Source organism: Frankia alni ACN14a, from assembly GCF_000058485.1.
GTDB classification, from domain to species: domain Bacteria; phylum Actinomycetota; class Actinomycetes; order Frankiales; family Frankiaceae; genus Frankia; species Frankia alni.
The window spans coordinates 6,086,069-6,316,754 of record NC_008278.1; the positions used below are offsets into that span (position 1 = coordinate 6,086,069).

The following is a 230,686-nucleotide window of genomic DNA, read 5'->3' on the forward strand; positions in this document are numbered from 1 at the left end:
CAGGGGAAGCCCCCACGGACCGTGCAGGCCGTGGAAGGCGTAGGCGGCCCACGCCACCAGCGCACCCTGGGCCATGTTGAGCACCCCGGCCCCGCGGGCGATCACCACCACGCCCGCGGCGACCAGCGCGTACAGCGCGCCCGTCCCGAGGCTGAGCAGCGCGAAGCCCATGACGTCGTTCACGGTCCACCCTGCTCCGGGCGCCGCGTGCCGGCACGCCCTGCTTCATCCCCCCAGCGGTCCCCCGTGGCGGCCACCGGCCCGCCCCGGTCGCGACGAGCGGCTCGGCGCCCATCGCGCCACGGACCTGGCGCGTCGGAACCGCTGATCACGGCGACCGACGCAGACGGTACGGCGGGCGCGACCGGCGTGACAAGCAAACCCTCCACAACAGCCGCGGCAGCCCACGCCATGATCACCGATCGGCGGTGGCGACCATTGCGGCCCACAGGGCCCACCGGACTCCCGGCAGCAGGCCGGGCCGGGTGATCGTGGCCTTACCGGCGGACACCGGACGCTCACGCCAGGTCGCTCGGACGAGCCGCAATCCGCCCGGACGTGGCACGGACCTGGCGCCGCGCGGCGTCAGGCATGGTGGCCGCGCCCATCTCCCGGTACATCTAGAACAGGCAGACAGAACAGGCCGACACGTCGCCGTCGCCCGGCGCCCGCCCGAACCCGGTGATCGGCCGACGGCGGCGCATCCTCACGACCAGTACACGGCCTCACGACCAGTACGCGGCCACGGCCGACCAGAACAGCCACGGGAGTGGGACGGATGACAGAGCTCGTGCCCGGTGCGAACGCGCCGCTGCCCCGCGGCCCCGTCTCGGTTCGCCTGATCGGGCCGTTCGACCTGTGCGCGTTGGTGACCGCGGCGCATGGCAAGGTCGACGGGGATGACGACTTCGTGTTCTACAACCAGCCGGCGACGGCCGGCGTCATCCTCAGCGGCGACGAGGTGATGGTCGACCCGGAGCGGCTGCGGCCCGGTGCCGAGCGCGTCGTGATCGTCGCCAGCTCCGAGGACGGCACGACGCCCTTCGGGCGGCTGCCCGGGCCCGTCGTCACGTTGCACGACCGGCGCGGCAACCTCAACGCCCACTTCACCCCGCCGCCGCTGACCAGCGAGACCGTGGTCACCCTCATCGAAATCTACCGTCGGGGCGCGCAGTGGAAGGTCCGCGCCGTCGGGCAGGGGTACGCCGACGGCCTGGCCGGCCTCGCCCGCGACTTCGGCGTGGACGTCGACGACGGCAGCCCGGCCACGCCCGAGACCGCGGCTCCCCCGCCCGACCCCACCCCGGCCGTCCCCCGCCAGGACACTCCCGCCAGCCCTGCCCCGACCCACGCCGCCCACGCCGGCGCCGGCGCCGCCCCCGTCCCGGCCGGCGGCCCGCCGGCACGGTGGGGCGAGCAGGCCGCGGCCGGCCGCGGGCAGGTGCGCGACGAGCGGCCGGGGCCGGCCGGGGCCGGGGAGGACGGCGTCTCGTCGATGCTGGCCCAGGTCGTCACGCTGACGAACATCGAACGCGAGCGGGAGGGCCTCGCGCCGCTCGCCGTCGACGCGCGGCTGGCCGCCGCCGCCGAGTCCCACAGCCGGGACATGGCGGCACGGGGCTTCTTCGCCCACACCAGCCCGGACGGCCGTACGGTGTCCGACCGGGTGACGGACCTGGGCTACCGCTACGCCCGGGTCGCCGAGAACATCGCCGCCGGCCAGACCACGGCCGAGGAGGTCGTCGCCGGCTGGATGCAGAGCCCCGGCCACCGGGCCAACATCCTCATCCCGCAGCTACGCCAGATCGGCGTCGGGCACGCCACCGGCGGCGAGTACGGCACCTACTGGACGCAGGTCTTCGGCGTCCTGCTCTGAACCGGCGGCCGGACGCCCACCCCGGGGGGGGATGCGCCTACCGGCGGCGCTCCTCGGCGAGCCGGTCCAGCTGACCGTGGGTGAGCGTGGCCCCATGCTCGTCCCCGACCTTCAGGAACAGGTCGAGGGAGCGGCGGTAGAGGGTGTCGGCCTCCTCGAACCGTTGTAGCTCCTGTAGGAGCAGGCCGAACTCGTGGTAGGTGCGCGCGGCGAGGACGTCGTCGCCGGTCTTCACGAAGAGGGCGGTGGCGTGGCGGTAGTGGCCTTCGGCCTCCTCGAACCGCTGTTGCTCCTTCGTGAGCAGGCCGAGGTTGTGGTGGATGAGTGCGGCGCCATGCTCATCGCCGGATTTCAGGAAGAGCGTGACGGACTGGCGGTAGTGGGCTTCGGACTCCTCGAACCGTTGTTGCCGATCCGCGCCCAGGCCGAGATAGAAGTAGATGAGCGCGGCGCTGTGGTCGTCCCCGAGCTTCAGAAAAAGGTCGAGAGCGTGCCGCTGGTGGGTCTCGGCTTCCTGGAACCGCTGCCGCCCCTGCGCAATCGCACCGAGCTGACGGTGGGTCAGGGCAGCGTTGTACTCGTCACCGGACTTCAGGAAGAGGTCGAGAGCGTGGCCGTAGTGGGTCTCGGCGTCCTCGAACCGCTGCTGCTCCTGGGCAATCCTGCCCAGGCCGTAGTAGCCGAGCGTGGCACCTCGCTCGTCACCGACCTTCAGGCTGAGGTCGAGGAAGCGGCGGTAGTTGAGGTCGGCTTCCTCGAACCGTCGCTGGTCCACCGCGATCGCACCGAGCTGGTGGTAGGCGAGCGCGGCGCCATGCTCGTTACCGGCCGCCAGCGTGAGGTCGAGCGAGCGGCGGTAGTGGGCGTCGGCCTGCTCGAACTGTCCCTGTGCCTGCGCGACCGTGCCGAGCTGGTAATAGGTGTGCGCGACGCCGTCCCGGTCGCCGAACGTGCGGAGCAGGTCGAGGGCGTGCTGGTAGTGGGTGCCGGCCTCCTCGAACCGTCGCTGCTGCTGGGCCGCGATGCCGAGATTGTGGTAAATACCTGCGGCACCGTGCTCGTCCCCGATCTTCAGCTTGAGGTCGAGGGAACGGCGGAGATAGGTCTCGGCTTCCTGGAACCGTCGCCGGTCCACCGCGAGCGTGCCGAGCTGGTGATAGGTGCTCGCGGCGCCGGGCTCGTCCCCGAAATTCAGGAAGAGGTCGAGGGAGCTGCGGTAATGGGCGTCGGCCTGCTCGAACTGGCGCTGCATCTGCGCCAGCTTGCCGAGCTGGTGGTAGGTGGCCGCGGCATTGTTCTCGTCCCCGGCCTCCAGCCTGAGGTCGAGGGCGGTCCGATAGTGGATTTCGGCCTCGTCGAACTGGCGCTGTTCCTCCGCGACGATGCCGGCGAGATGGTGCAGGTGGGCGATCTCCTCCCGCCCGGAGGCGGTGCCGGGGTCCGGGTAGGCGCCGATGGTGCGGGTGATCAGGTGCAGTCGAGGGTGGTGCTGCTGCGTCTGCCCGAGGTACGAATCCAGCGGTACGAGAACGGGAAGGACGGGTTGTGCCGTGGTGAGGGCATGAGTGAGGGCCCCCTGCAGGTTGGCGTAGGACGCGGCGGTAACGGCCCGCCCCAGTGTCCGTTCCTCCGCCGCCTGGGAGATGAGGAGCTGCTGGGCCCACTCACCGATGCCACAGTAGAACTGGTAATGGGCGTCGGCCGCGTCCGCCCGGTGGGGAAGGTCGCGGATACGGGTGCGCAGAAAGTAGGGCAGAACGGGTTGGACCTGCACCATGTCACTGAGATGCGGGTGCGGGGTGGCGAGGCCGACGCCGACGGCATGCTCCACCGCGCCCGCCAGGTCGAGCGGGCCGAGCGCCGCGATCGCCGGAAAGCCGGCGAGGATCTCCTGGTAGTGGGCCAGGGACGCGCCGGTGGGCACGACGGCGGTGAACGGGGCGAGCAGGAGCAGGGACTGCTGAAGTGCCGGGTCGAGTTTGCCGTAGCTGTACTCGATCGCGGTGCGGACCAGCCCGACCGGGTCGGCGTCGCGCTCGCCGGTGTCGAGATCGTCCAAGACCCCCGTCGGAGTGGCTCCAGCCAGCACGGGCAGGACGGCGGTGAGCGGGAGCGGGTAGCCGCCGAGCAGGTCGATGAGCCGGTCCAGCGCCGCCCGTTGGTCAGGATCCTCCCGGTGCCGGGTGGCGCCGTGGCGGATCAGGATCCGTCCGGCCAGGTCCCGGGCCGCCTGGGGATCCAGCCCGGGCAGCAGGTAGACGTTGTCCGTGAAGGTCCCGGGGGCGAGCCAGCCCTCCGCCTCGCGGGAGCCGATCAGGGCCAGCGTCCGGCCGCCCCGCAGCCGACCCAGCAGCAGCCGCAGCCGCTGCTGCTCGGGTTCGGGGAGGGCGTGCGGGATCGACGCCGGACTCGCCGTGATCGACTCGGCGTTGTCCACGAGGAGCAGGTGCCGTCGGGACCGTAGCAGCCCCGCGATCTTCTCCAGCTGGGCGTCCTCGGACAGCGCGTCGAGTCTCGCCTGCTCGACCGGGTCGAGGAGACGTCTCCCGATCTCTCGCACGATCTGCCCGGCAGTCCACGCCTGATCCTCGTAGCTGAATCGGAACACCTCGTCCACCAGGCCGGTGCGCTGCCACCACCAGCCCAGATGGGCCAGCAGCGCCGACTTCCCGGCCCCGGCCATTCCCCGCACGAGCAGCACGTTCCGAACGTCGTCGAGCAGGAGGCGGCGTTCGACGGTCTGCACGTCCAGGTCTCGGCCGACGAAGCCGTACTCGGTAGCCGGTTCGTCGGCCACCGCCGCCTGCCTGGCGTAGAACCGTTCGGATTCCGGCCCGGTCATCTCCCGTAGCCGCAGATCCACCGGGCGCTGCCGGTAGAGCACCGGCAGCATCCAGTCCTCCAACGTGAGTTCCTCGTTGAAGTACGCCTGCCGGGCCGGCTCCTCGAACAGCCGTCGCCGGGCGACGTGCACCGCGGCCACCGGATCCGCCTGCGCGGCCAGCCTGCCGTACAGGGCCGGGATCGCCCGCGCCGCCGCCGACACCGTCACCGAATAGGCCATCCCCACCGTCGTGGGCACTCCGGCCTCGACCAGTCGGTGGGCCAGGCTCGCCTCGTCCCCGTGCTGCATCGCCGACTGGCACGCCGAGACCACCGCCACCGGCACCCGGTGCTCCGCCAGCAGGCCGGCAACCGCGCCCGCGGGAACAGGCTCGGCATCCCCGTCCCGCGCGGTCTCGAAGAACAGGAATCCCTGCTCGCCGTCGAACGCCTCGAACCGCCGCCGCAGGAACAACCCCTCCGCCGCCCACTGCCCTGCCGCCAGTTCGGCCTGCGTGGTGAACAGGCCGTGCAGGTCGAAATGAACCACGTGGTACCAACCTGATCCGTGCTCGGCACGCGCCTCGTCGAGATGGTCGCGCAGCGCGTCCCACGTCCCCGGGCGGACCAGATCCACCTGCACCGGTACCGGAGCCTGCCGCAGCGCGTCCAGCAACGGCCGTGACAACGTCCGAAAACCCACGTCGGACGGGCCGTCCGGTCTCGCCGTGACCACCAGAATGTTCAACGTCGTCCGACCCGACACCCCCTCGAACCGGGCCGCCAACGGCTCCACCCGCCGCGTCACCGGCAGCCGCACCGCCAGCGGTGAAGGCAGGTCGGGATCCCGCAGGGCCTCCCAGTGCAGGCGCTGGAATGCCGCCGACCCACTCACCTCCACCCGGCAGCCGTCGAATCCCTGCTCCCGCATCCGCCGATAGTCATACGCCCCCGCGCCGCCGAAAACCTGGGTGAACAGCACCCGCCCGTACTCGGCGATCCGCGCCTCCGCTGCCCGCTCCAGATCCTTGTCGAGGAACGGATAGCGCAGGTGCTCCTCGAAATACCACGCCAACGACGCTTCGTCCCGCTCGTCGGCGGGATCACGTACATCGATGTCATAGTCGACACCGTCGTCGAACGCCAGTCGAACCGCGAACGACCCGTCGGGGCGACGTTCCCGCTCCCGGACGACAACCGTGCCCACCGTCCACTCCCTCCGGGACCAGCTTCCCGGGGCCGGGGCACGCACGATGACGACTCCGACCGGCCGACACGCCGAATTTTACCCGCCGCGTACAACAAAGGGTGCCATCACCGAAAAGAATGGCGTGACGCGACCGGCGGATTCCGGCGTCCGACCGGAGACTCCGGGTGTCGGCTCCCGCTTTCGGCTCCCGCTGTCGGGTTCTGCTGTTCTCGCGACGGCCGGGTGAGCCCCGGATTCTCGGCTCGGAAGCGGAGCACGCGGGCCGAGGCCTGCGAGTCAGGGGCAGGGATCAGGGGGCGACGGGACGGCCGCGCAGGACGATGAGGTCGGGGGCGGCGAGGACGCCGACGTCGGCGCGCGGGTCGGCGGGGTAGACGACCAGGTCGGCGGGGGCGCCCTCGGTGAGCGCCGGATGCCCCAGCCACGCCCGCGCCGACCAGGTGGCCGCGGACAGCGCGGCCTGTGCCGGCAGGCCGGCGCGGCGTAGCTCGGCGACCTCGGCGGCGACCAGGCCGTGCGGCAGGCTGCCCCCGGCGTCGGTGCCGACGTACAGGGGGATCCCGGCGTCGTGGGCGGCCCGCACCGTGTCATACCGGCGAGCGTGCAGGGCCCGCATGTGCCGGGCGTAGGCGGGGAACTTCTCCTCGGCGCCGCGGGCGATGCCCTCGAAGGTGGCGATGTTGACCAGGGTCGGGACGATCGCGACCCCCCGCTCGGCGAACAGCGGGATCGTGTCCTCGGTGAGCCCGGTGGCGTGCTCGATGCAGTCGATGCCCGCCTCGACGAGGTCGGCGAGCGAGTCCTCCGCGAAGCAGTGAGCGGTCACCCGGGCGCCGGCCGCGTGCGCCGCGTCGATCGCCGCCTTCGCGGCGTCCGCGGGCCAGCAGGGCGCGAGGTCCCCGACGCCGCGGTCGATCCAGTCCCCGACGAGCTTGACCCAGCCGTCGCCGCGACCGGCCTGGGTGACGACCTCGGCCACCAGGTCGTCCGGCTCGACCTCGGCGGCGTAGTTGCGGAGGTAGCGGCGGGGACGGGCGATGTGCCGGCCGGCGCGCACCAGGCGGGGCAGGTCGTCGCGGTCGTCGACCCAGCGGGTGTCCGCCGGGGAGCCGGCGTCGCGCAGCAGCAGCGCGCCGGCCGCCCGGTCGGTGGTGATCTGTTCCTCCGCGGTCGGCCGGTCCACGGCGCCGCCGGCGTCGAGGCCGACGTGGCAGTGCGCGTCGACCAGGCCGGGCAGCGCCCACCCGGACACCGTGCGCACGTCCCGGGCGGCGGTGCCGGTCGGCGCGGTGAAGCTGATGCGACCGTCGACGACCCACAGCTCGTCGCGGACCTCCTGCGGCCCGACCAGCACCGCGCCCCGGATCCGCAGCGCCGGCGGAATCACCACCACCTGCCCGCTCCCGACCTGCCCGCTCCCGACCGGCCTGCTCCCGAGTGAGCCGCCCCCGCTCCGCAACCTTCCGTCCCGGGGATGGCCAGCCTGGTTTCGACCAGTGTTGTCACATTCGCCTCCGCTGCTCCGTCGAGCCAAGTCTGCCCTCTTCCCGACGAAGCAGCGCGCCCCGGCCCGCGCTGTGGCCGGTGCGCGGGGATCCGGCCGGGGCCGGGGCGGCGATGCCGGCGTCAGACGTCGAGCTGGGCCTCGACGGCACGCAGGCGGTGGCGGGCCAGCGCGAGGTTCGCCCGCCCCTTGTCCAGCACCAGGTAGAGGAACAGGCCGCGGCCGGAGTGACTCTGCAGCAGGCGGATCAGATGGTACTGGCGGCCGAGCGTGATGAGGATGTCCTCGATGGTGTCCTGCAGGCCGAGGCTCTCCATCGTCCGCAGCTTCGCCCGGATGACTTCGGTGTTACCGGCGGCGGCCACCTCCAGGTCGAGGGTGTGCGCGTTTCCGGCCGTGCCGAGGGTCATGCCGCTGGTGAAATCGACGAGGGCCGCCCCGAGCGCGCCCCCGATCTCCAACGACTCCTTCAGGGCTATATCGACACTGTTCATATCGCCTCCCGCGTTGTCGAGGTGGATGGCGGCGCCGACGCCACCGTCCGTGTGCACCGACGTGGGCTCACGCGAACCGCGCGTCGACAATCGTCCCCGCATCACAGTCCCTCGCAGACTTCAAACCGCCCGATCTACGACTGCTCATCCAACTTTAAACGGCCGCGACCGGAACGCACGAGGCTGAACCAAAAAGGTACGTCCGCGGACAGAGAGACCACATTGACCTGGCCTCCACCGATGCGCGATCACCGTGCCACCGAACCGTCGGGCACTGAATTAACATGCAGAAATGAATACGAAGATTGGTCTTCGACGGTGGAGATATCCATCGGACGGCGTGGGGGCCGCCCGAGAGCCGTCGACGGCCCCCCCGTCGCCGCGGGATCCGCCTGGGCGGCAGCGCATCTCCCCCTGCTCGGGCGCCATGATCCGGTGTTGCGCGGGGTAGGAGCGGCGGCATGGCCGATCACCGAGCGACAGTGCACCGGGGCAGCCTTCGGCACGACGACTCGCGGCACGACGACTCGCGCCGCGGCGGCGGGCAGCGCGGGTGGCGAGGTGCGCTGCCGGTCGTGGTGCTGGGCCTCCTGCTGCTCGTCTCGGTGCTCGGGGCGGGATGCGGCTCGCAGCCGACGGGCGCGCGGCAGACCGCGGCGGCGCAGCGCGCACCCGCAGCCGGCGCCACCAGCCCGGTCGGCCCCGGCAGGGAGCAGCGGGGATCGACGCCCGAGGCCGGTGCGGTCGGACACGGGGACGAGCCGGGGCGGCCCGCGGCCGGGGGCGTCAGCGCGCCGCAGCTGCCGATGGGCGGGCGCACGCTGCTGCCGCGCTACCGGATCGTGGCGCACTACGGCTCGGTGGGCGGTGGTGCGCTCGGCGTGCTCGGCGAGGGAACGCCGGAGCAGGCGGCGCAGCGCGTGCTCGCGGCCGCGGCGCCCTTCGCCGCGGGCGGCCGGCCGGTGCAGCCGGCGATGGAGCTCATCACGACCGTCGCGTCGGCCTCACCCGGCCCGGACGGGCTGTACAGCTCCGCGCTGCCGGCGGCCGCGGTCGAGCCGTACCTCGCCGCCGCCCGGGCGCACCGGATGCTGCTCATCCTCGACCTGCAGCCCGGGCGCGGGCGTTTTCTGGACCAGGCGCGGCGGTACGAGCAATTCCTGCGGGAGCCGGACGTCGGGCTTGCCCTCGACCCGGAATGGAAGATGGGGCCGGACCAGATCCCCGGTCGCCAGATCGGCAGCAGTGACGCGGCCGGACTGAACGAGGTCTCGGCCTGGCTCGCCGATCTCACCCGTGCGCGCAATCTGCCACAGAAACTGTTCGTGATACATCAGTTCACCGAATCGATGCTGCCCGACCGGGCGGCCATCGCCGCCCGCCCCGAACTCGCCACCGTCTTCCACATCGACGGGTTCGGCGTCCGTCAGGACAAACTCGACAAGTACGCGCTGCTGGCAGCCAGAGCGCCGTTCTTCACCGGATTCAAGCTCTTCCTCGACGAGGACACGAACATGTTCAGTCCGGCGGAGACGCTCACCCTCACGCCCCCGCCGGACCTCATCACCTACCAGTGAACGGCGCTCAGCCTCGCCACCACGGCCCGGTGATGGCCACCGTGAGGCCGTCGCCCTGGACGTTGGCGTACAGCCAGCGGCCGTCCTGGGAGAAGGTGGCGCCGGCCCACTCGCTGTCGCTGCCGGCGTTGCGGGCGAGCGGGTAGGGGGTGCCGTCCGCCGAGGGGGCGACAAGGTAGTTCTCGCCGTCGCCGTCCTCGCAGAGCACGATCCCGCCGAGCGGCGAGACGGTGATGTTGTCGGGCCCGTCGAACCGGCCGCCCGGCTCCAGGCGCAGGACGAGTTCCAGGGTGGAGTGCTTCGGGTCGAACCGCCAGACCTGCCCGGAGTGGTCGGTTGCGGCGCCGTCGGCCTTCTTCGCGTAGCTGGAGACGATGTACGCGGTGTCCCCGGACCAGAAGATGCCCTCGGCCTTCGGCACCCGGGTGATCTTCGCGGCGTCGAACTGCGACCGGACCGACACCGTGGTCGCGTCGGGGTCGGGCACGTCCACCCAGGTGACGGCCAGCTTGGTGCGCAGCTCCCGCACCGCGGACAGGTCGCGCACGTCGGGCACCGACAGCGCCTGCAGCGTTCCGCCGGCCCGCAGGCTGCCGGGGCCGCCGAGCGGGCGGCGCGGCAGGAATCGGTAGAGCAGGCCATAGGGCTTGGAGGCGTCTTCGGTGAGGTAGACGATGCCGGATCGCGGGTCGATCGCCACCGCCTCGTGCGGGAAGCGGCCGAGCGCCGTCAGCGGCACCGGGGCGGCGTCGCGCAGCCGGCCGAAGGGATCGACCTCGAACACGTAACCGTGCTTCTTGGTCAGCACCGCCTCGGTGGCCGGGGTCGCCTCGGTCTCCTCGCAGGACAGCCAGGTCCGCCACGGCGTGCCGCCGCCGGCGCAGTTGCGGTAGGTGCCGGCGAGGCTCGGCACGTGGCCGAGCAGCCGGTCGCCCGCGACCGTGAGGGTCGTCGTCCCGCCGGGGCAGGCCGGGTCGTAGACGAGGCCGTCGCGGTGCGGCACCGCCGGGATGTCGGTTCCCGGCGACAGCTCGTGGTTGCGCACCAGCACGCTGCGCCCGAATCCGCCGGGGAAGGCGAACATGCCGTCATGCGACCCGGGCACCGCGCCGCCGCCGTCGAGCGTGTCCTTGCCGGCGCGTGAGAACACCGAGTAACGGAAGCCGGCAGGCAGGTCGACGACCTTCTTCGGATCCGCGACGAGCTCCCCGTACCCGCGGAAGGCCTTCGGCGTCGCGGCGTTCGCGGTGCCCGCGAAGACGGCGTCCACCGCCCCGGCCAAGGCGAAGCCGAGGCCGGCGGTCCCCGCGCCGGCCATCAGCTGTCGACGGTTCACAACCATGTTTGTCCTCCTCCGGCGCCGGTCCCATCGACGCCGCAGGGAACGCTGTCAGCCGAACATGGCCGGAGATCGACACGGACGGAAACATCAGTGCACGTACAACCGACCGAGACCCTCGCCCACCGTCACCGAGATGGCCAGCCGCCCCGGCCCGCCGACCAGCCCCGATGGCGGGCGGGGCCATCGGGGTAGACGGGCTCCGCTCGACCGAACCGACCCGCCACCCGAGCACGGCCCCTCCAGCTCGGCCGCCCACGCCGCCACCACCAGACACGCGACGCCGACACCAGCGCCGAGGCCACCGGCCTCACCCTGCTTGCCTTCCCGGTCGCCATGGGCATCGCGGGGCCGATCGGTGGGCGCCTGGCCGACCGGGCCGGCTCCCGGCCAGTCGCAGTTGCGGGCGCCGCGCTGACCACCGTCGGGCTGGTGCTCCTGGCACCCCTCGGCACCGCATGGTCACCGGCCGAGGTGGCCGTCCGGCTCGCACTCGCCGGTACCGGCATGGGTCTGTACGGCGGCCGGCGCAGACGCTGGTGATGACCGCCGCGCCACCGGACCGGATCGCCACCGCGGGATCGATCGTCCAGCTCGCCCGCAGCCTCGGCTTCGCCATGGGCCCGGCGGTGGCCACTGCCGCCTGGGCGCTGGGTGGCAGAGCTGAGGCCGGCACCCGGATCGGGCTCGGCATCGCCGCGCTGGCCGCCTTCGCAGCCGTGCTGCTGCTTGCCCGCCCACGCCCGGCTGCGCCGCTGGTGCCGTCCGAGCCGCCCGTTCCCGCCGGCCCACCGATCGGCTGACCCGAGGCCCTGCTTCGGCCAGCCCTGCCACGTGCAATCCGACGAGGCCGCATTCGCCCCGCCGGCCCCGCAGAGAACAGGAGGCCCGACATGTGCGGCATCACCGGGTGGGTGTCGTTCGGCCAGGACGACTACGAACAGAAGACGGTCATCGAGGCGATGACGGCCACGCTGCGGCGGCGTGGGCCCGATGCGGGCGGCACCTGGGTCGGCGCCCACGCCGCGATCGGTCACCGCCGCCTCGCCGTCATCGATCTTGTGGGCGGCGTCCAGCCCATGGTCAGCGACCAGGACGGAGCCGAGACCGTCCTGACCTACAGCGGCGAGATCTACAACCATCACGAGCTGCGGGGCGAGCTCGTCCGGCGCGGCCACACCCTGCGCACCCGCAGCGACACCGAGGTGGTTCTGCACGCCTACCTGGAGTGGGGCGACCTTCTCGTTGATCGCCTGGAGGGGATGTACGCGTTCGCGGTGTGGGACGAGCGGGCGGGGCGCCTGCTGCTCGTCCGCGACCGACTGGGGGTGAAGCCCCTGTTCTATGCCGAGATCCCCGGCGGCGTCGTCTTCGGATCCGAACCGAAGGCGCTGTTCTGTCATCCGCTGGTGCGCCCCCGGGTCAACGCCGACGGACTGCGGGAGGCCTACAGCCTGTTGTTCAACACCGGACCGACGGTGTGGACGGGGGTTCGGGAGCTGGCGCCCGGTGCCCTGGCCACGTTCGGCCCGCACGGCCTGACCGAACGGACCTACTGGGCACTGGATGCCGCTGCGATGGCTGCCGTCTCACCCCAGGCGGCCGTCGAGCAGGTACGCGTCCATCTGGAGCGCGCCACCGCCGCCCAGCTTGAGGCGGATGTCCCACTCTGCAGCCTGCTGTCCGGCGGGTTGGACTCCACCGTTCTCACCGCGCTGCTCGCCGACGAGCTGCGCCGCCGCGAAGGGCCGCACGCCCGCATCCGTTCCTTCGCCGTCGACTACAGCGACCAGGCCGTCCAGTTCACCGGCGACGTCCTGCGGACCGGCCACGACGCCCCGTACGCCGTGGAAGCGAGCCGGTACATCGGCACCGACCACAGCACCGTCGTGCTCGACCCCCACACACTGCTCGACCCCGAGCACCGGCTGGCCGTCGTCGCCGCCCGTGACTCACCGATCGGGGTCGGCGACATGGACACCTCGCTCTACGTGCTGTTCGGGAAGATCGCCCAATCCTCGACGGTGGCCCTGTCGGGCGAAGCCGCAGACGAGGTCTTCGGTGGCTACCCGTGGTTCCACTCGCCCGCGGCGCTGTCGGCACCGACCTTTCCCTGGCTGCTGGTGACCGGCGACGAAGCGGCGATGCCGCTGCATCCAGATCTGGCGGCCACCCTGCGAATCGAGGAGTTCCGGGCGGACACCTACCGCGACGCTCTCGCCGCTGTGCCACACCTCGACGGCGAGGACCCGACCGAACACCGTCAGCGCGAGATGGCCCACCTGTCACTGACTCGCTGGCTTCGTCAGCTCCTGCACCGCAAGGACCGGCTCAGCATGGCCCAGGGCATCGAGGTGCGCGTGCCGTACTGCGACCACCGACTCGTCGAGTATGCCTTCGGCGTCCCCTGGGCGGTCAGAAGTTTCGACGGCAGGGAGAAAAGCCTCCTGCGTGCGGCCGGCGCCGGCCGCTGCCCCGAGTCGGTCCTGATCCGGGAGAAGAACCACTACCCGACCACCCACCACCCCGACTACAACCGTGGGCTGCAGGCGATGGCCCTGGATGCCCTGGACGCCCACGGCGGCCGGGTGCGTGACCTGGCCGACGTGAGTCGCCTCCGACCGCTGATCGACGGGCCGCCCGAGCGGCTGGAGTGGGGTCAGCGGCTGAGCCTCGAACGCGTTGTCGACCTCGCCCTATGGCTCGACCACCACCACCCGGAACTCACCCTCTGACACCCGGCGGACTCACCGCCGTCGAACCACTCCGTGACCATCCGGACCGCATCCCAGGAGGTCCCCATGTCACCGACCGATCCGATCCCCCTGTACGGGCCCCAGTACAAGCGCGATCCCTACCCCCTCTATCGGCGACTGCGCGCCACCGGACCCGTTCATCGGGTCCGCTTTCCCAGCGGCGTGATCGGCTGGCTGGTCACCGGCTACCGGGCAGCCCACGAAGCGCTGAACGACCACCGGCTCGGCAAGAATCACGCACTGGGTACCTCCGATGCGCTGAGCGCCCTGATCGACGAGGAGGGACTCCGTCACCTCGACCTGTTCAGCCTGCGCGACATCCTCGGGGACCTTCCCTACGACGACAAGCGGTCGTCGGTCAGCAGGCGTTATGGACCGACCTCCGAGCAGCTGCGGGCCGAGGTGCGATCCGATGAGGACACCCGCCGCCTGTACCAGGGCATAACCCGATTTCTGGTCGAGGACACCGCCGAGTTTGTGGGCAGCCGGTCGGCACTGCAGCGTGAGTGCCGCCAGCGGGCCTATGGCGTCATCGGCCGCAGTCGAGCCTGGGGGCGGCTGGTCGCCGAGCACCATCCGCGGGCGGTGCGTCTGTCGATCCATCCCCAGCGCCGCGGCACGTCCAAGTTCGGCATCCGCCTGTTGGAAAGCTCCGACGCCTGGATGACACCGTGGCACGCCACAGTTCTGCGCCGGGCGGACGGCGCCTCGGAACTGATGCGACGCGCGGACGCGCAGCGGCTCGGCCGGTTGGTGACGCGCGACGGCCGGCCGAGCCATTTCCAGGCCCACGCTGCGGTCTGACCACGCCGTCGGGACACCCTGCGGCTTCAGCACGGATTCCGTTTCTCCTCGCTCTCCCGCCCGGCCTCCTCCCGCCCGGCCGCCCGCCCGGCCTCGGTCGGGACCGAGCCGGCGGCCGGCGCTGGGCGGCGGCCATGGCAGCTCCACAGGCAGGGGCGCTGTGGGCAGACGCAGCGTGGTCGCCCGATCAGGCGTGGGCGACCGGTGAACGGGTCCGCGAGCAGGAATCCGTCGATGTCGAAGACGTCGCGGAGGACCTCGGCGCCGAGTACGACGGCCGGCGGCCCGGCGGCGACGACCCGGCCGGCACGTAGCGCCACAAGCGTGTCCGCGTAGGCGGCGGCCAGGTCGAGAGAATGCAGGGCAGCCAGAACGGTCAGATTCAGGCTGCGTACCAGCTCCAGAACATCAAGCTGGTGGAACGGATCCAGGTGATTCGTCGGCTCGTCCAACACGAGCAGCCGCGGCTGCTGGGCGAGCGCCCGAGCGAGCAGAACCCGTTGCCGCTCCCCGCCGGACAGCGTCGAAAGCCGGCGATCGGCGAACGGGCCGCAGCCGGTTCGGTCGAGCGCCTGGTCCACCACGGTCCAGTCGGATTCCTGCAACCGGTCGAACATCCCCAGGTACGGCGTACGCCCCAGGCCGACGGACTCCCGCGCGGTGAAGTCGAACCCGCCGTGCTGATCCTGGGCGAGAACCCCGACGGCCCGGGCGACCTGTCGAGCCGGCGCCCGCCACAGGTCGTCCGGGCCGAGCAGGATCGACCCCGCACGAGGCCGCAGCGCCCGGTACACGGTCTTGAGCATCGTCGACTTACCGCTCCCGTTGGGACCGACGAGAGCGACGAACGCACCGGCCTCGACAGTGAGGTCGATGCCGTTGACCGCGGGCACAGAGGTCCATCCGGCGGTCACTCCAGCGATGGACAACCTCACAGCACACCCGCCGATCCGATCGCACCACGGCGTAGCGTGATCACGAACAGGGGCACCCCGATCGCCGCGGTCAGGATGCCGACCGGCAGCTCCGTCGGCGCGAGGACGAGGCGGGCCGCCGTATCCGCCCAGACCAGGACGATGGCACCGAGCAGCGCGGCGACGGGAAGTACCCGCCGATGGTCCGCGCCCACGAGCAGCCGGGTCAGGTTCGGGATCACCATGCCGACGAAGCCGATGGCTCCCGACATCGCGACCGCCGTGCCGGTCAGCAGGGCGACGAGTACGAGCAGGAACCCTCGAGATCGGCTCGCGTCCACGCCGAGCGCGGCGGCTGCCTCATCCCCGAGTACGAGGACGTTGAGCCGGCCACCGAGGGGCAGCAGCAGGGTGGCGAGCGCACCGACGACCAGCACGACGGTCACGGTCAGGTCCCAGCGCGCCCCGGAGAAACTGCCCAGCAGCCAGAACAGGACTTGCGCCTGGGCGTCCGCGTTGCGGGTACGTAGCAGCAGAAAGGAGGTGACGCCGTCCAGCAGCTGCGCGGCGGCCACACCGACCAGTACCAGGCGGGCCGGTGCCAACACCCCGCCGGTGCGGGCCACCAGGAACACCGCGGCCCCCGCCAGCAGCGCCCCGCCGAACGCCGCGAGTGGCAGCGTCATCGTTCCGAGAGTCACTGCGCTCAGCACGGTCAGGGCGAACACCGCCGCGGCACTCGCTCCCGAGGACAGCCCGAGGATGAACGGGTCTGCCACCGGATTGCGCACCAGCGCCTGCGTGACTGTTCCGGCCAGCGCAAGACCCGCACCGACGGCTGCTGCCGTGAGCACCCGGGGGGCCCGCAGCTGCCAGACGATGATGTCCGTCGGCCCCGTGATGTGACCCGAGCCGAAAACGTGCGCCCGCAGTATCCCCACGACCTCGCCGACCGGCACCGCGACCGGGCCGAGTCCGACGGACATGACGACCGACACCGCCAGGGTGCCAGCCAGAACGGTGATCACGACGGCGGTCGGGACGGCTGCCGCCAAACCGCCGTTCCGTGACCCGTGCGGCGTCGTCGCGGTGGTTCGGGTGGCGCCGGGCGCGGCGGTGACGGTCACCGGGCCGACCGATGCAGGGCCGCGCCGACCATGGTGACGGCCTGCCCGTTCAGGGGGCTCGGGGACAGGAAGACCGTGTTGGAAACGGTGACGATCCGCCGCTCGCGGACCGCGGTGATCCGGGCTAGCTGGGGGCTGGCCAGGATGGCGCTGACCAGGTCGGCGGCCTTCGCGGACCCGGCGAAGGTGATGGCGACGATGGCTTCCGGGTCGCGGGCGACGACCTCTTCGAGGTTCACGTTGGCGCTGTCACCGGGGAGATCGGCGAAGATGTTCGCCCCACCGGCCTGGGAGACGATGCCGTTGGCCAGGCCACCGCCGCCAATCGTGCCGATCGACTGCCCCGCCGCCGGCGCCGCGGACAGCACGAGTGTGCGAACGGGGGGCCTTCCTTCGAACAGAGCACGGGCCGGGGCGATCTCCGCCCCCAGCTGGGTGATCAGCGCCTCGCCTCGCTGCTCCACACCGAAAGCACGGGCCGTGTCCCGGATGAACTGCCACGTCGGGGCCAGGTCTCGCACCCGCGTCCCGGTTGGTGCGGCGCAGGCGACGACGACCGGGATACCGGCAACGGACAGGTCCCGGGCGGTCGGTGTGCCGGGAAACCCGCCCAGTTCCAGGGTGGAGGTGCCCAGAACGAGGTCGGGTCGTTCGGCGATCACCTGCTCCCGGTTGGGCAACCGGTCGGACAGCAGCGGAATCCTGTTCAGCCGGGTCCGGTCACCGGTCGGGTACGCGGCGAAGAAGTCGTTGCCCGCCGTGGCGACCACCCGGTCGAGAAGGCCGAGTCGCAGCAGCAATCCGGCGGCGCCGCCGTCCAGGGTGACCACCCGGCGCGGCGTGCTCGGCGGTCTCACGGGAGTGGGGCAGTCCGCCGAACCACTGGCCGCGGATCCGTGGCCGCCGCCTGCGTTCCTGTCCCCCGACAGGCCACCGCCCGGGCTGGCCGCCGCAGGGGCACCGGCGGAAGCGTCGTGTGCCACGGCAGACGAGTCGGCGCAGCCCGCCGCGGAGCAGGCTACGAGCGCGATCGACGCCGCAAGCACCCGGGATCCTCGGCGCCCGAGCCGCGATCGGTGAGAGCGGACGGGTCCCTGCCTCCCGCCGTGTCCGGACCGAATCACGCGGTCGGCGCCGAGCTGACGGGTAGCTGCCCGCGGGCGGCTCGAATCCGGGGCCCCTTGGCTCGGTGCGGGCGGGGAAGAACTCGCGGAAGGCGAAAGATCCTCACCAGGCGAGAAGATGTATTTGCAGTGCGTCACAACAGTCTCCCTTGGCTGGGCAGACGTGAGCACGGCCATGGGTCGACCCCACCGGGGCCGCCCACGGCTCGCAGACGGGGTTCGGCTACCTGCGGGCACGAGGAGATACCCAACCGGTGAGTACGGCCTTCCAGAGGCCGAACGCGTGCCGCTCAGGCGCCAGCGGCGTGAAGCGGCGAGCAACGCCCATCCATCTCGACGGAGCGCGCAGGACGCCGGGGCACAGCCCGGCCGATCCGTCAGCGTCCCCGCGGTCGCCCGTCCGCTCGAGGCAGTGTCGGCAGTAGGCCGTGGGACAGGCCTCGGCAGCCGGTCAGGTTGTGCCGGGAACCGGCGGCCCTCGGCGGATGACGACATGGCGGAGCAGCACAAGGCGGCGAACCGGTCGGTTGGTTGCCGGCTTCCACGCTGCGCGGCCCGGCCTGGGCCGGCGTGTTCCATTCGGGCGTCGGCGCAGCCGCCTGACCACTCGCCGGGCCACCCGGACGACGCCGCTGGTCACCCGCCACAGGGCATGTTCCCCGATGGCGAGCCACCAGGTGAGCAGGAGGGCCGCGCCGAGGTGGGCTGCGGCCATCGCCGGTCCTCCGGGCAGCAGGTTCACGCCGGAATGCCCGACCGTCCCGCCGGGTCCGACCTCGCCGGCGAGCCCCCCGCTCCGGCTCGCGCCGTGGGTGGGCATGGCCAGGGTGAACGCGACATGCAGCCCCACCTGAACGGAGAGCATGAGCCCGGCGAGGCGTCGCCGGCACATCGGCCGGTCGGCGACGCCCCAGCAGATCCGCGCGGCCAGCGCCGCGCCTACCCCCAGAACCGGCAGCGAAGGCGGCCGAGCACAGGTTGTGAGGTGAGCGGCCGTCGCCAGTCCGACGGCCACGCCGGCCACGGTCGCGGTGCGCACCGCACGCCCGACTCGTGTCGCGGCCCAGATCACAGTCCCAGCATCCTAGCTCTTCGCGGACAGAGTCCTTACTTTCCGCAACGCTCCACGCTTATGCGTGACCGAACATGTGCTGCCTGCGGTTATTCTACGAGATGTAGAGGTGAGGTTCCATCTTCTGATGCGGTTCGCAGCCACCACAGTCCGTACGGGTGGTCGTACGTGACGCCTGCCCGGTGCCTTCCTGGGGCGAACATCCGCAATCATCGAAACGTCGTTCGGCATCGGGCACCGTAGAGCACACCGATCGCCACGGCCGGAGAAAATCTGAGCCCCTGATGTGACGGCTGCGAGACGGGCAACCCAATCCACGAGCAGCGAGGGCCGTGGTCCGTGGGTTTCGGAGGGCCGCCCCACGGACGGCTCCCGGCACGGCGGGTCGTACCCGCCGTGCCGGGCCCGGTCAGCCGACGCCGACGGTGTCGTAGTCGGCGATGCGCAGGGACATCGTCTCGGCGAGGCGGGCCATGGCGCCGTCGATGAGCTTGAGGTCGCGGATGGCGAGCTGGCCGTCGTGGACGGTGCCGGCCTGCTCCTCGCTGCGACGTTCGGCCCGGTCGAGCAGCGCCGACGAGCGGGTGTAGGTCGCGTCGCGCGGGCCGTTGAGCGCGGCGGCGATGACGTCCAGCGACTCGTGCAGGGTCGCGGTCGCCCCCTTGATCTCCCGTCGGCTGCCGAGGTCGAGCGGGCCGGCCCTGTCGACGTCGTGGACGAGGTTGCGGCTGTAGCTGCGCGACGCGGTGGCCAGGCGCATGACCTCCCCGATGCCCTCGTCGATGCCGCCGACCGCATTGCGGCGCAGGGGCTGGGCGGTCGCGACCAGGCCCTGGTAGGCGGCGTCGACGGCGCGGGCGTCGGCCCGCAGGGCGGTGTCGCCGCCGACCGGGTCGCCGAGCAGGCGGGCGCTGGCGTGCTCGACGAGGTCCGCCACCGCCTGCACGTACGCCCGCAGGGCAACCCGCAGCACTCGGCGCGTACGCAGCGGGAACACCACCATCACGACCACGATGGCGACCCCGGCGCCCAGGGCGGTCTCCTCCAGCCGCAGGCGCAGCAGCGAGTTGGAGAACTCGTCGAGCTGGACGTAGAGCTGGGAGACCATCACGGTGATCCCGACGACCATGAAGGCGTAGTTGATCCGCATCAGGTAGAAGCCGAGGAACAGCGACACGAAGATGACCGTGAGCGACAGCGCGGTGTCGTGGCCGACCGCGTGCGCGAGCACCGAGCCGATCAGGATGCCGACCAGCGTGCCGATCACCCGGGACAGCGCCTTGCGCACCTGCTCGCCGGAGTTGTTCGCCCCCATGAAGGTGATGAACGCGGCGATCACCGCCCAGTAGAACCGCCGGCCCGACAACAGGTCGCCGAGCGCGATCGCCGCCGCGACCGCGACGCCCATCTGGATGGCCGCCCGAACGTGCGGTGCGAGCCGGATGCTGCCACCGGGACGCTCGCCCCGTTCCAGCGAGGCCACGGCGCTGGGCACCGCGGACCCCGGCAGCCAGCCGCCGAACAGCATCACCGACGGCTGGAACGCGGCCGCGCCGTCCTCGGCCTTCGCCGAGCCCAGGGCGAGCCACTGGACCATCGCCTCGGTCAGCGCGAGCACCGATCCGGCGAAGCGGTGCACGACGACGACCGCGGTGCGGTCCCGGCTGCCGGCGAGGGGATCGGGGTCGTGGTCGACCGCCCGCAGCAGCTCGATCAGCGCACGGGCGTGAGCGTTGGCCGCCTCGGCGTCGCGGTCGAGGATCCCGTTCAGGGCGCCGCGGACCTCGGCGAGCTGGTCGGCGGGCAGGCCGAGGCGGGCCATGGCCTGGGCGAACCGGGCGACGTTGGTCAGGGCCAGCTCGACGTCGAACAGGCGCTGGTGCAGCAGCTGGCCCGACGAGCCGTCCGCCACCGCGGCGGGATCGCCGAGCTGGGCGTCGATCATCAGGGCGGCCTCGTTGAGCCGGACGAGCTGACGCTGCAGGCGCTGCTCCTGGCGTTCGCCGTGCTCCGGGTCCTCGAACAGCTCCAGGGCCAGCTTCGCCACCTTGCGGGCGCGGGCGGCGTAGGAACGCTGGGTCCGCTGCAGGGCCTTCGCGGGATGCGGGTAGAACAGCACGAAGCGGACGATGATCGCCACCGCCAGCCCCACCCCGAGCTCGGCGCACAGCCAGCCGAGGTCACCCAGCGACACGCCTGCCCCGAGGAAGAACCCCAGGAAGACGCCCATGAACAGCAGCATGCCGCCGATGAAGCCGCGCAGGCCGAAACGCCGGCAGTAGGTGCCGACCGCCAGGCTGAGGGCGAGGACGATCAGCGAGATCGTCCGGTGATCGGCGAGGCTGATGCCGAGCACGAGCATCGGGACCAGGGGGACCGGCAGCAGGAGCATCGTCACGAGCTGGCCCCGCGCGGTCGCGTCCATCACCCCGAAGACCGAGATCAGCCCGATCAGCGCGCCCATCATCATGGCGATGACCTGGTACTGGTGGTTGGCCGCCGCCACCGCGGCCGCCTTCGCCGCCGGCAGGTGCGCGCCGTGGGTGTCGATCTGCAGCGCGTGGGTGGCCCGGACGAACAGCCACTCGACGAGCAGGATCGCGCCGATCGTGATGACGCAGTGCAGCGCCATCCGGAACCGGTTCAGGCCGGGGTCCGAGCCGAGGAAACGGTCGACCCAGCGGGTACGGAGCTGCTCGGCCGGTCGGGCCGGCGGGCTGGCGGTGGCGACGTCGAGCCGGACCTCACCGATGCTCAATACATCCCTCCAACGGGGGTCGCGATCCTGCCCTGGTCGAGGACCGGATCGGCTGGATGAGGGCGACGGGGGAACGCCCTCGCGCCTGACGCGGCGGTGCCCGGCGAACGGCAACGGTCATCCGGACCGGCGCCCGTGCGGGCGATGGACGCGGCCAGGCCGACGGCCCCGGCGGCGATCCGCACGATCGGAACCCTGATGTGCGGCCACCCGATGTGCGGCTATTGATAAGTTAGCAATATTTCAGCTTCCGGAGTGCATTCTCCGGATGTGGGAGATGTGACAGCGGGTGAGGGAATAGGGTGATCTCCCCCCGCGCCGTTCGGGCCGGTCCTGACGGGGCTCACCGCCCGCCCACCACCCACCACGGAACGTGCGACGATCCGCACCCCGCTCGTGGCGCCCGCCGCGCCCGGGCGAGATCAGCCCACCCCCTGTCGGTCGCCGAGAGCGACGATGATCTCGCCGGTCGCCCGCGGCGACGGCCACCGCCGGCACCCACGGGACGATAACCGGGCGCCACCATTCCCGAACCTGATTATCCGTAGACGGACTTCCCTGGGAGCCCTGATGCGCCGATTCCCCGGATCGCCGTCAGTACCGACTGAAACCACCACCAGTACGCGTGTCACCGGTACTGGTTTCACCGGTGCGGGCATCCCCGGTGCCGGTCAACGGGGAAAAGCCGGCCGGCGGCGATGTCCAACCAGCGGCCGTCCGGTTTCTCGAAGATTCTGCGATTCTGCGATTCTGCCGTTAGCTCGACTCGTCGGTTCCGGCCAGGCCCGTGAGGTCCGCGGCGGCGACGGGTAGCCCGGCGGAGACGGGGTCGGCGGAGGGGGCGGGGGCGGGACCGGCGCGGTCGCCGAGCAGGCGGGTGCCGTCGGGGAGGTTGCCGGTGGCGGAAGCGTGGCGCAGGTACTCCCACAGGGCGCGCTGGAGCTCGAGGGCGGCGCGGGTCGGCTCGACGTCGCGGCGCCGGGCCAACCCGATCGTGCGCTGCAGCCCGGGTGCCACGAAGGGGGTCACCCGCATGCCGAGCCGGCGGGCGACCATGCTCGGGATCACGGCACTGCCGAGCCCCGCCGCGACGAAGCCGAGTACCGCGTCCATCTCCCCGCCCTCGATCGCGAAGGTCGGCTCGAAGCCGACCTCCCGGCAGGCCGTCACGGTGGCCTCGCGCAGGTCGTAGCCGCGCCGGAACATGACCAGCGGGTGGTTGCGCAGGTCGGCGACGGTCAGCGAGCGACCCGTGACAACCGGCGGCTCGTCCAGGGAGGAGACCAGGACCAGGCTCTCCCGGATGAGCGGGGAGGTGGCCAGCGCCGGGTCGGAACTCTGCAGCGGCAGGATGATCAGGGCGAGGTCGAGGTCGCCGCCCGCGAGGTCGCGGACCAGGTCACGGGAGCCGCCCTCCTCGACCAGCAGGCGGATGCCCGGGTAGCGCTGGTGGAACAGGCGCAGCACGTCGGGCAGGAAGCCGGTGCACAGACTCGGTGTCGCGCCGAGGCGGACCGTGCCGTGGCGCAGGTCGAGCAGCTCGTTGACGCGCTGGCGAGCCGTCTCCGTGTCCGCGAGGATGCGCCGCGCCAACGGCAGCAGCGTCTCCCCCGCCGCGGTCAGGCTGATGTTGCCCCGAGCGCGGTTGAACAGTGGTGTGCCCAACTCCTGTTCGAGCGCGCGAACCTGTTGGGACAGTGAGGGTTGCGCCACATGCATCCGCTGCGCGGCCCGGGTGAAATGGCGGGTCTCCGCGACGGCGACGAAATAGGCGAGCTGGTGGAACTGCACGCCCGCCAGCGTAGACCTCGATAGCAGCCGACTATGGAGTCCAGGTTTATCATGTCTTGGACCACTCGAGGCCCCGGTTCTAGGGTGCGGGCGTGGCTGTAACAACCCCGACGCGACCGGCGCCCGCTGGACGCCCCCCGCGCCCCGCGCGATCCTCCTTCGCCCCGTTGAACTTCTGGCGTTCGACGATCGGCAAGAAGACCGTGATGGCGGTCACCGGTCTGCTGATGCTGCTGTTCCTGATCGTCCATATGCTCGGGAACCTGAAGATCTTCTTCGGCCGAACCGACTTCGACCACTACGCCCACTGGCTGCGCACGATCGGGAACCCGGTCCTGCACGAAAGCTGGTATCTGTGGATCCAGCGGTTCGTCCTGGTAGTGGCCGTCGTGCTACACGCCGTCTCGGCCTACCAGCTCAGCCGACGGGACCTGAAGGCCCGGCCGACGAAATACTCCCACCACCAGCGGGCCAGGGCCGGCTACGCCACGCACATCATGCGTTACGGCGGCATCACCCTGGCGCTGTTCATCGTTTACCACATCCTCGACTTCACCACGCTCACCCTGAACCGCCACGGAGTCGACGGCGCCGCCTACGACAACGTCGTGTCGAGCTTCAGCGTGTGGTGGGTCACGGCCATCTACATCGCCGCCATGATCTGCCTGGGCCTCCACATCCAGCACGGCTTCTGGAGTGCCGCCCAGACCCTCGGGTACAACCGGCCGAGCCGCGACCGCGCCTTCAAGGGTGTGGCGACGGGTCTCGCCGTGCTTCTCACGGTGGGATTCCTGATCGTTCCGGTGTCGGTCCTCGCCGGCCTCGTCGACTGACGCACGAAAGAGGCTGACATGTCCTTCTACAAGCTCGGCGACGACATCGCCGACACCACCGCGCCGGACGTGCCGATCGAGCAGCGCTGGGACAGGCGCCGCTTCGACGCCAAGCTGGTCAACCCGGCGAACCGGCGGCGACACAGCGTGATCGTCGTCGGGACGGGCCTGGCCGGCGGGGCCGCCGGAGCGACCCTCGCCGAGCAGGGCTACCACGTCATCCAGTTCTGCTACCAGGACTCGCCGCGCCGGGCGCACTCCATCGCCGCGCAGGGTGGCATCAACGCCGCGAAGAACTACCGCAACGACGGCGACTCGGTCTACCGGCTGTTCTACGACACGGTCAAGGGCGGCGACTTCCGGTCCCGGGAGTCCAACGTCTACCGGCTCGCGCAGACGTCGACCCAGATCATCGACCAGTGCGTGGCGCAGGGTGTGCCGTTCGCCCGCGAGTACGGCGGCCTGCTCGACACCCGGTCGTTCGGCGGCGTGCAGGTCGCGCGGACCTTCTACGCCCGCGGCCAGACGGGCCAGCAGCTGCTGATCGGCGCCTACCAGGCGTTGTCGCGCCAGATCGACGCCGGCAACGTCGAGATGCACGCGCGCACCGAGATGCTCGACCTGATCGTCATCGACGGCCGCGCCCGCGGCATCGTCGCCCGTGACCTGATCACCGGCCAGATCTCGACCTACATCGCCGACGCGGTCGTGCTGGCCACCGGCGGGTACGGCAACGTGTTCTACCTGTCGACGAACGCGAAGAACTCCAACGCGAGCGCGATCTGGCGGGCCCACCGGCGTGGGGCCTACTTCGCCAACCCGTGCTACACGCAGATCCACCCGACCTGCATCCCGCGTTCCGGCGACCACCAGTCCAAGCTCACCCTGATGAGCGAGTCGCTGCGCAACGACGGCCGGATCTGGGTGCCGAAGAACCCCGGCGACACCCGTTCGCCGGACCAGATCCCCGAGGCCGACCGCGACTACTACCTCGAGCGGATCTACCCGGGCTTCGGCAACCTGGTCCCCCGCGACATCGCCTCCCGCGCGGCGAAGAACCAGTGCGACCTGGGCCGCGGGGTCGGCCCCGGCGGCCTGGGCGTCTACCTCGACTTCGCCGACGCGATCAAGCGGATGGGCGAGGCCGCCGTCCGCGAGAAGTACGGCAACCTGTTCGAGATGTACGACCGGATCACCGGCGAGGACCCGTACAAGGTCCCGATGCGGATCTACCCGGCCATCCACTACACGATGGGTGGCCTGTGGGTGGACTACGACCTGCAGAGCACCATCCCGGGCTGCTTCGTCATCGGCGAGGCGAACTTCTCCGACCACGGCGCCAACCGGCTCGGCGCGAGCGCGCTGATGCAGGGCCTGGCCGACGGCTACTTCGTCCTGCCGCCGATGCTGGGCAACTACATCGCCTCGAACACGTTCGCCAAGGTCGACGCCAGCCACCCCGAGGTGGCCGCGACGGTCGCCGAGGCGACGGGCCGGCTGGACCGGCTGCTGTCGATCGACGGCGAGCGCACCGTCGACTCGTTCCACCGCGAGCTCGGCGAGATCCTCTGGGACGAGTGCGGGATGGCGCGCAGCGAGGACGGCCTGCGCAAGGCGCTGGGTCGGCTGCCCGAGCTGCGCGAGGAGTTCTGGCGCTCGGTGAAGGTGCCCGGCAGTGGCGCCACCATCAACCAGAGCCTGGAGCGGGCCAACCGGGTGTCGGACTTCCTCGAGCTCGGCGAGCTGCTGTGCGTCGACGCGCTGCACCGCGAGGAGTCCTGCGGCGGTCACTTCCGGGTCGAGAGCCAGACCCCGGACGGGGAGGCCCGCCGCGACGACGACCGGTTCGCCTACGCCGCCGCCTGGGAGTTCGGCGGCACCGGCGGCACCCCGATCCTGCACCGGGAGCCACTCGAGTTCGACTACGTCCACCTCGCCCAGCGCAACTACGCGTGAGAGACGGGGTCGGACAGCCATGAACCACGCGACACGAACGATCGACGCGCACACCATGACCCGCGCGCTCCCGACGAACCACGACAGCGCAGACAGCGCAAGGAGCCGACCGTGAAGCTCACCCTGCGGATCTGGCGCCAGGCCGGCCCGGCCGAACCCGGCCGCATGGTGGCCTACGAGGTGCCCGACGCGAACCCGGACATGTCCTTCCTCGAACTGCTCGACGTGCTCAACGAGCGGCTCACCCTGGAGGGCGAGGACCCGGTCACCTTCGACCACGACTGTCGCGAGGGCATCTGCGGCTCCTGCGGCGTGGTCATCAACGGCCAGGCGCACGGTCCGCGCGCCCTGACCACCACGTGCCAGCTGCATGTGCGCTCGTTCTCCGACGGCGACGTGATCGACGTCGAGCCCTGGCGCTCGGTTGCGTTCGGCGTGCTCAAGGACCTGATGGTGGACCGGTCGGGCCTCGACCGGATCATCCAGGCCGGCGGGTACATCAGCGCGCCGACGGGGAGCGCCCCCGAGGCGCACTCCACGCCGGTACCGAAGCCGATCGCGGACACCGCGTTCGACAACGCCACCTGCATCGGCTGCGGAGCCTGCGTCGCCGCCTGCCCGAACGGTTCGGCGATGCTGTTCACCTCGGCGAAGGTGACGCACCTCAACAGCCTGCCGCAGGGGGCGCCGGAGCGGGCGAGCCGCGTGCTCAACCTGGTCGAGGCGATGGACGCCGAGGGCTTCGGCGGCTGCACGAACACCGGCGAGTGCACCAACGCCTGCCCGAAGGGCATCCCGCTGGACAGCATCGCGACCCTCAACCGCGAGTACCTGCGCGCCTCCCTCGGCCGCAAGTAGCCCGCAAGGAGAAGGCCGGTCCGCGCCCCGTCGACAGCACCCCGTCGGCGGGGCGCCGCCATGCCACCGCCGCGATGCCACGCACCCTGCCCGCGCACCACCGATGAGCGCCCGAAAAATGCGGCATAGGTCGCGAACGGGACGGAACGGCAGCGGCGCCCCGACGGTCGGCGGACCATGGTGACGGTGGACAGGCAGGCGCGGGACGTTCCTGATCGGGTGGCGGTGATCGGCGGCGGGATGGTCGGGCTGTGCGTGGCCTGGTTCCTGCAGGAACGCGGGGTGCGGGTGACGGTCTTCGACCGGGACCGGCTCACCACCGGGCCGAGCTGGGCCGGCGCCGGCTCGTCGTGGGGCAACGCGGGTTGGCTCACCCCCGGCCTCGCCACGCCGCTGCCGGAGCCGGCGGTGCTGCGCTACGGGCTGAAGGTGCTGCTGCGGTCGGACTCACCGGTGTACGTGCCGCCGGTTGCCGACGCCGGGCTCGCCCGCTTCGTCGCCGGGTTCGTCCGGCACAGCACGACGGGTCGCTGGCGGCGCGCCATGCGGGCACTCGCACCGCTGACCCGGGCGGCCCTCGGCGCGTTCGACGAGCTCGCCGCGGGCGGCGTGACCGCGCCGACCCGGGCCGCCGCGCCCTTCCTCGCCGGCTACCGGGACCGTGCCGACCTCGACGCGCTGCTCGTCGAGCTCGCCGAGGTGCGCGCCGCCGGCCAGCCGGTCGACGCCGAGGTGCTCGATCCCCTCGCCGCCCGCGATCTCGAGCCGCTGCTGTCCGAGCAGGTCCGATACGTCGCCTCCGTGCACGGGCAGCGGTTCTGCGACCCGGGGCGCTTCGTCGCGGCCCTCGCCGACAGCGTGCGGGCCCGCGATGGCGTGGTCCACGAGTCGACGGCCGTCGCGGGCCTGCGGGAGGCCGGCGACCGGGTCGAGGTGCTCGGCCCGCTCCCGGCGGCGGGCGCGTTCAACGCCGCGGTCCTCGCCACCGGCGCCTGGCTACCCAGGCTGGCCCGGCCCTTCGGGGTCCGCCTGCCCGTGCAGGCCGGTCGCGGCTACAGCTTCCACGTCACGACCGAGCAGCCACCGAGCGGGCCGATCTACTTCCCGGCCTCCCGGGTGGCCTGCACACCCATCGGCGACGGCCTGCGGGTCGCCGGGATGATGGAGTTCCGCCATCCGGACGCGCCGCCGGATCCGCGGCGCACCCGCGCGGTGGTCGAGGCTACGCGCGGCCTGCTGCGCGGGGTCGACCTCGAGGCCCGCACGCACGAGTGGGTCGGACCGCGTCCCTGCACGCCGGACGGGCTGCCGCTGATCGGCCCGACCGCATCGCCGCGGGTGTTCGTCGCGGGCGGTCACGGCATGTGGGGCATCACCCTGGGCCCGGTCACCGGCCGACTTCTCGCCGACGCCGTGGTCGCCGGCACCCCCGCGGCCGATCTGGCCCCCTTCGACCCGCTGCGCTGACCCGCGGATCCCCGCCACGCTGACTGAGTGCGGCCGGGGTGGGCAGATTTCGCCCTCACCCGGCCGCACCGCCTCCGTTACCGGGCTCGATCAGGCCCCGGTACGGGGGGTGGCGCCGGCGACCCGACGACGCCGGGCCGCGACCCGCAGCAGCGCACCGCCGCCGAGCAGGGCCACCGCGATCGAGGCCATGGCTCCGGTCTCGACACCGGTGAAGGGCAGCGCGCCGCCCGCGGGTGCCGCCGCACCGACACCCACGCCCGCGCCGACCACGCCTACCCCGACGCCGGCGCCGACGAAGCACGGGCCGCCGTCACGCCTGTCGCGGTCCTTGTCGTCCTTGTCGTCGAACCAGTCGTCCTTGTCGTCGCGGCCGTCCTTGCCGCCCCAGCCGTCCTTGCCGTCCCGACCGTCCTTGTTGTCCCAGCCGTCCCGGCCGTCCCGGCCGTCCTTGTTGTCCCAGCCGTCCCGGCCGTCCCGGCCGTCCTTGTTGTCCCGACCGTCCCGGCCGTCCTTGTTGTCCCGGCCGTTCTTGCCGTCCCAGCCGTCCCAGCCGTTCTTGCCGTCCCAGCCGTTCTGGCCGCCCCAGCCGTTCTGGCCGCCCAGCTCGTCGGCCCGCGCCACCTTGTCGTTGCTGATGTTCCTGTTGCCGAACCCGTCCCTACCGAACCCGTCCCTACCGAAGCCGTTGTTGCCGAAGCCGTCCTTGCCGTCGCGGCCGTCCTTGCCGAAGCCGTCCTTGCCGTCGCGGCCGTCCCTGCCGAACCCGTCCTTGTCGCCGAAGCAGTCGTCGCGGTCGTGCCGACGCCTGCCGTGGTGGTCGAACACCCAGTCGCCGATCCAGTTGGTGATCCAGCCCGGGTTGAACGGCAGGCCCTCGATGCCGTCTTCACCGAACCCGACCACCAGCACGGACGCGCTGACGACGCGCGTCGCCAGCGCCTGCTTCGCGGGCGTCAGCGGAGCCGCCAGCCCGATGTTGATCGGGGGCAGGATCGGCTTGTCCTTACCCGGCTCGTACCCGGGTGGGAGGCCCGGACCCCCAGGACCCCCAGGACCGCCGGGACCCCCCGGACCGCCCGGTGTCTCTGGGCCCCCAGGGACACCCGGCCCGGCGGCCAGTCCTGGGGCAGCCTGGATGTCCTGATCGTCGAGCGACCCCGGACCCTCGGACACCCCCGGCGGCACCGGGCCACCCGGCGGGGGCGTCACCAGGGGCGGGGGCGTCACCAGGGACGGTCGATCGGCGATGCCCTCGCCGACCGCGGTGATGGTGTGCTGGCCGGTCCTCGGAAGGTTGACCGGCACGCTGAACGAACCCGCGCTGCCCACGGCCTGGGCCTCGTACAGGTATTCCCCGTCGAGCTCGATCTCGATCTGGGTGCCGGGGAGAAATCCGCAGCCACCGAAGGTCACGGTCTCGCCCAAAGTAACAACGGAATCGCTAAGGGTACCCGCCCCGGTCGGACCGGCGCACACGGAACCCTCAGGACCCTCGGAACCCTCAGAACCCACAGAACCCACAGGACCCACGGAACCCTCAGGACCCTCAGGACCCTCAGGACCCACGGAACCCACAGGACCCTCGGAACCCTCAGGACCCACGGAACCCACAGGACCATCAGGACCCACGGAACCCACAGGACCATCAGGACCCACGGAACCCACGGAACCCTCAGGACCCACGGAACCCACAGGACCCTCGGAACCCTCGGAACCCACAGCACCCACAGGCGGATAGACGGTGCCAGGCGGAGTGCCGGGCGGAGTGCCGGGCGGAGTGCCGGGCGGAGTGCCGGGCGGAGTGCCGGGCGGAGTGCCGGGCGGAGTGCCGGGCGGAGTGCCGGGCGGAGTGCCGGGCGGAGTGCCGGGCGGAGTGCCGGGCGGAGTGCCGGAGTCGTCGCCGAAGATGGGCTTGTCAAAGGCCGCGGCTGGAGAAGCCGGCAGGGCGGCGAGCGCCACACTGCCGCCTGCCACCAGTGCGACTCCGAGGGGTCGGAACTTCATACAGGCACTCTCCCTGCGGATCATCAGGCCAAACAGTTGGACGATTGACTACACGGAGAGTATCGATGATTACTCTCCGTGTCCACAACCCTCCGTAGTCAGTTCTTGACTCTGCGTGACCAGGGAGAAGTGATCGGCACCCCCTCGACGTCGAGGCGCTCGGGCACCGGCAGCGGCTGGGGACGGACCGCGAGCGCGGGGCCCGCCTGCGGCTCGAGCACCTTGAGTTCCAGGGTCCTGGTCTGGCCGCGGTCGACGGTCAGGTAGGTGGAGACGACGGGCAGGCCGTCCTCGGAACCGCTGGTCAGCCCGACCGGCTGGCCGTCGAGATGGGCACCGGCGAACAGGCTGTCCCGACCCGTGTACACCGACAGCCACAGGTTGTTCTGGGCCTGCGGGTTGGTCCCGCGTCCGCGGACATCCTGACGATCGCGGACGTACTCCGGCAGGCCGTCGGGGGCCACGTTGGTCAGTTGGACGGCGATCGTCACCGCACCGGCCCCGTTCGGTAGCCGCTGCACCCGATAGATGGTCCGGCGGCGAAGCCAGTAGTCGAGCTTGCTCGCCGTGGCGTTCTGCGTGACGACGGCGAGATAGGGCCCGGATCCCGTCGGCAACGCGCCACCCAGCGCGGTCGTCGAAAGAACGTCCTGCTCATCGGCGTGGTTACTTGACAGACTGAGTCGCCCCTCCCCCGCCGCCCTGGACAAGGCCGTGAGCAGCTTCGTCGTGTCCCCGCTGCCCGATTCCACCGCCGCATAGACGGCCTGGCCCACCTGCGCGAAGAAACGGTCCCGGGCAGGCACCGTCGGGATGCGGGCGTACACCCTGGACTCGACGAGGTCGACCAGGTTCGCCGCGGTGACGACCTGGCCGTCGGGCAGTACCGCGGGGCGGCTCGCCGCCAGCAGATAGGACAGCGTGGTCGGGTCGACGCTGATGGTGCCGTCCACGTCGATGCCGGTCCCGGACTGGTAGAGGTGGGAGTAGAGCTTGCCGACCGTGGGGTAGTCGGGCGTCAGGTTGGCGTTGGCCCACACCCGGTCCGGCCAGAACGACGCATAGCGCGCCGCGAACGGGCCCGGCAACATGGTGGCCGGGGTCTGCTGGGTGGGACCGCCGGGCAGCGACCCGTTGCCGGAGATGCCGTCGAGGGACAGGCGCCCCTGATCCGCGGTCAGCAGGCCGAAGCCGCCGATGATCCCGCCGGTCGCCCGGGACTCGGCGGGGTTCTGGACGATCAGCAGGTAGCGCCGCCGCTCGGTGGCGCCGAGCATGTCCGGCCCGATGCGGGCCGCCAGCGCCACGCTGTCCAACGCCCCGGACAGGGTCCGCCCGCGGTCGATCACCTCGGCGCGGGCGTCCTCGACGCCGCTGACCCGACCCGGCCAGCCGCAGGTCTCGGTTCTCTCGGCCGCCACCTGCAGCGCCGACAGCGCCGCTGCGGCCCGCTGCGCCGGCGCGCGGGCCGCCGCCAACGCCGAGACGTTGATCGTCATCTGGTGACGCAGCCGGTCCGGACTGAGGTCACCGCCGAGATCCGCGACGGCCGGCAGCCCGGCGCCGGCCATCGTGTCGACGGCCCGCACGAGCGCCGCCGCCGAGCGCAGCGGGCAGCCCGCCCACGGCAGGCGTCCGAAGGCCGACCACACCGGGTCGCCGGTGAGTGACCGGGCGGACCGGGCCCGTTCGGCGATCCCCGCCACCTGTGCCCGCAGCTCGCCGTCCGCCGGGATGTCCCCGGCCAGCACCTGCCGCTGCAACGTCGTGATGCGCGTGCGCGCCTCGTCGAGCTCGGAGCGGGCCATCAGACCGCGGACAGCCACCCAGCCGGTGAGGCCCACGATCACCGCGAACGCGACGGCGAGGCCTCCGACCAGCCAGCGGGCCCGTCCGCCGCGTCGGCTGGACGTCCCTGCGCCACCCACGGACCGCCCGCCGCCCGCGATCCCTTCCCCGACCACGCCCGGTTCCCCGGCCGGATCCGCCGCACCGCTCGCACCCGCCGCACCGCTCGCACCAGCCACGCTGGTCGCCTCGGACGCACCGATCCGGCCGGCGCCACCGATCTCATCGGCGGCAGGGCTGGCGGTTCCGGACGCGGGAGTCGCCGCACCCCGATCGGTCGGCCCGCCGGCCAGGGACGCCGAGCGCGCCCCGGCCCGGCTCGGCACGCCGTCCGGGGCGGAATCCACGCCGAGCTGGCGTGGAATGGCCTGCCCTGCGCCCGCGCGCCCGCCCGTGCCGCCGTTCTCCGTTCCCTCAGCCCCCGAAGTTCCCTCAGCCCCCGAATCCCCGGCCGTCACCGGTCAGACGGCGGTCGGGAGGAGTCGCGTCCGCCCGTCGCCACGGCGGAGCCGCCACCATCCGCGCCGTCACCATCCGCGCTGCCCGCGCCACGCGAGCTGCCGGCGCTCCGCGAGCCACCGATTCCGGGTGCCCCGCCGGTTCCGAGTGCCCCGCCGGTTCCGGGTGCCCCGCCGGTTCCGGGTGCCCCGCCGGTTCCGGGTGCCCCGCCGGGACCGGGAGAGCCTTCGGGCCGGCCGCCGGGTGCGCGGCGATCCGCGGGCGGCTTCGTCGCCGACCTGCCGACATCTCCCGGCCGAGTCTCACTCCGACGGGCACGGGCGCGCCCCGGGACGGCGTAGCCGCCGCGTAGCCCGGCACCGGCCAGGTCGGCGGGGTCGCCGGATTCCGCCGAGGCGGACGGGTCCGCGTCGATCGGTTCTCGCGCGGCCGGGACGGAGACTGCCCCAGGCCCGCCGTCCCCGGCCGAGCCTCGGATGCCGCCGGTACGACCGGCCGTGGCAGCAGACGACGACCTTCCCGACGACCTCCCCGCCGCCACGCCCGACGATGACGCGCCCGACGATGACGCGCCCGACGATGACGCGCCCGATGATGCTGTTCCCGACGACGACCCGGTCGGCATGGGGGCCCCGAGCGGCCGGGCGGGCCCGACGCCGGCGTCCGGTGCGGGGACTCTGGCCGCCCGCACCGCCGATGAGCGGGCGTGCCGGCCCCGCGGTGCGTAGTTGCCGTACTGGCCGAAGTAGTAGGCGTCCGGCCCCTTCGTCGGGACCATGTTCAGCACCGTGCCGACCATCCGGGCATCCACCGCGCGCAGCGCCTCGGCGGCGCGGCGAAGCTGCTCGCGGCGGGTCCGGCCGACCCGCGCCACCAGCAGCACCCCCTCGGCCCGGGTCGCCAGCACCGCCGCGTCGGTCACGGGCAGCAGGGGTGGGGCGTCGATCAGCACGATGTCGAATCGGGCCTGCAGCAGCTGGACGAGGTCGGCCATGCCCTTGGAGCCCAGCAGCTCGCTGGGGTTCGGGGGGACCGGTCCGGAGGCGAGCACCTCCACCCGGCCCTCCCCCACGCGCCCCTCGCCCCACGGCTGCAGCACGTCGTCGAGGTCGGCGGCGCCGATGAGGACGGAGGTCAGGCCCGCCGCGGACTCGACGCCGAGATAGTCGCCGAACGACGGCCGGCGCAGGTCGCCCTCGATCAGGCAGACCCGGGCACCGCCCTGCGCCAGACTGATGGCGAGGTTGCAGATCGTGGTGGTCTTGCCCTCGCCCGGCACGGAGCTGCTGACGAGGATCGACCGTGGGCCGGCGTCCACGTCGACGAACTGCAGGTTGGTGCGGAGCTGGCGGAAGGCCTCCGCTCGGGCGGAGTGCGGCCGGGCGTTGGTGATGAGCGGCCGGCGGACCGCGTCGGCGTCGAAGGCGATCACGGCCAGGTTGGGCAGGTCCGTCGACTCCCGCGCGTCCTCCTCCCCGGAGACGCTGGTGTCCAGGCGGAAGCGGGTGAACGCCACCGTCACCCCGGCCATCAGCCCCAGCAGCAGACCGAGGGCCAGGTTGCGGGTCGGTTGCGGGGAGACCGGCGAGACCGGCAGCTTGGCGCGTTCCCAGACGCTCACCCGGACCGACGGCGGTTCGTCGTCCGCGGGCGCCTCGATCTGGGCGACGGCGACGGAGAACGACTCGCCGACCGCGTCGGCGATCGACTGGGCCCGCCTGGGCACCCGGTCGCGGACGATGGCACGCAGCAGCACGGTGTCCGGAACGGCCTGCGCGGAGATCTGCCCCCGCAGCGCCTCCGGGGTGGTCTTCAGGTGGAGCCGGTCGATGACGGAGGCCGCCACCCGCTCGCTGGCCACGAGGTTCGCGTACGACTTCACCCGCTGTTGGGAGAGCAGCCCGCCCTGGTAGGCCGAGGCGGCGCCCTCGGCGTTGTCGGGCGAGGAGACGACCATGGTCACGGACGCGGCATACTCCTTCGTCGCCCGCCAGGTCGAGGCTGCGGCCAGCAGGCCGCCGAGCACCACGCAGGCCACCATGACCATCCAGCTGCGGCGAAGGACGCGGACATAGTCACGCAGCTCCACTCGTCGACCACCCTCCGGAGTCTATGTACCGACCACTCACCGTCATCGAGGACCACCTCAACATACTCGATGAGTAGCGATTATTTTACTCTCAGTCACGCTTACTCTATGGCCTCATGTGGAGACGTAGAGTAGACGGCACGGCCGACCAGCGGCGGACAGCGCACCTCGCGCGGCGCGTCCTGAGGCTCAACCTCCGCCAACGAGTGGGACTGCAGATCGCCCTGGACAGCGCGGCGATGGTCATCGGCCTCACGTCGGCCCAGCTCGGACGGTTCGACTTCGCCCACGACGCCCTGGCCGACCTCGGCTTCTGGGTGATCTGCGCCCTGGCGGTCTGCCTGCTCCACTTCTTGGGCACGGCCCTGCACCTCTATCTGGGGCGCTACCGCTTCGGCGGCTTCGAGGAGGTGCTCGGGCTGCTCGTGGCGGTGCTGTTGACGAACGTCGGCGTGCTCGTCGTCATCGCCGCGTTCGGCTCGCCGCGCCCGATGCCGCTGAGCGTGCCGCCGCTCGGCGGCGCGGTGACCCTGGTCGTGATGTTCGGCGTGCGTTACCTGTGGCGACTGGTGGAGGAGCAGCTGCGCCGGCCGAACCGGGACAGCGCCGAGCCGGTGCTGATCTTCGGCGCCGGCGACGGAGCCGAAGGGGTCCTCACGGCGATGATGCGCACCCAGGACAGCCCCTATTACCCCGTCGCCCTGCTGGACGACGACCCGAACCTGCACAACCTGCGTCTGCTCGGGGTCCGGGTGCTCGGTGGACGGGAGTCGATCGGCCCGGTCGCGGCGGCCACCGGAGCGAGAACCCTGCTGGTGGCCATCCCGAGCGCGGACGCCGGACTGCTCCGGGACATCAGCAGAATCGCCGAGAGCGTCGGCCTCACCGTGAAGGTCCTTCCCAAGGTCGGCGACCTGATCGACGGACGGGTCGGCGTCGGCGACATCCGCGACCTGGACCTCGCCGACCTGCTCGGCCGCCGCCAGGTCCGCACCGACATGGCCGCCGCCGCCAGCTACCTGGTGGGGCGCCGGGTGCTGGTGACCGGTGCGGGCGGGTCGATCGGCTCCGAGCTGTGCCGGCAGATCGCCGGCTACCGCCCGGCCGAACTGATCATGCTGGACCGGGACGAGTCCGCGCTGCGGGCGGTGCAGCTGTCGCTCACCGGCCGCGCGATGCTCGACGACGACGCGATCGTGCTCGGCGACATCCGCGACCTCGACCTCGTCACCACGCTGTTCATGGAGCGCCGCCCGCAGGTCGTCTTCCACGCCGCGGCCCTCAAACACCTCCCGCTACTCGAACGCTTCCCCGGGGAGTCGGTGAAGACCAACGTCTGGGGCACGCTGGCGATCCTGCGCACGGCCGTGGCCTGCGGCGTCGAACGGTTGGTGAACATCTCGACGGACAAGGCCGCCAACCCGGTCAGCGCGCTGGGCTACTCGAAGCGGATCACCGAACGGCTCACCGCCCACCTGGCCCGGGAGGCCAGCGGGACGCTGGTCAGCGTGCGGTTCGGCAACGTGCTGGGCAGCAACGGCTCCGTGCTCACCGTCTTCGCCGGCCAGCTCGCCGCCGGTGGCCCGATCACGGTCACCCATCCCGACGTCACCCGATACTTCATGACCATCCCCGAGGCCGTGCAGCTCGTGCTGCAGGCCGGCGCGCTCGGCGCTCCCGGGGAGGCCCTCGTCCTCGACATGGGGGAGCCGGTGCGGATCGCGGACGTCGCCGCGCGGCTCGCGGCGCGCGAGAAGCGGCCGATCGAGATCGTCTACACCGGTCTGGGCCGCGGGGAGAAGCTGCACGAGGAGCTGTTCGGCGACGGCGAGACCGACCAGCGCCCGCACCATCCCCTGATCTCGCACGTCGACGTGCCCTCGCTGGACCCGACCCGGGCGCTCGCCCTCGACCCCTGGGCCCCGCCGGAGCGGGTGCTGGCCGAGCTCGCCGCCCTGGCCCGCGAGGCCGTCCTCGTCCCCGCCACCGCGACTGTCGAGGCCCCGACCGCCGCGACCGCTCCGACCGCCCCGACCGCCCCGGCGGCTCCTGTCCTTCCGGCAGACCCGGTCCTCCCGCCAGCCCCGGTCCTCCCGGCGGCCTCCGTCCTCCCGGCGGGCGGCCTGATTCCCCGCCAGCCGACCGCGGACCGTTCCGACGCGGCCCGGCCCGCCACGCCGTGACCCGGGCGGGCGGCGGCGGGACTCGGCGGGTGGTGGGTCAGAGCCGCTCGGCTGCCGGTGCGCCGGGCACCGCGCCGGTACCGGGGCCGGCGCCCGGTGTGGTGCCGGTGCGGTCGGCGTACCAGGCGACCGTCGCCTCCAACGAGGCGGCGAGATCCAGGCCGGTCGCGTCGGGGAACAGCCTCCGCATCGTCGTCGCGTCCGCCTGGGAGTCGCGGACGTCGCCGGTTCGGGGAGCGCTGTGGTGCACGCTGAGGCGGCGCCCGACGATGCGCTCCAGCTCGCCGATCACGGTGAGCAGATCCGTGCGGGTACCGAAGGCGATGTTGACCGGCCGCGGGTGGCTCACCCGGCGCACCGCCGCGTCGCACAGCATGCCGGCGACCCCCGCCACGTAGGTGAAGTCCCGGGTCTGGCGGCCGTCGCCGTGCAGCGTCAGCGGCCGTCCCGCGAGCGCGGCCTCGATGAAGGTGGGGACGACGGCGGCGTAGGCATGCCCCACCGACTGGTACGGGCCGAACACGTTGAACAGCCGGACGGCGAGCACGGGCAGGCCGAATCCGGCCTGGTAGGCCAGCGCGTATCCCTCCGCGGCGAGCTTCGAGGCCGCGTACGGGCTGCGCGGCAGGGTGGGCGCGTCCTCCGCGCGGGGCAGCGGCCCCGCCCCGCCGTAGACGGACGACGACGACGCGACGACGACGTGCGTCTCGGCCCGTTGGGCGACGTCGAGCACCGTCAGGGTGCCCGTCGCGTTGACCGTGTGGGTGGCCATGGGGTCCAGCAGTGAGCGCTCCACCGACGGCCGGGCGGCCAGGTGCACGATGCTGCCCGCCCCCGTGCATGCCTCCTCGACCAGGGAGCGGTCGGTGACGCTGCCGATCACCAGCTTCACGGGCAGGCCCGCGAGGTTCGACACCGCTCCCGTACTGAGATCATCGATCACCACCACCTCGGCCCCGGCGGCGAGCAGCGCTCTGGTCAGGTGGGCACCGATGAAGCCGGCACCGCCCGTCACGACTACCTTCACCGATTCATCACCCTTCGAGTTCAGAAGGATGCCGATAGTAGTAGAGCCGACCCGATCCACGGACCACCCCGCCCGGAGGGGCGGCAACACCGGCCGCATGGCTACGTTGAGTGTCAAGTTGAACTCATAGAGACACGGGTCTACGGTCACCGCGTGCCCGACCACTCGCGCTCGCTGGTCATCGTGGGCGCCGGCGGCCACGGTCGGGAGTTGCTCGACGTGGTCGAGGCGGTCAACGCGGCCGACGGCCGGACCCGCTACGCCTTCCTCGGTTTCCTCGACGACGGTTCGGCCGACCCCGACCTCGTCGCCCGCCGCGGCGCGCCCCTGCTCGGTGGGCTGGACATGCTCGGCCGCCTCGACGCCGACTACCTGATCGGCTTCGGCGACGCCGCCGCCCGCCTGCGCGTCGACCGGTACGCCAGCGTCCACGGCCGGCGTCCGGCGACTCTCGTGCACCCCCGCGCCAGCCTCGGCGGCGACGTCCGGCTCGGGCCCGGCACCGTGGTCTGCGCGCTGGCCAGCATCACCACGAACGTTCGCACCGGTCGGCACGTGGTGGTCAACGTCGGCGCCAGCGTGGCCCACGACTGCCGCCTCGGCGACTACGTGACGGTCGCGCCGGGAGCGCGGATCTCCGGCGGGGTCGCGGTCGGCGCCCAGGCGTGGATCGGCGCGCAGGCGAACATCGTCGCCCGCCGCAACGTCGGCGACCGTGCCGTCATCGGTGCCGGCTCGGTCGTCACCGACGACATCCGCGTCGCCCAGGTCGTCGCGGGCGTGCCCGCCCGGCCGATCAACGCCGTCCCCGACCGACCGCGCCCCCTCGACCGACCGTGGCCCCCCGACCGACCACAGCCCCTCGACCGACCACAGCCCCTAGACCAGCCATGGCCCCCCGACCGGCCACGGCCCCTCGATCGACCGCGCCCCCTCGACCCACCACAGCCCCTCGACCGACCACAGCCCCTCGACCAGCTGAGGCCGCCCGGCGACCACACCGGCCGCCCGCCCGGCCAACGCGACGCCCCGGCACCGGGCTGAGCGCGCCTGCCTCGCGGACTGACGGCGCCCCGGCATCCGGAGCACGCCGGGCTCCCCGTGGGCTGCGAACGCCTCGGCCCCGGGCGGTCCGGGCCGGCCGGCAGCACCGATTCGCCTGTTTCGGCCCGGCGGATGGCACCTGTGGTCCTAGGATCGCCTTGTGGAGCGTTGGTTCAACCTCGCGGGCTGCGACAACGTACGCGATCTAGGCGGGCTGCCCACCGTCGACGGAGCGGCCACCCGGCACGGCGTGTTTCTGCGATCCGATTCGGTACAGACGCTGACCGAGGCCGACGTCATCCTGCTGCGGGAGACCTTCGGCCTGCGGACGATCATCGACCTGCGAGCCAGGGAGGAGGCGGCCCGAGAAGGCCGGGGTCTCCTCGCCGAGCAGCCCATCGACTATCACAACCTGTCGTTCCTGCCCGGTGAGTGGGTGATGCCCGACGACCCGCGATACCCCGCGATCGTCCGGGACCTCGACTCGGTTGACCGCATCGAGCACTACCTGGACTACCTGCGCCTTGCCGGCCCCGCCGTGGCACAGGCACTGCGGGTGCTGGCCCAGCCCACCGCGGGCCCCGCGCTGTTCCACTGCGCGGCCGGCAAGGACCGCACCGGCGTCCTCGCGGCCCTGCTGCTGAGCATCGCCGGGGTCGACCGGGACGCCATCGTCGCCGACTACGCCCAGACCAACGAGCGGATCCACCTGGTCAACGCACGCCTGGCGAAGCGTCCCTCCTACAACCGGCCGACCGCCCCGCTCACTCCCGACCAGCTCTCCTGCCGTCCGGAGGTCATGCGGGGCTTTCTCGCCGGTGTCGACGCCGGTTGGGGTGGCCCCGCCGCCTGGGCCATCAAGGAGGGACTCACCGAGTCGGACCTGATCGCGCTACGCCGGACCCTGGTCGCGTAGTCAGGGCCGGGAACGGCTCGTCCGGAGCGCCATGACCGACCGGACCCCGCCTACGGCGCCGCCGCCGGACGATGAGCACATGGTCCACCGCGTGCCCCCGAAGGCGGTCCTGGCCGCCCTGCTGGCGGTCGTGCTGGTGGCGAGCTGCGGCGTCCTGCGGCGGACCCACCGCGTGCCGGACGACCTGGTCCCGGTGTTCCGCTCGGCCGCCACCGCGTACGGCATCCTCACCGCCGCCCAGCTCGCCGCGCAGGCACGCGTGGAAAGCAAGTTCGACGCGCAGGCGGTGTCGCACGCCGGTGCCCGCGGCATCATGCAGTTCCTGCCGACCACCTGGGCGGCATTCGGGCTCGACGGCAACAAGGACGGCGTGGCGGATCCGCTGGACCCCCGCGACGCCATCCCGTCGGCCGCGTACTACGAATCGTGGCTCGCCGAACAGGTGGCGCACCTGCCCGGGGATCGCGTCTCGCTGATCCTCGCCGCCTACAACGCCGGGCCGGACGCCGTGCGCCTCGCGGGCGGCATCCCCGACTTCGGCGAGACCCGGGCGTACGTGACGAAGGTCCGGGACTGGGCGGACACCTTCTCCGACCAGCTCTGACCCAACCTGCTCCGACCCCCAACCTGCTCCGACCCCCAACCTGCTCCGACCTCCGGCCAGCCCGGACGGACCACCCGATTCCTCAGCCCACCCGCAGCCGCTCCCCCGACACCACGACCTCGTCGCCGGGGACCAGCTGGCGTCCGCGGCGGCTCTCCACCTCGCCGTTGACCCGCACCATCCCTCCCGCCAACAGCCCCTTCACATCCGACCCGACCCCGACGACGTCGGCGAGCTTGAGGAACTGGCCCAGCCGGATCGCGTCACCCTGGATGCTCACCTCGCGCATGCCCTCAAGCATCGCCGGTCCCCGAAACCGGGCGCGCGGGGCATCCCCCGATGCGCCCGCCCCGGTGCAGCCGCCCCGTCGCGCCCGCCCGGTCCGCCGGCCTTGCGCCGGACACGCCGCACAGCGGGCTGCTCGCGGCCGACGCCCCGCACAGGCACCATCGGGCGTGACCGGCGCGACCGCGAACACACCCGCTCACCCGCGGCACCGGCCCCTCCGGACCATCGTTCGGGAACGACAATCCACATCCCGGGCGGAGGGCTGAGGCATGCTGGCGGACGTGGCAGGTATCCCCTCGGACCCGTCGGACGGCACGGGCAGACGCGGCAGCGGATCCCCGCGACCAGCGAAAACGCCCGGTAGCGGTCCGCCGGCACCGCGCGCCGCGCGCCCGCCTGTCGCGCCGGACCGCCGGACCGTCCCGCTCCCCGGCTCGCCCGCCGCGCCGGCCGACCCGCTCGGTCCACCAGACGGCCCGCAGGACTCCCCGGACAGCCTGCTTGACTCGGACGAGCCGCGCGCTCCGTCGGAGAGTCCCTTCGCCTCGTCCGGAGACGGGGACGGGGACCCCACGCCGGCCGAGGCCGATCGGGCTGCGGCGCGACGGCGCATCGCCGCGCGCGGGCGGGCAAGGCGCGGCGTGCGCACCCCAGCCCTCGGCACCGCGGCCCCCGGCGAGCTGCCCGCCCTCGACGACTACCCGGACCAGCGCATCCCCCCGCTGGACAACCTGCGAACGGGTGCCCCGACCGGCGACGGCCCGGGATCGGCAACCGTCGGCGGCACCAGCGAGGACGTGGTCCGCCGGGTCGAACGCTCCAGCGGGATGCTCGCCTCCCGCGCCGCGGCGCGGATGAGCGAGGTCCTGCCCTGGTTTCCGGCCATGTCGGCGAGCCATCGGGCCGGGATCCAGCTCGTGGTCCAGGCCGGCATCTCCTCGTTCGTCGAGTGGTGTCGGCGACCGGAGCACGCCCGGGAGCTGTCGGAGGACGTCTTCCGGGTCGCCCCGCGCGAGCTCGTGCGGGCGGTGACCTTCCGTCGCCTGGTCGATCTGGTCCGGGTCGCGGTGGAGGCGATCGAGGCCGAGGTGCCGAACCTGGCCGGCCCCGAGGACGAGCTGCGGCTGCTCGCCGACGTCCTGCGCTACTCCCGCGACATCGCCTTCGCCGGTGCGGTCGTCTACGCCCGCGCGGCCGAGGAGCGCGGCGCCTGGGACGCCCGGCTGGAAGCGCTGGTCGTCGATCACGTGGTGCGTGGCGAGGTGGACCGGGCGCTGCCGTCGCGGGCGGCGGCGGTGGGCTGGCGCAACCCGCCGGCCGTGACCGTCATCGTCGGCGGCGCCGAGGGCAACGCGCCGGAGGCGGTGGTCGACGAGGTGCACCGGCTGGCTCGGGCGGCCCAGCTGGAGGTGCTTGCCGGGGTCCATCACAACCGGCTGGTGATGGTGGTCGGCGGCCGGTTCGCCACCTCCGACTTCGCCACCTCCGACGACATCGGTCGAACCGACGGGCTGGCGGCCGCCACCGCGGCCGGGGACACCGCGACCGCCGGCGGCCCCTCCGGCGCCGGCGCGCCGGGCGGCCAGGCTCCCGACCGGCAGCCCGGCGCCACGGTGCACACCGCACTCGACGCGGCCCGGGCACTGCTGCCCGCCTGCGGTCCGGGGCCGGTCGTCGTCGGCCCGGTCGTCGCCGACCTGACCGGCGCACCGCGCGCCGCCCGGGTGGGCGCTCGCCGCGACCGACGTCGTCGCCGCCTGGCCGGCCGCGCCCCGGCCGGTCCAGGCCCGGGCGCTGCTGCCGGAGCTGGCGCTGGCCGGGGACGCCGATGCCCGGCGGGTGCTCGTCGAGGAGGTCTACCTGCCGCTGCGCGACGCGGGCACGCCGTTGTTGGAAACCGCCGGGGCGTATCTCGACTTCGGTTCGTCCCTGGAGGCCACGGCCCGAGCCCTCTACCTCCATACCAACACTGTCCGTTACCGGCTCCGAAAGGCCGCGGAGGTCTGCGGACTCGACCCCGCGGATCACCGGGAGCGTTTCATCCTGCATGTTGCGCTCGTCCTGGGACGCCTCGACGGTGCGTTATCTACAGGGAAAACATGATCGGGCGCATCGCTCCGGAGTCGTCGCACCCCAGTGCGAGAACGGTCACATCGGGCCACTCTGCTGGCCTGTCACGCGAATCCGGCCCGATGCCCGCAGCACGAACGAATTCACGGTGACGGCAGATCGGTTTGTAGGCCATCTACAACGCCCGGTCGGGACATCGGTGAGTGGCCGCCAGCGACAAGTAGTCCTCCCGAAGGGTTAGGTAGTACACGTGCTCGCGATCCTCGCACCCGGCCAGGGTGCACAGACCCCCGGACAGCTCCGCGCCTGGCGCGGTCTCCCCGGGGCGGAGGAAAGGCTGCGCTGGTGGTCGGCCGCGGCTGGCATCGATCTGCTGGAGGTCGGGTGCGAGGCGCCTGCCGAGACGATCCGGGACACGGCGATCGCCCAGCCGCTCATCGTCGCCAGCGGTCTCGTCGCCGCCGAGCAGCTCGGCCTGCCGGTCGCCGCCCCGGTCGGCACCACCTCGCTCGTCCTGGCAGGCCACAGCGTCGGGGAGATCACCGCCGCGGCCCTCACCGGCATCCTCTCTGCGGAGGAGGCCCTGGTCCTCGTGGCCCTGCGCGGCCGCGCGATGGCCGAGGCGGCCGCGCGGACCGAGACCGGGATGACGGCGCTGCTCGGCGGGGAGCCTGAGGCCGTGACCGCCCGGCTGGCCGAGCTCGGCCTGACCGCGGCGAACCGCAATGGCGCCGGCCAGATCGTCGCCGCCGGCACGACGGAGGACCTCGCCCGGCTCGCGGCGGAACCGCCCGCGGGCGTCCGGCTGCGCCCGCTGTCCGTCGCCGGCGCCTTCCACACTCACCACATGTCCTCGGCGCGCGACGCGCTCGGCGCCGTCGCCGGCGGCATCCGGCCGGCCGCGGCCCGGGTGGCGACCCTGTCCAACGCCGACGGTACGGTCGTCACGGACCCGGCCGATCTCCTCTCCCGACTCGTCGCCCAGGTTGCCGCGCCGGTCCGGTGGGACCTGTGCCTGGCGACGCTGCGGGGGCTCGGCGTCACCGCGGTCATCGAACTGCCGCCGGCCGGCACCCTGGCCGGCATCGCGCGTCGCGAACTGCCCGGCGTGAAGATCCTCGCCGTGAAGAGCCCCGACGACCTGCCCGCCGCGCGGGAGCTGATCGCCGAGCACGTCGGCACCGACCACCTCAGCCAGGCGCCGGCGAGCCCAGCGCCGCGGACGCCGCCGGACCTGGCGACGGACGACGCGGCCCTCGTCGGGGTGCGGGCGTGAGCGCCGTGAGCGGAGCCCGGATGCTCGGGCTCGGCGTCTACCGCCCGACGCGGCTCGTCACCAACGACGAGATCGCCCAGCGGGTGGACACCTCGGACGCGTGGATCCAGAGCCGCACGGGCATCGCCACCCGGCGGGTCGCCGACGAGGAGGAGACGACCGTCGCCATGGGCGCGGCCGCCGCGGAGAAGGCGCTCGCGGCCGCCGGCCTGACGGCCGACACCATCGACCTCGTCATCGGCGCGACCTGTACCTCGCCTTCGCAGATTCCCGGCGCCGGGCCGCAGATCGCCCACCGCATCGGGGCCGGCAACGCCGGCGCCTTCGACATCAACGGTGCCTGCGCCGGGTTCAGCTACGCGGTGTCGACGGCCGCCGACATGGTGCGCGCCGGCAGTGTGCGCCACGTCCTCGTGGTTGCCACCGAGCGACTGTCGGACTACACCGACTGGGATGACCGCAGCACCTGCATCCTGCTCGCCGACGGTGCCGGGGCGACCGTGATCGGCACGGCCGAGACCGACGAGATCGGCCCGGCGGTCTGGGGCCATGACGGCTCCCGACCGGAGGTGATTCGCGTCCCCGGCTACGGGGACAACATGTTCCGCATGGAGGGCCAGGCGGTCTTCCGCTGGGCGATCTCCCTGGTGCCGACCGTGCGGCAGATCTGCGAACGGGCCGGCGTGGCGCCCGACGAGCTCGCGGGTATCGTTCCGCATCAGGCCAACCTGCGGATCGTCGAGGCACTCGCGACGGGCATCGGCGCCACGAACGCCGCCGTCGCCCGCGACGTCGTCGACTCGGGCAACACCTCCGCCGCGAGCATTCCGCTGGGGCTCGCCCGCCTGCTCGACACCGGCGAGATCCGCCGGGGCGACCCGGTGCTGCTGTTCGGTTTCGGCGCCGGCCTGACCTACTGCGGGCAGGTCGTGCGATGCCCGTGACCCTGTTCGACCTCGCGGCGCGGACACCCGCGCGCCGCGCCGTGCCCCCGGCGGCCCGATGACCAGGCCCGCCGCACCCCTGTCCCAGGTACCAGCATCCTGGCGCCTGCCCGCGACGATCGCCTGATCGCGCGCAGCCAGCGCCGCCACCAGCCCAGCTCTCACAGGAGGAACCACCGTGTCCCAGGACATTCTCGCCGGCCTCGCCGTCATCCTCGAAGAGGTCGCCGGTGTCGACCCCGCCGACGTCACCCCCGAGAAGACCTTCATCGACGACCTGGACGTGGACTCGCTGTCCATGGTCGAGGTGGTCGTCGCCGCGGAGGAGAAGTTCTCCGTGAAGATCCCGGACGACGACGTGAAGTCCCTCAAGACCGTCGGCGACGCGGTCTCGTACATCCAGCGGGCTGGTGTGGCGGCGTGACCACAACCCCAAGGCAGGTCGTCGTCACCGGCCTCGGGGCAACCACTCCCCTCGGTGGCGATGTCGCCTCGACGTGGGAGGGTCTGCTCGCGGGCCGCTCCGGCGCCCGGCGGCTCACCGAGGAATGGATCGAGAACCTTCCGGTCCAGATCGGCGCGCCGCTCGCGGCGGAGCTCCCGCTGGGTCGGGTCGAGGCACGCACCCTCGACCGCAGCCAGCAGATGGCACTGGTCGCCGCCCGCGAGGCGTGGGCTGACGCGGGCTCGCCCGACGTCGACCACGAGCGCCTCGCGGCCTGCGTGGCCTCGGGGATCGGCGGCGTGATCACGCTGCTCACCCAGCACGACGTGCTGCGGGAGAAGGGTGCCCGGCGGGTCTCGCCGCACGTGGTGCCCATGCTCATGCCCAACGGACCGGCGAGCACCGTCGGCCTGGAGTTCAAGGCAAAGGCGGGCGTGCACGCCCCGGTCAGCGCCTGCGCGTCCGGCTCGGAGGCCATCGCCCTCGGGCTGGACATCATCCGGGCCGGCCGGGCGGACGTCGTCATCGCCGGCGGGACCGAGGCCGCGATCGCGGCCCTGCCGATAGCCGGCTTCGCGCAGATGCAGGCCCTGTCCCGCCGCAACGACACGCCGGAGACGGCGTCCCGCCCGTTCGACAAGGCGCGGGACGGCTTCGTGCTTGGCGAGGGCGCGGCGATCCTGGTCCTCGAGGCCGCAGAGCACGCGGCCGCCCGCGGCGCGCGGGTCCACGGCACGCTGGCGGGCGCCGGGATCAGCTCGGACGCCTACCACATCGCCGCGCCGGATCCCACCGGTGCCGGCGCCGCGCGGGCCGTTCGTGCCGCGTTGCGCTCGGCGTCGCTGGAGCCCACCGACATCGTCCACATCAACGCGCACGCCACGTCGACCCCGGCCGGTGACGTGGCCGAGGCGGTGGCCCTGCGCTCCGCCCTGGGCGACCACATCGACGCGGTCGCGGTGACGGCGACCAAGTCGATGACCGGTCACCTGCTCGGGGCGGCCGGCGCGGTGGAGGCGGTGGCCAGCATCCTGGCCCTGCGCGAGCGGATCGTCCCGGCGACCCGCAACCTCGACGCCCTCGACGACGAGATCGCGCTCGACGTGGTGAGCATCGACAACCGCAAGATCGGCACGGGTGCGGCCCTGTCGAACTCGTTCGGCTTCGGCGGCCACGACGTCTGCCTGGCCTTCACGGTCTGACGGCCCCGCCGCGGGGACGGCCCATGCCGCCCCGCATCGGCCGGAATTCCGGCCGGCCCGGCCGGCACCGTCGGCACGCCGGCGGAACCGCACGCCGCGCCCAGCCGGGCGCGGATCCGGATCCGCCGGCCGCAGCGACAGGGCACCGAGCGGGTGCCCGCACGGCTCAGCACCACCCCCGTTCCACCGCTGAGCACCGCACCAGATCCGCCCATCGCAGTCACCTACATGTCGCCGTGACGCCGGCCGCCCCACCGCTGCCACGGCACCGCCCGCCGGTGCGGCGGGCGCCCATGGTCGCCGGACCGAGTGTGTCGCGGGTACCGGCGCGTACCCCAGGTGGTCGCGCGTCGGCCGATGAACCGGTCCGGCGCCGTTCAGGCAAGGAGACGCACGGTGAGTCTGTCCACGATCGACCGAGTTGACCCACGCACACCCGAGGCCCGGCTTGCCCGGTTCTTCGACGCCGACACGGTGTCCCTGTTCGCAGCCGGCGACACATCCGGGGTCGTCGCCGGCCAGGGCCTCGTCGACGGGAACGAAGTCGTCGCATTCGCCACCGACCCGACCGTACAGGGTGGGGCGATGGGGCGCGACGGCTGCGCCCGGATCGTCCACGCCATCGAGTCCGCCGTCCGACTGGGCTGCCCGGTCGTCGGCATCTGGCACTCCGGTGGCGCCCGGCTCCAGGAGGGTGTCGCCTCGCTCGACGGCGTCGGACGGATCTTCGCCGCGACCGTCCGGGCCTCCGGCCGCGTCCCGCAGCTCTCGCTGGTGCTCGGCGCGGCGGCGGGCGGCGCCGCCTACGGCCCCGCGCTGACCGACATCGTCATCATGGGGCCCGAGGCGAAGGTCTTCGTCACCGGCCCGGACGTGGTGCGGTCGGTGACGGGCGAGGAGTGCACCGCCACCAGCCTCGGCGGCCCCGAGGTGCACTCCAAGCGCAGCGGGGTCGTGCACGTGACCTGCGACTCCGAGGACGAGGCGATCGAGCGGACCCGCGCGCTCGCGGTCCTGCTCGCCGACCAGCGTGACATCGGCCAGGTCGCCGGGCGCGAGCTCGCCGAGCTGCTGCCCGAGAACCCGCGCCGGGCCTACGACGTGCGGCCGCTGGTGAACGCCGTGCTGGACGGCGAAGGCATCGAGCTGCACCCGAAGTGGGCCCCGAACATCGTGACCTCGCTCGGCCGGCTCGGTGGCCGCACTGTCGGGGTGGTCGCGAACAACCCGCTGCGCCGCGGTGGCTGCCTCGACGCCACCTCCGCCGAGAAGGCGGCGCGCTTCGTGCGCATGTGCGACTCGTTCGGCGTGCCGCTGGTCGTCCTGGTCGACGTGCCCGGCTACCTGCCGGGCGTCGGACAGGAGTGGGAGGGTGTCGTCCGCCGGGGGGCGAAGCTGCTCTACGCCTTTGCCGAGTGCACCGTGCCGCGGGTCACCGTCGTGACGCGCAAGGCCTACGGCGGCGCGTACATCGCGATGAACGCCAGCTCGCTCGGGGCGACGGCCGTGTTCGCGTGGCCGACGGCGCAGGTCGCCGTCATGGGCGCCGAGGCCGCCGTCGGCATCCTGCACCGGCGCAAGCTGGCCGAGGTGCCGGCCCAGCGCCGGCCGGACGTGCTGGCGGAGCTCACCGAGGAGCACATCCGCACCGTCGGCGGCATCGACCGGGCCGTCGAGCTGGGCGTGATCGACGCCGTCGTCACCCCGGCCGCGACCCGAGGCGCCGTCGCCTCCGCGCTGGCCAGCGCGCTCGCCGACGCCCGCGCCGACAAGAACGTCCACGGCAACATCCCCCTGTAGCGGCCACCGGGGCCACCGCGCCCCGTCTCCCAGTGCCCTCGGACCCCCCTGACCCGGGGCCCGAGCCGCAGATCGTTCCGACGCCGACCGCCTCCCCCGGCCGCCGCGCCGCCCGATCGTGACGCTCATCCGTCCGCCAACTGCATCCAGGTGCGCACGACGTTGCTCATCTGCCGCGGGTTCATCCACAGGGCGGCACGGGCGAAGATCGGATCCGCCCGCAACGCGACCTCACGTCGCTGCGGTGCGGCGGCGGGCGCGATCGCCCGCATGTGCTCGAAACTGAGGGTGCCCGCGCGGAAGGCCGCGCCGGAGGCCGGCAGCGCCTCGACGGCATGCGCGACCGCCAGTGCCGTGGCCGTCGTGGGGTGCACCAGCCGGCATTCCCGCCGCAGCCAGGCCGCGGCCGACCGCGCACCGTCGAGCCGCCAGAGCTCGCGCCGGTCGAACTCGGCCAGCAGCCGGATCCACAGCGCGTCGGTGGCGTCGACCAGCCGGCGGACGTCGACGACCAGCAGGGCGACCTCCACATCGGGCAGCTCGCGCGCGTCGACGGCGACGACCCCGCCCAGCAACGCCTCGACATCGATCACGATCACCAACCCCTCCCACACCGATGCACCGCACCGGACTCCGGCGGAACTCCGCCCACCCCACGGCACATCAATCGAACGTCTGTTCGCATAGTAGATCGGGACGCGCCGAAAGCCAACCGCCGGTTCAGCTCCGTCACCGACCGGGTCATCACCATCGGGCGAGACGTTTACCTGTTGCGAAATAACGATCTGCCGCCGGGCGTTGGTCAGCCTGGAGGTGTGTGCATGTCCCTGCAGGTCGACAGTCCCGGCCGGCCCCCGGCGACGGAGCCGGACCGGCCGGACCCCGACACCACCGCCACGGACGGATCCGCCGTGGTGGCCTCATCGAAGGGCGGCACCTTCGCCGCCCTGCGGATCCCGAACTTCCGCCGCTTCCTCACCGGCCAGGTCGTCTCGCTGTGCGGGACCTGGATGCAGACCATCGCCCTGGGCTGGCTGGTGCTCTCGCTGGGCGCCTCGGGGACCGCCCTCGGCCTGGTGACGGCCGCGCAGTTCCTGCCGGTGCTGCTCTTCGGGCCCTACGCCGGCCTGATCGCCGACCGGACCAACCGGCGGCACCTGTTGATGTTCACCCAGGTCGGTTCCGGGCTCGCCGCGCTGGCCCTGGGCGTCCTGGATCTCACGGGCACCGCCCGGCTGTGGATGGTCGCGGTGGCCGCGGCGCTCATCGGCCTGTGCAACGCGGTCGACAATCCGGCCCGACAGACCTTCGTGCAGGAGATGGTCGGCTCCGACCACCTGCCGAACGCGATCACCCTGAACTCGGTGACAGTGAACGCGGCCCGCATCGTCGGACCGGCCATCGCGGGCGTGGTCATCCTGGCCGTCGGCACGGCCGGGTGCTTCCTGTTCAATGCGGCGTCGTTCGGTGCGGTGCTGGTCGCCCTGCACCGGATGGACACCTCGGCGCTGCACGAACGGCCGCCGGTGCAGCGGGCACCGGGGCAGCTACGGGCCGGTTTCGCCTACGTCCGACGCACCCCGGCACTGCGGATTCCGCTGATCATGATGCTGGTCATCGGCGCGCTGTCGTACGAGTTCCAGGTCGTGCTGCCGCTGGTGGCGCGGGAGACGTTCGGCGGCAACGCGGCGACCTACAGCCTGATGACCTCCGCCATGGGGGCCGGCGCGGTCGTCGGCGGGCTGCTGGTCGCCCGTCGCCGCCGCATCGGCGTCCGGCCGTTGGGAATGATCGCCGCAGCCTTCGGTCTCGCCTTCCTTCTCGCCGCCGCCGCGCCCTCCATCGAGCTGGAGCTGGCCGCGCTCGTGCTGGTGGGCGGGACGAGCGTCGCGTTCATCTCGACGGGGAACGCGACCGTGCAGCTCTCCGCCGACCCGGCCATGCGAGGGCGGGTGATCGCGCTGTGGTCGGTGGCGTTCCTCGGCACGACCCCGTTCGGCGGCCCGATCGCGGGCTGGGTCGCGCAGACTTTCGGCCCGCGTGCCGGCCTGCTGCTCGCCGCCGGCGCAGCCCTCGCCGCGGCCGCGTTCGCCTTCGCCTCGCTGCGCCCCGCCGCCTCGCCACGCGCCGCCGCCATCCAGGCCCAGCCCCAGCCCGGGACGGGCGAAGGCGATCGCCTGCCCCTCGACGGCCGCTCGACCTAGACACTCGGCCCAGACGCTCGGCCCAGACGACGCTCGACCCAGACGCTCGACCTAGACGCCGGGGCCCTCCTGGCCCTGACCGGCGGCCGACGGCCGGCCGGCGGGTGGGACCGGCGGGGCCACCGCCGGCGCCGCGGACGACGGCCCCGGCGCCTCGACGGAGCTGCTCGCCGCCACGCGGCCGAGCTCGGGCAGCTTGTGCAGCTCCCGGGTCTGGCCGCGGTGCGCCCGCACGGCATCCGAGTGGTAGCGCTCGGCAACGTTGAGGAAGTCCGGCTCGTGGTAACGACGGCCGTCGACGGTGGGCCCCGTGCGGCCCTCCATGATGGCTTCCACATCCTCGCCGGTGATCGTCTTGTGGGTCTCCAGCGCGTGGGTCAGGGCGAGGATCTCCCGCCGGTTCGCGCCCAGCACCGCCTCGGTCCGCTCGTAGAGCTCGCGCAGTTTGACCTCGACCTGCTCACCGAAGGGCCGGTCGGCGTCGATGGAGGCGTTGCCCATCTGCTGTTCGAGCATGGACAGCCGGGAGGCCAGGGTCTCGCCCATCGCCGCCGAGGAGATGAAGTTCGCGACGAGCAGCGTGGCACTGCGCAGGTCACCGCCGACCCCGACGGTGTTGTCCCCCTCGAAGAACATCCGCTCCCCGGCGAGGGACGCCAGCGAGACCATCACCTGGATCTCGATCTCGGACTTCCACATGAACATCCGGTCCTCGACGGCGACGTGGGCCACGAAGCCGCCGACCCCGCCGCGCCGCTCGATGGTGGCCAGGTCGATCACGCGACCGCGCTGCATCCGGTAGGCGACGACGGCGTGGCACGCCTCGTGCAGGGCGATGCTGTGCCGTTCCCGGTCGATGTGCTCGTGGTCGTCGGCGAGGCCGTACTCCTTGATCACCCGGGCTCGGAGAATGTCCTGCCAGGTGATGACCTCGCGACCGTCCTTGACCGCCTGCACCAGCGCCTCGTTGACGGTGTCCTTGATCGTCGCGCCGGTGGACTCCGGGCTCATGATGGCCAGCCGCTCGATCTGCTCCGGGGTGAGCTCGTGGCGCACCTTCGCGAGGTAGCCCTCGAAGGTGCGGATGCGGCCCTCCTTGCTCGGGTAGCCGACCTTGTACTGGCGGTCGATGCGGCCGGGACGCAGCAGCGCCTCGTCCAGCGACTGCGGCATGTTCGTCGCCATCATCACCAGGATGCGGTACTTCGGCGGCGGCTTCGGACGCATGCCGAGCGTGCGGCGCACCACCCGGTTGAGGAACCCGCGCGGCTTCTTCAGCCCCGACATCTCGGTGAGCAGCGCCTGCAGGGTGCCGTCGAACCCGCCGCCACCGCCGCCCATCACGAACTGCTCGCGGGCGGCCTCCCGGGTGATCTCCGAGCGGGCGGCGGAGCTGAGGTAGGACAGCCCGTTACACAGGTCGCCGACGCCTCCGTCGCGCGCGCCGAACGCGTCCGGGCGACGGCCGGCCGCCCCCGGCCCACCCAGGCCTCCCGGCGCGGCCGAGGCGGGGGAGCCCTGGCGGGCGAACCATGACCGGGCGCCGTTACCCATCCCACCGAAGCCGCCGTTCAGGGCGCCGCGGCTGCCCAGCGTGTCGGCCTCGTCGAAGAAGACGATCACACCGCCATAGCGCAGCGAGAGCTTGCGCAGCTTGCGGAACAGCGACTTGACCTTGAGGATGCCCACACCGATGAACATCGCCGAGAAGGCACCCGGGTCGACGAACACGAAGGGCTTGCCGGTCTCGCCGGCCACCGCCTCCGCGATGAGCGTCTTGCCGGTGCCGGGCGGCCCCCACAGCAGGATGCCCCCGGGCACGTGGCCGCCGCGGCTCTCGATCTCCTCGGGCCGTTCCAGGTAGAAGACGTTCTCCTGGACCCGGCTGACGACGTGGTCCTGGCCCCACACGTCGGCGAAGCGGGTGGTGATGTCCTCCGGGAAGTAGGTGTCGACGCCGCCCTTGGACAGGAACCAGAACATGACGACGAACTGGCCGACGACCAGGACCATCAGCAGGACGATCTGCAGGACGAACGGGATGGCCTTCCACAGGTCGCCAGGCACCTGGACGAGGGCGTCGAAGACCGAGGTGTGGGACAGCCGGGCGTAGACGAACAGGGCGAGGGCGAGCGCCACGATCCACTTCGCCGCGCGGCTGAGCCGGTAGCGGTTCCAGTCGTTGAGCCGCAGCATCCGGCGTTCCGCCCGGCCGAAGACCCGGTCGGTCCAGAACACGTGGTACGCCGACCACCGCTCGGCGATGAGCATGTGGAGCTGGTGCAGCACCTCGAGGCCGAACAGGACGAGCACCCAGGCGCTCTTGCGGGCCTGGATCCGCAACGCGTCGGCCCAGGTCATCAGCGGATCGCCGGAGACGTCCGCGGCCACCACGAACAGGAACACGGCGCCGAGCAGGATCAGGAACTTCACCCGGTCCCACAGCGGGAGCGGTCGGCGGCGTGGCTTCCCGTCGCCCTCGGCCGTCGTCTCCGGCTGTGCCGCCGCGGTCGACGCCGCCGACCCGCCGGGCGGCGTGGGGCCGCCCGGTCCGTCTGCGCGGATCCCGTCTGCGTGGTCCATCACGCCCATCTCTACTGCCCTCGGTCCGTCGGCTCGATCGTGAAGGACTTGGCCACATCGCCGATCTGGTCTGCGTGTTGCGCGTAGCACAGCGACGAACACGCGAGGATGAGCTGATAGAGAACCGTCTGCCCGTTGTCGAGCAGACTCGTCTGGTCGATGGTGACCAGGCCGGCGTCGGTCTGCACCTGGTAGACGAGATGCACCCCGTGCACGCCGTCCTTCTTGTGCACGACCTCATCCGCCAGCAGCAGGAAGTCGGGCGTCAGCCGGGCGCCGTAGGGGTCCTGGCGCACGGCCTTCTCCTGGGCGGCCACCGCGTCGTCCACCGACAGGACGAAGTTGCGCAGGTCGTTGGTCGACACCGCGTTCGCCTCCTCCGGCAGCAGGTGGCGAACCTGCGCGAACCCCTTGGGCAGGGTGGCGTCCGGGACGAGCAGGCGCGAGGCGTCGAATCGCCGGGCCGCGTCGATGCCCACGACCCATTCCCGTGACATCAGCCCCTGCAGCATCTCGGGACTGACGTTGCGGGCATCGATACCGAACAGGGCGGGGCCGGGCATCTCCTGGTGATTCCACCCGTTCGGAACCTTCAGGAACGCGCCGTCCTTCTTGTTCGTCACATATTCGTAACTCGGCGAGCCGCAGCCGCCGACCAAAAGCACCGCCGTCGCTACCGTGAGCAGTAGCAGGGTGCCTGGAAGGGACTTTCGGCGCGGACAGGTCGTCCGACGTCGAGCCGCCACGGCAAACCTCCCGCCTCGCAAGGTCGAACGCATGGTGCGGCGCCGGGCCATGGGTCCATAACGCTTTCTCCGAAAAGTGTGGCCCAGAAGCCGCCCGACGTGCACAACCTTCACCAAAAAGGGTGAGGCTCCATACCCTCCGCTGTCGGGCGTCGACCGGCGACGCCACCGTCCCGTGCAGGCGCGCCACCTGCCCATGAAGGGCCCCCGAGGGCCGGTCCGACGCCGCGGGGCCGGTCCTTCGGGCGGCCAGAATCACCGTCCCGTGCCGGCCCGGTCGTCGGCCCGCAGGTCGCCCCGGGCACGACGTGCATCACCGCGCGTCGGGCCGGTCGGGTCCCTGTTGGATTACCCGGAAGGCCCTGGCCGAATCCGCGGGAGGCGGTCCGCGCCGCCTGCTCACCCACACCGGGTCTCACCCATCGGACGAGCGTGCCGGTCGATCTCCCGGCCGGAGCCGACGCAACCCCCCGCGGTTCCCAACCGACCACATGGGGACACGACGGCCACGGGGGACCCGCCGGCCGCATGAGGACACGGCGGCCGTGGGGCACACTGTCGGTATGGCGCACTATCGGCGTGGCCGGAAGGTTCCCGCGCTTCGTCCCACGCGACGCCACCTGGTCGGGGGACTGACGGTGGTCGTGGTGTTCGCGCTGGTGGGGCTGACGGCGTGGAAACCGATCGCGGCCGTGCCCGCGCTGGCGACGATCGTCGTCCTCGGCGTGATCGACTGGGCCGTCGTGACGGCCGCGCCCGGCGCGGACGACCTGCCCTCCGGGCCGGCGGCCTTCACCGGCGACGAGCCCGAGTGGCCCGACGACCTCGACACCCCGACGCAGGTGCTACCCCGCCTGACCTTCGGCTACGCCCGGGCCACGAGCGGTGGCGAGCAGTACGAGGAGCCCGACCAGGACGCGGTGCGCACCATGGCGATCGACATGCGCGGCTACCTCGACGAGGCGGGCCCCGGCCGGATGGGCTGAGCGGTCTCGGCCCCGGCTGCGGTCTCGGCCCCCGCTGCGGTCTCGGCTGCGGTCTCGGCCCCGGCCTCGGCTGCGGCCGCGCGCCGGTCGAGCAGGCCGAGCACGGCGGCCGTCGCCGCCCGGACCGCCGCCGCCGCGTCGGTGCCGCCGACGGCGGCGTCCCGGCCCGCCGCGAGGCCCACCAGGAACGCGGTCAGCGGCGCCGCCGGGCGCGCGACCCCGTGGGCGACGTCCCGGGTGAGGTCGAGCAGCGCGGCCACGTCGACGCCCGCCAGCTCCAGGCCGAGCTCGGCGCCGACCTGCGCGAACCATCGGTCCAGGACGTCGCCGCCGGCACCGCGCGGCGAGCCCTCCCCGGGCGGCTGGCCGTGTCCGGGTCGCGGGCTGTGGGCGGAGGTCATCGTCACATCGTGCCCGGTCGGACCCGGCCGGCCCAGCGCCGGGCACGGGCCACGTCGGCGGGCGCGTCACAGTCCAGGCACGCGAGTGCGTCCGCGCGCACGGACATCACCACCTGGTCGGCGAACAGACCGCGCACCGGCCGCCCGACCGGGTCCGCGGGCAACGCGGCACGCAGCCTCGCGGTGCGCCAGACCGCGGCGAGGTACTGGCGCCGCCCGCCCGGGTCGACCAGCACGGCGGCGTGCGCCGCCGGCTCCTCGGCGCCGCGGCGCAGCAGTTCGATCTCCCGACCGGTGAGGAACGGCAGGTCGGCCGCGAGGACGGCGACGAACGGGGTGGCGATCGCGACCAGCCCCGCGGCGATCGCCGCGACCGGGCCGCCGCCCGGCGGGTCCTCCCGGCACCACCACACCCCGCCCTCGGGAGGCGCCGCGAGGTCGCGGCGGGGGCCGACGACGACGATGCGCTCGGTGCCGGTGCCGCCGGCGACCGCGGCGAGCACCCGATCGAGCAGCGTGGTGCCGCCGACGACGACGCCCGGTTTGTCCCGGCCACCGAGGCGGCGAGCGGCGCCGCCGGCGAGCACGAGCGCGCTGCAGCCGGCCTGCGGGACGGTCATCCGCCGATCGCCGACATGGGCCGGTCCGGCTGCCGGAATCCGTGCTCGCCGATCCCGTGGCCGGTCTTCTTCCCCCGCACCGCGGCCCGCCACAGCGCGGCGAGCCGCTCGTCGTCCGCACCGGCGCGCAGGGCCGCGCGCAGATCGCTCTCCTCCCGCGCGAACAGGCAGTTGCGCACCTGACCGTCGGCGGTCAGCCGAACCCGGTCGCAGGCCGCGCAGAAGGGCGCGGACACGGAGCCGATCACCCCGACCCGGCCGGGGCCGCCGTCGACCTCGAACAGCTCGGCGGGCGCGCTGCCGCGCCCCGGCAGGGGCCGCAGCGTGAACTCGGCGCGCAGGGCGGCGAGGATCTCCGCCGCGGTGACCATCGTCGAGCGCTGCCAGCCGTGCTGGGCGTCGAGCGGCATCTGCTCGATGAACCGCAGCTCGTAGCCCCCGGCCAGCGACCAGCGCAGCAGGCGGGCGGCCTCGTCGTCGTTGACGCCCCGGACGAGGACGCTGTTGACCTTGACCGGGGCGAGGCCGGCCGCCGCGGCGGCGCGCAGCCCCGCGAGCACGTCGCCGTGCCGGTCGCGGCGGGTGATCCGGGCGAAGCGGGTCGGGTCCAGGGTGTCCAGGGAGACGTTCACCCGGTCCAGGCCGGCCGCGCGCAACGGCTCGGCCAGCCGGACGAGCGAGAGCCCGTTCGTGGTGAGCGAGAGCTCCGGCCGCGGGCGCAGGGTGGCGAGCCGGGCCACCAGCGCCGCGAGACCCGGCCGCAGGGTCGGCTCACCGCCGGTCAGGCGGACCTCCGTCACGCCGAGCAGCCGCACCGCGATGCCGACCAGCCGAACGACCTCGTCGTCGGTCAGCAGGCGCGCCGACGCCAGCCAGGGCAGGCCCTCGGCAGGCATGCAGTAGACGCACCGCAGGTTGCACCGGTCGGTCAGCGACACCCGCAGGTCCGTCGCAATGCGACCATGGGTGTCGACAAGACTCACCGGCCTAGCGTATAGAGCCCAAGCGCCCGAACCCACCGGACCCTTCGGATGAGGCGAACTGCCGAGCGGACCGACCGGTGATGCCGACGGGGCAGACCCGGTCGGGCCGGCCGCACCGCGCCCGGCACCGTCCACGGACGCCGCCGGGCGGCGGGCCGGGGACGTCGCGTCGCGTCCGCCGACGACCACCGCAGGGGCTGGCGGGCGGGCGGGCGGCGCCCGTGGTCAGCGGGCCTGCGAGACTTAGCACTCGGCGGTCGATGGACCGGCCCACCCGGGCGCGCGTGCGGCGGGGGGCGCCGTCCGCGCACGCGACCGCGGGGCCGGCGACGCCGGCGCCACAGGCGGGCACTTTCGGCGCGGGGAGGGGCTGGGCAATGCAGGTCTTCGGAGTTGACGTCGGAGGGAGCGGGATCAAGGGCGCTCCGGTCAACGTCGAGGACGGCACGCTGGCCGCGCCCCGGTTTCGGATCCCGACCCCGCAGCCCGCCGAGCCCGCCGCCGTCGCGGCGACCATCGCCGAGGTCGTCGGCCACTTCGACTGGTCCGGTCCGGTGGGTGTCGCCCTGCCGTCGGTGGTCAAGAACGGCGTGGCGCTGACGGCGGCGAACATCGCGCCGTCCTGGATCGGCACCGACATCGTCGGCGTGCTCGCCGGCGCCCTCGGCCGCGCCGACGCCGACGCCACCTCGGTGCCGGCGCAGCCGGGCGGATCCGCCACTGCGGCGGACATCACCACGGTGAACGACGCGGACGCGGCCGGGATCGCGGAGATGGCCTTCGGGGCGGGCCGCGACACCGCCGGGCTGGTCGTCATGACGACGTTCGGCACCGGCATCGGAACCGCCCTGTTCCTGCACGGGCAGCTCGTTCCGAACACCGAGCTCGGGCACCTGGAGATCCACGGACACGACGCGGAGACGAAGGCCTCCGACGCGGCCCGCGAGCGGGAGGACCTGTCGTGGGAGAAGTGGGCCAAGCGGGTGACCCGGTACCTCAACACGCTCGAGGCACTGCTCTGGCCCGATCTGATCATCATCGGCGGCGGGGTCAGCAAGAAGGCCGACAGGTTTCTCGACCAGCTCGAGCTGCGCACCCGGGTGGTGCCGGCGCAGCTCCAGAACGAGGCGGGCATCGTCGGTGCCGCGCTGTCCGGCCTGGCCGATCAGAGCCGCCCGCGACCCTCGGCCCGCCCGGCGCGGCGGCGGGGACCGGCGACCCGGCCGCCCGGCGGCCGGCGACCGTAGGATCATCCGGCCGGCTCCCGGCCCGGACGGACAGGCCCGACTCGGTCAGACTGTGCGTGTCGTCCGCCGCCAGCCCGCCAGCCGGCCGCATCGATGGCAGGCTGTCACCTACCGGGACGCACAGGCCTAAGGCGGGTTCGGGTGCGTCATGCCGATCTGCCCGCGGGCTCGTCGGCCGACCGGCGCGATGTGCGCCGCGGCGTGCCGACCCGGGCAGGGTACGGCTTCGAGTGAACAGGAGGCGCCATGCGTGAGCTGAGGGCGGTCGCACTCAGCGAGGACGGCGGCTACCTCGTGCTCGCGGACGCAGGCGGCAGGACCGACGGCGAGCAGTTCCGCGTGCCGGTGGACGACCGGCTCCGTGCTGCCCTGCGCGGAATGCGCCGCAGCGAGGTGCGCACCGAAAGCGCGCTGACCCCGCGGGAGATCCAGGCCCGGCTGCGCGCCGGGGAGACCGCTGCGGAGGTCGCCAGAGCGGCCGGCATACCCGTGGAGCGCGTGGAGCGTTACGAGGGTCCGGTGCTGGCCGAGCGTGCGCGCGTCGTGCAGGAGGCCCGGGCTGCGCTGCTGCCCAAGGACCCCGGTGGGGTGCCCGGACGGCCGCTCGGCGAGGTCGTCGACGCCCGGCTGATCGTCGCCCAGGACAATCCCGCCGCCGCCCAGTGGGACGCCTGGCGCCGCGTCGACGGGATCTGGCTCGTCCAGCTCACCTCGGACAGCCGCTGCGCCCGCTGGACGTGGGATCCGGTCGTGCGCCGGGTGCGCCCCCACGACGACGCCGCCCGGGCGCTGGTCGCCCCGGAAAGCACCGAGCAGGCCCCCCCGCCGCCGCCCGCGCCGCCCGTGCTGCGGGCCGCCGGTCCGGCGCTGACACTCGTCTCCGACCAGGGTCTGCCCGCCACGCCGGCGCAGCCGGCGGTCGCCGCCGCCCCGCTCCCGGCGGTGCCGCAGGAGCCCGTGGTCCGGCCCCATGTCCAGCCCACCGCCTTTCCCGCCGTCCCGGCGGCCGCCTACCCCGCCGAGGATCGTCCGTCAGGTGGCGGCGGGACGACCCCGCAGCGCCCCGCGGCCGTGCCGCCGGCCGCCGCCACCATGCGGCACCCGTCGCCACGCGGCGACGGTCGCTGGCAGCCGGCGCCCCGGGAGCACTGGGACGAGCCTGCCCGGGCCGAGACCTTCCGCGCTGTGCCGGAGCCGGGCCCGGCCGCCGGCCACGACGACCCGCCCGCCGACTACACCGCTGACTACACCGCCATCACCCGGCCCGAGCCGGACCCGGCCGGCGCGGCGGCCGGCCGGTCGGCCGACGGGCCGGCTCTGGGCGCCAGCACGCGGCCAGCCGAGTCCTGGGCCGCCCCGGTGGGGGGCGAGGCGGCCGGCGAGGCTCCTGATCCTTCCCTGCCCGCGGAGGAGGCTGGTGCGCGCCGCCCCGAGCCGCAGACACCGCGGCGCACGGCGGCGACCCGGGTCGGCTCCCTCTCCCGAGGGACCGGCCGCCGGGTCGCACCCGAGCCGGGCGGTACCAGGGCCGGCAGCGCGCCGCCGGCAGCCGCCCCCGGTCGCGCCGCGCCGGCCGCCCGGTCCCGACCGGCCGCCTCGGCCCCGGGTGCGGCCGGATCCGCGCGAACGGGAGGAACCTCCCGAGCCGCCGTCGCCCAGGCCGGCACACCGGCCGTGACTTCCGCCACATCGCCAGCCGGATCCGCCGCGGTGTCCGGCCCGAGCGCCGCCGCCGAGTCCCCCACCGGTCCGGCTGGGCCGGTCGTCACCCCTGCGGGCCGGCGTCCGCGCCAGGCCGACGATGCCGTCGCCGCAGCGCCATCCGCGGGCGGCGGCGCCTCCACCACCCCCACCGAGGAGTCCGCCCGGACACCCGCGGTGAGCCCACCGTCGGGCCCGAGCGTCGCGGAAGGGGCCCCCGGCGCGGCCGTGAGGCAACGTCGAGGCGCATCGGCGCCGGCAGCCTCGGACGAGCCGACTTCCACCGATCCGGAGGAATCGACGACAGAGGGTGTCGACGAGTCGACCACAGAGAAGTCGGGTGCACCCGCTGCGTCACGAGGCCGCCAGAATAACGGCACCCGTGGGGGGGAACGTCCCGCAGGCGGTCGACGCGGACGCAAGTCAGTGCCAGCATGGGACGACATCGTCTTCGGCGCCCGACGGCCCTGATCAGGCCGCAGCTCGCCGGGGGCGAGCAACCGTCCGCGGATCCGAAGCTCCGCGGACACCACGCCGCTCTGGATGCAATGACGCCACGAGAGCCGGCTGTGAGTAAACCGTCACATGGTCAGCAGGAACGTCTGACCGCCTAACACAGTTGGAGTAGATGTGACAGGGACTACCACGAAGCCGACGCTGACCAACCTCGATCGTTGCGACCGGTGCGGTGCCCAGGCATACGTGCGGGTGGTGCTGCCTGGCGGCGGGGATCTCCTTTTCTGCCGGCATCACGCGAAGTCGCACGACTCCAAGCTGCGTGAGATGGCCGTCGAATACCACGACGAGACCGACAAGCTCAGCGTGTCCTGAGCCCGACGCTCAGGTATCAAAGGGGCATGCCACGACCACGTGGCGTGCCCCTTTCGCTGCTCCTCGGCGTCACGGGGAGTGGACACGGTGACCTCGGGCCACGCGTTTTCCCTTCCGTTCCCCCGATCGGGGGATCTACCCCGACACCGCGTGGGCGCCGTTGACCTCCCTGCTCTCCACCAGGCCATACGGTGGGGCCGTGTCCGCCATGGGGAAGGAGGCGTCCACCCCCGTGGCTCCCAGCCCGGTGCGGGGCCGCTGGTCGGTGCTGCTGCGCCGGGCCGTCCTCGAGGCCAATCCGGAACTGGTCGCCCACGCCCGGGAGCGCCGCACGGTGGCCCAGGCGAAGGTGCGGCGCAGCGCGATGTTCCGTCGTCTTGACCGCCAGCAGCGCCGGGTCCCCCGGGGGCCGTTGCGGCTGGCGCGCACGACGCTCGCCAACGCCTGGCGCCACCGGGTGCTGGGCCTGGCGGCGGAGGCAGGATTCTGGCAGTTGCTGTCCCTGCCCCCGTTGCTGCTGTCCCTGCTCGGCGCGCTCGGCTACGTCGCCGACGCCATCGGCGGGGACGCGCTCAGCAGCATCCGGGACAGCATCCTGCGCGGAGCCGGTGACCTGCTGACCGAGTCGGTGGTCGACGACGCGGTCCGGCCCACCGTGGACGAGATCCTCTCCCGCGGCCGGCCGGATGTGATCTCCATCGGCTTCGTGCTGTCGCTGTGGACCGGTTCGACGGCGATGGCGACCTTCGTCAACACCATCACCATCGCCTACGGCCAACGTGACCGGCGTTCTGCGGTGCGTAGCCGACTGGTGGCGCTGGGGCTTTTCCTCGCGCAGGTCACCAGCGGCGTGATCATCCTGCCGGCGCTGATCCTCGGACCCGGGCTGATCTCCCGCATTCTCGACGCCGACCAGCACCCGTCGGTCGACCATCTGCTGACCCTGCTGTTCTGGCCGGTCGTCGGGCTGGTCGCGCTCACGATGCTGACCTCGCTTTACCACCTCTCCCTGCCAGTGCGCAGGCCCTGGTGGCGGGCGCTTCCGGGGGCGACCCTGGCGCTGGTGTGCTGGCTGGTCGGCAGCGACGTGCTGCGGCTGTACCTGGAGATCGTGTTCAGCCACGAGCTGGTCTACGGCTCGCTGGGTGCACCCGTGGCCGCGCTGCTGTTCTTCTACATCACCGCGCTGGCGGTACTGCTGGGCGCCGAACTCAACGCGGCGCTGGACGAGCAGTCCTCGCAGCGGCGGAAGAGGCGGGACGGCGGCCCCGCCACCGACGACACCCCGCCTCCCCCCGCCAGCCCACCCGCTGCCGACGCTCAGCCCGCCGATGGTCAGCACGCTGACGCTCAGTCGGGCGGCGGTCAGTCCACCGGCGGCTCGCCCCCCGGCGACGGTCCGTACTCGGTCGACGGGCAGGCCGATCCGCCCGGCCCCGGCGGCGTCTCGTTCGACCGTTGCGCCGTCGACGACATCCCCACCGCGCCGACGACCGCGCTGTGGCCAGGGGCTGCTCAGTAGGTGCAGGAGACGCCCGCCGGGGCGGCGGCCGCAGTCGGCTGTGCGCCGGCCGGGGCGCCGTCGCCCGCGGCCACGGCCGCCGGGCGGGACCAGGACACCGCGACGGCCCTAGTGGTGGCCGGACCGGCAGGCAACGCGCCCGCCGGGCTCGCCGTGGCGGCGCGACCACCGAAGGGCTTCAGAAAGGCACCGAGCTGGTCGGGATCGGGCACCAGCACGCTCTGCCCGGCACGTTGACCGGCCGCGGCCGGCACCGTGGCGAACGCAACCCCCCCGGAGCCGACGGACTGCATGCGGACCGCCAGCAGGCGCAGATCGGCCAGTGAGGTGCCGTCGTCGAGGGTGATCGCGGAAGTCGCGGCGTCGACCACATTGATCAGCTTCGCTGGATTGAGCAGCGTGTCGGTCGAGGCGATCCGTTGGAAGACGACCCCCAGGAACTGCTGCTGGCGGCGGATCCGGTCGATGTCGCTCTCCGGCAGACCGTAGCGCTGGCGGACGAAGGCGAGGGCCTGCGCGCCGGTGAGCCGGTTCTCCCCCACCTGGCCGGAGAACCCCGAGTAGTGGTCGTGCAGGTTGTCGAAGCCGCGCGCCTTCAGCTCGGCCGGCAGCTCCCTGATGCAGACGGTGACTCCGCCGAGCGCGTCGGTCATCCCCTGGAAGCCGACGAAGTCGATCTGGACGTAGTGGTCGACGCGGATCCCGGTGAGACCCTCGATGGTCGCGACCAGCAGGGACGGGCCCCCGTAGGAGAAGGCCGAGTTCAGCTTGGAGCGCTGAGCCGCATGCTGGGTGCCCCGCGCATCGGTGTAGGCCGGGATCCGCACCCACAGGTCACGCGGGAAGGAGATCAGGGTCGTCGACCCGTTGCCGTCGAGGTGGGCGAGGATCGTGGTGTCCGACCGCTGCCCCTCGGCCACCCCGAACTCGCCGTTGGTCCCCGCCCGGGTGTCGGATCCGACCAGCAGGATGTTCTGCGTCCCGCCGGCGGCCGACGCCGGCCGGTCCACGCCGGCGGAGAAGGTCAGGGGGGTGTGTCGGACCCTGCCGTCGTAGTGTCGCAACACGGCCCAGCCGCTGGTGGCCAGCACGAGCACGACCGCCGCCAGCACCGCCGCGACCGCCGTGACGCCGCGGCGGATCGAGCTGCGGCGCGGCCCGGGTTCGCCGGTCTCGGGCAGGTCCGGCCGGGTGGGGCCGGGCGGCGCGGCAACCCGACGGCCGGCGTGCGGCGCTGCGCGGCCGGCCCGAGGATCACGCTCGGTGTAGGGATCACGTCCCGCTCCGGGATCGCCGTACGGATCGCCGTAGGGATCGCGGGAGCCGCCGCCCGCGCCGGGCTGGGCCCGCGGACGAGCCGGACGATCCACCGCGGGTGGAGGCGACCCGGCGTCGCGGCGCGGCCACTGCCCCGCGGGCCAGTTCTCCTCGGACGCGGGCCGGGGGGCATCGCGTCGAGGGACATCGCGTCGAGGGACATCGCGTCGCCGGCCGTCATCCTCTCCCCCGCGGCGTTCCTCGGGCGGCCCGTGCCGTTCCGGCCGATCCGGAGGCCAGGTCATGGCCGCCTCCCCCTCCCTCATGCACCGGGAGCAGATCTCCCGCGCCGGTGACACCGTCGGTGTTCCGGGCATCCGTTCCAGGCGGGCCGCCCCGCCAGTGTCGCGCGCCTCACGCCCGCCGACGCGACCGCCGTCCGCATCCGACAGCCCGGCGATGCGCCCGGCGGGGGCAGGACGCCGAGCGGGCCGACCTCGCCGAGCCCGCCGTTCACACCGAGCCGGCGGCCGCCGAACCACCGGGCCGCCGGCGCCGGCCGGCCCGCGATCGACGCGGTGCCGTCGATCGCGGCGGCAGGCCGCGAGCCGACGAACGGAACACTCCGGGACAGCCTCTCACCGATCCCGTGCTGTGGTGCACCCTCGCCGTCCTCGGCCGCTGTCGGATGGGCGACCGGCCATGCCGGCTACCGCGAGTCCGACGACCGCGGTCCGACGCGCCCGATCCGACGAGCCCAGTCCGACGAGCCCGGTCCGACGACGGCGGGACGAGTCCGACGAACGCTCGGCGTGCGGTGCCGACTCGCAAATCCATGGGCGAGGCCGTCGAACCGCAATTGCGGGCCTGTGTCGACGATCGGGCCGACAATGCTGACCTCGCCCGGATGTGAGGTCACTGACAGCACCCTCGTGGCGTCACCCTCGTCGACTCGGATGTCGGGGCTCGGCGGGGGCCGCCCGAGCCTGCCCCGGCAGGCGGATGAACGCGTGGATATCGGACCAGGATTGGCGGGGACCGACGACGTCCGCACCCGGACCGATCCTCCCTCGGACACACCGCCCCGGGCCCTTACCCGGGGTCCGGCACCCCCGTCAACGGACAGCGACAGAAAGTTACGTAACGGCACATTGGGCGGATCTCGCACAACCGGTTGCTTGCTCGCGTTAACCCGTTCGAAGTGGGAAGGCCAGCCCTTGGGTAACCCACCGATGCCGCCGGGCACGGCCGGCATGCTCCCTCGACCACGCCGATCGGATGACGGCATGCGTGAGTACCCGATCGCCGAGCGGCGGATCGGCTCGGGCGCCATCCGGATCTCACTTCATCCGGACGATCGGCGTACCGAAAATCCGGCTCCGATCGCGGCGAGATGTCCACCGCGGTCCCGATGGACGATGGACCGGTTCAGCACTACCCACCGGCGCTCGACCCGGCCTACCGTTAACGGTATGAGTGCCCAGTCCCACCAAAGCACACCTCCAACGGCCGGCACGGGGGTACCCGAGGGAGCCCCGGCGGAGCGTGACCAGAACGTCATCACAGCCGACGAAGCGGACGTTGTCCGCCCCCGCACCGATGTACCCGGGGTGGCGACGGATTCCACCGGCGCGGAGTCGGATTCGGCGCCGGCGGCCGCCGGGGCCGGCGAGTCGACGGTCGAACCGACGGCGTCTTCCGGCCGCGAACCCGGCCAGGCCAACCACGATGAGGAACCGCACGCGGCGTTCCGGCGGTTTATGGCAACCGGCTGGGCGCCCATTGACGACGCTGCGCCATCCCGCGATGACTGTGCACCCTACACCGCGAAACGCCGCGCCTTGTTGGGCTCACGGTTCCCGACCGATGCCCTCGTGGTGCCCAGCGGCGGCCTGCGGGTACGGGCAAACGACACGGATTTTCCGTTCCGTCCGGGAAGTGACTTCTTCTGGTTGACAGGCTGTCATGAACCCGATGCGGTGCTGGTTCTGCTACCCAACGCGGCCGGTGAGCACGATGCCACGCTGTATCTCGCCGGCCGCTCGGACCGGTCCAGCTCGGCGTTCTACACCGACCGCCGATACGGGGAACTCTGGGTCGGTCCCCGGCCGGGGGTTCGCGAGACAGCCGCGGCCCTGGAGATCGAGTGCCGGCCGCTGACCGATCTGCCGGGCGCGCTGGCCCGGCTGGCCCCGGGAAACACCAGGACGCTGCGGGGAATCGATCCGCTGGTCGACCGCTCGGTGCTGCGGTGGTCGGACGACAGATCGGGCGACGACCGCGATGTGGTCCTCGCGCAGGCCCTTTCCGAGCTCCGGCTGGTCAAGGACGACTTCGAGATCGCCCGGTTGGACGAGGCGGTCGCGGCGACGGCGCGAGGCTTCACCGAGTGCGTGGGGGAAATCGGCCGCGCGATGGAGCTGCCCAACGGGGAACGCTGGTTGGAGGGCACCTTCTGGCGGCGTGCCCGGGTCGACGGCAACGACGTCGGCTACGGCTCCATCGTCGCCTGCGGACACCATGCGACCACCCTGCACTGGGTGCGCGACGACGGACCGGTGCGCGCCGGTGATCTGGCCCTGCTGGACATGGGCGTGGAGGGCAGATCGCTCTACACCGCCGACGTCACCCGCACGCTGCCGATCACCGGCCGATTCACGGACCTGCAGCGCCAGGTATACGACGTGGTTCTGCGCGCGCAACAGGCCGGCATCGACGCGGTCCGCCCGGGAGCCTCGTTCCTGGCTCCACACCGAGCGGCGATGCAGGTCATCGCCACCGCGCTGGCGGACTGGGGGCTGCTGCCGGACGGAGCCCAGGCATCGCTGTCGGAGGACCCGCACGCGCCGGGCGCCGGGATCCACCGCCGATACACGTTGCACGCCACGTCGCACATGCTCGGGCTGGACGTGCACGACTGCGCCCAGGCGCGGGACGAGACCTACCGGGATGCGGCGCTGGAGCCGGGGATGGTGCTGACGGTCGAACCGGGTCTGTACTTCCAGCCCGACGACCTCACCGTTCCGCCCGAGCTGCGCGGCATCGGGGTCCGGATAGAAGATGACATCCTGGTCACCGGGCAGGGATGGCGCAACATGTCCGCCGGGCTTCCGCGAACCTCGGAAGACGTCGAAAACTGGATGGGCCGCCATCTGCCCAACTGACGGAACGAACAGAGCCGACGACAGCGCGCGTCGGCTCTGAGGTCAAACGTTCCTGCCACACCGGCCAGGCCGGTGTGGCAGGAACCTGCCCTGGCAAAACCTGATCAGCAGGTCTTCGGGCAGCGGGGCCTGCGGCCCGCGGCCGAATACCGCGGGCACGACGGGTACTACTGGGTCCACCGCTTCGAGTCTCGACCCGGAAAAGTCGTCAAGACCAGGATCAGTGGGCCTTGTCGTACGCCTCGACGATGTTGGAGGCGATACGGCCACGGTCACTCACCGTGTATCCGTTGCTGCGCGCCCACTCGCGAATGTCGGCGGTGCGGTCGGTTCCGCCGGTACGCCGCGAAGCGGTACGCACGCCACGGCGGCTGCCCGCCGCACGGCCGCCGGAACGGCGGGCCGCGGTCACGAACGGGGCCAGCGACTCACGCAACTTCGTCGCGTTCTTCTCCGACAGGTCGATCTCATACTGCGCACCGTCGAGGCCGAAGCGGACAGTCTCGTCGGCCTCTTCTCCACTGAGATCGTCAATCAACGAGACGATGGTCTTCTGGGCCATGCCACACTCCTTCAGGTCAGCGGACCGCAGAACTCACGCGTCTAGTATTACCACGAGAACACCGGGAACTGTCACGCCTGGTTCGGCGGACTCGCAGACTTGGGGCCGCCGAACACGAAGACACCGGTCTAGGCACGCTGGTGAGGCTGTCGGAGTGCGGAACCCAAAGACTGTGGCCAAGCTCGGCATGATAGAGGCGATCATGTTCTGCGAATCACACCTTCCGAGCCGAAACGCCGGCCGCAAGCGGACAGTTGGGCCGCCGTCGGCCGGGCGGCGACCATGTCCGCCGACCTTGGGACACCGATCGTGTTCGTCTACCGACTCCGGGGCCGATTGCCGGGCAATCGGCCGGCATCAGCCGGCGGGTGCTTTGGGGTGCTGGCGCCGCGAGCGGAACCGACCGGTACGAATGCCAAAGGGGATCGTGGCGGCGGATGAGTACGCCTGATTCCGGCGCCGACCCTATGGCTCGGCGCACGGACGAGTACCCACGGACGTGGGTGGTGGACGGTGCCAACGTCATTGGGTCCCGGCCCGACGGCTGGTGGCGCGACCGTCCGGGCGCTGCCCGGCGCCTGCTCGCCGATATTTCGGCCTGGATCGCCGGGTCCGACGGGCACGTCGGATCGCAGCGGTCAGCGGAATGGCCGACGGGGATCGTGGTCGTTCTGGAAGGGGCGGCCCGGGCCGGGGTTCCCGCCGCGGGGGTGGTCGTCGGGCCGACTCCGGCGAAGCCCCTGGCTCCCGACGCCCACTCCGCCGGGAACGGCGGCCGGCGCACGGGGAAGGGCGAGCACTCCGCCGAGAACGGCGATCGCGTGAGGAAGGTCCGCCGCTCCCTCCCGGACGGCGACGGCAATTCCGGGAACAGCACCGATCCATCGGACGCGACGATCAACGACGGTGCCGGCGACGACGGTGCCGGCGACGACGGTGCCGGCGCCACACCCACGCTCACAGTCGTCCACGCCCCCGGAAGCGGCGATGACGCGATCGTCGATGCCACCCGCGAGGCCGGCCCCGGCGTCGTCGTGATCACCTCGGACCGCGGTCTGGCCGCCCGCGTCCGAGCCCTCGGCGCCGAGGTGCGCGGCGCCGGGTGGCTGCGGGACCGGCTTCGGCGCTGAAGGCGCCCGCCGCCACCCGGCCGCGCCCGGCCCCGCCCGGCGGGCGGCCCCGCCCGGCGGGCTCACTGCCCGACAGCTCCCGGCCGGGGCCCGCGCGGCATACCCCTTCCGGGGCTCTCAACGCGCGTTCGGGGCCAGGGGGGTGCTGTGGGAGAAAAAAGACCCGGCCCTCGCGTCAACACGATTCTGGCGCCTTCTGAGGGCCTCGCGTCGCCCGGGCGCATCAGGCCGCGCCGCGGCAACCACGCAACACCTGGGGTACCTGCCGGCCGATACGCCTGCGCGGCTCACCCAGGCGGTGGTCCGCCGGCGCGATGCCGGCCGCGTCGAACCCCGGCTCCCTCCTTCACGCCCGGCACCCTCCGATCCGCCAGACGGTCCCTGAGACCCGTGGCGCGGCCGGCCAGCTCAGCAGAGCCGGGCGAAGCAGAGGGGCGAAGCGGAGCCAGCCGGGCCGGCGGGCGGGCGCAGGCTCAGACGGCCACGGACACCGGTCGCCGCGGCGGCGGGCCGGCGGCCAGACGGGCGGCGTAACGCCCGGCCGTGACGCTCACGTCGAGGGGAATGCCGAAGCAGTCGGACAACCGGGATGCGGTGAGCACCTCGGCCGCCCGACCCGCCGCCCGCACCTGGCCGCCGCGCACCAGCAGGGCGTGGGTGACGCCCACCGGGATCTCCTCGACGTGATGGCTCACGAGGACGCTGACGGGCGCCGACGGGTCGGCGGCGAAACGGGTCAGCCGGCGCAGCAGTGCCTCCCGGGCCCCGAGATCAAGCCCGGAGGCGGGCTCGTCGAGCAGGAGCAGCTCCGGGTCACTCATGAGCGACCGGGCGATCAGCACGCGCTTGCGCTCGCCCTCGGAGAGCGTTCCGAAGCGCCGGTCCCGCAGCTCCCGGCAGCCGAACTGGGCCAGCAGGCCGGCAGCACGGGCGAGGTCGACGTCGTCGTACGGCTCGTCGCCGCGCCCGAGCACCGACCAGCCGGCGGTGACCACGGCATCGAGCACCCGCTCGTCCGGGGGCGGCGTCTCGACCAGCGCCGGGCTGACGACGCCGACCCGGTAGCGCAGCTCGAGAAGGTTCACCGTGCCCAGCCGATGACCGAACAGGTCGACCGCGCCCGAGGTCGGGAACAGCCGGCCCGAGGCCACCTGCAGGAGGGTCGTCTTTCCCGCGCCGTTGGGGCCGAGGACGACCCATCGTTGACCGGGAAGCACCTCCCAGGAAACATTTCGCAGAAGGTACGACCCATCCCGCACGACATTGACGTTGTCGAGCCGCAGCACCGCGTCCGGCATGCCGCTCACGTTACGCGAGCGGTGCCCGCCCGGCGGAGTCGGGACGGCCCGACCCCACCACACTCGCCCCGTGCCGCCCGCGCGGGCGAGCCGATCACGGCGCGCCCGGATCGGCGGGGACCGACTCCACCAGATCGACCTCCGCCCAGACCACCTTGCCGTCGGGGATCGGACGGAAGCCGTGCCGCACGGCGAGCCGGGAAACCAGGTCGAGCCCGCGCCCGGCCTCGTCGTCCGGCGCTGCGTGCCGGCGCCGGGGCAGCCGGCCGCCACCGTCGGCGACCTCGACGACGGCCCGGTCGCCGAGCCGCCGCAGCCGCACGGACAGCGGCGGGCGGCCGTGGCGCACGGCGTTGCTCGTCAGCTCGGACAGGACCAGGACGACGGTGTCGATGATCTCGACCGGCAGGTTGGCGTTCTCCAGCGCGAGCCGGCACTGTGCCCGCGCCGCCCGCAGCCCGGACGGCCCGTCGACGGTGACGTCGAGCAGCGTGGGCCCGGCGGTCGGTTCGTCGGGCAGGCGGGCGAGCAGCAACGCCACGGCGTCGTCGGCGGGTGCCGGCTGGTTGTCGCGGCCGAGGCCCGCGCAGGCGGCGCTCGCCAGCGCGTCGAGGTTGTCGTCGGACGCGTCGCTGGTGCGGGCCAGGACGGCCGCGAGGTCCGAGACGCCGGCGTCGACGTCCCGGCCACCCCCGCGGACCAGGCCCTCGGTGAACAGGGCGATGAGGTAGCCCCGGCCCAGACGGACGGTGTACTCGGTGGCGTCGGTGTGCCCCGACGGATCCCGGAGGACGTCGCCGAGCGGGGAGCCGACCGCCATGTAGAGCCGCGAGACGAGGCCGTCCGGGGCGACCACGAGGGGCGGCGGATGGCCGGCGCTGGCCAGGGTCAGCACGCCCGTGTCGAGCTCGGCGATCGCGTAGATGCAGGTCGCGATCTCGTGTCCGGGCATGTCCGCGACGACGCCGTCGAGCAGCGCCAGCACCTCGCCGGGTGGCAGATCGAGCCGGGCGCAGGCCCGCGCGGCGGCGCGTAGCTGCCCCATCACGGCGCTCGTGCGCAACCCCCGGCCCCGGACGCCGCCGATCACCAGGGCAGCCCGGCCCGCCCCGAGGTCGATCACGTCGAACCACTCGCCGCCGGCGTCCCCCTCGGCCCCGGCGGGCAGGTAGCGCGAGGCCACCTGCAACCCCCGGGGCACCACCGGCGCCGCGCCGCGCAGGGTCTCGTGCAGCTCGTCGGCGCCGCTGCGCGCGCTGTGCTCGCGGTCGATGCGCTCCAGGGCGACCCCGGCGCGGGCGGCGAGCTCGGTCAGGAAGGCCAGGTCGGCCTCGGTGAACGGGGCCCGGTCACCGACGGCGGTCAGGCTGAGCACGGCCGCGACCCGGCCGGCCAGCACCACGGGTAGCACGGCCGTCGTGTGGGCACCGGCCTGCCGGATCCAGCGCGCGATGTCGGACGGCGGCTCCCAGCCGTCCGCGGCGTGGCTGACGATCTCCCCGACCCCCCGGGCCGCGACCTGGCTGACCGGGTTCGACGACGAGGCGAGCGCGGCGATCCAGGCGCCGGTCGAGGGCACGGCGCCGGTCGCGGCGGAACCGGCGAGGATCAGCGGCCGGAGCTGGGGAGTCGGCGGCGCCCCACCCGTCCGCCCGGCGCCGTCCGGCCCGGCCCCGGCGACCGGTTCAGTTCCAGCGACCGGTTCAGTTCCAGCGACCGGCGCAGATCCGGCGATCTGCCCGGACCCGCCGACCTGCCCGGATCCGCCGTCCCGCTCGGTTCCGGTGACCAGCGCGCCGTCGCCCGCCGCCGGGACCGCGGTGGGCGCGAGAGCCGGACGGGCCGCGACCAGGTGGACCGCGCACAGGTCCGCGATCTCCGCCACGATGAGCTCCGCGACGGCCCGCAGGGACGACTCCGGGTCCTCGGCCGCGGTCACGATCTCCGTGGCCCGGGTCAGCAGGCGCAGCCGCTGGTCGCTGCGCTGCCGGGCCGCACGCTCCTCCGCCGCCGCGGTGAGCGCCGCCTGAGCCCCCGCCGCCTCGGTCACGAGCCGCTCGTGCGCCCTGGCCCGTTCCAGCGCCCGTGCGCCGGCTGCGGCGATGCCAGCGAGGTAGGCCCGGTCGGCGGCGGTGAAGGTCCGCGGGGCCGGAAAGGCGAAGGTCACCACCCCGAAGGCCGAACCGTCGACGGCGACCAGCGGCAGCATGGCCCACGCCTGCTCACCCGCCGCCGCGGTGGCGTCGGCGAGACCGGACACCGGCCAGCGAGCGAGCAGCTCCTCCCGGTCGGCCAGGAACAGCGGTCGCGCTCCCCGCACCACCTCGGCCACCGGATGCACCGCTCCCAGCGCCACGTCCGGCCAGCGGCCGGGCCGCTGTGCCGGGTCCCCGCCGGGACGGGTGAATCGCAGCTCCTCGCGGCCGTCGTCGACCAGCGCGACCCCGCGCCCGGCCGCCCGCGCCGCCTGACCGCCGACGTCCAGGATCGCCGCGAGGACCTCGTCGACCGTGCTGGCCCGGGCCAGCGCGACGGAGTACAGCCCGCCGGACTCGGCCCGCTGCGCGGCCGCCTCGGCCTGTTCGACGGCCGCCTCGGCCCGCTGATCGGCATCGGCCCGCGCCGCCTCGGCGGCCCGCTCCCCGGTGAGGTCGCGGACGACGCCGAGCCACTCGGTCGGCCGGCCGTCCCGCGCCGGCCCGTTGCCGGCGGCGGCCTGGCCGCCGGCGGCATCCTCCGGGGGCCCGGACACGGGCAGCACTCGGGCGGTGACGACGCGCTCGGCGACCCCCACGCCGCTCGGCGCGGAGATCCGGAACTCGGCCTCGAAGGTCTCGCCGCGTTCGACCGCCCCCCGCCACAGCCGCGCGACCCGGTCCCGGTCGTCCGGATGCACCCCGGCCAGCCAGCCGCCGCCGGCCAGGGCCCCCGGTTGCTGGCCGGTGGCGGAACGCCAGCCGGGCAGGTCGACGTCGAGCGCGCCGTCCGCCGTCGCGTGGAACACGTCCAGGCCGGCGGCGTCGGCGAGCCCGCGGTAGCGCGCCTGTGCCCGCAGCCGCTCCCGATCGGCGATCTGCAGGCCGGTGACGTCCAACGCGACGAAGGACACCCCCACCGGACCAAGCTGCGGATCGCTCACCGGGAACCAGCTCGCCAGCCAGGTCAGCGGCGTCCCGGCCGGTCCCGCGACCCCCACCTCCAGATCCACCACGGGCTCGCCGGTACGCAGCACCCGGGCCAGCAGGGCGTCGAGTTCGGCATCGCTGTCACCGAGCACCTCGGACACGGTGCGGCCCAGATGGTCCCGGGCGGACCGGCGGTCCAACCGGGTGAGCGCGTCGTTGACACGTACGAACCGGCCGGCCCGGTCGAGCAGGGCGAGTCCGACGGGTGCCCGGACGAACAGGGCGTCCACCATCGCGTACGCCGCCACCGCGGGATCCACCCCGCCACCAGCACCAGCACCGCCACCACCACTGCCACCACCGCCACCCCCGGTCGGCGCCGGTGCCGGTGGCCCGCCGCGGGCAACGCTCAGCGGCCCGCGCTCCGGGGGGGCGTCCTCGGGGACTCGCCGCGGGCCGGTCCCGTCGATGACGTCGCGCGGCGTCGCATCACCGGCCGGCGGCCGATCGACCCGCGGGACCAGTGGCCATCCCGCGGGCAGCACGGGCAGGTCCCGGCCGGCGCCGCGCTCGGGGTCCTGGCCGGGCACGCGGGTCGGCCCCGTCGAGGCCGGCCCGGTGGTGATCGGCCTCGTCGAGATCGGCCCGGTGCTGGTCGGCCCGGTGGTGATCGGCCCCGTCGAGATCGGCCCGGTGCTGGTCGGCCCGGTGGTGATCGGCCCCGTCGAGATCGGCCCGGTGCTGGTCGGCCCGGTGCTGATCGGCCTCGCGCCGTCCGGACCGCTGCCGGCGGGACCTGTCGCCCCCGATTCGGGCGGCCGCTGCGCACCCCGCTCCGGGCCGTACATCGGCACCAGCTGCGCCTGCCCGGGTGTCCCCGCCCCGGGGGTGCTCATGGCCTCGATGGGCCCCCCGGAATCGGACTGCGGCACCCCGAAGGCGCCGGATGCGGGCCAGACGGGCGGCTGCCCGGAGTACGGCGACGTCATGGGAGACGATTGTGGACGGTGTGACCATGTTGTGCCGAACCGCCCCGGACGGGGGATCGGTCGACTACAGGCAGCGCCGGGGTCCAGAAACGCCGCGGTCCGGCGTCCGCCCGGGGGACGGACGGGCCGGCCACGACCTCCGCCGACAGCACGGTGACCCGCCCGGTCGACACGATGACCGGGTCAAGAGTGAGATGAACCACCTCGGGGACGTCGTCGGCGAGCCGGCCGACGCGCAGCACGAGATCCTCCAGCGCCGCGATGTCGACGGGAGTCGAACCGAGGTAGCCCAGCAGCAGCGGCGCCGCCCGCACCGAACGGACCAGCCGGGCGGCGTCGACGTCGGTCAGCGGCAGGATGTGGTGGGCCCGGTCGCCGAGCAGCTCCGTCGCCGGGCCCGACAGGCCGAAGGAGACCAGCGGGCCGTACTGCGGATGCTCCTCGGACCCGACGACCACCGACACCCCGACCGGCGCCATCCGCTGCACGACGATCGGCACCTCCGGCCCGAGCTGGGAGCGCAGCGACGTCCAGGCCGCGCTCACCGCCGCCGCGTCGGGCAGGTCGAGGCGCTGCCCGCGCAGGTCCGGCCGGTGCCGGTACGGGCGTGAACGGGCCTTGACGGCCACCGGGTACCCGAGCCGCTGCGCCGCCTCGACGGCGCGCCGCGGCGAGGTCACGAGCTCCGCCGGCTCCACCGTGATGCCGTAGCAGTCCAGCAGCGCGGCGGAGCGTTCCTCGGGCAGCCGACCGGTCAGGCCGGCGATGAGCGCGCGGGCCTCGTCGGTCCGCACGGCCGTCGCCGGCTCGGTGCCGGTCGGGCGGGACCGCCACTGCGCGTAGCCGACGACGCGACGCAGTGCCGTCACCGCGGCCTCCGGGGACGCGTAGGCCGGGATGCCGGCGAGCTCGCTCGGCATGTCGACGCCCTGCACGGAGGCCAGGATCGGCACGGTGATGCGCTCGGCCGCCTCGACGGCGCCGGCGGCGACCGGGCCCGACGACGAGGGCGGCAGCCGGGCCAGCGTCACGACGAGTGCGTCGGCCCGGTGCGCCGCGGCGAGCAGCGCGGCCGTGATCGCCGCCGAACCGCTGCCCGCGGGCAGCAGGACCTCCTCGGCGATCAGGCCGGCGGCGTCGGCGGCGTGCGCGGTGAGCCGGACCAGTGCCCGGGAGTCACCGATCACCGCGACCCGGTTTCCCGCGGGCAGCGGCTGCGAGGTGAGCAGCAGCGCGACGTCGAACGCCTGCGAGATGCGGTCCACGCCGATCACGCCGGCCTGCCGCAGCAGGGCGTCGTCGAGCGCGGAGCGGCCGGAGTAGACGGTCACGATCGGCTTGCGCCGGCCGAGACGGCGCGCCAGCCGGGCGAACTTGCGCGGGTTGCCGAACGTCTCCAGGTGCATGATCACCGCGTCGGTCTCCGGGTCCTCCTCCCAGTACTGGAGCAGGTCGTTGCCGCTGACGTCGGCCCGGTCCCCCGCCGAGACGAACACGGACAGCCCGACCCCCCGCGCGGCGGCCGCCGCCAGGATCGCCCCGCCGAACGGGCCGGACTGCGAGTAGCAGCCGACCCGCCCGGCCGGCGGCATCTTCGGCACCATCGACGCGTTCAGGCCGCCCGCCGGGTTCTGGATGCCCATGCTGGCCGGGCCCACGACGCGCATGCCGTCGGCTCGCGCCTCGGCGGCCAGGGCGGCGTCGGCGGCGTCGTCGCGCTGGTCGGTGAGCACGACCAGGCCCCACACGCCGGCCCGCCCGCAGGCGGCCACGACCCCGGGCACCTCGGCCGGCGGCACGCACACGACGGCCAGGTCGATCGGGCGGGGCACCTGTTCGATGCCGCTGTAGGCGCGGATCGAGGCGACCGCGGTGCCGGCCGCCGCGGCGGCCGGGTTCACCGGGTAGACCGGCCCGTCGAAGCCGCCGGTGAGCAGGTGGCGCAGCACCGAGTTGCCCACCGAGCCCGCGGCCCGCCCGGCGCCGATGACGGCGATCGACCGGGGATGCAGCAGCCGGCCGATGGAGGCCGCCTCCGCGCGGTGCTCGCGGGCGCGCATCACCGTCACCGACTTCTCGGTGGGGGTGATCTCGAACGACAGCCGGACGGCGCCGGAGTCCCAGGCCCGGGCGACGGTGTAACCGGCGTCGAGGAAGACACGGATCATCTGGCGGTTCTCGCCGAGCACGTCGGCGTCGAAGCGGCGGATCCCGCGGTCCCAGGCCGCGGCGGCGAGGTGCTCCAGCAGCACCGAGCCGAGACCCCGACCCTGCTGGGCGTCCTCCACGAGGAAGGCCACCTCCGCCTCGGTCGGCCGGGCCGCGGCCCCCTCCCAGTGCGCCACCGCGACGAGATCGTCCCCGATCATCGCGACGATGGCGCCGCGCAGCCGCTGGTCCACCACGGTCATCCGGTGGATGTCGGCGTCGCTCAGCGCCCGGCGGGCGGTGAAGAAGCGGAAGTAGATCGACTGGGGGGACAGCCGGGTCCAGAACGCCCGCAGCAACGGACCGTCGGTCGGCAGGATCGGCCGGATGTGGGCCGTGCCGCCGTCGGTGAGGATGACGTCGGCCTCCCACTCCGCCGGGTACGCCAGGGGCGTCCCGTCCCCGGCCGGGGAGGGCAGCGGCGCGGCGCTCACCGGTCCACGGTCGGGTCGAGACCGTGCAGGGGCAGCACCTCGCGCCGGGTGGCGGCGACCGCACGGTCCAGCGGGTCGTCGGGGTCGCCCTCGCCGGCGTCCCAGGGCCGGTACCGCACGCTCACCCCGTCGCCGAGGGTCCGGGGCATCCCCGCGGTGGCCCCGACGGAGTCGTGGCCGGTGGCGGCCCGCACCCGCTGCGGGGCCTCGACGCGCCACTGCGCCGGCAGCGCGGTACCCGGTTCGAGGGAGTGGTGGGCGGCGACGGCCAGCAACTGCGTCCACGCCCGCGGCACCACCGCGTCCAGCGCGTACCCGCCGCCGCCGCAGGCCAGCCAGCGGCCGTCGCACAGCTCGTGGGACAGCGCGTGCAACGCCTCGTAGGAGGCCCGCTGCCCGTCGACCGACAGCTCCAGATCGGCCAGCGGATCGAGGGTGTGGGTGTCGCAGCCGTGCTGGGTCACCAGCACCTGCGGCCGGAACGACCGCAGCAGCACCGGCACGACGCCGGAGAAGGCCCGCAGCCAGCCGGCGTCGCCGGTGAACGCGGGCAGCGCGACGTTCACGGCGCTGCCCGCGGCGCCGGGCGCGCCGACCTCGTCGGGGAAGCCGGTGCCGGGGAACAGCGTCCGCCCGGTCTGGTGCAGCGAGATCGTGAGCACCCGCGGGTCGTCGTAGAACGCCGTCTGCACCCCGTCGCCGTGGTGCACGTCCACGTCGACATAGGCGATCCGGCTCACCCCGGCGGCGAGCAGCCAGGCGATCGCGATCGCGGGATCGTTGTAGATGCAGAAGCCGCTGGCCATCCCCGGCATCGCGTGGTGCAGACCGCCGGCGATCGACACGGCGTGGCGCGCCGGTCCTCCCCACACCGCCCGGGCGGCCTCGAGCGTCCCGCCGGTGATCAGGGCGGCGGCCTCGTGCATCCGCTGGAAGACGGGATTGTCGGCGGTGCCGAGGCCGAACAGGGCCGCCATCCGGGCCCGGGTGGGGTCGGGCGCGGCGCGGACCGCGTTGAGGTACAGCGGATCGTGGACGAGTTCGATCAGCTCGTCGGGGGCCAGGGTCGGGGTGGCGATCCGCAGCCCCGGGGCGTCGAGCACGCCCAGACTCTCGGCGAGGTCCATCGTCAGGCCCAGCCGGACGGGGTGCAGCGGATGCTGCGGCCCGAAGTCGTAGCCGGCCATGGCCGGATCCCACGCCAGGATGGTGGGTTCGACCGCCGACGGCAGGGTGCCGCCGGACCGCTGTGTTCCGCCCGGCACCGTCACCCCTCGACGGTAGCCCGAACGGGTCCTGTGCCGGTAGCGGTGGTGACGGTCCCGACCGGCCACCGGCGGATCGAGGTTCGCCGTAGATCCGCGCGAAATGCCCTAGGGTCAGTGCCCGTGGCAGCAGACGGACCCGTGGCAGCAGACGGAACGGCACCGCAGCGTCCGGTGCCGGCGGGCGCGGAGCACTCCGCGGCCGCCTCCTCGACCGGGGTGCGTCCCGGCACGCCGCTGTGGGAACCCTCCGCGCGGCGGGTCGAGCAGGCGGCGGTGACGAACTACCGCGGCTGGCTCGCCGCCGAGCGCGGCATTACCCTCGGCGACGAGGCGGCCCTGTGGGAATGGTCGGTCACCGAGCTCGGCCCCTTCTGGGAGTCGATCTGGGACTTCTGCGCGGTCGAGGGCGAGCGCGGCGACGGCCCGGCCCTCACCGGGACCGGGATGCCGGGCGCCGTCTGGTTCCTCGGCGCCCGGGTCAACTACGCCGAGAACGCGCTCACCCGGCGGGGTGGCGCGCCGGCGGTGATCGCCGTGCGGGAGGACGGCGCGACCGCGGTGGTCTCCTGGGATGAGCTGCGTCGCCAGGTCGCCCGCGCCGCGGCCGGCCTGCGCGCCCTGGGCGTCACCGAGGGCGACCGGGTCTGCGGGGTGCTGCCGAACACCGTCTACGCGACGGTGGCGATGCTCGCGGCCGCCAGCATCGGCGCGGTGTGGTCGTCCTGCTCGCCCGAGCTCGGCGCCACCGCCCTCACCGCCCGCTTCGCCCAGATCGCCCCGAAGGTACTCGTCGGCGTCGACGGCTACACCTACCGCGGCCAGAGTCACGACACCGTCGCCGCACTCGCCGCGCTCGCCGCCGACCTGCCCGGACTCGCCGCGACGGTCATCGTGCCCTACCTGGCGCCGGACGCGTTCGCCCGGGCCCGCGACGCGGGGCTGCCGGGCCTGCTCACCTGGGACGAGCTGATGGCGGCGGAGAACGCCGAGCTGGAGTTCACCCGGGTCGCCTTCGACGCGCCGCTGTGGATCCTCTACTCCTCCGGCACGACGGGACCGCCCAAGGCGATCGTGCACGGGCACGGCGGCATCCTGCTGGAGCACCTCAAGGCGCTGGCGCTGCACCTCGACCTCGGCCCCGACGACCGGTACTGCTGGTTCACCACGACCGGCTGGATGATGTGGAACTACCTCGTCTCCGGCCTGCTGGTCGGCGCGACGGTCGTGCTCTACGACGGCGCCGCCGGCCACCCGGCGCTCGGCACCCTGTTCGGCCTGGCCGAGGCGCTCGAGGTGACCTGCCTCGGCACGTCCGCGGCCTACCTGCAGTCCTGCCGCGACGCGGGCCTCGTGCCCCGCGACCATGCCGATCTGTCCCTGTTGCGCACCATCGGGTCCACCGGGTCGCCGCTGTCCGCCGCCGCCTACGCCTGGGTGTACGAGGCGGTCAGCCCGCAGGTGATGCTGACGTCGGTCAGCGGCGGCACCGACGTCTGCACCGCGCTGGCGGCCGGCCTGCCGACCATGCCGGTGCGCGCCGGGGAGATCGGCTCGCGGGCGTTGGGCTGCGCCGTGGCGGCCTTCGACGCCGACGGCAAGGAGGTCGTCGACGAGGTCGGCGAGCTCGTCGTGACCGCGCCGATGCCCTCGATGCCGCTGTTCCTGTGGGGTGATCCGGACGGCAGCCGGCTGCATGACAGCTACTACGCGACCTACCCCGGGGTCTGGCGGCACGGCGATCGGGTGCGGATCACGCCCGACGGCGCGGTCGTCGTCGAGGGACGGTCGGACGCCACCCTCAACCGCGGCGGGATCAGGATCGGCACCGGGGAGCTCTACAGCGTCGTCGAGGAGCTCGCCGAGGTCACCGACAGCCTCGCCGTGGACACCTCGGACGCCCCCGGCGGCGGGTTGCTGCTGTTCGTCGCCCTCGCCGAGCCGGGCCTCACCGCGGAGCTCGCGCAGCGGATCCGGCAGACGCTGCGCACCGAGCTCAGCCCGCGGCACGTGCCGGACCGGATCCTCGAGATCGCCGCGGTGCCGCGGACGCACACCGGCAAGAAGCTGGAAGTCCCGGTCAAACGGCTGCTCACCGGCGCGGCGCTGGCGGACGTGGTGAGCCTCGACGCGGTCGCCAACCCGCAGGCCCTGCTGGCCATCGCGGCCGCCGCCGAACAGGCCCGAGCTGCCACCGGCGAACGGGCCCGAGCGGCCGCCGGCGACTAGGCCTCGACCAGGCCTCGACCAGGCACGCGGCCACCACCGACAGCAAAGCCGGATCTTCGCTGGTCCCAGCGAAGATCCGGCTTCCATGGAACACCCGGCCACGCCGTCACCGGCGTGCCGTGCCCCCCGCGGGGGCTGCCACCCGTGGCCCTGTGCGCGCCCGCCGTGCCGGCGGTCTTCGGCCGCGAGCGGTCAGTCGAGAAACTCCCGCAGCCGGCCGGCGACGGCGGGCTTGCGCAGCTCACGCAGCGTGTCCCGCTCGATCTGGCGGATCCGCTCACGGGTGAGCCCGAGCCGGTTACCCACCTCGGCGAGGGTGTGCTGCTTGCCGTCGGCGAGGCCGAAGCGCAGCCGCATCACCTCCCGCTCCCGCGGGTTGAGGCCACCGAGGACGTTCTCGATCTCGTCCTGCATCGCGCCGTACGAGGCCGCGTCGGCGGGGGAGGTCGCGTCCGAGTCCTCGATGAAGTCGCCGAGCACGGAGTCGCCGTCGTCGCCGACGGAGGTCTCCAGGCTCACCGTGTCCTGCGCGTAACGGCGCAGCTCGACGACCTGCTCGATCGGCATGTCCAGCTCGAGGGCGAGCTCCTCGTCGGTCGGCTCGCGGCCGAGCGTCGAGACGAGCTGGCGCTGCAGCCGCGTGATCTTGTTGATCTGCTCGACCACGTGGACCGGGATCCGGATGGTCCGGGCCTGGTCGGCCAGCGCTCGGCCGATGGCCTGGCGAATCCACCAGGTCGCGTAGGTCGAGAACTTGTAGCCCTTGGCGTAGTCGAACTTCTCCACCGCGCGGATGAGCCCGAGGTTGCCCTCCTGGACCAGGTCCAGCAGGGTCATCCCGCGGCCGCTGTACTTCTTCGCGACGGAGACGACCAGGCGCAGGTTCGCCGAGACGAGCTGCTGCTTGGCGGCATGGCCGTCCTTCACCAGCAGGCCCAGGTCACGGCGGAGGTCCGCGGGCAGGTCGGGGTCGGACTCCAGCTTGTGCTCGGCGAAGAGACCGGCCTCGACCCGCTTGGAGAGCTCGACCTCCTGCGCGGCGTTGAGCAGCGGCACCTTCCCGATCTCGCGCAGGTACATGCGCACGAGGTCGGCGGTGCCGGCGTGCTCGGCGGTGGAGCGGGTGGCGGCGGTGACGTCGTCGGTCGTCTCCTCCTCTTCGAGGAGTTCGACGCCGGCGGCGCTCAGCTTGGCGATGAGCGCGGGCAGCAGCTCGAGGCCGATGTCCGCGGACTCGAGCGCGTCACGCAGCTCGGACCGGCTGATCTCGCCGGCCTCGCGACCGCGCGCGATGACCTCGGCGACGGCACTCACATCGAGTTCGTCGCCGTCATCGGGAACGGCGGCCAGCGAACGGCTGGGGGTACGGGCAGAGGCAGCGGACCGGCGAGTGCGCCGCGGGCTACGCGGGCGGTTCTCGTCGGTGCGCTCGGCAAGTTCCAGGGCAGGCAGCGTCATCAGTGGCAAATCCGATGGTCGGTGCGGGTGGGACGTCTGTTTCCGTGCACGTGGGAGGTAACGAACGAAGTCGCGGAACCATTCCCCGTGCAGGCGCACCCGGACATCAGCGATCGCCGGGCCTACCGGCAGTGTAGACCCATGCCCTCGAGACGCTGAACTCGCTGTCGCGAAGACTACCTGGCAGATCCCGTGGTGTGGCGCGTTCCGCGAACTATCTTGACCTTCTCGCGTGGCCAGACCCCCGTCGAGAGCCCAGATCCTGAACGTTGAGTACTCGACCACTCACCAGGTGTGAGGATTTTCGAGGGGCTGCCGTCCGCACCACATTTTCCGTCCAGTACCGCCATCGGGCGGCGTCGGTCATCCGACAATCCCGACAGTGCCGCCGCGTCTCCCCGATGCCCCCCCGATGCCTCCCGAGACCCCCTCGAGAACCGGCTCGGCAGCGTGGCCCGGACTCGGATCCGGCCGGATCGGCATATCCGTACCACCCACTCGGGCGGCACCCGGCGCCCGGCCTGTCTCACCCCGAGACCGCCACAGCGCCAGGAACCCCACAGCCCCGAGGCACCACAGCCCCGAGAGCACCACAGCCCCGAGAGCACCATGCCGGTGAGACCGGGACGCCCAGTGAGACCGCGACACCCGGTGAGACCGCGACGCCGCGACCGCCCGCGGTCCTGTCCTCGACCGCCGGTCGCCCGACGCATCCGGTCGGCCGCGGGGTGCCAACGAGGTTTTCGTTAGGCAGACCACACCAGGGGCACCCTCCCCTTGTGCACAGCGTGTGACGGCTACTCTCACACGATGTCCGTCCCCAGCCTCCCGGCAGAGCTGGCGGAGTTGCGCGAGACCGCGGTCTCCGTGCTGCGCGGCAACGACCTCGGCGACATCACGCGGCCGTCGCCGACGCTGTACCCACACCAGTGGCTGTGGGACTCCTGCTTCATCGCGATCGGGCTGCGCCATCTCGACCCGCAGCGCGCCGCCGCCGAGATCCTCTCCCTGCTGCGCGGGCAGTGGCCGAACGGCATGATCCCGCACGTGATCTTCGCGGAGACCACCGACTTCTACCATGCGGGTCCGCAGCGCTGGCGCTGCGATCGGGTGACGACCACCGCCGGCGGCGCGCAGAGCACCGGCGTCACGCAACCACCGATGATCGCCGAGGCCGCGGTCCGGGTCGGTGCCCTGATGTCCGACTCCGAACGCGGGGAGTTCTACCGCCGGCTGTTCCCCGGGCTGCTGCGCTTTCACCAGTGGCTCTACGACGAGCGCGACCCGGACGACGACGGTCTGGTGTCACTCGTTCACTCCTGGGAGTCCGGGATGGACAACACCCCGACCTGGATGGAGATCACCAGGCCGGTGGCGCCGCTGGGCGTGCGGGCGCTGCGGCGCATCAACGGCGACGATGCCCTGGACGCACTGCGCCGCGATTCCAAGGAGGTCCCCTCGGACGAGCGGCTCACCTCGGGCGACCTGTTCACGCTGTACCGGATCGTGCGCGAGCTGCGCCGGGCGCACTACAACTTCCGCGAGATTCGGCGGACCATCGTGCCGCTCGTGCAGGACGTGGCGTTCAACGCGATCCTGGTCCGCGCCAACGAGCACCTGAGCACCATCGCCGCCGAGATCGGCGAGGTCATCCCTGCCAGGTTGCGCCGGTCGGCGCGGCGCACCCGGGAGGCGATGGGGGAACTCGTCGTCGACGGCGTCTACTACAGCCGCGACTTTCGGACCCGGACCCTGCTACGCCACGAGACGATCGCCGGCCTGCTGCCGCTCTACGCCGGCGTCGTGCCCGAGGACCGCGTCGACGAGATGGTCAAGACACTCACCTCGCCGCGCTACTGGTCGCGCTTCGGCGTCGCGAGCGTCCCTCTGGACGACCCGAACGTCCTGCCCCGCTGCTACTGGCAGGGCCCCCTCTGGGTCAACATGAACTGGCTGATCGCCGACGGGCTGGAGCGCTACGGTCGGCTCGACGCCGCCGAGAACCTGCGCCGCAACACGGTCGACGTGATCGCCTCCTCCGGGGCGATGTTCGAGTACTACTCGCCACTCGACGGTTCGGGCGCCGGCAGCAACCGGTTCTCCTGGACCGCCGCGCTGCTCATCGACCTGCTCGCCGCCGAACGCTGATCTCCTGCGAGACGACAGCCCTGGTCGATGCCACCGCTGGTGGCAACGCGGCGGACCGTCATCGCCGGCTGGCCGGCCCGGCCGGCGGAACCCCTCCCGGCCGGGCCGCGGACCCCACCGGACCGCTCAGCTGCAGCCGCTGGTGGAGCCGCACTGCTCGCAGACGTAGCAGCTCCCCGCGGGGCGCATCGTCACCCCGCAGGTGAAGCACAGCGGCGCGTCGACGACCGTCTGGGCGAGCAGCGACTCGCCGGGCGTCGCCAGCCGCAGCTCGCGCGCCACGTGCGCGGGCCCGTGGCCGACAGCGACCCCGTTGCTGCCCGGCCCCGGACGGCTGGCCGGCGGCGCCGACCCGGCGCCGACCGGACCCGCGGCAGAACCCCCCACGGCAGAACCCGCCGCGGCTGAACCCACAGCCGAACCCGCGCCCGGCTCCGGGGCGTGCGCGCCGGGCAGCGCGTCCGCGAGTGGCCCGGCGGGCGCCTCGACGGGGTCGACGACCGCGTCGGCCTGCACTCCGTACCGGCCGTTGACCTCGCGGAGCCGTTCGGCCGCGGTGGAGATGCCGAGCTCGGCACGGCGGTCGGCGTCGAGGTAGTCCAGAGCCAGCCGGCGGAACAGGTAGTCCATGATCGACTGAGCGATCCGGACGTCCGGGTCGTCGGTCATCCCGGCCGGCTCGAAGCGCATGTTGATGAACTTGCTGACGTACGCCTCCAGCGGCACCCCGTACTGCAGGCCGATCGAGATGGCGATCGCGAAGGCGTCCATCACGCCGGCCAGCGTGGAGCCCTGCTTCGACATCTTGATGAAGACCTCGCCGAGGCCGTCGTCCGGGTAGGAGCCCGCGGTCAGGTACCCCTCCGCACCGCCGACGGCGAACGAGACCGTCTGCGACGGGCGGGTCTTCGGCAGCCGCCGGCGCACCGGCCGGTACTCGATCTCGGCGGCGGCGGTCCCGACGAGCGCGGTCCCGACGGGCGTGGGCGCGCCGGCCGGGGGCGCCGCCAGGGCCGCGGCGGTCGCGGCGCTCGCCGCGGCGTCCCGCTTCGCCCCCCGGACGTCGGACAGCGGCTGGCCGACCTTGCAGTTGTCCCGGTAGATCGCCAGCGCCTTCAGGCCCAGCCGCCAGCCCTCCAGGTAGATCTCCTCGACCTCCTCGACGGTCGCGGTCGAGGGCATGTTCACCGTCTTGGAGATCGCGCCGGACAGGAACGGCTGCACCGCGGCCATCATCCGCACGTGCCCCATCGGGGAGATGGCCCGCTCGCCGATCGCGCAGTCGAACACGTCGTAGTGCTCCGGACGCAGGCCGGGGGCGTCGACGACGTGGCCGTGCTCGGCGATGAACTCGACGATCGCCTCGAGGGTCTCCTCCGGGTAGCCGAGCGCGCGCAGCGCCGCCGGGACCGTCTGGTTGACGATCCGCATGCTGGCGCCGCCGACCAGCTTCTTCATCTTCACCAGGGCGAGGTCCGGTTCGATGCCGGTGGTGTCGCAGTCCATCGCCAGGCCGATCGTGCCGGTCGGGGCGAGCAGGCTCACCTGGGCGTTGCGCCAGCCGTGCTTGTCGCCCAGCGTCTGCGCCCGGGCCCACTCCTTGGACGCCGCGGCGAGGACCCGGGTGTCCTCGGTGTGCACGGACCGTACGGCGTCGTTCGCGGCGGAGTGCTTGCGCACCACCCGGCGGTGCGCGTCGGCGTTGCGGGCGAAGCCGTCGTAGGCGCCGACGATGCCGGCGAGCTCCGCCGAGCGCCGGTAGGCGGTGGCGGTCATCAGCGAGGTGATCGACGCGGCGAGCGCGCGGCCGCCGTCGGAGTCGTAGGCGCGGGCGCTGGCCATGAGCAGCGCCCCGAGGTTGGCGTACCCGATGCCGAGCTGGCGGTAGGCGCGGGTGACTGCGGTGATCTCCGGGGTCGGGAAGTCCGCGAAGCAGATCGAGATGTCCATCGCAGTGATGATCAGCTCGACCGCGGCGACGAACCCCTCGGCGTCGAAGGTCCGGTCCGGGCGCAGGAACGTCAGCAGGTTCAGCGACGCGAGGTTGCAGCTCGAGTTGTCCAGGTGCACGTACTCGCTGCAGGGGTTGGAGGCGCTGATCCGGCCGCTCTCGGGGCAGGTGTGCCAGTCGTTGATCGTGCCGTCGTACTGGATGCCGGGATCCGCGCAGGCCCACGCCGCCTCGGCGATGGTGCGGAACAGCCCCTTGGCGTCGATCGTCTCGATGGTCCGACCGTCGAGGCGGGCCCGCAGGTCGAAGCTGCTCCCATCGACGACCGCGCGCATGAACTCGTCGGTGACCCGGACCGAGTTGTTGGCGTTCTGGTACTGCACGGAGGCGATGTCCCGCCCGCCGAGGTCCATGTCGAACCCGGCGTCCCGCAGTGCCCGGATCTTGTCCTCCTCCCGGGCCTTCGTCTCGACGAACTCGACGATGTCCGGGTGGTCGACGTCGAGCACGACCATCTTCGCCGCCCGCCGGGTCGCCCCACCCGACTTGATCGTGCCCGCCGACGCGTCCGCGCCGCGCATGAAGCTCACCGGGCCGGAGGCCGTGCCGCCGGAGGACAGCAGCTCCTTCGAGGAGCGGATGCGGGACAGGTTGAGCCCGGCCCCCGAGCCGCCCTTGAAGATCAGCCCTTCCTCGCGATACCAGTTGAGAATCGACTCCATAGTGTCATCAACTGAAAGGATGAAACACGCGGAGACCTGCTGGGGGGCTGGGGTTCCGACGTTGAACCAGACCGGGGAGTTGAAGCTGAACACCTGGTGAAGCAGCATCCAGGTCAGCTCGTGCTCGAAGATCTCGGCGTCGGCGTCGGTGGCGAAGTAGCCGTGCTCGCGGCCGGCGGTGCCGTAGGCGCGCACGACCCGGTCGATGAGCTGGCGCAGGGAGGACTCCCGGCCCGGCGTGCCCAGCGCCCCGCGGAAGTACTTGCTCGTCACGATGTTCGACGCGTTGACCGACCAGGATTCGGGGAACTCCACCCCGCGCTGTTCGAAGTTGACCGAGCCGTCCCGCCAGTTGGTCATGACGACGTCCCGGGTCTCCCAGGTGACCTCGTCGTACGGGTGGACGCCGGCGGTGGTGCGCGAGCGCCGGATCTTCAATCCGCTCGCCCTGGCCGCAGACCTGCCCGCCTTCGTGCCGCGACTTTCGGTCATGACGCTCCTCGTCCTGTCTTCTCATCGGCGCGCGCTGGCGCACTGGTGGTGGCATCCCCGCCCGGGCCCGGTCCACTGCATGCGTGGACGGCGGACCGCGGGCGAATCGGCGTGCCGGCCGAGCCGAACCCCGGGGTCAACCGGTCCGGCGGGAGCGGCACGCATGGCGAACACACCGACCCCGGCGGCCCGACTCCCATCCCGGCGCCCGTCCGGCCACGGACACGGCCAGGTGGGGGACGGCCGGGACACGCGAAACCGGGTCGCCGCGACCGGGCCGCGCGGGCATCGAGTAACGCGGAATCGGGTCACACGGGTTCGGACGCCCACGCCGGCCGGGTCAGGTCGTCCCGTGCGCGCGGGAACGGGCCGGCGGGGCGGCGATGCTGCTGGTGGGACGGGCGGGCGGGGCCTGCGCGGCCCGGCGGCGGCCCGTCAGGTGCGGGTGGCCGAGGCGCCGCGCGCCCGGCCGACCTCGTACTCCCCCGTACTCGGCTCGGCCCGGCCGAGGCCGCCCTCGACGATGTTCAACGGGTTCCCGCCGCTGCGGCGGCCCGGGGTCTCCGGGTGCTCGCGAACGGCGGCGAGCATGTCCCGGCCTGGGCGGCCGGGGCGTGAGGTGTCCGAGTCGACCCGCCGGCCACCGGACGGGGGGCTGTCGGGGCCGGCCCGCTGCATCGGGTCCGCCGGGTCGGTGAACGCCCCACCGGTGTGGCGGCCGGCCGGGCCCCCCAGCTCGTCGAGATCGTCGAGGTCGTCCGGCTCGGCGCCGCGGCGGGTACCGGACGTCTCGGCCCGCAGCGCCGCGATCGCGTTCTCGAAGTCGCCGAGCGACTCGAAGGCCAGGTACACCGAGGCGAAACGGAGGTAGGCCACCTCGTCGAGCTCGCGGAGCGGGCCGAGGATCGCCCGGCCGATCGCCTCCGCGGGGACCTCCGCCGAGCCCGAGGAGCGCACGGCATCCTCCACGCGCTGGGCCAGCAGAGCAAGATCATCGTCGCGCACCGGCCGGCCCTGGCACGCCTTGCGCACGCCGGTGATCACCTTGGCGCGGCTGAAGGGCTCCGCCACGCCGCTGCGCTTGAGCACCCGCAGCGACGCCTCCTCCATGGTGGTGAACCGGCGACCACACGACAGGCAGGATCGCCGCCGCCGAATCGCCGAGCCCTCTTCGGCCTCCCGGCTGTCGACGACACGGCTGTCCGGATGCCGGCAGAACGGGCATCGCACGCGATACGCCTCCTTCGTCCGGTCCGGCGCGGACCACCCGGCGCGGCGGGACGACGAGCCGGGAGCCGGCCCACGCCCGAGCACCGGCCAAGCCGTCCTGTGGACGGCCGCCCGCACCTCTGTGGAAAGCCTGTGCATCAACCTGTGGATGACTTACGCCCTCGTAAGCACCAGATGTTGTGTCCAACCTAGCGCACAACCCCAGTGATGGGGACACCGGCCCCCCCGCGTGTCACACCGGGACATCAGCCCGCGGGGGCGCGACAACCCTGCGCGAGGGCGCCTCACCCGCCCGCTGCCGCCGGAGACCGGCCCGTCACGGCGACGAGCCGCCGAGCGCCGGCCGGGATCAGACGGTGGCGGAGTGGACCGCCCGACCGGCGGGTCAGCCCAGCACCAGGAACTGGCCGGGGGTGAGCTCGACCGAGGGGAGATGGTTGATCCGCATCAGCCGATCCACGACGACACGGGTGTCGGCGTCGGGGTCGAGCGCAACGGCGATCTCCCACAGCGTCTCTCCGGCGAGCACCAGGTGACCCCGCGGCGGCTCGCCGGACCACGCGATCGAGGCGCGCGGCAGGACGCCCACCAGCACCGCGGCGAGGGCCAGCGCGACGACGGCGACCACGACAACCCGGCCGCGGCGGGTCAGCCGCAGCGGCGGCAGCGGCTCGCCGGCGCCACGGCGCACCGCCGACCGAGAGACCGGCGAGCGAGAAACCGGTGAACGAGACAGGCACGCCCCCGGAACCGGCCTCCCGGCACCGACCCCGGCGGCCGGCCGGGCCACTCGCACCCGCGCCGGACCGCCCGCCGGCCATCTCCCGGCCCGGCGCGCCGCCCGTTCCCGGGCAGCCGCCAGATCGACCACCTGCGTGGTGTGCGCGCTGTGCACGGCTTCCTCCCCAGGCACCCCGAACCAGGTCGCGGACGCCACGAACTCCCGTTCGATCGAACTCCTGATCGATTGTCGCACCGGAGACCCGCCAGGAAAAGGGACACGCTCGAACAGACGTTTGAGATTCCGCGACCGGGCGGTTACCGTCGAGACGATCAGGTTTGCACCGGGCGGTTTCCCCCGGTCGCGGACAGCCGGGTGCCGTGGGGGGTGCCGGTCTCGCCGGGCGAGGCCGTCAGCCGCGCGCACGTCCGGCGCGCGGCCGCGCGGCGACCAACCGGCGACGGAGTAGGCGACGAGGAGAGCGGTAGGCGATGACCAGCCAAGGCAGGGGTACACGCCGGGGCGGGGCCCGCGGCAACGTGCGGGCCTTTCCCGAAAACCCCGCGGACGCAGCCGGCCTGACCCCCCGGCAGCGCAAGGTGCTCGAGGTCATCCGGGCCGAGGTGGAACGGCGCGGGTACCCGCCCAGCGTGCGGGAGATCGGGGAGGCGGTGGGGCTGACCAGCACGAGCAGCGTGGCGCATCAGCTCAAGGTGCTGGAGGAGAAGGGCTACCTGCGCCGGGACCCGAACCGTCCGCGGGCCATGGAGGTGCTCAGCCCCGACCGGCCACGGCGCAAGGCCGATTCCGGCGCGGCGGCTGTCGTGTCGACGTTCCCGGGCGCCGCGGCGGCGCCGGCCGGGGTGGGCGGCGAGGGGTCCGCGGCCTACGTGCCGGTCCTCGGGCGGATCGCCGCCGGCGGGCCGATCCTGGCCGAGCAGGCGATCGAGGACGTCTTTCCCCTGCCGAAGGAGATCGTCGGCGAGGGCACTCTGTTCCTGCTCCGGGTCGTCGGCGAGTCGATGATCAATGCAGCGATCTGTGACGGCGACTGGGTGGTGGTGCGCCAGCAGCCGGTCGCGGACAACGGTGAGATCGTCGCCGCGATGATCGACGGCGAGGCGACGGTCAAGCGCCTACGGGTCCGCGACGGGAAGATCTGGCTGCACCCGGAGAATCCGACGTTCAGCGACATCCCCGGCGAGGAGGCGACGATCCTCGGGCGGATCGTCGCCGTGCTGCGCCGGATCTGACCGTGGACGGCCGGCCGCGCGAGGCGGCCGGCCGGTTCGGCTGCCACGAACCGCGGGACAGGTGCCACCGGCCGTGCCGTGCCCGTCGGCGGCGGGTCAATGCCGGTCCCGACAGCCCCGGTCCCGACAGCCCCGGTCCCGACAGCCTCGGTCCCGAGGGAACAGGGCTGACGGGCCAGGGCTGGGGGAATGGGTCAGGGCTGAGGGCAGGTCAGGGCTGGGATCAGGGCTGGAAGGCGTGCAGTTCCGCGGCGAGCGACGGGGACACCCTCGCGAGCAGGCGGGTGCCGTCCGCGGTGTGCTCCAACTCGAGCACCTCGCCGTGGGCGTGCACCCGTGAGACGAGATCGCCCCGCGTGTAGGGGACGAGGACCTTCATCTCCACGTCGGGGTGGGGAACCCGGGCGCACAGGGCGTCGACGAGCGCGGTCAACCCCTCCCCCGTGCGCGCCGAGACGAAGACAGCGTCGGGCGCGAGCTGGCGCAGGCCGGCGAGGACGGTCGGCTCGGTGGCGTCAACCTTGTTCACGACAATCAACTCGGCAACGTTGCCCGCGTCGATGTCGTTGAGCACCTCGCGCACCGCGGAGATCTGGGCGGCCGGGTCGGGAGCGGAGCCGTCGACGACGTGCAGGATGAGGTCCGCGTCGGCGACCTCCTCCAGGGTCGAGCGGAACGCCTCGACGATCTGGTGCGGCAGGTGCCGGACGAAGCCGACCGTGTCGGTGAGGGTGAACGCCCGGCCGTCCGGCAGGGTCGCGCGCCGCACGGTCGGGTCCAGCGTGGCGAACAGCGCGTCCTCGACGAGGACGCCGGCGCCGGTGAGACGGTTGAGCAGCGATGACTTGCCGGCGTTGGTGTAGCCGGCGATCGCCACCGCGGGCACCTCGCCGCGCCGGCGAGCCGACCGCTTCGTCTCCCGCACGGTCGCCATCCCGGCGAGCTCCCGGCGCAGGCGTGCCATCCGGGCGCGCAGTCGCCGGCGGTCCGTCTCGATCTTCGTCTCGCCGGGTCCACGGGTCCCGATGGGGGCACGTCCGCCGCCGCTGGCCGCAGCGCGGGACATCGACTCACCCCAGCCACGCAGGCGGGGCAGCATGTACTGGAGCTGGGCGAGCTCGACCTGAGCCTTGCCCTCCCGGGACGTCGCGTGCTGGGCGAAGATGTCGAGGATGAGCGCCGTCCGGTCGATGACCTTGACCTTGACGACCTCCTCGAGCTGGCGCAGCTGGCCCGGGGTGAGCTCGCCGTCGCAGATCACCGTGTCCGCGCCGGTCGCGGCGACGACCTCGGCGAGTTCGCGGGCCTTGCCGGACCCGACATAGGTCGACGCGTCCGGCCGGTCGCGACGCTGCACGAGCGCGTCGAGCACGACCGAACCCGCCGTGGTCGCGAGGGCGGCGAGCTCCGCCATGGAGGCCTCGGCCGACCGCAGCGAACCCGACGTCCACACTCCGATGAGGACGACCTGCTCCAGCCGAAGCTGGCGGTACTCGACCTCGGTGACGTCGTCGAGCTCGGTGGCCAGCCCGGGCACACGGCGCAGTGCCGCGCGCTCCTCCAGGTCGAAGCCGTCTCCCGAATCGTCATAGAAACCCGAGAGGTACGCCGAATCCGCATCGGCGAGGTCGATGAGGGATCTGTCGAAAGTGGACGCCGTCAGGGCGTCGGCAGGAAGAGTCATACCATCCGTTCTCAACGCGGCTCGCTGCCGCGAGATTCCGCGCCGCTTCGTCCGGCCAGGTCACGCGCGGGTTCCGGCGACCTGATGAGGTCCGCGACAGGGGCCGGCGCGGGCGTCGGTCGCTGCCTTGCGGATTCATCCCGTCTCCGACCAGGGTCCCACGCCGCCATGACGATCGCGAACGGTTTCCGGGTTGGCATGCCGTGGCCTTCACATCGGCCGGCACAGGCACCCGGAACGGGGCATGGGCGCCCAGACAGCGCAACGGACCCTCGGCGGCCACCTCACCGCGCTGCGGGCGCCCTGGCCTCGCCGACCTGACGCAAAGCGCTCCCGTGCACCACTGTCGTGACCGCGGGTCGACAAGCCCCCGGCACGAGGTAGACGCCCCGTTCGGGGCGCCCCGAACGGGACGTCGGCCGCGTACCGTCGACGCCGTGTACCGGGAACGACCGGCGACCCGGCTGCCGGCCACGATCTGGTCCGCGCACGGCCCGTCCGGGCCTGCCGGCGGCCTCGATCAGGCGGGGGCCGACCCGCTGCGGCGACGCCTGCCAGCGGGTGGCCCGGCCCCCGACGGGCGGGTGGCGCAGGTCCACCGGATCCTGCCCGACGGCTGCATCGACATCATCTGGAGCTCCGACGGCCGACTGATCGTCGCCGGCCCGGACACGGTCGCCACGCTCGCGAGCTGGGCGCCGGGGGTGCGCCACCTCGGCCTGCGCTTCGATCCCGGGTGCGGTCCGGCCCGGCTCGGGGTGCCCGCCGCGGAGCTGCGCGACCGCCGCTCGGAGCTTGCCGACCTGTGGGGCGCGGGGCCGGCTCGGCGACTCGCCGAGCGGCTCGCCGACGCGGGCGACCCGGCGTGGGTGCTCGAGACGTGCGTTGCCGCCCGTCCCCGCCACCCGGCACTGGGCGATCCGCTCATGCCGACGATCGTCGCCGGCATCCGGGCCGGATTGCCGGTGGCCGAGGTGGCGCGGGCAGCCGCGCTCAGCGAACGTCAGCTCCTGCGCCGCTGCCGGCAGATGTTCGGGTATGGCCCGAAGACACTCGCCCGCATCCTGCGGCTGCAGGACGCGCTGCGCTCGGCGCGGGCCGGCCGGCGCCTGGCGGTGGTGGCCGCCGACGCCGGCTACGCCGATCAGGCCCATCTGGCCCGGGAGGTGCGTGCCCTGGCCGGCGTCACGCTGACCAGCCTGCTGGACCCCCCGCCGAGGCCCCGGAGGACGGCGGGGGACAAGCCTGCCGGTTCTTGCGGTCAGGCAGTCGCGACGGCGGGTAGCGGGGCGAACAGGTCGACGTGGTTGCCGTCCGGATCGAGGACGGTCGCGTAGCGCTGGCCCCAGAAGGCGTCCCAGGGCGGCAGGTGGCCGGGGTGGCCGGCGGCGAGCAGGTCGGCGTGGAGCGCGTCCACCTCGGCGGGACTGTCACAGGCGAAGGCCAGGGTCACCCGCCCGGCGCCGCCGGTGGCCGGCGACCAGTCCGGGTCGAAGGAACGGATCGTCTCCTCGGTGTCGAAGGCCAGGCGCAGCCCGCCGGGCAGGGACACCTCGACGTGCGGTTCGGCGTCGGCGCCGGCCGGCGGGTCGAGCCCGAGCAGGCGGTAGAAGGCCAGGCTGCGGCCCATGTCGGCGACGATCAGGCCGATGAGACTGAACGTGGATGGCATGACCGCACCGTAGGACGTCGCAGGCCAGGCGGTCTTGTCGAAAACGGACGTCGCCGTCGGCGGACACGCCCGAGGTCCGCCGGAGCGGATCAGCGGCCGGAGGAGCCGGGCAGTCCGGCGGCCGCCAGGATCTCGGTGGCGTCGGCGACCCCGGCCACGTCCGCGCTCGCGGCCGCGCCCTGCCCGCCCGGGTCCGCCGGGCCCAGGGTGGCCGGGCCCAGGCTGGCCGGGCGCAGCACACCGTCGTAGACCAGCTCGGCCGGTCCCCGCAGCAGCACGGTGCCGGGACGCCAGACGACCACCAGGCCGCCGCCCGGGACGTCGACCTCGACCTCGACCTCGACCGCCGACGGCGCCGCGCCGGCGCCGTGGCGCACCCCCGACACAGCCGACGGGCGGACGCCCGCCGCCGCGCTTTGCCCCGGCTCGGCGTCAGGCGCGGGCTCGGAGGCGAGGGCAGATCCGGGGGTGGGACGCAGACCCTGGCGGGCGGCCCAGGCCACCGCGACCGCGCAGGCACCGGTGCCGCAGGAGGCCGTCTCCCCGACCCCGCGTTCGTAGACCCGCATGGCGACCCCACCCGGCCGCTCGACGACGATCTCGACGTTCACCCCGTCCGGGAAGTCCACCGGGGAGAACGCGGGGGGGCGGGTCAGGTCGAGATCGCGCAGCGCGGGCACGTCGAGATCGTCGGCGAAGCAGACCGCGTGCGGGTTGCCCATCGACACCCCGACCGCCGTGAAGTCGCGCTCGGCGACGGTCACCGCCGACCCGGCCCCGGCAGACAGCCTCGGCGGCCCCATGTCGACCGTGACGTCCCCCGCGGCCGGCACCTCCACGAGGCGCAGGCCGGCGCGGGTCGCGATGGTGAAGCGGCCGGGCTGGGCGTAGCCGGCGGCGACCAGGTAGCGGGCGAACACGCGGGCGCCGTTGCCGCACATCTCGGCGACGGACCCGTCGGCGTTGCGGTAGTCCATGAACCAGCGGGCGGCCCCGGCGAGGGGGGCGACCTCGGGGACGGCGGCGGACAGCACGACCCGCAGCACGCCGTCCGCGCCGACGCCGGTGCGCCGGTCGCACAACGCACGGACCAGGTCCGCGGTGAGCTCGAGGTCGCCGTCCGGGTCGGGCAGCACGACGAAGTCGTTGCCCGTGCCATGGCCCTTGACGAAGCGCAGCTCCCGGTCGTCCCGCACGAGGCGATCGTACGGCGCGACAACCCAGGCCGCCGAGCCGCCCGGGCCGATGGGGCCGCCCGGGCCGATGGGGACGATGGGGACGATCAGCGGATCAACCGTTCAGGTCGATCACACCGACGCCGCGACTCATCCCCCGGCGGCGCGCACCCACTCCCCCATCCGGTCGTCGGTCCGCGCCGGCGGCCTGTACCAGCGGTCCGGGCGGCCCCGCCCCAGCGCGATCATCCGGGCGTCCTCCACCGGGACCGGCGGGCAGAACACCGGCCCGATCGCCCGGTCGCAGCCGAGCTCGACCACCCGGGCGGCCAGCCGGGCGGTGTCCACGCCGTCGGCGACCACGGTGAGCCTCCGCTGGTGAGCCAGCCGGGCGATCGCCGCGACGACGGCCTCCCCCTCCAGGTCGCGCATGGTCGCCCGCAGGAAGACGCCGTCGAGCTTGACGAGGTCCAGCGGCAGCAGGTCGAACATCGCCAGCGACCCGAACCAGGTGCCGAACGACTCGACGGCGATCGCGACGCCGAGGCCGCGCAGCCGCTCCAGCAGGCGGGGCACCACCGGCGCGGCGAGCCCGAGGTCGCGCTCGCTGAACTCCAGGCCGATCGCCCCCGCCGGCAGCAGCCGGCCGGAGAGCAGCCGGTCGACCTCGGCGACGAAGGCGGGGCTGGCGAGCTGGCGGCCGTCGACGTTGACCCACAGCCGGGGCGGGCGGATCGGCGTGCCCACGGCCATCCGGTGCCAGGTGCGCGCCTCCGTCACCGCCATCCGCAGGACCCACTGGTCGACCTGGTGGACGAGGCCGGCGGCGGCGGCGATCGGCATGAACTCCGCCGGGCCGAGCACGCCGCGCTCAGGATGCTGCCAGCGCGGGTGGGCTTCCATTCCCGGAACCGAGCCGTTACGCAGGTCCACCTCGGGTTGGAAATGCAATCGCAACGAGCCGTCGTCGAAAGCGGCGTAGAGGGCGGGAACGAGAGTCAGGTCGGGTGGGGAACCGGCAGCAGCGGAGGGCGCGGTCACATCGATCTCTCCAGACGCCGAGCGGGACCGGCCGCCGCACGCCGCGCGTCGGTGACGCCGTGGTTCGGCGCCGACCCGTCGCCCCGGAGCCGTTTGACCGATCACCCGTCAGAGCGAACCCACCAGCCGTAGCACCTGGGTGACATCCGGTTGGTCCAGCCAGACTATCCGCTCGTCCCGACGAAACCAGGACCTTTGCCGTCGGGCAAAGCGTCGCGTCGCGGTAATTGTGGCCTGCTTGGCCTCCTCGGCGGAGTCCATTGCTCCGTCGAACCAGGCGAGCAGCTGAGCGTATCCCAGCGCACGGGACGCCGTACGACCTTCCCGGAGGCCCATTTCCGCCAACCTTCGCACTTCGTCGGGAAAACCCGCGCCCCACATTCTCTCCACCCGTTCGACGATCCGTTCGTCGAGATCGGTCCGGTCGATCCCGATCTGGACGACGTCGTAGACGGAGCGATGCTCGGGCAGGGTGGCCTCGAAGGTTCCGGTCAGCTCGACGACCTCCAGCGCGCGCACGATGCGGCGACCGTTGGTGGGCAGGATCGCCGCCGCGGCCCGCGGCGCGAGCCGCGCCAGCTCGCCGTGCAGCGCCGGCGCCCCGCGGCTGGCCAGCTCCCGCTCCCAGCGCGCCCGCACGGCCGGATCGGTGCCCGGGAAGGTCAGATCGTCGAGGGCGGCGCGCAGGTACAGCCCCGACCCACCGACCAGCACCGGGGTCCGGCCCACCGCGAGCAGGCCGTCGATCACCCGTCGGGCGTCGGCCTGGAAGCTGGCGACGTCGGCGGCGCGGGTCACGTCCCAGACGTCGAGCAGATGGTGGGGCACCCCGCGGCGCTGCTCCAGCGGGACCTTGGCGGTGCCGATGTCCATCCCGCGGTAGAGCTGCATCGAGTCGGCGTTGACGACCTCGCCGCCGAGCGCGAGCGCCAGCTCGATGCCGAGATCGCTCTTGCCCGCGGCCGTCGGCCCCACCACCGCCACCACCGGTCCCGGTCCCGAACCCGACTCTGATCCCGACCCTGACCGCTCCCGCGTGCTCATCGCCCCGATCGTGCCACGCGCCGGCGCGGCATCGGCGCGCCCGCCCGATCGGCAGCCCTCGGCCCAGCCGGTCAGGCGGCTCCGGAGCTGGCCTCGGCGACGGCGGGCGCCGGCCGCCGCGCCGGCAGGCCCGACGACCGCCAGAAGCCGACCAGTGTGGCGACCAGCGCGTCCGGGGCGTCGGCCGCCGGGTCGTGGCGGGCACCCGGCAGCACCTCGTAGCGGGCCGCGAGCCGGCGGGCCATGTCGGCCTGCACGGCGGCCGGCCATCCGTCGTCGCTCTCACCGTGCGCGACGAGCACCGGCAGGCCCACGCCGCGGGCGACCGCCGCCAGCTCCGTGACCCGGTCGGGGGTGTCGAGCAGGTGCTGGGCGATCGCCATCAGGGCGGTCTGGTTGTGGGCGAAGAACCGTCGTCGCAGGAAGTCGGCCGTCGGCGCCGGCCGGGGCCGCTCCATGGCGTGCAGCGCCGCCCACACCGCGGCCGGCCCGCCCCGCTCCAGGACCAGCCGGATCGTGCGCAGCGCGGCCTGACGCCGCCCGACGATCCCGGCCGGTCCGGAGGACAGCAGGGTCAGCGTGCGGATCCGGCCGGGGTCGGCGATGACCGCCGCGCGGGCGACGAGGCCGCCGAAGCTGTGCCCGACCAGGTGCACGCCGTGCCCGCCCGGTGCGCCCGCCTGCAGGCCGAGCGCGCCGATCACACGATGCACGTCCTCGGCAAACGCCTCCAGGCTGTAGGCCGCGATCTCGTCGGGGCCGGGCGACTCGTGCTGGCCCCGCTGATCGAGCGCCGTCGCGGCAAAGCCCGCGGCGGCCACCGCCGGCATGATCGGCAGAAAGTCCTCCTTGCTCGCCGCGTAGCCCGGCAACAGCAGAACCGCCGGGGCGTCCACCGACCCGCACCGCAGCGCGGCCAGGCCGGCGACATCGGTCCGCCACACACCTGGCGGCAGCTCAGCCGGACTCCCTACCACCTTGCGCGACCCCCCGATTCCAAACGGCAACCAGATAGCCGACACCGTAGGGCGCGTCGTCATAGGTGAGCTCGCTGGACCAGGCTTCGGTTGGCGTGTCGTCCCGAGTCGCGGCGAGTAGCGCACCGGCGAGGACCTGCCACGAGGCCCGGCCGGCGGCCAGCAGCTCGGCCGCCAGCTCGGGATCGAGGTCGAGCAGCGCACCGGGATCGGGTCCGGCCAGGGCCGCCGCCGCGGCGGCGTCGAACGCCGCGGCGCGCTCGTCAAACCCCCCAGGCGCCTTCAGGGTGCGCCGCGCCGAGCCGTCCCCCATGACCAGCAGCGCGAGCCGCTGCCCGGGCCGGGCCTGCACGACGAGGCGTTCACCGAGGTCGGCCGCCTGCCGCGGGGAATGGCCGGCCGGCACCCCGAGCGCCGCGCGATCCCCGGACCAGCCGGCGCTCGCCAACAACCAGGCGCCGACGGTCAACGACAGAGGCAACGACGGCGCCACGGCGGCGGACGGCCCTGGGACCGGCGGCCCCGCGAACGGCGGCCCTGCGAACGGCGGCCCTGCGAACGGCGGGCCGGCGGGGGGCGGCCCGAGCGGCACGCGCAGGTCCACGCCGAAGCCGGCGAGCGATCCGGCCGACTCGGACCCGAAGCGCGTCTCGGCCGGTGCGTCCCCGACGACCACGATGCCGTCCGGCCGCGCGGCGCACAGCCGCCGCACCGCGTCCACGGCGGCGGCGCGGGCGTGGACCTGCTCACCGCGGCCGACCTCGGGGACCAGCAGCGGCGGGTGCGGGCAGACGGCCGCGGCGACGAGGGTCACCGACGGCCCGGACTCGGCGCCGGGCCCACCGACGGCATGCCGAGGGCGACGGTCTGCCGGGCCGCCGTGGTGCCGGCACCGTCGCCGGCGGCGGGCACGGGGGCGGTGCGGGCGAGTTCCCAGGCGTCACCCGCGCGGGTGCGGCGGTGGGACAGCAGCGGACCGTCGGCCGTCAGATGATGCGGCGCCGCCCGTGTCACCACGGTCTCCACGACGTCACCGGGCCGTGCCGCAAGTCCCGCACCGGCCCGGAAGTGCACGAGACGACCGTCGCGCGCCCGGCCGGACAACCGGCCGGTGGCGTCGTCCTTGCGACCCTCGCCCTCCGCGACGAGCAGCTCGACCCGCCGGCCCACCAGCTCGCGGTTCTGCGCCCAGGAGACCTCGTCCTGCAGCGCGACCAGGCGGGCGTACCGCTCGGCCACGGTGGTCCGGTCGATCTGGCCGTCCATCGTCGCCGCCGGGGTTCCCGGACGCGGGGAGTACTGGAAGGTGAAGGCCCCGGCGAAGCGCGCCTGGCGCACCACGTCAAGGGTGTCGGCGAAGTCCGCCTCGGTCTCGCCGGGGAAGCCGACGATGATGTCGGTGGTGATGGCCGCGTCGGGCATCGCCGCCCGCACCCGCTCGACGATGCCGAGAAACCGGTCCCGCCGGTAGGAGCGGCGCATCCGGCGCAGCACGTCGTCCGAGCCGGACTGCAGGGGCATGTGCAGCTGGTGGCAGACGTTGGGCGTGGCGGCCATCGCCTCGATGACGTCGTCGGTGAAGTCCCGCGGATGCGGCGAGGTGAAGCGCACCCGCTCCAGGCCGTCGACCCGGCCGCAGGCGAGGAGAAGCTTGGCGAACGCCCCCGGGTCGCCGAGCGAACGGCCGTAGGAGTTCACGTTCTGCCCCAGCAGGGTGATCTCCAGCGCTCCCTCGCCGACGAGCGCCTCGACCTCGGCCAGCACGTCGCCCGGCCGGCGGTCGCGCTCGCGGCCGCGCAGGCTGGGCACGATGCAGAAGGTGCAGGTGTTGTCGCAGCCCACGCTGATGCTGACCCAGGCCGAGTGGTGGCTGGCCCGCCGCGTCGGCAGCGAGCTGGGAAACACCTCCAGCGCCTCGGCGATCTCCAGCTCGGCGGCGGCGTTGTGCCGGGCCCGTTCCAGCAGCACCGGCAGGCGATGCAGGTTGTGGGTGCCGAAGACGACGTCGACCCAGGGCGCCCGGTCGAGGATCGTCGAGCGGTCCTTCTGCGCCAGGCAGCCCCCGACGGCGATCTGCATCCCCGGGTGGCCCTTCTTCACCGGGACGAGCTGGCCGAGGTTGCCGTACAGCCGGTTGTCGGCGTTCTCCCGCACCGCACAGGTGTTGAACACGACGACGTCGGCCTCACTGCCGGGGGGGGCCGGAACGTAGCCGGCGGACTCGAGCAGTCCGGAGAGCCGTTCGGAGTCGTGAACGTTCATCTGGCACCCGAACGTGCGTACCTCGTAGCTGCGGCCCGTCACGTCAACCAGCCTACGGCGCGTCGCTCGCGGCCAGGTGGGCGACCGGCGCCCCGCCAGGCCGGACCGCCGGGCCGGGTCGACCGCACCGCGACGTCGCCCGGAGGGACGTGGACCCCCGAATCCATGTCGTTAAATATACAGATTCGCGGTCTTCGACGGCCCGTCGCGTATCATCCGCGAATGTCGCCGCAACGGTCCGGAAACGCTGGCGCAGCGGCCGTCCACCTGTCCGGCCCACGACAATCCGCGCGCCTGGCCCGTCCGTCCCGGATCCGCCGGGATGCTCGGTCCACCACCACACCGTTCTGCCATTGTGTCGGGAGGTCGATGTGCCCCTGGTGACCCTGGAGGGAGTCGGGAAGTCCTTCGGCGACAACCGGGTACTGAGCGACGTCGATCTTTCTGTCGAGGCGGGAGAGGTCGTTGTCGTCATCGGGCCCTCCGGGTCCGGGAAGTCGACGCTGTGCCGCTGCATCAACCGGCTGGAGACGATCGACGAGGGCCGTATCCTGTTCGAGGGGAACCCGCTGCCCGCGGAGGGGCGGGAACTCGCCCGGATGCGCTCCCGGGTGGGAATGGTTTTCCAGTCGTTCAATCTGTTCGCCCACCGCACGATTCTCGACAACGTGACGCTCGGGCCGACGAAGGTGCTCGGACAGAAACGGGGCCAGGCCGAGGCCCGCGCCCGCGAACTGCTGACCAGGGTCGGCATCGCGGACAAGGCCGACCGGCTCCCCCGGCAGCTCTCCGGCGGCCAGCAGCAGCGCGCCGCCATCGCCCGGGCGCTGGCCATGGACCCGGTTCTCATGCTGTTCGACGAGCCGACCTCGGCCCTGGATCCCGAGATGATCTCCGAGGTGCTCGACGTCATGCGGTCCCTGGCCGCGACGGGAATGACCATGATCGTGGTTACCCACGAGATGGGCTTCGCCCGCTCCGCCGCCGACCGCGTGGCCTTCATGGCCGACGGTCGCATTCTGGAGATCGCGCCGCCCGACGACTTCTTCGGCGCGCCAAAGTCGGACCGGGCCAGGGACTTCCTGGCCAGGATCCTGCAGCACTGATGCGCAAGCACTGAACGCAAGAGCTGGTCGCAACGCAAGGGCTGGTCGCAAGCACCGACGCAAGCACTGCCACAAGCACTGACCGGGGCCGGCCCCGGCGCCGGGCCACCCCCATGGCCCGCCGCGCGCCGGGCGGGAGCCGCGCCCCGGGCGGCACACCGGGACACCTCCTTCGACACCAGACCCCGTTCCGGACCCGGCGGTCCGGGGCACCGCGAGAGGATCGGTCATGCGTACACCGTTCAGTCGGGGCCGGCGGCCATCCGCCGGGCGTCCTACCGGTGACCCCGGGCAACCCGGCGGGAACTCACCCCGACGTTCCGCCGGGTCCGGCCGCGCCCGGCGGCGCGGCGGCGCGCTGCTGCTCGGCGCCGCGATGGTCGCCACCCTCGGCCTGACCGCCTGTGGCAGCAGCGACGACGACACCAAGGACGCGGCGCCCACGGGCGCCGCGGCCAGCTTCGCCCCGGGCACCACGATGGCCCGCCTCCACGACGCCGGGAAGATCACCGTCGGGACGAAGTTCGACCAGAACCTGTTCGGCCTGAAGAACCTCAGCGGCAAGCCCGAGGGCTTCGACGTCGAGATCGCGGAGATCATCACGGATGCCCTCGGGATCCCCCGGGACAAGGTGAACTTCGTGGAGACGGTGTCGGCCAACCGTGAGCCGTTCATCCAGCAGGGCCGGGTCGACATGGTCGTCGCCACGTACACGATCAACGACAAGCGCAAGAAGGTCGTCGACTTCGCCGGGCCGTACTACGTCGCCGGACAGTCGATCATGGTGGCGAAGAAGAACACCGACATCACCGGCAAGGACTCCCTCGCCGGCAAGAAGGTGTGCTCGGTCAGCGGGTCCACCCCGGCGGAGAACATCCGCAAGGTGGCACCGGCCGCCCAGCTGGTGCTGTTCGACGTGTACAGCAAGTGCGCGGACGCGCTGAAGAACGGGCAGGTGGACGCGGTCACGACCGACAACGTGATCCTGCTCGGCCTGATCGACAAGGATCCGGACGCCTTCAAGCTCGTCGGCGGCACCTTCACGAAGGAGCCGTACGGCATCGGGATCAAGAAGGGCGACACGGCCTTCCGGACGTTCATCAACGACACGCTGGAGGCCTCGTACTCCGACGGCCGCTGGGCGAAGGCGTTCAGCTCGACCGTCGGGAAGGTCGAGCCCAACACCCCGACCCCGCCGCCCGTCGACCGCTACACCTCCTGACCCACCGGTCGCGGTGATCGGCTGGTTCCGCCGGTCACCGCGACCAGGCGTTCCACCGCACGAGGGAGCTTCGCGATCGACGCCGTCTTCGACAACCTCGACATCTTCGCCGAGGGATTCCGCCGCACGGTGGGCCTGAGCCTGTTCGCGGCGATCGCGGCGCTGATCCTCGGCACCGCGCTCGCGGCGATGCGGGTCTCGCCGGTGCCTCCCCTGCGCTGGCTCGGCACCGCCTACGTGGAGATCGTCCGCAACACCCCGCTGACAGTGGTGTTCTTCTTCGTCGTGTTCGTCCTGCCGCAGGTCGACATCGTGTTCTCCTACTTCACCTTCGCGGTGGTCGCCCTGTCGATCTATCACGGAGCGCTGGTCTGCGAGGCGGTCCGCTCGGGCATCAACGGGGTCGACCTCGGTCAGGCGGAGGCCGCCCGCGCGCTCGGCCTGACCTTCACCCAGTCACTGCGGATGATCGTGCTGCCGCAGGCGTTCCGCAACGTGCTCCAGCCCCTCGGCAGCGTGATCAGCGCCCTGATCCGCAACACCTCGATCGCCGCGGCGTTCGGCGTCCAGGAGCTGACCGGGGTCGTGCAACGGCTGACGACGGCGAACCCGGACTCGGTCATCGCCGTTCTGCTCGGCGGCGTGGTCGCCTACCTGATCCTCACCCTGGCACTGGCGGGCGCACTGGCCCTGACCGAACGACGGGTGGCGAGGGCACGATGAGCGGCACGCCGATCGTCCTGGCGGATCCGCCCGGCCCCCGGGGCCGGCGGCGCATCCTGATCTCCAGCATCGTCGCGCTCGCCGTCATCGCCGGGCTGATCACGTTGGCCCTGCTGCGGCTGGCGGACCACGGGCAGCTCGACGGCGAGCTGTGGAGCGTGTTCGTCGACCAGCCAGACCTGCGGACCCTGCTGTGGAACGGCCTGCTCGACACGCTGCGTGCGGCGCTGACGGCGATGGTCTTCGCCGTGGTCCTCGGCGTCGCGCTGGCGATGGCGCGGATGTCGCGGCACCGCGCCGTGCGCATCCCCGCCACCGCCGTGGTCGAGCTGTTCCGCAGCCTGCCGGTGCTCATGCTGATCCTGTTCGCCTACCTGGGGCTGCCGGCGCTCGGCTGGAAGCTGTCGGCTTTCTGGGCCCTGGTGCTCGGCCTGACCGCCTACAACGGGGCGGTGATCAGCGAGATCTTCCGGGCGGGGATCGCCTCGATCGACCGGGGGCAGACCGAGGCCGCCGCGGCGCTCGGGCTGCGGCCGGTGCAGGTCTTCCGGCTCATCCAGTTCCCGCAGGCGGTCCGGCGGATGAGCCCGACCCTGATCAGTCAGCTGGTGACCCTGCTCAAGGACACCTCCCTCGGTTTCGTCATCGCCTACAGCGAGCTGCTGCGCTCCGGGCGCGGCGCCGTGGAGTTCCTCGGCAGCCGGTACGCCCTGCCGATCTACACGGCGATCGCGGTCATCTACATCGTGACCAACAGCCTGCTGTCGGCACTGGCCCGGTGGCTCGACCGGCGGCAGAACCGCCGGCTCGGCGGCGGGCACGCGCAGCTGCCCCTGGACGCCGCGACGGCCGCCGGCGCCCCGCCGGCGGCAGCGGTGCCCGAGCAGGGCGGCTCGGGTGGCACCCTGACCTGAGCCGTCCCGACCGGGCGCCCGGTCCAGCGATCCGACAGGACGCGCGGTCAGCGGGCCGACGGGACGCCCGGTCAGCGAGCCGTGCCCACCGCCCGGGTCTCCCGGACCACGGTCACCCGGATCTGACCCGGGTAGGTGAGCTCGTCCTCGATCTGCCGGGCGACGTCGCGGGCGAGCAGGTGGGCGGCGACGTCGTCAACCTCCTCGGGGACGACCATGACCCGCACCTCCCGGCCCGCCTGCATCGCGAACACCCGGTCGACCCCCGGGCGATCACCGGCGATCTGCTCGATCCGTTCGAGCCGCTTCACGTACGACTCCAGGCTGTCGCGGCGCGCCCCCGGCCGGCCGCCGGAGATCTGGTCGGCCGCCTGGGTCAGCACGGCGCACAGCGAGCGGGGCGCGACCTCGTTGTGGTGCGCCTCGATCGCGTGCACGACCTCCTCGGACTCCCCGTAGCGGCGGGCCACGTCCGCGCCGATGAGGGCATGGGACCCCTCGACCTCGTGCGTCAGCGCCTTGCCGAGGTCGTGCAGCAGCGCCGCGCGCTTCGCCAGGGGCAGCGCCATCCGCAGCTCCGCGGCCATGATCCCGGCGAGGTGAGCGCTCTCGATGAGGTGCGCGAGCACGTTCTGGCCGTAGCTGGTGCGGTAACGCAGCCGCCCGAGCAGGGTGACCAGCTCGGGGTGCATCTCGGAGATCCCGGTCTCGAGCAGCGCGTCCTCGCCGGCGCGCACGCAGCGCTCCTCGACCTCCACCTGAGCGCGCGCGTACTCCTCCTCGATGCGATGCGGGTGGATGCGCCCGTCGGACACCAGCGCCGCGAGCGTGATCCGGCCGATCTCCCGGCGCACCGGGTCGAAGCAGCTCAGCAGGACCGCCTCCGGGGTGTCGTCGATCAGCACGTTCACCCCGGTGACGGACTCGAAGGTCCGGATGTTGCGCCCCTCGCGGCCGATGATCCGGCCCTTCATCTCGTCGCCCGGCAGGTGCAGCACGGTGACGACGGACTCGGTGGTCTGGTCGGAGGCGACCCGCTGGATGGCCGTGGTCACGATTCGGCGGGCGCGTTCCTCGCCCTCCTCCTCGGCCCGCGCCTCGATCTCACGGACCAGCAGGGCAGCCTCGCGGCGGGCCTCGTGCTCGATGGTCGAGACGAGCTCGGCCCGGGCCTGGACCGCGGTGAGCTCGGCGATGCGCTCCAGCGCCGCCTGCCGGGCGGCCTCGTCGTCGGCCGCCTCCGCCGTCCTGTGGGCCAGCTCGTCCTCCCGGTCGAGCAGGTCCTGCTCACGCCCGGCGAGCCGGCTGGCGTGCTCGTCCAGACCGGCGGTGCGCTCTTCGACTCGCTGTTCCCGGGCCGCAAGTGCCTCCTCCCGGCCGCGCAGTTCGGCCCGCCGGACCCGCAGCTCCTCCTCGAAGGAGGTCCGGGCCGTGGCGATCTCGGCCCGGGCGGCCTCCAGCTCGACGCGGGCCGCGTCGCGTACCGCGGCCTCCGCGCGGGAGGCGTCGGCCGCAGCCTCGGCACGAGCCTGGTTACGCAGCGAGGCGACCTCGTCCTCGCCGCGTCGGCGGATCTCCGCGGCCTCCCGCTCAACCCGGGCGAGTCGCTCCGCGGCCTCACGTTCCGCCCGAGCGACGATCTGCGCCGCCTCGCGCTCGGCCGCCCGTCGCACCGACGCCGACTCCCCCGGCGCCGACTCCCGCAACGCCGACTCCCGCAATGGCGCTTCGAGCGATGTGTCCTCCGTCGCGGCAACCCGGCTAGGCGTGTCGGCGACGGCCGCCACGGCGAGGACCGTCCCCGTGTCGACCGTCTCGGCGATCCGGCCCGTATCCGACGCGTCGGCGGGTGATCCGGCGGCCGGCGTGGGTGCACCACCGATCGCCGCCCCGGGCTCCGGCGCGGCGGCCGCATCGTGGTGGGGCGCCCGAGGGGCCGGGGAGCCGAGGCCGGCGTCCGGTGCGGCCGCTGACTCGCCGTAGGCCGCACCGGGAGCGTCACCCGCCGGCCGTTCGCCTTCGGCCGCGGGCCGGACGGGGGGCAGTACCCGCACCGCGGGTCCGTCGTCGTCGTCGAGCGCAAGCGCGTCGACGGAGGCCGCCATACCCGAGGAGCTCCGGGTTGCGCGTGTCGCGGCGCCGTAATGCCGGTCCCCCCGCGCCGTGCGCGCCAGCCACGCCACGGCGAGGATAAGCGCGACGAGCACGAGGAGAACGAGCGACAAGAGGATGACGAGAACGCCGTCCACCGCTGCTCCCTCCGCTATCGTCGGACCCGCCCAGGCGGGCTGGATCGGAGCGGCGAAGGACCCACGACCCGGCGCGATCAGCCGTGGAGGGGCAGCGCGGACTCCACCATTACGATAAGAAGCCCATGGCGGCAAGCTGGAGCAGACCATCAACAGAGATGGCCCATCCCGGCATGGCGACTCGGACACCCGCTCGCGGCGGCTGCCTCCTTGTGAAGTTGAACGAGCTATCGTCACCGCGTCCCCGCGGAGGATCCTGTCACCTTTCTGGGAGAATAAGACGGGTCACATTCTCCGGTCAAGAAATTCGTCACATTGACAACAGGCGGAATTCCCGCTAGAGCTCAGGCGGAGGGGCCGAGGTCGCCGTCGTCCCACGTCGGCGGCTCCTCCTCTTCGGTACCGGCGCCGACCAGCTCCTGCACGACCCGGATCGCGAGCTCGGCCGGATAGCCCCGCCGCATGAGCATGGCCAGCAGCCGTCGCGTCCGCGCCTGCTCGGGCAGCCGGTCCATCGATCGCAACCGGCGCCGGACCAGATCCCGGGCCGCGTCCTCCTCGTCCTGCGCGGCGAGAGCGGACGTGGCCCCCTCGACCACGTCCGGCTGGACTCCCCGCCGACGCAGCTCCGCGGCGAGTGCCTGCCGACCCAGCCCGCGGTGGGTACGCGCCGAGGACACGAAGGCGGCGGCGAAGGCCTTGTCGTCGACGAGCCCGACTGCGGTCAGTCGGTCGAGCACCGTCGCGGCGACGTCGTCGGTCACGCCTCGACGGCGCAGGGTCGCGGCCAGTTCGGCCCTGCTACGCGCCCGCGCCGCCAGCTGGCGCAGGCAGATCTCCCGCGCGACGACGACCGGATCGGCCGGCCGACCGGCACCGGGATCGCCTGCGGCGTCGGTGCCGGCGGCCGGACGGCGGCCGGCGTCGCGCCGACCGGCTCCCACCATCGGTCAGAGGTCGATGGGGACCGGTGCCACCGCGTCGGATTCGACGCTGGGCAGGATGCCGAGCTTTTCCTTGATCTTCTTCTCGATCTCGTTGGCCAGGTCGGGATTGTCCCGCAGGAACGACCGGGCGTTCTCCTTGCCCTGGCCGAGCTGGTCGCCGTCGTAGGTGTACCAGGCACCGGACTTGCGGATGATGCCGTGTTCGACGCCCATGTCGATGAGGGAACCCTCGCGACTGATACCACCGCCGTAGACGATGTCGAATTCGGCGGTCCGGAACGGCGGGGCGACCTTGTTCTTCACCACCTTGACTCGCGTGCGGTTACCCACGGCCTCCGTGCCGTCCTTGAGCGTCTCGATACGGCGGACGTCGAGGCGCACCGACGCGTAGAATTTCAGCGCCTTTCCACCGGTCGTGGTCTCCGGCGAACCGAACATGACGCCGATCTTCTCGCGGAGCTGGTTGATGAAAATCGCGGTCGTGCCGGAGTTCGCCAGCGCGGCCGTCATCTTGCGCAGGGCCTGCGACATCAGCCGGGCCTGGAGGCCGACGTGGCTGTCGCCCATCTCACCCTCGATCTCGGCCCGCGGGACCAGCGCCGCCACCGAGTCGATGACGATGATGTCCAGCGCACCGGACCGCACCAGCATGTCCGCGATCTCAAGCGCCTGCTCACCGGTGTCCGGCTGGGAGACCAGCAGGTTGTCGATATCGACCCCGAGCTTCCCGGCGTACTCCGGGTCGAGGGCGTGCTCGGCGTCGATGAACGCCGCGATGCCGCCGGCCGCCTGCGCGTTCGCCACGGCGTGCAGGGCGACGGTCGTCTTCCCGGACGACTCCGGGCCGTAGATCTCGATGACGCGGCCCTTCGGAAGGCCACCGATACCGAGCGCGACATCCAGCGCGATCGAGCCCGTGGGGATGGCCTGGATCGGCGGCCGGGTGTCGTCCCCCAATCGCATGACCGATCCCTTGCCGAACGCCTTGTCGATCTGCGCCAGGGCATTGTCCAGCGCCTTGTCACGGTCGAGTCCTGCCGCCATTGGGGTTACTCCATGCTGAGGTCGTCGATTCTTGGCCACGGAGGTGACGTTAGGCCGTGGGTCCGACAGTTTCGAGGGCCGGGGGTGATCTGTGGATAAGTGCCCGCATGGGGATAACTCTAGCCGAACAGGCGTTCGACGGCTCGGCGACACGCCGATCGGCGCGCTCAGCGCTCCCGGGCGGGCACGTCGAACTCGTCGCACACGGCCCGCCACACGGTCTTGGCGTCGTCACCGCGGGCCAGGGCCGCCTCCACCGTCGCGCCGCCGAGCCCCGCGAGCACATGATCGCGGGCAAACGACTCCGCGTAGGCCGAACCGAACCGTATGTCCATCTTCGCCCAGAACTCGGTCAGCCTCACCTCACCAGTGTGCACCGGCCGGAAAGGGTCGGGTCAACCGCCGCCGCGGCGATCGGTCCCCCTCTCGGCGGGCGCCGCCGGACCCGAACGCACCCGGCGCAACCGGGCGGCCCACAGCCGGACTCCCGAGCCCGACGGACCGCGGCCGCCGGAATCTGTCGGTGCCGCGTCGCAGACTGGACGACGTGCCCAGTCGCAGCCCCACCGATCAGCCGGATCCGCTCGCGCCGTTCTCCGCGCCGACGCGGAGCTGGTTCGGCGCGGCCTTCGCCGCCCCGACGCCCGCCCAGCACGGTGCGTGGGAGGCGATCCGTGGGGGCGGCAACGCGCTGGTCGTCGCCCCCACGGGCTCCGGAAAGACCCTCGCCGCGTTCCTGTGGTCCCTGGACACGCTGGCCCGGTCGCAGCCGCCGCCAGAGCCGACGCGCCGGTGCCGGGTGCTCTACATCAGCCCGCTCAAGGCGCTCGGCATCGATGTGGAACGCAACCTGCGCGCCCCGCTGGCGGGGATCCGGGGTGCCGCGCAGCGCCTCGGCCTGCCCCAGCCCGACATCACCGTGGGGGTTCGTTCGGGCGACACCCCGGCCGCCCAGCGGCGCGGCTTCGGGACCCGTCCGCCCGACATCCTGATCACCACGCCGGAGTCGCTGTTCCTCATGCTGACCAGCGCGGCCCGCGAGGCGCTGCGCGGAGTCGGCACGGTGATCGTCGACGAGGTGCACGCGGTGGCCGGCACCAAGCGCGGCGCCCACCTGGCCCTCAGTCTGGAGCGCCTCGACGCGCTGCTGGACCGGCCGGCACAGCGGATCGGCCTGTCGGCCACGGTGCGCCCGGTCGAGGAGGTCGCGCGCTTCCTCGGTGGGGCGGCCCCGGTGGAGGTGGTCCGGCCGCCGGCGGCGAAGACCCTCGAGATCGAGGTCGTGGTCCCCGTGGAGGACATGACCCGGCTGGGCGAGCCGCTCGTCGACGCGCCGGCGGACGGCTCCGCCGCGGCCGCCCCGCCCCGGGCGTCGATCTGGCCGGCGGTCGAGGAGCGCGTGCTCGACCTGGTGCTGGCGCACTCGTCGACGATCGTGTTCGCCAACTCGCGGCGGCTCGCCGAGCGGCTGTGCGCACGGCTGAACGAGCTCTACGCCGACCGGCTGGTCGAGGCCGCGGCCGCTGCCGACGGGCCGGAGTCGAGCCCGGCCGCGGCCAGTTCCGACGGCGCCGGCGCACCCCCGGCGCGCCTGGCCCCGGCCGCGATGATGGGCGCGGCCGGCCAGGGCGGCGGCACCGCCGCCGGGTGGCCGGAGGTCGCGCGGGCCCACCACGGCAGCGTCAGCCGCGAGCAGCGGCTGCTCATCGAGGAGGATCTCAAGGCCGGGCGGCTGCCGGCGGTCGTGGCGACCTCCAGCCTGGAGCTGGGCATCGACATGGGCGCGGTCGACCTCGTCGTCCAGATCGGCTCACCGCCGAGCGTGGCCGCCGGCATGCAGCGCGTCGGGCGCGCCGGTCACCAGGTCGACGCCACGAGCCTCGGCGTCGTCCTGCCGCAGCATCGCGGGGACCTGCTCGAGAGTGCCGTCGTCGCCGAGCGGATGCGGGCGGGGGCGATCGAGGAGGTCCATGCTCCACGCAACCCGCTCGACGTGCTCGCCCAGCAGATCGTGGCGATGACGGCGATGGACGACTGGTCCGTCGCCGATCTCGGCGTGCTGGTCCGGCGGGCGGCGTCCTTCGCGTCCCTGCCGGGGTCGGTTCTGGAGGCCGTGCTCGACATGCTCGCCGGGCGCTACCCCTCCGACGCCTTCGCCGAGCTGCGCCCCCGCATCACCTGGGACCGGGCCACCGGCATCCTGCACGGCCGGCCCGGCGCGCAGCGGCTTGCGGTGACCAGCGGCGGAACGATCCCCGACCGGGGCATGTTCGGCGTGTTCCTGATCGGGGAGAAGGCCAGCCGGGTCGGGGAGCTCGACGAGGAGATGGTCTACGAGTCGCGGGTCGGCGATGTCGTGCTGCTCGGCTCGTCGAGCTGGCGGATCGAGGAGATCACCGCGGACCGGGTGCTGGTCACCCCGGCGCCGGGCCGCCCCGGCCGGCTGCCCTTCTGGCACGGCGACGCCCCCGGTCGGCCCGCCGAGCTCGGCCGCGCGCTCGGGGCCTTCCTGCGCGAGGTCGGCCGGCTGCCGGCGCCGGCGGCGGCCGAGCGGATGCGGGCCGCCGGGCTCGACGACTGGGCCGCCGCGAACCTGCTGCGCTACCTCGACGAGCAGCGGGCCGCCGTCGGGCATCTGGGGGACGACCGGACGATCGTCGTCGAGCGGTTCCGGGACGAGATCGGCGACTGGCGCCTCGCGGTGCACTCGCCGTTCGGCGCCCCGGTCAACGCCCCCTGGGCCCTGGCGCTCGGGGCGCGGCTGCGGGAGCGGTACGGCACCGAGGTACAGATCATGCACACCGACGACGGCATCGTCGCCCGGATCCCGGACGCGGCGGAGGTGCCGGGCGCAGATCTCGCCCTGTTCGAGCCGGACGAGATCGACGCGATCGTGCGGGCGGAGATCGGCGGCAGCGCCCTGTTCGCCAGCCGGTTCCGCGAGTGCGCCGGGCGGGCCCTGCTGCTGCCGCGGCGCACCCCCGGCCGGCGGACCCCGCTGTGGCAACAGCGCCAGCGCAGCGCCCAGCTGCTCACCGTCGCCGCCACGTTCAGCGACTTCCCGATCGTGCTGGAGACGATGCGGGAATGCCTGCAGGACGTGTTCGACACCCCGGCGTTGGTCGGGCTCATGCGCGAGGTGGCAGCCCGATCGCTGCGGGTGGTCGAGGTGGAGACGGCGTCCCCGTCGCCGTTCGCCTCGTCGCTGCTGTTCGGCTACGTCGCCGCGTTCCTGTACGACGGCGACGCGCCGCTGGCCGAACGCCGCGCCCAGGTGCTGTCGCTGGACAGCTCGCTGCTCGCCGAGCTGCTCGGCGAGGCCGACCTACGGGAGCTGATCGATCCCGCCGCGCTGGCCCAGGTGACCGCCGAGCTCACCCGGCTCGCTCCCGAGCGGCGCGCCCGCGACGCCGAGGGGGTCGCCGACCTGCTGCGCATCGTCGGCGACCTGACCACGGCGGAGGCCCTCGCCCGGGGGGCCACCCCGGCCTGGCTCGCCGAGCTGGAGCACGATCGCCGGATCCTGCGCGTGCGCATCGCCGGGGAGGAACGCTGGGTGCCCGTCGAGGACGCGGGCCGGCTGCGCGACGCCCTCGGCGTTCCCCTGCCGGTGGGAGTGCCCGAGGCGTTCACCCAGCCGGTGCGCGACCCGCTGGGCGATCTCATCTCCCGCTACGCCCGCACCCACGGGCCGTTCGACGCCGAGGAGCCCGCGCGGCGCCTGGGGCTGGGCACGGCGGTCGTCGTCGGGGTACTCGAGACCATGGCCGCCGAGGGCCGGCTGGTGCGCGGCGAGCTACATCCCGAGCGCACGGGCCTGCAGTGGTGCGACGGCGGGGTGCTGCGCGCGCTGCGCCGGCGCAGCCTCGCCGCGCTGCGCCGCGAGGTCGAGGCCGTGCCGACCCGGGCACTCGGCGCCTTCCTGCCCGCCTGGCAGGAGGTGACCAGCGGTCGGGGCCGGGGGGTCGACGGCGTGCTGCGGGCCGTCGAGCAGCTCCAGGGCGCCCTGATCCCGGCGAGTGCCTGGGAGCAGCTCGTCCTGCCGGCCCGGGTCACCGACTACTCCCCGGCGATGCTGGACGAGCTGTGCTCCGCCGGCGAGGTCCACTGGGCAGGCGCCGGCGGTCTACCCGGCGGCGACGGCTGGCTGACCCTGGTCACCGCCGACGCCGCCGCCCTCCTGCTGCCCGCGGCCGACCTCGACGCCGCCGCCGGGCAGCCGCACGCGGCGATCCTCGACGCCCTCGCGGACGGCGCGGCGCTGTTCTTCCGGGCCCTGTCGGACCGGGTCGGCGCGCTCGACGACACCGCCCTGACCGCGGCCCTGTGGGATCTCGTCTGGGCAGGCCTGATCACCAACGACACCCTCGCACCGCTGCGCGTGGCCCTGGGTGCCACCGGCGGTACCGCCGCGGGCGCGGCGCGGCGGCGCCCCCCGCGGCCGCGGCAGTCCCGCTACGGTCGGCCGACGCTGCCGCGGCGGACCGGTCCCCCCACCGCGGCCGGCCGGTGGTCGCTGCTTCCCGAACGCGACGAGGACCCCACCCGCCGTGGCCACGCGCTCGCGGAGGCACTGCTCGACCGGCACGGCATCGTCACCCGGGGGGCGGTGACCAGCGAGCGGCCGCCCGGCGGTTTCGCCGCGGTCTACCGGGTGCTCAGCGCGTTCGAGGACGCGGGCCGGGCCCGGCGCGGCTACTTCGTCGAGTCACTGGGCGCCGCCCAGTTCGCCGTGCCCGGCGCGGTCGATCGGCTCCGGGCGATCGCCGCGGCGCAGCGTGACGCGGCCCAGGTCCCGTCCTGGGCACCGCCTGCGATCGGGTCCGCCCCCGGCACCTCGGCGGAGAACGGGGGCCTGTGGGCGCGAGCGGATCCCCGCCGGCCCGGATCCGCGACGGGTCGGGCCGGCGGCGGCCCCGCGGCGGTAGTTCTCGCCGCCACCGATCCGGCCAACCCCTTCGGTGCCGCACTGCCGTGGCCGGAGCGGCCGGGACCGGGAGCGGACACGGCGGCCGGGCACCGGCCTGGCCGGAAGGCGGGAGCCCTGGTCGTCCTCGTCGACGGCGAACTGGTCCTCTACGTGGAGCGTGGCGGACGGTCCCTGCTGTCGTGGACGGCGGACGAGCGCCTCACCGGGACCGCCGTGGAAGCCCTGGCCCGCGCCGTCGTGGACGGCTCACTCGGCCGGCTGACCGTGGAGAAGGCCGACGGGGAGCCGATCGCCGCGAGTGGCCTCGGCGCGGCCCTCGAACGCGCCGGCTTCCATCCGACGCCGCGTGGCCTGCGGCTGCGGGCTTGACCAACCAGATCGGCGCCCGCGAGGAGGGCGGGCGCGGGCCGGCGGTGCGATCCCTGTGGGACCACCGGGTCAGGGCGCTGACCGTCGGTCTCGTCACGATCATCACGCTGGTCGCGTTCGAGGCCCTCGCCGTGGTCACGGTGCTGCCGGACGTCGCCGCCGATCTCGACGGCCTCGGCCTGTACGGCTGGGCGACCAGCGCGTTCTTCCTCGGCACGACGGTCGGCATCGTGCTGGCCGGTGCCGGCGCCGACCGGACCGGGCCGGCCCGCCCGTTCGCGGTCGGGCTGCTGTTCTTCTGCGCCGGGCTGCTGCTCGCCGCGCTGGCGCCGACGATGGGCCTGCTCGTCGTCGGCCGGGGGCTGCAGGGCCTCGGCGGCGGGTCGATCCCGGCGATCGCCTACGCCACGATCGGCCGCGTCTACCCCGCCGAGCTGCGACCCCGGGTGTTCGCGATGCTCTCCACCGCCTGGGTGGTGCCGGGCCTCGGCGGGCCGGCGCTGGCCGGCCTGATCGCCGCCCACGCCGGTTGGCGCTGGGTCTTCGGCGGACTGCTGCCGCTGACCGTCGCCGCGGGGGGCATCCCCGTCCGGGCGCTGCGCGCGCTGCCGGGGCGACCGGCCGGTGGGCACGTCCGGATCCCGATCGTCGCGGCGGTGCGGATCAGCGGCGGCGCCGGCCTCGTCCTGGCCGGGCTGACGAACCGCTCGCCGTCCGGCCTGCCACTGATCGCCGCCGGCATCGCCTGCGGTCTCGGCCCACTGCGCCGGCTGCTGCCGGCCGGTACCCTGCGCCTGCGTCCCGGCGTCCCTGCCGCCGTGGCCGCCCGAGGCCTACTGACCTGGGCCTTCTTCGGGGCGGACACCTTCGTGCCCCTGTCGATCACCGCGGTGCGGCACGCGTCGACGACGACGGCGGGACTCGCGGTGTCGACGGCGACGCTCTGCTGGACGGCGGGCTCCTGGACGCAGGCCCGACTCGCCGAGCGCCGGTCGTACCGGGAGCTCATCGGGGCAGGACTCGGCCTGGTCGCCCTCGGCACGGGCGGGTTCGCCTCCGTGCTGCTGCCCGCGAGCGTGCCGCTGGCCGTCCCGATCGCCTGCTGGGGAGTCGCCGGGATCGGCATCGGCCTGTCGTACTCGACCGTCGTCACGCTGGTCCTCGGCGAGACGCCGCCCGACCGGCACGGGATGGCCAGCACCGCGGTGGCCCTCAGCGACAACCTGGGCACTGCGTTCGGCGCCGGGCTGAGCGGGGTGGCGGTCGCGGCGAGCCAGGCGAGGACCGGCGCGCCGGACACCGGGCTCGCGGTCGCCTTCGGCCTCACGGTCGGCGTCGGGTTGTTCGGCGCGATCGTGGTCGCCCGGCGGCTACCGCGACACCGCTCGCCCAGCCCGGCACGCGCACCCCGGCCGTGACCGGTCCCGTTCCCGGGACCGGGACCGGGACCACAGCGACAGGTGACGCAAGGAGTCGAACGACGGAAGGTGGACGACGGATGGCAGAGAGCGCATGACGGAGGTCGGAAGGCGGACGACGCAAGGCCGACGAGCAAGGCCGACGAGCAAGGCCGACGGCGCAGGCACCGGGCGCGTCGGCCCGGAGGATGCAGGGAGGATGCGGGGATGCCCGAGGGCGACACCGTGTGGCGGGTGGCCCGGCGGATGGACGCCGCGCTCGCCGGCGCGCGGCTGCTGAGCAGCGACTTCCGGGTGCCACACCTGGCCACGGCCGACCTGTCCGGCCAGCGGATCATCGGGGTGGCGGCGCGCGGCAAGCACCTGCTGACCAGGTTCGACGGCGGGTTGAGCCTGCACACCCATTTTCGGATGGAGGGCTCGTGGCACCTCTACCGTCCGGGGGTGCCCTGGTCGGGCGGTCCGGCCTGGCAGATCCGGGTCGTGCTCACCACCGCGGAGCAGGTCGCGGTCGGGTACCGGCTGGCGATCGTCGAGCTGCTGGCGACGAGCCGCGAGCAGGACGCCGTCGGCCATCTCGGCCCGGACGTGCTCGGCCCGGACTGGGATCTGGACGTCGTGGTGGCGGCGCTGCGGGCAGTGCCGCAACGGCAGATCGGTGCCGCGCTGCTCGACCAGCGGATCATCGCCGGCCTGGGCAACATCTGGCGGACCGAGGCCTGCTTCGTCGCCGGGGTCTCCCCCTGGACGCCCGTGGGCGACGTACCCGATCTACCGGGGCTCGTCCGACGAGCCCAAGCGATGATCAGGACCGGCGCCCACGGCGGGCATCAGGTGACGACCGGGTCTACGCGACCCGGGGAGGAGCACTGGGTCTACGGCCGGGCCGGGCGGCCCTGCCGGCGGTGCGGAAGCCGGATACTCACAGCCGACCAGGGCCGGCTACCCGGCCGGATCGACGAGGAGAGCCGGCGCACCACCTGGTGCCCCCGGTGCCAGGCCGGACCGGCGGCTCCCGCGGGAGCCGTCGCCCGTCGCGGACGTGCGAACCGAGGCGCCGAGGCGCGCTCCGGCCGCGTCCGCCGGCCTGATGCCGGGGAAGGTGGTGCCTGATGGTGCCCGAAAGTGCCTGGTGACGGCCGGTAGAACCGGATGCTGCCTGGTGGTACCGGATAAGTGCCTGGTAGTGCGCCAGAGGTGCGTGGTGGTGCTGGAAGAGCGTGGTGGTGCTGGAAGAGCGTGGTGGTGCTGGAAGAGCATGGTGGTGCCGGAGGTGCATGGTGCACGCCGAATCCTGGCGAGACCGTCAGTTCCGCGAGAAGGAGATCAGTCGCGCCCGGCCGCGGGTGAACGCACCCTCGGCCGCCTTGAGGCTGATCTCCAGGTCCGCCGCCGCCTCCCGCGTGCTCATCCCGGCCGCCCGCGCCATGATCACCTGGCGCTCGCGACCGCGCAGCGAACCGGCCCGGGCCAGCAGCCAGCGGGCCTCCGCCCGGTCGCAGACGGCGTCGTCCGGCGCCGGTTCCCACGGCTGCAGGTACCCGCGGACGACCGCCCGCTCCGCGCGCTGACGGGCCCGGTGGTGGTCGACGCACAGGCGCAGCACCGTCGTCGTCAGGAACTGACCGACGCGGCTCGCGTCGAGGTCCCGGAAGCCTGCCGCACGGATGAACGCCTCGTGCACGCAGTCCTCCGCGTCTGCCTTGCTCGGCAGCCGACGGCGGGCGATGTGGATCAGCCGCTCCCGGTGGGGCAGCATCAGCGACCATCGCTGCTCGCTGTAGGGCCGGTCCAGCTCGGCCAGGGATGTTGCAGTTGCCGTCGCGGTTGCGGAATCAACCGGGGGGAACTCCCCGGCAGGGCATGTCACGGTTCAGTCCACCTCTGACTTGCTCGGACCGCGCCACCCCCCAGCGCGATCACGGCCGGCCCGGTGCGCGCCAGCACCGGCAGAACCGCGATGCGCCTTGGTCTTCTATGTCCGCTGAGTGCCAAGCAGCGGACTTTGGACAAGCCGGACATTACACATCCACTCCTGGGCAAGCCAGTCCCGACTTCTCCGTACACGCGGGACGGCCGCCCAACATGCACGCACCGTACGCTCCACGGACCCGGAACCGACGCTCCGTTGCCGGAGCAACACCACCAAACGGTGGCAAAATGCCAAGAAACCCAGGAGAATGGCGTTCTCTAGCCCAACGGACGGTATGCCTAATTGCCATTCGTCACGCACCGTATTCAGTGAACCGGCTGTAAACGTGGCGATCTACGACCCGAAGGTGCTACCCAGTCGAATAGACGACACGTGGTCGGAGCCTCGCAGTTCGTACCGGCCCGAGCATGGGTGCTCTCGCCGCACGCGGCGGGGCCGCGGCAAACCGGACGGCTAGACGCCCGCGAGATCCCGCAGGGCGGCCGCGTATCCCCGCAGCGTCTCGGTGTCCTCGCGCAGCCTGATCAGGCCGGGTGCCGACGACGACACGGTACCGACCGCCTCTCCGGCCGCGGCGAGCAGGTCGTCGAAGACCGCGACCGACGTCGTCATCGACGCCACCAGGGCCTCGGTGGTCCGGGCGAGTTCGGCCCGCCGCCCGGAATCGGAGACTGCCCGAGTAGCCGCCTCGCAGGCGACGACCCGGGCCGCCCCGACGCGCAGGCCGTCGACCAGATCCGCCGCTCCGGCCGCCGCCGTCTGCAGCAGCGATCGGGCCGCGCCCGGGCCGAGGGAGCGGGTCATCGCCATGAGCGCGGCCAGCCCCGCCTCCCCGCGGCGCAGTGGCTCGGCGGCCGCGGACCGGCGCAGCTCCCACGGACTCGGCGCGGGGGTGCGCGGCAACGGGAGCCCGCCGTCGGCCCGTCGCAGCAGCGCGAGCTCGCGTCCGGCGAGGGCCGCCCGGGCGAGGGCGGCCCCGCCGGCCACCAGCCAGCCCCAGGAGTCGTCGACCACGGCGGCCACAGGCGTCAGCGCGGCGACCCCGGTCCAGATCGACACGGCGGCCGCCTCCCGGCGCCGAGCCCAGCGCAGCCCGCGCCCGGCCCGGCGCTCGGCCCGCACCAGCGACCGTCGCTCGACATCGGCGCCGACCCAGGCCGGCAGGGAGGGCACGACGGCGGCTGCGGCGTCCGCGGTCGCACGCGCCACGCTGGACCGCCCGTCGAGAAACGCCTGAACGCGATCCCACGCCCGGCTCTTGGGACCGGAAGGACCGGAAGGACCGGGGGTGCCGGAGACGCGGGAGGAGCCGGGGGAAGCGGCCCGGCCGTCGCGCGTCGACCAGTCCGTCACCGTCGGCTCCCCACGTGCTTCACGCCGCCGGACCGCCCGGCGCGGCCGCGGGGCCGCCGGCACCCTGGCCGCCCGCGGCGGGCGGCGGCGCGCTCCGGCCGGCGGCATCGGGCGCCCGGTACGGCTCGCCGTCGGACTGCCCCTTCGTCAGCGACGCCCGCTGCGGGTCGCCACCGGCGCCGGCGCCGAGGGCGTTCGGTGTCCCGCTGCCCAGGGCCGCACCTGGGCCGCCCCCGCCGCCGAGATCACCGCGCAGCTCGGCCAGCCGGGACAGGGCCCGAGCATCCATGGTGGCGCGGCGGACCTCGACCATCCGCGCCTCCATCCCCTGCGAGGCGAGCTCGTGGCGGCCGAGCGCCACCGCGTAGCGGTGCTCGACCTTGTCGCGGATCTCGGCGAGCGTCGGGGTGTCGCCGGCCGGGGCCAGCGTCGACATGCCCTCCATCGCCTGGGTCATCTGCTCCTGCATGGCGGCGTGCTCGATCTGGGTCAGCAGCCTGGCCCGCTCCGCCAGGTGGCGCTGCATCCGCGCCGTGTTGTCCTCGACGGCGGTGCGGGCCTGGGCCGCCGACGCCGCCGCCTGGCGATGCAGGTTCTTCAGGTCTTCCAGCGAGGTCTCCGCGGAGACGAGCTGGCTGGCGAACGCCTGCGCGGTTTCCTCGTAGCCGGCCGCGGAGACCGGATCACCCGAGGCTCGCGCGTTGTCGGCCAGCAGCAGCGAGGAGCGGGCCGACTCGGTCAGGCCGGCGACCTCCTCGGCCTGCCGGGCCAGCCGCATCTCCAGTTGACGCTGATTTCCCACGACGAGCGCGGCCTGCTGCACGAGCGCCTCGTGTTGGCGGCGCGCCTCCTCGATGGCCTGGTCGATCTGCACCCGCGGGTCGGCCCGCTCGTCGAACTTGCGGTTCGCCGACGCGGACAGATACCGGGCAATCTTGCGGACGACATTCGCCATACCACGATCGTCGCACGACCTCGGCCCACTGGTGACCCGGCCGGCACACCAAACGCGTCGTCCTTCCGTCAGACGGGAAGGCCTGCCGGCAGACCTGAGGGCCCACGTCACACGGGCGGGCCCACGTCACACGGGCGGGCCCACGTCACACGGGCGGGCACAGCGGAGTACGACCTCGTCCCCGGCAGACCAGGCACGACCGGCAGGCCGGCACGAAGCCGCCGCGCGCCGTGGCGAAGACGACCAGTTGCTCGCCCAGGCCGTTACAGGCCTTGCAGACCTGGATCGGCAGGTGTGCCGGGGCCGCGTCATCCTCCTCGGGTTGCGAGGCGGTGCTCACCTGATCTTCTCTCCCTGCAGGCCAGGCCCGGGAGCCAGGCCCGGGTGGACGACGACGAACGCAAGCTGCACCGCGAGAACTACCCGGGGAGAGTGGCAGACCGACCCGCACGCCGCCACCGGAGTCGCCCATTCGGGCGGGTACCCCGGCGGCGGCCCTGTGGGCGGCGGCCCCGGATGCGGACCGGGCTCAGACCATCGCCTGGAACATCCAGTGCTGTTCCTCCAGCTCGCGCACGACGTCGATGATCAGATCCTGGGTGACCGGGTCGGGCTGCTCGGTGGCGTCCATTCGGGTGCGCGTCCGGGTGATGACCTCGGCGAGCACGTCGGTGATGAGCCGGACCACCTTCTCGTCGGCGAGGTAACCGACCTCGACTCCGTGCAGGTGGGTGCCGCGGGCGATCGTCGACGACTGGCCGTCCGGGTTGACCCCGATGGCCACGGCCCGCTCGGCGACGGCGTCCGCGAAGCGACGGCTCAGCTCCACGACCTCGTCGAGCTGGCGATGCACGCTGCGGAAGTTCCGGCCGATGACGTTCCAGTGCAACTGCTTCGCGAACAGGGACAGATCGATCAGATCGACCAACGCGCCCTGCAATGCCTCGCCGGTGACGGAACGGGCCTCGTCGGACAGTGGGCTACGGATCGCACTCATGCTCGTCCTCTCGGGTCGGAGCCGTTTGCGTTCCCTGGCGTGCCCCGCAAGGAGATCCGTACGCGGAACCTCCGCTACCGTCCCGCTCCGTCACCGTAGCCCGCTGTCACCCAAGCCGATTGTCACCCAAGCCCGTTCGACGAAGCCCGACCGGGGCCCGACCCGTCCGCCACCACGCGGGAGGTGCCGAGGTGCCGAGGTGCCCAGGTGCCCAGGTGCCGAGCGGTGACCTGTCCCGCACCGACCGCTGACAGTCAGCGGCGGGACGCGACACACAGAGATCAACTCGGGACGACGATCAGCTCGGAACGGAGCCTGCGGCCGTCGGGCGAACGCCGACCGACGAGGCTCAGGCAGCCCGATCCACGACCGTCGGGCGGGCCGGCACCACGACCGTGGCTCCACCGACGCCCGCACCGACCGCCAGCTCGGCGAGCTCCAGATCCTCGCTGACCTCACGCAGCAGGTCCGCGAGCCGGACTCCCAACGCCTCGCAGATGGCTGCGAGCAGCTCGGAGCTGGCCTCCTTCTGCCCACGCTCCACCTCGGAGAGGTAGCCCAGCGACACCCTGGCCGCCGAGGACACCTCCCGGAGCGTGCGGTGCTGATCTTGACGGCGGCGGCGCAACGCCTCGCCGATCATGCGTCGGAGCAGGACCATCGAGCCTCCTCCTTCGTCCGCGGGATGCGTTCACCGTATACCCACCACCGTGGCCCTCGGGCCCTCGTTGATGGGACTGTAACTGTGTAAGCACCTCGGGTCCGGCGATTACTCCCGCGATCCGCCGGTGGCGTCGTCGACGAAGGCGGCGATGTCGCTGCCCGGCAGTCCTGCCAGGGTACGCCGCGCCAGGTCCAGAGCGGTCACGGCGGCGAAGGCGCGCACCCGCTCGCGGTCACCGGGCAGGCGGAGCGAGCGGGTGATCGTCCCGTCCGGGCCGGCGAGACCCAGGTGCACCGTTCCCGCCGGCTTGCCCTCCAGCTCACCCGGACCGGCGACACCCGTGGTGGCCAGCCCGTAGTCGGCACCGAGGCGCACCCGCACCCCGGCCGCCATCGCCGCGGCGGTGTTGGCCGACACCGCCCCCTCGGCGGCGAGCAGGGCCTGATCGACCCCGAGCGCCGACGCCTTGACGTCGGTCGCATAGGACACGACGCCGCCGCGGAACACCACACTCGACCCGGGCACGTCGGTCAGCCGGCCGGCGAGCAGCCCGCCGGTGATGGACTCGGCGACGGCGAGCGTCGCCGACCGCGCGCGCAGCAGCCCCAGCACGACGCTCTCCAGCGAGTCCTCCTCGCCGCCGTAGACCCCGGCGCCGAGCGCCGCGCGCGCCGCGGCCTCCACCGGGGCGATCAACGTCTCCGCCTCGGCCCGGTCCCGCGCCCGGGCGGTGATGCGAACCCGGGTCTGGCCGCCGCTGGCCAGGAACGCGATCCGCGGGTTGCCGATCGGTGCCAACCGGTCGACCTCGGCCGCGAGCGCCTCGGCGACCGCCGACTCCCACATCCCGGCCGTGCGCAGCACCCGGTGCACGACCACCGCCGGCTGGCCTGCGCGGCGCAGGATGTCGGGCAGGACACTCGCGGTGAACATGTCGTTCATCTCGAAGGGGACGCCCGGCATGGCGTACACGACGCCCGCACCGATCTCCATCCGGATGCCCGGTGCGGTGCCCGGCCCGTTGGGCAGCGGCTGCGCACCCACGGGCAGGTCCGCCTGCCGGTAGTTCATCACCGGGACGTCGCGGACCTCGCGTCGGCCCATCGCCCGGAACCGCCGGCGCAGCTCGGCCTCCAGGAAGTCGTCGCGGCGCAGCTCGACACCGGCCGCCGCGGCGATGCCCTCGCGAGTCAGGTCGTCCTGGGTCGGCCCGAGACCTCCGGTCATCACGACGGCGTCGGCGCGCTCCAGCGCCACCCGGATCGCCGTGGCGATCACGTCGACGTCGTCGCCGACGACCGTGGAGGTCTCGATCGTCACCCCGACGTCGGCGAGCTGCCGGCCGAGCCACGCGGCGTTGCCGTTGACGATGTCGCCGTAGAGGAGCTCGTCCCCCACCGCCAGCAGTTCAGCGCGCATCCGTCAGCCCCTCGTCGTCGGTGATGCCCGTCCCGGCCGCGGGCTCGCCGGCCGCGTCGCGCGCGGTCTGGCGCCGCAGCGCGAGCGCCCGGTAGACGTAGTCGATCCCGGTGGCGACGGCGACGACCACGCCCGCGGCGAGGATCACCGCCCGGCTGGTCGCGGCGACCCCCGCCAGGGGCAGCACATAGAGCCCGATCGCCACGTTCAGCAGCAGTGTCTTCGCCTTGCCCCCGCGGCTCGCGGCGATCACCCCGAAGCGGATCACCCACAGCCGCAGCAGCGTGACCCCGACCTCGCGCAGCAGGATCACCGCCGTCACCGGCCACGGCAGCTCCCCGAGGACGGACAGCGAGATCAGCGCGGCGCCGGTCAGCGCCTTGTCGGCGATCGGGTCGACGAGGATGCCGAAGTCGGTGACAAGGTGCCAGTGGCGGGCGATGGACCCGTCGACCTGGTCGGTGATCGCGGCGACGGCGTAGGCGACGAAGGCCGCGTAGCGCCAGCCGTCGTCGTCGGGACCGGCGAACAACACCAGCACGAAGACCGGCACGAGGATCAGCCGGATGATCGTCAGCAGGTTGGCGACGTTGAGTACGGACACGCTCGGACGCGGGTCCGCCCCGTTCGCGGCGGCCAGGGGACCACCGCGATCGACGGCGCCTGGTTCGGGCGGGGCCGAGGAGAGGTCGACGGGTGGCAGCTCGCGGGTGGGCTGACCGGCCGGCGACGGCCGCCGGCCGCCGACGCCGCGCAGGGCATCGGCTCCGCCCAGGGCATCGGCTCCGCCCAGGGCATCGGCTCCGCCCGGGGCGTCGGCTCCGGACGCCGTCACGTCCCATCCGCGCGGGGCCGGCCCACCAGGACCGTCGCCCGCGCCCCGGTCGCCGACGGCGCGGCCTCGCCCCGCCCGGCCGAGGGACGGGCCCGGTCGAGCACCGCGGTGAACTCGGCGACCAGGTCGACCCCCTCGGTCGCGACGACCCGGGCCTCGATCAGGTCCCCCACCTCGACACCAGGCTGGCCGGGCTGGCCGGGCAGACCGGGCTGGCCGGTGCCGGACGGGCCCCCGGCGGGCGGGCCGGCCGCGGCACCGGCGGGGCCGGGCAGGCGGACCAGGCAGGAGCCGTCGGCATCGGGCTGCTGGTGGCCGGCACACCCGGCGGCGATCCCGTCGGTGATCTCCTCGACGAGGACCTGGACCCGGCTGCCGATCCGCTCCTGCGCCCGGGTGGCGGTGAGCTGTTCGACGAGATCGGTGATCTGCACCCGGCGCCGCTCGATCTCCTCCTCGGCGATCTTGCCTGGCAGGGAGACCGCCTCGGTGCCCTCCTCGTCCGAATAGCCGAACACGCCGACCGCGTCGAGCTCGGCGGCCTCGAGGAACTCCGCCAGGATGTCGACGTCCGCTTCGGTCTCCCCGGGAAAACCGACGATGACGTTCGACCGGGCGCCGAGGCCGGGCAGCAGGCCGCGACCGCGGTCGAGCAGGTCGAGGAAGTGCTCGGAGCCGCCGAACCGACGCATCCGGCGCAGCACCGCCGGGCTCGCGTGCTGGAACGACAGGTCGAGGTAGGGGGCGAGACCCGGCGTGGTCAGCAGCACCTCGAGCAGCGACGGGCGCAACTCCGCCGGCTGCAGGTAGACCGTCCGCACCCGCACGATGCCCGGCACGGCGGCAAGCTGCGGCAGCAGCTTCTCCAGCGCCCGCAGGTCACCGAGATCCTTGCCGTAGGAGGTCGAGTTCTCGCTGACCAGCACCAGCTCGCGCGCACCCTCGCCGGCCAGCCACTCCGCCTCGGCGAGGACGTCGTCGGCGGGACGGGACACGTGCGAGCCGCGGAACGACGGGATCGCGCAGAACGCGCACCGCCGGTCGCAGCCGCTGGAGATCTTCAGGGCGGCGACCGGCCCCGCCGTCAACCGGCGCCGGCCCGGGCTACCCGCTGCACTCCCACCCGCAACACCCCTGGCGTGCCCGGGAACGTGCACGGCGACGTTCGCCGACGCGCCCCGTTCCACCGGGGTGATCGGCAACAGGGTGCGCCGGTCCCGCGGGGTGTGGGCGGGCACCGTGGCGCCGCCGAGGACCGCGTCGAGATGCTCGCCGATGCTCGGGTAGGCGTCGAAGCCCAGCACCGCGTCGGCCTCGGGCAGGCTCGCCGCCAGCTCGTTGCCGTAGCGCTCCGCGAGGCAGCCGACGGCGACCACCGCACGCGGGCCCGCCCCGGCCGGTTCGCCGTCGCCGGCCCGCAGGTCGTCCGCGGCCAGCAGGGCGTCGATGGAGTCCTTCTTCGCCGCGTCGACGAATCCGCAGGTGTTGACCAGCACGGCGTCGGCGTCGGCGGCGTCGGCGACCAGTTCCCACCCCTGGGCGGCGAGCCGGCCGGCGAGTTCCTCCGAATCCACCTCGTTCCGGGAACAACCGAGCGTGACGAGAGCTACCCGGCGCGGGACGTGAGTGGACACCAGGTCAGGCTACCGGGGCGGTGGCACCCGGCGCCGCACCAGCCCGACATGGCCGACTCGCGCAGGGCGTCCGCCGGTCGCGATCAGTCGACGGGCGCGGCAGGCGCCGTGGCGAGCGCGGACGGCGCCGGGCCCGCGGCGAGGGGGCTGCGGCCGGCATCCCCGACCTCGCACTCGCCGGAGGCGGCCACGCTGACCCGGATCGTCACCACCTGACCATCGCCGCCGGAGGGGCCGAGGCTCCTGCCGTTGCACGACACGTCGACCGCGCCCGCATTACCCATCCTGATGCTCAGCGCCCCCGGCGCCGTGACGGTGCGGCTGTCGCCGGAGTGCAGCAGCTGCGCGAGCAGCACGTGCCGGTCGTCGTCACGCACCTCCAGCCAGCTCTGCGCGTCGCGCGCCGCCAGCACGACGTTCACCCCCGCCGGGGGGGTGGTGCTGGGTGCGGCGGCGGGTGCGTTGCTCGGCGCCGCGATCGGTGCCGGCGCGGTCGGCGGGGGTGCGGCGGCGTCGCCCTGCCGGGTGGACCCGGAGGAGCCGGACGACCCGGAACCGGGTATCAGCAGGGCGATGACGGCGATCAGGCACACCGCGGCCAACGACACGATCATCGCGGCGCCCCAACGGAACCCACCGTGCCGGCGCCGGGACCCGCCTCGCAGCGGGTCGAACTCGCCGGGCGGGACGCCGAGCACCGGCCCGGTCAACACCTCGTGGGAGGCGTCGTAGGCGTCCAGGACGGGGCCGGGGTCGAGACCGAGGCTGGTGGCGATGCTGCGCAGGTGGCCGCGGGCGTAGACCGTGCCGCCGCAGCGGGAGTAGTCGTCCCGTTCGATCTGGTCGATCAGGCTTGCCCGCACCCGAGTGCGCTCACTGACCTCGTCGATCGTCAGGTTGCGCTCGCGGCGGGCCGCGGCGAGCAGCGAGCCGGCACTGACCGGCTGCGGATCGTCCACGGATTGCATGAGCGACCTCCGCAAGCGTGAGTTTCTGCCTACCGTGGAGGCACCGGCTCAGTTTACGGTCCGTCACCCGGCCTCGACAGCGCAGACCCGGCCACCGGCACTTCCTAGCCGCTACGCAGGGTCGTGAGCAGGCCTTCCAGCTCGTCGGGCATGACCAGCACGTCGCGGGCCTTCGAGCCCTCGCTGGCCCCGACGATGCCCCGGCTCTCCATCAGGTCCATCAGCCGGCCCGCCTTGGCGAACCCGACGCGCAGCTTGCGCTGCAACATCGACGTGGAGCCGAACTGGGTACTCACCACGAGCTCGACGGCCTGCAGGAACAGCGCCAGATCGTCGCCGATCTCCTCGTCGATCTCCTTCTTCGCCTCGCCGCCCCCGTCGAACACGTCCTCCCGGAACGCCGGCGGCGCCTGTTCCTTCGTGTGGTCGACGATCGCTGCGATCTCGTCCTCGGAGACGAACGCGCCCTGGATACGGGCCGGTTTGCCCGCGCCCATCGGAAGAAACAGCGCGTCGCCCAGACCGACCAGCTTCTCGGCGCCGGCCTGGTCGAGAATCGTGCGGCTGTCGGCCAGCGACGCCGTCGCGAACGCGAGCCGGGACGGCACGTTGGCCTTGATCAGACCGGTCACCACGTCCACCGACGGCCGCTGGGTCGCGAGCACCAGGTGGATGCCGACCGCGCGGGCCATCGCGGTGATCCGGCAGATCGCGTCCTCGACGTCGCGCGGGGCGACCATCATCAGGTCGGCGAGCTCGTCGACGATGGTCAGGATGTACGGATACGGCGTGTACACCCGCTCGGAGCCGGGCGGAGCGACGATCTCACCTTTGCGGACCTTGCGGTTGAAGTCGTCGACATGGCGCACCCCGCAGGCGGCGAGATCCTCGTAGCGGTTCTCCATCTCCTTGACGACCCACTGCAGCGCGTCGGCCGCCTTCTTCGGGTTCGTGATGATCGGCGTGATCAGGTGCGGGATGCCCTGGTAGTTCGTCAGCTCGACCCGCTTGGGGTCGACGAGGACCATCCGGACCTGGTCCGGCGTCGCCCGCGCCAGCACCGAGGTGATCAGCGTGTTGATGCACGTGGACTTGCCGGCGCCGGTCGCCCCGGCGATGAGGATGTGCGGCATCTTCGCCAGGTTCGCCAGCACGTAGCCGCCCTCGATGTCCTTGCCGAGGCCGACGACCAGCGGATGGGAGTTCGCCAGCGCCTCACCGCTGCGCAGCACGTCGCCGAGCGAGACCAGTTCCCGGTCGGTGTTGGGGATCTCGACGCCGACCGCGCTCTTACCCGGGATCGGGCTGATGATCCGCACGTCCGGGCTCTTCACGGCGTACGCGATGTTCTTCGCAAGCTGCGTGATCCGCTCGACCTTCACCGCGGCACCGAGCTCGACCTCGTACCGGGTCACCGTCGGACCCCGGGTGAAACCGGTGACCCGGGCATCGACCTTGAACTGGCCGAAGACATCGGTCAACGAGGCGATCACGCCGTCGGTCGCCGCGGACCGGACCTTCGGCGGCGTACCGGAACGCAGCAGCGTCGGCGAGGGCAGCGTGTAGTCGCCGTCGGTCGGCGGGACCAGGTGCTCGATCTCGTCCGGGGCGCTCGGGGACCCCGGCCCGGGCACGCCGGTCGCCGTGTCCGCGGCGCCGCCGGTCACCTTCGCCGCCCGGGTCCGCCCGCGTCGGGCCGCGGCCGCCGCCGGCCGCGCCGCCGCAGCGGCCGCAGCGGCCGCACCGGCCGCCAGGTCCTCGTCGTCGGGCTCGCCGGCATAACCGGTGTCGGCCTCGGGGCCGGCGAGCTCCCCGAACAGGTCGAGGCCGAGGTCGCCGGCCGCGGACGCGGCGTCGGCAGCCTCGGCGTCCGCGGCGACACCCCGCCGGGAGCGACGCCGGGACCGGCCCCCGCCCTGCCCGGCAGCCTCGATGTCGAACACCTCGTGGGGCCCCGGATCGGACAGGCCCGCGCCGCCCAGGTCCGTGCCGTCCACGTCCGCGCCATCCGCTCCGGGGGGCGCGGCGCCCGCCCGGCCGCGGCGACGGCCCCGGGCCGGCCGGGTTCCACCGGCGGCGTCCTCGTCGAGCAGATCGTCGGCGAGCGCCGCATCGTCGAGCTCGTCGTCGTAGTCGGAGTCATAGCCGTCGTCGAGGCGCGCCGCGGGATCGCGCACCCCGGCGGTGAGCCGCTCCACGAGCTCGGCGAGCCGCTCGGGCACCTGCCGGATCGGCGTCGCCGTGATCACCAGCAGGCCGAAGGCCGCGATCAGCAGCAGCAACGGGACGGCGACGAACGGCGTCACAGCGCTCGCGAGCGGCAGACCGCCGAGCAGGCCGACGAGGCCGCCGGCCCCCCGGACCCGCCCGATGCCGTCGGAGAAGTCGGGCAGCCCGCGGGCGATGTGCACGACGCCGAGCAGGCCGACCCCGAGCGCGGCCCAGCCGATCACCACCCGACCGCGGCTGTCGGGGTCGCTGGGCGCACGCACGAGCCGCCAGGCGGCCCCCAGACCGAACAGGGGCAGCGCCCACGCCCCGGCGCCGACGAACAACTCCAGGACGGCGGCGACGAAGGATCCGACGGGCCCGCCCGCGGAGAACCAGACCGCGACGGCGGCCAGGATCGCCCCGCCGAAGGCCGCGAGCCCCAGCCCGTCGCGCCGGTGGGCGGGATCGATGCGCAGGTCGCGTGCGCCCCGCCCGGTTCGACGCAGCAGGGTGCCGAGCAGCGTCGCCGCCGTCATCCAGACCTGGTAGACGGTCCGGACGACGGCCCGGCCGACCATCAGGGTCAGCGGCGGGCGGCGCTGGCGGTCCTGCGCCTTCGCCCGGCCGGCGGGCGCGGACCGGGTGGATCCCCCGGGCCGCGCCGCACGGCCGCCCGCGGGCGCGCGGGCCTTACCGCCGGCGGCCGGGCGGCTCCTGCCGCCCGCGCCACCGCGCGTTGCTGTCCGACGCCCATCGCCCCCCGGCGGGGACGTGGCCGTCCCCGTCTGCACACGCGTACGCGCGCCGCTGGTACGTGTGGCCACCGTCGAAACGGTACACAGCCAGGTGGCCGAGTCCCTGCAACCCCGACGAACCGGGCGCGCCGTGCTGGGCACAACCACCCGCACGGGCAGGCGAGGACGGGCCACCCCGCCGGCTCAGACCTCCAGGACCACCGGAACGATCATCGGCCGACGGCGGTAGTGCTCGTTGACCCAGCGGCCGACCGTTCGCCGCACGAGCTGCTGCAGGGCGGAAGTGTCGTTCATCCCGCCGCGCATCGCGTCCGCCAGCCCGTCGCTGACGAGCCGGGCCACCGAGTCGAAGGTGGCGGGCGAGTCGGTGAAGCCGCGGGCGGACAGGTCGGGGCCGACCACGACCTTGCCGGCGGCGGCGTCCACCACGACGGTGATCGTGATGAACCCCTCCTCGCCGAGGATCCGGCGGTCCTTCAGGCTCGGCTCGCCGACGTCGCCGACCGCGGCGCCGTCGACGTAGACGTAGCCGCAGGGCACCGCGCCGGTGATGCGCGCCCGGCCGTCGATCAGGTCGATGACCATGCCGTCCTCGGCAAGCACCACGTGGTCCGCCGGCACGCCGGTGGCCTCGGCGAGCTTCGCGTGCGCCCGCAGGTGACGCCACTCGCCGTGCACCGGCATGACGTTGGACGGCCTGGTGGCGTTGAGGACGTAGAGCAGCTCACCCGCGGGGGCGTGGCCGGAGGTGTGCACCTTGGCGACGCCCTTGTGGACGACCTTCGCGCCGTAGCGGGTCAGGCCGTTGATGACCCGGAAGACCGCGTTCTCGTTGCCGGGGATGAGGCTGGACGCCAGCACGACGGTGTCCCCGGCCTGGATGCGGATCTGGTGGTCGCGGTTGGCCATCCGGGACAGCGCCGACAGCGGCTCGCCCTGCGACCCGGTGGAGATCAGGCAGATGTTGCGGTCGGGCAGCGAGTCCACGTCCCGGGCGTCGACGATCAGACCCGGCGGCACCCGCAGCAGGCCGAGATCACGCGCGACGCCCATGTTGCGCACCATCGAACGGCCGACGAAGCAGACCGAGCGGCCGTGCGCCTCGGCGGCGTCGAGGACCTGTTGCACGCGGTGCACGTGGCTGGCGAAGCAGGCGATGATGATCCGGCGGGTCGCGTCCCGGAACACCCCGTCGAGCACCGGGGCGATCTCCCGCTCCGAGGCGACGAACCCGGGCACCTCGGCGTTGGTCGAGTCGGACAGCAGCAGGTCCACGCCCTCGCGGCCGAGCCGGGCGAAGCCGCCGAGGTCGGTGAGCCGGCCGTCGAGCGGAAGCTGGTCCATCTTGAAGTCGCCGGTGTGCAGGACGAGGCCGGCCTCGGTGCGGATGGCGACGGCCACCGCGTCCGGGATCGAGTGGTTCACCGCGAAGAACTCGCACTCGAACGGCCCGTAGGTGTGCCGTTCCTCCTCGCGGATCTCCTGCGTGACCGCCTTGATCCGGTGCTCGGCGAGCTTCGCGTTCAGCAGCGCCAGCGTGAGGCGGGTGCCGACGATCGGGATGTCGCGGCGCTCCCGCAGCAGGTACGGCACGGCGCCGATGTGATCCTCGTGCGCGTGGGTGAGGATCAGCGCGTCGATGTCGGCCAACCGGTCCCGGATGGCGGTGAAGTCCGGCAGGATCAGGTCGATCCCGGGCTGGAAGTCCTCGGGGAACAGCACGCCGCAGTCGACGATGAGCAGTCGGCCGGAGTGCTCGAAGACGGTCATGTTGCGGCCGATCTCGCCGACTCCACCGAGCGGGATGATGCGCAGGCCGTCCGCGCGCAGCGGCGGGGGCGGGCCGTAGTCGGGGTGCGGGCGGCTCATGAGACCTCACCCGCCGCCGCGACGGCGAAGCCGGCCGACGGACCGGACGGTAGCCGGCGTGTGCCGGGCCCGCGCGGGTCACCGACGTCCAGCGTCGCCTCGGCGAGGTCGGCGCGCAGCCGCGCGACCTCGGCGGGGGTGGCGTCGACCAGCGGTGGCCGGACCGGACCAGCCGGCAGCCCGGCGAGCCGCAGCGCGGCCTTGGCCAGGATCACCCCCTGGGTTCGGAAGATTCCCTCGTACGCGGGCAGCAAGCCCTGATGCAGCGCGATCGCCCGACCCACCTCACCGGCCCCAATGGCCTCGATCATGGCACGGATCGCCGGGGTGGCCACGTGCGAGACGACGCTGACGACCCCACAGGCCCCGATGGACAGAAGCGGCAGGGTAAGCGCGTCCGTGCCGGAGTAATACGCCAGGTCCGTCCGCGCCATCACCCAGGAGGAGGCGGCCAGGTCGTCCTTGGCGTCCTTGACCGCGACGATACGCGGGTGTTCGGCCAGCCGCACCAGGGTGTCGGTCGCCACCGGCACCCCCGTCCGGCCGGGAATATCATAGATCATCACGGGCAGGCCGGTCGCGTCGGCGACGGTGGTGAAGTGCAGGACGAGTCCGGCCTGCGGCGGCTTGCTGTAGTAGGGCGCGACGACGAGCAGACCGTCGGCACCCGCGGCCTCGGCCGCCCGGGCGAGCTCCGCCGTGTGGGCGGTGTCGTTGGTCCCGACGCCGGCGACGACGCGGGCGCGCCCGGCCACGGCCTCGACGACGACCCGCACCAGGCGGGCCTTCTCCGCGTCGGTCGTGGTCGGCGACTCCCCGGTGGTGCCGTTGACGACGAGCGCCTCGTTGCCCGCATCCACCAGGCGGACCGCGAGCTGCGCCGCACCCGCCTCGTCGAGAGCGCCGTCCGCCTGGAACGGCGTGATCATCGCCGTGATCATGCGCCCGAACGGCGCCGGCGGCAACACTGACATACCGGTCACGCTAGAGCGCACCTCCGACATCATCTCTCCGGCCCGCGCGAAACCGCCGAGCCCGCGGACAACCACCCTTGCCGCACCCATCCCTGCTGCGCCCGGCGCCGTTCGGCACCCGGCGCGGACCCATCGTCCGCCCGACCCGCCACCCCGGCCAGACCGGCGCGGCCCAGGCCGGGCGTGCCCACCCAGACCAGACGGCCGCACCGCCCCGCGCCGACGGACAGGCCGCCCGCCGCCGCCGGGTCCGCATCACCCGCACGCACAGGGGCCACCACACCCGCCACCCTGCACCCGCGCCCCAACGCCTCGTCCTGCCTCCGCCGCGGCCGGCACCGACGCGCCGCGGCGGAGGAGGACCGGGCTGCACCCGGCCGAGCCGCCGCCCAAGCCGGCCGCCACGCCGGCGGTCGCGATCTCGTCCGGCCCGGCCCGGCCAGCATGGCCGACATCCCGGACGCGCTCCCGACCCCCGATCCACCCGCTACCGCCGGCAACGGCGCAGGCCCCGCCACTGACGGCGCCCGCCGCGAAACCCGACCGCGGCACCGGCCGGCACCGAACGGGCCGACGAGGCGCGGACAAGGGGGACAGACTAGTGCGTGCGAACGGACCCCCCGGGCGCCCGGCCGGGCGATCCCAGCCCCGGCATGCTCCCGCGGCTGCCCGCGCCCAGCATGTTGCGGTCGAGCCGGAACCACAGGTCCCGGCGACCCAGGCGCACCAGCGACCGCAGCCCACCGGAACGAAGCGGGCCGAGCGCCACACCCGGGCCGTAGTTCTTCGGCATCCGCCACCGTCCCGTTCGCCGCTACAGAGCCTCCAGCGTACCGCCACCGGGTCCGGCGGGGACGGTCGCGGCGGCTCCCGCGGGCCGTGCGGGTGGATCCGTCCCGGCGACCGGGCGGGCGGGGGCGGGCGGCGTCGAATCGGGTGGGGCGTGCCAGCCGGCGGCCCGCAACCCGGCGAGGACCGCCAGCGCCACCAGCAGGGCGAGCAGGGTCGTCTTCGCCGGGCCGAGGACCCAGGCGGCCAGGCTGCTGCGCTCCCGGGTGAGCAGCACCGTCGCCGCGAACGAGGAGGGCAGCGTGATCACGGCGACGGCGTCCGGGGCCAGCTCGACGGGCACGGCCGACAGGCCCACGGTGAGCAGCATCAGCACACCGATCGCGCCGGTGATGCGGGAGACGTCCGCGGAGACGCTGAGCCCCACGACCAGCCGGGACCGCGGCGGCCGGCGCGCGTCGGTGGTGTAGAAGGCGTACACCTCCCGGTTGCGCTGGACGTCCTCGATGTAGGTGCGCGGCACCGGGTCGCCGAACAGGTCGATCATCATCGGGGTGTCGAGTTCGATGCTCGTGTCGTCGGTGCCGATGCTGACGTGGTAGCTGCCCGTGCCACCCGAGTCGACGTCGACCAGCGCCGCGGGGTGCAGGAGCTGGCGCCACGGCGGCCCGGACCGGCCGAGCACCGGGCGGCCGCGGACGAGCACGGTGCGCAGCTCCTCGCTTGTCTTGATCAGAAACGGCCGGTAGGGGTCGAGGGTGACGGCGGCGAGCGCCTCCCAGCGCCGCCCGTACTCGGCCACGGTCGTCAGCACCGGTTCGGCCGCCGCCCCAACGCCGACGAGCGCGTCGATCCAGGTGGTGAACCCGGTCAGGTACCCCTCGACGGCGGCCAGATCACGCCCGTCGGGGACGTCCGGGTCCCGCCAGAGCTCCCCGACGGCGAGCAGCAGCGTCTCGGCGCTGCTGAGGGGGTCGAACGGCTCGGCGAGGGCGGCGGCCAGCACCCGTTCGGCGTCGACGACCAGGTCCTGCCACCGGCGCAGGCGGGACACCGGCACGGCGAGCTCGGCCTCGCGCTCCAGGTAGGTGCGGATCGCGTCGAGCCGCAGCGGGCGCCCCCGCCCGGGCACCAGGCGCGGGTAGTTACCGGACAGCCGGCCGGGGCGGAAGCGGGAGATGGCGTCGACCATGCGGCGGGCCGGTTCCTCCAACGGCACCCCGAGCGGATCTGCGAGCCTGGCGATCAGGTTGCCCTGGAGTGCCACCGACGTGCCGTAGGGCATCAGGTGCGCGTCCGAGCCCCCCGGACCGGTCAGGTCGAAGGCCACCAGGGCCCGCTTGGACAGCGTCGAGACCGGCAGCAGCACCAGCACCTCGGGCGGCAGCCGGCCGACGGTGTTCACCCGGCCCGCCCCCGTCACCGGGACGATCTGGTTGAGCGCGTCGTCCAGCGGACCCCAGTTGACCGAGCGGGCCAGCCGGCACCGGTTGGCGCTGAGGATCGTGAACTGGTCGACCACCCGCCGCCGCAGTCCCTGGAAGGGCGCCGGCGGAGCGAGCAGGGTCAGCGTGACCTCGTCGACGTCGGTGAGGTCGAGGACGGGGGCATGCTCGGCGTCGTCGCGCCGGCTCCACCGCCGCAGCCGACCGATGGCGCCCGGCCCGGCCGCACCGGGCGCACCGGTGGTTCCCGTCACGGATCAGGACATTACCGGCTCAGCCGGTCGCACTCACCCTGCGCCACCGGCGAGGACGTCGCGGACCCCGCGGGCAATCTCCAGATCCTCCCGGGCGGCGAGGACCAGCGTGCGCACCGGCGCTTCCGGCGGGCCGATCTCGCGGTCGACCGTGCCGTCGGCCGGGGCGGCGTTGCGCGCCGGGTCGACCGCCACCCCCAGGTGGCCGAGCCCCGCCGCGGCGCCGGCCCGGACCGTCGCCGAGCCCTCTCCGACCCCGCCGGTGAACACCAGGGCGTCCAGACCGCCGAGCGCCGCGGTCATCGCCGCGATCTGCGCCCGCAGGCGGTGCAGGTAGACATCCAGGGCGAGCGCGCAGGCCGGGTCGCCACCGGCGGCGCCGGCCTCGACCGCGCGCAGGTCCGCTGTGCCGGCGAGCCCGAGCAGTCCGGACGAGCGGAAAAGACCATCGGTGAGCTCCGCGGCGCTCACCCCGGCCTCGGTCTGCAACCACAGCAGGGCGCCCGGGTCGACGCTGCCCGAGCGGGTCGCCATCACCAGGCCCTCCAGCGGGGTGAAGCCCATGGTCGTGTCGACGCCGACCCCGTCGAGCACGGCGGCGAGCGAGGCGCCCGAACCCAGGTGGCAGGTCACGATGCGCCGGGCGCCGGTGAGCCGGGCGGCGCGGCGGGAGGCGTGGGCGTGGGAGAGCCCGTGGAAGCCGTAGCGACGGATGCCGTACCGTTCCCGCCACGTCGCCGGCAGGGCGTAGGTCACCGCCGCCGCGGGCAGCCGGCTGTGGAATGCCGTGTCGAAGCAGGCAACCTGGTCGGCCTCGGGCAGCGCCGCCCGCACGGCGTCGAGCGCGTCGAGCGCCGCCGGCTGGTGCAGCGGGGCGAGCGCGGTCAGCGCGCGCAGCCGGCCGGCCACCGCCTCGTCGACGACCACCGGCCGGGTGAACTCGGTGCCGCCGTGCACGATGCGGTGCCCGACCGCGACCGGCTCGCCGTGCGCGGCGCCGGCGAGCTCGCCCAGCGCCGCGGCGAGCTCGCCCGGGTCGGCGCGACCGGCCGGAGAGTCGAGGTCCCGGGCGGCGAGCAGGGTGTCGTCCGGGCCGACCAGCCGCAGCTTGAGGCTGGCCGACCCGGCATTGACCACCAGGACGTTCACCGTCGAACCGGGTGCCGCCGGGCCGGGCCCCGTCAGACCGGGAGCTGTCGGAGGGGGCACCGTCAGTACGGCCGGGCCCAGTCGCGGATCGCCGGATCGACCTCGTCGTAGGTGTCGGGCAGTTCGAGCTCCGCGGCGGGCAGCGGGCCCGTGGCCTCGGAGTCCTCCCGCCGCACGGCGTCGACGACGTTCGCCATGCGCTGTTCCTCCCTCCGCCGGCGCGGCGCCGGCTGTCCCGGCGCCGGCTGTCACAGCGCCGGGCTGTCACAGCGCCGGGCTGTCACAGCGCCGACTGACTCAGCCCTCCCCGACCAACGGACTGGAGGCGACTTCCGTGCCGTCGTCCAGGGTGGAGATGCGGAAATCCGAAAAGACGTTGGGCGCCACCGCGTGCAGCTCCCGCAGGATCGCGACGGCGAGTCCGCGAATCTCCACGTCGGCGTGCTCGCTGGCGCGCATCGCGATGAAATGCCGCCAGGCCCGGTAGTTCCCGGTGACGACGATGCGGGTCTCGGTCGCGTTCAGCAGCACCGAGCGGGCGGCCTGCCGGGCCTGCTTGCGCCGCGAGGTGGGGGCGGCGATGTCGGCGAATCGCTTCTCCAGCCCCTCCAGCAGCCGGCCGTACGCCTCCAGGGACGCCGCCGCCGCCTGCTCGAACAGGGCGTGCAGCTCCGGGTCCCCCGCCACGACCTCGGGCTCGACGATCGCCGCGTCACGCTCGGGGACGTAACGCTGGGACAACTGGCTGTAGGAGAAGTGCCGGTGGCGGACCAGCTCGTGGGTGAGGCTGCGCGAGACACCGGTGAGGTAGAGCGAGACGGTGCCGTGCTCGAGCACGGACAGGTGCCCGACATCGAGGATGTGGCGCAGGTAGCCGGCGTTGGTCGCGGTCGCCGGGTTGGGCTTGCTCCAGCTCTGGTAGCAGGCCCGGCCGGCGAACTCCGCCAGCGCCTGCCCGCCGTCCGCATCGGTGCTCCACGGCACGTCTGCCGGCGGAAGGAACTCGGTCTTCGCGATCACCTGGACCCGCAGCCGGGCCGTCGCCGGACCGGTGGGCGCCGCCGCGGGCACCGGCGTCGCGACGCCGGGTACCGCCTGGGATGCCGTCCCGGGAGTCAGGTCGGACGCCGGCTCGGACACTGCCACCTCCATCGCCCACCGCGGCACCCGGGGCGGCCCTTGCCCCGGCGCGGACTTCCACCACGGTAGCCGCCACGAGGTTCCCGGCGTGCGCCGGACCTCGCGGACCGGCCCGCGGCCGCCTGCCCTCCCGCCGGGCGGTGCGCAATCAGTCGAGCCGGTCAGCAATCAGTCGAGCGGGCCAGCAATCGCCCAACGCGGCCGGTGTCGGCACCCACTTACCCGTCCGGTCACGCGATCGGCGCACAGGGATTGGGGGTCGGCGCGAGCGTGGTACACCGGTTGTGGACGCCTCGTCAGTCCCCAACGACGAGGAGTCGCAGTGCCCGCTCACGCGACGTGGTCTGGCGCGGTCGGGGGTCTCCGCCCCCGTCAATCCCCGGCCGCCCAGCCACGTCGCGGCGGGCAGCCCTCCCCCGCGATGGCGCGGCGGCCCACCCGCCGCGCGCATCCCGGAGAGCCCGCCAGGCCGAGCGCGAGGCCAAGCCGGCGTCGGGGTCAGGACGGGGTCGGCAGCCAGGCGGCGGGGTCGGCAGCGGCCTGGTCACCGGTCGCCATGTTCTTCACCTCGTGTTCCCGCCCCTCGTCGAAGGGCGGGAACCAGACGAAGCCGATGCCCTTGCGGGCGGCGTAGCGGACCTGCTTGGCGATCTTGTCCGGCTGGTGGTAGGTCTCGACCTTCAGTCCGCGGGCGCGCAGGGCGGTCGCGGTGGCCAGCGCCGCCGCCCGGCGCTGCGCGGCGGGGATCACCACGAGCACGTCGGCGGGGCTCGCCGGGCCGCTCGGCAGCAGGCCCTCGGCGAGCAGCTTGGCGAAGATGCGGGTCAGGCCGATGGAGATGCCGACCCCGGGCAGGGCGCGGCGGATGAACGAGCCGGCGAGGTTCTCGTACCGGCCGCCGGAGCAGATGCTGCCGAAGTCCGGCCAGTCGACGAACTTCGCCTCGTACACCGTGCCGGTGTAGTAGTCGAGGCCGCGGGCGATCGACAGGTCGGCGACCACACTGCCCGTGGGCAGGTCGGCGAGGTCGTCGAGGACCTGGGCGAGCTCGTCGAGGCCCTCGGTGAGCAGATCCGACTTCACGCCGAGGCGGCGCACCTCGTCGACGACCCCGGGGCCCGTCGCCCGGATCGCGGCGAGGTCCAGGCAGGCCCGAACCTGGTCCGCGTCCAGCCCGGCCTGGGCGCCGAGCAGCGTCGCGACGCCGTCGGGGCCGATCTTGTCCATCTTGTCGGCGATCCGGATGACCGCGAGCGGATCGCCGATCCCCAGCCCCTCGTAGAACCCCTGCAGCACCTTGCGGTTGTTGATGTTGAGGGTCCAGGGCGGGACGCCCAGGGTGCCGAGCACCTCGTGGACGATCCGGGGCAGTTCGGCGTCGAAGTGCAGGGGCACCCGGTCGACGTTGATGACGTCGATGTCGCACTGGGTGAACTCGCGGAAGCGGCCCTCCTGGGGCCGCTCGCCGCGCCACACCCGCTGCATCTGGTAGCGCTTGAACGGGAATACGAGCTCGTTGAAGTGCGCCGCCACGTACCGGGCGAACGGCACGGTCAGGTCGAAGTGCAGGCCGAGGCGGGCGCTGTCGTCGTCCGCGTCGGCCTGCAGGCGGCGCAGCGTGTAGACCTCCTGGGAGGTCTCCCCCTTCGCGGTGAGCACGTCCAGCGCCTCGACCGACGGGGTCTCCACCGAGCAGAACCCGTAACGCTCGAAGGTCGCCCGGATCGTGTCGAGCCAGCGCTGCTCGACGATCCGGACCTCGGGCAGCCACTCCGGAAAACCGCTGACGGGCAGGGGGCGGACGATCGGCGCGTCACTCATCGCCGGGAGGTCTCCTCATCGATCTCGAACGGACGGGCACCTGCCGGCCCGGGCGCGGCCGACCGCGACGCCGGGCGGGGCTCACCGATGTCGAACGAGACGACGCATGCGTTGCACCCTACCGCAGCGGATCACCCGGACCGTCCCGCCGGGACGGGGCCGCTGCTCCATCGGGCCCCGTGCCGGCGGGCGGCACACCCGCGCCGGTCAGGACCGGCGTCCCACCGGCGCCTCGATCTCCGTATCACGCACGGCCGCGGCGTCCGGGCCGGCCGCGGCGGGCAGCCCGAACCGCGGCCGCTGCTCCGGCACGGGGCTGGGAATCACGCCGGTGGGCCGGCCGGGGGCCAGGTAGACCCAGCCGGCCTGGCGCCACCGGTCGCCGTCGAGGGCGTGCCGGGCGTCGATGATCAGCTTGCGGCGGACGAGCTGGCCCAGCCGGGCCGGGTCGAGCTCGGCGAACTGGCGCCACTCGGTGAGCAGGACGACGGCGTCGGCGTCCGCGGCCACGTCCTCGACCGTCTCGCTGTAGGTGACGCCGGGCAGGGCGCGCCGGGCGTTGGGAATCGCCACCGGGTCGACGACGGTCACGTCGGCGCCGGTGCGGGCCAGCAGGTCCGCGACCGCGAGCGCCGGCGAGTCCCGCACGTCGTCGGAGTTGGGCTTGAAGGCGGCGCCGAGCACGAGCAGCCGCCGGTGCGCCAGCGTGCCGTCGAGCGCCGCGGCGACCAGGTCGACGACCCGGTCCCGGCGCCGGTTGTTGATCTCGTCGACCTCGCGCAGGAACCGCAGCGCGACGCCGACACCGAGCTCGTCGGCCCGCGCCTGGAAGGCGCGGATGTCCTTGGGCAGGCAGCCGCCGCCGAACCCGACGCCGGGACGCAGGAAGTTGCCGCCGATGCGGACGTCGTGGGACAGCGCCTCGGCGAGGGTGAGCACGTCGGCGTCGACGGCCTCGCACACCTCGGCCATCGCGTTGATGAAGGAGATCTTCGTGGCGAGGAAGGAGTTCGCCGCGGTCTTGACGAGCTCGGCGGTCGCGTAGTCGGTCACGATCACCGGCACGCCCTGGGCGATCACCGGGGCGAAGGCCGCCCGCAGCGCCCCCTCGGCGGCGGGCGAGGCCACCCCGAACACCAGCCGGTCGGGATGCAGGGTGTCGGCGACGGCGAAGCCCTCGCGCAGGAACTCCGGGTTCCAGGCGAGCTGGACGCCGGCCAGGTCGGAGACGGTGTCGGCATCGGTCCCGGCGTTCGCCGGGGCGAGCCGGGCGAGGGCGCGGGCGATCCCGGCGGCCGTGCCGGCCGGGACGGTGGACTTGCCGACCACCAGGCACGGCCTGGTCAGCAGGGGCGCCAACCGCTCGATGGCCGCGTTGAGATGGCTGAGATCGGCCCCGTAGCCGTCGGGACGCTGCGGTGTGCCGACACACACGAAGTGCACGTCGCCGAACTCTGCGATCTCCTCGAAGGAGGTCGTGAAGCGCAGCCGGCCGGTCGCGAGGTTCGCCCGCAGCAGATCGGCGAGATCGGGCTCGAAGAACGGGATCTCGCCCGCGGAGAGCCGGGAGATCTTCGAGTGGTCGACGTCGACGGCAAGCACCTCGAAGCCCAGCTCGGCCATGCAGACCGCGTGCGTGGCGCCGAGGTAGCCGGTGCCGATGACCGTCAGCCGCGGTCGGGGCCCGCCGCCCGCCGGCGCCGCGTCCTCATCACTGTCCGACGTGCTCATCAGGCTCCCCTTCATCGTCGTACCCCCCTGGATTGAGGCGCTGGAACTGCCAGGCGTCCCGGCACATGTCCGCGACGCTGCGGCGAGCGGTCCAGCCGAGCGCCTCGCGGGCGAGCGTGGCGTCGGCGACGAGCGCGGCGACGTCCCCGGGCCGCCGGGCCACGACACGGTAGGGAAGATCCCGGCCGCAGGCGGCGGAGAACGCCGCGTGCAGCTCCCGCACGGACGTCCCGGCGCCGGTCCCCAGGTTGACGACCCGGTGTCCCGACTGGTCGGCAAGGTGGTCGAGGGCCAGGCGATGGCCCTCGGCGAGGTCGACCACGTGGATGTAGTCGCGCACCCCGGTGCCGTCGGGGGTGGGGTAGTCGTCACCGAAGACGGACAGCTCGGCGCGGCGGCCCACCGCCACCTGGGCGAGGTAGGGCATGACGTTGTTCGGCACCCCACGGGGATCCTCGCCGAGCAGGCCCGACTCGTGCGCGCCGACGGGGTTGAAGTACCGCAGCGAGATGACCTGCCAGGCCGGATCGCGGGCGCAGACGTCGGCGAGGATCTGCTCGCACATCCACTTGGTGCGCGAGTAGGGGTTGGTCGGCCGGGCCGGCGTGTCCTCGGTGATCGGCACCGTGTCGACCGTGCCGTAGATGGAGCAGGACGAGGAGAAGACCAGCCGGTGCACGCCGTGCTCGGCCATGACGCCGACCAGGCCGAGCGTGGCGTTGACGTTGGTGTCGTAGTACTCCAGCGGCATCTCGACCGACTCGCCCACCGCCTTGAGGGCGGCAAAGTGGATCACGGCGTCGATCGGCTGGCGGCGGAACACCTCGCCGAGAGCCGCCCGGTCCCGGACGTCGAGCCGGACGAACTCGAGGTCCCGGTCGGCAACCTTGCGCAGCCGGTCCAGAACCCGCGGGGAGCTGTTGACGAAGTTGTCCACACCGACAACCCGGTGCCCCGCCGCGAGGAGGTCGACACACGTGTGCGAGCCGATGAATCCCGCGGCGCCGGTGACCAGGACCGTCCCGGTCCGGTCCGTCGACGTCATACCTCGACCATCCCGTTCCTCTTCGTCAACTCGCTCACCTTCGTCAGTCACCCCGGACGACCCGGGTTCCCGGCGGACGGCTCGAGGGGCACCACAACGCACGCGGCCCGGACAACAGGCACAGGAGAACATAACCCCCAGGTCGAACGGTCACCGCCCCCGCGTTCCCGGTCGGCCTGCCGCTGCCGGCGGCGCCGACATCCGCGCCCTCGGGCCGGCCGGCGCTCCACGTTCGCCGGCCCACACCCGTCGCGGCGGCACCGTGAGCGCGCGGTTTCCGGAGTGTCGCACCGGACACCGCGCGGGCCCGGATCTTCGGTGACCTCGGGTACGCGTTGCGCGCCCGGACGACGCCGGCGGGTAGAGGCCCGGGAAACGGTTCGGATCCCGCTGCGGCGCGCGGCGGCCGGGGCGCCGACAGAACCCACCGCGTGCTCAGGCGACCTGGCGGCTCTCGGTGAGCTGGCCGGCAAACCAGGAGATGGTGCGGGTCAGGCCGTCGTGCAGGCTCGTCCTGGGCTCCCAGCCGAGCCGGGTACGGGCGATGGTGATGTCCGGCTGCCGGACGGAGGGATCGTCCTGGGGTCGAGGGACGAAGGTGATCGGCGCCGTCGACCCGCACAGGTCGCGCACCAGCTTTGCCGTGTCGAGGATCGACATCTCGTGCGGGTTGCCGATGTTCACCGGGCCGGGCAGGTCCGAGTGCAGCAGCCGGAGGATCCCGTCGATCAGGTCGTCGACGTAGCAGATGGACCGGGTCTGGGATCCGTCGCCGGCGACGGTGATGGGCTCCCCGCGCAGCGCCTGGGAGACGAAGGCGGGGATGGCGCGCCCGTCGTCCACCCGCATCCGGGGACCGTAGGTGTTGAAGATCCGCACGATCGCCGTGTCGACGCCGTGCTTGCGGCGGTAGGCCATCGTCACCGCCTCGGCGAACCGCTTCGCCTCGTCGTAGACGCTGCGCGGGCCGACCGGGTTCACGTTGCCCCAGTAGGTCTCCGGCTGCGGATTGACCTGCGGGTCCCCGTAGGACTCCGAGGTGGAGGCGAGCAGAAAGCGGGCCCGCTTCTCCCGGGCGAGACCCAGGGCGTGGAACGTGCCGAGCGAGCCGACCTTGAGTGTCTCGATCGGCAGCTCATAGTAATCGAGAGGCGAGGCCGGAGAGGCGAAGTGCAGCACGACGTCGACCGGGCCGGAAACATAGATGAAATCATTCACGTCCCGGTTGACCAGCCGGAAACGGGGATCGACGAGCAGGTGCTCGACGTTGTCCGGCCGGCCCGTGAGGAAGTTGTCGAAGCAGATGACCTCATAGCCGTCGCCGAGCAGACGCTCACAGAGGTGACTGCCGAGGAAACCGGCGCCGCCGGTGACTATCGCACGCACGTCGAGTGCTCCCGGATCTGAAACATCGAGGACCCTGGAAAGCGGCCACCGACCGCCGGTGGGACGGGCGGCGGCGCGGATGGACCACATCCCGAGAGCCTGGCAGGAGTGCGGCGCAGCGGGTCGGACGGCGCCGCGTGAGCAGGTGAAACCGGACCTCAGATCATCCGGAATCGAGGGATCACCGTAGCCACTCGTCCGCCCGGGTGGTCAGCACAGCCACTGCCGGATCGGCCAGGAAAGGCCGCGCGACACCACCACAGCACTACCCCCCAGTAGCCTAGACGGCCGGCTACGCCGACCTCTGGGGCATGGTACACAGGACGTCGCCCGGATAGTCCACCGCCCCTCCCCCAACGTCAGCCTGATACAGGAAATCCGCGGTCGGGCACCATCCGTGGTCACGCCGCGTGGACGGTCAATGCTCCGACTGAGCCGTTCGCATTCGGTGAGCAAACCGCCGCGGTCCGGCCGGTGGAGGCTGCGGTGCGTCGCGGGCCCGAGTCGCCTGGCAGTCGCGCGGACGCTTCCCGGCCGATTCCCGGGCCGGGCCGGCCCCCTCGATCAGCGCGGGTCGCGCTCGAGAGCGATCGCGTGCCGCATCGCCGCGCGTCCCCGGCGGGTGTCCCCGGCGTCGCCGTAGGAGACGGCGAGCCGGTACCAGCGTCGCCAGTCGCCCGGGTCCGCCTCCACCTCGGCACGCCGTCGCGCGAACACGGCGTCGGCGGAGGCCCGATCGATGCGCCCCGAGGGCCGGCGAACCAGGACCGGCTCGCCCGCCTCGACCGCCTCGGCCCCGCCCGCCCTGTCCGAACTCCCGGAACTGCCGAGACTGTCGGCACCACCCGCCCCGGCCGCCCCGGCCGCCCCGGCCGCCAACAGGCGGGTGAGCCGACCGCTTTCGCGGCCGAACCGCAGCTCGCGCGCGAGGACGACGAGCCCGACCACGGGCAGCAACAGCACCCCGGCGCCGAGCCCGCGGGCGGCCCAGCGATCGTCGCCGAGCAGGACGACACCGCGCCAGCCGATCAGGCCGAGATAGAACAGGCAGGCAGCGACCAGGACGGCGACCGTCGCCCGGGCCCTCACCGGCCAGCCCCGTCGCCCCCGGGCGCAAGCCGGAGCCGGGCCCCGGCCGAGGCCGCCACCGCCAGACGCCCCGCCTGACGCGCGCAGCAGAACAACGCGACGTGCAGGGGACGGCCCGGCGGCAGGGAGACTCCGCCGTCGATCTCGTAGCGGGTGTTGGTCACCTTACGGGCCTGCGCGCGAGGATCGTCGGCGGCTGTCGGCGGCCCGTCCGGCCGGCAGACCACCATCATCTCCGTGCAGCCGGCCGGCCAGGTCCACTGCAGCCGTTCACCGGCCCACCGTAGCCCGACGGGCGGGGGCAGGACGTCGGCGGCGTTGACGGCAGGCGCGGCGGTGCCCGCATCCGGCTCGTCGGGACGTCTGGTCGGAGGTGGCACCGGGCCAGCGGTCGACGGCGGCACCGGGTGAGCGGCCGGCGGCTCAGCGGTCGGCGAAGCGGACACCGGCGAAGCGGACGACGGCTCAGCGGTCGGCGAAGCGGGCACCGGCGAAGCGGGCACCGGCGAAGCGGACGACGGCTCAGCGGTCGGCGAAGCGGGCACCGGCGAAGCGGGCACCGGCGAAGCGGGCACCGGCGAAGCGGGCACCGGCGAAGCGGACGACGGCGGGTGGAACGCCGGCGAGTCGGACGACGGCGGGAGCAGCGACGGCGGGAGCGGCGACGGCGGAACCGGATCGGCCGTCCCGACCGGTGCGGACCAGGCTCCGCCCACACCCGCGGCGACCTCGTAACGCGGCATGGCACCGTCGGGCGGTGCGCCACCGTCCTCGAGGCTGGTGCCCGCGGTCACGCCGACCGCCCGGCCCACGCCGTCGGCGGCGAACCTGGTGACCCGGTATCGCACCTCGCCGGCGGTCGTCGATGGTTGCCAGCTCACCAGGACCGAGCGGGCATCCCGCCGCGCCCACACCGCCGTCGGCGAGGCGACGGCGCCCCCGGGCGGGTTCACGCCCGCCGGTCCACCCGGCACGGCGGGGTCGGGGCGGCTTCGCGCGAGCAACGCCGAGGCCTCGGCGTGGTCGGTGACCAGGGCGAGGGCCTCGGCAAGCAGGCGTTCACGGTCGAGCGCACCGGCCGTCCGGGCGCGGGCGACGAGCGCGTCCGCGGCGGTACAGCGAGCCTCGGCCAGGGACAGCAGCTCCCCGGCGAGCTGGTTGTCCGGGCCGGGCACGTCAGCGGCGGTCTCGGCGAGCCGCCGGGCCGCGGGAACGACCGCCTGGTAACGCCCGGCCGCGATCAGCGGCGCGAGCGCCGCCCACCGGCCGGCCGCCACTCGAATCGCGGTCTCCACCTCGTCGTCCATCGCCCGGATGGGCGGCAGGGTCTCGCCCGCGTACTCGCGGGCGGCCGCCACGTGCTCGCCGGCCTCCACCGGGCGGCCGGCCCGCAGCGCCGCACGGGCGCGGGACACCGCCGCGCGCCAGGCGTCCGCGCGCGCCGATGGCGGGCTGCTGGTGGGCCGAGCGCCCCCGGGCGGTCGGTGTCCCGCCGCGGCGGCCGGGGGCGGCAGCGGCGGTGCGGGGACACCCTGCTCGCGGGCGAGGGAGCGGATCACGGCACGCGCGCGGTGCGGGTCGAGGCCGTCCGCCTCCGCCTCGGCGACGAGGTCGGCCGCCTCCGCCGGGAGCAGCGCGTCCTCGACGAGGACCGCCGCCGCCACCCGCGGCCGCAGCCGCTCGCTCGTCGCGGCGGCGAGCGCGTCGAGGTAGGCGTCCGCGTCCCCGTCGACCAGCAGCGCGCCGACGGCGGCCAACAGGTCGTCGAGCAGCGCGCGGCGGCGGTCCGGCCGCCGGGCGCGATTGCGGGCCAGCGCCTCGTCGCGCAGGTCCCGGATCCGCTCGCGCGAGGCGCCGGGCGGCACGCCGAGCAGGTCGAACAGGCTGCGCGGCGGGTCGGACGCGGTGATCCGGCCGAGCTCGTCGAGGTCCGCGCGGATCTGACGGAGCACCTCGGCGGGAATCGGATCGGGCCGCGGGCGGTCGGCCGGCCCGGTGGCCGGGGTCGCGGGGACGATCCGATGGCGCCGCGTCCGCAGCGCGAACGCGGACTCGTCGATGCCCTGGGTTGCCGCCCACGCCCGCAGGCCGGCGACCCGGTCGGCCGGGATGCCCCCGAACCGGGCGACGAGGCGGGCGACGGCGGCGTCGAGCACGGCGAACCGCTCGTCGTCCCGGGCGGCGCGGGCGGCGGCGACCCGATCCCGCAGGGCGAGGCGCGAGGTGCGGTCGGTGAGCGCCGCGGCCAGCTCGGTGTGCAGGTCGAGCAGGCCGATGATCACACCGCGATAGCGGGGATGGTCCCGGCTGCGCTGCCAGAAGGCCCAGACCTCGGCGATGCGGGCACGGATCGCCGCGTCGTCGAGCGTGTCCACCTCCGCCAACGGGATGTCGTAGATCTCGAACGGGTCGCTGTGCTCGGCGCCGCCGCGGCGGTGCACCACGGCGAGCACCCGGCGACGGTAGTCGTCGGAGTCGAAGGCCCGCATCGTCGTCCCCCCGTCAGACCCGGCCACCCGGCGGACCACCCAGCCCGTCCTTCGACCCGCCCGGGAGGCCACCGCGTTCCCGGCGGGCCCGGGCGACCTGCTCCCGCTCGCGGGCCACGTCGGCCTGACTCAGCGCCGCCGACGTCTCGACCCGCACCGTCAGCGGGCGGTCGGCGAGACCCTCGTGGGTGGCCGTGACCTCGAGGATGCCGTCGAAGCCCATCCGGAACACGATCTGGATCTGCGACCCGGCCGGGAAGCCGGGCGGGATGCCGGTGATCTCGGCCTCGGCTATCACCTTGTTGTCCTCGACCCGGGTCGACTCCACCCCGCCGGCCTGTTCGACCACGTAGACGGTGACGGCATCCTGGTCATCACGCACAGTTCCGAAGGAACGCCGGACCGCGATCGGCAGCCGGTCGTTGCGGTGCACCAGGAACACCGCGCCCTGCTCGCCGTGGCGGCTGAGCGCCAGGACGCCGAAGCCGCGGGAGACGACGTTGACGACCTGCACCTCGACGGTCCGACGCACCCGCTGGGCGGTCAGGCCGAGTGCGTCGGCGAGCCGCCGGCAGGCCGCGTCGAGATCGGCCGGGGCGGCGGCGTCCACCCCGGCGCCGTCGACGAGCTGACCGCGAGTGACCAGATCGGCGACCACCAGCCGTTCCAGGGCCTTCTTCTCGCCGTAGACGGCGGCGCCGCGGGCAACCGCGAGATCCGGGTCGGTCAGCTCGACGGGCACCCCGAACTCGGCGGCGAGGCGGCGGCCCACGGCGGGCATCCGGGAGGCGCCGCCGACGAGCAGGATCCGGTCGATGCCGCGGACCCCGCGGGCGAGCGCCGCGTCGCGGGCGGCCCGGGTCAGGGCGACGGTCCGGTCGAGCAGCCCGGCGGTGAGCCGTTCCAGCTCGTCGCGGGTCAGCACCACCCCGGTGCGGCGACCGGCGTGCTCGACGACGACGGTGGTGGCAGCGGCGTCGGTGAGGTCCCGGCGCGCCCGCTCGGCGGCGAGCAGCAGCGCCTGGGAGCTCTCGCCGGCGTCGAGGGGGTCCGGGGCGCCCGGATGCTCGACGAGGAACCGGTCGCACAGGTGCAGCACGATCTTCTCGTCCCAGTCCGCGCCACCGAGCTGATGATCGCCGTCGATGGCGACGACGGAGACCCGCCGGTCCGCGAGCTCGACGACGGTGACGTCGAACGTTCCGCCGCCCAGGTCGTAGACCAGGGCGACCTCCTCGGCCGTGGCGCCGGGGCCACCGAGGGTGCGCCGGCTGCCCATCTCGAAGCGGGCGAACCCGTAGGACAGGGCCGCCGCCGTCGGCTCGTTGATGACGTCGACGACGTTGAGCCCCGCGTACTCGCCGGCCAGCACCGTCGCCCGGCGCTCCTCGTCGCCGAAGTACGCCGGAACGGTGATCACGACGTCCTCGACCCGCTCGCCGGTGGCCAGCGCCGTGTCGGCGACCAGCGCCTTGAGGATCAGACCGCTGACGGCCGGCGCCGACCAGGCCGCGCCCTGGGTGATGAAGCGCCAGTCACCGTCGCCCATCCGCCGCTTGACCAGCGAGCAGACGTCGTCGGGCCGGGCCCGGGCGAGCTCACGGGCGGTCTGCCCGGTGAGGTAGTCGTCCGCGCCGACGAAGAGCACGACGCTCGGCAGCGTCAACGCGCCGTCCGACAGCGGCACGATCAGCGGCTCGCCGGCGTTCGACACCCGGGCCAGGCAACTGAACGTCGTGCCCAGATCGATTCCGAAGACGCTGCGGGTAGCCGCCGGTGGCCGGCGGTCGACGTGTCCGACCACACCCGGAACCTATCTTTCGCGGCCGAGCCGGGGTCCGTCGAGGCCGAGGGATCAGAGGCCGAGGGATCAGTCGAGGTCGAGGGATCAGTCGAGGTCGAGCAGGTGCTCCAGGCCGACGGTCAGGCCGGGACGGTCGGCGATGCGTCGCACGGCGAGCAGCACGCCCGGCATGAAGGAGGTGCGGTCGTAGGAGTCGTGCCGCAGAGTCAGCGTCTCTCCCGCGCCGCCGAGCAGCACCTCCTGGTGGGCGACGAGCCCCGCGAGGCGCACGGCGTGCACCGGCACGCCCGCAACCCGGGCACCGCGGGCGCCGTCGAGCGCCGTGGCCGTCGCGTCCGGACCGCCCGGCGCGAGTCCGGCGGCCTCGCGGGCCTGCGCCACAAGCTCGGCCGTGCGCCGGGCGGTGCCGCTCGGCGCGTCGACCTTGTTGGGATGGTGCAGCTCGACGATCTCGACGGAGTCGAAGAAGCGGGCGGCCCGCGCGGCGAACATCATCATGAGCACGGCGGCCACGCCGAAGTTCGGGGCGACCAGCACTCCGACCTTCGGCGCGTCGCCGAGCCAGCCGCGCACCGTGGTCAGCCGCTCGTCGTCGAAGCCGGTGGTGCCGACGACGACGTGCCGGCCCGCCTCGACGCACCAGCGGACGTTGTCGAGTACCGCGTCCGGCGTGGTGAAGTCGACGACCACGTCGGCCGCGGCGAGCGCCGCCCGGTCGTCACCGGCGTCGATCGCGGCGACGAGCGCGAGGTCCCCGGCGGCCTCGACGGCGGCACACACCGTCGACCCCATGCGCCCGCGCGCACCGAGAACCCCCACCGCGAGCTGCTCGCTCATGCCTCTCCCCTCCGCCGGCCGGCGGCCGCTGCCCGGCTCAACGGGCGACGGCCGCGCCGAAGTCGTGGTCGTCGAACGGCCCGATGACGCCGAGCGCCCAGGGCTGCTCGACGAGGCTCGCCGCGACCTGCCTGACGTCGTCCAGGGTGACCGCGTCCACCCTGGCGATGATCTCGTCGACGGACAGCAGCTCGCCGTGGACGAGCTCACTCTTGCCGAGGCGGCTCATTCGCGAGCCGGTGTCCTCCAGGCCCAGGACGAGGGAACCGTGGCTCTGCCCGCGGGCGCGGTCGAGCTCCTCGGCGCTGATCCCGCGTTCGGCGATGGACCGCACCTGGTCCCGGGCGATCGCCAGGACCTCGTCGGCGCGCTTGGGCGCGCAGCCGGCGTAGACGCCGAACAGACCGGCGTCGGCGAAGTGCGACGCGAACGAGTACACCGAGTACGCCAGGCCCCGCTTCTCGCGGACCTCCTGGAACAGCCGGGAACTCATCCCACCGCCCAGCGCCGTCGAGAGCACCCCGAGGGCGAAGCGGCGCGGATCGTGCCGGGACACCCCGACCGTGCCCAGCACGAGGTTCGCCTGCTCGGTGGGCCGCTCCGACACGACGATGCCGGGCGCCGGCGGGTAGTCGTAGCGCCCGGCGCGCACCGCCGACGGATCCCCGGCCGACGTCAGATGGTCGCCGAAGGCATCCGCGACGAGCGCGAGCACGCGATCGTGCTCCAGGTTCCCGGCGACCGAGACGACCATCGCCGGCGGCACGTACCGGGATCGGTAGTAGTCGGCGATCGTCTCGCGGCCGAGCCCCTCGATCGACTCGATCGTGCCGAGCACCGGCCGGCCGAGCGCCGACGCACCGAGCATCGCCTCGGCGAAGACGTCGTGGACGACGTCGCCCGGGTCGTCCTCGTGCATGGCGATCTCCTCGAGGATCACGCCACGCTCGGCCTCGACGTCGTCGGCGGTCACCAGCGAGTTGGTGACCATGTCGGCGACGACGCCGACGGCCATCGCGAGGTCGGAGTCCAGCACCCGCGCGTAGTAGCAGGTGTACTCCTTGCCCGTGAAGGCGTTGAGGTCACCGCCGACCGCCTCGACCGACGCGCTGATCGTCAGGGCGTCCCGGGTCGGGGTGCCCTTGAACAGCAGGTGCTCGAGGTAGTGGGAGCAGCCGGCGGTCACCGGGGTCTCGTCCCGCGAACCGACGCCCACCCAGACGCCGATCGCGGCCGAGCGGACTCCGGGGACACGCTCGGTGATCACGCGCAGCCCGCCGGGCAGCACGGTGCGCCTTACCGCGCCGCCCAGCAACGTCTCGCTGCCGGAGCCCCCGGCGAGCAGGCGGGCCACCCGCTCGCCGGCGTCCGCGGCGCCCCGAACCGAGGCGCCGGTGCCGCCGGCGCCGTCGGTGGAGCGGGTCAGGTCAGGGGTGGGGGTGTCGGACACGGCGGGCCGTCAGGAAGCCGCCGCCGCGTCCGCGGCCTCGGCACTCGGCGAAAGGCTGATCTTGCCGCGGGCGTCGATCTCGGTGATCTCCACCTGGAGCTTCTGTCCCACGGTCAGCACGTCCTCGACCTTCTCCACCCGCTTGCCGCCCGAGAGCGTCTTGAGCTTCGACACGTGCAGCAGGCCGTCCCGGCCCGGGGTGAGCGAGACGAACGCCCCGAAGTTGGTGATCTTGACGATGGTACCGAGGTACCGCTCGCCGACCTCGGGCATCTGCGGATTGGCGATCGCGTTGATCGCCGAGCGGGCGGTCTCCGCGGACGTGCCGTCCGCCGCGCCGATGTAGATCGTGCCGTCGTCCTCGACGGTGATCTCGGCGCCGCTGTCCGCCTGGATCTGGTTGATCATCTTGCCCTTGGGCCCGATGACCTCGCCGATCTTGTCGACCGGGATCTTGACCGAGATGACCCGCGGGGCGTGCGCGGACATCTCGTCCGGGCTGCCGATCGCCTCGGCCATGACGTCGAGGATCGCCAGCCGCGCGCCGCGGGCCTGTTGCAGGGCCGAGGCCAGCACCGAGGCGGGAATGCCGTCGAGCTTGGTGTCGAGCTGCAGGGCGGTGACGAAGTCGCGGGTGCCGGCGACCTTGAAGTCCATGTCGCCGTACGCGTCCTCGGCGCCGAGGATGTCGGTCAGCGTGACGTAGGCGTCGTCGGCGTGCACGAGCCCCATCGCGATCCCGGCGACCGGCGCCTTGAGCGGCACGCCGGCGTTGAGCAGGGACAGCGTGCTCGCGCAGACCGACCCCATCGACGTCGAGCCGTTGGAGCCCAGCGCCTCGGAGACCTGCCGGATCGCGTAGGGGAACTCCTCGCGGCTGGGCAGTACCGGCAGCAGTGCCCGCTCGGCGAGCGCACCATGGCCGATCTCGCGCCGCTTCGGCGACCCGACGCGACCGGTCTCGCCGGTGGAGTACGGCGGGAAGTTGTAGTTGTGCATGTAACGCTTGGTGCGGTCGGGGTTGAGCGTGTCGACCGTCTGCTCCATGCGCAGCATCGCCAGCGTGGTGACGCCGAGGATCTGGGTCTCACCCCGCTCGAACAGCGCCGAGCCGTGCACCCGCGGGATGTAGTCGACCTCGGCCGACAGCTCGCGGATCTCCGTCGTCGACCGGCCGTCGATCCGCACGCCCTCGGTGACGATGCGGGAGCGGACGAGCTTCTTGGTCAGCGCCCGGTAGGCGGCGCCGATCTCCTTCTCCCGCCCCTCGAACTGGGCGGCGACCTTCTCCGCGGCCAACTGGCGGACCCGGTCGAGCTCGTTCTCCCGCTCGGACTTGCCGGCGATGCGCAGCGCGGCGGACAGCTCGTCGCCGACGGCGGCGGACAGCGCCTCGAGCACGTCGTCGTGGTGGTCGATGAAGACCGGGAACTCCCGCGTCGCCGCCTTGCCGGCGAGCGAGGCCAGCTCGCTCTGGGCGCGACACAGCTCGCGGATGGCGGGCTTGGCGGCCTCGAGGCCCGCGGCGACGACCTCCTCGGTCGGCGCGGGCGCGCCGCCGGCGATCAGCTCCACCGTGCCCGGGGTCGCCTCGGCCTCGACCATCATGATCGCCACGTCCGAGCCGTCCTCGACGACACGACCGGCCACGACCATGTCGAAGGTGGCCCGGGCCAGCTCCGCATGCGTCGGGAAGGCGATCCACTCGCCGTCGACGTACCCGACCCGGGTGGCGCCGATCGGCCCGGTGAAGGGCAGCCCGGACAGGGTCGTCGACGCGCTGGCCGCGTTGATCGCGACCACGTCGTAGAGAGTGTCCGGGTCGAGGGCCAGCACCGTGGCCACGACCTGGATCTCGTTGCGCAGCCCCTTGGCGAACGAGGGGCGCAGCGGCCGGTCGATGAGGCGGCAGGTGAGGATCGCGTCCTCACTGGGCCGGCCCTCGCGACGGAAGAACGAGCCGGGGATCCGCCCCGCGGCGTACATCCGCTCCTCGACGTCCACCGTCAGGGGGAAGAAGTCGAGCTGTTCCTTGGGCTGCTTGCTGACCGTCGTCGCCGAGAGCACCATCGTGTCGCCCAGGTAGGCGACGGCGGAACCGGCGGCCTGCCTGGCCAGCCGACCGGTCTCGAAGCGCACCGTACGGTTTCCGGCCGGGGTCGCAATGACCGCCTCGGCCGCATGTGTCGAGTCGTCCACTCGAACCACTCCATCCTCTTCTTCGGCCGGGTCCACGCAGCCGATCTTGTTCTTCGGCCGGGTCCGCGTCCCGAGGATGCCGGTGCTCAGTCGAAGCCCCCGGGGAGGACGAAGCCCGCTCCCGGCGACCACGACCGAGGACCGGCGGCTCTCGCCGCCACGGACCCGGTCAGGTCCTCCGATCCGCCGACGGAGACCTCCGCCGACGGGCGACGCATCTGGTATCTACCCCCGATGCGTCAGAGGGAGCGTCCCCGAAGGGCCGCTCCCTCTCCGCGCTACCGCCGTAGCCCGAGTCGCTCGATCAGGGCCCGGTATCGGTTGATATCCGTCTTCGACAGGTAGTTCAGCAGCCGGCGGCGGCGCCCGACGAGCAGGAGCAGACCGCGGCGGCTGTGGTGGTCGTGCTTGTGCACCTTGAGGTGCTCGGTCAGGTCGCTGATCCGACGGGTCAGCATCGCGACCTGCACCTCGGGTGAGCCGGTGTCCCGCTCAACGGTGGCGTAATCGGACATGATCTTCTGCTTGACGTCGCTCGCGAGCGGCACGCTCCACCCTCTCCTTCTGCTTCGGGACGGCGCGCGCCCGGGGTCTTCCTCACCCGAACCGACCGCCGGACCACGGCCTCATCGCCGTGTGGTCCGGACACGCCGCACCCGCCTGGACCCGAAGCCTATCAACCCGAGGGGAACCGCTCGGACACCGGTGTCCCCCGCACCCGCGGGTCGCCACCCAAGGCCCCCCGCGCTTGGACGAGGCCCGCGCTCAGACGGGCAGGGTGACCGTCCTGGTCGCCTCGACGTCGGCAGCCATCTGGGTGACGAGCTCGTCCACCGACTCGAAGCGCAGCGTCGGACGCAGGCGGCTGGTGAACTCGTAGGCCATGTACTCGCCGTAGAGATCGCCGTCGAAGTCCAGCAGGAACGCCTCCACCCGCCGCTCCCGGCCGGCGAACGTCGGGTTCGTCCCGATCGAGATCGCGGCGGGCTGACGGTGGCCGTCCCAGCAGGCGAAGCCCGCGTACACCCCGTCGGCCGGCACCGCCGCCCATGGCGTCACCTCGACGTTGGCCGTCGGATAGCCGATCGTCCGGCCGCGGGCGTCGCCGTGCACGACCACACCCTCGACCCGATGTCGCCGGGCCAGGGCCGCGGCGGCCGACTCCACGTCGCCCTCGGCGACGCGACGGCGGATCTCCGTCGAGGACAGCACCCGGTCCCCCGAGCGGACCAGGCGGACCCCGTCGACCTCGAACCCCTCCCGGGCCCCGTCCGCCGCCAGCGTGGCCAGCGTGCCGGCGGCCCGGTGGCCGTAGGTGAAGTTCTCCCCCACGACTACCACCCTCGCACCGAGCTGTTCGACGAGCATCCCGTGCACGAACTCGGGCGGGGGGAGCCGGCTGAAGTCCAGCGTGAACGGCTGCACGCACAGCGCGTCGACGCCGATCGCCGCGAGCAGCTCGGCCTTGTGCCGCAGCGTCGTCAGCAGGGCCGGATGGCTGCCGGGACGGAGCACCTCCCCCGGATGCGGATCGAAGGTGAGGACGACGGCCCGCTCGCCGCGCTCCCGGGCGCGGGCCACCGCCTGCCCGATGATCTGCCGATGCCCGAGGTGCACCCCGTCGAAGAAACCGATCGTGACGACCCCGCCGCGCCACTCGGCCGGCGTGTTCTCCGCCCCTCGCCACGTTTGCACGTGGGAAGCCTAGGACATTCTCGCGCGGCACGGTCGAGCGCCGCCCGCCCCCGGCCGTGCGAGGGGTCAGGCCGGAGCGAACACGACCAGCGAGCGGACCGCCTCGGCGCTCTCCTCGACCAGCGCCAGCACGGACCCGTCCGGGCCGAACACGCCGTAGGTACCCGGCCGCCCTACCGGCGCCAACCGGCGGCCGTGGCGCACGTCGACCGCCGCGTCCCCGGCCACGTCCCGGCGCGCAAAACCGGCCGAGACGGCCTCCGACAGGCCGACGACCGCACCCGCGCCCAGCTCGGCGAACGTGTCGAGGCTCACCGCCCGGTCCAGCCCGAACGGCCCCACGACGGTGCGCCGCAACGCCGTCAGGTGCCCTCCGCAGCCCAACGCCGCCCCAAGGTCGCGGGCGAGCGCCCGGATGTAGGTCCCGCTGGAGCAGCCGACCGTCACGTCGAGATCACAGCCCCGCTGGTCCGCCGCGCCGTCGGCGTCGCGGCGGGCGACCAGGTCGAAGCGGTGCACCGTGACCCGGCGGGCGGCGAGCTCCACCTGCTCGCCGGCCCGCACCCGCGCGTAGGCGCGCACCCCGCCGACCTTGACCGCGCTGACGCTCGACGGAACCTGGTCGATCGTCCCGGTCAGGGCCGCCATCGCCTCCGCGAGCCGCGCGGGGGCGACGTCGACGGGTCGGTCCTCGAGCGGCTCACCCTCGGCGTCGTCGGTCGTCGTGGTGCGGCCGAGCCGGATCGTCGCGTCGTACACCTTGTCGGTGAGCGCGAGGTGACCCAGCAGCCTCGTGGCCCGGCCGGCGCCGAGCAGGAGCACGCCGGTCGCCATCGGGTCCAGGGTGCCGGCGTGGCCGACGCGACGCTGGCCCAGGATGCGCCGGGCGCGGGCGACCACGTCGTGCGAGGTGAGCCCGGGCGGCTTGTCGACGACGACCAGGCCGTCGACCTGCGGTCCCCCCGCCGAGCGGGACCCCCGCGGGCTCACCGGACGCTCACGGCCGGGCCCCGCCCGGCCCGATCCTGGCCGGGAGCAGCGGCGAGGTGGGGGGTCGGGTTGGAGGCCGGGTTGGAGGTCGGACTGGAGGCGGGGTCGGGGGCGGGGGTGGAAGCAGGGGCAGGGGTGGAAGCAGGGGCGGGTGCGGGAGCGGGCGCGCAGGCACGCCCGGCCGCGGCGTCGGGGCCGGTCAGTCCCCCGCCCGCGGGGTCGGCCAGCCGCGGCGCCCGAGCCAGCGCCGCCCGCACGGTGTCCATGAGCTCCGTCAGCTCCGCGCTCGTCACGAACCCCGCGGCCAGGCGGTGGCCGCCGCCCCCGAGACCGGCGCACAGCGCGCCGACGTCCACGCTCCCCTTGGACCGCACGGAGACCTTCCAGACGCCGTCGTCCTGCTTGCAGATCAGGGCGACCTCGGCCTCGGACGCCGTGCGCAACGTGTCGATGAAGCCCTCGATCTCGTCGTAGTCCAGCCCGGCGGCCCGCAGGTCGCCCTGGCCGCACCAGGTCCAGGTCAGGTCGTGCTCGGGTTCCAGCCGGGCACGACCCAGCACCTCGCCGAGGAGCTTCAGGTAGCCGAACGGGTGGGTGTCCCACAACGCCCGGCTGATCAGATCGTGCCGAATGCCGGTGGCCAGCAGGCGCGCGGCGAGGCGGTGCACCGCGGGTGTCGTCGCCGCGAACCGGAAGGAGCCGGTGTCCGTGACCAGGCCGGTGTAGATCGCCGCGGCCAGGTCGGCGTCCAGCGACACCCCGAGGGCGTCGATCAGGCCGACGACCATCGCGCTGGTCGAGGCGGCCTCGCCGTCGACGAGGTTGAGGTCGCCGAAACGCGTGTTGGAGGCGTGATGATCGACGACGATCATCCGGCTGCCGGCGGCGATCCGGGCGAGCCGGCCGAGCCGGGACCGGCTGGCCGCGTCCAGGCAGACCACGAGACCCGGCCGGGCGGTGATCGCCGCCGGATCGACGAGCAGCTCCTGGCCGGCGAGGAAGCGCAGCGTCCGGGGAACGGCGAAGGGCTCGGCGTCGAAGGACACCTGCGGCCGCGCCCCGAGCGTCCGCAGCGCCAGCGCGAGGGCCAGCGCCGAACCGAGGCTGTCGCCGTCGGGATTGACGTGCGCGACGAGCAGGATGTCGTCACCGGCGTCGACGGCCGCCGTCAGCGCGGCCACCACGGCCGCCCGGTCGGCCGCCACGAGATCGCTCGCGTCGCTCATCGCCCGTCCCATCGCCGTGTCCGTGGCCCGCCGGCCCGTGTCCGTGGCCCGCCGGCGCGCCGACGGTCTGTCCCCCTGGAGCGGCTGACCACCCTCAGCGCCCGGCGGTCGGATCGCCGCCGGGTGACGCCGGATACACCTGGCGCCCGGCGGACGCGCCTGCCTCCCGTGCCCCGGCATCGCCGCCGAGGGCGTCGCCGGCGTCGGCGTCGAGCTCCTCGACCCTGTCGAACTCGTCGAACTCGTCGACAAGGTCCTCGTCCTCGTCCTCGTCGTCCTCGTCGACGGTCCGCGGACGACGGTAGGGGTCCTCGTCGCCGGCCGGCCGGGCGTCGCGGCGCACCTCGGCGAGCCGGGCATCCCGCTCCCGGGCGACGCTGATCAGGTCCTCGAGGTGCTTGGCGTCGTCGGGCAGCCGATCGTGCACGAAGGTGAGGGTCGGGGTGACCTTGACCCCGGTGGCACGGCCGACCTGGCTGCGCAGCAGTCCGCGAGCGGACTCGAGGGCCTCGGCCGACGCCCGGCGGGCGTCCTCGTCGCCGTACACGGTGTAGAACACTGTGGCGTCGACCAGGTCGGGCGTGACCCGCACCTCCGTGACCGTCACCATGCCGAGGCGGGGATCCTTCACGCCGCGTTCCAGCGCGGACGCGACCACCTCACGAATTCGCACGGCCAGCTTCCGTGCCCGGGCCGGATCAGCCACCGTAGACCTCCTCGCTCCGTGTTACCTCGGCGTCGTTCCCGCGGCGAGCCCGCCCACCCGGAGACGCCACCGTGATCGATACCGCGCGGGGATCGATGCCGCGCGGGGGCCGCCACCGCGCGCGGGCCAGCCACCGCGCGGGAGTTCGCCCCGCCCGCCGGAGCCCCGATCCCCCGGTGATGCCATGCCAGGCAGACGCTTCGCGCCCTCCGGCGAGCAGTTCAGTCGAGGGTGTCCGCCGCCAGCTGAGGTTGCCCGTCGGCGTCGTCCTCAGACAGGCAGCGTTCGCGCGCGGCGAGAATCTCGACCTCCGGGTGTCCTGCCACCAGCTGTTCGCAGGCGCGCAGGACTTCGATGCAGTGCGCCCGGTCGGCGGCCACGACCGCCATCCCGATCTCGGCCCGGCGGTGCAGGTCGAGATGTCCCGTCTCGGCGACGCTGAGGGTGAACCGACGGCGCAGCTCAGCCACGATCGGCCGAACCACGGAGCGCTTCTCCTTCAGCGAGTGCACGTCCCCGAGCAGCAGGTCAAGGCTGAGAGTCCCGATCCACATGATCGTCTCCCGCGGTATGACACGAGCCGCCGGTGCCGGCCGGGCGCGCAGGCGCCCGACCGGCCGGCACCGACCGGCACCGTGACTCAGACGCGGGGAACCTCCCGCTGCTCGAAGGTCTCGATGACGTCATCGATCTTGATGTCGTTGAAGGACCCGAGACCGATACCGCACTCGTAGCCCTCGCGGACCTCGGTCGCGTCGTCCTTGAACCGCTTGAGCGACTCGACCGTGAGGTTGTCCGCCACGACCACGCCGTCGCGGATGAGGCGGGCCTTGGTGTTGCGGCGGATGATGCCGGAGCGGACGAGCGAACCCGCGACATTGCCGATCCGCGGCACCCGGAACACCTCGCGCACCTCGGCGGTACCGAGCTGCGCCTCCTCGTAGACCGGCTTGAGCATGCCCTTGAGGGCGTTCTCGATGTCCTCGATGGCCTGGTAGATCACCGAGTAGTACCGGACCTCCACACCCTCGCGGTCGGCCAGCTCCGTCGCCTTGCCCTGCGGGCGGACGTTGAAGCCGATGATGACCGCGTCCGACGCCGACGCCAGCATGACGTTGGTCTCGGTGATCGCGCCGACACCCCGGTCGATGATCCGCAGACCGACCTCGTCGCCGACGTCGATCTTGAGCAGGGCGTCCTCGAGAGCCTCGACCGAACCGGAGACGTCGCCCTTGAGGATGAGGTTGAGCTGGGTCTTCTCGCCCTCCTTCATCCGCTCGAGGATCGTCTCCAGCGTCGGGCGGCCACGGCTGAGGGCGAGCTCGGCGTTACGCTCCCGCGCCTGCCGACGCTCGGCGATCTGGCGGGCGACCCGGTCCTCGGGCACCACCAGGAAGTTGTCGCCCGCGTCGGGAACGCTGGTGAAGCCGAGCACCTGCACCGGGCGGGCCGGACCCGCCTCGGTGACCTGACCGCCGTGCTCGTCGAGCATCGCCCGGACCCGGCCGAACGCCTCACCGGCGACCACCGAGTCGCCGACCCGCAGCGTGCCGCGCTGGACCAGCACGGTCGCCACCGGGCCACGACCACGGTCGAGCCGACCTTCGATCGCGACGCCCTGGGCCTCGGTGCCCGTCGGGGCCCGCAGGTCGAGCGAGGCGTCGGCCGTCAGGATGATGGCCTCGAGCAACCCGTCGATGTTCGTCTTGTTGCGGGCGGAGACGTCGACGAACATCGTGTCGCCGCCGTACTCCTCGGCGACCAGGCCGTACTCGGTGAGCTGACCCCGCACCTTCGCCGGGTCGGCGCCCTCCTTGTCGACCTTGTTGACGGCCACCACGACCGGAACTCCGGCCGCCTGGGCGTGGTTGAGCGCCTCGATGGTCTGCGGCTTCACCCCGTCGTCGGCCGCGACCACGAGGACCACGATGTCGGTGACCTGGGCACCGCGGGCACGCATGGCGGTGAACGTCTCGTGACCCGGGGTGTCGATGAAGGTGATCGGCCGCTCGTCGCCGTCGACCGTCGCCCGCACCTGGTAGGCACCGATGTGCTGGGTGATGCCGCCGGCCTCGCCCGCGACCACGTCGGTGAAGCGGATGGCGTCGAGCAGCTTCGTCTTGCCGTGGTCGACGTGACCCATGACGGTCACGACCGGCGGCCGGATGCTGAGCTCGACGTCGTCGCCGTACTCGCCGCCGAAGGACAGGTCGAAGCTCTCCAGCAGCTCCTTGTCCTCGTCCTCCGGGCTGACGATCTGCACTTCGTACCCGAGGGTCACGCCGAGCAGCTGCAGCGTCTCGTCGGTGCAGGACTGGGTCGCGGTCACCATCTCACCGAGCTGGGTGAAGACGACCTGGACCAGCGCGCCGGGATTCGCGTCGATCTTGTCCGCGAAGTCGGCCAGCGAGGCGCCACGCGGAAGTCGGATGGCCTGCCCGTTGCCACGGGGGACCATCGCGCCCATCCGCGGCGCCTCCAGGCCGCTCTCCCATTCCTGCCGCTTGGCGCGCTTGGACTTGCGCTGCCGGCCGGGACGACCGCGGCCACCCGGGCCGAACGCGCCCGCCGTGGTACCGCCACGCCCACGACCACCCGCCGCGGGACGGCCGCCACCGCCGCCACCGGGACGACCCGGCGCGCCGGCACCGCCGCCACCGCCGCCGCCACCACCGGGACGACCGGGAGCGCCACCACGACCGGCGAAACCGCCGGGACGCGCGCCGCCACCGCCGCCGCCACCGCCGGGACGGCCGGGAGCGCCGCCACCGCCGGGACGGCCGGGAGCGCCGCCCGCAGGACGGGGCTGGAACATGTTCGCGTTGGGCCGCGGACCGCCGCTACCGCCCGGCCGCGGCGGCATCCCGCCGGAACCGCCGGGGCGCGAACCGGGACGCGGCGGCATCGAGCCGGGCGAGGGGCGCGGACCGCCGGCGCCGGGAGCACCGGGACGAGGCCCACCCGGGCGCGGGCCCGGGCGAGGCGCACCCGGGCGCGGCGGGGAGGCCGGGCCGGAGCCGGACTGGCCGGCCGACTGCCGGGGCCCGGCAGACGGCGTCGTGTACGGATTGTTGCCGGGCGCGGACGGCCGGGGGCCGGGACGCGGACCGGGACGCGGGCCACCGGCGGACGGGGCGCTGGGAGCGCTGCCGCCGGGCGGCGGAACCGGGGCACCGGGACGGGCACGACCGGGGGCCGCCGGGCCGCCGGCGGGCCGCGGGCCGGGCCGGGGACCCGACGCAGCGGCCGGGGAGGACACCGGCGGAATCGACGTCGCGGCGGGCGGCGGCGCGGCCGCGCTCGCCGCGATGGGCCGCGGCTGGGATGCCGGCGGGCTCGCCGCCGGCGCACCGGGAGCCGGCGCGCTCGGGGCCGCCGGCGCGCTCGGGGCGGCGGGGCCGCCGGGACGAGCGGCCGGGCCGGGACGACCCGGGACGGGACGGGGGCCGGGTCGAGGCGCGAGGCCAGGACGCGGCGGCGCCGGACGGGCGCCGTTACCGGGCCCCGGCCGACCGCCGGGACGCCCGCCCGAGGCGGACCCGCCCTCGGCGGGGAAGGCTTCCTTCAGCTTGCGGACGACGGGGGCTTCGACTGTCGACGAAGCGGACTTCACAAACTCGCCCAGGTCCTTCAGCTTGGCGAGCACGGTCTTGCTGTCGACACCAAGCTCCTTGGCGAGCTCGTGTACGCGGGCCTTTCCTGCCACGGTGCTCCTTCGTTCGGCCCGCGGTCCGTGCCCGCGTGACCTCGTTACCTGCCGGTCGTGATCATGGCTGGGTGCTCATTGAGCGATCATCGCTGTCTCGACCTGCTTCCCTGTCGACGTCATCTGGCGCCGCCTCCCGGATCGGGCGCCGTCGCTGGCGGCGTCCGTCCCGTCTGACCCGGGCGCTCCGCTGCCGCAGACCACCCGTACCTCCTACCTTTACCCGACTTTCGCTCCATCCGGAGCCCCCGCGGCGGATGGATCCCGCTTGCGGGATCCGACAACCGCGGGGCGAATCCGCTCCAGGTACAGCCTGACCTGCACCGACCCGAGCGGACCTGACACCCGCAGCGCTCGCGGGAACGCCTTGCGACGCTCCGCGAGATCGAGGCAGGCGAGGTCCGGATGCACGTACGCACCCCGACCATGCATACGGCGGCGAGCATCCGGCAGGAGCTCACCGCTGTCCACGACGATACGCACGAGGTCGGAACTCGGCGCACGGCTTCGACATCCGATACAGGTACGGACGGGCTCCGCACGACACGCCATGAGAAGTCTATCCCGCCCGACCCCGAGAGTGCCCCCCCGCGGTGGGAGAGCGGCGCGGAACCCCGGGTGGCCCGGACCGCCGCGGCGCACCCGCCGACGGCGGCTCGGCGGCGGCCGGCGGCCCACCGGCCCGGTCCTCGGCGTCGGAGTGGATGTCGATGCGCCATCCGGTCAGCCGCGCCGCCAGTCGCGCGTTCTGTCCCTCCCGGCCAATCGCCAGCGACAGCTGGTAGTCGGGGACGACGACCCGCGCCGACCGACTCGCCAGATCCGTCACCTCGACCCGGGCCACCCTGGCCGGCGACAGGGCGCTGCCGACAAAGGTCGCGGGGTCGGCCGACCAGTCGACGATGTCGATCTTCTCGCCGTGCAGCTCGGCCATGACGGCGCGCACCCGGCTGCCCATCGGCCCGATGCAGGCGCCCTTGGGATTGACCCCGGCCACCTTGGAGCGGACCGCGATCTTGCTACGGTGGCCGGCCTCGCGGGCGATCGCGGCGAGCTCGACCGTGCCGTCGGCGACCTCGGGGACCTCCAGCCGGAACAGGCCCTTGACCAGCTCGGGGTGGGTTCGCGAGAGGGTCACGGTGGGACCGTGCGGCCCGCGGGCGACGTGCACCACATAGCACTTGATCCGGTCGCCGTGCTCGAGCCGCTCGCCGGGCACCTGCTCCGCGGGCGGGAGCACACCCTCGATCGTGCCGAGATCGACAAGCACCACCTTGGAGCCAGCCCGCTGCTCGTGATGCTGCACCACGCCGGAGACGACCTCGTGCTCACGGTCGGCGTACTGCCCGTAGGTGACCTCCTGCTGCGCCTCCCGCAGACGCTGCATGATCACCTGCTTCGCCGTCATGGTCGCGATCCGGCCGAAGTCGGCAGGCGTGTCGTCGTACTCGCGACTGGTCCCGTCGGGACCCGGCTCGCGCGCGAGCACCGACACCTCACCCGTCGTCCGGTCGATGACCACCCGGGCGTCGGGAGCCGACCCGGCCGTGTGGTGATACGCCGTCAGCAGGGCCGTCTCCATCGCCTGCACCAAGGTGTCGAAGGCGATGTCCTTCTCCCGCTCGATACCGCGCAGCGCGGCCACGTCGAGCTTCACCGGGTCATCTCCTCACCGGCCGCGCCCTGGGCGTCGACCTGGCGGCCCTCGTCGTTGGATACCGGCCCCGGCGACGCCGGGTGATCGTCCTGCGTCGCACCACCACGGGCGGTGTGCGCCTGCGGCGCATCGGCGCTCACGCCGGAGTCCGGAGAGTCCGGCGCATCCCCCGACGGTTGCGCCGGCGACTCGCCGGAAAGATCATCATACCCCTCGGCCGCGAACTCGACCTCCACCGTCGCCCGCTCGACCTGCGCATAGGTCACCCGCGCGACGCGACGACGCTGCGGACGCCCGCGCCGGGCAGGCCCGGTGGCAACGGCCAGATCCGCCCCGGCCTCGTCGGCGGACAGCACCCGGCCGGACAGAACCTCCCCGGCGCTGTCCCGCACGGTCACCAGCCGCCCGACGGCGCGGCGCCAGTGCCGGGGCGCGGTCAGCGGCCGGTCGACCCCCGGGGAGGTGACCTCCAGGACGTAGGGCCCGGCGCTGAGGCCCTCGCCCGCCGCCTCCGCCGCGTCGAGCAGGTCCGACACCACCCTGCTGGCCTCGGCCACCGCGTCCAGGTCGATGCCACCGTCGCGGTCCACCGCCACCCTGACCACGCTGCGCGAACCGGCCCGGCTCACCGCCACATCCTCAAGATCGAAACCTGCCCCGGCCAGGCCGGACGTCAACCGGTCGCGCAACGCCGGCCGGACGGTCCCCGCCCGCCGAGCCGCTCCGGATGAGCCTCGGCCCCGTCCGTGACCGGACTCCCCCGCCCCTGACACCTGGTCCGTCCCTTCTCGTGTTCACGCCTGTCCTGATCGTCTCGCCGCCCCTGCCGGCCGGGCCACCCCGGCAGCCCACCGGCCACCGGAATCCGGTCCCCGGCAATCCGGTCCCCGGCATGCCGGCCACCAGGGGCGATACCCAGGTTCGGCCGGACACCACGGATACACCGCCGGGTTGGCCGGCGACGACACACGGTGATCCTCGCCGACGGACCGCCGCCCAGGAGCCCACCGGGCCACGGCGGCGGCGAACAGGATGAGATCCATAGCCTACGTGCGCCGCCGCACCGACCGACCGCGGCCCGCATGCCGGGGTGCCGACGCCAGGCCGACGGTCCACCCGGACGGGTCGGACGGCGCTCTGCCCGGCCGCCGCGATGTGCGAAGCTCAGGACCGTGGACCCGGCGCCCCGCACATCCGTCTCGCGGCGGCGCGTCCTGGTGGGACTCGGCGGGCTCGCCCTCGCCGACGCCGTCGGGGTAACTGCCTGCACGACCACGGTCTCCCGCTCGACCGCGTCGAACGGCGGGCTCGGCGCGCCGGACATCGCCGCGGCGCGGGGCGCGGTCGTCCGAGCCACGGCACTGGCGACGGCCTACCGGAGCGCGGCCGGACGCCATCCGTCCCTGCGCTTCCTGTTCGACCCGCTGCGCGCCCATCACGAGCTCGCCGCATCGACGCTGGGAGCACAGATCCCGGCCGCGGTCACGACGATCCCGACGGCGTCCGCACCCACCGGGCCCACTCCGACCAGGCTCACACCGACCACGCACGCACCGACCACGCACGCACCGACCGGGGCCGCGGCGACGGCCGCCGTCGACGAGTCGGCCAGGGCCCGCGCGGCGACGCTGGCCTCGCTGCGCGCCGCCGAGAGCGGCGCGACGGCCGCGGCGCGCACCGACAGCCTGCGCGTGAGCGGCGTGCTCGCGCCGTTGCTGGCCAGCCTGCACGCCGCCGGGGTCGCGCAGGTGGAGCTGCTCGACCTTTACAGCGCGCGGGTCGGCGCCGGCCAGCCCGCCGAGACCGCCGGCGGCGTCGGCGGTCTCGCCGGTGTCGGTCTCGGCGGTGTTGGTGTCGGGAGTGCTGGGTGACGGCGGGCAGGCGGGACGAACCGGTCGTCGCGGCCGCCGGGACGGGGGCGGCCCGGCAGAGCCCGGCGGCGCCTGGGCAGGCGGCGGCCGTGGCAGCCCTGAACACGATGCTCACCGCCACCCATGCCGCGATCTATGCGGCCGCGACGGCCGGCGGTGCGCTCGCGCCGCTGGGCCCCCCGGCCGCCGGCGCCCGGGAGCTGGCCCGGCTGAGCTGGGTCGCCCACCAGGCACTACGCGATGACCTCATCGCCGCGATCGGCACCCGCGGCGGTCAGCCGGCCCCGGCACTGCCGGCCTACCGGATCCCCACGACGCCGGTCAGCGTCGCCGCGTCGCTGACCCTGCTGGCCCAGATCGAGGACGCCTGCGCCGCGGCGGCCCACGACGCCACAGCCGTGCTCGTCGCCGACGCCCGGGCGCTCGCCGTCGACGCCCTGGGCGGCACGGCCGTGCGGGCCCAGCGAGCGCGCCTCGCGGCCGGCCTGCCACCCGCCACAGCCACCCGCGCGCTGCCGGGGGCGTCGTGAGCGCCCGCCGAGCCCCTAGCGGGTCGTCCAGGCGTCGGGGTCGTTACCGAGGGCGGTGACGATCTCCGGGAGGCGGCCGCCGGCGACCTCGGCGAGGGTCACGTTCTCCAGGACGCGGCGCAGGTTGACCCGCACGGCGATCCAGACGTCCTGCAGGTTCTTGGCCGCGCCCTCGTAGCAGGCATCCTCGGGGCGGCGCCCGCGCACGCTCGCGAGCGGGCCGTCGGTCACCCGGATCACCGTGGCGACCGTGATCTGGTCGGCCGGGCGGCCCAACTGGTAGCCCCCGTCGGCGCCCCGGCGGCTCTGGACGAGCCCGGCCCGGCGCAGATCGGTCAGGATGTTCTCGAGGAAGCGCAGCGGCAGATCCTGCGCCAGGGCCAGCGATTCGCCCTTGACGAGCTGTCCGTCACTCGCCGCCAACGTCAGGAGTGCGCGCAGCGCATAGTCGGCGCGAGCGGAGATCTGCATGCACCCATATTGCCGCCCGGCAGCGCCCAGCGCGCCCGACGGGTTGAGCTGGCGCGCCGCGGGTGCACGCCCCGACACTCACCGTCCACCGTGGAGTTCCCCCGCAGGGGAGAGGGGACGCCTCTCGATCACCCACCGCCGCCGGAATGCCCGCCGTCCGCGCCGCCGGCGCCCGCATCCGCGGGCAGATCCGGCGCCGAGCCGTCCCCGACGCCTCCCCCCGGCTCGATCCCGCCGCCGGCCAGGCCGCGTCCCCGGTTCCCCCGGGCCGCCCGCACCGCGGACGTCCCCTCGGCGACGAGCCCCCGGCGCACACGCATCCGCTGGTCGGCGGTGTTGAAGGTGGCGTCGACGATGACTCCGATGACGAAGATAGTGATCATCGAGGCCATCACCCCGACCGTGTCGAGCAGCTCCCGGGAGTTCTGCAGGTCGGCGCCGACCGAGGGATGGCCGGGAACGATGACCAGCAGCTCGCCGGCCATCAGGCTGCGCCAGGCGAACGCCCAGCCCTGTTTGAGCCCCGCGAGCACCGAGGGCAGGGCCGCCGGGGCCACCACGTACCGGTACAGGGAGAAGCCGCGCGCACCCATGCTGCGCCCGACCCGGACCAGCAGCGGCGGCACGTAGTCGACGCCGTAGATCACCCCGTTGGCGACGGAGGGCGCGGCCCCGAGCACGACGACGAACGTGATCGCCGACTCGCTGAGCTTGAACAGCAGGATGGCCAGGGGGAACCAGACGATGGAGGGCATCGTCTGCAGCGCGGTGATGAAGGAGCCCACCGCGGTCCGCAGGATGGTGGAGCGGGAGACCGCCACCCCCACCACGACCCCGATCACGACCGCGAGAGCGTAACCCTCCAGCGCCCGGACCAGGGTGCGTGCCAGGGCGTCCCAGAAGTGGCTGGTGCCGAGGCGGCTGCCGAACTCCGACAGGGCCTTGCCCGGCCCGGGCAGCACGTAGGAGGGTTTCCAGCCACTCCAGACGACGACCTGCCACAGCAGCAGGAACAGGACGAGGGCGCCGATCTTCGGCCAGGTGGCGGCCCAGGCCCGGGCCGCGAACGGCCGCCGTTGCGCGGTCGGGATGTCGAGCGCGTCGAGACCCGCGAGCGCCGCGTCCACCTCGAGACCGGTCTCGGCGTCGAGCTCGGTCGACCGGCCGTGGAGCTGGGTCGTGGTGGCGCTGTCAGTGGCCATGCCGGCCGACCTCCTCGCGTAGTCGGGTGGTCACCTCGGTGGCCAGCTCCGCGACCCGGGCCGAGTCGATGCGCCGCGGCCGCTCGATGTCGACGTCGAAGATCTCCGCGACCCGGCCGGGTCGGGAGGACAGCAGCACGATGCGGTCGCCGAGCCGCACGGCCTCGCGGACGTCGTGCGTGACGAAGATGACCGTGACGCCGGTCTCCCGCCAGATCCGTTCCAGCTCGTCGTGGAGCAGGTCACGGGTCATCGCATCCAGGGCGCCGAAGGGCTCGTCCATGCAGAGGATGTCGGCCTCCTGCGCGAACGCGCGGGCCAGGCTCACCCGCTGGCGCATGCCCCCGGACAGTTCATGGGGACGCTTGTCGGCCAGCCCGGCCAGGCGGACCATCGCGAGCAGGCCTTCCACCCGCTCCCGCCGCTCGGCGCGGCGGATACCCCGCAGCCGCAGCGGCACCTCGATGTTGCCCCCCGCGGTGAGCCATGGCAGCAGCGCCGAGTCCTGGAACATCATCCCCGCGCGGCGACCGGTGGTGTCCACGGTGCCGGTGGTCGGCGCGTCGAGACCGGCGATCAACCCGAGCAGGGTCGACTTGCCGCATCCCGACGCGCCGAGCAGACAGAGGAACTCGCCGGACCGGACGTCCAGGGAGACGTTGTCCAACGCCTGGACACGGGCGGCGCCGGAGCCGAAGAACCGGCTGACGCCGTCGATGCGCAGTGCGGTGTCGGAGCGGACAGCGGTCACGGATCATTCCCCCGTTGCGGTGGAGACGCACGCCCGGCGAGGGCGCCCTGCGGGTGGATCAGGAGTCGGAGACGGTCGGCTTGCCCTGCTTCGCCAGGACGTCGTTGAGGATCGTCAGGTCGAAGATGCCGTCGAGCTTCGGGTTCTTGATCAACCCGAGCTCCTCCTGATGCCTGGCCGAGGTGACCAGGGAGGCGGCAATCGGGTCGGGCGTGAACGTCAGCGACTTCCACGCCGAGGTCAGGACCTTGTCCGACAGCGGCTTGCCGGCAAGCTTGCCCAGGGCCGTGTTGGTGACCGTCGCGCCGGCGGCGCGGTCGGCGTTGAGAGCGTTGATCGACGCCACGTTGGCGCTGACGAGCCGGTGCACGATCTCCGGGTTCTTCTTCAGGTAGTCGGTGCGAACCAGCAGCACCGTCGTGACGAACTGACCCTTGGTTTCGGGCCACTGGTCGGCCTCGTTCACGAGCACCTTGCCGCCCGCGGCGACCAGCCGGGACGCTGTCGGCTCGGGCACCCACGCGCCGTCGATCGCCTTGTTGGTGAAGGCGTCGACCGTGATGGAGTTGTCCTGCGGCTTGATCGAGACGTCGCCGCCGCCCTGGGTGTCCGTCTTCAGGCCGTTCTTCTTCAGGTAGTAGCGCAGCGCCACGTCCTGGGTGTTGCCGAGACTCGGCGTCGCGAGCGTGGTGCCCTTGAGCTGCGCGACCGAGGTGATGTCCGGCCGGACCACGAGCGCCGCGCCGCCCGACGTCGCGCCGGAGACGATCCGCACGGCCTCGCCGTTGGACTTGATGAAGCTGTTCACCGCGGGGTTCGGCCCGATGTACCCGGCGTCGAGTGCCCCGGACAGGACGGCCTCGGCCTCCTGCACGCCGGAGTTGAACGTCGACGTCTTCAGCGTGACGCCGGAGCCGAGCTCCTTGGCGAAGATCCCCTTCTCGACGCCGTAGAGCGCGGGCGCGTGAGTGAGGTTCGGGAAGTACCCGAGTCGCAGAGTCCCGCTCACCTGGCCGGGCGTCGCGTTCGCCGTCGCCTTGGCGTCATCGCCCGAGCTCGAGCAGCCCACCACCGCCAGCGCCAGCGCCCCGGCGGTGATCAGTGGCGTCATGGCCCGCCACAGTCTGCTCAGCCTCATGAAAACCCCCTCGGCGCAGGCAGACGCCCGCGCCATGCAAGTCAATCGACGTCATCGGGATGGTAAGCATGCCAGATGCCCCGCATCCTGGCCATGCGCCTTCATTGCGAAGACATCGTCCGGTAACAAACGCATCGAATCTCGGGAGCAACTCCCGCAAAACGGACAGGATTCGAGGACGAGGAGTTGATCCCCACGGACCATCCCGGAACAGGCTGAGGACCAGGTCACAGTCCTGCCCGACGACCGCGACGCAGCGGCGGGGCGGCGGGGCGGCGGCGGCCACACCTGCCTGCGACGGAGGAGAAGCGGGTCAGAAGAGGATCGAGGCGAAGGTGCCCACGCGCTGGAATCCGACCCGCTCGTAGGCTCGGCGGGCGGCGTGGTTGAAGTCGTTGACGTACAGACTCACCCGCGGGGCGAACGCCGCCCGCGCCAGCGCGACGACGCTGGCGGTGCCGGCTGCACCCAGGCCGCGCCCGCGCAGCGCCGGATCCACCCAGACGCCCTGGATCTGGCAGACGTCCCCGGCCACCGCGCCGATCTCGGCCTTGAACAGGACGCGGCCGTCGACGATGTGCGCGAACGAGCGCCGCTGCCCGATGAACTCCGCGACGCGGGCCCGATAGAGGGCTCCGCCGTCGGCGAGGACCGGGGACACCCCGATCTCCTCGGTGAACATGGCGATGCAGGCCGGCAGCAGGATGTCGAGCTCGTCGGGCCGGACGGGCCGCACGGCCGGGTCGGGCGCGATGAACGGAGGCTCGTCGATCACGAGCAGCGGCTGGTCGGACCGGACCTCGCGGGCCCGTCCCCAGGTCGGCTCGAGGTGCCGCCACATCGCCATGACCGACGAGGAGAGGCCGACGACGGAGGAGCAGCGGCGGCCCTGCCGGCGGGCCCGCTCGGCGAACAGCTTCGCCGAGGCGGGACCCGCCGCCACGGGCCAGAGGTTGGCACCGGAGTAACACACCGAGGCCAGGCGGCCGTCCACCGTGTGACCCCACATCTCCGCGCCGAGCCGCCACGGGTCAAGCCCGGCGGCCTCGACGCGGGACGCGACGAACACGTCGGCAACCGGATTACGGGCCAGCAGCTCACGCACGGCGGGGAGATCCCGGTCGTCGAGCAGTCGCGTCGGCGCGGAGCGCAGCGGCAGGCCCATCCGGTCGCGCCGCCTAGCTGACGGTGACCGAAGGCTCGCCGGACGGGGTACCGTCCGCCGTCATCTCCTCGGCCAGCCGCATGGCTTCCTCGATGAGGGTCTCCACGATCTGCGCCTCGGGCACGGTCTTGACGACCTCGCCCTTGACGAAGATCTGGCCCTTGCCGTTACCGGACGCGACGCCGAGGTCGGCCTCCCGCGCCTCGCCCGGCCCGTTCACCACGCAGCCCATGACGGCGACGCGCAACGGGACCTCCATGCCTTCGAGACCGGCGCTGACCTGGTTGGCGAGGGTGTAGACATCGACCTGGGCCCGACCGCAGGACGGGCAGGACACGATCTCGAGCTTACGCTGCCGGAGTCCGAGGGACTCCAGGATCGCGGTGCCGACCTTGACCTCCTCGACCGGCGGCGCGGACAGCGAGACCCGGATGGTGTCGCCGATGCCCTCGGCGAGCAGCGCGCCGAAGGCGACCGAGGACTTCACGGTGCCCTGGAAGGCGGGGCCCGCCTCGGTCACGCCGAGGTGCAGGGGGTAGTCGCAGGACTGGGCGAGCAGGCGGTAGGCCTGGATCATGACGACCGGGTCGTGGTGCTTGACCGAGATCTTGATGTCGCGGAAGTCGTGCTCCTCGAACAGCGAGCACTCCCACAGCGCCGACTCGGTGAGCGCCTCCGGCGTGGCCTTGCCGTACTTGGCGAGCAGCCGCTTGTCGAGGGAACCGGCGTTCACCCCGATCCGGATCGGGATGCCGGCGCCCTTCGCCGCGCGGGCGATCTCGCCGACCTTGTCGTCGAACGCCTTGATGTTGCCGGGGTTGACGCGGACCGCCGCGCAGCCGGCGTCGATCGCGGCGAAGACGTACTTGGGCTGGAAGTGGATGTCCGCGATCACAGGGATCGGCGACTTGCGGGCGATGGCCGCCAGCGCGTCGGCATCGTCCTGGCTGGGGACGGCCACCCGGACGATCTGGCATCCGGAGGCGGTGAGCTGGGCAATCTGCTGCAGTGTCGCGTTGACGTCCGAGGTCAACGTGGTGCACATCGACTGCACGGAGACCGGAGCGTCACCCCCGACCGGGACGTTGCCCACGTTGATCTGCCGGCTGTGCCGCCGAGTACCGAGCGGTCGGGCCGGAGCGGCTGGCATGCCCAGAGTAACGGTCACGTTGTCCTCACTGGCGAATCGGAACTGGCGAATCGAAAAAAAGGATCGACGTGCGACTGATTCGGCCTGTCGGCTGCGGGACGCAGGGCAGTAGGGCGCACGGTCTCGCGCAACCGTGCGGAATCACTGGTTCAGGCGGATCGGATTGAAGATGTCGGCGGACAGGAGGAGCAGGCTGAACCCGAGCAGGACGACAACCGTGGCGTACGTGGCCGGTAATAGCTTGGCGAAATCCACCTTCTGTACCGGTCCACGGTAGCCCCGAAGCCTGCGCAGACCATGTCTGGCCTGTTCGAAGCCCAGCACGGCGATGTGGCCACCATCCAACGGGAGCAGGGGCAGCAGGTTGAAGATGCCGACCGCGAGATTGATCGCGGCGACGAGGATGAGGAACTGGCCGATTCGGTCGAGCACCGAGCTGTCGGGCGCCGAGACGACGTCACCGCCGATGCGCGCCGCCCCCACGACGCTGATGAAGCCCTGGGGATCGCGATCGTTGCTGAAGATCTTACCGACGTCGCCGATCCGGTGGGTCAGCGTGTTGTACATGCCGGTGAAGCCGGAGCCGATCACCTTGAAGGTCTGCGGAACGGCCTCGATCGGGTTGTAGTGGACCGTGTCGAGGCCGGGCCGGACGCCCAGGGCACCGACCCGGTCGTCGCCCGACTCACCGGTGACACGGTTGCGGCGGACCTCGACGAGGTCCGGGGCGAGGGTCAGCTGCCGGCCGTCGCGCTCCACCACGAGCGAGGCGGGCCCGGCGCCGTGTTCGCGCACCCGGCGGGTGAAGTCCTTCCAGGTGTGCACCGCGACGCCGTCGAAACTGACGATCCGGTCGTCGGGCCGCATTCCCGCGGCGGCGGCGGGGCCGGGGCCGGAACACTTTGCGGTCGTCGCCACGCAGCTCGTCGAACCGATCTTCGATTCGCTGACCTGTTTGGTGCCGAGCGTGACCAGAACCGCGTAGATCAGGACGATGGCGATGACGAAGTGCACGAAGGAGCCGGCGGACATGACCACCAGGCGGGCCCGGGCCCGGGCGTTGTGGAACGCCCGCGGCTCGTCTTCCGGATCGATCTCCTCCAGCGGCGTCATCCCCTCGATCTTGACGAAGCCGCCGGCGGGGATCGCCTTGATGCCGTACTCGGTCTCGCCGCGCTGGCGGGACCAGATCGTCGGTCCGAAGCCCACGAAGAACTTCGACGCCTTCAGGCCGTAGTGCCGGGCGGTGACGAAGTGACCGCCTTCGTGCAGCACCACGGACACGAGGAGCGCCGCGGCGAACGCCACGATGCCGAGAATCGCCATCAGGCCGGCCTCCGACCGACGGGACACCGGTCGGGGGTGCCCGCACGGGCCCTGGCACCCCGCGAACCACCGCGCCCGGCCCGGCCCGAGCGGATCACGCCGATCCCGGATCGGAAGCCGGCAGGGTGGGATTCACCGCCCGCCAGGGACCCACCGCTCACTGCGGACCGAGCGTGCTTCACGCCGATTCCCGTTCGCTCTCGCGCCGGATCAACCGCTGCGCCGCGTCGCGTGCGGCCCGCTCGGTGGCGAACACCTCGTCGAGCGAAGGGTGATCGACGACCTCGTGTTCGGCGATGACCTCGGCCACCAGATCGACGATACGGACGAAGGGCAGGCGTCCGGCCAGGAAGGCGGCCACCGCCTCCTCGTTGGCCGCATTGAACACCGCGGGAGCGGTGCCACCCCGGCGACCGGCCGTGCGCGCGAGCTCCACGGCCGGGAAGGCCACCTCGTCGAGTGGTTCGAACGTGAGCGCCTGGGACCGGGTCCAGTCCATCGGCGGCTGCGCCTCGGCCACCCGTTCCGGCCAGCCCAGGGCCAGCGCGATGGGCAGGCGCATGTCGGGTGGCGAGACCTGGGCCAGGGTGGACCCGTCGGTGAACTCGACCATCGAGTGCACCAGCGACTGGGGGTGCACGACGACGTCGATGTCGTCGTAGGGCACCCCGAAGAACAGGTGCGCCTCGATCAGCTCCAGCCCCTTGTTCATCAGGGTGGCCGAGTTGATCGTGACCACGGGGCCCATGTCCCAGGTGGGATGGGCCAGCGCCTGCTGCGGGGTGACGGCGGCGAGCTCGTCGCGGCGGCGCCCGCGGAACGGGCCGCCGCTGGCCGTGAGGACCAGCTTGCGTACCTCGTCCCGACGGCCGCCGCGCAGGCACTGCGCCAACGCCGAGTGCTCGGAGTCCACCGGAACGAGCCGGTCCGGGTCGCCGCCGAGCGCGTCCAGGACCAGGGGACCCCCCGCGACCAGCGACTCCTTGTTCGCCAGCGCCACCGTCCGGCCGGCGGCCAGCGCGGCGAGCGTCGGCGCGAGTCCGACCGACCCGGTGATGCCGTTGAGAACAATGTCACAGGGCCACTCGGCGATCTCGCTCGCCGCATCGGGCCCGGCCAGGATCTTCGGCACGGCGAACTCGCCCCGGCGGTAGCCCCGCCGTGTCGCCTCCGCGAAGAAGGCGAGCTGCAGGTCCTGGGCCGCCGATGCCGCCGCCACGCCCACCGCCTGGACACCGAGATCGAGTGCCTGGGCTGCCAGCAGGTCCACCCGGGACCCGCCGCCCATCAGCGCAACCACCCGGAAGCGCTGTGGATTGCGGCGTACGACGTCTATGGCCTGGGTTCCGATCGAGCCCGTGGACCCGAGCAGAACAACTTCACGCAGGTTCGAAGCCTCCACCACACCTCCATTGTCTCAGGCCCGTCGACGCCTCGGCGCCGCCCTGTTCGGTTCATGACAGGTGCCACCCGTAGATGTGCAATGGGTCTGACGGCCACTACCTTTTGTGACCTCATCCTCTCCCCGTCGGAGCCAGGTCGTCCTCGACCCGGCGGGGTCGCCGGTCTCGCACCCAACCGGGGGGGCTCATCCGTCCGAGGCCGCCGACGAGGGGGTCCCGGTCGCCGAGGGTGACACCGCCGGCACGGGAGTCCCCGACCCGCCCGTCCCGGCGCCCGGGCTGGTACTCGCCGAAGGCGATGCGTTCGCCGTCGACGACGGCGGCGCCGGCGTGGTCGGCGTGGCCGAGGCGGCGGGCGGACCGCTCGGGGCAAGCGGTCCGGGCGGGCGGAGCACCCCGCCCGAGCCCGCCGTTCCCGCGTCGCCGCCGCCGACGTCCCCGGACGTGGGGGTGTAGCCGAAATAGGTCAGTGCCACGACGGTGGCGCTGAAGGCGTCCGAGGTCGGTCCAAGCGCCGGACGTGCCTGCGCACCGGGCCAGGTGTGTCCGGCACCCTGCATGGCCAGCAACCCGACGTCGTGCCCGCTCGGGCAGCCGGTCCACACGGTGCGCTGCCAGGCCGCGGTGTCCCGGGAGGCCTGGGTGGCGCCGCTGCACCGGAGCGCGGAGGCGTAGCGGGCGAGCCGGTCGGGCGTCGACTGGGCGACCACGCCGGCGAACGGTGCGGGACGGGGGGCGCCGCCGCCGTCGAGCGGCGCGATCTGGTCGGCCGTCCCGTGGATCTCCAGCAGGTTCGTGGTGGGCGCCGCGCAGGAGGCGGGCAGCACGCTCGAGCCGACCGTGACCGCCGCCGCGAACCGGCCCGGCAACGCACAGGCCGTGGTGAGCACCATGTTCGCGCCGTCGGCGTACCCCACGGCGAAGATGCGTTTCGCGTCGAGGCACATCCGACCGGTGAGCTCGTTGAGCAGCGTCCCCGCGAACAGCACGTCGTCGGGGCCGACAGCGGCGGAACGCGGAAAGTTCCACCGATCCTGGGCCCCGATCGGCGCCGCGACCGCGAAGCCGGCCTTGGTGGCCTGGTCGGCGAGCCCGGTGTAAGCCTCCAGATCGTCGGTGCTCTGCCCGAGATCGTGGAAGGTGAGGATCAGTGGCAGCGCCCGAACCTGCGCGCCCGCGGTGGGAACGGCGAGCACGTAGGTGCGGTCGGTGCCGCCGACCCGCAGCGTGCGGGTACTCACCCCGGACGGCAGGGTCCTGCCGGTGACGCACCCGCTGGGCGGCGGCGGGGGGACGGTGGGCGTCGGCGACGCCGAGGCCGCCGCCGCGTGCGGCTCACGCCCGCCGGCGGGACCGATCGCGGAGGATGGCCCCGAGGCGTGGTCCGAGCCGGGATCCCGCGAGATGGCGTACCACAGCAGGAGCAGGAGCACGCCGACCGCAGCCGTGATCGGCAACCAGACCGTGTTCGCCGTCCGCGCACGATGCCGAAGAGAACCGCGCCGACGGCTCGCCGGACTACCGTAGGACACGGCTGCCGTGCGCAGGCGAGCCACTCGCCGCGCCGGCGACCCCGACAGGTCTCGCGGACTCGACGGGCCTCGCCGACTCGACGCGTCTGGCACGTCCGGCGGGCTCGGCGGCGAGCTGACCGCAGGCCGCCGCTATCTCCCGACCACGGGTGTCGCGCACGGTGGTCGCGATCCCCCGCTCCCGCAGCCGTCGGACGAACGCGCGCTGGCCGGCGGGCGCACTGGCCTGCCAGGACGAACCTTCCGTCGGGTTCAGCGGAATGAGATTGACATGCGCGAGGCGGCCGGCGAGCAGGGTCGCGAGCGCGTCGGCGCGGGCCACGTCGTCGTTGACCCCGTCGATCAGCGCGTACTCGATGCTCACCCGCCGGCCGGTGACCTCGGCATACTCCCAGGCGGCGGCAAGCACCTCGGCGACCGGCCAGCGCGTGTTGATCGGCACCAGCTCGTCGCGCAGCTCGTCGTCCGGGGCGTGCAGCGACACCGCCAGGGTCACCGGCAGGCCCTCGCCCGCCAGCCGGCGCATCGCCGGCACGAGTCCGACGGTGCTGACCGTCAGCCCACGCGCCGACAGCCCCAGCCCCTCCGGCGACGGCGCGATCAGACGACGCAGCGCAGCGGTCACCGCGGTGTAGTTGGCCAGCGGCTCACCCATGCCCATGAAGACCACGTTGGACAGGCGCCCCTGGCCGCCGGCCAGCTCCTGGCGGCGCAACACACGAGCGGCGTGCACGACCTGTTCGACGATCTCCGCCGTCGACAGGTTGCGGGTCAGCCCCCCCTGACCGGTGGCACAGAACGGGCAGCCCATGCCACAGCCCGCCTGGCTGGACACGCAGACCGTCGCCCGATCGGGATATCTCATGATCACGGACTCGAGGAGCGCGCCGTCCGCGGTCCGCCACGCCGTCTTGCGGGTCAGGCCGTCGTCGCAGCTCAGCGTTCGGGCGGGCACGAGCAGCCGCGGGAGCAGCGCCTCGAGGAGCGGTCCGCGGGCGTTCTCGGGCAGGTCGGTCATCGCGTCGGTCTCGTCGGCGTCGACCAGCCGGGCGAAGTAGTGACGCGACACCTGATCGGCGCGGAAGGCGGGCTGGCCCAACGCGACCGCGACCTGGCGGCGTTCGTCCCTGGACAGATCTGCCAGGTGTCGCGCGGGTCGCGCGGCACGCCGGGTCAGAGACAGGCGGACCGGCCGGCCGGTCCCGGCGGACACCGGGCCGTCCGGGGAGTCGGATTCGGCGGTCATGGGAGTCATCGCGGCTCCAGTGTGCCAGGAGGCCGCCGCCCAGACGAATGCGGCGATCGCCCACGCGGGCCGCGCGCACCGCCCGGCGCCCCCGACCAGGCCACCACCACCGCGGATGTTGGCCGCTGCCACCGGCCCGTACCGGGAGGGCACTCAGGTCTCGCCGCGTCGACTCCCGCGGGCGGACGGCTGCTCAGTCGAGGAAGGCGGTGAGCAGCAGCCAGGCGACGGGGGCGGTGCACAGCAACGAGTCCAGCCGGTCCATCACGCCGCCGTGCCCGGGCAGCAGGTTGCTCATGTCCTTGATGCCGATGTCCCGCTTGAGCAGCGACTCGCCCAGGTCCCCGATCGTCGCCGTGCAGGCGGTCGCGAGACCGATCAGGACCCCCTGCCACGCGTGTGCTCCCAGCGGCCAGGCCAGCAGGATCCCCGCCACCAGCACGCAGCCCACCGCGGAGCCCGCGAACCCCTCCCACGACTTGCCGGGAGACACGCTCGGGGCCATCTTGTGGCGCCCCCCGGAGAGGACCCCCGCGGTGTAGCCGCCGACGTCACTGGCCACGACGGTGGCCAGGAAGGCGAGGACCCGCCAGCTGCCGTCGGATGGTTCGGTCAGCAACGCCGCGAACCCCGCCGGGAACCCCACGTATCCGGCGACGAAGGCGATGCCGCCCACGTCCCGGACCAGCCCTTCGGCCGGCCCGACGGCGCGCACCGCGACGCCGGCGCCGACGGTGGCGGCCAGCGTCAGCAGCAGGCCGGTCGTCCCCTCGACGTAGGCCACAGCCGGCATCGCGAGCGCCCCGGCGACCAGCGGCACGGGCGGTACCCGCACTCCGGTGAGCCAGACCGCCCGGATCACCTCCCAGGTGCCCAGGGCGACGGCGACGCTGATGACGCCGACGAACGCCGCCCGCACGGTGAACAGCGGGACGAGAATGATCGCGCCGAGCAGGACGCCGACCGCGATCGCGGCCGGCAGGTTGCGGCCGGCGCGGGAACGGCGCGGTGGGACCTCTGCGGGCCCGGCGCCGCCGGCAGCGGCCCCGGTCGCTTCGGCGCTTCCGGAAGGCCCGCCGTCAACCACGGCGCGGCCGTCGACTGCCGTCATGAATGCCTGTATCTCGACTATCTCGACAGAGGCGGACAGAACCGGCACGCATGCCCCGCCGTCGCCCTGCACGCGCCGCCACGATCATCTGGCTCGCATCGAGGGGTGGGCGGGCCGAACCGGCTCCGGGGGCGACGATGGTCAGACCGACAGCAGGTCCGCTTCTTTGAGGCGGAGGAGCTCGTCCACCTGCCCGACGTAACGGTGGGTCGCCTCGTCGAGGTCCTTCTCCGCCCGCCGGCCCTCGTCCTCACCGGCATCGCCGTCCCGGACGATGCGGTCGATCCCGTCCTTGGCATGACGTCGGACATTGCGGATGCTGACCCGGGCCTCCTCCGCCTTGGAGCGGGCAACCTTGACCAGGTCGCGCCGGCGCTGCTCGGACAGCTCAGGGAAGACGATGCGGATGATCGTGCCGTCGTTGCTCGGGTTGACCCCGAGATCGGAGTCGCGCACCGCCTTCTCGATCGAGGCCAGCGACGACTTGTCGTACGGGGTGATGATCACCATGCGCGGCTCGGGGATGTGGAAGGACGCGAGCTGCTGCACCGGGGTCGGCGCACCGTAGTAATCCACCACGATCTTGGAGAAGACCGCGGGCGTGATACGACCGGTACGGATGTTCGCGAAGTCCTCCTTGGCGACCGAGACGGCCTTCTCCATCTTCTCCTCGGCATCGAGAAGTGTGTCGTCGATCACCGGTTTTCCTTCCGTCCACTCTGACTCGCCGGCATCCGTCCGGCTCCAACAGCAGCCTGCCGGCCGGCCGCCCTCCGGACAGGGACGCCTTCCGACCGGCGACATGACACGTGCTGCCCGTGCGCGCCAGGGCCCCGGCCCCGTCGATGATCGCACAACCGTGGCAATCAGTGTCCCGCACGAAGCCGCCCCCGCGGAGCCCGGGGGGACGCGCCACGCCGAACATGTCGAACCGTCGTGTTGCCGTCCCGGTACGTGACACCGGGCGCCGTCGCGGCGGTCTCTCGCGAACGCGAAACAGGCGGGCGGCCACTGTCCGCCCGCCGTCCCGTGTACCTGCGCTCAGGCCTGCCGGATGTTGAACCGGGAGAACCGGCCGACCTCGATCTTCTCGCCAAGCGAGGCGCCCGCCTGGTCGAGCAGGGCTCGGATGGTCACCTTGCCATCCTTCACCCACGGCTGGTCCAGCAGCACGCTGCTCTTGACGTAGCCGTTGACCTTGCCCTCGACGATCTTCGTAATCGCCTGCTCGGGCTTGCCCTCCTCGCGGGCAGCAGCCTCATAGATCTTGCGCTCGGCCTCGAGCACCTCGTTGGGAATCTGGTCCGCGGTGACGTACAGCGGGTCCGCGGCCGCGATGTGCTGGGCGAGGTCGCGGGCGAGCTGCTTGAAGTCGTCGGTCTTCGCCACGAAGTCCGTCTCGCAGCGCAGCTCGACGAGCACTCCGAGAGTCGGGGGCAACTGCGGGTCCGTCCGGTGCAGGTAGGACTCGACCAGGCCGTTGGCGGCGCTGCGCGCCGCGCGCTTGGCGACCTGTGCCTTGCCCTTCTCCCGCAGCCAGGACTTCGCCTTCTCGACGTCGCCGTCGTTGTCGACCAGCGCCTTCTTGACGTCGCTCATCCCAGCCCCGGTGAGCTCCCGGAGCTTGCGAATGTCGGCGGCTGTGATGTCTGCCATGGTGCTCTTCTCGTCGGTGTCCGTCGGAATGCTGTCGTTGTCCTAGAGGCGTGGCGCGGTCCCAGAGGCGTGGCGCGGCGGGAGGGCCACCAGTGGCCGGCTACCGCCGCCGGTACTCCGCCCTCGCGCCCGCCGACCGGGCGCTCCAGGCCCTCAGGTCAGCGGGCTCCCCGCGTCGGCGATCTTGCGCCGCCTGCCCGGACCGCCCCGGGTAGCCGCCACGAGGTGGCCGCAACCGATACCGGCTGCCGGGCGGCGCGCGCCGGGCGCCACGAAGGCCCGGCGCGCGGAGCGACCCGAGGTCAGACCGCCGTACCGACCGCCGCGTCGGTCTGGGCCTCGGCAGCGGCCGGCGCCGGCTCCTCTGCTGGCTGCTCCTCGCTCGCCGCCGGCGCGGTGCCCTCGCCGCGCAGCAGCGCCTGCTCCCACTCGGCCAGCGGCTCCTCGCCTGCGGACTGCTCGGGCTTGGCGTCGGCGGCCTTGGAAGCACCGGCCCGCGCCATGAGGCCGTCCGCGACGGCGTCGGCCACCACGCGGGTCAGCAGCGCCGCGCTGCGGATCGCGTCGTCGTTGCCGGGAATCGGGTAGTCGACCTCGTCGGGGTCGCAGTTCGTGTCAAGGATCGCCACGACCGGGATGCCCAGCTTGCGCGCCTCGCCGACCGCGATGTGCTCCTTCTTCGTATCCACCACCCACACCGCGCTCGGCACCCGGCTCATGTCCCGGATGCCGCCGAGGGTGCGCTCCAGCTTCGCCTTCTCCCGGGTCAGCACGAGCTGCTCCTTCTTCGTGCGGACCTCGGTACCGCCGGTCACCTCGATCTCCTCGAGCTCCTTGAGCCGCTGGAGACGCTTGTAGACGGTGGAGAAGTTGGTCAGCATGCCGCCGAGCCAGCGCTCCTTCACGTAGGGCATGCCCACCCGGGCGGCCTGCTCCTCGATGGCCTCCTGGGCCTGCTTCTTCGTCCCGATGAACAGCACCGTGCCACCGTGCGCCACCGTCTCCTTGACGAAGTCGTAGGCGCGGTCGATGTACGAGAGAGTCTGCTGCAGGTCGATGATGTAGATGCCGTTACGCTCAGTGAAGATGTACCGCTTCATCTTCGGGTTCCAGCGCTTGGTCTGGTGCCCGAAGTGCACGCCGCTCTCGAGCAGCTGCTTCATGGTGACGACGGCCATGGCGCGTCGCTCCTCTCCGTCCGGCCGCGGCCGGACGCCTCGGTTGTGACGGCGCCGCCTGACGACGGCTGCCCCTGACGCCCGGAGTGGTCGTGGCCGTCGCGATGCGACGGACCGAGGAGACCCTTCCGACGGCCTGGTGAGGACCCTCGGAAGCGGGCGTGCGAACTGAACCCGCGATGCGGGCCCTGCCGACCATGATACCCGGACCCGCGCCACGGCCCAGCGGAAAACCCGCCCACCCCGGCCGTCAAGATCATGTGCCGCCGCGGCATGCCCGCCGGCGGCGCCAGCCTTCGCCGATCTTCGGCCCGGCGGGGCGAACGGAGTGCAACGACCGCACAGCAGGCCGATCCGCGGGTCGACGTCTCATCTCGAATCAATGCCGGAGCAAGTTATCCACAGCCATAAATCCCGGACTACCCAACCAGCGCAAAACATCGCACCGTGGAACCGGCCGATCCGCCGCTCTCGCGGACCGGCCAAGCGGCGGCCGGGATCGTCGCCCCGGACGCCACCCGGCCGCCGCGCCTCCCTCGACCCCGGAGGTTGACACCGCCATGCCAAGACTGCCCCGCTTCGATCCGCTCTGGCTCGTCATCCCGGCGATCGCGCTGCTGATCGCCGTCGGCTGGCCCAGCAGAGTCCCGATCAACCCGCGAGCGAGCGGGCCGCCCGCCACCGTCGCCGCACGCGCCGCCGACCCGGACGGCTCACTGCCAGGCAGCGAGCCGGAGACCGGCCTCGGGACCGGTCCGCAGGGCGGGGCGCTCCCGGACGACCCGATCGCCCAGGCGCTGGCGGTGGCACAAGGACCTGTCGCCGTCACACCCCGAGCGCCCGTCCAGGAGGTGGGGACCACCAACCCGCCCCCGCGTCCGATCATGTCGCCTGGCGCGCCCTCCGCCCGAACGGTCCCTTCCGCACCGGCGCCCAGCGCCTCCCTGCCCGGACGCGACGCCGCCTCCGCACCGGGGCCCGACGAACCCTTCTCCGTCCACCGACCCCCCGAGCCGGGCTCGACCCGGCCCGGGGACGCTCGGCGACCGGCCCTGTCCCCGCCGGTCGCCAGTCCGCCGGGCGGTGGCGCGCTGGCGCCTCGCCGCGCATCACCGCCCGGCGCTTCGGACCGGCTCGCCGCCACGACGGCGCCCGCGGCCGCAGCGGGCATTCCGCTTCTGCGGTGGCCGCTGCCGGGTCCGGTGGCGGTGAGCCGAGCCTTCCAACGTCCTGCGACGCCCTTCGGCCCCGGCCATCGTGGCGTCGATCTGCGGGCCTCGCCGGCCAGTGCCGTGCTGGCGGCCGCCGCCGGAACGGTGAGCTTTGCGGGTCCCGTAGCGGGACGGGGAGTGGTGACCGTCGACCATGGAACGGTCCGGACGACCTACGAACCCCTGCGGCCTACCGTCCGCGTTGGCGCCGTCGTCCAGGCGGGTGATCTGCTCGGCTGGATCACCGACGGCCACCCCGGTTGCCCCACGACGACGTGCCTGCACTGGGGGCTGCTACACGGCGTGGAATACCTCGACCCGTTGCGTTCGTTCCGGCGGGTTCCGCCCCGGCTTCTACCCCTTCGCCCTGGATGACCGACGACAGTCCGCTGCGAGTCACGCGCGCGGGTGCGCCTGCTCGAAGGCCGCGCGAAGTCGCTCCGGGGTCACATGCGTGTAGATCTGTGTGGTGGCGAGACTGGCGTGGCCGAGAAATTCCTGGACAGAGCGCAGATCTGCACCTCCCTCAAGCATGTGCGTCGCCGCCGAGTGGCGCAGTCCGTGCGGCGTCAGCCCCGGGGGAACGATCCCCAGCTCCACACAACGCGCCAGGACCCGCCGCACCGTGCGTGGATCGAGCCGGCCCCCGAGCTGTCCCAGCAGCAGAGCCGACCCACTTTGGGGTGCGGCGAGGAGCGGACGGCCCGAGGTCCGCCACGCCCGCAGCGCACCGGCAGCGGGCACTCCGAACGGAACACTGCGCTCCCGGCCGCCCTTGCCCAGTACCCGCAGCAGCCGCCGCTCGTCGTCGATGTCCCCGAGGTCCAGGCCGCACAGCTCGGACACCCGTACCCCGCTGCCATAGAGCAGTTCGAGCACCAGCGCGTCACGCAGGCCGAGGGCCTCTCGCACGGCTGCATCGTCATCGCGGCCTGGTCGTGTACCCGTAAGGTGCCGTACCTGCGCAGCGGCCTGGTCGCCCGGCGCCTGGCCAGGCCCGGACACGGCGTCCAGGAGCTGACGCGCAGCGACGGCGGTCAGGACCTGTGGCACCTGCCGGACCGCGCGCGCGCCGACCAGCCTGGCGGCCACGTCGGTTGTCAGGAACCCGCGGCGGGCCGCGTAGGCCGAGAACACCCGGGCGAGCGAGGCCCGCCGTGCACGTGTCGCCGGAGCGGCACCGGCCGCGCGCATACTGGCCAACCAACTGCGCAGCACCGTCAGATCCAGGTCGGCGAGCTCCGGGCGTCCCTCCCGCTCCGCGTGCGCCCGCAGACTCGCCAGATCGGCGACGTAGGCACGGACCGTCTCCGGCGACCGGTCAAGCTCCGCGACCAGATGGCGCCGGAAGCCGGCGATCGCCGCGGCCCAGCCCGCTTCGGCGCCCTCGACCGCCGCCGGCCCCGAAACAGCGCGCGCGCTCGCCGTCCGGGCTCCGTCGGGGGCCGAAACCGCCGGAACCACCCGGCCGCGCACAGGACCACGCCCGTGGTGCGATGCCATGCGATGACCGTCTCCGGACCTGGTCGCCGCGTCAAGACCCGCTGACAGCGGACGTTGTGTCGCGTGGCGTCGCGTGCATGCGACGGATTCGGCTCGGCGGCATCGGCGGCATCGGCGGCAGCGTCGGCAGCGCGTCGGCTCCGCGGCACCGGCGCGACCGCGTCGGCTCAACCGCACCGGCCAATGATCATCGAAGAGAGACCCCGCCGGATCGGACAGCATCCGGACGGGGTCTTCGCTCAGCTTCGGCGAGATCGGGACCGGGCGTTGGACGGCGCCCGGCCCAGCGAGGTCAGTCGGTACCCAGTAGGGACGCTCTCGACCAGCCCCTCCACGGTCAGCGGCCCCAGCATGGCCAGCACCTCCTCCGGGCGCAGCCCAGTCCGCTGGGACAACACCGACACGCCGACCGCCGCGCGGGAAGGCATGGCGTCGAGCAGGCCACGCACCATCGCTGACAGTTCGTCGCGAGGCCCGGCGGCTGTCGGTGGGCGCTCAGCGAACCTGCCTACGGCCGCGATCTCCTCGCTGATGTCCTCGGCCCCGGTGACCAGCACGGTCTGCTCCCGGAAGTCACGGAGCAGCCGGTGGCACCCGGCGCTCATCGCGCTGGTGACGGGGCCGGGTACGGCCATCACCTGGCGGCCGAGGCGACGGGCGTGGGCGACGGTGTTGAGGGCCCCGCTACGCAGGCCCGCCTCGACCAGTACGGTCCCTCGGCACAACGCGGCGATCACCCGATTCCGGGTCAGGAAGCGCCGGCGGAAGGGCGGGGTCCCAGGCGCGACCTCGCTGACGACGGCTCCCGTGCGACCGATCTCGGCCAGCAACTCCACATGGGCGGCCGGATAGGGTACGTCGACGCCGCCGGCGAGGACGGCGACGGTCGGTCCGGCCGCGGCCAGCGCGCCGCGGTGTGCTGCCGCGTCGATCCCGAACGCCGCCCCCGACACGATCGCCCAGCCCTGCTCCGCCATCGCGAAAGCTATCTCGCCGGCGAGATGCAGTCCGTAGCTCGTCGCGGCCCGGCAACCCACCAGGGCGACCGCCCTTGATGCGAGTTCACGCAGGTCTCCGGGGCCGCGCACCCACAGGCACAGGGGCGCGCCGATCGCGGAGCCGTCGCCCTCGTCGCGCAGGCGATCCAGCGCGTCGAGCTCGATCGGCCATTCAGGATCCTGCGGGCATACCAGCCGGGCACCGACCCGGGACGCGGCGTCCAGGTCGCGGAGGGGATCCACGCCGGGATGCGCCGACCGCACCTCGGCCCACACCCGGGCGGCACCTCGCCGCCCCACCTCGACGGCCACGCGCTGATGTTCGGGTCCGAACACCCGGGTCAGAGCGATCCGGCCGAGGCGATCCGCGTCCGTCTCCACCGTGCCAGCGGGCACCGCCGGCAGCGGGGTGACGCCATCGGTCGGCTCCCCGCCGTCCTGCTCGGGCGACGGAGCTCCGAAATCGGCCCCACGCGCCGGCGACCGCAGCGGGGCCGCCCCGGGTGCGGGCCGGCCGGTCCCGGGCTCGGGCAGCTCGGAGGGCATGCCGGACGCGCTCATGCCGCCCATCCGGGCAACCTCAGGTCCAGCGCGGCACCGAACTGTTCCGGTCCGGGCGATGGTCGCCCGGCGAGGTCGGCGAAGGTCCAGGCCAGGCGGTGGACACGGTCAAGGCCACGGGCGGTGAGCAGGCCTGCGTCGAAAGCCCGCTCGGCCACCGCGGTGACCTTCGTGGGTAGCGGCCAGAGCCGACGCAACGCCGGACCGGGCACCTCCGCGTTGACCCGCCATGGGGTACCCGCCAGCCGGGCGCCGGCACGTTCCCTGGCTCCCGCCACCCGGGTGGCGACCTGCGTCGAGGTCGCCGAGCGGCCCACATCTGCCCTGAGCTCGGCCCGGCTCGGCGCGCTCAGGGCGACCTGGATGTCGATCCGGTCCAGCAACGGGCCGGAGAGTCGGGCGAGGTAGCGCCGACGCACCAGGCTCGGGCACTCACAACCCGTCCCTCGCGGCCCCCGGGCCTTCGCGCAGGGGCACGGATTTGCGGCGAGGACGAGCTGGAACCGCGCCGGAAAGCGGGCTGTCGCCCGAGCTCTGGCCACCTCGATCGTGCCACTCTCCAGCGGCTGGCGCAGCGCGTCGAGACTCTGCCGATTGAACTCGGGGGCTTCGTCGAGGAAAAGAATTCCGCGATGGGCCTGGCTGGCCAGCCCCGGGCGGATGACCGCCGAGCCCGACCCGATCAACGCCGCCGGGGTCGCGCTGTGATGCGGGCTGCGGTAAGGCGGGCGGGTGACGAGAGGAGCGTTGGACGGTAGCAGGCCGGCCACCGAGTGCACGGCCGTCACCTCCAGCGAGGCGTCGGTGTCCAGCATGGGCAGCAGGCCGGGCAGCCGATCGGCCAACATCGTCTTCCCGCTGCCGGGCGGCCCCTGCATGAACAGGTGATGCCCGCCCGCCGCAGCGACCTCGACGGCAAGCCGACCCCGGGTCTGGCCGGCCACGTCCGCCAGGTCCAGGCCCGGCACTTCGGCCGGGGTGGGCGCGGTGGGCGGCGGCGCCGTCACCTCCGGCGCCGCAGCTTCCCCACGCAGGACCGACAGCACGCCGGCCAGATCGATGGCCGGTTCGACACGGGCGCCGGGCACCAGCGCCGCCTCGGCCGCATTGGCCGCCGGGACCACCACGCGATCGACACCCGCAGCTGCCGCCTTGAGCACCGCCGGCAGCACTCCCCTCACCGCGCGCACACGACCGTCCAACGCCAGCTCGCCGATGAACACCCGACGCAGCAGGGACTCGGGCGGAACCACCGCGGCAGCGCTGAGCACCGCAACCGCCATCGCCAGGTCGAAGCCGCTGCCCGCCTTCGGCAGGGTGGCGGGAAACAGGCCGAGGGTGATCCGCCTGTCCGGCCACTTGTGGCCGGAGTTGACCACCGCGGCGCGGATCCGGTCGCGCGACTCGTGCAGGGCAGTGTCGGGCAGGCCGATAAGAGTCAGCCGCGGCAGGCCGTCGGCCAGATCCGCCTCAACCTCGACCAGATGTCCCTCGACCCCGAGGACCGCGACCGCCCGGGCTCGGGCGAGCGCCATCAGAACGCACCCCGAAGATGCTCGACGCGCACCGGGCCGACCGGCGGCCGCGACACCAACACCACGTCGAAACGCACGGAAGAGGGCGCGTGCGGGTGCTCCGCGAGCCAGCGGGCGGCCAACCGGCGGATCCGAGCCGCCTTCCGACCGACCACCGCTTCCGCGGCGGACCCAAAGCGCGTCCCGGATCGGGTCTTGACCTCGCAGAACACCAGATCTGCGCCGTCCCGGAGCACGAGATCGAGCTCGCCTTCCCGGCAGCGCCAGTTACGGTCGAGGATCGCCGCGCCCCCTGCCGCCAGATGCCGGGACGCGACCTCCTCTCCGAACCGACCCAGTGCGTCCTTCGCGCGCATCGCCACGCTCCCGTCCGCCGGGGGACGTGCGCCCGCCGGCCTGCTTCAGCGTCGGCGCTGCGGGCGGAAACAACCAGGGGTCTTGATCAAGATGTGGATGACGGACTTTGTCCACAGGTAGCGCGCAAACAGACGGGTCCGGTCGGGCACAGGCCAGGGGACCCCGGCGGAGGTGGGCGGCCGATGAACGAAGCGCCCCGGCCGGAGCGCCGCCTACGTAGTCACCAGGGCGAGGGCGGAGTCGAGGCAGAGCCGGCTGGCAGCATCACAGAGGGCCTGCGACCCACGAGCGGAGCGTCAGAGCTCGGCCTTGGTCAGCTCCTCCACATTGATGTCCTTGAAAGTGACGACCCGGACATTCTTCACGAAGCGCGCAGGCCGGAACATGTCCCACACCCAGGCATCCCGGAGGGTCAACTCGAAGAAGACCTCACCGTCCGTACTGTTCCTGACCTCGATCTGATAGTCGTTGGCGAGGTAGAACCGGCGTTCGGTCTCGATGACGTACGAGAACAGCCCCACCACGTCGCGATACTCGCGGTAGAGCTGAAGCTCCATCTCGGTCTCGTACTTCTCGAGATCTTCCGCGCTCATGCGGTCTCCGTGACGCCGTGCAGGCTGGTCGCAAGCACTCTGTCCTCCAGCCGCAATGATCGGGCTTCCCTCGTCGGCACCGCATGCGCGGCCACGTTGACGTACGACTTCCGATGCTCGTCACACGGTCCGTACCGCGCCAGCGCCGCCGCGTGGGCCGCGGTGACGTATCCCTTGTGCTGCGCGAAATCGTACTCGGCATAGCGCGTGTGCAACGCACGCATGATCCGGTCCCTCGTCACCTTCGCCACGATCGAGGCCGCCGCGATGCAGGCGGCAACCCGATCCCCCTTCACGACCGCCAACGACTCCGTACCGAAGCCGGCGACCGCGAACCCGTCCGTGAGCACGTAGCCCGGCCGATGTCCCAACCGCGCGACAGCACGTCGCATGCCGGTGATGTTGGCCACGTGTACTCCGGTCCGGTCGATCTCCGCTGCCGGGATCACCACCGCGGACCAGTCCGCGGCCGCTCGCAGGACCTCGTCGAAGAGTCCTTCTCGGACCTGCTCGGTTAGCAGCTTGGAGTCGGCCAGCCGGGGCGACAGCCGGCGCCTGCCATCAGGACCGAGCACCACAGCGGCCACAACCAGAGGACCGGCGCAGGCACCACGACCGGCCTCGTCGACGCCGGCGACCGGGCCGAGCCCACAACGCACCAACGCCCGTTCGTAACCGAACAGGCCGGCGTCGCGCCGGATCACGACCCCACGCGGCCTCATGGGGATCCGGGCCGCGGCGGGACCGGACTCCCTGCCATGGCGGGCGGCCGGTGGCGGCGCCGGGCCCGCCAGGCCGGCGGGGCCAGCGCGACGATCGCCACCAGGGACGTGTCGTCTGTCGCCGGCAGGCCCGGCCTGGGCTGGGCCGCCCCCGCACCGGATGCCGCCGACGCCCCGGGTGCGGTGGGCGCCGGCGTCGCGCGAGGAGCAACCGACGCGTCGGGGATCCCGCTGAAGGTGCCCGGTACGCCGAGAAACCCGAGCCGACTCAGCGGCCAGACCCGGACGAAGGCACGCCCCACCACCTTGTCCTTGGGGATCGGTCCGTTCTGGCGGGCATCGGACGACGCCCCCCGATGATCTCCCATCACCCAGAGATAGCCAGCAGGTACCTTCACCGGGCCGAAACGCTGGTAGTCGTTCTGATACACGTATGGCTCGTCCAGCGGGTGGCCGTTCACCGTCACGCGGCCCTCCGCATCACAGCACGCAACCGTGTCGCCGCCGACCCCAATGACCCTCTTGATGAAATCGGTTTCGCTTGGGGCCCCGAGGCCGAGCAGGTTCTGTGCACCGCGGACGAACTTGCTGACGACATTGGTGGGCTTGGGAACGATCGACTCCTGATGGTCGAAACCCGTTCCCTTGCCGTTGAAGACGACGATCTCGCCCCGATGCACGTCACGAAAGTGATAAACGACCTTGTTGACCAGCACACGGTCGTCGACCAGCAGGGTGCGTTCCATCGACTCCGACGGGATCCAGAAGGCCTGGACCAGCAGGGCCTTGATGAGCAGCGCCAGCAGAAACGCGACCAGAACGAGCACGGGCAGCTCGCGCAGGAAGGAGCCCCGGCCCCGGACACCCGATCCGGGTCGACCGACTCGGCGACCACTCCCCGGTTCGTCCGCGCCTGGGGCCGGCTCTCCGCCCGCGCCGTCGAGCGCGGCCGGGCCGCCGACGTCCTCACGGGCCTCTGCGGGGTCAACAGTCCGGTCGGACCGTTCGTCGGCGGATTCACTCCGCAGAGGTGAAACCCGCGGTGACCCCTCGGAGGCGGGGCCGACCCGTCGTGGATCATCGACGGGCCGGCTGCCACCTGCGTCTCCCGGCGGACGATGCCCACCCGGACTGGATGCGTTCACTCCGCCACCTCGCTGGATCGACCGTCTGACCTCATCGGACCGGTCGACGTGCCACCAGCCGCCCCATGCGACGTCGTTGCGGACCGTGCCGCCCATCTTCGTCCAAGAAGGGGGTCAACACGCGCACGGAGTACCGGCAAGTCGCCGACAATCGGCCCGGGCGGGGCACTGAGTGACTGAGGACGTCAGCGCGAGATCGGGTCCCGCTTCTCCTTGATCTTGGCGGCCTTACCGCGGAGCTGACGCAGGTAGTACAGCTTCGCCCGACGAACGTCACCGCGGGTCACGATCTCGATCTTGGACACGATCGGGCTGTGCAGCGGGAAGGTGCGCTCGACGCCGACGCCGAAGCTCACCTTCCGGACGGTGAAGGTCTCCCGCACTCCGCCACCCTGGCGACGGATGACAGCACCCTGGAAGACCTGGATGCGCTGACGGTTTCCTTCGACGACCCGCACGTGGACCTTGAGGGTGTCGCCCGGCCAGAACTCGGGCACGTCGGTCCTCAGCGACTCGGCGTCGAGGCTGTCCAGGGTGTGCATGGCAGTCGCTTCCTGAAGAGGTTGAGAGTGGATCGTCCGCGCCCTCGGCCCACGACCGCGGCGAACAACCCATGGCCGAGCCCGACCCGGACCCGTGCGTCGACAGGTTCCACCACGGAGACGTCCCGCAGGGATCATTCGACCTGAGGCCACCCGAGCCGGTCACGAACCGGCGGACACTGCATTGTACTGTGCCACACGCGCGGGCGACTCCGACCACGCACCCCAGGGCGGCCACCCGCCCCGGCCGTCGGCCGAGCCTGTCAGGCCCGAGAATCACGATGCCACGGCGGTCTGCGCTGACCGCCAGGCGTGGCGGCCTGTTGGACTTCGGCCGCGACGGCGTCGAGAACGGCACGGTCTGCGTCGGACAACTCGGCCTGCGCCACCAGATCAGGCCGCCGCGCCACGGTACGGCGAAGCGCTTGCGCCCGCCGCCACCGGGCCACCGCCGCGTGGTCCCCGGATCGCAGGACCGCCGGTACCTCGACGCCCCGCCAGACCTGCGGACGCGTGTACGCCGGGGCCTCAAGCAGACCGTCGGAAAACGAGTCGTCGGCCGCCGACGCGCTGTTGCCAAGCACCCCCGGCAGGAGACGGGCTACCGCCTCGAGGATGACCAATGTGGCGACCTCGCCGCCGGCCAGCACGTAATCACCGATCGAGATCTCGTCATCCGCCCAGGTTTCGATCACCCTGGCGTCGATACCCTCGTAACGACCACAGCAGAAGACCAGCCACGGCTCCTGCGCGAGCTCCTCGGCGTGACGCTGCGAGAACGGCCGGCCCGCCGGGGTCGGCACCACGACACGCGGGCGGCGCGCCGGGTCCGATGCCGCGATCTCCGACAGCGCCGCGTCCCACGGCTCGGGGCGCATCACCATTCCCGGGCCACCGCCGTAGGGGGCGTCATCGACCGTCCTGTGCACGTCACTGGTCCACGCGCGCAGGTCGTGGGTACGGACCTCGAGGGTGCCACGTTCCTGGGCCCGGCCCACCAGGGACAGGCGCAACGGCTCCAGGTAGGCAGGAAAGATCGTCACGACGTCGGCGCGCATCGGCAGCTCCCGGAGCGTCGGGGTCGGCCCCGAACCGGGGGCGCCCGCAGTGGCGGGTCGTCGCCGGCCGGTCCGGAGCGGAATCAGTCGAGATCGAGCAGACCGGGCGGTGGGTCGACGACGATCCGACCCGCCGCCGGATCCACGGTCGGGACGATTTCCCGCACAAACGGAACGAGATGCTCGCCCCCGCCCGGACGCCCGACAGCGAGCAGGTCGCCCGCCGGCGCATGGATGACATCCGTCACCCGCCCCAGCGTGGCACCGGCAGTCGTGACCGCTTCCAGGCCGACGAGGTCACGGTCCCACCAGATGTCGCCGCCTTCACCCTCGGCGTCCTCGTCGTCGTCCACCGGTGGTCCGGCCTCGGCGGAGTCGATGGTCAGCAGAACGTCGCGGAGAGCCTCCGCGGCGCCACGATCCTCGACTCCCTGGAAGCGGAGAAGCAGACGGCCCGAATGCCAGCGGGCCTCGGCGACCGTGAGGGGGGCACCGCCGCCCTCACGCCCGAGCACCGCACCCAGCGCGAACCGGCGCTGCGGCAGATCCGTCCGCACCTCGATCGTGACGTCGCCCCGAACACCATGCGGTCGGCCGATCCGGCCGACGACGATCGGCTCAGTCACGGAGGTGAACGCCGGGTGGACCGGTGACGTCGCCAGACCGACGCGTGTCAGCGGTCCACATCGACGACGTCGATCCGCAGTCCACGGCCGCCAACGCCGCCCATCACCGTGCGCAGAGCACGGGCTGTGCGGCCCCGCCGACCGATGACCTTCCCGAGGTCGTCGGGATGCACCCGCACTTCCAGGGTTCGGCCGCGCCGACCGTTGTTGAGATCCACGCGAACATCATCTGGATGATCGACGATGCCCCGCACGAGATGCTCGAGGGCCGCTTCCAGCACCTACTGCCCCGCGGCGGTCGGCGCGTCCGCGGCCGGCGCGTCCGCGCCATCCGCCGACGCGGCCTTCTTGGCCTTCTTCGGAGTGGTCGCCGGACGGTCCTCGGCGCCCGCGGCGGCCCGTGCCGCCGCCTGGAAGATCTCCCGCTTGTCCGCCTTCGGCTCGGCGACCTTCATCGGCGGCGGGGCCGGCAGGTTCTTGAACTTCTGCCAGTCACCGGTGACCTTGAGGATCGCGAGAACCGGCTCGGTGGGCTGAGCCCCGACCGACAGCCAGTGCTGGGCCCGCTCGGCGTCGACCTTGATGATGCTCGGGTCGGACTTCGGGTGGTACTGCCCGATGGCCTCGATGACCCGGCCGTCCCGCTTGGTGCGGGCGTCGGCCACGACGATGCGGTAATGCGGCTCGCGCATCTTGCCGAGACGCTGCAATTTAATCTTGGTTGCCACGGTGGTCGAACGGCTCCAGACGTGTCGGTGACCGCCGAACCCCGGAGGTACGGGAGGTCCGACGGTGGGAAGCACCAGCGCCGGAACAACCACTCGAATCACTCTCGTACAGCACGAGATCGGAGGGCAGCCACACCGACGCTGGCAGGCAGGGCCTGCACTAGAGCTTACAGTCTGCCAGACCGCAGCCGTCAGCCGCGCACCCGGGAGAGCACGGACTCTCCAGGCGGGGCCACGCCTGTCAGCGACCGCCGCGCGAACCTCCGGGCGGCATTCCGCCAAGGCCGTCCTGCTGACGCATGAGGGCCGCCAGATCCGGCATGCCCTCCGGGAAGCCAGGCGCCTTACCGAGGCGCTCCTGGGCCGCGGACTTCTGCGCCTTGGCCTGCGCCGCCCGCGCCGCCGGGTTTCCCTTGCGGTTCGCGCCCTTCCCCTTCTTGGCGGCCTTGCGGGCGGAGGCGGCCTTCGCCCGGGCCATCCCGCCGGGCAGCCCCATCCCACCCGCCATCTGGCGCATCACCTTGCGGGCCTCGGCGAAGCGGTCGAGCAACTGGTTGACCTCGGTAACCGTGACGCCGGACCCGCGGGCCACGCGCGCCTTACGAGAGGCCTGAAGGATCTTGGGGTCACGCCGCTCCCCCGGCGTCATCGACCGGATGATGGCGACCACCCGGTCCACGTCGCGGTCATCGACCTGGGCGAGCTGCTCCTTCATCTGCCCCATGCCGGGCAGCATGCCGAGCAGGTTGCCGATCGGACCCATCTTGCGGACCGTGAGCATCTGGTCGAGGAAATCCTCGAGGGTGAACTCCGAGGCCGCCATCTTCGCGGCCATCGCCTCGGCCTGCTCGGCCTCGAACGCCTTCTCCGCCTGCTCGATCAGGGTGAGGACGTCGCCCATCCCGAGGATCCGCGACGCCATCCGCTCCGGATGGAAGACGTCGAAGTCGTCGAGGGCCTCGCCGGTGGAGGCGAACATGATCGGACGCCCGGTCACCTGGGCGACCGACAGCGCCGCGCCGCCGCGGGCGTCACCGTCGAGTTTGGTCAGAACCACGCCGCTGAACCCGACGCCGTCGGCAAAGGCGTTGGCCGTCGCGACGGCGTCCTGACCGATCATGGCGTCGAGGACGAAGAGAATCTCGTCCGGCGAGACGGCATCACGGATGTCCGCGGCCTGACGCATCAACTCCTCGTCGACGCCCAGCCGGCCGGCCGTGTCGACGACGACGACGTCGAAGACCTGGCGGCGGGCGTGGGCGAGGGCGTCACGAGCCACGCGGACCGGATCTCCGACGCCGTTACCGGGTTCGGGGGCGAAGACTTCGACACCGGCGCGTGCCCCGACCACCTGGAGCTGGTTGACCGCATTGGGGCGCTGCAGGTCGGCAGCGACCAGCAGCGGGGTGTGCCCCTGTGCCTTCAGCCACCGCCCCAGCTTGCCCGCGAGGGTGGTCTTGCCCGTGCCCTGCAGGCCGGCGAGGAGGATCACCGTGGGCGGCGTCTTGGCGAACCGCAGAGTCGTCGTGCCGCCGCCGAGGATGGCGACGAGCTCCTCGTTGACAATCTTGATGACCTGCTGGGCCGGATTCAGCGAGGCGCCGACCTCGGCCCCCCGCGCCCGGCTCTTGATCGCCGCGACGAAGCTGCGCACCACCGGTAGCGCGACATCCGCCTCCAGCAGCGCCACCCGGATCTCCCGTGCCGTGGCGTCGATGTCCGCATCGGTCAGGCGCCCCCGACCACGCAGCGACGTGAAGACCTTGTCGAGGCGGCTGGAAAGGGTGTCGAACACGCGCACACACTCCGAGATCGCAGGCGGACCGCAGGCACCAGCGTACGCACCCGACGACGAGGACAACACACCCCGCGTCCGAACACCCCCGGCCACCCGGCTACGGTCAGCCGGCACTGGACGGCCCCTCGCCCTACGGCAGGCCCTGGTCCCGCTGGGCGACCAGGCACGCCGACGCACCGCGCGACGCTGCCGGGCCACCCCGCAACCATGCGCGGCCCGGCGAGGCATACCCGCACGGACGCCGACCAGGTCTCCTACCGGCCGGATCCGCCCTCTGCGCTGAGGACGGCGAGACGCCTCGCCGGACGCTCACCCCCCAGCCGGAAACTCGCCGAGGACGATGGTCGCGGCTTACCGAGGAGCCTCCCGGCTCCGCTCAGCGCTGAAGCCTAGATCACATTCAGAGCGACGGGAAGACCTTGACGTGTGACACTCCGTGGTCTTCTTGCGGCGCACGACGAGATGGGCGCGCCCGGTCCGTCAGACCGGCTCGCCGAGCAGGGCGTCAACGAAGGCCTCGGGCTCGAAGGGAGCAAGGTCGTCCGGCCCCTCACCCAGGCCGATCAGCTTGACCGGCACGCCGAGCTCGCGCTGCACAGCGATGACGATCCCGCCCTTAGCCGTGCCGTCGAGCTTCGTCAGCACGACGCCGGACAACTCCACCGCCTCGGTGAACACCCGGGCCTGGACCAACGCGTTCTGCCCGGTGGTGGCATCCAACACCAGCAGGACCTCGTCAACAGGGCCGTGCTTGCCGACCACTCGCTTGATCTTCGCCAACTCGTCCATCAGTCCGGTCTTGGTGTGCAGACGGCCGGCGGTGTCGATCAGCACCGTGTCGGCGGCTGAATCGATGCCCCGCTTCACCGCATCGAAGGCGACCGAGGCCGGGTCGCCGCCCTCGGCCCCGCGGACGGTCACGGCGCCGACCCGCTCCCCCCAGGTCTGCAGCTGGTCCGCGGCCGCCGCTCGGAAGGTGTCGGCTGCGCCGAGTACCACCGTTCGCCCCTCGGCCACCAGCAGCCGCGCGACCTTGCCGCAGGTCGTGGTCTTTCCGGTGCCGTTGACCCCGACGACGAGAACGACGGCCGGACGATCCGGCACCGACGTCCGCAGCGAACGATCGGTCGCGGTGCCCACCTGGGCGAGCAGCTCATCGCGCAACATCGCCCGCGCCTGGGCCGGAGTACTCGCGCCGAGCACTTTCGTGCGTTCCCGCAGCGCCGCCACCAGCTCACCGGTGGCCACCACGCCGACGTCGGCGAGGAGCAGAGTCGCCTCCACGTCCTCCCACGTCTCCTCGTCGAGATTGTCACCCGAGAGCAGGGAGAGCAGGCCGCGGCCGAGTGCGTTCTGCGAACGGGACAGGCGCAGACGCAGGCGCACCAACCGGCCGGCCGCCGGGGCCGGCATCTCCGCCGGGGGACGCTGCTGCGGCGGAACCGAGGGCGCGAGGTTCTCCGCCGGGCCCGCGGTCGCGACATCCCCGATCACCGGCGGACCGGACGCGTCCGCTCGGGGCGGCGCGGTCTCGGGCGCGGCGGGCAGGCCAACGTCATCGATCGTCCGGGTCGGCGCATCGCGAGGCACCTCGGCGTCGTCACCGACACCGGGAGACAGGTCGGTGTCGGACCGACCGCCCCTTCCGACAGCCCGGCGGGGGCGCCGCCGCACGGCACTGCCCACCACGAGTCCCATGGTGGCCAGTGCGACGACGGCGATGACGACGATCAGGATGAGGAGCTCCACCCCCCGATCCTGACAGATGGCCGGGGCGGTCCGGGGTGCTCACCCACCCCGGCACCCACCCGGGCCGGGTCAGACAGCCGCGCGATCCCGCAACCGCTGACTGATCACAGTCGTGACTCCGTCACCGCGCATCGCCACGCCGTACAGGGCGTCGGCGATCTCCATGGTCCGCTTCTGGTGAGTGATGATGATCAATTGGGACTTCTGCCGCAGTCCCTCGATGGCGTTCAACAACCGGCCGAGGTTGCGATCGTCCAGCGCCGCCTCGACCTCGTCGAGGACGTAGAACGGTGACGGACGAGCCCGGAAGATCGCCAGCAGCAGCGCGAGTGCGGTCAGCGATCGCTCCCCACCCGACAGCAGTGACAGTCGCTTGACCTTCTTGCCCGGCGGGCGGGCCTCGACCTCGATTCCGGTGGTCAGCATGTCGTCGGGATCCGTGAGCACCAGCCGCCCCTCCCCGCCGGGGAAGAGGGTGGCGAAGACCACCTCGAACTCCCGGGCGGTGTCGGCGAAGGCCGCGGCGAACACCTCACGAACCCGGACGTCGACCTCCTCGACCACGAGCAGCAGGTCCCGTCGGGTGCTCTTGATGTCGTCGAGCTGCGCCGACAGGAACGCCGCCCGCTCCTGCAGAGCAGCGAACTCCTCCAGGGCGAGTGGGTTGATCCGGCCGAGGCGGGTCAACTGCTTCTCCGCGGCGGCCGCCCTCGCGGTCTGCTCGGCCCGATCAAACGGCGCCGGCGTACCGTCCGGATCGTCGGGCGGAACCGGCACCTGCGGCCCGAACTCGGCCACCAGGTCCTCGGCTCCGATCCCGAACTCCTCCATCGCCCTGGTCTCGAGCGTCTCCGCCCGCAGACGCTTCTCCGCGCGGGCCAGTTCGTCGCGGTGGGCCGCATCACGCAGCGCCGCGACCTCGGCAGCGAGCGCCCGCGCCTGCTCGCGCACGGCGGCCAGGTTCGTCTCGGTCGCCCGGCGCAGGGCTTCGGCCTCCGCACGCTCGGTCGCGGCTCGGGCCAACGAACGGTCCAACCGATCCAGGGTCACCTGGGTGGCGTCCCCAAGCGCCGCCGCGACCGCGGCCTGCCGCTCGCGCACCTCGCGCCGACGGGCGGCGGCAACCCGGGCCGCGCGTTCGCTCGCCGCGGCCCGGATCAGCCCGTCCGCTCGGCCCTGCAGGCCGCGCGCCCGTTCCTCGCTGGTCCGCACGGCAAGCCGAGCCTCGACCTCGGCGGCCCGCACGGCCGAGGTAGCGGAGACCAGCCGGTCCCGCTCGGCCGGCGTCGGCTCGTCGATCTCCGGCTGCGCCGAGGTCGCGGCGAGGGCGGTCTCCAGCTCGGACAGAGCACCATAGGCCCGGTCCCTGGCCGTCTCCGCGCGGCCGCGGGCGGCCTCGAGCCGCGCCACCTCCGAGCCCGCACCGCCCCACGCCCGCTCAAGCTGTGCGACCTGCTCGGACAGCGCCCGATACCGGGCGTCGGCCCCGTGCAGGGCGGCCAGCGCCGCGTCGATGGCCGAACGGGTCCGCGCCACTTCGGTCCTGGCGGGCTCGAAGGACTCGTGCGCCGTCTCGGCCCGTCGAGCTGCTTCCACTACTCCGGCCTCCGCCTCGTCGGCCGCTGCACGCAGCTCGATCGCCGACGGCGGATGTGCGCTGCCCCCGATCGACGCTGCGGGACCGAGGACGTCGCCGGACCTTGTGACAGTCCGCAGGTCGGGCCGAGACCGGACGGCGAGCTCGGCGGCGGCCAGATCGTCGACGACGACGGTGCCTTCGAGCAACGACACCAGCGCGAAACGGAAGCGGTCGTCGATGAACTCCACCAGCTCCAGAACGGGCACGCAGCCTTCGGGGAGCGGGCCCGCCATGCCAGCGACCGGCTCGTCCAGCTCGCCGCGACCCCGGCCGGGACGCGGCCAACCGCCGGCATCATGGGCGTCGCCTGCGGCCTCGCTCCCGTCGCTCATGGTCCCGGGAATCACCACCGCAGCTCGGCCGGCATCGGCCTGCCGCAGCCAGGCGAACGCGGTCAGTACCTCGGTCGGCGTGGCGACCAGCAGCGCGTCGGCGGCCGGCCCCAGCGCCGCGGCCACCGCCACCTCGGCTCCCGACCGCACGGTCACAACGTCGGACAGCCGACCGAGGGGCACAAAAGAGGGGTCCAGGGGCGGGAGTTCGGATCGTCGCCCGTCGGCGGGGCCGGAGTCCTTCGCCGCACCTGATCGATGCCGACGGCCACCAGGTCCGCTTCTCTTCCCGCCAGAGGACCTCGCGGGCGACGCTTCGCCTGCGGAGGTCCCGTCATGAGCCCCCTCGCCGCCGCCCCGCGGGACGCCCGTGTCGGCGGTCGGCTCGCTGTCGGAGGCCCGCACCCGCGCGACGGCCTCGAGCAGAGCCGCCACGCCGTCGGCTGGCGCGAGCGAAAGCTGCAGTGCATCACGGCGCGCCGTCCAGGATGCCCGGTCCCGCTCGGCCGCACGCTCCTCGGCCCGCAGCATCTCCAGGCGATCGGTCGCGCTGGCGTGCACCGCCACGGCGGCGTCGTGCCTTTCGGCGAGTTCCTCTCGAGCGCCCTCCATCTGGGCGAGCTCCGTCTGCAGCGCGGTCGTGGACTGTGCGGCCTCCGCATCGCGCTCCCGCGCGGCCGTCAGGGCCTCCGTCGTCCGCGCGATCTCCTCCTCCGCGCCGGTCGCCCTCGACCGCGCGGCCTCGACCTGACCGGCGAGCCGAGCGAGCTCCTCACGCCGGGAGGACGCGGCGCGAGCGGCGGCGATCAGCTCGCGTTCCTCGTCTGCCAGCGCTGCCTCGAGATCCGCCCGTCTGACGACCACCTCCTCGAGCAGCTCGCGATCGCGTTCCAACCGCTCGGTGAGCGCGATCTCCTGCTCCCGGACCGCGATCGCCTCCTGCTCGAGCTCATCTGGATCACGGCGACCTCGTAGTTCATCGGATCCGATCCGCAGCAGCCGGGCTCGCTCGGTCGCCAGCGAGCGGGTTCCCAGCAACCGCTCCCGCAGGGAGGCCATCGCATACCAGGTCTCCTGCGCCGCGGCCGCGCGGGGGACGACGGCGGCAAGCTCCGACTGGAGCTGCGCCTCACGCTGCGCTGCGGCATGTTGCGCCGATTCCGAGTCGGTGAGCCGTCGCCGCAGCGCCTCCTCGTCCACGACGTCCGAGGCGATCGCGGTCCGGGCAGAGTTCAGCTCGTCCGCGAGCAGCCGAAGCCGGGCGTCTCTGAGCGATGCCTGGATGACTCCGGCCTTCCGCGCGATCTCCGCCTGCCGGCCGAGGGGGCCGAGCTGCCGACGTAGCTCCGCGGAGAGGTCGGTGAGTCGGGTGAGGTTCGCCGCCATCGCCTCAAGCTTGCGCAGCGCCTTCTCCTTGCGCTTGCGGTGCTTGAGAACCCCGGCGGCCTCCTCGATGAACGCACGGCGATCTTCGGGGCGTGCGTGCAGCACGGCGTCAAGCTGGCCCTGGCCCACGATCACGTGCAACTCGCGGCCGATCCCCGAGTCGCTCATGAGCTCCTGGATGTCGAGGAGCCGGCATCCCGTACCGTTGATCGTGTATTCGCTCTCCCCGCTGCGAAACATGAGACGACCGACGGTTACCTCGGTGTACTCAATCGGCAACGCGCCGTCGGAGTTGTCGATCGTGAGCAGCACCTCCGCCCGACCAAGCGCCGGGCGCGCGGGTGTGCCCGCAAAGATGACGTCCGACATGGTGCCGCCCCGCAACGCCTTGGCGCCCTGCTCCCCGAGCACCCAGGCGATGGCATCGACCACATTGCTCTTACCCGACCCATTCGGGCCCACCACACAGGTAATTCCGGGCTCGAGATGCAAGGAGGTCGAGCTCGCAAAGGACTTGAAGCCCCGCAGGGTCAGGCTCTTGAGATGCACCGGTCTCCGGAGCGGTGAGGAGGGCTCGCCGGACTGGTGACGGATGGCCGGGATCAGCCGACGTGGGAGTGCCCATCCTATCGAGCAACACAAAGCGACCGTACGGATACACTCCGCGCTTGCGTCCCGAACAGGGCCCGCAGAGCCGGAGAAGTAACCTATTACGCCAGGATTCCCGCAAGACCGACACTGCGGTCCCAGCCCCCGAACGGGGACGGAACATCGCAGCACTTCGGGGCCACGCCAGGAGTCCTCCCCCAAGCGACGACCCCGACGCCACGACGACCGCCCCCGACCAAGCAACGCCTCAATTACAGTATGTAGCCATTCGCGCACATACCGAGGCCAAAAAATCGCTCAGAGCCGGGCGTAGTCAGTACGAAGGGGCGCTCCGGTCAGGAAACGCCCCCGATAGCCGACCTTGCGGTTCAGCTGTACGCCGGCTCGGCGTCGAGTGCCCGGACATCCTCCGGTACGTCGACACCACCGACCAGTGCCTCGTTAACCTCGCGTACTCGGGTCAGTTCAGCCTCAAGCTCCGCAACTCGAGCACGGAGCCGGCGTACCTCGTAGGAGAGACGCAGGTCGCTGCCGGAACCGACGTGGCCGAAAAGGGCCTTCGCCATAGTGATGGTCCTCCACGATGAGTGACCTAGTGGGTGTCGGACAACACAAGATCCGAACAGATCAGAGTGCGCCCCAAACAATGGCCCTAGAGTCCCACGCCGAGTGACCGAAAGTCAAGAGCATGCCACATGCCCCCCGACTGATCCGGTGAACACGCAAAAACTTGACCGTCATCCTGACGACAGTTGGGCCAGCACAGTGTCCACAAGCAGTCACTTCCGGCGAAAGTCAGCCAGATCGCCCTGTGCCCTCTGCCACACCACCTCGACCCGATCCGTCCAGCCTGGAGTGTGCCCCGTCACGAGCAGACGGGCAAGATTCTGGCACGCTGGCGCCCCGCCCTCCGCAATCACCACGACAGCACCATCGGGCATATTGGTAGCCGTTCCCACCAAGCCGAGCCGGCGGCCGCGGGTGCGCACGTAGTCACGAAAACCGACGCCTTGAACACGGCCGACGACACGAGCCGTGAAGCGGACCACGGTCGGGCCAGGCATCGTCTGCTTGATGGGTACCTCGCTCATCAGCACGGTAGGGTACAGCCCATCGTGGACACCTCATCTCTCTCAGACATGGCAGGCCGATCGAGCGAGGCGCGACGGCCGGTGGAACCTCAACGGAAGCGGCCGCTGGGGCCGCACTCCCGCCGCAGGTCCACCGCCGTGGCACTCGTCTGCGGAGCCCTCGGGTCGGCGCTGCTGATCAGCGGTTGCGGACAGAACTTCTCCCAGGACGGTGGAGCGCTACCCGTCCCGCACGCAAGCACCGACGGCGATCGTCATGTGACGCCGGAACCGGTTGACGGCGCAAACAAGATCATTGGACCTGGCTACGCTCCGCCACGGACCTCCGGCCCCACGCAGACCGCGGTTCCCAATCTTCCGGGCGGCAAGCTCTAGCCAGGAAGATCTGTCATCTATCCACGCGAGCCGATCGCTGGCGAGACTCGACCGGACACCCGGTTGCCGAGCCCGAGATCGGCTCGCTCGCCGGCCAGGTAGCCCTCCCGACCGCCGCTGCCGGAAAGCTGACGCGCTCGCGGTGTACGCAGGCGCGGGTAGACGGCGGCGAGATGCGCGTCCACCCGCTGACTCCGGTCCGCGAGGACCACCGCGACCGAGGGGTGGCTCTCCAGGCCGTCGCGTTCGTCTGCCCGCTGCTGAGCCTGGGCCCGCTCACGCGCCGTCCGCTCCGTACGGGCCAACCGCTGCGCGACGGCCAGGGCGAACCCGGCCATCCACGACCGGCGGAACGCTCTCGGGTCCTCATGCCGCGGCGGACGCGTGACGGCCAGTCCGTGTGCTTGCTGCACAAGCACCGACGTGAACAACACCTGCACCCGGCGAATGTCCGCATCCATGCCGAAAAGGTGCGCGGAATGCTCCGTCCCGCGGTCACGGCGAACCGTGCGGTGCACGAGCCGGCACCCCAGCGGGGCCGCGATGCTCGCCAACAGCGAGACCTTGTCTCGGGCGTAGGGCGAGTCGAGGGCAACCACAAGGTCTGCGGCGGCGACCCGGCTCGGCGCGGCCTCCTCGATGAGCGCGCGGTCGATCCCGTACTGCGCGATGAGCTCGGCCGCCTTGACGTTGTACGACTCCCTGGCGGCCTCGGTGAGACCTTCGGCCTCCGCCATGGCCAGGAGTTTCCGCACCCGGCCGAGCAGCGCATCCGGATTCATGGCATCTCCGTCCCTCTCGCCTCGGGCGGCCACAGCACGACCCGACGCCGTCGGTGGAGCCTCACCGAGCCGGGAACATCCCGACTCGGCCCCGGATGAGGCGGCAGTGTGGTCCAGCGCGAGAGCGGGCTCTCACCGGCCTCGCGCTGCCACGTTCGCGGTCACCTCTCAAGGAGGCGTGCATCTTCGAACGTCTGATCGAATCCTACCATCTGGGTCGGCGGGGTGGGCGCTGGCAGGTGGGGCAGGTGAAGCTGGATCTGTTCATGAATGCGTCGCGGCGGATCGTGTCCCCACACCGGCCGCAGGGCTGCCCTGCGCGACCATAGACCGCCAGTGACCGCTCAAACAGTCCACTGACCCCGTCGGTCGAGACATACAGCCTGTCGAAGGACGTCCCACCCGCGTCGAGGGCCGCAATCATGACCGTGCGGACACAATCCAGCAGCCGGCGGACCTCGGGACGGGTCAACGTCTCGGTCGGATGGGCGTAGTGCATCCTGGCCGCCCACAGCGCCTCGTCCGCATAGATGTTGCCCACACCGCTGACCAGCGTCTGATCGAGCAGCGCCCGCTTGACGCCGGTACGGCGGTCACGCAGTCGCCGGACGACGAGGTCCTCGTCGAAGGCGGGATCAAGCGGGTCCCGGGCGATGTGGGCGACCGGCTCGGGCAGCTCCCCGCCGCCGACGGCGACCGCCAAGCCGCCGAAGGTGCGCTGGTCGACGAACCGCAGTTCCCGGCCTCCGTCGACGAAGGTGAAGCGAATGCGCAGGTGTCTCTGGTCCGGAGTCGTCGGCGGCACCACGAGTAGTTGACCACTCATACCGAGATGCGCGATCAGGGCATCGTCGGGTGCGGCAGACGGGGGCGACTCCAGCACGGGCAGACCCGCCGGCGCACCCTCTGTCCCCGGTTCGATCGCCAGCGCCGGCGCCGCGGCCGCAACCGCGGCCGCGAGGTCCGTCCTCAGCGCTAGCCAGAGGTACTTGCCGCGACGTCTCGCGGCCGTCACCCGCTGCCCGACGAGCAGAGCGGCGAAGTCGCCGGCGCCGGCCGGATGACGGCGCACGGCACGCGGATGACACACCGCAACCGAGGCGATCACCCGGCCAACGACACCGCGCTGCAGCCCGCGGCGCACGACCTCCACCTCTGGTAGCTCAGGCATGATCTCCGACCGTCGGGGATGATGTCAGGGGCGGAACCGATCCGGGCCATCCGTACGAAACGGGACGTCAGTGCATGACAGTCGCCGATCACCAGCGTCAGGGGCCCGAGACGTGCCCCCGGCTCGATGGACCTGCCACGGAAGCATCGCCGAGCACTGCGGGACCGGTCGGGCGGCTGTCTCCATCCTGCTGTGCCGCCGCGGCCGCTCGGCTCTCCAGCACTGCGAAGGCCGCTGCCGCGGCTCGCTGCTCCGCTTCCTTCTTGCTGCCGCCCTCTCCCTCTCCCAACGGCTCGCCGGCGATGCGCGCGTGCGCGGTGAACCTCTTGGCGTGATCGGGACCGGCCTCCTCGACTACATATTCGGGCGGCCCGAGGGCGAGCAGGGCCGTCTGCTCCTGCAACGAGGTCTTCCAGTCCAGGCCGGCGCCACGACCCGCAGCCTCGTCCAACAACGGATCGAACAGGCGATGCACGAAAATGGAAGCCGCGTCGAGGCCGGCCGAGAGATAGACCGCCCCGATGATGGCCTCAAGGGTGTCGGCCAGGATGCTCGCCTTGTCGCGGCCTCCGGTCGTCTCCTCCCCCCGGCCGAGCAGCAGGTAGGGCCCGAGACCGTCTGGACCGATGCCACGGGCCACGTCAGCGAGTGCCCGCATGTTCACCACCGAGGCTCGTTGCTTGGCCAGCTGCCCCTCGGGAAGATCAGGATGACGGAGGAAAAGCGCGGCGGTCACGACGAGACCGAGCACCGCATCACCCAGGAACTCCAACCGCTCGTTGGTTGGAAGACCGCCCTTTTCGTAGGCGTAGGAACGGTGCGTGAGCGCCCGGTCCAGCAGCTCCGGATCGACGGCAGCCTCGAGGACCTCGATCAGGCCATCCCGGGGCGGAGGAGGCGGAAGATGGCGCGTCATCCGGCCAACCCAGCCAGCGCCCGCCGCCGCGCAACCAGAGTCGCCATCGCAGCCCGGGTTCGAGGGACGAGATCCCCGCGTACAGCCAAGGACGCCACCCTCAGCGCCGCGAGCAGCCCGCCGGCCCCGGCGTCCACGGATCCTCCTCGGGTGTGCTCCGCATGGACCGCGATACCGTCGACCCCTAGCACGATCGTTCCCCCTCGCACATCAGGATCTTCCAATGTTCCCCATGCCGGATCCAGGCCGGCATCGGTGCCGCCGGCAGAACCTCGACGTTCCCAGCTCGATACACCTCGAATGGTCGACAGCACGACATCTCCGGTGTAGCCGTCAGTCACCGCGACCTCCAGCCGCCGGTCTGAGCCTGCTACGGAAGACCAGCCAGCCGCCGCCCGATCCTGACCGGCCGACTCAGGTCGGGCCAGGACACTCTCCACCGTGCACGGACCGGCATAATTCAGATCGAGCGACCGAAGCAGCTCGTCGGCGAGGCGCCGTGCCGGATCCAACAGCGCTTTTCGTGGTGCCACCAGCCCGACCCGGGGTGCCTCCACCGCGAATCGCAGGGCCGCATATGCGCTGCCCAGCAGCGCGGACTGGGCAAGCTCATCGGCCGTCACCCCTGTGGCCGATCCTGCGTCGCACAACACGACGCCCGCATCCTGCCGCCCGATGATCGCAGCCAGTACCGCTCGTGTCGCGCCCGGAAGCAGTCCGTGGGTGAACTGGGCGGCGGCGACAACCGACTCGACGGGTGCCACCGACACCATCGCATCGGCGTCACCCTCACGTGCCAGCCGGGCTGCCACCCGGACGCCGGCGTCCCTGCGCGAGCGGACCTGACGAAGGGCAGCGGGCCCGCCGGCCACCGTGTGGGTGGCGGATCTCAGCAGCACCCTTTCGCCAGCCGAGATTCCAAGCCGTGCCAGCTCCTCACGGACACCTTCGGCAGGCGAAACCAGGATCAGCACCAGGCGCGGGTCCGCGTCCAACGCGGTGGGCAACGCCTCAAGGAGGGGCCCGAAAGGGAGCCCCTCCCCAAGCAGATCAACGGCGATGCGGGTCACATCGGCTCAGACGTCTAGCACCTGACGGTCGTTGTACCGGCCGCACGTCGTGCACACAGTGTGCGGCCGGATCACATGCCCCCGGGAGCACTTCGCGAGGGTCGGCACCTTGGCCTTCCACTGCGAACGGCGAGACCGGGTGTTGCTGCGCGAGGTGCGTCGCTTCGGGACGGCCACTATTTCTTCTCCTTGCTCTCGTCAGGGTCGGACCGACCCTGATCAGTTCCCGTCGGAGCGCCGTCTTCCGCAAGAGCGGACAACGCAGCCCACCGCGCGTCGAGGCGGTCGTGGGAGTGATGTGGCCCGACCTCGTCGAGCCGTGCCCCGCAGTCCGCGCACAGTCCCGCGCAGTCCGGCCGGCAGGTGGGGGACAGCGGCAGGTCCAGCACAAGCGCGTCCCGGACCACGGGCTCAAGGTCGGCGTGGTCGTCGACCAGGACCCGCGCGTCGTCGTCATCCGCCACGTCCACGGCCCGGTCAGCGTAGTAGAAAAGCTCCCGGACCTCGACAGTGCCGACGTCGGACACCTCGTCGAGACAACGACCGCACTCGCCTCGCAGCGGGGCCACGATCGTGCCGCTGACCAACACCCCCTCGATCACCGACTCCAGTCGGAGATCCAGCGCGGCAGTGGCTCCCGCGGGCACCCACATCATCTCGGTCCCGAGATCGGCAGGTAGCGCCGCCTGTGTCCGGACACGGCGCATCGACCCCGGCCGTCGGCCGAGCTCACGGGTGTCGAGCACCAAGGGGCCCTTGGGCGCCCTACGGCGGGGGTGGGATCCAGTCATGGCGGCAGTCGAATTCACGTCTAGGTTCGGCTCGGGAAAGCCCGCAGTGGCGGGCCCTACGTGGAGGGTGGGACTGTTGCAGCGCCGGCTGACGACCGAGAAGCCAGCCCCCCGGCCGCCCTTCAAGGCACCCCGGAGGACCGCCGGACGCACCCCAGCAGTCGCCGACTACGCGTCCAGCGTATCCGATCGCGTCGCGACCCGACCGGCCCGCTGCCGGCGCCTGCCAGTCGGCACCTGCCAGGAGACAGGCCTCATGGCCACCCATCCAGCCCATTCCAGCCCCCCTGCAAAGTGGACTGGCGGGCGAGCGGCATCGGACGCACCCCGGCGGCTGCAGAAGCGGCTACTCGACCGCGCGCTCGCGGAGCTGCTTGAGCACCACGTCGGGCACGAGGTGCGAGACGTCCCCGCCGTAGCGAGCGACCTCCTTCACCAGGCTCGAGGACAGAAAAGCATACTGCGGGTTCGTGCTCATGAAGAGCGTCTCCACACCTGCGAGCGAATTGTTCATCTGGGCCATCTGCAGTTCGTAGTCGAAATCGCTGACCGCGCGCAGACCTTTGACGATCGACTGGATACCACGGGCACGACAGAAGTCGACCACCAGGCCGTGTGATGCGTCCACCACGACGTTGGACGGCGCCATCGGATGATTGCGCACCGCCTCACGAATGAGCTCCATGCGCTCGTCGATGGTGAACAGGGTGGCCTTGTTCTTGTTGATCGAAACGGCGACCACCACCTCGTCGAAGAGCTTGCTCGCCCTGATGACGATGTCGAGATGGCCATTGGTGATCGGATCAAATGAACCGGGACAGACTGCCCTCCTCATGATCGAATACCGTACCAGAGAACACCCTCCCCGTACCTCCGGTCACGTAGTGCACACAGGCCGTCCGGCCATGCAACCGGACCCGACCGGTGGGACCTTTCGACCACGCAGACACCGTCCGCAGCCAGCCATGCGCTGCCGCGGAGCTTTGCGAGTACTTCGCCGAGCTCGACGTCGCTCATCGCATAGGGCGGATCGAGAAACATCACATCGTAGGGATCCCCGGAAGTGTTCTGCACCACACGCGCTACCGAGGCCTGGATGATCTCTGCGCCCGAAAGACCCAGGGCAGTCACGTTTCGCCGCAGGGCTCGGACCGCTGCCGGGTCATGGTCGACAAGAAGCGCGTGCGCCGCGCCACGGGACAACGCCTCCAGGCCCACCGCACCCGAGCCCGCGTAGAGATCCGCGACCCGGGCACCCGGCAGGTCGACACACGTCGACAGCGTGTTGAACAGACCCTCGCGGGCGCGATCGGATGTCGGCCGGGTGGCTCGACCTGCGGGAACGAGGAGTTGGCGTCCACCTGCGGTTCCACCGATAATTCGCGTCATCGAGGCGCCGGTCATCCCTTCTCGAGAAACGCGGCACTGGCGTCATCGAGCGCGGCGTCAAGCAGCCGCCGCAGAGCAGGATGCCGATCCAGTTCGGGATCGGCATCAACCAGCCGGGTTGCCTCGGTGCGCGCCTCTCGGATCAGGTCCTCGTCTCTCAGCAGCGCCAGCAACTTCAGGGATCGGCGTCCCCCGGACTGAGCCGCGCCGAGTACGTCCCCCTCCCGGCGCTGAGCCAGATCGAGTCGAGCGAGTTCGGCGCCGTCGTTGGTCGCGGCGACCGCTCCCAGCCTGTGCCAGGCTGGCGTTCCCTGGTCCGTCGCTGTATGCAACAGACACCACCCGGGTGCGGTGCCGCGCCCCACCCGTCCCCGCAGCTGGTGCAGCTGCGACACCCCGAACCGATCCGCGTCGAGAACCACCATCACCGTTGCGTTGGGCACGTTCACCCCGACTTCGATGACTGTGGTCGCCACCAGCACATCGATCTCTCCCTGGGCGAAGCGGGTCATCGTGGCCTCCCGCTGCGCCGCCGGGAGACGGCCGTGAAGTGGTTCCACCCGCAGGCCCGCGAGTTCACCGTCCATCAACTGTGGCAGCACGTCCGTCACCGTCGCCGCCGGACGTCCCGTTTGCCCCGCCGGCTCGTCCGAGAGCGCGCCGGGGTCGTCGTCCAAGCTGTCCCCGCCGATTCGGGGGCAGACAACATAGGCCTGGCGACCGGCCGCGACCTCGTCACGGATCCGGCCCCACATCCGATCGGCCCACGAGCGGATGGCCGCGGGAACGACGAACGTGGCGATCGGAGAACGGCCGCTCGGCAACTCGGTGAGCTCGGATACCTCGAGATCACCGAAGACCGTCATGGCCACGGTCCGTGGGATCGGGGTCGCCGTCATGACCAGCAGATGCGGGGGTCGCCGGCCCCGCGCCCGCAGTGCGTCTCGCTGCTCGACCCCGAATCGGTGCTGCTCGTCGACGATGATCAGCCCGAGATCCGCGAAGACGACCTCCTCGTGTAGCAGAGCATGCGTCCCCACGACGAGACCGGCTGAACCCTCTGATATGTCCGCCAACGCTTCCCGCCGAGCGCGGGCGCCCATCGAACCAGTGACCAGGATCACACGAGTCGCTTGTTCATCGGCGCCGAGCTCACCGGATCGCGCGAGATCACCAAGCATCTCCCGCAGGCTCCGGTAGTGCTGGGCAGCGAGCGTCTCGGTCGGAGCGAGGAGAACAGCCTGGCCGCCCGCGTCAACCACGATGAGCATCGACCGCAGCGCCACGACCGTCTTGCCCGACCCGACCTCGCCCTGCAGGAGGCGGTGCATCGGCACCGGGCGCCCGATGTCCGCCGCGATGGTGGCACCCACCTCACGCTGGCCCGCTGTGAGAGGGAAGGGCAGTGCGGCGTCGAATGCGGCCAACAGGCCGTCCGGCCTGGCGCTGCGGGCGGTCGTCGCCAACGCTTGCACGTCGCGGCGGCGGCGCGCCAGCGCGACCTGCAGAACCAGAGCCTCGTCCCAGGTCAGACGCTTGCGCCCCGTAGCGACCTCGACGCGGCTGGAAGGCTGATGCACCAGCCGGTACGCCTCGGCGAGCGTGCACAGTCGATGCCGCCGACGCAGGTCCTCCGGCAGCGGGTCCTCAAGAGGGCCGAGGGAGTCCAAGGCCAGGCGGACGCATCTGGCCAAGGTCCAGCTCGGTACTTTGGCGGCGGCGGGGTAGATCGGCACCAGCGCGTTTGCGAACTGCGCGCCGGTGACGTCGCCCTCGACCTCCGACTCCAGCAGCTGGACCTCGGGGTTGGTCAGCTGGCGGTGGCCGCGGTACTCGTCGACCTTTCCGGCGAACAGCGCCGTTGTCCCAGCACGAAGGTCGCGTTCCCGCCAGCTCTGGTTGAAGAAGGTCAGAGCGAGTGGATGGGTGCCGTCCGTCACTGTGACCCGCAACATGGACCGGCGGCTGCCCCGCATCGGTCGGCGCTCGATCTTCTCCACCCGCGCCTGGACCGTGACTGTGTCACCGACGACCAGGTCGGCAAGATCCGTCAGTTCGCCCCGCTCGTGATACCGGCGGGGCAGATGCGCCAGGAGGTCACCGACCACATGCAGCTCGAGGCCCTCCGCCAACAGGGTGGCGGCCCGCGGACCGAGGAGTGACTTCAGGGGCGTGTCGAGGTCGACCACACCCAGATATTGCCCGAACCGCCGACGGCGCCAAGCTCGGTCGCCCCGTGCCCCACGACCGAGACCACATCGCCTGGGGTAACCTCAACCTGGTCTCTGCTGCGCGAGTTCTCCCGACCAGGCCATCAGGCTCACGGGATGAGTATGATCGCGGTCCTGACCGCCCGACGTCCCGGGCATACGCCGGGATCATTACTACTTCGACGGAGTGTTTCTCGTGTCTTCGGTGTGCGACGTCTGCGGCAAGGGGCCGGGCTTCGGTATGTCGGTCTCCCACTCCCACCGACGCACTCGCCGTCGCTGGAACCCGAACATTCAGACCGTCCGGGCCGTCGTGGGTGGAACCCGTCGGCGGCTGAACGTCTGCACCTCCTGCATCAAGGCGGGCAAGGTCGCGCGCGCCTGACGCGCTCTACGCCACTTCGTCGAGGTAGGGCTCGGGTTCGCTGACGAACTGATGCCCGGTCTGGCTCGTCCAGACATGGTGGCCTGGCACGGGTTGGCTCAGGGTCCAGATCCCGGCATGCTTCAACCGGTGGTGGTGACGGCACAGTGGATCCGTGTTGTCGACCCGGGTTCTCCCACCGTCCGCACGCGACGTCGTGTGATCAAGGTCGCAGTCTCGGGCTGGCTTGGAGCATCCTGGAAAGACGCAGGTCCTGTCCCGCGCGCGGATGAACCGGGCCATCGCCGGCGAAGGGTGGCGTCTGTCTCCCACCTCGAGTACCGATCCGTCGATGGGGTCGGTGACGATGCGCCGCCAGCTCGAACGTGAGCCGTGAGCGAGTTCGCGGGCAAGCTCCGCCGGGATCGGGCCATACCCCTCGAGCTCGCCGGGTGCGCTCGATAGCCCCATCAACGCTGCCAGGGACACCACGACCGAAACCTCGGTGGCGACCGGGCCGTGCCGCTCGCCCAGCACCAGATCAACCAGAACGTCGGCCCGTCGCTCACCGATACTGCGCTCGTCGTCCGGTCCTCCGGCGTCCCGGGCCAGCGCATCGATGTGTCGATAGGCGGCGACCATGCGATCCGCGGGCAGCAACGCCAACAGCTCCCCCATGCCGTCCTCCCTGGGGCGGGTTCGGACGTGGCGATCACGTTCGCGCCGGCGCCGACGCTGGTCCGCTCCGGCCGGGTCGACGGCGAGAACCGACCTGGTCACCGCCGATCGGAAGCTGGGGCAGCTCGCCCGCGCTCCGCGTGCCAGCACCCTGTTCTCGACCGTCCGAGCCTGGCTGGCGTCGAGGCTCTTCGTGACGTCGGCCATCGCCCTCACTCGGTCAGGATCGATCTCGCCGGACTCCAACGCCGCAAGTGTCTCGGGTAGCCGACTGACCACGGCCACTGCCAGCTCAAGCTGGCGCCCGGCGGCGGCAGGCGCGCAACGTGCGACGGCGGCGAGCTCGTCCCCGGCGAACTCGCTGAATCCCCGCTCCACGCCCTCCCGGTCGCCCGCGAGCGGCGGACGCAGCTGAGCGAATCTGGCCCGCACGCGCAGGCGCCACGCCTCGAGCCTCGCCAGTTCCCGGGCGATCCGGCCGTCGAGCTGGAGGCACTCTGCATCGCTCAGATCATCCACGGACCGCCCGAACACGGTGGCCGATCCGGGTGGCGGACTCGCCCGGTCCGCGTCCACTGATGCGGACCGGCCTGCGCGCTCACCCTCGGTGGACAGGGCCTCGCCATCTTGAGGAGTCTTGTCGACCCCTGACATCGAATCGAACATGTATTCGATTATGCACCACCGCTGCGGCAGCGTGGCTGCGACTCCCGCATCGACGTGGCCGGCGCAGGTCGGACGCAGGTCGACGCCGGCCATCGGGCCGTCCGTCGCCAGCCGGTCAGACCCGAACGGTGACGGCGCCGGACGCCGTCACCGGGTGCGGCCCCGGACCTCGGCCGCCGATCCGTTAGTGTCCCGGCATGGCAGGCACCAGGCGTCGGATTCGACTCGCCCTCCTGTTCGGCGGCCGTAGCACGGAGCACGCGATCTCCTGCGTGTCTGCCGGCGGCGTGCTGCGCGCGCTCGACCCCGACGTCTACGACGTCGCCCTGGTCGGCATCGACCCGTCGGGGCGGTGGGTCTTCATGCCCGACGCGAAGGCCCTCACGCCGGCAGACGGGGCGCTTCCGCAGGTCACGGCGTCTCGAGGGACGAGTGTCGTGCTTGCTCCGGACCCGACCGCGGCACGTTGGTACCCGCGCGATGGCGGGGAGTCCATCCAAGGCCCACTCGGGGACGTCGACGTGGTCTTCCCGCTTCTGCACGGCCCCTTCGGCGAGGACGGGACCATCCAGGGTCTCCTCGAGATGGCCGGGGTACCTTACGTCGGCTCAGGTGTCTTCGCGAGCGCGGCTGCCATGGACAAGCAGCACATGAAGTCCATGCTTCAGGCCGCGGGCCTGCCCGTCGGCCCGTACGCCGTGGTGCGGGCCGGCCAGACCCTGTCCGAGGCCGACCAGGACCGCCTGGGCCTGCCGGTCTTCGTCAAGCCGGCCCGCGGTGGCTCCAGCATCGGCATCAGCCGCGTGGATGCCTGGGCCGATCTGGACACGGCGGTCAAGACGGCCCGGGCGAACGACCCCAAGGTCCTCGTCGAGGCGGCGATCACGGGACGTGAGATCGAATGCGGGGTGCTCGGCCGGCTGGACGGGCCCGGTGCGCAGGCCAGCGTCCCGGCCGAGATCACAGTCACCTCGGCTACGGGCTTCTACGACTTCGAGGCGAAGTACGTCTCCGACCAGACCCGCTTCGACATCCCCGCGCGACTGTCTCCGTCGGCGCTGGCCCGAGTGCGGCAGGTGGCGGTGGCGGCGTTCGAGGCACTCGACTGCGCGGGACTCGCGCGGGTCGACGTGTTCGTCACCCCGGACGATCACGTGGTCGTCAACGAGGTCAACACGATGCCTGGCTTCACCCCGACGTCGATGTTCCCCAGGATGTGGGCGGCGAGCGGGATCACCTATCCGGATCTGGTCGACCGGCTCGTGCGGCTTGCACTACGTGACGGCGCCGGACTGCGATGACCGTCCGGCCGCCGGTCCCAGGGACGGCGTCGAGCGGCCGCCGGGGGTCACGGCGTCGTCGAGGCGCTGTGCGCGCGCACGGCCGGGCCGACGGAGACCAGGATGTCGAAGGGTTGCACCTCGCTCGACGCGGAGCCCGGCAGGGTGAGGACGACGTGGGGCGATCGGGTCGGAGTCGAGTACCGCACGGTCTCACCGAGCTTGTCCGCGAACCAACCGACACCATCGACCTCCGACAGCATCGAATCCGGTCGGTAACTCGCCGGCACCCCCGAGATTCCGCAGGTCAGGACGATCGGTCCGCCACCGTAGGCCGCCGCGGTGTCCTGTGGCGGATCAAGGTGACGCCGCTCGAGGCCGTGACCGAGCGAGGACGGCAACACCCGGATGAGGGCCGCGCAGGACGCCCGGTCGGCCGGCGCCGGCACCGGGACATTGGTCAGCCGGACCGGTCCCGGCCCACCGCAACCGGCCATCAACAGGCATGCCACGGCGCCGCAGGCGGTGAGTCCGACGGCCACCCGGCGCGGCGCCAGAACCAGGGGCCGGGTCCACGGCCGCCAGCCGGCGCTGCTCGAGGTGACCCGCCAGGCCGCCGCCGACCGGCACGCCCGTCGAGCGGCGAGCAGACGTCGACGGTGGTTGTCACGACCCACTTCTGTCACGACCGCTGCTGTCACGACCCACTGCTGTCATGTCCTGATTGTGGCCGTCGCAGAGGCCGCCCGCCGAGTGGTCAGCGACCCCACCGACAGCAGCCATCGCCGGCTAGTGGTCGGAGTCTGCCCATGATCCTCCCGGATCCCCGGGCGCATGACTGGCACGCGAACGATCGGCGGGCGGAGCGCCAGCACGGCCGCCGCCCCTGCCAAGGCGCGGGCCGATGGCCGTCAGAAGTGGACGACCGGACAGGTCAGCGTGCGGGTGATGCCGTCGACCGACTGCACCCTCGACATGACCATCTTGCCCAGATCGTCCACCGTGGGCGCTTCGGCGCGCACGATGACGTCGTAGGGACCAGTCACGTCCTCGGCCTGGGTGACCCCAGGGATCTGCTCGATCTCCTTGGCAACCGACGCGGACTTGCCGACCTCGGTCTGGATAAGGATGTACGCGTGGACCACAGACGCTCCCTCGTCGGACGTCAACAGCCCGTCGAGCAGAACTACGGGCCGACAGAAGGTAACAGGCAAACGGGCCGGATGAGAGCCTCTGAGGCCGAGGAATTTCTTCGACTCGACCGACGGGCGCCGGTCGACGCCCCCCCACACGCTCATCCGGCCCCAATCCTGGGGTCCGACGGCCCGACCTCGTACCCGATTGTGATGGCAACCACGATTCTCGCTACTGATAGTGAAGCCCGAGGAGACACATGAGGGTTCGGAGCGTCCCGTGATCGAATCCGCTCCCGTCGCCGCATCCCCGGTCGCCCCCCCGGCCGCGGCGCCGCCACGGGTACTGACCATCGCGGGTTCCGACTCGGGCGGCGGGGCGGGGATTCAGGCTGATCTCAAGACGATGCTTGCGTTCGGTGTCCATGGGATGAGTGCCGTCGTCGCCGTGACGGCACAGAACTCGCTTGGCGTCCATGGCGTCTGGGATCTTCCGGCCGAGGCGGTCCGCGCCCAGATCAGGGCGGTGGTGGACGACATCGGGGTCGACGCGGTCAAGACCGGCATGCTGTCCTCGGCGGCCCTGGTCGCCTTGGTCGCCACGGAGCTGGAGCGCGTGGGGGCGCCGATCGTGGTCGATCCGGTGGGCGTGTCGAAGCACGGCGATCCGCTGCTCGCACCGGACGCGGTCGACGTCGTCCGTCGGGAGCTCATGCCGCTGGCGACGATCGCGACTCCGAACCTGGACGAGGTCCGCCTGTTGACCGGTGTGGCTGTGCGAGACGAGACCGACCTGCCCCGAGCCGCTGCGGCGATGCTCGCGCTGGGGCCGCGCTGGGTACTGATCAAGGGTGGTCATCTCCCTGGTGATGCAGTCGATCTGCTGACCGACGGCTCAACGGAGATCCTCTTGCGTAGCCGTCGGATGGACCGGCGACACACCCACGGCACTGGTTGCACACTGGCCTCGGCGATCGCCTCGAGGATGGCGCGAGGAGATTCACCCACGCAGGCAGTTCGGGCCGCGAAGGAGTACGTCAGTGGCGCGCTCGCGGCCGGTTTCCCCCTCGGGGCTGGGATCGGCCCAGTAGATCACGGTTATCGTCACCGCAGGTAGCGGGCGGCAATCCGGGCCGAGCCGGCCCGTGTGATGTCTGGTTCAATCGCCCCGCCGCATGTGACCGAACGCATCCGCATCATCGCCGTGGGAGGTAGCCCGTGAGGGCGAACAGTGCTGCAGTGGCCACGCAGGGAGGGGCTACCCCGGGAGACACCACCCAGGCAGGCACCACCCAGGCAGGCATCACCCAGGCAGGCACCGACCATCGGTGGTACCGGATCAGCGGCGGCGTTCCGCTGCGGGGCTCGGTCGAGGCGTCCGGTGCCAAGAACTCGGTCACCAAGCTGCTCGTGGCCACCCTGCTCACCGCACAGCCGTGCACGTTGACCCGGGTGCCGCGGATCGCGGAGGTCGACGTCGTCCTGGGCATGCTCACGGAGCTCGGAACCCAGGTGGAATGGCTCGACGAGCACACGGTGCGGCTCACCACCGAACAGATCGTCGACGCCTCGCTGTCGGAGGCCTACTCCGGGGTGAACCGCATCCCGATCCTCATGATGGGTCCGCTGCTGCACCGCGTCGGCGAGGCCGTGATCCCGCTCCCCGGCGGGTGCCGCATCGGGAAACGACCCGTCGACTTCCATCTCGCCGGGCTGCGGGCGATGGGTGCGGAGATCGTCGAACAGGTGCGTTCCGTGCAGGTCAAGACCCTCGGCCTGCGCGGCACCCACGTCGCCCTGCCGTTCCCGAGCGTCGGCGCGACCGAGAACCTGCTGCTCGCGGCGGTGCGCGCGCAGGGCACCACGGTGATCTCCAACGCCGCGGTGGAACCGGAGGTCGTCGACCTCATCCTGTTCCTGCAGCAGATGGGCGCCCTGGTCGACGTGGAGGCCGATCGGACGATCGTCGTCCAGGGCGTCGCAACGCTGCGCGGCGCCACGCACGCGCCCATCCACGACCGGATCGAGGTGGCCTCGTTCGCCGCCGCCGCGGTCGCCACCGGGGGCCGGGTGGAGGTGATCGGCGCCCGGCAGGAACACCTGATGACGTTCCTGAACCACCTGCGCCGGCTCGGCGGCGAGTTCGAGGTGACCCCGCGTGGCCTGACGTTCTTCCGAGCCCGGCCGCTCAACGCCGCCCATGTGCAGACCGACGTGCACCCCGGCTTCATGACCGACTGGCAGCAGCCGCTGGTGGTGCTGTTGACACAGGCCCGGGGAGTCTCGGTGATCCATGAGACGATCTACGAGGACCGGTTCGGTTACACCCGCCAACTCGCGGAGATGGGGGCCGACATCGCGCTGTCGACGCTCTGCCTCGGCGGAAAGTCGTGCCGGTTCGCCGCACGCGACTTCGAGCACTCGGCGGTCGTGAGCGGCCCGACGCCCCTCACCGGCGGTGATCTTACGATTCCCGACCTGCGGGCGGGCTTCGCCTATGTGCTCGCCGCGCTGGTAGCGGACGGAACGAGCGTCATCCGCGGGACCAGGTTCCTCGAACGCGGATACGAGGACCCGATCGGCAAACTCCGCTCGATCGGAGCCCGCGTCGACGCCGATCCGGTACCCGCCCCCCACGCAGCCGGGCCCTTCGATCTGGCACCGATCATCACCGATGTGGTCGGTACTCCGGTCCCGGCTCCCGGCTCATCAGGTCCTTGACCGCCTCCAACGGCGGCAGCCCCTCGTAGAGCACCCGCTCGACCTGTTGCGTGATGGGCATCGAGACGCCGAACTGATCGGCCATGGCGAGCAACGGTCGACAGGACCGCACCCCCTCCGCGACCTGCCGCTGCTCCGCCTCCACCTGCTCCAGGCTGAGTCCGCGCCCCAGCTTCTCGCCGAAGGTCCGGTTGCGCGACAGCGGTGAGCCACAGGTCGCCACGAGGTCGCCGAGCCCCGCCAGGCCGGCGAAGGTCATCGGTTCGGCGCCCAGCGCGATGCCGAGCCGTGCCGTCTCGGCCAGGCCCCGGGTGATCAGGGAGGCGAGGCTGTTGGTGCCGAAACCCATCCCCTCGAGCATGCCCGCAGCAAGAGCGATGACGTTCTTCACCGCGCCGCCGAGCTCGCAACCCGTCACATCATGGTTGGTGTAGGGCCGGAAGTACGGGGTCCAGCAGGCGGCCTGGACGACTTCCGCCGTCCGGGCCGAGGTGCTGGCCACCACGGTCGCCGCCGGATGCTCCGCGGCGATCTCATGGGCCAGGTTCGGGCCGCTGACGACCGCGATCCGGTCCGGCGTCACTCCGGCGACCTCGGCGATGACCTGGCTCATGCGCAGCCGGCTACCCGCCTCGACTCCCTTCATCAGACTGACGTAGATCGCGTCGGGAGCGATCCGCGGTACCCAGCGACTGAGCACCGAACGCAGCGCCTGGGAGGGAACGGCCAGCACCACGAGCTCAGCGCCCGCCAACGCGCCGCCCGGATCGGACCTCGCCCGGATCCGGTCGGGGAGCTGGACGGAGGGCAGGTAGCGCGGGTTGACGTGCCGGTTGTTGATTGAGCGGACGACCTCCGGGTCCCGCGCGACCAGGTCGACCCGGGCGCCCGCATCCGCAAGGACCTTCGCGAAGACGGTCCCCCACGACCCGGCGGTCAGCACCGCCGCCCGCCTCACCTCGTCCTCCGGGGAGCGGCGCGACGACCGCCCTCGGTCGCGACGACGCGGGCTCCGCCCGGCCGGGCCGAGGCCGGGGGCGGGGCCGCGACACCGCTCGCGGCATCCTCGGATCGGTTGTTGGGATCGGCGGTAATGGTTCCCTCCGGATGGGTCACGGGACCGGCGTCGGCGTCCGGTGCGGCGAGCACCCCGACGCTGCGATGGCGTGCCCACCGCGTCCTCACACTCGACCGTAGACGCCGCTCTGGCGGGCATCGCGCAAGATGCGGCGCTCACCAGCGACGTTGCCACCCACCAGGGAGATTCCCACAGCTCCATCGCCAAGAGGCCACGCTCAGCGAAGGGCCGCGTCCGCCGCCCACACGATCAACGCGGGCAGCGATCGGAGGCGGACACTGGGGATACGCGTGCGGACGACGCTCACCCCACGACCAAGGCGAGGCGTCGGCCGATTCTTGCGATATCCCCTCGTCCTTCGCTGGCCATCGACCGGACCGGGGCGTGCGGCTCGCGACGCCACGCGGCGTCATGGCCTATGGTCACCTTCGTGTGGCTCCCACGAGGCGGGGCGTCCTGGACGGTCCTTCTGCCCCTGAAGAACCTGGCACGGGCGAAGAGCCGGCTGGACCGGCCGGACCGAAGCCTGCTGGCGCTCGCGATGGCCCTCGACACCGTGACGGCCGTGCTCGCCTCGGCAACCGATCTCGTCGGCGCCGTCGTGATCGTGACCAATGACCAGACGGTCCGCCGGGCGCTGTCGCGGTTGCGGGACCAGGGTGACGTCAGCGCCGGACACGAAGCGGGCCGGACGCCGGCCCGCGCGCTGTCGACGCAGGAGCGGGCCCGCCTCGTCATCGTTCCGGACACCCCCGATCAGGGGCTGAATCCGGCCCTGGCGCACGGCGCAGAGCTCGCGGCGGACCGCTGGCCAGGGCGTTCGCTGGCGGCCCTCTCCGGGGATCTGCCGGCGCTGCGGACCGCGGAGCTGCACCAGGCCCTGGCCGCCGCCGGCAGTCACCGCCGCGCGGTCCTCGCCGACGCCGCGGGCACGGGCACCGTGTTGCTCACCGCCACGACCGGGTCGCCGCTGGGCCCGTCGTTCGGACCGCTCAGCCACGATGCGCACCGTCGCTCAGGCGCCGTCGACCTGACCGACGCCCTCGGATCCTCGGTTCCCGGGCTGCGACGCGACGTTGACACTGTCGATGATCTCGCGCAGGCACGTCACCTCGGGGTGGGCGGTGCAACAGCGGCAGCGCTCCTGGTCGGCCAGGCGCCGGTGCCCTGACCAGGCTCGGCTGCCTGCCCGGCAGGGACCGCCGCGCAGGCGACGTCGTCAGCCGCCCAGGTCCGCCCCTCGCATGGGCCTGGCGGCCGGCAGCCGGCCACCGGACGGGGGCCACGGCCGGATCGGGGGGAGCGGCAGCGGACCCGGCCGCGCAAAGAGGAATCCCTGGCCCAGCTCGCACCCAAGCTCCTCCAGCTCGGCGATCTGGCCCTCGCGCTCGATGCCCTCGGCCACGACGACGGCGCCGAGCGCGTGTGCCAGAACAATCATGGAGCGGCGCATCGCCGCGGCCCGGCCCCCGTCCTGCGGCGGCTCCAGCAGCGTCCGATCCAGCTTCACGACGTCCACGGGAAGCAGGTGCATCGCGGCAAGCGTGCTGTTGCCCGCGCCGACGTCGTCCAGAGCGACGGCGACGCCCAGCGCACGCACCTCGTCGAGCACCTCGCGCGCACCATGCAGGTCGTCGATCCGGCTCGTCTCGGTGATCTCGACCACCAGGCGCCGGGGATCGAAGCGACTGGCGGCGAGCGCGCGGGCAACGCTGTCGAGCAGGGTGGTGTCGGTGACCCTGCTGGCCGAGACGTTCACGTGCAGGCGCAACGTGGAGTCCGGGTAGGCCAGCGCTATCTCGGCGCAGGCCTGGGTGAGGATCGTGTCGTCAAGCGCGCCGACGATGCCGCCGTTCTCCGCCGCGGCGACGAAGGTGCCGGGCGGCACCGGCCCGCGGCCCGGCGCCGTCCACCGGGCGAGTGCCTCCAGGGCGACGGGACTGCGGTCGCGCAGGCGCACGATGGGCTGGTAATGGACGTCGAACCCGGCCGATCGGCCACCCCGGCGCAGCGCGGTGGCCAGTGCGTCGGCGAGATGGGTGCCGGCGACGAGGTGGGGGCCGGCAGTGACGCACTGCCCGGGCCGATAGACGACCAGGCGGTTCTTGCCCGTCCGCTTCGCCGCGTGCACGGCTGTGTCGGCCCGGCGCAGCAGGGCCTCGGTCGTCTCCTGGGTGCGGCCGGCCACGACCAGCCCCACGCTGCCCCGTACGGCCCAGTGATGGCCACCCACCGACACGGGTTGGCGCAGGGCCGCGAGCACGCGTTCGGCAACCGTCTCGGGCAGCTCCCGCCCCCCGTCGAGCAGCACGGCGAACTCGTCGGAGCCCAGCCGGGCGACGGTGTCCGTGGCGCCCACGCAGTGTCGCAGGCGCTGGCCGACGGCACGCAGCAGATGGTCCCCGGCCGCATGACCGAGGCTGTCGTTGATGATGCGGAAGTCATCGAGGTCGCAGTACAGGACGGCGACGTCCCGACCGTCGTGACGGCTGGCGGCGAGGGCGTCGGTCAGCCGCCGGTGGAACAGTGTGCGGTTGGCGAGCTCGGTGAGCGGATCGTGGGACGTCCAGTGCCGCGCCTCGCGCTCGGCGTTCCCGACGAGGGCGATCAGTCGCTGGCTCGCCCGCAGGGTGACCATCTGCCGGACGAGGACCGCGGCGATCAGGGCCGAGCCGACCACGATCTCGACCGGGTCGAGCACGACACCTGCCCTCGATCGGTCGAGCATCAGCGCGGCGACTCCCGCGGCGGGCACATAGGGCAGCGCAAGACGCAGCCAGCCGACGAGGTCGCCGCATGGCCTGTCCCGGGCCGCCCGGACGCCGTCGCCCGCCCAACCCGCACGCCACGCAGCCAGGACGACGAGCAGAGCGCCGATCACCGCGCCAAGGCCCGCCAGCGAGCTCCCCAGTCGGCCGGCATCGCCGCCGACCTGCGTGCACCAGGCTCCGACCACGGCCAGGAACACCAGGCCGGTCCCGGCCGCGGCGACGGCCGGCAGGTCGACCGGCTGGCGAAAGCCCGCGACGTGCAGGACCGCGAGCGCCAGGACGAGGACGACGATCGGGTGCGCGACCATTATCAGGTGTCGCAGCACCCCGACGCCGCTTTCGCCCCCTGCGACGTCGGCGGCGTCGGCCTCACCGAGGCCGGCCAGGATGCCCGACCAGGTGAGCAGGAACAGTGAACCGCCAAGGATGATCTCGTCCAGAGCGGTGGACGGAACGCCGACGAGCCCGCCGGTGGACCGGAACCCTCCGCCCGCGCCTCCCCCGCCACCACCTCCCGGGTCACCATCGCCACCCGCACCGCCGGCCCCGCCGGCGGACCGTACGCCGTCGGCGAGGCGGCTCAGCCGTGTGCCTGCGCCGACGGGCCAGCCCGTCTCGCCCCGTCCCCCGCCCGAGGTCGAGGAGGCGAGCAGCGAGCAGCGGGCCCGGGAACGCCGCGCCCGGCTCGCCGGTACCGCAGCGAGCGCGGCGAGGGCCAGGACGGGCATGGCGAGCTGCCCGGCGTCGGCGAGGTACCCGACATCCGCGACCGACGGGCGGGCGGTGGCGAGCCGATCCCAGCGACGCAGGGTCCAGGCCGCCTGCCCCACGGTCCAGGCGGTCAGCGCGAACGCCAGCCAGACCAGCCAGCGGCCGCGGGGCCGGCCGAGCCGGCGCCCGGCCCATGCGCAGCTCAGCGTCGCGATCAGGCCGGCAGCGATTGCGGCGGCGTTGACGAGCATCCCCTGTCCCGCCCTTCTCCCCGTGCGTCGGCCGCCTGGGACAGAGGATCCTTGAGCGACGGAAACAACCAGGCAAATCACCGCATGTCATCAACAAGCGCGTGGACGCCCGTCGCCAAAGTAGCGCGTGACCGCTCTACCACAAAGAGTAGGTAGATGCCTCGCGTGCCGCGCGGTCCTCTCGGGCGTTCACCGTGGCGACCGTCACGCTCCGACCCCTGGAAGCGGCGCACCCCGACGGGGAATCACGACACGGGTTGGACGTCGACGACGGTGACCTGCTGACTGGCGGCCAGGGTCCCCCGCCCCGCTCCGGTGTACCAGCCGGACGTCGGCGCGACGTCGGAGTAGTCGCGGCCGACCGCGATCGTCACGTAACGAAGATCCGCAAGCCGGTCGTGGCACGGATCGTAGGCGACCGCGAGAGCGCCGGGTTCCCAGCTGGCCGCGCCGGTCGCCACCCCTCCCTCCGCGCCGGTCCGGGGAACGCCATCGGCCGCCCCATCGCTCATGACGACCTCCACCCAGGCATGCGACGGGCCGTCCCCGACGAGATGCCCGGACACATAGCGGGCGGGCAGCCCCGCCGCGCGGCACAGGGCGAGCATCACATGCGCCTGGTCCTGGCAGACCCCCGAGCCGCCGGCAAGGGCCTGGGCCGCGGTGGTCGTCACGTCCGTGCTGCCGGGGACATAGCGGATCCGGCTGTGCACCCAGCCGCAGAACCGGCGTGCCGTCGCCGCCGGATCGTCGGTGGCCAGGGCGCGGGCAGCCGCGGTGAGCGCGGCGTCCGGCGCGGTCAGTGGGGTGGCGTCGAGCAGCCGACGGCCGGCGAGCGCCGTGGCCCGCAGCCAAGGCCGGGCACCCCCGGCAATTCGGTCGACCGTCACGGTCACCTCGAAGTCGAGTCTGGGCGGTACCCGGTCGAGGCGCACCAGCGCACTGCGCGTCCCGTCGGCGCCACGTCGCCAGGTGGTACGCGCCGCGTCGGAGGAGACCGCCAGCCGAGCGTCGCGGACGGTCTGGTCGCCATGTCTATTCGGCGGGACCACGACGAGCCGGTGCACCAGATCAATGGCATCGCCGTCGTAGGTGTAGCGGAAGCGCTGCGTGACCCGATAGGTCACCCGCGTTCCAGCCGGCAGGGCGGTCAGGTCGATCTGTGCAGTCGGGTCGATCTGTGCAGTCGGGTCGATCTGTGCAGTCGGGTCGGTGAAGTCGGTCAGGTCGGCGGCAGCCGCCCCTGGATGGTCCCCGGCGGGCAGATCACCCCCGGACGCCGTCGGGGGTTGCGGCAGCGTCGCAGCCCCGCCTGGTTCGAACGGATCCGCCATCCTCACCCGAGGTCTCCCCGCTCCAGCACCAGCCCGCCATTGCATGTGATATCAGACACACAGCGCACACTTGACCGAGGAACGGCCACAAGGACCAGTTTCGAGAGGAAAGACCGGTCAACGGCGGATGTTTCCATCACGCTGCCGATCGTCGCCTTCGACTGTTTCCACGCCGTTAACCATGGCTCCCGGAACCCGACGCGCAACCACCGAGCGGCGACCAGACCACTACAACGGGCACGGATCGAACCGGTGGCCCGCCGTGATGCCCCCGATGCGTCATCACCACCGCCGTATCCGGACATCGTCCCGCGCTGCCGAGTTCACCGTCGGCTGGCACCATCTACAGGCATGAGCGAGCTGGTGGCGACCCGTCCAGAACAGCCTCAGCGCAAGGCCCGCAGCGGCCTGCTCGAACCTCTGGAGGCGCCCCGCCCGCCCGCGCCGTCCGATCTGCCGGCCGATCGGTTCATCAACCGCGAGGCGTCGTGGCTCGATTTCAATGCCCGGGTGCTCGCGCTCGCGGAGGACGTCGCCACGCCCTTGTTGGAGCGGGCCAAGTTCCTGGCGATCTTCGCCAGCAACCTCGACGAGTTCTACATGGTCCGGGTCGCCGGTCTGATGCGCCGCGAGGCCACCGGGCTCGCGGTCCGCTCGGCCGACGGCCTGAGCGCACGCGAGCAGCTCGACCTGGTCAGCCGGGCGACCGCCCAGCTGACGGAGCGGCACTCGCGCTGCTTCACCGACGAGGTCGTGCCGTCGCTGGCGCACGCCGGGATCAGCATCCGGTTCTGGTCCCAGCTCAGCGAGGCCCAGCGGGAACACCTGCACGACTATTTCCACGAGCAGATCTTCCCGGTGCTCACCCCGCTCGCGGTCGACCCGGCGCATCCGTTCCCCTACATCAGCGGCCTGTCGCTCAACCTCGCTGTTCAGGTCCGCGAGCCGGGCGGGGAGGTCGACCACTTCGCCCGGGTGAAGGTGCCACAGAACGTGCCGCGGCTGGTCGCCGTCGCGGTGGATCCGGCCGCGGACTTCCCCGCCGATGGCCCGACGCCGGCGCAGAGCGCCTGTTTCGTCCCGCTCGAAGAGTTGATCGCCGCCCACCTCGACCAGCTGTTCCCCGGCATGGAGGTGATCAACTCCCACCTGTTCCGGGTCACTCGCAACGCCGACCTCGAGGTCGAGGAGGACGAGGCGGAGGATCTGCTGCAGGCCCTCGAGCGGGAGCTGGCCCGCCGACGCTTCGGTCCCGCCGTCCGGCTGGAGGTCGACGACGACATCGATTCCGACCTGCTGGCGCTGCTCATGCGCGAGCTCGAGGTGACCGAACGGGAGGTACACCGAGTCGCGGGAATGCTGGACCTGTCGGCCCTGTGGGCCCTGTACGACGTCGACCGGCCGGAGCTGAAGGACGCGCCCCGGGTACCGATCACTCATCCTCGACTGATCACCGAAGAGGGGGAAACCCCCGACTTCTTCAGTGTGCTGCGCGAAGGTGACATCCTCGTTCACCATCCGTACGACTCGTTCACGACCTCGGTGCAGAGGTTCATCGAACAGGCCGCCGCCGATCCGCACGTCCTGGCCATCAAGCAGACGCTCTACCGCACGTCGGGCGACTCCCCGATCGTGGATGCCCTCGTCTCGGCGGCCGAGGCGGGCAAGCAGGTCGTCGTGCTGGTCGAGATCAAGGCGCGGTTCGACGAGAGCGCCAACATCCGATGGGCGCGGGAGCTGGAGCGGGCCGGCTGCCACGTCGTCTACGGTCTGATCGGGTTGAAGACCCACTGCAAGACCTGCCTGGTCGTCCGGCAGGAGCGCGGAGGGCTGCGCCGGTACTGCCACGTGGGCACCGGCAACTACAACCCCAAGACCGCGCGGCTCTACGAGGACCTCGGCCTGCTCACCGCCGATCCGGAGGTGGGCGCCGACCTCACCGACCTGTTCAACGTGCTCACCGGGTACAGCCGGCAGACCGAGTACCGATCGCTGCTGGTCGCTCCGCAGCACATGCGGGACGGGATCCTGCAGCGCATCTCCGCGGAGGCGCGGGCGGCGCAGGAGGGCCGTCCGTGCGGCATCCGCCTCAAGGTGAACAGCCTGGTCGACGAGCAGGTGATCGACGCGCTCTACCGCGCGTCCATGGTGGGTGTTCCCGTGCACTGCCTGGTGCGGGGTATCTGCGCCCTACGGCCCGGCGTACCGGGCCTGTCGGAGACGGTGCACGTCCGGTCGATCCTCGGCCGCTTCCTGGAGCACAGCCGGGTCCTGGAGTTCGCGTCCTCGGACGAGTTCTGGATCGGTAGTGCCGACATGATGCATCGCAACCTGGACAGGCGGATCGAGGCGCTCGTCCGGGTGCCGCATCCGGAGCGCCGCGACACCGTGCGCCGCATCCTCGATCACGCCTTCTCCGACGAGGTGTCCGGGTGGGTGCTGCAGTCCGACGGCCGGTGGGAGAGGCGGACGGCCGGACCGGACGACGTCCGGCTGTCGGACTACCAACACGACCTCATGGCGGAGGCCATGCGGCGCGGGCACCGGTAGCCCGGCGCCCGCACCGTGGATCAGTCGCCGCTCGCGGAGACGCTCGACTTGAACTCGGAGCCGGGCCGGAACTTCGGCACCACCGAGGCCGCGACGTGCACGGGCTCGCCCGTCGCCGGGTTGCGCCCGGTGCGCGCGGCCCGCTCGACCCGCTCGAACACGCCGAATCCGGTGATGGTCACCTTCTCGCCGCTGGCGACGGCTTCCTGAATGGCGTCGAACACGGCGTCGACGGCTTTGGTGGCGTTCGACCGTCCGCCCTCGATCTGCTGGGCGATGCGGTCAACCAACTGGGACTTGTTCACAACAACCTCCGGACGCCCCCCGCAGGCGCGGGGTGGGGAGCAGATCGGGCATCACACTGCGCTGCACCGTAGGCATCTCCACTGTCGAGGGCAATTCCCACGAGCGTGTCGCGTCACACAAACCCGCACGTCAACGGGTTCGAGCCAGTGGGCGACGGGATGCGTGCTGTACGGCCAGCGCGCAGCATCCGGTAGTTTCATCACGTTGAGTAACGATAGGCGTCTGTTTTTTTGGGCACAATGTCACGCTTTGGTAGCCAGCCGCCTCCGCCACCGTGGGACCAGCTCTGCTACGTAATCGACCAAACGCCACAGGCGATGACGGACGGGGCGGCGTCAGTCGGTAGTCGGCCGCCCACTCGGGCGGACCTGCCCATACATCGGCCCCGATGTTATTTTCATCACATCGGGGCCGATGGTCGAGTAGGGCGGCCGAATCGACTGTGCCGCAGTCCTGCGCCCGGCCGGCACGCAACCCCCCGGCGGAGCCGCTGCCGACGTCGCAGCGCCCGCCCGTGGCACTACACCGCCGAGGGCAGCCAGGCCGGCCGGGTCGCCTCGAAGCCGGTGATCAGCTCCTCGTGCCGCAGCGTCAGGCCGACGTCGTCGAGCCCCTCCATCAGCCGCCAGCGGGTGAAGTCGTCGAGTTCGAACGGGGCCACCAGTCCGGCTCCCCGCACCTCGCGCGCGGCCAGATCGACAGTGATCTCGACGGACGGGTCCTGCTCCGCGGCCGTCTGCAGGGTCTCGACCGTCTCCGCCGGCAGCTGAACCGGCAGCAGCCCGTTGCCGAGCGCGTTGCCCCGGAAGATGTCGGCGAACCGGGGCGAGATCACCGCCCGGAAGCCGTAGTCCTGCAGCGCCCACACGGCGTGCTCACGCGACGAGCCGGTGCCGAAGTCGGGGCCCGCAATCAGGATCGACGCCTCGGCGTAGGCCGGGTTGTTGAGCACGAACCCCTCGTCGGCCCGCCACTCGGAGAACAGACCGGCACCGAACCCGGTGCGCTCGATGCGCTTGAGCCACTCGCTCGGAATGATCTGGTCGGTGTCGACGTCGCTGCGCCGCAGCGGCACGGCCCGACCGGTGTGAATCGTGAACGCCTCCATCGCCGGAAACGCTCCCCTCTGGACGATGTCGTGATCGGATGGCGGTCGCGGTCGCGGGCACCCGCCGGTTCGACGGGAACGGCGACCACGCAGGCGCGGCCTACAGCTGAGCCGGGGCGGTGAGCTGGCCGGTGACCGCGGTGGCGGCGGCGACCGCCGGCGAGACGAGGTGGGTCCGCCCGCCCGGACCCTGGCGTCCCTCGAAGTTCCGGTTCGACGTGGACGCGCTGCGCTCCCCCGGACGCAGCGTGTCCGGGTTCATCCCGAGGCACATCGAGCAGCCGGCGCTGCGCCACTCCGCCCCCGCGGCCCGGAAGACCTCGTCGAGCCCCTCCGCCTCGGCCTCGGCCTTGACCTGCATCGACCCGGGGACGACCAGGGCCCGGACACCGTCGGCCACGCGTCGGCCACGCAGCACGTCGGCCGCGGCCCGCAGGTCGCTGAGCCGGCCGTTGGTGCAGGAGCCGATGAAGACCGTGTCGACGGTCACCTCGGACAACGGCGTTCCCGCCGTGAGTCCCATATAGGTCAGCGCACGTTCGACGGAGGCCCGCGCGGCCGGGTCCGCGTAGTCGGCGGGCGCGGGGATCAGCGATCCCAGCGGCGCCGCCTGGCCCGGATTGGTCCCCCAGGTCACGTACGGGGTGAGGCTCGCGGCGTCGATGACGACCTCCCGGTCGAACACGGCGTCGTCGTCCGAGGCCAGCGTGCGCCAGTAGGCCACAGCCTGGTCCCAGTCCGGTCCGGTGGCGGCGTGTGCCCGACCGGCGAGGTACTCGAACGTCGTGTCGTCGGGAGCGATCATCCCGGCCCGCGCCCCGGCCTCGATGGACATGTTGCAGACGGTCATCCGGCCCTCCATCGACAGGCCCCGGACCGCCGCGCCGCGGTACTCGATGACGTGCCCGGCACCGCCACCGGTGCCGATCCGGGCGATGATCGCCAGGATGAGGTCCTTCGCGGTGACGCCGGCCGGCAGGTCGCCGTCGACCGTGACCGCCATCGTCTTCGGGCGGCTCTGCGGCAGCGTCTGGGTTGCGAGCACATGTTCGACCTGGCTGGTGCCGATGCCGAAGGCCAGCGCCCCGAACGCGCCGTGGGTGGAGGTGTGGCTGTCGCCGCACACGATCGTCATCCCCGGCTGGGACAGCCCGAGCTGCGGGCCGACGACGTGGACGATCCCCTGGCCGGGGTCGTTCATCGGGTACAGCCGCACCCCGAACTCCGCGCAGTTCTTGCGCAGCGCCTCGACCTGGGCCGCGGAGATCGGATCCGCGATCGGCGCGAGCGTGTTCGTGGTCGGCACGTTGTGATCCTCGGTGGCGAGGGTCAGGTCGGGACGGCGCAGCGGCCGCCCGGCCAGCCGCAGCGCCTCGAACGCCTGCGGCGAGGTGACCTCGTGCACGAGGTGCAGATCGATGTAGAGCAGATCCGGTTCACCGTCGGCGCGGCGCACCACGTGGGCGTCCCAGACCTTCTCCGCGAGTGTGCGCCCCATGGCCCACTCCCCTCCCTGCGCCGGGCAAGCTGCCCGCGCGGTCGTCCGACTGTCCTGAGTTCGGGGTCGTGCAACGACCAGGTGCCGCGCCGTCGACCCGATCCTGCCATCTCAGCATCCTTGCTATCCCATTATTTGGGATGGCAGTATCAACTTATGGAACAGCCTAGCGGAGTCGGGGTCCTGGACAAAGCAGCACTCGTCCTGGCCGTGGTGGAGCAGGGGCCGGCCTCCCTCGCCGACCTGGTGGCTCGGACCGGGCTCACCCGGGCGACCGCGCACCGCCTGGCCAGTGCGCTCGAGATTCACCGCCTCGTCGGACGGGACGGCGCCGGCCGGTTCGTCCCCGGCCCGCGGCTGGCGGCCGGGGTGGCCACCCCGCTGCCGTGGGACGTGCTCGACCGAGCCGACCGGATCCTTACCGACCTGCGCGACGTCACCGGAGAGAGCACCCAGCTCTACGTCCGGCGCGGCGCGCTGCGACTGTGTGTGGCCGCCTCCGAACGGGCGAGCGGCCTGCGCGACACGGTGCCGGTCGGCGCCGCGCTGCCGATGACGGCGGGGTCAGGGGCGCAGGTCCTGCTCGCGTTCGCGGATCACCCCGCCCCCGACCTGCTTGCCGCCGCACCGTTCGACAGCACGACGCTCGCCCTGGTGCGCGAGCGCGGGTGGGCCGAGAGCGTCGGCGAGCGGGAGACCGGTCTGGCCTCGGTGTCCGCCCCCGTGCGCGGGGAGTCGGGGGCAGTGATCGCGGCGGTGTCGCTGTCCGGCCCGCTGGAGCGCCTGACCCGATCGCCCGGGCGCCGGCACGGGGCGGCCGTGCTCGCCGCGGCGGCACGGCTGTCGACATCGGCCGTCGACTGACGCATCCACCCGCCGTCAACCCCAGGCCACCGGAGATCGGCCGGCCGGCCCGTCCGGTCGGGCCCTGCGTGCGGCTGGCGTGACCACGCGGACACGTTTTCCCCGCTTGTCCTGGCTTTCTCGAGATTGCGGATGCCCCGATCGGGCCCCACAACCAAACGGAACGCGGACTACGCCCGCCGGGCGCATGTCGGCGTCCCGGTGGCACGGGTCTCCCCCGCCGCAGGCAGTGTCCTTCCGCCGTCGTAGCCTGTTCGAGTCGTCCGTCTCGGATGATCGGAGAAGTAGGCCGGATGACCCAGTGGGGTCATTGCCATCCAGCGAGCAAGCGATATAGGTCGCCCGCGCACTGGGGGCGCCCGTCCGGAGGACTCTTCCGGGTTCCGCATGGCCGGGCGGTCGCCGCCCGCGGGCGGCGCCGCCGTAGGTTCGGCCGCCTCGTGCGGCGCCAAGGAGGGACAGGGCGCGGTGCGCAAACTGGGTTCGCGGTACGTACTGCACGAGCTGCTCGGGCAGGGTACGACCGGCCAGGTCTGGCGAGGTGTCCGGGTCCAGGACGACGCCGCGGTGGCGATCAAGGTGCTGCGTCCCGAGCTGGCGGGCGACCCGGAGATCGTCGAGCGGTTCCTGCGGGAGTGGGATCTCCTCGTGGATCTCGACAGCCCCGATCTGGTCGCCGTCCGCGACCTCGTCAACGAGCCGGACGCGCTGGCCATCGTGATGGATCTCGTCGAGGGCCACGACTTGCGGGCGCACCTGCGCGAGTTCGGCCCGCGGCCGGCCCAGGAGGCGGTCCGGCTGGCGATCGGCACCCTCTGGGCGCTCGACAGCGTGCACGCCGCCGGCATCGTCCACCGGGATGTCAAGCCCGAGAACATCCTCATCGACACCTCCCAGCCCGACCGCCCGATCGTCCGCCTCACCGACTTCGGCATCGCCCGCGTGATCAGCACTCCGTCCCGCATCAGCGCGACCGGGCCGATCGGCACCCCCCTCTACATGGCGCCCGAGCTCGGCACCGGCGCCCCGCCGACCCCCGCCGCCGACGTCTACTCGGCGGGAGTGGTGCTCTACGAGCTCCTTGCCGGATCGCCCCCGTTCGACTCGACGAATCCCGCGGAACTGCTGCGGGCGCACCGGGAGGACGACCCGCAGCCCATCGCCGGGGTGCCGGCGCCGGTGTGGGACGTGCTCGTCGGCATGCTTGCCAAGTCCCCGCGGCGACGGCCGGCGAGCGCCGCCGACGCGGCCGACGACCTCAGCGACGCGCTCGAGGTGGGCCTGCGCGGCGCTGCGGGCGCCTCCGACAAGCGCGACCGGGCCGGCGCCGCGCGCAGTTCGGGACCCGGCGCGCTCCCCGACGAGGCGGCGCCGACCGGCGCCTTCCACCGGCGGGCCGGCGAGCGGCCGGCAGCACCGACCGCCACCCGGCGGGTGGTCCGGCCCGCGGCGGCCGTCGGGGCCGCCGCGGGCGCCGGTGCCTGGAACGACCTCGAACACACCCAGATCGCGGGCAGCCTCACCGCGGCCGCGACGAAGGTCAACGGCTGGAACGGCGGCGAGCCCGAGCACACCCGGATCGCCCCGGTGACCGGCACCCAGAGCGGCGATCGCGGCGGTTGGGACAGCGACGCGCCGACCGGGATGAGCCCCGCGGTACGCGTTCCCGCCCGCTCCGGTGGCCCCGCCGCCGACACGAACACGGTGATGTCGGCGATTCCGGCCAGCAAGCAGCCCGGAGCGTCCGGCGGAGCCGCCGGGGGCGGTTCACGGGCGGCGGCCGACCGCCGCCGGCGCACCCGGATCGCGGCCGGTGCCGGTCTCGTCGTCGCCCTTGTCGCCGGGGCCGGGGGCTGGGCACTCGCGTCCGGCGGCAGCACCGACACGGCGTTGTCCGCCGACCTCGCCGTCGAGTCCTCGGCCGATCCGAGCGCGGGCGCCCCGGCCGCCGGTTCCCCCGGTGCCGGTGCGCCCGGCATCGCGGTCGGCGTCGATGGAAGTGCCCCCGGAGCAGTCGCCGGCCGGCCCGGGGCGAAGGACACCCCCGCGCCCGGCGCGCACCCGTCGGCCGGCGCCTCCGCCGCGGCCACGACCCCGGCCGGCAGCCCGACCGCGGGCAGCAGCCCATCGCCATCGCCGACCGACGATGGCACGGCGACGGTCCCCAACACCGAGGGCAGCGCGGCCGACACGGCGGTGAACACGCTGAAGTCCGCCGGTTTCACGAACGTCAACAAGACCTTCGGCTGCTACAACACCGGCAAGGCCGACAACGTCGCCCATCAGTCCCCGAAGACCGGCAAGGTCGCCAGGACGACGGCCATCAGCCTCCAGGTCGAGGACTGCGCCCAGGTCCCGAACGTCACCGGGATGTCGGAGTCGGACGGCAAGTGGCAGCTCTACTGGGCCGGCTTCACCTCTACCGCGGTCAACGGCGCGTGCGCCAACGGTGAGACGAGCAAGATCTCCGGGTACGCGCCGACAGGACAGCGCGCCCGGCACTCCACCACGGTGACGCTGACGGTGACCTGCACCAAGCCGGCCCCGGCCCCGACGACGGCCGCACCCGCGCCGACCCCGTCGACAGCTCCCACGACGGCCACGAAGGCCTGACGCGATCGGGCGGGCCCCGGCACTCCTCCGCGGCCCGCCCGACTACCGGCGAAGCCGCGACTCCTGCCTCGCGTGCGGCGGGAGTCGCGGCCGACAGGTCCGCCCGTGCGGCGTGGTCGGCTACCCGGGACGGATCCCAGCTGCCGCCTCTCCGTCCGAACCAGATCGCGGTCATCACCGCCCCGGATCTCATCGAACACACGGCCGCCACCTGTTCGGCGTTTCGGCCGGCACAGGCGTGGGGGG

Annotated in this window: 179 protein-coding genes and 2 pseudogenes (1 of these 181 only partly in view); 50 read left to right on the forward strand and 131 right to left on the reverse strand. The window is 72.7% G+C overall.

Annotated features, from left to right (window positions below; genetic code table 11):
• Positions 1-183: the start of an ABC transporter permease subunit gene (locus tag FRAAL_RS24525; protein ID WP_011606711.1), read on the reverse strand. It extends 2,940 nt beyond the left edge of the window; only the first 183 of its 3,123 coding nucleotides appear in the window; its start codon is at positions 181-183; its stop codon lies off the left edge, out of view.
• A 595-nt stretch (positions 184-778) separates the two neighbouring features.
• On the opposite strand from FRAAL_RS24525, the gene FRAAL_RS24530 reads away from it, so the two are divergent.
• The gene (locus tag FRAAL_RS24530) at positions 779-1,876 is read left to right on the forward strand and encodes a CAP domain-containing protein (protein ID WP_041939742.1); all 1,098 of its coding nucleotides are present in this window, start codon (positions 779-781) and stop codon (positions 1,874-1,876) included.
• A gap of 37 nt (positions 1,877-1,913) precedes the next feature.
• Here the strand turns inward: FRAAL_RS24530 and FRAAL_RS24535 are convergent, their stop codons facing one another.
• The 3 genes from FRAAL_RS24535 to FRAAL_RS24545 form a co-directional block, all read right to left on the reverse strand.
• Positions 1,914-5,906 carry a CHAT domain-containing tetratricopeptide repeat protein gene (locus tag FRAAL_RS24535; RefSeq protein WP_157892212.1) on the reverse strand — a complete coding sequence of 1,331 codons (3,993 nt, stop codon included), beginning with the start codon at positions 5,904-5,906 and terminating at the stop codon, positions 1,914-1,916.
• Positions 5,907-6,198: 292 nt separating this feature from the next.
• Entirely contained in the window at positions 6,199-7,296 is a 1,098-nt protein-coding gene (locus tag FRAAL_RS24540; RefSeq protein ID WP_011606716.1) for an amidohydrolase family protein, read from the reverse strand.
• A gap of 239 nt (positions 7,297-7,535) precedes the next feature.
• On the reverse strand, positions 7,536-7,907 hold the full coding sequence (locus FRAAL_RS24545; RefSeq protein ID WP_041940970.1) for a hypothetical protein: 372 nt from the start codon (positions 7,905-7,907) through the stop codon (positions 7,536-7,538).
• 461 nt (positions 7,908-8,368) lie between these two features.
• Between FRAAL_RS24545 and FRAAL_RS24550 the strand changes: the two genes are divergently transcribed.
• A complete protein-coding gene (locus FRAAL_RS24550) occupies positions 8,369-9,484 on the forward strand; it encodes a hypothetical protein (protein ID WP_063822662.1) in 1,116 nt (371 codons plus the stop codon).
• Positions 9,485-9,491: 7 nt separating this feature from the next.
• Here the strand turns inward: FRAAL_RS24550 and FRAAL_RS24555 are convergent, their stop codons facing one another.
• Entirely contained in the window at positions 9,492-10,826 is a 1,335-nt protein-coding gene (locus FRAAL_RS24555; protein ID WP_011606719.1) for an alkaline phosphatase PhoX, read from the reverse strand.
• Between the two features lie 294 nt (positions 10,827-11,120).
• Between FRAAL_RS24555 and FRAAL_RS34355 the strand changes: the two are divergent.
• The 4 genes and pseudogenes from FRAAL_RS34355 to FRAAL_RS24570 form a co-directional block, all read left to right on the forward strand.
• Positions 11,121-11,366, forward strand: a pseudogene (locus FRAAL_RS34355) (hypothetical protein); the annotation flags it as partial.
• Positions 11,366-11,626: a hypothetical protein gene (locus tag FRAAL_RS34360; protein WP_011606721.1), complete on the forward strand. Its 261-nt coding sequence runs from the start codon at positions 11,366-11,368 to the stop codon at positions 11,624-11,626. The pseudogene FRAAL_RS34355 and the gene FRAAL_RS34360, both read left to right, overlap by 1 nt.
• 90 nt (positions 11,627-11,716) lie before the next feature.
• On the forward strand, positions 11,717-13,558 hold the full coding sequence (gene asnB / locus FRAAL_RS24565) for an asparagine synthase (glutamine-hydrolyzing) (RefSeq protein WP_011606722.1): 1,842 nt from the start codon (positions 11,717-11,719) through the stop codon (positions 13,556-13,558).
• A gap of 183 nt (positions 13,559-13,741) precedes the next feature.
• Complete coding sequence (locus FRAAL_RS24570; RefSeq protein ID WP_197537224.1) at positions 13,742-14,383, forward strand: L-tyrosine/L-tryptophan isonitrile synthase family protein; 642 nt, start codon at positions 13,742-13,744, stop codon at positions 14,381-14,383.
• A 26-nt stretch (positions 14,384-14,409) separates the two neighbouring features.
• Here FRAAL_RS24570 and FRAAL_RS24575 read toward each other — a convergent pair whose 3' ends face one another.
• From FRAAL_RS24575 to FRAAL_RS24600, 6 genes are all read right to left on the reverse strand, one after another.
• A complete protein-coding gene (locus FRAAL_RS24575; RefSeq protein WP_197537225.1) occupies positions 14,410-15,276 on the reverse strand; it encodes an ABC transporter ATP-binding protein in 867 nt (288 codons plus the stop codon).
• A 38-nt stretch (positions 15,277-15,314) separates the two neighbouring features.
• Complete coding sequence (locus FRAAL_RS24580) at positions 15,315-16,352, reverse strand: FecCD family ABC transporter permease (RefSeq protein WP_157734153.1); 1,038 nt, start codon at positions 16,350-16,352, stop codon at positions 15,315-15,317.
• A 68-nt stretch (positions 16,353-16,420) separates the two neighbouring features.
• Positions 16,421-17,254 carry an ABC transporter substrate-binding protein gene (locus FRAAL_RS33305; protein WP_011606726.1) on the reverse strand — a complete coding sequence of 278 codons (834 nt, stop codon included), beginning with the start codon at positions 17,252-17,254 and terminating at the stop codon, positions 16,421-16,423.
• Between the two features lie 745 nt (positions 17,255-17,999).
• Positions 18,000-18,563 (reverse strand): hypothetical protein, encoded by a 564-nt coding sequence (locus tag FRAAL_RS33310; protein WP_162137492.1) that lies wholly within the window; start codon positions 18,561-18,563, stop codon positions 18,000-18,002.
• Between the two features lie 466 nt (positions 18,564-19,029).
• Positions 19,030-21,378 (reverse strand): FUSC family protein, encoded by a 2,349-nt coding sequence (locus tag FRAAL_RS24595; protein WP_041939743.1) that lies wholly within the window; start codon positions 21,376-21,378, stop codon positions 19,030-19,032.
• 756 nt (positions 21,379-22,134) lie between these two features.
• Positions 22,135-23,169: a LysR family transcriptional regulator gene (locus FRAAL_RS24600; RefSeq protein WP_011606729.1), complete on the reverse strand. Its 1,035-nt coding sequence runs from the start codon at positions 23,167-23,169 to the stop codon at positions 22,135-22,137.
• A 167-nt stretch (positions 23,170-23,336) separates the two neighbouring features.
• Between FRAAL_RS24600 and FRAAL_RS24605 the strand changes: the two genes are divergently transcribed.
• The 4 genes from FRAAL_RS24605 to FRAAL_RS24620 all read left to right on the forward strand — a co-directional run bounded on the left by FRAAL_RS24605 (position 23,337) and on the right by FRAAL_RS24620 (position 28,283).
• Positions 23,337-24,002: a succinate dehydrogenase cytochrome b subunit gene (locus FRAAL_RS24605; protein ID WP_011606730.1), complete on the forward strand. Its 666-nt coding sequence runs from the start codon at positions 23,337-23,339 to the stop codon at positions 24,000-24,002.
• 18 nt (positions 24,003-24,020) lie between these two features.
• Positions 24,021-25,958, forward strand: a complete 1,938-nt coding sequence (locus FRAAL_RS24610) for a fumarate reductase/succinate dehydrogenase flavoprotein subunit (RefSeq protein ID WP_011606731.1) — start codon at positions 24,021-24,023, stop codon at positions 25,956-25,958.
• Between the two features lie 111 nt (positions 25,959-26,069).
• On the forward strand, positions 26,070-26,816 hold the full coding sequence (locus FRAAL_RS24615) for a succinate dehydrogenase/fumarate reductase iron-sulfur subunit (RefSeq protein ID WP_011606732.1): 747 nt from the start codon (positions 26,070-26,072) through the stop codon (positions 26,814-26,816).
• A 177-nt stretch (positions 26,817-26,993) separates the two neighbouring features.
• Positions 26,994-28,283: an NAD(P)/FAD-dependent oxidoreductase gene (locus FRAAL_RS24620; protein ID WP_011606733.1), complete on the forward strand. Its 1,290-nt coding sequence runs from the start codon at positions 26,994-26,996 to the stop codon at positions 28,281-28,283.
• 90 nt (positions 28,284-28,373) lie between these two features.
• Here the strand turns inward: FRAAL_RS24620 and FRAAL_RS30725 are convergent, their stop codons facing one another.
• The 3 genes from FRAAL_RS30725 to FRAAL_RS24635 form a co-directional block, all read right to left on the reverse strand.
• On the reverse strand, positions 28,374-29,711 hold the full coding sequence (locus FRAAL_RS30725) for a hypothetical protein (protein ID WP_050997242.1): 1,338 nt from the start codon (positions 29,709-29,711) through the stop codon (positions 28,374-28,376).
• Positions 29,712-30,388: 677 nt separating this feature from the next.
• Positions 30,389-32,218: a DUF4012 domain-containing protein gene (locus FRAAL_RS24630; protein ID WP_011606735.1), complete on the reverse strand. Its 1,830-nt coding sequence runs from the start codon at positions 32,216-32,218 to the stop codon at positions 30,389-30,391.
• Between the two features lie 374 nt (positions 32,219-32,592).
• Positions 32,593-34,686 (reverse strand): tyrosine-protein kinase domain-containing protein, encoded by a 2,094-nt coding sequence (locus tag FRAAL_RS24635; RefSeq protein WP_011606736.1) that lies wholly within the window; start codon positions 34,684-34,686, stop codon positions 32,593-32,595.
• 116 nt (positions 34,687-34,802) lie between these two features.
• Here FRAAL_RS24635 and FRAAL_RS24640 point away from each other — a divergent pair, with 116 nt between their 5' ends.
• Positions 34,803-36,869, forward strand: a complete 2,067-nt coding sequence (locus tag FRAAL_RS24640; RefSeq protein ID WP_011606737.1) for a nucleoside-diphosphate sugar epimerase/dehydratase — start codon at positions 34,803-34,805, stop codon at positions 36,867-36,869.
• A 37-nt stretch (positions 36,870-36,906) separates the two neighbouring features.
• On the opposite strand, the gene FRAAL_RS24645 is transcribed toward FRAAL_RS24640, so the two are convergent.
• Positions 36,907-37,896 carry an NAD-dependent epimerase/dehydratase family protein gene (locus tag FRAAL_RS24645; RefSeq protein ID WP_041939744.1) on the reverse strand — a complete coding sequence of 330 codons (990 nt, stop codon included), beginning with the start codon at positions 37,894-37,896 and terminating at the stop codon, positions 36,907-36,909.
• Between the two features lie 153 nt (positions 37,897-38,049).
• On the opposite strand from FRAAL_RS24645, the gene FRAAL_RS24650 reads away from it, so the two are divergent.
• From FRAAL_RS24650 to FRAAL_RS24660, 3 genes are all read left to right on the forward strand, one after another.
• Positions 38,050-38,940 carry an acetyltransferase gene (locus tag FRAAL_RS24650; protein WP_011606739.1) on the forward strand — a complete coding sequence of 297 codons (891 nt, stop codon included), beginning with the start codon at positions 38,050-38,052 and terminating at the stop codon, positions 38,938-38,940.
• A gap of 160 nt (positions 38,941-39,100) precedes the next feature.
• Positions 39,101-39,856, forward strand: a complete 756-nt coding sequence (locus FRAAL_RS24655; protein WP_011606740.1) for a tyrosine-protein phosphatase — start codon at positions 39,101-39,103, stop codon at positions 39,854-39,856.
• 79 nt (positions 39,857-39,935) lie between these two features.
• Positions 39,936-40,460, forward strand: a complete 525-nt coding sequence (locus FRAAL_RS24660; protein ID WP_041939745.1) for a lytic transglycosylase domain-containing protein — start codon at positions 39,936-39,938, stop codon at positions 40,458-40,460.
• A gap of 82 nt (positions 40,461-40,542) precedes the next feature.
• Here the strand turns inward: FRAAL_RS24660 and FRAAL_RS24665 are convergent, their stop codons facing one another.
• Positions 40,543-40,761: an RNA-binding S4 domain-containing protein gene (locus FRAAL_RS24665; protein WP_173402704.1), complete on the reverse strand. Its 219-nt coding sequence runs from the start codon at positions 40,759-40,761 to the stop codon at positions 40,543-40,545.
• Between the two features lie 628 nt (positions 40,762-41,389).
• Between FRAAL_RS24665 and FRAAL_RS36285 the strand changes: the two genes are divergently transcribed.
• The 6 genes from FRAAL_RS36285 (at position 41,390) to FRAAL_RS24695 (ending at position 48,485) form a co-directional block, all read left to right on the forward strand.
• Complete coding sequence (locus FRAAL_RS36285; protein WP_011606743.1) at positions 41,390-42,970, forward strand: hypothetical protein; 1,581 nt, start codon at positions 41,390-41,392, stop codon at positions 42,968-42,970.
• A gap of 98 nt (positions 42,971-43,068) precedes the next feature.
• Positions 43,069-44,094: an ACP S-malonyltransferase gene (locus FRAAL_RS24675; RefSeq protein ID WP_011606744.1), complete on the forward strand. Its 1,026-nt coding sequence runs from the start codon at positions 43,069-43,071 to the stop codon at positions 44,092-44,094.
• 20 nt (positions 44,095-44,114) lie between these two features.
• Complete coding sequence (locus tag FRAAL_RS24680) at positions 44,115-45,038, forward strand: beta-ketoacyl-ACP synthase III (protein WP_173402771.1); 924 nt, start codon at positions 44,115-44,117, stop codon at positions 45,036-45,038.
• Between the two features lie 178 nt (positions 45,039-45,216).
• Positions 45,217-45,462 (forward strand): acyl carrier protein, encoded by a 246-nt coding sequence (locus tag FRAAL_RS24685; protein WP_009742445.1) that lies wholly within the window; start codon positions 45,217-45,219, stop codon positions 45,460-45,462.
• Entirely contained in the window at positions 45,459-46,685 is a 1,227-nt protein-coding gene (gene fabF, locus FRAAL_RS24690; protein WP_011606746.1) for a beta-ketoacyl-ACP synthase II, read from the forward strand. Before FRAAL_RS24685 ends, fabF begins: the two co-directional genes overlap by 4 nt.
• A 396-nt stretch (positions 46,686-47,081) precedes the next feature.
• Entirely contained in the window at positions 47,082-48,485 is a 1,404-nt protein-coding gene (locus FRAAL_RS24695) for an acyl-CoA carboxylase subunit beta (RefSeq protein ID WP_011606747.1), read from the forward strand.
• 125 nt (positions 48,486-48,610) lie between these two features.
• On the opposite strand, the gene FRAAL_RS24700 is transcribed toward FRAAL_RS24695, so the two are convergent.
• Positions 48,611-49,084, reverse strand: coding sequence for a DUF222 domain-containing protein (locus tag FRAAL_RS24700; protein WP_050997444.1), 474 nt, complete (start codon positions 49,082-49,084; stop codon positions 48,611-48,613).
• Positions 49,085-49,306: 222 nt separating this feature from the next.
• On the opposite strand from FRAAL_RS24700, the gene FRAAL_RS24705 reads away from it, so the two are divergent.
• Entirely contained in the window at positions 49,307-50,689 is a 1,383-nt protein-coding gene (locus FRAAL_RS24705; protein ID WP_231861338.1) for an MFS transporter, read from the forward strand.
• 51 nt (positions 50,690-50,740) lie between these two features.
• On the opposite strand, the gene FRAAL_RS24710 is transcribed toward FRAAL_RS24705, so the two are convergent.
• Positions 50,741-53,281, reverse strand: coding sequence for an AAA family ATPase (locus tag FRAAL_RS24710; protein ID WP_041939746.1), 2,541 nt, complete (start codon positions 53,279-53,281; stop codon positions 50,741-50,743).
• A gap of 2 nt (positions 53,282-53,283) precedes the next feature.
• A complete protein-coding gene (locus tag FRAAL_RS24715) occupies positions 53,284-53,937 on the reverse strand; it encodes a hypothetical protein (RefSeq protein ID WP_011606751.1) in 654 nt (217 codons plus the stop codon).
• 644 nt (positions 53,938-54,581) lie between these two features.
• Between FRAAL_RS24715 and FRAAL_RS24720 the strand changes: the two genes are divergently transcribed.
• Positions 54,582-55,004: a hypothetical protein gene (locus FRAAL_RS24720; RefSeq protein WP_011606752.1), complete on the forward strand. Its 423-nt coding sequence runs from the start codon at positions 54,582-54,584 to the stop codon at positions 55,002-55,004.
• Here FRAAL_RS24720 and FRAAL_RS35290 read toward each other — a convergent pair.
• Genes FRAAL_RS35290 through moaA form a run of 3 tightly spaced genes read right to left on the reverse strand, consistent with a single transcriptional unit; the run spans position 54,968 to position 57,008 of the window.
• A complete protein-coding gene (locus FRAAL_RS35290) occupies positions 54,968-55,405 on the reverse strand; it encodes a DUF6457 domain-containing protein (RefSeq protein WP_231861339.1) in 438 nt (145 codons plus the stop codon). The genes FRAAL_RS24720 and FRAAL_RS35290 overlap by 37 nt on opposite strands.
• A 2-nt stretch (positions 55,406-55,407) precedes the next feature.
• Positions 55,408-56,025, reverse strand: coding sequence for a molybdenum cofactor guanylyltransferase (gene mobA / locus FRAAL_RS24730; protein ID WP_041939747.1), 618 nt, complete (start codon positions 56,023-56,025; stop codon positions 55,408-55,410).
• Complete coding sequence (gene moaA / locus FRAAL_RS24735) at positions 56,022-57,008, reverse strand: GTP 3',8-cyclase MoaA (protein ID WP_011606755.1); 987 nt, start codon at positions 57,006-57,008, stop codon at positions 56,022-56,024. The genes mobA and moaA overlap by 4 nt, the downstream gene beginning before the upstream one ends.
• A gap of 377 nt (positions 57,009-57,385) precedes the next feature.
• Between moaA and ppgK the strand changes: the two genes are divergently transcribed.
• The 4 genes from ppgK to FRAAL_RS24755 all read left to right on the forward strand — a co-directional run bounded on the left by ppgK (position 57,386) and on the right by FRAAL_RS24755 (position 62,309).
• The gene (ppgK, locus tag FRAAL_RS24740) at positions 57,386-58,255 is read left to right on the forward strand and encodes a polyphosphate--glucose phosphotransferase (protein WP_011606756.1); all 870 of its coding nucleotides are present in this window, start codon (positions 57,386-57,388) and stop codon (positions 58,253-58,255) included.
• A gap of 246 nt (positions 58,256-58,501) precedes the next feature.
• The gene (sepH, locus tag FRAAL_RS24745) at positions 58,502-60,427 is read left to right on the forward strand and encodes a septation protein SepH (protein WP_011606757.1); all 1,926 of its coding nucleotides are present in this window, start codon (positions 58,502-58,504) and stop codon (positions 60,425-60,427) included.
• A gap of 159 nt (positions 60,428-60,586) precedes the next feature.
• Entirely contained in the window at positions 60,587-60,787 is a 201-nt protein-coding gene (locus FRAAL_RS24750; protein WP_009742431.1) for a DUF7455 domain-containing protein, read from the forward strand.
• A gap of 208 nt (positions 60,788-60,995) precedes the next feature.
• Entirely contained in the window at positions 60,996-62,309 is a 1,314-nt protein-coding gene (locus tag FRAAL_RS24755; protein WP_050997445.1) for a YihY/virulence factor BrkB family protein, read from the forward strand.
• Here the strand turns inward: FRAAL_RS24755 and FRAAL_RS24760 are convergent.
• The gene (locus FRAAL_RS24760) at positions 62,303-63,871 is read right to left on the reverse strand and encodes an LCP family protein (RefSeq protein WP_041939748.1); all 1,569 of its coding nucleotides are present in this window, start codon (positions 63,869-63,871) and stop codon (positions 62,303-62,305) included. The genes FRAAL_RS24755 and FRAAL_RS24760 overlap by 7 nt on opposite strands.
• 1,455 nt (positions 63,872-65,326) lie before the next feature.
• Here FRAAL_RS24760 and FRAAL_RS24765 point away from each other — a divergent pair.
• Positions 65,327-66,730, forward strand: coding sequence for an aminopeptidase P family protein (locus FRAAL_RS24765; RefSeq protein ID WP_041940979.1), 1,404 nt, complete (start codon positions 65,327-65,329; stop codon positions 66,728-66,730).
• A gap of 220 nt (positions 66,731-66,950) precedes the next feature.
• Here the strand turns inward: FRAAL_RS24765 and FRAAL_RS24770 are convergent, their stop codons facing one another.
• Positions 66,951-67,292: a histone-like nucleoid-structuring protein Lsr2 gene (locus tag FRAAL_RS24770; RefSeq protein ID WP_011606763.1), complete on the reverse strand. Its 342-nt coding sequence runs from the start codon at positions 67,290-67,292 to the stop codon at positions 66,951-66,953.
• Positions 67,293-67,729: 437 nt separating this feature from the next.
• Between FRAAL_RS24770 and FRAAL_RS24775 the strand changes: the two genes are divergently transcribed.
• Positions 67,730-68,422 carry a hypothetical protein gene (locus tag FRAAL_RS24775; RefSeq protein WP_231861340.1) on the forward strand — a complete coding sequence of 231 codons (693 nt, stop codon included), beginning with the start codon at positions 67,730-67,732 and terminating at the stop codon, positions 68,420-68,422.
• A gap of 749 nt (positions 68,423-69,171) precedes the next feature.
• Here FRAAL_RS24775 and FRAAL_RS24780 read toward each other — a convergent pair.
• From FRAAL_RS24780 to FRAAL_RS24795, 4 genes and pseudogenes are all read right to left on the reverse strand, one after another.
• Positions 69,172-69,720, reverse strand: a pseudogene (locus FRAAL_RS24780) (ABC transporter ATP-binding protein); the annotation flags it as partial.
• A 94-nt stretch (positions 69,721-69,814) separates the two neighbouring features.
• Entirely contained in the window at positions 69,815-73,834 is a 4,020-nt protein-coding gene (locus tag FRAAL_RS24785; RefSeq protein ID WP_063822663.1) for a SpoIIE family protein phosphatase, read from the reverse strand.
• Complete coding sequence (locus FRAAL_RS24790; RefSeq protein WP_011606767.1) at positions 73,831-76,476, reverse strand: bifunctional acetate--CoA ligase family protein/GNAT family N-acetyltransferase; 2,646 nt, start codon at positions 76,474-76,476, stop codon at positions 73,831-73,833. The genes FRAAL_RS24785 and FRAAL_RS24790 overlap by 4 nt, the downstream gene beginning before the upstream one ends.
• Complete coding sequence (locus FRAAL_RS24795; protein WP_011606768.1) at positions 76,473-77,741, reverse strand: acetoin utilization protein AcuC; 1,269 nt, start codon at positions 77,739-77,741, stop codon at positions 76,473-76,475. The genes FRAAL_RS24790 and FRAAL_RS24795 overlap by 4 nt, the downstream gene beginning before the upstream one ends.
• Before the next feature lie 219 nt (positions 77,742-77,960).
• On the opposite strand from FRAAL_RS24795, the gene FRAAL_RS24800 reads away from it, so the two are divergent.
• Entirely contained in the window at positions 77,961-79,970 is a 2,010-nt protein-coding gene (locus FRAAL_RS24800; protein WP_011606769.1) for an acetoacetate--CoA ligase, read from the forward strand.
• 192 nt (positions 79,971-80,162) lie between these two features.
• Here FRAAL_RS24800 and FRAAL_RS24805 read toward each other — a convergent pair whose 3' ends face one another.
• Positions 80,163-81,428, reverse strand: a complete 1,266-nt coding sequence (locus FRAAL_RS24805; protein ID WP_083866919.1) for an RNA polymerase sigma factor — start codon at positions 81,426-81,428, stop codon at positions 80,163-80,165.
• A gap of 810 nt (positions 81,429-82,238) precedes the next feature.
• Between FRAAL_RS24805 and FRAAL_RS24810 the strand changes: the two genes are divergently transcribed.
• Positions 82,239-83,576 carry an MGH1-like glycoside hydrolase domain-containing protein gene (locus FRAAL_RS24810; protein WP_041939750.1) on the forward strand — a complete coding sequence of 446 codons (1,338 nt, stop codon included), beginning with the start codon at positions 82,239-82,241 and terminating at the stop codon, positions 83,574-83,576.
• 126 nt (positions 83,577-83,702) lie between these two features.
• Here the strand turns inward: FRAAL_RS24810 and FRAAL_RS24815 are convergent, their stop codons facing one another.
• The 3 genes from FRAAL_RS24815 to FRAAL_RS24825 form a co-directional block, all read right to left on the reverse strand.
• On the reverse strand, positions 83,703-86,741 hold the full coding sequence (locus tag FRAAL_RS24815; RefSeq protein WP_011606773.1) for a vitamin B12-dependent ribonucleotide reductase: 3,039 nt from the start codon (positions 86,739-86,741) through the stop codon (positions 83,703-83,705).
• 435 nt (positions 86,742-87,176) lie between these two features.
• A complete protein-coding gene (gene nrdR / locus FRAAL_RS36440) occupies positions 87,177-87,971 on the reverse strand; it encodes a transcriptional regulator NrdR (protein ID WP_041940983.1) in 795 nt (264 codons plus the stop codon).
• 385 nt (positions 87,972-88,356) lie between these two features.
• Positions 88,357-88,662: a LysM peptidoglycan-binding domain-containing protein gene (locus tag FRAAL_RS24825; RefSeq protein ID WP_011606776.1), complete on the reverse strand. Its 306-nt coding sequence runs from the start codon at positions 88,660-88,662 to the stop codon at positions 88,357-88,359.
• 521 nt (positions 88,663-89,183) lie between these two features.
• Here FRAAL_RS24825 and lexA point away from each other — a divergent pair.
• Complete coding sequence (gene lexA / locus FRAAL_RS24830; protein WP_011606777.1) at positions 89,184-89,945, forward strand: transcriptional repressor LexA; 762 nt, start codon at positions 89,184-89,186, stop codon at positions 89,943-89,945.
• A 223-nt stretch (positions 89,946-90,168) separates the two neighbouring features.
• Here lexA and hflX read toward each other — a convergent pair whose 3' ends face one another.
• Positions 90,169-91,629, reverse strand: coding sequence for a GTPase HflX (gene hflX, locus FRAAL_RS24835; protein WP_041939751.1), 1,461 nt, complete (start codon positions 91,627-91,629; stop codon positions 90,169-90,171).
• Positions 91,630-92,066: 437 nt separating this feature from the next.
• On the opposite strand from hflX, the gene FRAAL_RS24840 reads away from it, so the two are divergent.
• Positions 92,067-92,966, forward strand: a complete 900-nt coding sequence (locus tag FRAAL_RS24840; protein ID WP_157892215.1) for a helix-turn-helix transcriptional regulator — start codon at positions 92,067-92,069, stop codon at positions 92,964-92,966.
• Here FRAAL_RS24840 and FRAAL_RS24845 read toward each other — a convergent pair.
• The 7 genes from FRAAL_RS24845 to miaB all read right to left on the reverse strand — a co-directional run bounded on the left by FRAAL_RS24845 (position 92,891) and on the right by miaB (position 99,842).
• Positions 92,891-93,301 carry a VOC family protein gene (locus tag FRAAL_RS24845; RefSeq protein ID WP_011606780.1) on the reverse strand — a complete coding sequence of 137 codons (411 nt, stop codon included), beginning with the start codon at positions 93,299-93,301 and terminating at the stop codon, positions 92,891-92,893. The genes FRAAL_RS24840 and FRAAL_RS24845 overlap by 76 nt on opposite strands.
• A gap of 89 nt (positions 93,302-93,390) precedes the next feature.
• A complete protein-coding gene (gene dapF, locus FRAAL_RS24850) occupies positions 93,391-94,497 on the reverse strand; it encodes a diaminopimelate epimerase (protein ID WP_011606781.1) in 1,107 nt (368 codons plus the stop codon).
• 129 nt (positions 94,498-94,626) lie between these two features.
• The gene (locus tag FRAAL_RS24855; RefSeq protein ID WP_011606782.1) at positions 94,627-95,517 is read right to left on the reverse strand and encodes an EAL domain-containing protein; all 891 of its coding nucleotides are present in this window, start codon (positions 95,515-95,517) and stop codon (positions 94,627-94,629) included.
• A gap of 108 nt (positions 95,518-95,625) precedes the next feature.
• Positions 95,626-96,561: a tRNA (adenosine(37)-N6)-dimethylallyltransferase MiaA gene (miaA, locus tag FRAAL_RS24860; protein WP_050997244.1), complete on the reverse strand. Its 936-nt coding sequence runs from the start codon at positions 96,559-96,561 to the stop codon at positions 95,626-95,628.
• A 71-nt stretch (positions 96,562-96,632) separates the two neighbouring features.
• Positions 96,633-97,505 carry an alpha/beta fold hydrolase gene (locus FRAAL_RS24865; RefSeq protein ID WP_050997245.1) on the reverse strand — a complete coding sequence of 291 codons (873 nt, stop codon included), beginning with the start codon at positions 97,503-97,505 and terminating at the stop codon, positions 96,633-96,635.
• 13 nt (positions 97,506-97,518) lie between these two features.
• Complete coding sequence (locus FRAAL_RS24870; RefSeq protein WP_011606785.1) at positions 97,519-98,352, reverse strand: class III extradiol dioxygenase subunit B-like domain-containing protein; 834 nt, start codon at positions 98,350-98,352, stop codon at positions 97,519-97,521.
• Entirely contained in the window at positions 98,349-99,842 is a 1,494-nt protein-coding gene (miaB, locus tag FRAAL_RS24875; protein WP_011606786.1) for a tRNA (N6-isopentenyl adenosine(37)-C2)-methylthiotransferase MiaB, read from the reverse strand. Before miaB ends, FRAAL_RS24870 begins: the two co-directional genes overlap by 4 nt.
• A gap of 329 nt (positions 99,843-100,171) precedes the next feature.
• Between miaB and FRAAL_RS24880 the strand changes: the two genes are divergently transcribed.
• From FRAAL_RS24880 to FRAAL_RS24895, 4 genes are all read left to right on the forward strand, one after another.
• Positions 100,172-100,906: an amino acid ABC transporter ATP-binding protein gene (locus FRAAL_RS24880; protein WP_011606787.1), complete on the forward strand. Its 735-nt coding sequence runs from the start codon at positions 100,172-100,174 to the stop codon at positions 100,904-100,906.
• 229 nt (positions 100,907-101,135) lie between these two features.
• The gene (locus FRAAL_RS24885) at positions 101,136-102,128 is read left to right on the forward strand and encodes a glutamate ABC transporter substrate-binding protein (protein ID WP_011606788.1); all 993 of its coding nucleotides are present in this window, start codon (positions 101,136-101,138) and stop codon (positions 102,126-102,128) included.
• A 102-nt stretch (positions 102,129-102,230) separates the two neighbouring features.
• Complete coding sequence (locus FRAAL_RS24890) at positions 102,231-102,851, forward strand: amino acid ABC transporter permease (protein WP_256788748.1); 621 nt, start codon at positions 102,231-102,233, stop codon at positions 102,849-102,851.
• Complete coding sequence (locus FRAAL_RS24895; RefSeq protein ID WP_011606790.1) at positions 102,848-103,765, forward strand: amino acid ABC transporter permease; 918 nt, start codon at positions 102,848-102,850, stop codon at positions 103,763-103,765. The genes FRAAL_RS24890 and FRAAL_RS24895 overlap by 4 nt, the downstream gene beginning before the upstream one ends.
• A 71-nt stretch (positions 103,766-103,836) precedes the next feature.
• Here FRAAL_RS24895 and rny read toward each other — a convergent pair whose 3' ends face one another.
• The 4 genes from rny to FRAAL_RS24915 all read right to left on the reverse strand — a co-directional run bounded on the left by rny (position 103,837) and on the right by FRAAL_RS24915 (position 108,367).
• On the reverse strand, positions 103,837-106,014 hold the full coding sequence (rny, locus tag FRAAL_RS24900) for a ribonuclease Y (protein WP_011606791.1): 2,178 nt from the start codon (positions 106,012-106,014) through the stop codon (positions 103,837-103,839).
• Between the two features lie 344 nt (positions 106,015-106,358).
• On the reverse strand, positions 106,359-106,961 hold the full coding sequence (gene recX, locus FRAAL_RS24905) for a recombination regulator RecX (RefSeq protein WP_011606792.1): 603 nt from the start codon (positions 106,959-106,961) through the stop codon (positions 106,359-106,361).
• 3 nt (positions 106,962-106,964) lie between these two features.
• Positions 106,965-108,005 (reverse strand): recombinase RecA, encoded by a 1,041-nt coding sequence (gene recA / locus FRAAL_RS24910; RefSeq protein ID WP_011606793.1) that lies wholly within the window; start codon positions 108,003-108,005, stop codon positions 106,965-106,967.
• A gap of 167 nt (positions 108,006-108,172) precedes the next feature.
• Entirely contained in the window at positions 108,173-108,367 is a 195-nt protein-coding gene (locus tag FRAAL_RS24915; RefSeq protein ID WP_011606794.1) for a DUF3046 domain-containing protein, read from the reverse strand.
• Between the two features lie 185 nt (positions 108,368-108,552).
• Here FRAAL_RS24915 and FRAAL_RS24920 point away from each other — a divergent pair, with 185 nt between their 5' ends.
• The 3 genes from FRAAL_RS24920 (at position 108,553) to FRAAL_RS24930 (ending at position 115,835) form a co-directional block, all read left to right on the forward strand.
• A complete protein-coding gene (locus FRAAL_RS24920; protein ID WP_011606795.1) occupies positions 108,553-113,304 on the forward strand; it encodes an ATP-dependent helicase in 4,752 nt (1,583 codons plus the stop codon).
• Complete coding sequence (locus FRAAL_RS24925; RefSeq protein WP_011606796.1) at positions 113,301-114,722, forward strand: MFS transporter; 1,422 nt, start codon at positions 113,301-113,303, stop codon at positions 114,720-114,722. The genes FRAAL_RS24920 and FRAAL_RS24925 overlap by 4 nt, the downstream gene beginning before the upstream one ends.
• Before the next feature lie 207 nt (positions 114,723-114,929).
• Complete coding sequence (locus tag FRAAL_RS24930; RefSeq protein ID WP_011606797.1) at positions 114,930-115,835, forward strand: DNA-formamidopyrimidine glycosylase family protein; 906 nt, start codon at positions 114,930-114,932, stop codon at positions 115,833-115,835.
• A gap of 193 nt (positions 115,836-116,028) precedes the next feature.
• On the opposite strand, the gene FRAAL_RS24935 is transcribed toward FRAAL_RS24930, so the two are convergent.
• From FRAAL_RS24935 to rimP, 38 genes are all read right to left on the reverse strand, one after another.
• Positions 116,029-116,592, reverse strand: a complete 564-nt coding sequence (locus FRAAL_RS24935) for an RNA polymerase sigma factor (protein ID WP_011606798.1) — start codon at positions 116,590-116,592, stop codon at positions 116,029-116,031.
• A gap of 516 nt (positions 116,593-117,108) precedes the next feature.
• Positions 117,109-117,864 carry a phage shock envelope stress response protein PspM gene (gene pspM / locus FRAAL_RS24940; protein ID WP_157734151.1) on the reverse strand — a complete coding sequence of 252 codons (756 nt, stop codon included), beginning with the start codon at positions 117,862-117,864 and terminating at the stop codon, positions 117,109-117,111.
• 163 nt (positions 117,865-118,027) lie between these two features.
• Positions 118,028-118,963, reverse strand: a complete 936-nt coding sequence (locus FRAAL_RS24945) for a PspA/IM30 family protein (RefSeq protein WP_011606802.1) — start codon at positions 118,961-118,963, stop codon at positions 118,028-118,030.
• A gap of 145 nt (positions 118,964-119,108) precedes the next feature.
• Complete coding sequence (locus FRAAL_RS33320) at positions 119,109-119,303, reverse strand: hypothetical protein (protein WP_011606803.1); 195 nt, start codon at positions 119,301-119,303, stop codon at positions 119,109-119,111.
• A 189-nt stretch (positions 119,304-119,492) separates the two neighbouring features.
• Positions 119,493-119,960: a Dps family protein gene (locus FRAAL_RS24950; RefSeq protein WP_011606804.1), complete on the reverse strand. Its 468-nt coding sequence runs from the start codon at positions 119,958-119,960 to the stop codon at positions 119,493-119,495.
• A gap of 349 nt (positions 119,961-120,309) precedes the next feature.
• Positions 120,310-120,621, reverse strand: a complete 312-nt coding sequence (locus tag FRAAL_RS24955) for a helix-turn-helix domain-containing protein (protein ID WP_009742389.1) — start codon at positions 120,619-120,621, stop codon at positions 120,310-120,312.
• A gap of 108 nt (positions 120,622-120,729) precedes the next feature.
• The gene (locus FRAAL_RS24960; RefSeq protein WP_011606806.1) at positions 120,730-122,043 is read right to left on the reverse strand and encodes a competence/damage-inducible protein A; all 1,314 of its coding nucleotides are present in this window, start codon (positions 122,041-122,043) and stop codon (positions 120,730-120,732) included.
• The gene (locus FRAAL_RS24965) at positions 122,033-122,878 is read right to left on the reverse strand and encodes a CDP-alcohol phosphatidyltransferase family protein (RefSeq protein ID WP_372665981.1); all 846 of its coding nucleotides are present in this window, start codon (positions 122,876-122,878) and stop codon (positions 122,033-122,035) included. The genes FRAAL_RS24960 and FRAAL_RS24965 overlap by 11 nt, the downstream gene beginning before the upstream one ends.
• A complete protein-coding gene (locus FRAAL_RS24970) occupies positions 122,875-124,512 on the reverse strand; it encodes a MiaB/RimO family radical SAM methylthiotransferase (RefSeq protein WP_011606808.1) in 1,638 nt (545 codons plus the stop codon). Before FRAAL_RS24970 ends, FRAAL_RS24965 begins: the two co-directional genes overlap by 4 nt.
• 83 nt (positions 124,513-124,595) lie before the next feature.
• Entirely contained in the window at positions 124,596-125,480 is an 885-nt protein-coding gene (locus tag FRAAL_RS24975) for a helix-turn-helix domain-containing protein (protein WP_041939752.1), read from the reverse strand.
• A gap of 104 nt (positions 125,481-125,584) precedes the next feature.
• Complete coding sequence (locus tag FRAAL_RS24980; protein ID WP_231861341.1) at positions 125,585-128,269, reverse strand: FtsK/SpoIIIE family DNA translocase; 2,685 nt, start codon at positions 128,267-128,269, stop codon at positions 125,585-125,587.
• Between the two features lie 360 nt (positions 128,270-128,629).
• A complete protein-coding gene (locus tag FRAAL_RS24985) occupies positions 128,630-130,315 on the reverse strand; it encodes a ribonuclease J (RefSeq protein WP_011606811.1) in 1,686 nt (561 codons plus the stop codon).
• Positions 130,312-131,319, reverse strand: a complete 1,008-nt coding sequence (gene dapA / locus FRAAL_RS24990; RefSeq protein WP_011606812.1) for a 4-hydroxy-tetrahydrodipicolinate synthase — start codon at positions 131,317-131,319, stop codon at positions 130,312-130,314. Before dapA ends, FRAAL_RS24985 begins: the two co-directional genes overlap by 4 nt.
• A gap of 568 nt (positions 131,320-131,887) precedes the next feature.
• Complete coding sequence (locus tag FRAAL_RS24995; protein WP_041939753.1) at positions 131,888-132,082, reverse strand: hypothetical protein; 195 nt, start codon at positions 132,080-132,082, stop codon at positions 131,888-131,890.
• Between the two features lie 21 nt (positions 132,083-132,103).
• Positions 132,104-133,777: a hypothetical protein gene (locus FRAAL_RS25000; RefSeq protein WP_011606814.1), complete on the reverse strand. Its 1,674-nt coding sequence runs from the start codon at positions 133,775-133,777 to the stop codon at positions 132,104-132,106.
• A 33-nt stretch (positions 133,778-133,810) separates the two neighbouring features.
• Positions 133,811-134,926, reverse strand: coding sequence for an acetate/propionate family kinase (locus FRAAL_RS25005; RefSeq protein ID WP_011606815.1), 1,116 nt, complete (start codon positions 134,924-134,926; stop codon positions 133,811-133,813).
• Positions 134,927-134,988: 62 nt separating this feature from the next.
• Complete coding sequence (locus FRAAL_RS35650) at positions 134,989-135,123, reverse strand: hypothetical protein (RefSeq protein ID WP_011606816.1); 135 nt, start codon at positions 135,121-135,123, stop codon at positions 134,989-134,991.
• A gap of 100 nt (positions 135,124-135,223) precedes the next feature.
• Complete coding sequence (gene thyX / locus FRAAL_RS25010; RefSeq protein WP_041940986.1) at positions 135,224-135,958, reverse strand: FAD-dependent thymidylate synthase; 735 nt, start codon at positions 135,956-135,958, stop codon at positions 135,224-135,226.
• A gap of 606 nt (positions 135,959-136,564) precedes the next feature.
• A complete protein-coding gene (hisS, locus tag FRAAL_RS25015; protein ID WP_011606818.1) occupies positions 136,565-137,887 on the reverse strand; it encodes a histidine--tRNA ligase in 1,323 nt (440 codons plus the stop codon).
• Between the two features lie 207 nt (positions 137,888-138,094).
• Entirely contained in the window at positions 138,095-139,618 is a 1,524-nt protein-coding gene (locus FRAAL_RS25020) for a UDP-glucose dehydrogenase family protein (protein ID WP_011606819.1), read from the reverse strand.
• Complete coding sequence (galE, locus tag FRAAL_RS25025) at positions 139,599-140,663, reverse strand: UDP-glucose 4-epimerase GalE (protein ID WP_011606820.1); 1,065 nt, start codon at positions 140,661-140,663, stop codon at positions 139,599-139,601. The genes FRAAL_RS25020 and galE overlap by 20 nt, the downstream gene beginning before the upstream one ends.
• A gap of 435 nt (positions 140,664-141,098) precedes the next feature.
• Positions 141,099-142,049, reverse strand: a complete 951-nt coding sequence (locus FRAAL_RS25030) for a UDP-glucuronic acid decarboxylase family protein (protein ID WP_041939754.1) — start codon at positions 142,047-142,049, stop codon at positions 141,099-141,101.
• Between the two features lie 564 nt (positions 142,050-142,613).
• A complete protein-coding gene (locus tag FRAAL_RS25035) occupies positions 142,614-143,138 on the reverse strand; it encodes a hypothetical protein (RefSeq protein ID WP_011606822.1) in 525 nt (174 codons plus the stop codon).
• A complete protein-coding gene (locus FRAAL_RS25040) occupies positions 143,135-145,627 on the reverse strand; it encodes a hypothetical protein (RefSeq protein ID WP_157892436.1) in 2,493 nt (830 codons plus the stop codon). The genes FRAAL_RS25035 and FRAAL_RS25040 overlap by 4 nt, the downstream gene beginning before the upstream one ends.
• A gap of 13 nt (positions 145,628-145,640) precedes the next feature.
• Positions 145,641-147,431, reverse strand: a complete 1,791-nt coding sequence (locus FRAAL_RS25045) for an Hsp70 family protein (RefSeq protein WP_011606824.1) — start codon at positions 147,429-147,431, stop codon at positions 145,641-145,643.
• An 84-nt stretch (positions 147,432-147,515) separates the two neighbouring features.
• The gene (gene dapB / locus FRAAL_RS25050; RefSeq protein WP_041939755.1) at positions 147,516-148,268 is read right to left on the reverse strand and encodes a 4-hydroxy-tetrahydrodipicolinate reductase; all 753 of its coding nucleotides are present in this window, start codon (positions 148,266-148,268) and stop codon (positions 147,516-147,518) included.
• 37 nt (positions 148,269-148,305) lie between these two features.
• On the reverse strand, positions 148,306-149,718 hold the full coding sequence (locus tag FRAAL_RS25055; RefSeq protein WP_011606826.1) for a M16 family metallopeptidase: 1,413 nt from the start codon (positions 149,716-149,718) through the stop codon (positions 148,306-148,308).
• 9 nt (positions 149,719-149,727) lie between these two features.
• Positions 149,728-151,917 (reverse strand): polyribonucleotide nucleotidyltransferase, encoded by a 2,190-nt coding sequence (locus FRAAL_RS25060; RefSeq protein ID WP_011606827.1) that lies wholly within the window; start codon positions 151,915-151,917, stop codon positions 149,728-149,730.
• Positions 151,918-152,195: 278 nt separating this feature from the next.
• A complete protein-coding gene (rpsO, locus tag FRAAL_RS25065) occupies positions 152,196-152,465 on the reverse strand; it encodes a 30S ribosomal protein S15 (protein WP_009742365.1) in 270 nt (89 codons plus the stop codon).
• A 217-nt stretch (positions 152,466-152,682) separates the two neighbouring features.
• The gene (locus FRAAL_RS25070) at positions 152,683-153,612 is read right to left on the reverse strand and encodes a bifunctional riboflavin kinase/FAD synthetase (protein WP_011606828.1); all 930 of its coding nucleotides are present in this window, start codon (positions 153,610-153,612) and stop codon (positions 152,683-152,685) included.
• Positions 153,613-153,678: 66 nt separating this feature from the next.
• Positions 153,679-154,602 (reverse strand): tRNA pseudouridine(55) synthase TruB, encoded by a 924-nt coding sequence (gene truB, locus FRAAL_RS25075; protein ID WP_011606829.1) that lies wholly within the window; start codon positions 154,600-154,602, stop codon positions 153,679-153,681.
• On the reverse strand, positions 154,599-155,828 hold the full coding sequence (locus FRAAL_RS25080) for a DHH family phosphoesterase (RefSeq protein ID WP_231861343.1): 1,230 nt from the start codon (positions 155,826-155,828) through the stop codon (positions 154,599-154,601). Before FRAAL_RS25080 ends, truB begins: the two co-directional genes overlap by 4 nt.
• Positions 155,829-155,922: 94 nt before the next feature.
• The gene (gene rbfA / locus FRAAL_RS25085; protein WP_011606831.1) at positions 155,923-156,534 is read right to left on the reverse strand and encodes a 30S ribosome-binding factor RbfA; all 612 of its coding nucleotides are present in this window, start codon (positions 156,532-156,534) and stop codon (positions 155,923-155,925) included.
• A 221-nt stretch (positions 156,535-156,755) separates the two neighbouring features.
• The gene (locus tag FRAAL_RS25090; protein ID WP_011606832.1) at positions 156,756-157,088 is read right to left on the reverse strand and encodes a DUF503 domain-containing protein; all 333 of its coding nucleotides are present in this window, start codon (positions 157,086-157,088) and stop codon (positions 156,756-156,758) included.
• Positions 157,089-157,174: 86 nt separating this feature from the next.
• A complete protein-coding gene (gene infB / locus FRAAL_RS25095; RefSeq protein WP_011606833.1) occupies positions 157,175-160,240 on the reverse strand; it encodes a translation initiation factor IF-2 in 3,066 nt (1,021 codons plus the stop codon).
• A gap of 219 nt (positions 160,241-160,459) precedes the next feature.
• Positions 160,460-160,792, reverse strand: coding sequence for a YlxR family protein (locus FRAAL_RS32115; protein ID WP_083866920.1), 333 nt, complete (start codon positions 160,790-160,792; stop codon positions 160,460-160,462).
• A gap of 7 nt (positions 160,793-160,799) precedes the next feature.
• Positions 160,800-161,897: a transcription termination factor NusA gene (gene nusA / locus FRAAL_RS25100; protein WP_011606835.1), complete on the reverse strand. Its 1,098-nt coding sequence runs from the start codon at positions 161,895-161,897 to the stop codon at positions 160,800-160,802.
• Positions 161,894-162,586, reverse strand: a complete 693-nt coding sequence (rimP, locus tag FRAAL_RS25105) for a ribosome maturation factor RimP (RefSeq protein ID WP_256788540.1) — start codon at positions 162,584-162,586, stop codon at positions 161,894-161,896. The genes nusA and rimP overlap by 4 nt, the downstream gene beginning before the upstream one ends.
• A 483-nt stretch (positions 162,587-163,069) precedes the next feature.
• On the opposite strand from rimP, the gene FRAAL_RS25110 reads away from it, so the two are divergent.
• Positions 163,070-163,768, forward strand: a complete 699-nt coding sequence (locus FRAAL_RS25110) for a hypothetical protein (protein WP_157892217.1) — start codon at positions 163,070-163,072, stop codon at positions 163,766-163,768.
• Complete coding sequence (locus FRAAL_RS25115) at positions 163,765-164,298, forward strand: DUF4439 domain-containing protein (RefSeq protein WP_011606839.1); 534 nt, start codon at positions 163,765-163,767, stop codon at positions 164,296-164,298. The genes FRAAL_RS25110 and FRAAL_RS25115 overlap by 4 nt, the downstream gene beginning before the upstream one ends.
• Before the next feature lie 15 nt (positions 164,299-164,313).
• On the opposite strand, the gene FRAAL_RS25120 is transcribed toward FRAAL_RS25115, so the two are convergent.
• The 14 genes from FRAAL_RS25120 to rpsB all read right to left on the reverse strand — a co-directional run bounded on the left by FRAAL_RS25120 (position 164,314) and on the right by rpsB (position 179,627).
• Entirely contained in the window at positions 164,314-164,769 is a 456-nt protein-coding gene (locus FRAAL_RS25120; protein ID WP_041939756.1) for an RrF2 family transcriptional regulator, read from the reverse strand.
• Positions 164,770-164,897: 128 nt separating this feature from the next.
• Positions 164,898-165,971: an ABC transporter permease gene (locus FRAAL_RS25125; RefSeq protein WP_011606841.1), complete on the reverse strand. Its 1,074-nt coding sequence runs from the start codon at positions 165,969-165,971 to the stop codon at positions 164,898-164,900.
• On the reverse strand, positions 165,961-166,722 hold the full coding sequence (locus FRAAL_RS25130; RefSeq protein WP_011606842.1) for an ABC transporter ATP-binding protein: 762 nt from the start codon (positions 166,720-166,722) through the stop codon (positions 165,961-165,963). Before FRAAL_RS25130 ends, FRAAL_RS25125 begins: the two co-directional genes overlap by 11 nt.
• A 58-nt stretch (positions 166,723-166,780) precedes the next feature.
• Positions 166,781-167,860 (reverse strand): ABC transporter substrate-binding protein, encoded by a 1,080-nt coding sequence (locus FRAAL_RS25135; protein WP_041939757.1) that lies wholly within the window; start codon positions 167,858-167,860, stop codon positions 166,781-166,783.
• A 313-nt stretch (positions 167,861-168,173) separates the two neighbouring features.
• Entirely contained in the window at positions 168,174-169,025 is an 852-nt protein-coding gene (locus FRAAL_RS25140) for a GNAT family N-acetyltransferase (RefSeq protein ID WP_011606844.1), read from the reverse strand.
• 13 nt (positions 169,026-169,038) lie between these two features.
• Positions 169,039-170,193, reverse strand: coding sequence for a flavodoxin-dependent (E)-4-hydroxy-3-methylbut-2-enyl-diphosphate synthase (ispG, locus tag FRAAL_RS25145; protein WP_009742347.1), 1,155 nt, complete (start codon positions 170,191-170,193; stop codon positions 169,039-169,041).
• Positions 170,194-170,316: 123 nt separating this feature from the next.
• Entirely contained in the window at positions 170,317-171,501 is a 1,185-nt protein-coding gene (locus FRAAL_RS25150; RefSeq protein WP_041940991.1) for a M50 family metallopeptidase, read from the reverse strand.
• A 178-nt stretch (positions 171,502-171,679) separates the two neighbouring features.
• Positions 171,680-172,903, reverse strand: a complete 1,224-nt coding sequence (gene dxr, locus FRAAL_RS25155) for a 1-deoxy-D-xylulose-5-phosphate reductoisomerase (RefSeq protein ID WP_011606846.1) — start codon at positions 172,901-172,903, stop codon at positions 171,680-171,682.
• A gap of 186 nt (positions 172,904-173,089) precedes the next feature.
• The gene (locus FRAAL_RS25160) at positions 173,090-174,361 is read right to left on the reverse strand and encodes a CE1 family esterase (protein WP_231861344.1); all 1,272 of its coding nucleotides are present in this window, start codon (positions 174,359-174,361) and stop codon (positions 173,090-173,092) included.
• A gap of 61 nt (positions 174,362-174,422) precedes the next feature.
• A complete protein-coding gene (gene rlmN / locus FRAAL_RS25165) occupies positions 174,423-175,691 on the reverse strand; it encodes a dual-specificity RNA methyltransferase RlmN (protein ID WP_050997448.1) in 1,269 nt (422 codons plus the stop codon).
• Between the two features lie 184 nt (positions 175,692-175,875).
• A complete protein-coding gene (locus FRAAL_RS25170; protein WP_041939758.1) occupies positions 175,876-176,793 on the reverse strand; it encodes a phosphatidate cytidylyltransferase in 918 nt (305 codons plus the stop codon).
• A gap of 141 nt (positions 176,794-176,934) precedes the next feature.
• Positions 176,935-177,492 (reverse strand): ribosome recycling factor, encoded by a 558-nt coding sequence (gene frr / locus FRAAL_RS25175; RefSeq protein ID WP_011606850.1) that lies wholly within the window; start codon positions 177,490-177,492, stop codon positions 176,935-176,937.
• A 342-nt stretch (positions 177,493-177,834) separates the two neighbouring features.
• Positions 177,835-178,449, reverse strand: a complete 615-nt coding sequence (locus FRAAL_RS25180; protein WP_011606851.1) for a translation elongation factor Ts — start codon at positions 178,447-178,449, stop codon at positions 177,835-177,837.
• Positions 178,450-178,751: 302 nt separating this feature from the next.
• The gene (gene rpsB, locus FRAAL_RS25185; protein ID WP_041939759.1) at positions 178,752-179,627 is read right to left on the reverse strand and encodes a 30S ribosomal protein S2; all 876 of its coding nucleotides are present in this window, start codon (positions 179,625-179,627) and stop codon (positions 178,752-178,754) included.
• 560 nt (positions 179,628-180,187) lie between these two features.
• Between rpsB and FRAAL_RS25190 the strand changes: the two genes are divergently transcribed.
• Positions 180,188-181,213 (forward strand): M23 family metallopeptidase, encoded by a 1,026-nt coding sequence (locus FRAAL_RS25190; RefSeq protein ID WP_011606853.1) that lies wholly within the window; start codon positions 180,188-180,190, stop codon positions 181,211-181,213.
• A gap of 21 nt (positions 181,214-181,234) precedes the next feature.
• On the opposite strand, the gene FRAAL_RS25195 is transcribed toward FRAAL_RS25190, so the two are convergent.
• The 26 genes from FRAAL_RS25195 to recG all read right to left on the reverse strand — a co-directional run bounded on the left by FRAAL_RS25195 (position 181,235) and on the right by recG (position 208,493).
• Entirely contained in the window at positions 181,235-182,341 is a 1,107-nt protein-coding gene (locus tag FRAAL_RS25195; RefSeq protein ID WP_050997249.1) for a tyrosine-type recombinase/integrase, read from the reverse strand.
• 239 nt (positions 182,342-182,580) lie between these two features.
• Positions 182,581-183,909: a DNA-processing protein DprA gene (dprA, locus tag FRAAL_RS25200; protein WP_011606855.1), complete on the reverse strand. Its 1,329-nt coding sequence runs from the start codon at positions 183,907-183,909 to the stop codon at positions 182,581-182,583.
• Positions 183,897-185,435, reverse strand: coding sequence for a YifB family Mg chelatase-like AAA ATPase (locus tag FRAAL_RS25205; protein ID WP_011606856.1), 1,539 nt, complete (start codon positions 185,433-185,435; stop codon positions 183,897-183,899). Before FRAAL_RS25205 ends, dprA begins: the two co-directional genes overlap by 13 nt.
• Positions 185,435-185,791: a YraN family protein gene (locus tag FRAAL_RS25210; RefSeq protein WP_041940994.1), complete on the reverse strand. Its 357-nt coding sequence runs from the start codon at positions 185,789-185,791 to the stop codon at positions 185,435-185,437. The genes FRAAL_RS25205 and FRAAL_RS25210 overlap by 1 nt, the downstream gene beginning before the upstream one ends.
• Before the next feature lie 297 nt (positions 185,792-186,088).
• Positions 186,089-186,385: a DUF2469 domain-containing protein gene (locus FRAAL_RS25215; protein WP_011606858.1), complete on the reverse strand. Its 297-nt coding sequence runs from the start codon at positions 186,383-186,385 to the stop codon at positions 186,089-186,091.
• Positions 186,382-187,107, reverse strand: a complete 726-nt coding sequence (locus FRAAL_RS25220) for a ribonuclease HII (RefSeq protein ID WP_011606859.1) — start codon at positions 187,105-187,107, stop codon at positions 186,382-186,384. Before FRAAL_RS25220 ends, FRAAL_RS25215 begins: the two co-directional genes overlap by 4 nt.
• Positions 187,104-187,934 (reverse strand): signal peptidase I, encoded by an 831-nt coding sequence (lepB, locus tag FRAAL_RS25225; RefSeq protein ID WP_231861345.1) that lies wholly within the window; start codon positions 187,932-187,934, stop codon positions 187,104-187,106. The genes FRAAL_RS25220 and lepB overlap by 4 nt, the downstream gene beginning before the upstream one ends.
• Before the next feature lie 503 nt (positions 187,935-188,437).
• Positions 188,438-188,794 carry a 50S ribosomal protein L19 gene (gene rplS / locus FRAAL_RS25230; protein ID WP_011606861.1) on the reverse strand — a complete coding sequence of 119 codons (357 nt, stop codon included), beginning with the start codon at positions 188,792-188,794 and terminating at the stop codon, positions 188,438-188,440.
• A 263-nt stretch (positions 188,795-189,057) separates the two neighbouring features.
• Entirely contained in the window at positions 189,058-189,852 is a 795-nt protein-coding gene (trmD, locus tag FRAAL_RS25235; RefSeq protein WP_011606862.1) for a tRNA (guanosine(37)-N1)-methyltransferase TrmD, read from the reverse strand.
• 83 nt (positions 189,853-189,935) lie between these two features.
• On the reverse strand, positions 189,936-190,478 hold the full coding sequence (rimM, locus tag FRAAL_RS25240; protein ID WP_011606863.1) for a ribosome maturation factor RimM: 543 nt from the start codon (positions 190,476-190,478) through the stop codon (positions 189,936-189,938).
• Between the two features lie 47 nt (positions 190,479-190,525).
• Positions 190,526-190,759, reverse strand: a complete 234-nt coding sequence (locus tag FRAAL_RS25245) for an RNA-binding protein (protein WP_009742328.1) — start codon at positions 190,757-190,759, stop codon at positions 190,526-190,528.
• Complete coding sequence (gene rpsP, locus FRAAL_RS25250; RefSeq protein ID WP_011606864.1) at positions 190,760-191,206, reverse strand: 30S ribosomal protein S16; 447 nt, start codon at positions 191,204-191,206, stop codon at positions 190,760-190,762. It abuts the gene before it with no gap.
• Positions 191,207-191,447: 241 nt separating this feature from the next.
• Positions 191,448-193,001 carry a signal recognition particle protein gene (gene ffh / locus FRAAL_RS25255; RefSeq protein ID WP_011606865.1) on the reverse strand — a complete coding sequence of 518 codons (1,554 nt, stop codon included), beginning with the start codon at positions 192,999-193,001 and terminating at the stop codon, positions 191,448-191,450.
• A gap of 483 nt (positions 193,002-193,484) precedes the next feature.
• The gene (ftsY, locus tag FRAAL_RS25260; protein WP_011606867.1) at positions 193,485-194,753 is read right to left on the reverse strand and encodes a signal recognition particle-docking protein FtsY; all 1,269 of its coding nucleotides are present in this window, start codon (positions 194,751-194,753) and stop codon (positions 193,485-193,487) included.
• A gap of 69 nt (positions 194,754-194,822) precedes the next feature.
• Positions 194,823-198,659 carry an AAA family ATPase gene (locus tag FRAAL_RS25265; RefSeq protein WP_041939760.1) on the reverse strand — a complete coding sequence of 1,279 codons (3,837 nt, stop codon included), beginning with the start codon at positions 198,657-198,659 and terminating at the stop codon, positions 194,823-194,825.
• A gap of 428 nt (positions 198,660-199,087) precedes the next feature.
• The gene (locus tag FRAAL_RS25270) at positions 199,088-199,285 is read right to left on the reverse strand and encodes a hypothetical protein (protein ID WP_011606869.1); all 198 of its coding nucleotides are present in this window, start codon (positions 199,283-199,285) and stop codon (positions 199,088-199,090) included.
• A gap of 213 nt (positions 199,286-199,498) precedes the next feature.
• Entirely contained in the window at positions 199,499-199,810 is a 312-nt protein-coding gene (locus FRAAL_RS25275) for an acylphosphatase (RefSeq protein ID WP_041940996.1), read from the reverse strand.
• Between the two features lie 392 nt (positions 199,811-200,202).
• Positions 200,203-200,967 carry a DUF2786 domain-containing protein gene (locus FRAAL_RS25280; protein ID WP_041939761.1) on the reverse strand — a complete coding sequence of 255 codons (765 nt, stop codon included), beginning with the start codon at positions 200,965-200,967 and terminating at the stop codon, positions 200,203-200,205.
• A 205-nt stretch (positions 200,968-201,172) separates the two neighbouring features.
• Positions 201,173-202,138, reverse strand: coding sequence for a bifunctional DNA-formamidopyrimidine glycosylase/DNA-(apurinic or apyrimidinic site) lyase (gene mutM / locus FRAAL_RS25285; protein ID WP_011606874.1), 966 nt, complete (start codon positions 202,136-202,138; stop codon positions 201,173-201,175).
• 97 nt (positions 202,139-202,235) lie between these two features.
• On the reverse strand, positions 202,236-203,054 hold the full coding sequence (rnc, locus tag FRAAL_RS25290) for a ribonuclease III (RefSeq protein ID WP_011606876.1): 819 nt from the start codon (positions 203,052-203,054) through the stop codon (positions 202,236-202,238).
• Positions 203,051-204,124 (reverse strand): phosphate acetyl/acyltransferase, encoded by a 1,074-nt coding sequence (locus FRAAL_RS25295; RefSeq protein ID WP_011606877.1) that lies wholly within the window; start codon positions 204,122-204,124, stop codon positions 203,051-203,053. The genes rnc and FRAAL_RS25295 overlap by 4 nt, the downstream gene beginning before the upstream one ends.
• Before the next feature lie 6 nt (positions 204,125-204,130).
• Complete coding sequence (rpmF, locus tag FRAAL_RS32125; RefSeq protein ID WP_009742317.1) at positions 204,131-204,301, reverse strand: 50S ribosomal protein L32; 171 nt, start codon at positions 204,299-204,301, stop codon at positions 204,131-204,133.
• Positions 204,301-204,915, reverse strand: a complete 615-nt coding sequence (locus FRAAL_RS25300) for a YceD family protein (RefSeq protein ID WP_041939762.1) — start codon at positions 204,913-204,915, stop codon at positions 204,301-204,303. Before FRAAL_RS25300 ends, rpmF begins: the two co-directional genes overlap by 1 nt.
• Positions 204,916-205,261: 346 nt before the next feature.
• Complete coding sequence (gene coaD / locus FRAAL_RS25305) at positions 205,262-205,750, reverse strand: pantetheine-phosphate adenylyltransferase (protein WP_011606879.1); 489 nt, start codon at positions 205,748-205,750, stop codon at positions 205,262-205,264.
• On the reverse strand, positions 205,747-206,304 hold the full coding sequence (rsmD, locus tag FRAAL_RS32130) for a 16S rRNA (guanine(966)-N(2))-methyltransferase RsmD (protein WP_083867048.1): 558 nt from the start codon (positions 206,302-206,304) through the stop codon (positions 205,747-205,749). Before rsmD ends, coaD begins: the two co-directional genes overlap by 4 nt.
• A gap of 11 nt (positions 206,305-206,315) precedes the next feature.
• Entirely contained in the window at positions 206,316-208,493 is a 2,178-nt protein-coding gene (gene recG, locus FRAAL_RS25310) for an ATP-dependent DNA helicase RecG (protein ID WP_011606881.1), read from the reverse strand.
• Positions 208,494-208,710: 217 nt separating this feature from the next.
• Here recG and rpmB point away from each other — a divergent pair, with 217 nt between their 5' ends.
• Positions 208,711-208,899: a 50S ribosomal protein L28 gene (gene rpmB, locus FRAAL_RS32135; protein ID WP_055409184.1), complete on the forward strand. Its 189-nt coding sequence runs from the start codon at positions 208,711-208,713 to the stop codon at positions 208,897-208,899.
• 6 nt (positions 208,900-208,905) lie between these two features.
• Here the strand turns inward: rpmB and FRAAL_RS25315 are convergent, their stop codons facing one another.
• Positions 208,906-210,075: an HNH endonuclease signature motif containing protein gene (locus FRAAL_RS25315; protein WP_157892218.1), complete on the reverse strand. Its 1,170-nt coding sequence runs from the start codon at positions 210,073-210,075 to the stop codon at positions 208,906-208,908.
• A 344-nt stretch (positions 210,076-210,419) separates the two neighbouring features.
• Here FRAAL_RS25315 and FRAAL_RS25320 point away from each other — a divergent pair, with 344 nt between their 5' ends.
• Entirely contained in the window at positions 210,420-211,523 is a 1,104-nt protein-coding gene (locus tag FRAAL_RS25320) for a D-alanine--D-alanine ligase family protein (RefSeq protein WP_011606884.1), read from the forward strand.
• A 47-nt stretch (positions 211,524-211,570) separates the two neighbouring features.
• Here FRAAL_RS25320 and FRAAL_RS25325 read toward each other — a convergent pair whose 3' ends face one another.
• Positions 211,571-212,188, reverse strand: a complete 618-nt coding sequence (locus FRAAL_RS25325; RefSeq protein ID WP_231861346.1) for a DUF3515 family protein — start codon at positions 212,186-212,188, stop codon at positions 211,571-211,573.
• A 225-nt stretch (positions 212,189-212,413) separates the two neighbouring features.
• Positions 212,414-212,800 carry an Lrp/AsnC ligand binding domain-containing protein gene (locus FRAAL_RS36445; protein WP_256788535.1) on the reverse strand — a complete coding sequence of 129 codons (387 nt, stop codon included), beginning with the start codon at positions 212,798-212,800 and terminating at the stop codon, positions 212,414-212,416.
• 115 nt (positions 212,801-212,915) lie between these two features.
• Between FRAAL_RS36445 and thiD the strand changes: the two genes are divergently transcribed.
• Together thiD and murA are read left to right on the forward strand one after the other, a co-directional pair.
• The gene (gene thiD, locus FRAAL_RS25335; RefSeq protein WP_041939763.1) at positions 212,916-213,752 is read left to right on the forward strand and encodes a bifunctional hydroxymethylpyrimidine kinase/phosphomethylpyrimidine kinase; all 837 of its coding nucleotides are present in this window, start codon (positions 212,916-212,918) and stop codon (positions 213,750-213,752) included.
• Between the two features lie 185 nt (positions 213,753-213,937).
• The gene (murA, locus tag FRAAL_RS25340) at positions 213,938-215,356 is read left to right on the forward strand and encodes a UDP-N-acetylglucosamine 1-carboxyvinyltransferase (protein ID WP_231861745.1); all 1,419 of its coding nucleotides are present in this window, start codon (positions 213,938-213,940) and stop codon (positions 215,354-215,356) included.
• Here murA and FRAAL_RS25345 read toward each other — a convergent pair.
• Positions 215,304-216,314, reverse strand: coding sequence for an NAD(P)H-dependent glycerol-3-phosphate dehydrogenase (locus tag FRAAL_RS25345; protein ID WP_173402706.1), 1,011 nt, complete (start codon positions 216,312-216,314; stop codon positions 215,304-215,306). The genes murA and FRAAL_RS25345 overlap by 53 nt on opposite strands.
• 538 nt (positions 216,315-216,852) lie before the next feature.
• On the opposite strand from FRAAL_RS25345, the gene cofC reads away from it, so the two are divergent.
• Positions 216,853-217,605 (forward strand): 2-phospho-L-lactate guanylyltransferase, encoded by a 753-nt coding sequence (gene cofC, locus FRAAL_RS25355; protein WP_041939764.1) that lies wholly within the window; start codon positions 216,853-216,855, stop codon positions 217,603-217,605.
• 48 nt (positions 217,606-217,653) lie between these two features.
• On the opposite strand, the gene FRAAL_RS25360 is transcribed toward cofC, so the two are convergent.
• Positions 217,654-220,167 (reverse strand): putative bifunctional diguanylate cyclase/phosphodiesterase, encoded by a 2,514-nt coding sequence (locus FRAAL_RS25360; RefSeq protein ID WP_041939765.1) that lies wholly within the window; start codon positions 220,165-220,167, stop codon positions 217,654-217,656.
• Positions 220,168-220,412: 245 nt separating this feature from the next.
• The gene (locus FRAAL_RS25365; RefSeq protein ID WP_041939766.1) at positions 220,413-221,501 is read right to left on the reverse strand and encodes a transglutaminase family protein; all 1,089 of its coding nucleotides are present in this window, start codon (positions 221,499-221,501) and stop codon (positions 220,413-220,415) included.
• Between the two features lie 351 nt (positions 221,502-221,852).
• Between FRAAL_RS25365 and FRAAL_RS25370 the strand changes: the two genes are divergently transcribed.
• On the forward strand, positions 221,853-224,051 hold the full coding sequence (locus FRAAL_RS25370; protein ID WP_041939767.1) for an RNA degradosome polyphosphate kinase: 2,199 nt from the start codon (positions 221,853-221,855) through the stop codon (positions 224,049-224,051).
• A gap of 20 nt (positions 224,052-224,071) precedes the next feature.
• On the opposite strand, the gene FRAAL_RS25375 is transcribed toward FRAAL_RS25370, so the two are convergent.
• From FRAAL_RS25375 to leuC, 3 genes are all read right to left on the reverse strand, one after another.
• Positions 224,072-224,356: an HU family DNA-binding protein gene (locus tag FRAAL_RS25375; protein ID WP_009742300.1), complete on the reverse strand. Its 285-nt coding sequence runs from the start codon at positions 224,354-224,356 to the stop codon at positions 224,072-224,074.
• 521 nt (positions 224,357-224,877) lie between these two features.
• Positions 224,878-225,465 (reverse strand): 3-isopropylmalate dehydratase small subunit, encoded by a 588-nt coding sequence (gene leuD, locus FRAAL_RS25380; RefSeq protein ID WP_011606896.1) that lies wholly within the window; start codon positions 225,463-225,465, stop codon positions 224,878-224,880.
• A gap of 100 nt (positions 225,466-225,565) precedes the next feature.
• Positions 225,566-226,963 carry a 3-isopropylmalate dehydratase large subunit gene (gene leuC / locus FRAAL_RS25385; RefSeq protein ID WP_011606897.1) on the reverse strand — a complete coding sequence of 466 codons (1,398 nt, stop codon included), beginning with the start codon at positions 226,961-226,963 and terminating at the stop codon, positions 225,566-225,568.
• 156 nt (positions 226,964-227,119) lie between these two features.
• Between leuC and FRAAL_RS25390 the strand changes: the two genes are divergently transcribed.
• Both FRAAL_RS25390 and FRAAL_RS25395 read left to right on the forward strand, forming a co-directional pair.
• Positions 227,120-227,827: an IclR family transcriptional regulator gene (locus FRAAL_RS25390; protein WP_011606898.1), complete on the forward strand. Its 708-nt coding sequence runs from the start codon at positions 227,120-227,122 to the stop codon at positions 227,825-227,827.
• A gap of 468 nt (positions 227,828-228,295) precedes the next feature.
• Positions 228,296-230,440 carry a serine/threonine-protein kinase gene (locus tag FRAAL_RS25395; RefSeq protein ID WP_041940999.1) on the forward strand — a complete coding sequence of 715 codons (2,145 nt, stop codon included), beginning with the start codon at positions 228,296-228,298 and terminating at the stop codon, positions 230,438-230,440.
• Positions 230,441-230,686: the final 246 nt, after the last annotated feature.

Excerpts from the sequence above, each read along its gene's own strand:
- dapB (WP_041939755.1), bottom strand. The coding sequence starts at position 148,268 with ATGAGCGAGCAGCTCGCGGTGGGGGTTCTCGGTGCGCGCGGGCGCATG.
- FRAAL_RS25125 (WP_011606841.1), bottom strand. The coding sequence starts at position 165,971 with ATGGCCACTGACAGCGCCACCACGACCCAGCTCCACGGCCGGTCGACC.
- FRAAL_RS24950 (WP_011606804.1), bottom strand. The coding sequence starts at position 119,960 with ATGAGTGCGATCCGTAGCCCACTGTCCGACGAGGCCCGTTCCGTCACC.
- FRAAL_RS25080 (WP_231861343.1), bottom strand. The coding sequence starts at position 155,828 with ATGAGCGACGCGAGCGATCTCGTGGCGGCCGACCGGGCGGCCGTGGTG.
- FRAAL_RS25135 (WP_041939757.1), bottom strand. The coding sequence starts at position 167,860 with ATGAGGCTGAGCAGACTGTGGCGGGCCATGACGCCACTGATCACCGCC.
- FRAAL_RS24530 (WP_041939742.1), top strand. The coding sequence starts at position 779 with ATGACAGAGCTCGTGCCCGGTGCGAACGCGCCGCTGCCCCGCGGCCCC.
- FRAAL_RS24785 (WP_063822663.1), bottom strand. The coding sequence starts at position 73,834 with ATGACGTCGCCGTACTCCGGGCAGCCGCCCGTCTGGCCCGCATCCGGC.
- rnc (WP_011606876.1), bottom strand. The coding sequence starts at position 203,054 with ATGACGCGCCATCTTCCGCCTCCTCCGCCCCGGGATGGCCTGATCGAG.
- FRAAL_RS32115 (WP_083866920.1), bottom strand. The coding sequence starts at position 160,792 with ATGGCGTGTCGTGCGGAGCCCGTCCGTACCTGTATCGGATGTCGAAGC.
- hflX (WP_041939751.1), bottom strand. The coding sequence starts at position 91,629 with ATGACTCTTCCTGCCGACGCCCTGACGGCGTCCACTTTCGACAGATCC.
- mobA (WP_041939747.1), bottom strand. The coding sequence starts at position 56,025 with ATGACCGTCCCGCAGGCCGGCTGCAGCGCGCTCGTGCTCGCCGGCGGC.
- FRAAL_RS25370 (WP_041939767.1), top strand. The coding sequence starts at position 221,853 with ATGAGCGAGCTGGTGGCGACCCGTCCAGAACAGCCTCAGCGCAAGGCC.
- ppgK (WP_011606756.1), top strand. The coding sequence starts at position 57,386 with ATGCAGGTCTTCGGAGTTGACGTCGGAGGGAGCGGGATCAAGGGCGCT.
- FRAAL_RS25210 (WP_041940994.1), bottom strand. The coding sequence starts at position 185,791 with ATGCGCGCGAAGGACGCACTGGGTCGGTTCGGAGAGGAGGTCGCGTCC.
- leuD (WP_011606896.1), bottom strand. The coding sequence starts at position 225,465 with ATGGAGGCGTTCACGATTCACACCGGTCGGGCCGTGCCGCTGCGGCGC.
- FRAAL_RS24755 (WP_050997445.1), top strand. The coding sequence starts at position 60,996 with ATGGGGAAGGAGGCGTCCACCCCCGTGGCTCCCAGCCCGGTGCGGGGC.
- FRAAL_RS25280 (WP_041939761.1), bottom strand. The coding sequence starts at position 200,967 with ATGAATCCGGATGCGCTGCTCGGCCGGGTGCGGAAACTCCTGGCCATG.
- rsmD (WP_083867048.1), bottom strand. The coding sequence starts at position 206,304 with ATGACGCGAATTATCGGTGGAACCGCAGGTGGACGCCAACTCCTCGTT.
- FRAAL_RS25275 (WP_041940996.1), bottom strand. The coding sequence starts at position 199,810 with ATGAGCGAGGTACCCATCAAGCAGACGATGCCTGGCCCGACCGTGGTC.
- FRAAL_RS35290 (WP_231861339.1), bottom strand. The coding sequence starts at position 55,405 with ATGACCTCCGCCCACAGCCCGCGACCCGGACACGGCCAGCCGCCCGGG.
- rlmN (WP_050997448.1), bottom strand. The coding sequence starts at position 175,691 with ATGACTCCCATGACCGCCGAATCCGACTCCCCGGACGGCCCGGTGTCC.
- FRAAL_RS25190 (WP_011606853.1), top strand. The coding sequence starts at position 180,188 with ATGCCAAGACTGCCCCGCTTCGATCCGCTCTGGCTCGTCATCCCGGCG.
- galE (WP_011606820.1), bottom strand. The coding sequence starts at position 140,663 with ATGACGTCGACGGACCGGACCGGGACGGTCCTGGTCACCGGCGCCGCG.
- FRAAL_RS24815 (WP_011606773.1), bottom strand. The coding sequence starts at position 86,741 with ATGACCGAAAGTCGCGGCACGAAGGCGGGCAGGTCTGCGGCCAGGGCG.
- FRAAL_RS25150 (WP_041940991.1), bottom strand. The coding sequence starts at position 171,501 with ATGGCGATTCTCGGCATCGTGGCGTTCGCCGCGGCGCTCCTCGTGTCC.
- FRAAL_RS24550 (WP_063822662.1), top strand. The coding sequence starts at position 8,369 with ATGGCCGATCACCGAGCGACAGTGCACCGGGGCAGCCTTCGGCACGAC.
- FRAAL_RS24710 (WP_041939746.1), bottom strand. The coding sequence starts at position 53,281 with ATGGGCGTGATGGACCACGCAGACGGGATCCGCGCAGACGGACCGGGC.
- FRAAL_RS25195 (WP_050997249.1), bottom strand. The coding sequence starts at position 182,341 with ATGGCATCGCACCACGGGCGTGGTCCTGTGCGCGGCCGGGTGGTTCCG.
- FRAAL_RS24555 (WP_011606719.1), bottom strand. The coding sequence starts at position 10,826 with ATGGTTGTGAACCGTCGACAGCTGATGGCCGGCGCGGGGACCGCCGGC.
- FRAAL_RS25270 (WP_011606869.1), bottom strand. The coding sequence starts at position 199,285 with ATGGCGAAGGCCCTTTTCGGCCACGTCGGTTCCGGCAGCGACCTGCGT.
- FRAAL_RS24845 (WP_011606780.1), bottom strand. The coding sequence starts at position 93,301 with ATGCCATCCACGTTCAGTCTCATCGGCCTGATCGTCGCCGACATGGGC.
- FRAAL_RS24895 (WP_011606790.1), top strand. The coding sequence starts at position 102,848 with ATGAGCGGCACGCCGATCGTCCTGGCGGATCCGCCCGGCCCCCGGGGC.
- recX (WP_011606792.1), bottom strand. The coding sequence starts at position 106,961 with ATGGTGGGAGCCGGTCGGCGCGACGCCGGCCGCCGTCCGGCCGCCGGC.
- FRAAL_RS25205 (WP_011606856.1), bottom strand. The coding sequence starts at position 185,435 with ATGGCGCTCGCCCGAGCCCGGGCGGTCGCGGTCCTCGGGGTCGAGGGA.
- recA (WP_011606793.1), bottom strand. The coding sequence starts at position 108,005 with ATGGCGGCAGGACTCGACCGTGACAAGGCGCTGGACAATGCCCTGGCG.
- FRAAL_RS24775 (WP_231861340.1), top strand. The coding sequence starts at position 67,730 with ATGAGTACGCCTGATTCCGGCGCCGACCCTATGGCTCGGCGCACGGAC.
- FRAAL_RS24810 (WP_041939750.1), top strand. The coding sequence starts at position 82,239 with ATGTCCGTCCCCAGCCTCCCGGCAGAGCTGGCGGAGTTGCGCGAGACC.
- FRAAL_RS25360 (WP_041939765.1), bottom strand. The coding sequence starts at position 220,167 with ATGCTCGTCAACGCCGCCGCAATCGCTGCCGGCCTGATCGCGACGCTG.
- asnB (WP_011606722.1), top strand. The coding sequence starts at position 11,717 with ATGTGCGGCATCACCGGGTGGGTGTCGTTCGGCCAGGACGACTACGAA.
- FRAAL_RS24660 (WP_041939745.1), top strand. The coding sequence starts at position 39,936 with ATGGTCCACCGCGTGCCCCCGAAGGCGGTCCTGGCCGCCCTGCTGGCG.
- FRAAL_RS25320 (WP_011606884.1), top strand. The coding sequence starts at position 210,420 with ATGGCAGGCACCAGGCGTCGGATTCGACTCGCCCTCCTGTTCGGCGGC.
- FRAAL_RS24545 (WP_041940970.1), bottom strand. The coding sequence starts at position 7,907 with ATGAACAGTGTCGATATAGCCCTGAAGGAGTCGTTGGAGATCGGGGGC.
- lexA (WP_011606777.1), top strand. The coding sequence starts at position 89,184 with ATGACCAGCCAAGGCAGGGGTACACGCCGGGGCGGGGCCCGCGGCAAC.
- trmD (WP_011606862.1), bottom strand. The coding sequence starts at position 189,852 with ATGCGCGCCGACGTCGTGACGATCTTTCCTGCCTACCTGGAGCCGTTG.
- FRAAL_RS25390 (WP_011606898.1), top strand. The coding sequence starts at position 227,120 with ATGGAACAGCCTAGCGGAGTCGGGGTCCTGGACAAAGCAGCACTCGTC.
- miaA (WP_050997244.1), bottom strand. The coding sequence starts at position 96,561 with ATGAGCACGCGGGAGCGGTCAGGGTCGGGATCAGAGTCGGGTTCGGGA.
- FRAAL_RS25090 (WP_011606832.1), bottom strand. The coding sequence starts at position 157,088 with ATGTGGATCGGGACTCTCAGCCTTGACCTGCTGCTCGGGGACGTGCAC.
- FRAAL_RS25170 (WP_041939758.1), bottom strand. The coding sequence starts at position 176,793 with ATGACGGCAGTCGACGGCCGCGCCGTGGTTGACGGCGGGCCTTCCGGA.
- sepH (WP_011606757.1), top strand. The coding sequence starts at position 58,502 with ATGCGTGAGCTGAGGGCGGTCGCACTCAGCGAGGACGGCGGCTACCTC.
- FRAAL_RS24610 (WP_011606731.1), top strand. The coding sequence starts at position 24,021 with ATGTCCTTCTACAAGCTCGGCGACGACATCGCCGACACCACCGCGCCG.
- rplS (WP_011606861.1), bottom strand. The coding sequence starts at position 188,794 with ATGCACACCCTGGACAGCCTCGACGCCGAGTCGCTGAGGACCGACGTG.
- mutM (WP_011606874.1), bottom strand. The coding sequence starts at position 202,138 with ATGCCTGAGCTACCAGAGGTGGAGGTCGTGCGCCGCGGGCTGCAGCGC.
- FRAAL_RS35650 (WP_011606816.1), bottom strand. The coding sequence starts at position 135,123 with ATGGCGAACGTCGTCGACGCCGTGCGGCGGGAGGACTCCGAGGCCACG.
- FRAAL_RS24885 (WP_011606788.1), top strand. The coding sequence starts at position 101,136 with ATGCGTACACCGTTCAGTCGGGGCCGGCGGCCATCCGCCGGGCGTCCT.
- FRAAL_RS24720 (WP_011606752.1), top strand. The coding sequence starts at position 54,582 with ATGGCGCACTATCGGCGTGGCCGGAAGGTTCCCGCGCTTCGTCCCACG.
- hisS (WP_011606818.1), bottom strand. The coding sequence starts at position 137,887 with ATGAGTGACGCGCCGATCGTCCGCCCCCTGCCCGTCAGCGGTTTTCCG.
- FRAAL_RS25020 (WP_011606819.1), bottom strand. The coding sequence starts at position 139,618 with ATGAGCACGTCGGACAGTGATGAGGACGCGGCGCCGGCGGGCGGCGGG.
- FRAAL_RS24705 (WP_231861338.1), top strand. The coding sequence starts at position 49,307 with ATGTCCCTGCAGGTCGACAGTCCCGGCCGGCCCCCGGCGACGGAGCCG.
- FRAAL_RS25220 (WP_011606859.1), bottom strand. The coding sequence starts at position 187,107 with ATGAGGCCGCGTGGGGTCGTGATCCGGCGCGACGCCGGCCTGTTCGGT.
- FRAAL_RS24805 (WP_083866919.1), bottom strand. The coding sequence starts at position 81,428 with ATGACGCTGCCTGCCCTGGAACTTGCCGAGCGCACCGACGAGAACCGC.
- dapA (WP_011606812.1), bottom strand. The coding sequence starts at position 131,319 with ATGTCGGAGGTGCGCTCTAGCGTGACCGGTATGTCAGTGTTGCCGCCG.
- FRAAL_RS24640 (WP_011606737.1), top strand. The coding sequence starts at position 34,803 with ATGTGGAGACGTAGAGTAGACGGCACGGCCGACCAGCGGCGGACAGCG.
- FRAAL_RS25215 (WP_011606858.1), bottom strand. The coding sequence starts at position 186,385 with ATGAGCGCGGAAGATCTCGAGAAGTACGAGACCGAGATGGAGCTTCAG.
- FRAAL_RS24955 (WP_009742389.1), bottom strand. The coding sequence starts at position 120,621 with ATGGTCCTGCTCCGACGCATGATCGGCGAGGCGTTGCGCCGCCGCCGT.
- FRAAL_RS34360 (WP_011606721.1), top strand. The coding sequence starts at position 11,366 with ATGACCGCCGCGCCACCGGACCGGATCGCCACCGCGGGATCGATCGTC.
- coaD (WP_011606879.1), bottom strand. The coding sequence starts at position 205,750 with ATGAGGAGGGCAGTCTGTCCCGGTTCATTTGATCCGATCACCAATGGC.
- leuC (WP_011606897.1), bottom strand. The coding sequence starts at position 226,963 with ATGGGGCGCACACTCGCGGAGAAGGTCTGGGACGCCCACGTGGTGCGC.
- FRAAL_RS24760 (WP_041939748.1), bottom strand. The coding sequence starts at position 63,871 with ATGACCTGGCCTCCGGATCGGCCGGAACGGCACGGGCCGCCCGAGGAA.
- FRAAL_RS24975 (WP_041939752.1), bottom strand. The coding sequence starts at position 125,480 with ATGCAATCCGTGGACGATCCGCAGCCGGTCAGTGCCGGCTCGCTGCTC.
- FRAAL_RS25040 (WP_157892436.1), bottom strand. The coding sequence starts at position 145,627 with ATGCGGGCCTTCGACTCCGACGACTACCGTCGCCGGGTGCTCGCCGTG.
- FRAAL_RS25300 (WP_041939762.1), bottom strand. The coding sequence starts at position 204,915 with ATGACTGGATCCCACCCCCGCCGTAGGGCGCCCAAGGGCCCCTTGGTG.
- FRAAL_RS24930 (WP_011606797.1), top strand. The coding sequence starts at position 114,930 with ATGCCCGAGGGCGACACCGTGTGGCGGGTGGCCCGGCGGATGGACGCC.
- FRAAL_RS24960 (WP_011606806.1), bottom strand. The coding sequence starts at position 122,043 with ATGCGCGCTGAACTGCTGGCGGTGGGGGACGAGCTCCTCTACGGCGAC.
- FRAAL_RS24665 (WP_173402704.1), bottom strand. The coding sequence starts at position 40,761 with ATGCTTGAGGGCATGCGCGAGGTGAGCATCCAGGGTGACGCGATCCGG.
- FRAAL_RS25140 (WP_011606844.1), bottom strand. The coding sequence starts at position 169,025 with ATGGGCCTGCCGCTGCGCTCCGCGCCGACGCGACTGCTCGACGACCGG.
- dprA (WP_011606855.1), bottom strand. The coding sequence starts at position 183,909 with ATGGGCGGCATGAGCGCGTCCGGCATGCCCTCCGAGCTGCCCGAGCCC.
- FRAAL_RS36445 (WP_256788535.1), bottom strand. The coding sequence starts at position 212,800 with ATGAGCGTGTGGGGGGGCGTCGACCGGCGCCCGTCGGTCGAGTCGAAG.
- FRAAL_RS24980 (WP_231861341.1), bottom strand. The coding sequence starts at position 128,269 with ATGGTCGGCCGGGCCGTCGTCCGGACCGTCTACCAGGTCTGGATGACG.
- FRAAL_RS25120 (WP_041939756.1), bottom strand. The coding sequence starts at position 164,769 with ATGCAGATCTCCGCTCGCGCCGACTATGCGCTGCGCGCACTCCTGACG.
- FRAAL_RS24985 (WP_011606811.1), bottom strand. The coding sequence starts at position 130,315 with ATGAGCCGCCCGCACCCCGACTACGGCCCGCCCCCGCCGCTGCGCGCG.
- FRAAL_RS24945 (WP_011606802.1), bottom strand. The coding sequence starts at position 118,963 with ATGGCGAATGTCGTCCGCAAGATTGCCCGGTATCTGTCCGCGTCGGCG.
- FRAAL_RS24680 (WP_173402771.1), top strand. The coding sequence starts at position 44,115 with ATGCTCGGGCTCGGCGTCTACCGCCCGACGCGGCTCGTCACCAACGAC.
- FRAAL_RS24620 (WP_011606733.1), top strand. The coding sequence starts at position 26,994 with ATGGTGACGGTGGACAGGCAGGCGCGGGACGTTCCTGATCGGGTGGCG.
- FRAAL_RS24995 (WP_041939753.1), bottom strand. The coding sequence starts at position 132,082 with ATGCCGAAGAACTACGGCCCGGGTGTGGCGCTCGGCCCGCTTCGTTCC.
- rpsB (WP_041939759.1), bottom strand. The coding sequence starts at position 179,627 with ATGGCCGTCGTCACCATGAAGCAGCTGCTCGAGAGCGGCGTGCACTTC.
- FRAAL_RS24765 (WP_041940979.1), top strand. The coding sequence starts at position 65,327 with ATGGCAACCGGCTGGGCGCCCATTGACGACGCTGCGCCATCCCGCGAT.
- cofC (WP_041939764.1), top strand. The coding sequence starts at position 216,853 with ATGGTCACCTTCGTGTGGCTCCCACGAGGCGGGGCGTCCTGGACGGTC.
- FRAAL_RS24770 (WP_011606763.1), bottom strand. The coding sequence starts at position 67,292 with ATGGCCCAGAAGACCATCGTCTCGTTGATTGACGATCTCAGTGGAGAA.
- FRAAL_RS25180 (WP_011606851.1), bottom strand. The coding sequence starts at position 178,449 with ATGGCAGACATCACAGCCGCCGACATTCGCAAGCTCCGGGAGCTCACC.
- FRAAL_RS25365 (WP_041939766.1), bottom strand. The coding sequence starts at position 221,501 with ATGGCGGATCCGTTCGAACCAGGCGGGGCTGCGACGCTGCCGCAACCC.